Source organism: Halospina denitrificans (assembly GCF_004364635.1).
Classification (GTDB): domain Bacteria; phylum Pseudomonadota; class Gammaproteobacteria; order Pseudomonadales; family Oleiphilaceae; genus Halospina; species Halospina denitrificans.
Map to the genome: position 1 here is coordinate 62,752 of NZ_SOAX01000008.1, position 167,943 is coordinate 230,694.

A 167,943-nucleotide genomic window follows, 5' to 3' on the forward strand; every position below is an offset into this window, starting at 1 on the left:
GGCAGGTGGATGCGGATGACGTTCAGGCGGTGGAACAGGTCCTCCCGGAAGCTGCCTTCACGGACCCGTTCTTCAAGATCCTGATGGGTGGCGGCGATGATGCGCACGTCCACGCGCATGGGGGTGGCGCCGCCCACGCGGTAGAACTCACCATCGGCCAGGACTCGCAGCAGCCGCGTCTGGGTTTCGGCGGGCATATCGCCAATCTCATCCAGGAACAGAGTACCGCCGTGCGACTGCTCGAACCGGCCCTGGCGAACGGCGGAGGCGCCGGTAAACGCGCCTTTCTCGTGGCCGAAGAGCTCCGATTCAATCAGGTCCCGGGGAATGGCGGCCATGTTCAGCGCGACAAAGGGGCCGTCATCCCTCGGGCTGTGATTATGCAGGGCGCGCGCGACCAGCTCCTTACCCGTGCCGCTCTCACCGTTGATCAGCACCGTGATATTGGAGTGGGACAGCCGGCCAATGGCCCGGAAAACCTCCTGCATGGCCGGGGCTTCCCCAATGATCTCCGCATTCTCGCCCCGCGCTTCCACGTTGGCGGCCTTGTTGCTGGAGCGACGCTCACGGCTGTGCTCAATGGCGCGGCGGAGCAGTTCCAGGGCCTCGTCCACGTCAAAGGGCTTGGGCAGATACTCGAAAGCCCCTGTTTGGTAGGAGGAGACGGCGCTGTCCAGGTCGGAGTGGGCGGTCATGATGATGACGGGAACATCCGGGTAATCCTGGCCGATTGACTTGAGGAGGCTGATGCCGTCTATGCCGGGCATTCGGATGTCACTGATGATCGCATCCGGGACCTCGGTTTCCAGGCGCCCCAGCACGCCTTCCCCGGACTCGAAACTGACGGTGGTCATGCCGGCCTGGGAAAGCGCGCGGTCGAGAACCCAGCGGATGCTCCGGTCGTCGTCGATGATCCAGACAGTCGCGTTCTCAGTCATTCGGAAGACTCCAGCGGCAGGAAAATGATAAAGCGCGTATGGCCTGGCCTGCTCTCGCATTCGACCAGGCCCTCATGCTGCCCCACGATGCTCTGGGTAATGGCAAGGCCAAGGCCGGTGCCATCCGCCCGTCCGCTGATCATGGGGTAGAAGATGTTCTGTTGCAGTGGCTTGGGAATGCCCGGGCCGTTGTCGATGATGTCCACCCGGCAGGCCAGTCGGTGGCGTTTGTGGCCGATGGTGAACTGGCGCAGGGCCCGGGTGCGCATCGTTATCGTCGGCTCCGCGTTCGTGGGCGGATGCTGGGTGAGGATTTCCAGCGCATTGCGGGCAATGTTGAGGATCGCCTGGATCAGCTGCTCCCGGTCTCCCATGAATTCGGGAATACTGGGATCGTAATCGCGCACGAACCGGACCTGATCACCGCCTTCCGCCTCAAGCAGCGTCCTGACGTGCTCGACCACATCATGGATGTTGGTGGGTGCCGTCTCTATGGCCCGGTTCGGCCCGAGCATCCGGTCCACCAGGGTGCGCAGGCGGTCCGCCTCTTCCATGATGACCCGCGTGAAGTCCTGAAGTTCCGGGTTATCCAGCTCCCTCTGGAGCAACTGGGCTGCGCCCCGGATTCCGCCCAGCGGGTTCTTGATCTCGTGGGCCATGCCGCGCACCAGGGTGCGGGTGGTCTCCTGTTGGGTGAGGATTTCCTCTTCCCGGGTAATGCGCTGCAGGCGGTCCCGTTGCTGGATTTCCATCAGCAGCAGGGGTTCGTCCCCGGGGAATGGGGAGATGGAATAATCCACGCAGATCAACTGGCCGGTCGGCAGCAGCAGTTCCGCTTCACGCTTGGTGAAGGTATGGCCGGTGGCCGCGGTTTCGGTCAGTGTTTGCAGGGCTGAATCGGGCTCCACAAAAATGTCCGTAACCGGCAGTCCCCGGATTCGCTCCCCGCTGATCTGCAACAGCATCTCGGCGGCCGGGTTGATGTACCGGGTATGCTTGGTGTTATCCAGCACCAGTACGGCCGTGGCCAGGTTGTCCAGTATGCGCTGGTGCATTGGTTCGGTCATATCATCCTCCCTCGCAAGGAGTCTGCAAAAAGTGAACCAGAAATGAGCCCTGTTTCCGGTCTGTGAAAGGCATAAAAAACAGGTGCTTACGTGTGGGCGTGTGCGGTGTTCAGCATTTGCTCAACGCAGTTCACCAAAAGAGGGCGCATCACCTGTGGAGTGCACTAATATGGTGCGCTTGCGTGACCCGCTTGTGAAGAGGGTTTGAGGCTTAAAGGCTCAGTTCAGGCGCGATGGGCGATGGAGGGTGAATCGGGTGGCATCGGAGGAGGTGATGACTTGGCCACTGGAGTCGAGAACGTGCACAACAACGGTGTGGGTGCCGCGATCCACGTTATTCAGCGAAAACGTGCCACTGCTGTTCGTGTCGCCGCGTTCGCCATCAAACTCAAGCTGGTAGCTGTGTCCCTGGATTAACTCGGGCTCAGTGCGTGCGCGTATCGTGACCATGCCGCCGCCGTGCCAGAAAGCACTCTCATGTTCCGGTTCCACGATCTCAACACGCTCGTAGTCTTCACGTTCTTGGGTCTTTTCGGTGTCTTCCTCCTGAGTGTTCTGTCTGTTGGAGGGGCGTTCGGGACTCGGTATGCTCACTTCCGGAAGCGGGGCAAGCTCCATGGGTTTAGTGTCCTTCTCGGGTGGTTCGTCCGAATAGGTCACGTTGCCCTGATCATCCACATGCCGATAGATCTCTCCCGCCTGTACTGCACCAAAAAGCAGCACTACCAGGACTGAAAGGATCAGCGCAGCGCGGATACGGTAAGAGGAGGAAGTGGTCAGCGTCATGATGCTCCCAGTCAGCAGTGTGGAAACTCTTACCTGATTATTGGAGCCTGACGCGCTTAATGCAATAAAAAACCCGGCGCGGGTTACCCCGGCCGGGTTTCTGGCAGTACTGCGCTCCGGGTTTAGACAGAGTAGTACATATCGAATTCCACCGGATGGGTGGTCATGTTGTAACGGGTCACTTCTTCCCGCTTCAGTTCAAGGAAGCCCTGGATCATGTCTTCAGTGAAGACGCCGCCACGGGTCAGGAACTCGTGATCCGCTTCCAGCGCGTCCAGTGCTTCCTGGAAGGTTTCCGCTACGGTCGGGATCTCGAGTGCTTCTTCCGCTGGCAGGTCGTACAGATCCTTGTCCATGGCTTCGCCGGGGTGGATCTTGTTCTGGATGCCGTCCAGGCCCGCCATGACCAGCGCGGAGAACGCCAGATAGGGGTTGGCGGTGGCGTCCGGGAAGCGAACTTCCATGCGGCGCGCCTTGGGGCTGTTCACGTAGGGAATCCGGATGGATGCAGAGCGGTTGCGGGCGGAGTAGGCCAGCATAACCGGTGCTTCAAAGCCGGGAACCAGGCGCTTGTAGGAGTTGGTGGACGAGTTGGTGAACGCGTTGATGGCCTTGGCGTGCTTGATAACGCCGCCGATGTAATACAGCGCGGTCTCACTCAGGCCCGCGTAGCTGTCGCCGGCAAACAGGTTCTTGCCGTCCTTGCTCAGGGACATGTGGACGTGCATGCCGGAGCCGTTATCGCCAACCACCGGCTTGGGCATGAAGGTTGCCGTCTTGCCGTAAGCATGGGCGACGTTATGGACGCAGTACTTCAGTACCTGCACTTCGTCTGCCTTGCGTACCAGGGTGTTGGCGCCAACGCCGATCTCACACTGGCCGGCCGTGCCCACTTCGTGGTGATGCACTTCCACGTCCAGGTTCATCGCTTCCATGGCGGCACACATGGCGCCACGCAGGTCGTGCAGGGAATCCACCGGCGGTACCGGGAAATAGCCGCCTTTCACGCCGGGGCGGTGGCCGATGTTGTTGCGGTCAAAATCCTCGCCGGATACCCAGGCTGCTTCCTCGGAATGGATCTCGTACATGGCGGACTCCATGTCCACTTTCCATTTGGCGGAATCGAAGACGAAGAATTCCGGCTCCGGGCCAAAGAGGGCGGAGTCAGCAATGCCGGCGGACTGCATGTAGTCTTCCGCGCGGCGCGCGACGGAGCGGGGGTCACGCTCGTAACCCTGCATGGTGGCGGGCTCAACGATGTCGCAGGTGATGTTGATCGTCGGTTCTTCAGTGAATGGATCCAGTGTCACGGCATTGTCATCCGGCATCAGGATCATGTCGGACTCATTGATGCCTTTCCAGCCGTTGATGGAGGAGCCATCAAACATCTTGCCGTCGGTAAAGAAGTCGTCATCCACTTCCTTGGCGGGCAGCGTTACGTGCATCTCTTTACCGTGGCTGTCGGTGAATCGCAGGTCCACCCATTTAACGTCGTGTTCCTGGATAAGATTCATCGTCTTGCTGGACATGGTCAGAACTCCATCTGTGGTTCGTGTTGATATATGAGAGCTGTTTTGCTCCGGGGCGTGGACCTGGTGTGCACCGTTATAGGTCCCGTCGTAGCGCCTGAGTTCCATTAAGCAAAAGCTTTGCCAACTTTGATTCGCCACTGGATTTGCCGCATAACAACAAGTTGGCGCTACCGTGGTGCGAACATAACCGACTCAAGTGCACCTTAATGGTGCTTTCAATGTTGGGCGCGCTCCTTTTTGGTGCAGTCAAGCTGAGTGCGGTAATCATCGGTGATTCCGGTATCAGATGGTACAGCCTTCCTTATTGCTGTATACTGCGCCGCCCCGGATCGGCATCAGCCGTCCGGTCACCATTGTGTCCATCCTTTTCAGAAAATACCAGTGATTCAGAGGCTCCTTAGTGATAGAAAATCTTCGCAATATCGCCATCATCGCCCACGTTGACCATGGGAAGACCACTCTGGTCGACCAGTTGTTGCAGCAGTCGGGAACCCTGGATCGCAAGAACTCGGACACCGACCGGATCATGGATTCGGATGACCAGGAGAAAGAGCGCGGCATTACCATCCTGTCCAAGAACACCGCGCTGAACTGGCACGACTACCGTATCAACATCGTGGATACCCCCGGCCACGCCGATTTCGGCGGTGAGGTGGAGCGCGTCATGTCCATGGTGGATTCCGTGCTGCTGCTTGTGGACGCGGTCGACGGCCCCATGCCGCAGACGCGTTTCGTCACCCAGAAGGCGTTCGCGCAGGGCCTGAACCCGATCGTGGTGGTGAACAAGGTTGACCGGGAAGGTGCACGCCCCGACTGGGTGGTCAATGAGGTTTTCGAACTGTTTGATGCACTCGGCGCCAATGAAGAGCAGCTCGATTTCCCGGTTGTCTATGCCTCAGCGATCAACGGCATCGCCGGCGCGGACCCGGAGCAGATGGAAGACGACATGCAGTCGCTGTTCCGCATGATCGTTGATTACGTGCCCGCGCCGACGGTCGACCCGAATGCCTCCCTGCAGATGCAGGTGTCATCCCTGGATTACGATCCCTACGTGGGCGTTCTGGGTGTGGGGCGCATCAAGGGCGGCCAGATGAAGCCCGGCCAGCAGGTCACCGTTATTGACCGCCACGGCAAGCAGCGCAATGCCAAGCTGCTGGAGGTGAAAGGCTTCCTGGGGCTGAATCGCATCAACGTGGATGAGGCCAATGCGGGTGAGATCGTCTGTATCTCCGGCATCAGCGACCTCCATATCTCGGATACGATCTGCGCCAAGGAAGCGCCCGAGGCTATGCCGCCGCTGACGGTGGATGAGCCGACGGTGAGCATGACCTTCCAGGTCAACAACTCGCCTTTTGCGGGTCTGGAAGGCAAGTTCGTGACCAGCCGCCAGATCAAGGAGCGGCTGGAGCAGGAACTTCTGCACAATGTTGCGCTGCGGGTTGAGCAGGGTGACGCGGCAGAGAAATTCACGGTGTCAGGCCGTGGTGAGCTTCACCTGGCGGTCCTGATCGAAAATATGCGCCGGGAAGGCTTCGAGCTCGGGGTTTCACGCCCCGAGGTGGTGCAGCGCCAGGGCGAGAACGGCACCGAAGAGCCCTATGAGCAGGTGGTGGTCGATATTGAGGATCAGCACCAGGGGCCGGTGATGGAAGAGCTCGGTAACCGCCGGGCGGAAATGGAGAACATGGTTCCCGACGGGCGTGGCCGCATCCGGCTTGATTTCATCATGCCGGCGCGGGGCCTGATCGGTTTCCGTTCCCAGTTCCTGACGCTGACGTCCGGTTCCGGCATTCTGACCCACGTGTTCGATCACTGGGGGCCGGTGAAGGGCGGCATGGCCGAGCATCGCCATAACGGCGCCATCGTTTCCATGGTCAAGGGTAAGACAACCGCCTACTCGCTGTTCACGCTCCAGGATCGTGGCCGCCTGATGGTGGCACCCGGCACGGAGGTCTACGAAGGCATGATCATCGGCATCCATGCCCGCGAGAGTGACCTGACCGTGAACCCGACCAAGGGTAAGCAGCTGACCAACGTGCGTGCCGCGGGTACTGATGAGAACCTGGTGCTGACGCCGCCGATCGACATGACGCTTGAGAACGCGCTTGAGTTCATCGATGACGATGAGCTGGTCGAGGTCACACCCACCAGCATCCGTGTCCGCAAGAAGCTGCTGACCGAAGTGGAGCGCAAGCGTTCCGGAAAGAAATAGTATTGGCCTGTAGCAGGACCTGCCTCTAGACTGCGGTTAAAGGAACTGACGCAATCGGGGTGACAGGCCTGCATGCTAACGCTTTATCCGGAAGTTGAGCCTTATGCGACCCATCGCCTGGACGTAGGCGATGGGCACTCCCTTTACCTGGAAGAGTCCGGTTACCCTGACGGGATACCCGTTCTTGTCGTCCATGGTGGCCCCGGCGCGGGCAGTGACGCCGCCGCCAGGCGGTTTTTCGATGCGGAGCGCTTCCGTATTATCCTCTTCGATCAGCGCGGCAGTGGCCGCTCCACCCCTTTTGCATCCCTCGATAACAACACGACAGACCACCTCATTGAGGATATGGAACGGATCAGGGCCTTTCTGGGAATTGATCGCTGGCTGCTGTTCGGGGGCAGTTGGGGGGCCACCCTGAGCCTGCTCTACGCGCAGCGCTATCCCGCCCCGGTTCTGGGAATGATCCTGCGCGGTATCTTTCTTTGCCGGACCTCGGATATCCAGTGGTTCCTGCATGAGGGGGCCAGTCGTGTGTTTCCCGATTACTGGGAAGACTTTGTCGCACTGATTCCTCCCGAGGAGCGCCAGGACCTCGTTTCTGCCTACCATCAGCGCCTGACCGGTGATAACGAGCTCCAGCGGCTGCAGGCCGCACGGGCCTGGTCCATCTGGGAGGGACGATGTGCCACCCTGCACCCGAGCCCGACGGTGGTTGAGAAGTTCGGCCAGACTCATATGGCGACGTCGCTGGCGCGTATCGAGTGCCACTATTTCATCAACGGCGGCTTCATTGAGGAAAACCAGATCATGGCGAATGTGGACCGGCTCAGGGATATCCCGGCGCGGTTGGTTCATGGGCGCTATGACATGATCTGCCCTCTGGAGAACGCGATGACATTGTCCGATGCCTGGCCGGAGGCGGATCTTTCCATCGTCAGGGATGCGGGACACGCAGCTTCAGAGCCGCCGATCGTGGATGCCCTGATACGGGCTACGGATGCCATGAGTGACCGGTTCGGGCCCGAGTTTGGGTTGAGCTGATGAGGCAGGATGTGTTGCCGCTCCAGAAAGGAGCGGCATGGGGCAGGCGTTATTTGAAGTCGAAGGACTTTGAGTACGTGACCTGGACCAGCGTGGTTCGACGGGTGCTGTCATCAGTATCCGAGTCCACGATGGTGCTGGTGGTGAACGACAGCTCGTCGTTGAACTGGAAGCTCAGGTCGAGGTGGGTCATGTCGTCGCCGAAGGGTGCGCCGGCCTCGTCAAGATGCTTGCCGACGGCAATTCCAAAAGGTCCATAACCGTAACTGGCATTCACGTACTGGTAATCCGAACCGGTGACGTTCTTGTAATAGTCCACGCCAAAACCGTAGGCACTAACCCCCAGATAGGCTTCAGAGAAGTCGCTAAAGCCATCCTGTGGAACCGATTTGTCCTGTTTGGGGTAGATGTAATTGATGATGGCCGCGTCGACGCTGATGTCGTCGGTGATATCCGTGGCGTAGCCCGCGTAGAGGTCGTATTCCTGACCGGCTCCGCTGTCACCGCTTGAGGTCCAGACGCCCGCATAGGCGCCCATGCCGCTGTCCACGTCCAGGCTGCCTGACACCATGGCGTCTCCCGTGCCGAGGTCAACGCCACGCCACAGATACATGTTTGAGATGCCGACACCGGCGCTGAGGCTCGGGTCAAAGGCAACTGCGGGGGATGCGGCGAGCACGGCGGTTGAGCCCATGATTCCGGCGGCGACATAGGTGGCAAGGCGGTTCTTTGGTGTTTGCATGGTTTAAAGCCTCCGTTGGCTATTTCCTTGGGTTATCCGTTGCAGTGCAACTTGACTCCCTCCTAGCAGGAGTTGTGCCTAAAAATTAAAAAATATTTAAAACAGTCTGTTAGGGCTGTTTTGGGGGTGGGTTCAGTGTGACAGCGCATCCCGGAAAGCGCGTGTTCGCTCCGTTGTGGGGCGCCCGGCCCATGGCGTGCCCCGATATGGTGCCTGCTTCCACTGGGTCTGGCTGGATGGCATGATCCGCTTTCCAGCCAGCAGAACGAAGGAGGGCAATGCCGTGAAGGGGCTGATCCAGCGGGTTTCCAGTGCTGATGTGCGGGTGGACGCCGAGGTGGTCGGGGCCGTGGATCAAGGGCTTTTGCTTCTGTTGGGCGTCGAGAAGGACGATGACGACGCCTGCATGCAGCGACTCGTCCAGAAGGTTCTGGGTTACCGTGTATTTCCGGATGATTCAGGGCGGATGAACCTCAGTCTGCTGGATATCCGCGGCGGGCTCCTGGTTGTACCGCAGTTCACCCTGGCCGCCGACACGCGCAAGGGGATGCGACCCTCCTTCAGCAGCTCCGCGCCACCGGAACAGGCGCAAGCACTGTTTCTCCGGTTTGTGGAGGCGGCCCGGGACCAGGTTACGGAAGAGGGTGAAGGTCTGGGAGATGTCGCCAGCGGTGTTTTTGGGGCGGACATGCAGGTCTCGCTCGTCAACGACGGCCCGGTTACCTTTATGCTGGAGGTTTAGGCAGCCCCCCTGCAGTGGTATCCTGCCGGCTTCACGGAAAAAGGGCAGTGACTATGAGAACAATGCGTTGCGTGGCCGCCACGATGCTGCTAACAGCAGGCGGTGCGATCCAGGCCGCCGATGATCCGACCCAGGCGGATATTGATGAGATGATGCACCGGATGGACATGATGCCGGAGGTGTACGGTCAGCTCTCACTGGCGCTGGAGCATAATGAAACCCGTAATACCCAACAGGGCAGCCAGACCAGTTTCCGGGACAACCACTCATGGATTGGGATTCGCAACCAGACCGAGATCATGCCTGGCACCGAGGCGTTTGCTCGGGCTGAATGGTCGTCGATTCCCACTGACGATGATGGCATGACCGACAGCCTGGAATACGCCTACCTGGGTGTTGAAGGGGACTTTGGTCGGATATGGGGCGGCACCGATGACAGTGTGTTCGAGCAGGAGCTTGACCAGGTGGCGAACGTTTTCGAGGGCGAATTCCGTGATGAGGAAGGCGCTGATCTTCGTCATTTCAAGGGCCCCTATGACACCGGACGCGACCGCCTGATCCAATACCGCTCTCCTTCCTACGGTAATTGGCAGCTCCATGGCGCCGTTCAGCTGAACGAGGACGGCAATGAGGACGTGGCCCAGGGTGATGCCAAAGAGGGGCGCCCCTATCAGCTGATTACCACCTATAAAAGCGGTAACTGGGCCTGGGCTCTCGGCATGGACTCCAATGACGGCGACAGTACCGAACGCCTGGGTGAGCGCAATAATGAAAACACCTATGGTTTCCGGGGGAGCTACAGGGGCGAGCGCTGGACCCTGACCGCGCAGTACCAGCATCGCGACGAGATCCGGAACGTTGGCTCGCTGCTGACCACCTACAGCATCGGTCCCAACCGTTTTTCGGTCGCCTGGGAGCGGGAACGGGATGACACCCAGCTGGATACGGAAACCCGCACGGCCTATACCGCCCAGATCCTTCACGACGTGAACGAGAGCATGGCGGTCTATGTTGAGGGCTATCAGCTTGAATCGGACGGCGTCACTCCCATGCGCCGCGACCTGATCATCGGCTCACGCTACCGGTTCTGACCGACCATGAGTGAAACCGAGCTCAAGTTGAGCGTGACCGAGGAGAACCTGGAGGCCGCCCATCAATGGCTTCTGGGGCGAGGGGGGCGCCCGGCGGGCGCCCCGCTGTCGCTACGCAACCGCTACTTTGATACACCGGACGGACAGCTCAATCATGAGCGGGTCGCATTGCGACTGCGCGAAACCGGTGAGCAGATCATTCAGACGCTCAAGACCCGGGGGCATATGCAGTCGGGCGCCATGGCGCGCGAAGAGTGGGAATGGAACCGTGACGAGCCCTCCCTGGACCTGGGACTGCTGGATGAGACACCGCTCGCGGGCCATCCGTCCTTGGATCATCTTGTACCCTGTTTTGATACGGATTTTCAGCGTCGGGTCCTCGATCTTACAGAGGTATCTGAACAAGGCCATACCACGGAGATTGAGTGCGCCCTGGATAAGGGCGTGATCCGGACAGAGGACGCCGAGATCCCCCTTCTGGAGGTCGAGCTGGAGCTGAAATCCGGGGATGCACTGGCTCTTGGCCGAGTAGCCCGTGACATGGTGTCCGAGGTTCCCGCCCTTCTGAATGGCATCAGCAAGGCCGAGCAGGGTTATTGCCTCGCGGGGATTCACCGCTTTCCGGAGCCCGAGGGTGATGCCGTTGAGCGCTGGGTGATGCAGCTCTGTCAGGCCTGGCAGTGCGATGAACCGAATCTCTGGCCCGAGCTTCTGGAGGCGCACCACCAGATTGCCGAGCGTGCCAGGGCCAAAGGGGCTGGAGCACTCTTTTCGGAGGTGACCGAGGCCCTGAAGCGCGCTGCAGAAGAGCACCGGTCCCCGCGTAGCGTGCTTGTAGACCTCCCCGGGCTGGCCGCTCTCCAACTGACCCTGGTCACCGACTGAGAGGCTGCCCCCCGCCTCTGGACATTGGGTCTGCAACCCCTGAGGATTGGGGCAACGAGACAACCCAGGAGTAAGCGCAATGGGGTCAGACCTTCCAGGCCAGGCACTGCAGGCCATTCCCGACGCTCTGCAGGAAACCGTGAAAACCGGCTGGAACAGCCTCATGGCCATCGAGGAGCCGGGCTGGCAGGATTGGTTTCATGAGCGCATTGGACAGGTTGCGCAGGCGCTGGCGCGGAGTGATTTCCTGCATGAACAGCTGGTACGCCACCCCGATATACTGTTGCCGCTGCGTGACAATGGCGTGCTGGACCAGCCATGGTGCCCGGGCGAAATCCGCGAAGCCTGGGCCCATGACAGTCCCTCAATCGAGACCGAAGAACAGCTGAATGCCGCGCTGCGCCATTTCCGGCGTCGCTGGATGTTCCGAACGGTCTGGCGGGATCTGCTGAAACTGGCGGATTTCGAGGAGACGGCCGGTGCCATGTCCGAGCTGGCCGACGTCTGCATCCAGGGCGCTGTTGACTGGCTTTACGCCGATGCCTGTCGCGAATGGGGGACGCCCATGGGTCACGACCCCGTGACCGGCGAGTGGTCCGCCCAGCAGCTTGTCGTCCTGGGCATGGGCAAGCTGGGGGCCTGCGAACTCAACCTCTCCTCGGATATCGACCTGATATTCACGTTCCCCTCCGGCGGGGAAACAGAAGGCAGCCGCCGCTCCATTGATAACCAGGTTTTCTTCAACCGGCTTGGTCAGCGCGTGATCCGGGCCCTGGATCAACCCATGGCCGATGGCTTTGTGTTCCGGGTCGATATGCGCCTTCGCCCCTACGGCCAGAGCGGCTCGCTCTCGCTCAGCTTTGACGCCATGGAGACCTATTACCAGAACCAGGGTCGGGAATGGGAGCGCTATGCGCTCATCAAGGCCCGGGTGGTGGCCGGGGACTTCAATGCGGGCGGGCAGTTGATGGAACTGCTTCATCCGTTCATTTACCGGCGCTACGTTGACTTTTCCGCCTTTGAGTCGCTGCGGGATATGAAGCGCCTGATTCAGCGTGAAGTCCGCCGTCGTTCCCTGGAAAACAATATCAAGCTGGGCGCCGGTGGTATTCGCGAGATCGAGTTCATTGTCCAGGCATTCCAGCTGATTCGCGGGGGACGGGACCCGGTGCTCCAGGACCGGATGCTGCGCACGGTCCTGGGTACGCTGGTCGAGCTGGAGCTGCTTCCGGAGTCCGTGGTCGAGGACCTGGATGCGGCCTACGTCTTCCTCCGCGATACGGAACATGCCCTGCAGGGGATTGCCGACAAACAGACCCAGACCCTTCCGGAGGACCCTGAGGGCCGTTCCCGGGTCGCGCTTATCATGGGGTATTCGGACTGGGCATCCTTCGAGCAGGAATTGGCTGATCACAGGGCGCGGGTCAACGGCCATTTTGCGGACATCATCGCTTCGGATGAGGAAGAGGAGGCCAGTGATTCCGCGGCGGACAGCTGGCATGACGTCTGGATAGGAACGCTCACGGGGAACGCTGCCCGTGACTGGCTCTCCAGTAATGGCTATGAAGAGCCCGAGAGGTCGTTGGAGCTGCTGGCGGAACTGCGCCAGGGTCGAACCGTGAGCACCCTTCAGCGTGAGGGGCGCCGTCGCCTGGATCGCTTCATGCCGATGCTTCTCGAAGCGCTTTCCGGAGAGGATGCGCCCTCGCTGATCCTCGATCGCAGTCTGGCACTGGTGGAATCGGTGCTGCGGCGCAGTGCCTATCTGCTGCTGCTGACGGAGAACCCGGGGGCGCTTCGCGAGCTGGTCAGGCTCTGTGGCGCCAGTCCCTGGATTGCGGATCAGCTGGCGGAAACCCCGTTGCTGCTTGATGAACTGCTCAATGCGGAAAGCCTGTATTCACCGCCCGGGAAAGAGCAGCTTCATGATGACCTGAACCAGCAGATGCTGCGGATTCCGCTGGATGATCTCGAGCAGCAGATGGAGACCCTGCGGCATTTCAAGAAAGCCCATGTCCTGCGGGTGGCAGCCTCCGAGCTGCGAGGGACTCTGCCGCTGATGAAGGTCAGTGACTACCTCACCTGGATCGCCGAGACCGTTCTCGACCATGTGGTGGTCCTTGCGTGGCAAAACCTGACCCAGCGTTACGGTACGCCAACGGATGGGCAGGGCCAGCACGTGGAGCCGGATTTTGCCGTCATCGGGTATGGCAAGTTCGGTGGTATTGAGCTGGGCTATACGTCGGATCTGGATCTGGTGTTCGTCCACGACAGCGATCCCCAGGCCAGCACTGAGGGCACCCGATCCATCGACAATGCCGTGTTCTACGCACGGCTCGGGCAGAGGGTGGTGCACATCCTCAATACGCAGACGCCATCGGGCCAGCTCTATGAGGTGGATATGCGCCTGCGTCCGTCCGGCAATGCGGGACTTCTCGTTTCAACGCTGGATGCGTTCCAGCTTTATCAGGAGCGCGACGCCTGGACCTGGGAACACCAGGCCCTTGTGCGGGCCCGTTGGGTGGCGGGGAGTCCGGATTCCGGCAAGCGTTTTGCCGGCATCCGGCGCGATATCCTCTGCCGGTCGCGCGACCCTGAGTCCCTGCGCCGGGAGGTGATTGATATGCGCCGGCGGATGCGGGAGAACCTCGCGTCCACCGATCCTGCAATCTTTCACATCAAGCAGGACCCTGGCGGCATCATCGACATTGAGTTCATGGTCCAGTACCTGATCCTTGCCTGGGCCCATGACTACCCACAGATCACGGAGCAGTCCGATAACATTCGCCAGATGGAGTCTCTCGGCGAGGCCGGAGTGATGGACCCGGAGTGGGCCGAGCGGATGCGTGAGATCTATATCGCCATGCGCTCAACGATTCACCGGCGGGCGCTTCAGCGCCAGAACAGTGAAATCGATGCGAGCGCTTTCCCCGAGGAGCGGGCCTATATCCGCCGGTGCTGGGAGGCGATCATGGGCGAGACCCTGGACGCGACGTGAACCCCGTCCTTCGACGGCCCGGATTTTCCTGCTAGAATTGCCCGGTTCAATGCCCTAACAAGAGGAGTTTCCGGCAATGTCGATGGCGGATCGCGACGGTCTTATCTGGCTCGACGGGGAAATGGTCCCCTGGCGGGAAGCCAAGGTTCACGTGCTGACCCACACCCTGCACTACGGCATGGGCTGTTTTGAGGGCGTGAGAGCCTACCAGACCAATGAGGGTCCGGCGATTTTCCGGCTCCAGGATCATACCCAGCGGCTGCAGCGCTCAGCCCATATCCTCAACATGAAACTCCCCTACAGCGCGGAGACCCTGAACGAGGCCCAGCGCCTTGTGGTCCGCGAGAACGGGCTGGCATCCGCCTACATCCGGCCCATGGCTTTTCTGGGCTCCGAGGGCATGGGCCTGCGCGCCGATAACCTCAATGTGCATGTGACGGTTGCAGCCTGGGAGTGGCCGTCCTATATGGCGCCGGAGGCCAGGGAGCAGGGTATTCGTATCCGGACCTCCTCGTACACGCGGCATCACGTCAACATCACCATGTGCAAGGCCAAGGCGAACGGCAACTACATCAACTCCATGCTGGCGCTGAACGAAGCGATGACCTGTGGTTATGACGAGGCGCTGCTGCTGGACAACGAAGGCTACGTTGCTGAAGGCTCGGGCGAGAACCTGTTCATTGTGAGCGATGGGGTGCTCTACACGCCGGAACTGACCTCCTGCCTGGATGGCATTACCCGTCGCACCATCCTGGCGTTTGCCGAAGAGCTCTCCATTCCCGTTAAGGAAAAGCGCATCACCCGTGACGAGGTCTATATCGCGGATGAAGCCTTCTTCACGGGTACTGCGGCCGAGGTGCTTCCCATCCGGGAGCTGGATAACCGCCAGATCGGGGAGGGCTGCCGTGGGCCTATCACGAAACGCTTCCAGCAGATGTACTTTGAGGCGGTTGAAGGGCTTCGTGACCAGAATCGTGAGTGGCTGACACTCGCAAGCGACTGAATTGAATCGACCGGGCTGGCGAGGGAGAACGCTGAATAATGGCGCGCTGGATCTACTCCCTGTTGATGTACCTGGCGCTGCCGGTGGTCTTCCTGTTTTTCTGGTTCCGGGGCAGGCGCGACCCCGCCTATCGCCGCGGGTTGTCGCAGCGGCTCGGGTATATTGACGGGAATGCCGGCCCCGGATGCCTGCTGGTGCATGCTGCCTCCGTTGGCGAGGTCATTGCGGCAACCCCGGTGATCCAGCGCCTGGGGCAGCATTATCCCGACGCCTCCCTGGTGGTGACCACCATGACGCCAACGGGCGCTGAGCGGGTGCAGGCCGCCTTTGCCGGTACGGTACAGCACTATTACCTGCCCCTGGATGTCCCTCATGCCGTCCACCGGTTTCTCTCACGCCTCAACCCCTCCGTTCTGGTGATTATGGAAACCGAGGTCTGGCCGAACCTCGTCCATGCCTGTAATCGGCGGGGGATTCCCGTTGTGCTTGCCAATGCGCGGATGTCAGCCCGTTCCGAGCGGGGTTATGCGCGTTTCCGGTTTTTTTCCCGGCCGCTGTTTCAGGGATTGGACTGGGTTGCTGCCCAGGCGCAGCCGGATGCGGCGCGGTTCGGGCGCCTCGGGGTAGCGGCTGAGCGTCTGGCGGTAACGGGCTCGATCAAGTACGACGTGAGCATTGACGAGGCGAACCGGAAACAGGCCGCGGAACTGCGGCAAGAGATGGGCGCGCGCCCGGTCTGGATCGCCGCGAGTACCCATGAAGGAGAGGATGAGCAGGTTCTTGAGGCCCACGCCCGGTTACTCGAGCGTCAGCCGGAGGCGCTGCTGATCCTGGTGCCCCGTCATCGGGAGCGGTTTGATCCGGTATTCAACGAGATTGGCAGGCGCGGCCTCTCCGTCAGCCGCCGATCCCGCGGGGAGTCGCCCGGTCAGGTCGCTGTGTATCTTGCCGACACCATGGGCGAGCTTCTGATGCTCTTCGGGGCGGCCGATCTCGCGTTCATTGGAGGATCCCTGATTGAGCGCGGCGGCCATAATCCATTGGAGGCGGCAGCCTGGGGGCTCCCGATACTGACGGGGCATCACGTGTTCAACTTCACCACGGTCTTTGAGTTTCTTGAGGCCGAGGGCGGTGTCATCCGGGTGGGTGAGGGCGCCGATCTGGGACAGGCCGTGGTTACGGTTTTTGAAGACGCTGAGATGCGTCATCGGATGGGGGAGGGGGCGTCCGCGGTGGTGGACGCCAACCGGGGCGCCGTCGAACGGCTTGTCGACGGCATCGCCCGGCTCCGGGATCAGCGCTGCTGATCGCGCATTGGCACGACGGCGTCCGAGGGGACCGGCCGCCGATTCCCATTGCTGTCGTTACCATTCTGCGCCTCGGCTTCCTGGGTTACCTCACGGGCAAGCCGTTCAATCCCCGGCGCTGAGGCGCTCAGCCAGCGGTCGAGTTCGGCCAGGTCCTGCGGGCTGAGCGTGCCGGCGGCCTGCTTGAGCCTGAGCGTGTTCAGCACATAGTCATAGCGGGCGTTGGCGAAGTCGCGCAGTGCCACGTAGTAGTTCTGTTCGGCATCCAGCACCTCGACGATATTGCGGGTACCCACGTCATAGCCCGCGCGGGTTGCGTCCAGGGCGCTGCGGCGGGAAATGATCGTCTGCTTCTGCGCGCGCAACGTCTGCATATTGGTGCTGATCCGGCGGAACAGTGACCGGGTGTCGAGACGCACGTTCCGCCTTGTCGTATCCAGGTTTCTGCGCGCCTCATCAGCTTCGGCCCGGCCCCGCCGGACGCCGGCGCTGGTGCCGCCGCCCTCGTAAAGCGGCACATTGAGCGACAGGCCAATGCGGGCATCAGTCCGCGGGTAATCCTGATCAATGAATGCGGCCTGCTGGCTGCCGGCACCTGAGGTGCCGGTGTCGTAGTCCTGGTGTTGCCGGCTTACGCCCGCAAACAGGTCCAGTGTCGGCAGATGCTCGGAGCGCGCCGCCTTGAGTTGCTCCTGGGAGGCTTCCACGGCCAGGCTCTGGGCCCGAATGGCCCAGTTCTGCTCCAGCGCCTTCTCCGCCCAGGCTTCCGGGCTGTCCGGCGTGGGCGCGGTTACCGGGAAATCGGTGCTGAGGCGTTCCAGTTCCTCGTAGAACTGGCCAGTCAGCCGCGCCAGGCTCTCGCGCTCAATGTCGAGCTGGCTCTCTGCCGCAATGCGCTGGGATTGACTGGCATCGTAACCGGCCCGCGCTTCTTCCACTTCCGTGGTCGCCACCAATCCGACTTCATAGCGCTCCTGGGCCTGTTCCCACTGGCGGCGAAGGGCCGCTTCCTGGGCGCGTGCAGTATCAAGCTCATCCTGGGCTCGCAGCACGTTGAAGTACTGTTCCGCTACCTCAAGGATGAGCGCCTGCTCCGCGCGGGAGAGTTCCGCGGCGGCGGCCTTGCTCTGCTGCTGACTGGCCTGGTAACCGAACCAGGCGTTGGCGCGGAACAGCGGCTGGTTGAGCTGAACCCCATACTCATGGGTGGTGATATCGACATCACCAGTAACCCGGTCGGTGTAGGCGGACTCGCCATAGGCGTTGATCTGGGGCAGCAGCGGTGCCCGTGACTCATTCACTGCGGCTTCGCGCGCCTCGCGCACCGCCCGGGCGGCCGCGAGCTCCGAGTCGTAGGCAAGCGCCTGTTCATAGACCGTAATCAGGTTTTCGGCGGCTGCGTTGCCCGCCGGGAGCATGAATGCAGTAATCAGGATAAGGTGAAATCGGCTCGCTTTCATCGGGGTCCTCGGTATGGATTGGGTGTCACCGTGACCGGCGGTCACTATTATGGACAAGTTAATGGCCGATCTCTACACTCAGATAGCTTGTCGAACTATCTTCGGCAACGCACTGTCTTGACGGGGTGCCGGCTTCTGCCGGCTGAGATTGCGAATGCAGAACCCGCAGACCTGATCCGGTTAATACCGGCGTAGGGATTCGAGACAAGCGCTTCCAGAACGAACCGCCTGTTATCGCACGCCTTGAGTCTGCGTCTGCGTTCTCCCGTCCGGTACGACACGGACCACGGAGAGAACTGCCATGAACAGCACCACCAATGCCTTTCTGAGCGAAACCAATGCCGTCAACAAAGAAGCGGCGATTGATCCACTACCCGCGTCCTCGAAGGTGTACGTCACCGGTAGCCGCGTAGACCTGCGTGTGCCCATGCGAGAGATCCGCCTGAGTGACACACAGACGGATGAGGGACCACGGGCAAACCCGCCGGTTTATGTCTACGATACGTCCGGCCCCTACACGGACCCGGAGGCTTCGATCGATCTGCGCGCCGGCCTGGCGCCGCTGCGCGCTCCCTGGATTGAGGAGCGCAGCGATACGCACGAGCTGTCGCAATTCAGTTCGGAGTACACACGGCGCCGCCAGCGCGATCCGCGCCTGGACTCGATGCGCTTTGCCCATGGCCGGAAACCCCGGGTGGCCCGGGAGGGCGCGAACGTTACCCAGATGCATTACGCCCGCCGGGGGATCATTACCCCTGAGATGGAATTCATAGCCATCCGCGAGAATGCCAAACGCGCGGAGATGATGGCACAGGACGCGGAACTGGCAAGCCAGCATCCGGGGCAGTCTTTCGGGGCGAGCATCCCGGAGGAAATCACCCCGGAGTTCGTTCGCGACGAGGTTGCCCGAGGCCGCGCCATCATTCCCAACAACATCAATCATCCCGAGTCCGAGCCCATGATCATCGGGCGCAATTTCCTGGTGAAGATCAACGGCAACATCGGCAACTCGGCGGTAACCTCGTCCATCGAGGAAGAGGTCTCCAAGCTCACCTGGGCGATCCGCTGGGGTGGGGATACGATCATGGACCTGTCCACGGGAAAGGATATTCACGAGACCCGTGAATGGCTGATCCGCAACTCCCCCGTGCCCGTGGGGACGGTCCCGATCTACCAGGCCCTGGAAAAGGTGGACGGCACCGCCGAGGACCTGACCTGGGAGATGTTCCGGGACACGCTCATTGAGCAGGCGGAGCAGGGCGTTGACTATTTCACTATCCATGCGGGGGTGCGCCTGCATCACGTGCCCATGACGGCAAAACGCACCACCGGCATTGTTTCCCGGGGTGGTTCGATCATGGCCAAGTGGTGCCTGGCCCACCACGAGGAAAGCTTCCTGTACACGCATTTCGAGGAGATCTGCGAGATCATGAAGCGCTATGACGTGGCGTTCTCCCTGGGCGACGGCCTGCGCCCGGGCTCGATTGCCGATGCCAACGACGAAGCCCAGTTCGCGGAACTGGAGACGCTGGGAGAATTGACTAAAATTGCCTGGAGGCATGATGTCCAGTGCATGATCGAGGGGCCGGGGCATATCCCCATGCACCTGATCAAGGAAAACATGGACCGTCAGCTGGCCTGTTGTGACGAGGCACCGTTTTATACACTCGGGCCACTGACAACGGATATCGCGCCGGGTTACGATCACATTACGTCGGGCATTGGCGCGGCCATGATTGGTTGGTATGGTTGCGCCATGCTCTGCTACGTGACGCCCAAGGAGCATCTGGGGCTGCCCAACCGGGACGATGTCAAAACCGGCATCATGGCCTATAAGATTGCGGCGCACGCGGCGGATCTGGCGAAAGGACATCCGGGCGCCCAGCTTCGGGACAACGCCCTGTCGAAGGCGCGTTTCGAGTTCCGCTGGGAAGACCAGTTCAATCTTGGACTGGACCCGGAAACCGCCAGAGCTTATCACGATGAAACCCTGCCCAAGGATTCGGCCAAGGTGGCGCATTTCTGCTCCATGTGTGGGCCGAAATTCTGCTCCATGAAGATTTCGCAGGAAGTGCGCGAGTACGCGAGGGAACAGCGGGTGTCGGAAGCCGGTGCCCTGGATCAGGGTATGGCTGAGAAAGCGGCGGAATTCCGTGAGCAGGGAGGCGATCTTTACCACAAAGTCTGACAGTGAGGCGCAGTATGGGGGAGACTAACCCCGTTTTTGACCACGACGACGTTGAGATCCAGTCGGATGAAGTGCTTTTCCAGGGCTTCTTCCAGGTTCGTGGTCTGACATTGCGCCATCGCCTTTTCGATGGGGGCTGGAGCGCCCCCATGAAGCGCGAACTGTTCTGGCGGGAGAACGCTACCTGTGTCCTTCCCTATGACCCGGTTCGCGATGAAGTGGTGCTGATTGAACAGTTCCGCGCGGGCGCTCTGGGACGGGAGGCTTCACCCTGGTTGCTGGAGGTGGTGGCGGGCATCAATGAGCCCGGCGACTCCGCCGAGGTGACCGCCACCCGTGAGGCGCAGGAGGAAGCCGGGCTTGAGCTGGCCGCCCTCGAACACATCTGTGACTATCTGGTCTCCCCTGGTGGCACCAATGAGCTGGTGCACCTCTACGGGGCCTGTGTGGACGCCTCCGGTGCCGGCGGCATTCACGGGCTGGATCATGAAAACGAGGATATACGCGTCCAGCCCCTGGCCTTTACGGAAGCCATGGATGCCCTGAAAACGGGTCGAATCTGGAATGCGCCCGCGTTCATGTCCCTGCAGTGGCTGGCACTCAACCGTGACCGACTGCGCCGTGAATGGGGAGGTTGTTGATGCGAAGCCAGTACGTCCCGGACCTCGCCCGTTTTGCCGCCGTCTGCGAGAGCAACTACCATCGCCTCAGGCATCTTGAGCGATTGGCGGTTTCCCGCGATGCTGATGTGGTTTTTGAACTGCACGACGGACAGCGCCACCTGGGGCAGGTCCAGCTCGCGCGTCTTGAAAGCGCTCGCTATACCGAGACCTGGTTCCTGGAACAGCTGGGCAACTCGGGCCGCTTCCTGAACAATCCCAGGATGACGGTCCGCGCCTACCACGATGCGGGTATGCTCGAAGTCATGAGCTGCTTCCGCCATGGTCGCGTCCGCGCCGTGAATCCCTATCCCAACGCCCGCATGCACCTGCCCGACGAGAAACTGCAGGTGAACCTTTTCCTGGCCGAATGGCTGGACTTCTGTCTGAAGTTTGGGCAGGCGGCGGACCTGGATACGGTGTGGAGTCTCGAGTCCTGACATTCTTTGCCTGACTCTGTGATGCTCGTCCGGGAATCCATTAGCCATAAACGATAATTTACCGCTATATTGAAGGCCATAGCGGAGACTGGAGTCTGGAAACACCATGGAAGCATCGGCCGACGTCCTGCATGTGCTGCAGATCACGGATCCTCATCTGCTCGGCGATGCCGACGGCAGGCTGCTCGGAATGAAGACCCGCGACACCCTGGATGCGGTGCTTGATCATGTAAAGACGCATTACGGCCAGCCGGATGTTGTTCTCGCCACCGGCGATATCTCCCAGGACGGCAGTGATGCCTCTTACCGTTTTTTCCAGGACCGCACGGCGTTCTTTGAATGCCCGGTATTCTGGTTTGCCGGCAATCACGACGTGATCCCGGCCATGGAGCGGGCCATCGGCGGAACCCAATCCGCGGAGCGCCGTTATCACAGCCACGGCTGGCAGCTCATCTTTCTGGACTCGTCGGTACCGGACCAGGTCTACGGACGACTGGCGGAATACGAGCTGCGCCTGCTCGACAAGTTCCTGAGCGAGAACCCCGACGAGCATGCCCTGGTCTGCCTCCATCACCATCCTATTGAAATCGGCGCCAGCTGGATGAACAGCATTGGCCTCCGGGATCACGAGGCCTTTTTCGAAGTGCTGGAGCGCCATCCCCAGGTCCGAGGCATTCTCTGTGGCCATATCCACCAGACCCTGGACGAGGAAAGCGGGGGTCGGCGGATGCTGGCTTCCCCCTCAACCTGTGTCCAGTTCCGCCCCAATTCCGATGAATTCAGCGTGGACGCACTGCCCCCGGGGTACCGTTGGTTGAATCTGCACCCGGATGGCACTATTGAAACCGGTGTCGAACGGGTGGAGGATGAGGACTTTGGCCTTGACGTTGAAAGCGATGGGTACTGACTCCAATGGTTGAAACCGCTCCGGATATCATCTACCTGCACGGCTTCCGCAGCTCTCCCCAATCGGATAAAGCCCAGGCTCTCGATTCGCACCTCAAGGCCATCAGTTACAGCGGTGAGTGGTTCATCCCGGAACTGGCGTACTCCCCGGTTGAAATCGAAAAACAGCTCGATGACTTGATCCAGGGCCGCGGCGACCGCGCCGTGGGCCTGATCGGCAGTTCCCTTGGCGGGTTTTTCGCCTACGCCATGGCCGAGCGCTACGGCCTCCCGGCCGTCCTCATCAATCCGGCCGCCTATCCCTACGACCTGATGAACCAATACCTGGGCACCCAGACGAACCTCTACACCGGCGAAGCCTTCGAAGTCACCCGCGAAGACGTGGAGTGCCTCCGCGACCTCGACCCCGGCGAGCCTTCACACCCCGAACGCCTGATGGTGATGCTCCAGACCGGGGATGAAACCCTGGATTACCGGGAAGCCGAGCGACGGTTTGCGAATGTGCATCTGATGGTGGAAGAGGGCGGTGATCACCGATTCTCCTCGTTCGAGAACCACCTGTCGGCAATGCTGACGTTCCTGGCGGACGAGGCTCGGGTGCCGGATAGCACCGCCTGAAGCGCGACCCACCCACTCCTTCAGGTCATGTGCTCGCTTCCCGGTTGTGGAGATCCAGAATAGGCCAGCCTCTTGATTGGGCGGTTTCTTTCAGTGCCGGGTCGGGATTGACGGCGACCGGGTGAGGGACGGTCTCCAGTAAGGGGATGTCGTTGCGGGAGTCGCTGTAGAAGCGGGCGCCGTCGAGGGTTTCGTGGCGGTCGAGGAGCCATTGTTCGAGACGGGTGATCTTGCCGTCCCGGAAGCAGGGGGTGCCGGAGACGCGGCCGGTGAATCGGCCGTTGTGGACTTCCGGTTCGGTGGCGATCAGGTGGGGGATGCCGAGGCGCTCGGCGATGGGTTCGGTGACGAAACGGTTGGTGGCAGTGATGATGATCAGGGTGTCGCCGTTGGTGCGGTGGCGGTCGATCAGCGCTTCGGCGGCTGGGCTGATCATGGGTTCGACAGCTTCGCTCATGAAGGTGTGGCGCAGTTTCTGGAGGTGTTCGTAGGCGTTGATGGCCAGGGGTTCGAGGGCGAAGGCGAGGTAGTCCTCGATGTCGAGCCTGCCGGCTTCGTAGTCGCGGTAGAAGGCGTCGTTGCGCTGTTGGTAGCGTTCGCCGTCGACGATGCCGTGGTCGATGAGAAACTGGCCCCAGGCGTGGTCGCTGTCGCCGTCGAGGAGGGTGTTGTCGAGGTCGAAGATTGCTAGCGTCAAACTGCTGCTCCCGTGAAATCTGTGTGCCATCGGCGCATTATATCATCCCAGTAACCGCAGCCCCCGGTATTGCCCACGACAAAACAGCGATTTGCCCAAGGGCTGTCAATTCTGGAAAAATAGAGCTAAGTTACTCTTAGAAGATAAAAAACATATAAAGGTGTTGCCGTGATTGACTCCGACGGATTCAGACCCAATGTCGGAATCATACTGGCGAATCACCGGGGCGAGCTGCTGTGGGCCAGGCGTATCGGGCAGAACGCCTGGCAGTTTCCGCAGGGGGGGATCAATCAGGATGAGACACCGGAGCAGGCACTTTTCCGTGAACTGGGGGAAGAGGTTGGCCTGGAATCAACGGATGTCCGGATTATCGGCTGCACGCGGGGCTGGCTTCGGTATCGGTTGCCCCGGCGAATGATCCGCAGGGATTCGCACCCGGTGTGTGTCGGCCAGAAACAGAAATGGTTCCTGCTTGAGATGTTGTCACCCGACGCCAGGGTTCGGGTGGACTGGAGCCACTCGCCGGAATTCGATGGCTGGCAGTGGGTCAGCTACTGGTACCCGCTGGGCCAGGTCGTCCCGTTCAAGCGTGAGGTTTATCGCAGGGCGCTCAGGGAATTGGCGCCCGGAGTTTTCAGGCTACAGTCAAAGGGGCACCCGCCGGCCCGCCAGGAATGCTGACAGACTATGACCAAGATGCTGAGCACGCTGCGCAGTATCGTTCAGGAACTGAACGGTATCAACAACCTGCAGGAGGCCCTGGATACCATTGCCTCCCGGGTTCAGGCAGCCATGCAGACGGAAGTCTGCTCCGTTTACCTCTATGACCAGCAGTCCGGCTGCTATGTCCTGAAGGCGACTGAAGGCCTCTACAAGGACGCGGTCGGGCAGGTGAGGATTGCGCCCTCGGAGGGGCTTGTTGGTTTGGTGGGCACCCGCGAGGAGCCTATCAACCTCGAGGACGCCCAGTCCCATCCCCGTAACCGCTACTTCCCGGAAACCGGGGAGGAACGCTTCCGTTCCTTTCTGGGCGTGCCCATCATTCACCATCGTCGTGTACTCGGCGTCATCGTGGTGCAGGAAAGCCAGAACCAGCGCTGTTTCGACGAAGGCGAGGAGGCGTTCCTGGTTACGATTTCGGCCCAGCTTGCCGGCGTCATTGCCCACAGCGAGGCGACCGGGGCGATTGGCGGGCTCTCAATCACCGGCGACCAGGCCCGGGATGTGGTCTTCAGCGGCGTGGCGGGCTCGCCGGGCGTGGCTATCGGCACTGGTGTTGTGATTTTTCCGCCCGCGGATCTTGATTCGGTGCCGAATAAGCGCTGCGAGGATATTGACAGCGAGATTCAGCGGTTTCGTGATGCTGTCACCTCAGTCCGGGAGGACGTGGAACAGGTGGGTGAGCGGCTGGCGCCCCAGCTGCGACCGGAGGAGCAGGCCCTTTTTGAGGTGTACCTGCGGATGCTCCATGACCATGCGCTGCCGGGCGAGGTCGAGAACCGTATCCAGGACGGGAGCTGGGCCCAGGGGGCACTGAAGGATGTGGTGAACCAGTATGTCCGTCACTTTGAGATGATGGGCGACCTGTACCTGCGCGAACGCGCGGTGGATATACGGGACCTGGGGCGGCGTCTGCTGTCCCACCTCCAGGAAGGCGAACCAGAGACGCCGGAATTTCCTGACAACACCATCCTGGTCAGTGACGAGCTGACTCCGGCAATGCTGGGGGAGGTGCCCCAGGGGCAGCTGGTGGGCCTGGTGTCCGTGCGTGGCTCCGGGAACTCCCATGTGGCCATCCTGGCGAGGGCCATGGGTGTTCCCACCGTTATGGGGCTGGTTGATATCCCGGTCGCCCAGCTTGATGGTCGTGAAATGATTGTCGATGGTTACGAAGGGCAGATCTTCGCCTCGCCCTCCATGGAGCTCAAGACCTTTTTCGAGTCCATTATCGAGGAGGAGCAGGAGCTGGTGCGCGGGCTGGAAGAGCTTCGCGACAAGCCCTGCAAGACTCTTGATGGCCATCGTATGCCGCTCTATGTGAATACGGGCCTGATCACGGATGTGGTTCGTTCGCTCAACCACGGGGCCGAAGGCATCGGGCTCTACCGCACCGAGGTGCCGTTCATGATCAATGAGCGCTTCCCCTCGGAGCAGGAGCAGCGGGCCTATTACCGCGAGCAGCTGGAAGCGTTTGCGCCGGCGGATGTCACCATGCGTACCCTGGATATTGGCGGTGACAAGGCCCTGAGCTATTTCCCCATCGTGGAGGAAAACCCGTTTCTCGGCTGGCGTGGCATACGGGTGACCCTGGACCACCCGGAAATCTTCCTGGTCCAGATCCGCGCCATGATCAAGGCCAGCGAAGGGCTGGACAACCTTCGGATCATGCTGCCGATGGTCAGTAACGTATCCGAGATTGAAGAGGCCCAGCACCTGATCTACCGGGCCTGGCACGAGGTGCGGGGCGAAGGCTACAAGCTGGCGATGCCCCAGGTAGGGGTCATGATTGAGATACCGGCAGCCGTCTACCAGATCCGTGAGATTGCCTCGCGGGTGGACTTCATTTCCGTGGGGTCCAATGACCTGACGCAGTATCTGCTGGCAGTCGACCGGAACAATCCGAGAGTCGCCAGCCTGTACCACTCCTATCACCCTGCCGTGCTGGAGGCGCTGTGCCAGGTGGCCCAGGACTGTCACGACGTGGGCAAGCCGGTCAGCATCTGCGGCGAGCTGGCAGGTGATCCCGGCGGCGCCATACTGCTGATGGCCATGGGGTACGATGCGCTGTCCATGAACGCGGCGAACCTGCCGAAGATCAAGTCCATCATCCGTGGCGTGGATCTGGAGATGGCCCGGCAGCTGCTGGCGGAGGTGCTCACCATGGATTCTCCGCATGTAATCCGAAGCTGCGTGGAACTGCGTCTGCGCAATCTGGGTTTTGGTCGCTATATCCGGCCGGAACGCAGTGCCAGCCAGTTCAATGAGTCGGTGGCACAGGGCGAGCCTACTACTGCGGCGACTTCATCACGGCACTGAATGCAGATGGCCCTTGTCGGGTGGGCACCATGTCGAGCTGCTCCTTGAAAACAGCCCGACGCTTGAGGTTCATTATGCCGCTGTCAGGAGGGCTCCTGCGGCAGCGACCGAACCGCCCAGACCTTGGCTAAGGCGGTTGTCGGCTTTGAGCATCAGAGCTCCGAGAGCCCGCCCCGCAAGAGAAATAGCCAGTGTCGTGGTGGCGAACCCAGCCAGATAAGCCGCGACAGTTGCGCTGCCCGGTATTTCGACACCATGGGCATAGCCGTGGAACAGCATGAAGGCTACAACGAGAGTGCCGCCAACGCTGGTCGACATTCTGGCGAAGCTGGCAATAAGGATGCCGGCAACCAGCACGGAAACGCCGATGCCAGTCTCTACACCCGGCAGCGCCAACCCACCCCAGGCCAGTCCCGCACCCAGAACCATGCCCCCGAGTACAAAGGCAGGTGTGGCGTTCTTCATCAGGGTGTTTTGGCGCACGCTCCAGAAACCGATTGCCGCCATCGCCAGGAGGTGGTCAAGGCCAAGCATGGGGTGTAGCAGGCCACTGGTGAATCCGCCCTCGCCGTGTCCGGTGTGGGCCATGGCCGTGCTCGTCGTCAGCATCAGGGCTGCGGCAACGAGGGATTGGTTGAGTCGTGTCATGGTTTCTCTCCTTATCATGATCCGTGGGTTATCCGGCCTGTCGACCGCGTCGCTCGGGCAGCATGCCCTGTTCAAGAATGAAACTAATGATCCCCTCCAGGCCTTCACCGTCATAGAGGTTGGTGAAGACGAAGGGGCGGTCGCCGCGCATGGTTCGCGAATCGCGATCCATCACCTCAAGCGAGGCATGGACCTGCTCGGCAATGTCGATCTTGTTGATGATCAGCAGGTCGGACTTGGTGATGCCCGGCCCGCCCTTGCGCGGGATCTTGTCGCCGGCTGAGACGTCAATGACGTAGAGCGTGAGGTCAGACAGCTCTGGGCTGAAGGTTGCGGACAGGTTGTCGCCGCCGGATTCCACCAGGACCAGTTCGAGGCCGGGATGGCGTTCCTGCAGCGTATCGATGGCCTCCAGGTTCATGGAGGCGTCCTCGCGAATGGCAGTATGTGGGCAGCCGCCCGTCTCGACGCCCAGGATCCGGTCGCCGGGCAGGGCGTCGTGCTTGAGCAGGAAGTCCGCGTCTTCTCGCGTGTAAATGTCGTTGGTCACCACCGCCAGGTTGTAATGGTCGCGCAGGGCGAGGCAGAGCTGGCGCAGCAGCGCGGTCTTACCCGAGCCCACTGGCCCACCAACACCGACTCTCAGACAATGTGGCATAGCGTTTTCTCCTGTTAGCTCCGAAATAGTCTTGAGTACTGGGTCTCATGCTGCGCACTGGCCAGGGCCACCCCCGGCAGGATGGGCCCAAGCTCCTCATCCTCGAGCGTCAGGGCCGTATCAACCGCGCCGACCAGCTCCGGACGAACCGTCTCGATCACACGCTGGGCGGCGGTGTGGCCCAAAGGTAATGCCTTGCAGGCGGCTGCAAGCTGGTTTTCAAGCCAGGCCCAGCTGAAGCCCACCATGGCCTGTCGCTCCGGCACGCCGCGAAGGTGCGCGGCCCAGGCAAACATCGTCACGTAACCCGGGCGCTCGGGCAGCATCGATTCGGGCGGCATCAGCGCAAGCTGGCGCAGCAGCCGCACCAGCGCCGAGCCCAGATGGCTATCTTCCTCACTGAGCTCACGGGTTTCGCGCACGGCATGCAGCCAGTCGTTCCAATGAGCAACGGCCTGCGCATCGTCCTCGCCCCAGGCTCTCTGAAGGCGCGCAAGGACGGGCAGCTCACAGCGTGTCAGGCCATCCTCCAGAACACCGCTGAGCCACTCGCCGATCTCCGCTTCGTTGCTGACCCATCCCAGTTCGAGGGCGCTTTCCAGGCCCTGGGACCAGGCGAAAGCACCGATGGGCAGTGCCGGGCTGATCAGCTGTATCAGCCCCAGCAGTGACAGGTCGCTCATGGGCGAGGCGGTCGCGTCAGTGGGCATGGTGGTGTCCATGGTCGTGGGCATGGCCTTGATGGTGACCTGCCTGGTTGTAGGCGCCGGGCTCCGGATCGAAAGGCGCCTCGTGGTGCTCCAGTCGCGCACCCAGACGTTCCGCCAGTTCCTCCAGCACATGATCCGGCGGGAAGCGCACCCAGCCCTCGCCGTTGTTGGCCTCACCAATGGCCAGGGACACGTGCCGGTTGCCCAGGTGATAACAGAGCCGGGCCAGCGGCAGCCCGGCGGTCACATGGGCGGTAACCACGGGCTCGTCCGCCGCTTGAATGCGGACCACCTCGCCGGTGGCCGCGCGCAGGTACTGCCCTTCCCTCAGGACCGGACCGCGATCCAGGAAGAGCCCCGCATCGCGCCCCGCATCGGTGGCCGCGCGCAACCGGCCCCTCTGGCGCTGCTCGTAAGGCAACGTCAGGGTATCGAACACTTCGCTGATGTCAGCAAGATCCAATCGTTCGGTTAGCTCCAGCATCCTCGGCCCCTCAGAACAGGTAGTAGCGTTGCGCCAACGGCAGTTCCGTGGCGGGTTCACAGGTCAGCAACTCGCCGTCGGCCCGCACCTCGTAGGTCTGCGGATCGACGCTCAGCTCGGGGCAGGCGCCGTTCAGCTTCAGGTCCTGCTTGCGCACCTGGCGGACATCGCGGCAGGCAACAAGACGGCTCTGCAATCCCAGCTCTTCACCGATATTGGCCTCAAGGGCCGCCTGGCTGACGAAGGTCGCTCGGGTGGCCGCGGTGGCCTTGCCGTAGGCCCCAAACATCGGCCGGTAGTGGACCGGCTGGGGCGTTGGAATGGACGCGTTGGGATCACCCATGGGCGCGGCCGCGATCATGCCGGCCTTCAGGATCATCGCCGGCTTGGCGCCGAAGAAGGCCGGATCCCAGAGCACCAGGTCGGCCATCTTGCCCACTTCCACCGAGCCCACTTCGTGGGCGATGCCGTGGGTCATCGCCGGGTTGATGGTGTACTTGGCGATATAGCGCTTGGCGCGCTGGTTGTCGGCACCACGCTCTTCATCCTCCGGCAGCAGGCCGCGCTGGACCTTCATCTTGTGCGCCGTCTGCCAGGTCCGGCAGACCACTTCGCCCACCCGGCCCATGGCCTGGGAATCCGACGCGATCATGGAGATCACGCCCATGTCGTGGAGGATATCCTCGGCCGCGATCGTCTCTCGGCGGATGCGCGAATCCGCGAAGGCCACGTCCTCGGGAATCTTCGGATCCAGGTGGTGGCAGACCATCAGCATGTCCAGGTGCTCATCGATGGTGTTCACCGTGTAGGGCCGCGTCGGATTGGTGGAGGAGGGCAGTACGTAGTCCTTCTCGCAGGCGGTCATGATGTCTGGGGCATGGCCGCCGCCCGCGCCTTCGGTGTGGTAGGTGTGGATGCAGCGTTCCTTGAACGCCGCCAGCGTGTCCTCAACGAAGCCGGACTCGTTGAGTGTGTCCGTATGGATGGCAACCTGCACATCGAACCGGTCGGCAACCGTCAGGGCGTTGTCGATGGCGGCGGGGGTGGTGCCCCAGTCCTCGTGCAGCTTCAAACCCATCGCGCCCGCCTTGAGCTGCTGCTCGAGCGACTCGGGCAGCGAGGTATTGCCCTTGCCCATAAACCCGATGTTCATAGGCATCTCATCCACCGCCTGGAGCATGCGGCTGATGTGCCAGGTCCCGGGCGTGCAGGTGGTGGCATTGGTGCCGGTGGCGGGGCCGGTGCCGCCGCCAAGCATGGTGGTGATGCCACTCATCAGCGCCTCGTCCACCAGTTGCGGGCAGACGAAATGGATGTGCGCATCCAGCGCTCCGGCGGTGAGGATCTTGCCCTCGCCCGCGATCACCTCGGTTCCAGGCCCGATAACGATGGTCACATCCGGCTGGGTATCCGGGTTACCGGCCTTGCCGATGGCGGCGATTCGCCCGGCCTGAAGTCCCACGTCCGCCTTGACGATGCCCCACCAGTCGAGGATGAGGGCGTTGGTGATGACCGTGTCCATCACCGCCTCGTCGCTACGCTGACTCTGGCCCATGCCGTCGCGGATGACCTTGCCGCCGCCGAATTTTACCTCATCGCCGTAATGGGTGTGGTCCGCTTCCACCTCGATCCAGAGCTCCGTATCCGCCAACCGGACGCGGTCGCCGGTGGTGGGTCCGTACATATCACTGTAGGCCTGACGGGAAATCTTCATGACGCGCCTCCTGACTGGGGGTCCACCGCGCCCATGACGCGCCCATGGAATCCATAGATATGACGGCGCCCCACATAGGGAATGAGCGTTACCTCCCGGCTCTGACCGGGTTCAAAACGAATGGCGGTGCCCGCAGGCACATCCAGGCGGTAGCCGAGGGCTGTCTCGCGGTCGAACGTCAGCGCCGGGTTGGTCTCGGCGAAGTGGTAATGGGAGCCCACCTGGACCGGTCGGTCGCCGGTGTTGGCCACCTCAATGGTGATGCGTTCACGGCCCTCACAGAGGGTCAGCTCGCCGTCGGCGAGTTGGAGTTCTCCGGGTATCATCGCGCGCCCTCCTTCAGACAATGGGGTTGTGAACGGTGACCAGCTTGGTGCCGTCCGGAAAGGTGGCTTCCACCTGGACCTCGTCGACCATCTCCGGGACGCCTTCCATCACGTCCTCCCGGGTCAGTACCTCGGTGCCCTCCGACATCAGGTCCGCCACGGTCCGCCCGTCCCGGGCACCCTCAACGATGGCGTTACTGATCAACGCCACCGCCTCCGGGTAGTTGAGCTTCACGCCCCGCTCCTTGCGCCGCTCCGCCAGAAGCGCGGCGGAGAACAGCAGCAGCTTGTCTTTTTCTCGTGGACTGAGTTCCATGGTTCCGTGCTCCGTTCAGGTATTCCAGATTCGGGGTCGTTGGGCCGGGACGCCCGCCAGCCGGGGGCGCAGGATGGACCAGGCCCGCTCGCACTGGTCCCAGGCCTCGTTGCGGTCCGCGCCGAGGTGGCGCAGCAGCAACACACCCTGCCGGCGGGTGACGGCCCAGCGTGGGGACGGCGCCAGTTCCGCGCGCAAGGCTTCAATGGCGGCCTCCTCGTCATCCAGTCCCACGGCCCAGAGCGTGCCCTGGACCGTGGCGCCGCCCTGGCCCCAGTAGCCCTGGAAACGACGGTGGTTCGGGTCCAGGGTCTGGCGCTCGATCCAGAGGGGGCGCCCGGCCCGCGTCAGGCGAAAGCTCTGCTCCAGGCGGCCGCTGACAAAAGGCAACTCACTGGCCGGTCGTCCCAGCGCCAGCATCTCCCAGCCCAGGCAGCGCGCGCCCGCTTCAAGGTCGATGGTGGTGCTCTGGGTTCCACGGGAGCCGTCGAAGGCCAGGGTCTCCTGGGGCAACCACTCAAGGGTGCCCCCGGCCTCCACCTGCAGGCGGGCGTGCTGCGCCCAGGCCACGTCATGGCTGTCAGCGTGGTACAGCTTGGCGGCTGCAGGTGTTGTCACCAGACCGTGGGCGCCGGCGCCGACACTGGTGTTGAACGTCAGCGCATCGCCGCTCACCAGACCACCGGGCGGATGCAGCAGATAGACATGGCAGCAGCCGTTGGGCCCTTCCGGATGAAACGGGCGCTGGACCCGAAGCGGCCCTTCGTGGGCATTTCGGACCAGGCGCGTGACCGGCCCACGCCCGGAAGGCCGCTGCGCAAACCGCAGGTCCAGCCAGGCGGACCAGCGCCGTGCCTGGTCGAAACGGTGACCGGAGGCGGCGTCGGGACCGATGGGCTCATAGACCGTCATGGGCTACACCGTCAGGTATTGCTTGATCAGGTCATCGGAGAGTTCGTCGATGCCGCCCTGGGCCATCCGACGTCCCCGATCCATGATCGCAAAACGATCCGCGAAACGCCGGGCAAAGGGCAGCTTCTGCTCAACCAGCAGCACCGTCAGGCCATCTTCGGCAATCAGGCGGCGTATCACCTCCCCGATTTGAGCAACGATATTGGGTTGGATACCTTCACCCGGTTCGTCCAGGATCAGCAGCCGGGGTTCAATCACCAGCGCCCGCCCAATCGCGAGCTGTTGCTGCTGGCCACCGGAAAGATCCCCGCCGCGGCGATGCTTCATCTCATGCAGGACCGGAAACAGGTCGTAGATCCGTTGGGGAATCTGACGCACCTTGTCACGGCGTGCCGCGAGCCCGGTCCGGAGGTTCTCCTCCACGGTCAGAAGCGGAAAGATCTGACGCCCCTGGGGGACGTAACCGATACCCAGACGCGACCGGTCCTCCACGGGCCGTTCGGTCAGGGCGACCTCATCGTTGTATTGCAGCTGACCGCTGCTGACGGTTTCCTGGCCCATCACGCACTTCAGCAGCGTGGTCTTGCCCACGCCATTGCGGCCCATGACGCAGGTACACTTCGCGGTTGGGACGTCCAGGTCCAGATCCCAGAGGGTATGGCTTTCACCGTAGTACTGATTCAATCCATCAATCCGCAGCATCAGATGCCCTCCCCGAGATAGACTTCCACCACCTTGGGATCTTTCGAGACCTCGTCCATGCTGCCTTCGGCGAGCACGCTGCCCTGGTGCAGGACCGTCACCGTGCGCGCCAGCGAGCGAACGAATCCCATGTCGTGCTCCACGACGACAACCGACTGCTTGCCTGCCAGGCTGGTGAGCAGCTCGGCGGTGCGCTCCATTTCCTGTTCAGTCATCCCGGCGACAGGCTCGTCCACCAGCAGCAGCCTGGGTCGCTGCATCAACAGCATGCCGATCTCCAGCCACTGTTTCTGCCCGTGCGACAGGACACCGGCTGTCCGCCAGCGCAGCTCCTGTAGTCCCGTCATTTCAAGAACCTCGTCGATACGCTCACGGTGCTCGCCGGTCAACTTCGCCGTCAGCGTCGGGAAGACCCGCTTGTCGGCCGCCATGGCCAGCTCAAGGTTCTCGAACACCGTCAACGCTTCGAACACCGTGGGCTTCTGGAACTTGCGTCCGATACCTAGGGATGCGATGTCCGGTTCGTTCATGGTCAGCAGGTTGTGGCGGCTGCCAAACCAGACCGACCCGGTGTCCGGCCGGGTCTTGCCCGTGATGATGTCCATCATGGTGGTCTTGCCGGCGCCATTGGGTCCGATGATGCAGCGCAGTTCGCCGTCGTTGATGGTCAGGGTCAGCTCGTCGATGGCACGGAAGCCATCGAAGCTCACCGTGACATCCTCCATGTAGAGGATGGGGCCATGGCGCACGTCCACGGGGGAGGCAGCCGGCGTGAGAAAATCGAAGACGTGCTCGCGATCCGTCAGCTCCGAGATCAAGCTCATGCTGCGGCCTCCTTCTCGGTTAAGTCTTTTTCATCATCAGAGCCCTTACCCCTGAGCTTCGCCAGGACGCCGGCCAGCCCCTGTGGCAGGAAGACCGTCACCAGCACAAACAGCGCACCCAGAGCGAACAGCCAGGCTTCCGGCATGATGCCGGTGAACACCGACTTGGCGTAGTTCACTACCAATGCCCCGATCACCGCCCCGTAGAGGGTGGCGCGACCGCCCAGGGCGACCCAGAGCACCACCTCGATGGAGAAGATGGGCGAGAACTGGTTCGGATTGATGATGCCGGCCTGGGGCACGTAGAGCGCCCCCGCGACGCCGGCCAGCATGGCCGAGACCGTGAACACGAACAGTTGGACACGCTCGACGCGATACCCCAGGAACCGCGTTCGCGCCTCCGCGTCCCGGGTAGCGATACTGACCCGCCCCAGTTTGCTCAGGACAATGCCGCGACAGATCACATAGCCGATGGCCAGGGCGACGCCGGTGGCGATGAACAAGCCCAGCCGGGTGGCGTCCGTGGACAGTGAGAAGCCGAGCAGATCCTTGAAGTCCGTAAAGCCGTTGTTGCCTCCGAAGCCCATCTCATTCCGGTAAAATGCCAGCATCAGGGCAAAGGTCAGTGCCTGGGTCATGATCGAGAGGTAAACTCCAGTCACACGGGAGCGGAACGCGAGGTACCCGAACACCATCGCCAGCGCGGCCGGCGCGATCAGGACCATGGCAAACGCAAACCAGGCCATGTCGAACCCATACCAGTACCAGGGCAGCGAGTCCCAGTTAAGGAAGACCATGAAGTCCGGCAGCACCGGATGGCCATATTCGCCACGCGTGCCGATCTGGCGCATCAGGTACATACCCATGGCGTAGCCGCCGATGGCGAAGAAGGCGCCATGACCCAGACTGAGCATCCCGAGGTAGCCCCAGACAAGATCCACCGCCACGGCCAGAAGCGCGTAGCTCAGGTACTTGCCCATGAGCGAGACCGTATAGATGCTCATATGCATGGGATGCCCCTGTGGGAATACCAGGTGCAGAATGGTCACCAGTGCCAGGGCGGCACCCAGCAGCCCCAGGAACAGCCGCGTACTCTTTTCATTGAGTGGTTGTGTCAGCCACATAGTGGATCAGCCCTCCGCGGCCCGGCCCTTCTGCGGAAAGAGTCCGCGCGGGCGTTTCTGGATGAAGAGGATGATGAACACCAGCACCATGACCTTGGCCAGTACCGCACCGGCCCAGGGCTCAAGGAGCTGGTTGATGGTGCCCAGCGACAGGCCCGCAACCAGAGTCCCCAGCAGGTTCCCGACGCCGCCGAACACAACCACCATGAAGGAGTCCACAATGTAGTTCTGGCCCAGGTTCGGCCCAACGTTGGTGATCTGGGATAGGGCGACCCCCGCCAGTCCGGCCACACCGGAGCCAAGAGCAAAGGTCATGATGTCCACTCGTGTGGCCCGGATACCCATAGACCGCGCCATGGCGCGATTCTGGGTCACGGCCCTAACTTCCAGGCCCAGGCGGGTCCGGCGCATCACCAGTAGAAGCGCTGCGAAGACCGCCAGCGCGAAGCCCAGTATGTAAAGCCGGTTGAACGTGAGTGACAGCGCCTCGTTGATCATCAGCGAACCACTCATCCACTCAGGCGTCACCACGGTCCGGTTCAGCGGTGAAATGACCGTACGCACCAGCTGCTGGAGGATCAGGCTGACACCAAAGGTGGCCAGCAGGGTTTCCAGTGGACGCCCTTTCAGGAACTGGATGATGCTGCGCTCAATCACGATGCCGGCGGAGGCCGACACCATGAAGCCGACGGGAACCGCCAGCACCAGCGCCAGACCCGGCTGCCCCGGAAGCAGTTGCTGCATGCCCCAGGCACTATAAGCGCCAAGCATGATCAACTCACCATGCGCCATGTTGATCACGCCCATCACACCGAAGGTGATGGCCAGCCCGACCGCGGCCAGCGCCAGAACCGAACCCAGACTGAGCCCGAAATAGAGCGTCTCGGCCGCGTTGTTGATCTTGAGGAGTTGTTCTATGGAGGTCAGTGCTTCACTTGCGGCGCTTGCAAGCTCGGGATCATCGCTGGAGGCTGCCTTGTTGAGTGCCGAGCGCGCTTCACTGCTCAGACTCCCCCTGAGAGTGTCGATCGCTGACACATCGCCCCGTTGAACCCGGTGAATAGCGAGCGCCTCGGCCAGATAGTCTCGGACGTCCTCATCTTCTGCTGATTCCATCAGCGACTCGACGGACTCCGCCATGACCGCATCAACTTCCCCGCGCAGCTCGCGGGCTGCCTCACGCCGCTTGGCGGGATCATCGACCTTGAGGTCCAGCAGGCCGAGGATATTGCCAATCCGACTTCTCAGCGAATTATTGATGCGAACGCGGTTCAGGTTACGACGCGAGACTTCGCCAATCGCTTCGCCGGTCAGCGCATCCTCAACGGTCCAATCCCGGCCGCGGTTCTCCAGAACCACGACGAATCGGCCTGAATCATCCATACGACTGAGCTTGTTATCAGCGAACGCTTGCAGCCAATGCCTTGCTCGTGGGTCGCCACTCTCCGCAATCGCCGTTATTGCGGCTGCCTTGCCCGAAGCCGGCGCTTCCGCCAGCTCGGTCAGTAATGCCTGTCCATCCGCCTCCGCCGATGCAGCCATGCACGGCCAGATGAGCAAACAGACAATCAGAATCGGTTCGAGCCATCGACGGATGCTCATGATCGTGTCCTGTTTCCTGTCGGGACCCTGGGTTGGAATGCAATCGCCCGAGATACAGCCCCGGGCGATTGCGCGCTGGGGCGGTTACCCCTTACTCACTGGACTGCTGACCGCCGCACTCGCCCTTGGCGACGTTGTAGTTGCCGCAGTTGAGCGGGTCACGCCAGTCGCTGATGATGTCCCGCGAGCCGTCCAGGTAGTCCGACCAGGCATCGCCGGGCACGGTTCCAGGCGTCTGCCAGACGGTCGAGAACTGGCCATTGTCCTGGATCTCGCCGATAAGCACGGGCTTGGTGATGTGGTGGTTCGGCATCATGGTGGCGTAGCCGCCGGTCAGGTTGGGCACGGTGACCCCGATGATGGCATCCTCGACGGCGTCAACATCCGTCGTGCCGGCCTGCTTGACGGCCCTGGTCCACATGTTGAAGCCAATGTAGTGCGCTTCCATGGGATCGTTGGTCACCGCGGTTTCATCGCCGGTGTATTCAATCCATTTGTCAATGAAGTCGTAGTTGGCATCGGTTCCAACACTCATGAAGTAGTTCCAGGCTGCGAGGTGACCCACCAGCGGACCGGTGTCGATACCGGAGAGTTCCTGTTCACCAACAGAGAAGGCGATGACCGGAATATCCGTGGCTTCAATGCCCTGGTTCGCCAGCTCCTGATAGAAGGGAACGTTCGCATCACCATTGATGGTTGAAACGACGGCCGTCTTCTTGCCCTGGTTACCGAATTCCTTGATGTCGGAAACAATGGACTGCCAGTTGGAGTGACCAAAGGGTGTGTAGTTGATCATGATGTCGGCGTCGGCAACGCCTTTGTTCTTCAGGTAGGTCTCAAGAATCTTGTTGGTCGTCCGCGGATAGACGTAATCAGTGCCGGCCAGCACCCAGCGCTCAACGCCAACCTCATTCATGAGGTAATTAACGGCGGGGATGGCCTGCTGGTTCGGGGCCGCGCCGGTATAGAAGATGTTCTTGGACGATTCCTCACCCTCGTACTGGACCGGGTAGAACATCAGGCCGTTCAGCTCTTCCACCACCGGCAGTACCGATTTACGGGAGACAGAAGTCCAGCTTCCGAAGATAACGTCCACCTCTTCCTCGGCGAGCAGTTCACGCGCTTTCTCGGCAAAGAGCGGCCAGTCGGAGGCGGGATCCACCACAACCGGCTCGATTTCACGGCCGAGAAGACCGCCTTTCTCGTTCTGCTCTTCAATGAGCATCATGACCGTGTCCTTGAGGGTAGACTCACTGATGGCCATGGTGCCGGACAGGGAGTGAAGGATGCCGACCTTGATCGGGTCCTCTTCCTGAGCCTGGAGGCCAGTGGCGCCCAGCGCCAGTGACGCTGCGGCCAGCAGGCTGGCAATGCGTGTCTTGGCTGTATTCACATCGATCTCCTTGCAGTCACGTTGCAGTTTGCGCCGAACTGGCGCAGCCCGATACGAAGGCATCGGCTTCGTGGCGACGGGTTTGCAAGGGTTATGCCATAAAAGCGCCTCCATATAGATGTCAATAAAAACAGGGCCCTATAGAGGGGTTCTGTGTAGGATCAATAAAAAAGCCAGAAGGGTGATTCGAATTAATGGGCTATAAGCACCAGAATAGGGCGGCCAGCCAGACGTTTCGCCTTGTTCTGGTGCAATCAGGGACTGGCGCTTTTTTTGACCTGGCAAAGAGCCGTATTTTTCCAGTAATAGGTCGTTCCGAAACGGCGGCAGGATCACGTGCTATCTTTCTAGTATGTCTATTCTAATTTTCACTGATAGTTTCGAAGGCAATACTGGGTAAAGGCTGCACCAGCCAAACCAAGCCATGAGTGGTTCATGATGGAAAGAACGCCGAAAAACAGACCCGAGACCGGGGGGCAGCATCCCCGCATCGGACTTGCCCTTGGTGGGGGAGGCCCTCTCGGAGGGATCTATGAAATGGGGGCGCTTCGGGCTCTGGATGAGGCCCTGGACGGCATCGACTTCAATGACCTCTACGTCTATGTCGGGGTGAGTGCCGGGTCCTTCGTGGCGGCGAATCTGGCTAACCAGATGACCACGGCCCAGTTGTGCCGAATTTTTGTGAAGAACGAGGCTGACGTACACCCCTTCCATCCGGAAGTGTTCTATCGACCGGCCTTTCGCGAATACTTCCGGCGGGCAGCGGCAGTTCCGGGGCTTCTGTGGGAGGCATTGGGGCGCTTTGCCAGCAATCCCTACGACCAGAGTCTGCTGGAGGCCCTGACTGTGCTGGCCCAGGCGGCGCCGGCCGGCCTTTTCGACAATACCGGGCTGCATGAGTACCTGCGCCGGGCGTTCAGCATGCTCGGGCGCACGAACGATTTCCGGGAGCTTCGCCGCCGGCTCTACATCATTGCCGCGGATCTGGAGAGCAGTGAGGCGGTACGGTTGGGAGCGCCTGGTTTTGATCATGTGCCCATATCCCGGGCGGTACAGGCCAGTGTCGCATCCCCGGCCATCTATATGCCGGTGGAGATTGACGGGCGCTATTACGTCGACGGCACCCTGCGCAAGGGGCTGCATGCCTCTGTGGCGCTTGAGGATGGTGCGGATCTGGTCATCGCGATCAACCCGCTGGTGCCAATTGATGCCAGTGCCGCGGTGCGTGCCGGCACCATGAAACCGGGGGCGCTCACGGATTCCGGGATGCCCAATATCCTCGGGCAGACCTATCGAACGATGGTCTATTCACGCATGCAGGCGGGTATGGATCAGTATGCCGAGCAGTACCCGGACGCGGATATCGTGCTTTTCCAGCCGGAGCGGGATGATGCCAAGCTGTTCTTTTCGAACGTGTTCAGTTTCCAGTCCCGTCGCATGGCCTGTGAACACGCCTACCAGATGACAAGGCGTGACCTGCTGCGGCGCGCGGATGAGCTGGAAGCCCAGCTGGCCCCTTACGGCATAACGCTGAGGCGTGAATGCCTGGAGGATGAGCAGCGGACCATCAGCACCAGCCTCTACGGGGAGATGCTGCCGGTCTATGTGGCGCGTGAACGCCAGGGCAAACGCAGGAGCCGATTCAGTGCAGGCGTGCAGAATGTATCGGGCATTCTGAACAATGCCCGACAGATTCTGTAATCACAGCCATCGCCGGTTTGACGCCCTTCGCCCAACCCCTCCTGTAATACCCCACAGCTCCGGGCGAAGGGCCTTTTTATTCAGAGAATGTAGCGGCTGAGATCCTGGTCTTCGGCCAGGCTGCCAAGCTGTTCATCCACGTACGCGGCTGTCACTTCAAAGCGTTCGTTGAGGCCGTCCCCCGCATCGAAGGAGGCTTCGTCCAGAAGTTTCTCCATGACCGTGTGAAGCCGCCGGGCGCCGATGTTCTCGGTGGTCTCGTTCACCTTCCAGGCGATTTCCGCAATCCGGTCGATGGCTTCGGTGGTGAAGCTCAGTTCGACCCCTTCTGCCGACATCAATGCCCGGTACTGCTCAACCAGTGACGCTCTCGGCTCGGTCAGGATGCGCTTGAAATCCTGAGGAGTCAGCGCCTTGAGTTCCACCCGGATGGGCAGGCGGCCCTGCAGCTCCGGAATCAGGTCTGACGGCTTGGTCAGGTGGAAGGCGCCGGAAGCAATGAACAGGATGTGATCGGTCCGGATCATGCCGAACTTGGTGCTGACCGTGCTGCCCTCAATCAGCGGCAGAAGGTCACGCTGGACGCCTTCCCTGGAGACATCCGAGGAGCTTTGGGCGTCGCTTTTCTTGGCAACCTTGTCAAGCTCATCCAGAAAGACAATGCCGTTCTGCTCCACCTCCTGAATGGCGCGCTGCTTGATATCGTCCTCATTGACCAGCTTGGCCGCCTCCTCCTCACGGACCTGCTCAAAGGCGTCCGCAACCCGCATCTTCCGGGTCTTGCGCTTGTCATTGGACATGCTGGAGAACATGGACTGCAGCTGGCTGGTCATCTCCTCCATGCCGGGAGGGGACATGATCTCGACGCCGCCGGACGAGGCGCTCACATCAATCTCGATTTCCTTGTCGTCCAGCTCACCTTCGCGCAGCTTCTTGCGGAACATCTGGCGGGTGCTGGAGTTGGACTGCTCCTCGCTCGACTCCTGGTCGCGCGGTGGACGCAGCAGGGCGTCGAGGATGCGGTCCTCGGCCGCGTCCATGGCGCGGTCACGAACCCGGTTCATCTCCTTTTCCCGGAGCAGGCCGACCGCGTTCTCCGCCAGGTCCCGGATGATGGATTCCACATCGCGGCCCACATAGCCCACCTCGGTGAACTTGGTGGCTTCCACCTTGATGAAGGGCGCTTCCGCGAGCTTGGCAAGACGCCGTGCAATCTCGGTCTTGCCGACGCCAGTGGGGCCGATCATGAGGATGTTCTTGGGCGTGATCTCCTCCTGGATGGCGGTGTCCGCCTGCATCCGCCGCCAGCGGTTGCGCAGGGCAATGGCGACGGAGCGCTTGGCCTCGTCCTGGCCAACAATGTGGCGGTTCAGCTCATCCACAATTTCCCGTGGGGTCATGGCAGCCATAGAAACTCCTGTCAGTCGCTGGTGCTGAGAACTTCCAGCGCTCGGTTGTGATTGGTAAAGACACAGATGTCGGCGGCGATGTCGAGCCCCTTCTCCGTGATCTCATGGGCGGAGAGATCCGTGTTCTCAAGCAGGGCGCGTGCGGCCGCCTGGGCGTAGGGCCCCCCGGACCCCATGGCAATCAGGCTGTTCTCCGGCTCGACGACGTCGCCGTTGCCGGTGATGATCAGGGAGGTCGTGGCATCGGCAACGGCGAGCATGGCCTCAAGACGGCGAAGGGCCCGGTCCGTTCGCCAGTCCTTGGCCAGTTCCACGGCGGCCCGGGTCAGGTTTCCCTGGTGTTTTTCCAGTTGCGCCTCGAACCGTTCGAACAGCGTAAATGCATCGGCCGTTCCCCCGGCAAAGCCGGCAAGGACCTTATCGTTGTAGAGACGGCGAATCTTGCGGGCGTTGCCCTTCATGACGGTATTGCCGAGGGAGACCTGGCCGTCGCCTCCCATGGCGACTTCACCTTCGCGGCGGACGGAAAGAATGGTTGTCATTGGCGCTCCAGCTCTTTAAGGCGTGAATGGCTCGTTCTGAAATGGAGGCGCCCGGCCGGGAATTCAAGGGGTCATTCGTCGGTTTTCCGTTCGCGAACGAGTGGCTGGATGTTGATGGATACGAGGCGATCAACCGCCTTGTTCATGTCACTGCGTGACCCGTAGGGACCGACCATCACCCGATACCAGGTTTTGTTCCCTTCAACGCTGACTTCCGTGATCTGGGCTCTCAGCCCCTGGAACCCAACCTGGGCCCGCTGACGTTCCGCGTCTTCGCGTGTGCGGAACGACCCCGCCTGGAGGATGTATTCGCGATCCTGTGCGGCCAGATCCGGTTCGGGTTCATAGGCTTCTGTATTCGGGGTCATCACCTCGGATTCCGGAAGCATTTCATAGAATCGGAACTCCGGATCCTCGCGTTCTTTCTCGCCCGTGTCGGTCTGCGGCGCGGAAATCGTGGGAACGTCTTCCTGGCGCTGATCCTGTGCCGGATCAATGGTGTTGAGGTAGACAAGGAAACCCACGAAGCCGGAGACGGCGGCAACAGGAATCAACCAACGCATGGAAGCGCCTCCCGAGTCGGTGTTTTTGCGGCTCTTGCCGGAGCCCGATTTTGATGCCATGGATCTGACCCGCGTTACATGGATTCCGGAGCGCTGACCCCGAGCAGTTCAAGGCCGTTGGCAATGACCTGCCGCACGGCCAGTGACAGCGCGATACGCGCCCTGCAGAGGTTGGCGTCCTCCACCAGCACCTTGTGCGCGTTGTAATAGGTGTGGAAGAGCCCGGCAAGGTCCCTGAGGTAATGGGTCAGCTGGTGGGGTTCCAGTTGCTCCGCGGCCTTGGCGAGAACCTCGGGGTAGCGGGACATCAGGGCGGCGATATCCTTCTCTTCTTCCAGGGTGAGCAGGGCCAGGGCCTCGTCATCCAGGTTGAGCGCTTCCTCGCTGGTCATATCGCGAAGCTTTTCCAGCATGCTGCAGACGCGCGCATGGGCGTACTGGATGTAGTAGATCGGGTTGTCCTTGCTCTCGGACTTGGCCAGCTCCAGGTCAAAGTCCATGTGCTGTTCGGCCTTGCGGGTAACATAGAAGAAGCGCGCCGCGTCCTTGCCAACTTCATCGCGCAGTTCGCGCATGGTCACGAAGGAGCCGCTGCGCGTGGACATGGAAAGCCGCTCGCTGCCCCTGTAGAGAATGGCAAACTGCACCAGCTGGATATCCAGCCGGGCCGGATCAATGCCCAGGGCCTGGATGGCTCCCTTTACCCGAGCCATGTAACCGTGGTGATCGGCACCCCAGACGTTGATGACCCGCTCGAAGCCGCGCTCGAACTTGTTCAGGTGATAGGCGATGTCCGAGGCGAAATAGGTCGTCTCGCCGTTGTCCCGGCGTACCACCCGGTCCTTGTCGTCGCCGAATTCGGTGGCCCGGAACCAGGTGGCGCCGTTTTCCTCATACAGGTAGCCGCCCTGGTCGAGTCGCTGCAGAGCGGTCTCGATGTCGCCACGCAGGCTGCGTTCGGAAAACCACTGGTCAAAAGTGATGCCGAAACTGGCCAGATCCTGGCGGATGTCGCCGAGGATGGAATTCAGTGCCAGGTCGAACACTTGGGCAAAGGCGCTTTCGCCGATCAGCTCCCTTGTCCGGCTGACGAGGGCATCAATGTAAACTTCCTTGTCGCCGCCGTCGGGTTCATCCGCCGGGAGGTTGCTGAAGACGGTTGAAGCCGGGTGGTGAAAGTCATCCCCTGCATCCGACCTGAGCTGCTCCGCGATGGGAATGATGTAGTCCCCCCGGTACCCGTTGGCGGGGAAGGTAATGGTTTCCCCGCAGAGTTCGAGATAACGCAGCCAGACACTCAGGGCGAGGATGCTCATCTGCCGCCCGGCGTCGTTGACGTAGTACTCCCGGTGGACGTTGTACCCGATGGCCTCCAGCAGGTCGGCCACGCTGGCCCCGTAGGCGGCGCCGCGCCCGTGGCCAACGTGTAGCGGGCCCGTGGGGTTGGCGGAAACGAACTCCACCTGTATCGGTGTGCCATGACCCAGGTCTTGGCGTCCGAACTCCCGGCCCTGTTCCCGGATAACCCGCAGGATGTCGAAGTGGCTGGCATCACTGACAAAGAAGTTGATGAAGCCAGGGCCAGCGATTTCCGTCTGGGTAATGGCGCTATCGTCCGGCAGGGCGCGCACGAGGTGCTCGGCCAGGTCGCGGGGCTTCATGCCTGCGGCCTTGGACGATTTCATGGCGATGTTGCTGGCAAAGTCGCCATGGTTCTTGTCGCGCGCCGTTTCCACGCCGATATCGGCCGTGAAGCCAGCGGGCAATATGCCCTCATCAATCAGCGCATCCACTGCGTGCTGCAGTAACTCGGAAATTCGTTCTTTCATGCCGGAATTGCTCTCGTCGGCCGGGGGTTGGGGCTGCGGTATTATCAGTGAAACCGGCTTCAGACTCAATCATGCGTCCATGTGGAGGTGGTCTCAGTCGAGGCTCTGGGGATCCACGTCCACGGACCAGCGAAGGCTGGCGGGTAGCCGCTTCTGCTCCAGGTACTGGCAGAGCTGGTTCGTGAGGCGGTGCAGGGGCGGGCGCTGCTGGTGCTGCAGAAGGATCTGGGCGCGGTAACGGCCCGCCTTGCGCGCGATAATGGCAGGGAAGGGGCCAAGTACCGGGATATCCGGCGCTGTGGCAGCAACCTTGTCTGCCAGTTCGTCCAGCACCGTCAGGCTGTCCTCCATGGATGGCCCTTCCACCCGGAACGCAGTCATGAAGGTAGCAGGCGGCAAATCGGCCGCCTTGCGTTCGTCCAGAAGCTTCCAGGCAACACTGAGGTAATCGCCCTGGCACAGCTCGTTGAGCATGGGGTGGCCGGACTGGCAGGTCTGGATCAGGACGCGCCCCGTCTTTGCAGCGCGCCCGGAACGCCCGCCCACCTGCATCACCAGCTGAGCCAGGTGTTCGGGCCCGCGGAAATCACTACTGAACAGTCCGCCATCGGCATCCAGGATGCCTGCCAGCGTGACGGCGGGAAAGTCATGCCCCTTGGCCAGCATCTGGGTGCCCACCAGGATGCAGGGCTGGCCTTCGCGGACCGGCTTGAGCATTTCATCCAGCTGGCCCCGGCGCCGGGTGCTGTCGCGGTCGATGCGCAGCACCGGGGTGTCCGGGAAGCGTTGCTGCAGGACGGTTTCGGTTTTCTCGGTGCCCTGGCCCACGGCGTTGAGTGCCTCCTCGCCGCATTCCGGGCATTTGCGCGGCAGTGCCTGCTGGTGACCGCAATGGTGGCAGCGCAGGCAGTTGTCGAAGCGGTGGTAGGTCAGGCGGGCGTCGCAGTGGGGGCACTCAATCGGCGTGCCGCATTCAAAGCACATCACAACGGGTGAGAAGCCACGACGGTTGATGAACAGAAGGACCTGCTCCTCCGCCTTGATGGTGGTCTCGATCTGGTCGATCAGCGGCCGTGACAGTCCTCCCTCCAGGGGTCGGCTGCGCACGTCAATCAGGCGCGTTTCCGGGAGGCCGGCGCTGCCCGCGCGCTCGGTCAGCCTGTGCAGCCGGAAACGGCCCTCGCCGGCATTGTGGAGTGATTCCAGTGAGGGAGTCGCAGAGCCGAGTATCACCGGGCATCCGCTCTGGCGTGCGCGGTAGATGGCCAGGTCGCGTGCCGAATAACGGAACCCCTCCATCTGTTTGTAGGAGCTGTCATGCTCCTCGTCCACGACCACCGTGATCAGCCGCGAGAAGGGAAGCAGTACCGCGGACCGGGTGCCAATCAGAATCAGTGGTTCGCCGCGGCGTACCCGGCTCCAGGTCTGCAGGCGCTCGGTGGCGTTGAGGGCCGAATGCCAGACTGCCATCCGGCTCCCGAAGTGCTGTTCGAACCGGGCCAGTGTCTGTGGGGTCAGGCTGATTTCCGGGACCAGGACCAGGGCCTGCGCCGATTCGGGCTCGGGATCATCCACCAGGCGTTGTTGCAGGTGGCGTATGTAGACTTCGGTCTTGCCGCTTCCGGTAATGCCGAAAAGCAGGTGGGGCTGGAAGGCATCAGTATTCTGCTCAATACTCGACAGCACCTCGTGCTGCGCGTCGTTCAGCGAGACGCCCGGTGCCGGAGGCCAGGGGGCGGCTGTTTCGTTGATGTCCTCCCCGGTGGCCATCCGGACAAGGTCGCGTTCATGCAGTGCCTTGAGCAGCGAGCGGTTGAAGCCCGCCGAGCGTATGGTTGAAATCGTCTGGCCCGGGTAGCGGATCAGCCATTGCAGGAGCTCCCGTTGACGTCGTGCCTGGGCCGACAGGTCGTCCGTGTGCGCTGTGGCCGGATACCAGTACTCGGGGGCGGGGAGTTCCGCCGGCGCGCCCCGGCGCAGTGCCGGGGGCAGGGCGGCGAAGACACATTCGCCCGGCGGGTGCTGGTAATAGCGGGATGCCCACAGCAGAAGTTCCCGGGTCTGGTCGGGCAGGACGGGCCAGTCCTCGAGTGGTGACTCGACGTCCTTGAGCGTAACATTGGGCAGCTCCGGTGGATCGAGTTCCACCACCAGGGCCGTCAGGCGCTGGCGCCCCAGCGGCACCCGGATGCGCTGCCCTGGAACAAGATCCATGCCTTCGGGAACGCGATAGTCGAAAAGCTGGCGAACCGGGCGGGGAAGGGCGACACGGACGGTTTGCGCCAACAGGAACTCCTTGCGTCAGGTTGCGAATCCGAGTGAATCTGATATGATGCGCCGCTTACAAGTGACCGCGGTGCGGAGACGAGTCTGCACCGGAATTAAAAACGATTCAAATGCGGTGCCCGGCAAAAGCCCGGGTGGCGGCATTGCCTGTTCCCGAGAGGTCCACCATGAACCACGATATCCAGCCCAAGTACAACGACATCAAGGCAACCTGCAGTTGCGGCAATGTCATCGAGACCCGCTCTACGCTTGATCATGACATCCATGTTGATGTCTGCTCCGCCTGCCATCCCTTCTACACCGGTAAGCAGAAGGTTATGGATACCGGGGGCCGTATCGATCGCTTCAATAAGCGTTTCCGCGGCAAGATCGGCAGTGGTCGCAGCTAAGGCGTCCTGATTCCTCTCTCCATCCAGAAACGGAAGATTGGCAATGTCTGAAGATATGAAGCAAGCAGCTCTCGATTACCACGCCAAGCCGCGCCCCGGCAAAATCAGCGTGGAAATCACCAAGCCGACGCAAACCTCCCGGGATCTGTCGCTCGCGTACAGCCCGGGTGTGGCTGAGCCGGTGCGGGAAATCGCGAAGGACCACGAGAATGCCTACCTGTACACCACCAAGGGGAACCTGGTGGCGGTCATATCCGATGGCAGTGCCATTCTGGGCCTTGGCAACCTGGGTGCGCTGCCCAGCAAGCCGGTCATGGAAGGCAAGGGCGTCCTGTTCAAGCGCTTCGCCGGCATTGACGTGTTCGATATTGAGGTGAACTCGGAAAGCCCCCAGGCGTTCATAGAGACGGTTGCCCGTATCGCGGATACTTTTGGTGGTATCAACCTTGAGGATATCAAGGCACCGGAATGCTTTGAGATTGAGCGCGCCCTGATCGATCAGTGCAATGTTCCGATCTTTCATGATGATCAGCACGGCACCGCGATCGTTACGGCGGCGGGGATGCTCAATGCCCTCGAGTTGCAGGGCAAGACCCTCGAGGACGCGCGGATTGTATGCATGGGCGCGGGCGCAGCCGCCATCGCGTGCATGAAGATTCTGATCAGCTGTGGCGCTCGTCCGGAAAACATCATGCTGCTCGACAGCAAAGGCGTTGTGCATTCCGGGCGGGATGACCTGAACCAGTACAAGGCCATGTTTGCCGTCGAAACGGAGCGTCGCACGCCGGCGGATGCCCTCGAAGGCGCGGATGTGTTCGTTGGCCTTTCGGGCCCGGATCTGCTGACGCCGGAGATGCTCAAGTCCATGGCGGCCAACCCCATCGTTTTTGCCTGCTCCAACCCGGATCCCGAGATCAAGCCGGAACTGGCGCTTGCTACCCGTGACGATATCATCATGGCCACAGGGCGTTCGGACTATCCAAACCAGGTCAACAACGTGCTCGGCTTCCCCTTCATCTTCCGTGGTGCCCTGGACGTACGCGCCAGCGAAATCAATGAGGAAATGAAGGTGGCGGCAGTCCACGCCATCCGCGAGCTGGCCAAGGAGTCCGTGCCGGACAGTATTGCCAAGGCCTATGGTGTCGGCGGGTTCGAGTTCAACAAGGAATACATCATTCCCAAGCCCATGGATCCACGTCTTCTGGAGTTCGTGCCGGCCGCCGTTGCACGTGCAGCCGTGGACAGCGGGGTTGCCGGGAAGAAGTATCCCGACCATTATCCCCTGAAGTCCATGGAAGACATCATCTAACGCAGAACGACAGGGTCGTTCAGTGCGGAATTGCCCCGGCGCCGAGAGGTTGCCGGGGCTTTTTGTTGTCTGGAGTCAGAACAGTTCCTGGGTGGGGCGTGCATCGCCGCTGTCATCGGCGGAATCATCCTGGTAGGAGTCATTCGCAGACGCAGGCTCGGGGGCGTTTTCCGCCCGGAATATCTCGAAGCGTGCGTCAGGGTTGTCAGTGGTGGCAGGCTCCCCCGTTTCCGGGTCAATGCGCCGCGAGACGATGCCTGCAGGCCTGTCCATATAGCGCTCGGGGAGTCCGGCAAGCGCAACCTCCATGTAGTCCTTCCAGACGGGCAGGGCAGTAGCACTGCCAAACTCTCTGCGCCCGAGAGATCTGGGTTGATCAAAGCCGACCCAGACACCGGTGGCAACGTCGGGGTTGAATCCCATGAACCATGTGTCCCTCTGGTCGTTGGTGGTCCCGGTCTTTCCGGCAATATCGCTGCGACCGAGTGAGCGGGCGGCACGACCAGTGCCACGCTGGATCACATCGCGCATCATTGAATGCATGATGTAGACGGAGCGCTTGTCAGCAACCCGCTCCATCAGGCGCTTTGGCTTCTGACTGGCGTCATCGCCGGGCCGTACGGAAGGTAGGGCCGCCTCCAGGAGCTCTTCCTCGTCCGGGTCACACTTCTCGCACTGGTGCGATTCCGGTGCCTCGAAAAGCGTATCACCCTCGGGGCCCTTGATGGTTTGAATGACGTACGGCGTTACTTCATAGCCGCCGTTGGCCAGCATGGCGTATGTCCGGGTCATCTCAAGCGGTGTCAGAAGGCCACTGCCAAGCGCCAGTGACAGGTCCCCCGGCAGTTGGCTGGTATTGACGCCAAGTTTCCCGATGTAATCAAGCGTCTGCCGGATGCCGGTCTGGCGCAGTAGCCGGATGGCGACGAGGTTTCGGCTCTGGTACAGGGCGCGTCTCAGTGTGGTGGGTCCCCGGAACTGCCCGCCGGCATTCTCGGGGCGCCATGTGGTCTCCAGGTCTGCGTCGTCGAATACAATGGGTGCGTCGTTGATGGTTGTGGCAGGGGTCGCCCCGTTCTCGAGCGCGGCCAGAAAAATCAACGGCTTGAATGCAGAGCCCGGCTGGCGGGCAGCCTGGGTTGCGCGGTTGTAGCTGCTCTGGGAAAAGCTGTAGCCGCCCGAGAGTGCTTCCAGACGCCCATTATCAGGGTTCAGGGAGACGATGGCGCCCTGTATCTCGGGGATCTGAACCAGTTCAGCCTCAAGCGTCTTACGCTCCCCCTCCTCATTGACCACAGGCTGCACAGGAATCCTCAGGTAAACCACGTCACCCCGACTCACAACATCGGAGGGGGATTCGGGCCTGGGTCCCATCGAATTCTCGTTGATGTAGGGCCGAGCCCATGACATCGCCGTCATGGGTATCCTGATACTTTCATGGATGGCAGTGAGCGCGCGGGCTTCGTCCTCGTGAACACCGGTGATGACGGCGGGAATGAGCTCGTTGACGGTGCTCATGCCATTAAGGCGATCTTTCAGTTCACTCCTGTCGTCGAGCGCATCAGGGGACCATTGGTCGACAGGGCCCCGGTAGCCATGACGGCGGTCATAGGCTTCAAGTCCGTCCCTGAGCGCTTCCCTGGCCGCCTTCTGACGTTCGCTGTGGACTGTCGTGTAGACTTCGTAGCCTGCGGTGTACGCCTCTTCTCCAAAGCGGCGCAGTGCATCCTGGCGGACCATTTCCGCGATATAGGGTGCGCTCGCCTCGATCTCGGGACCATGGTAGCGGGCACTGATATCACGCGCTTTCGCCTGCTCGTAAGCCTCCTGATCGATGTAACCCAGGGCCTGCATCCGCGAAAGAATCCAGTTCCGGCGGATGAGCGCCCGTTCAGGGTCTGCCAGAGGGTTCCACGCCGAAGGCGCTTTGGGCAACCCTGCGATCATGGCCATCTGGGCGAGGTTGAGATCCTGGGCTGGTTGCCCGTAATAGACCTGGGCCGCAGCTTCAATGCCGTAGGCGCGGTTGCCCAGATAGATCTTGTTCAGGTAAAGCTCCATGATCTCCGGTTTGGACAGTTCACGTTCGATCTGCAGAGCCAGCAGGATTTCGTTGAATTTGCGGAGAAAGGTTCGATCGCGTGACAAAAAGAAATTTTTTGCAACCTGCATGGTAATCGTGCTGCCGCCGGACTGGATGGAACCGGTCGAAACCAGCTCGTAGGTGGCGCGTATAAGTCCCCGTAAATCAACGCCATGGTGTTCCCGGAAGCGACTGTCCTCAGCGGCCATGAAAGCCTGTATCTGGTTACTGGGGACATCCTCGACCTCCAGAGGCGTCCTTCTCATTTCGCCAAACTCTGCTATCAATTTGCTGTCACGGGAATAAACCTTCAGCGGTGTCTGAAGCTGGACATCGCGAAGCTGCTCCACCGGTGGCAGAGCTGGCTGAAGATAGAGATAGAAGCTGGAAAGGACGAGGGCGATGCCTGCACATCCGACGACGAAAAGCCAGCTGAGTATACGGAAGTAACTAACAGTACGAGACATTTTTCCTGACAACTTTGGAATATGCGTCTATCATTTCATAAATTGCTTCAGGAGGCACCAGAAGCCGGTTACAGAATAGAAGCATCAGGATATCCGCAAATCGCTTTTGCTGAAACCGCGGATGGGTAGTCTCTAAATTCGGAATTCTGGGGTGAGCACGTGTTCGGAAAGCTTGGAAAAAAAGCGAACAGCATGCTCGGGGTTGATATCAGCTCAAGCTCGGTCAAGTTGTTGGAACTGTCGAAGCAGGGCGATCGTTACAAGGTCGAGAGCTATGCCGTTGAGCCCTTGCCGCCCAATGCCGTGGTGGAAAAGAGCATCAACGATGTTGAGGCAGTGGGTGACGTCGTCAAGAAAGTCGTGAACAAGGCACGAACAGGGCTGCGCAATGCGGCCGTGGCTGTATCCGGGTCGGCCGTGATCACCAAGACCATTCAGATGCCGGGCGGCCTGAATGAGTTCGAAATGGAAGATCAGATTACCAACGAGGCCGACCAGTACATTCCCTATCCGCTGGACGAGGTCGCGATTGATTTCGAGGTCATAGGGCCCTCGGAAATCAACCCGGATCAGGTGGATGTTCTTCTTGCCGCATGTCGTAAAGAAAACGTCGATGTTCGTGAAGAGGCGCTCCAGATTGGCGGCGTGACCACCAAGGTGGTGGATGTTGAGGCGTATGCCATGGAGCGTGCCTATGGGATGCTCGAGGCGCAGCTCGAAAGGGATGCGGACGAGCAGGTGGTCGCCATCGTTGATATCGGGGCAACCATGACCACCCTGAGCGTGCTTGTTGACGGTGAGACGGTCTACACCCGCGAGCAGCTCTTTGGAGGCAAACAGCTGACCGAAGAGATTCAGCGCCGGTACGGGCTTTCCCAGGAAGAGGCCGGGATGGCGAAGAAACAGGGCGGATTGCCGGACGATTATGAAAGCGAGGTCCTGGGCCCCTTCAAGGAAGCCGTCGTTCAGCAGGTTGCCCGCGCTCTCCAGTTCTTCTTCGGCTCGAGTCAGTACAACGCCGTGGACTATGTGCTGCTAGCGGGCGGTACCGCGTCCATTGCCGGATTGACCGGGCAGGTGGAAGAAAAAACAGGGACAGCTACGCTGGTAGCAAATCCATTTGCAGATATGGCGGTGAGTTCCAAGGTGAATGCTGCGGGACTGAGCAATGATGCACCCTCCTTGATGATCGCCTGCGGACTGGCGATGAGGAGTTTTGACTGATGGCCCGGATTAACCTTAGACCCTGGCGCGAAGAGCTTCGTGCGGACAAACAGCGCCAGTTCATTGTCATGCTTGCCGGGGCGCTGATAGTGGCTGCGGGCCTTGCGTTCCTTTGGCAGACCCACGTTCAGGGTCAGATTGATCACCAGGAATCGCGCAATGATTACATCCGGAATGCCATGTCGGATCTGGAGCAGCAGATTGCCGAGATTGAAGAGTTGAAAGAGCGTCGCGAGGAACTGCTGTCCCGCATGCAGGTGATACAGGATCTGCAGGGGCAGCGACCGGTCATAGTCCGCGCCTTTGATGAAATGGTGCAGACGTTGCCGGACGGTCTTTACTATACCCAGCTCGAAAAATCCGAAGACAGCGTTGCGATAGTGGGAATGGCGGAATCGAACAGTCGAATTTCCACCCTGATGCGCAACTTTGAGAACTCGGACTGGTTCAGTGAACCCAATCTTACCAATGTCTCGGCCGCGGATGGGCAGCGGTCCGGTTACAGCCGGTTCAACCTGAGTGTGCAGCAGGTGGTTCCCGATGCAGACGATGCGGACGCGGAGCAAGAGCAGTGAATCTGTCGGAAACGCTCGAAAGCTTGAAAAACTTTGATATCAATGACCTGGACTTCAATAACGCCGGGATATGGCCGATGCCGGTCAAACTTATCTTTCTGGCGCTGGTCTTTGCACTGGTTCTGGGGGGTGGTTACTGGTTCTTCGTGAAGGACCTGTACGTCCAGGTGGAACGGGTTGCCGAAACCGAGCAGGAGTTGCGGGACGAGTACGAGGAGAAGGCTCATCGCGTTGCCAATCTTGATCGGTACAAGGCGCAGATGGTTGAAATGGAAGAAACGTTCGGCGCCCTGGTCCGGCAGTTGCCCAGTGATACGGAAGTCCCCGGGCTTCTGGAAGACATCACCAACACAGCGCTGGGGAGTGGACTCAACATGCAGGAGTTTGCTCTACAGGAAGAGGTGGAACGGGACTTCTATGTTGAGCTGCCGATCAATATCAAGGTTCGAGGCACCTATCATGAGCTGGCGTCATTCGTGAGCAGCGTGGCGGGCCTTCCCCGCATTGTGACGCTGCACGACTTCACCATAAGTCGACCTGACGGCAGCGGCGACCTGAATATGCAGATGGTGGCCAGAACCTACCGGTATCGGGCAGGAGGTGACCAATGAGGATGTGCAACCTCCCACGAGCACTTATCACGACGATGCTGGCCCTTTTGTTGATTGGGTGCTCCCAGGATGAAGGCTACCAGGATCTCGACGAATTCATGGCGGAGGCCAGGAACAAGCCCCAGGGGCGTATTGAGCCGCTTCCCGAGTTCGAGGCTTATGAGGCATTCAGCTATGGGGCCTCGGGTAAGCGTTCTCCATTTGAGCCGCCGGTTGAAGTGGCGGTTGATGAAGAGGATGACGACGGCAAGGCCGAATCTGACATCAGCCCCGATATGAACCGGCCCACGGAGCCGCTAGAGCGCTTCCCGATCGGTGACCTGACCATGGTGGGTACCCTTCAGCGCGTTGAAGAGGGCGCGCTTTACGCGCTGATCCGCGACAACGAGGGCGGGATTCACCGGGTCACGGTGGGTGATTACATGGGCCAGAACTATGGTCGTGTCGAAAGCGTCACCGAAACACGGATTCAACTCAGAGAAATTGTGAGTGACGGCGATGAAGGCTGGGTAAAACGACCCAGGACCCTGACGCTGTCATCGCAGGAAGAATAAGCCCGGGGTGCTGTCATGCAGACCAAAACACGTAATTTTTCGACTGGCTTGAGGCACGTAATGCTGAGACAACTCAAGAGACTTATGGTAATCAGCGCCCTTGCTCTGGCGTCGGGTAATGTCGCGGCACTGACCCTGCAGGATGTTGATTTTTCATCGCTTTCAGGGGACAGGACCGAGGTTGTTCTGACCTTTGACGGGGAACCACCCGAAGCCTCGGGGTATACCATCGAAGACCCTGCGCGTATCGCGCTGGATCTGAGTGAGGTTCAGAGTGGTCTGGAGAACCGGTATCACGACCTCGGCGATGGCAATACCCAGAGCCTGACGGTTGTGGAAGCTGATGGGCGGACCCGGCTTATATTCAACCTTACGGACCTTGTGCCCCATGAGACGAGTATTGACGGTAACCAGATGCGGGTGAGTATCGGTTCCGGGGATTCCAGCACTGCCAGCACTGCCAGCGCGCCAGCCGGCGATCAGGCTTCTGATGCGGGCGACGCGGGTGACGCGGGTGACGCGGGTGCAGACGATGGAGTAGGCACCACCGCCGTCGCGAATGCCCCTGTCGCGACTGCAGGGGATCTGGAACTTGAGAATGTTGATTTCCAGCGGGCTGCCGAAGGACAGGGCGAGGTTGTGCTGGATTTCTCCAGCTCGCGCGTCAGCGTTGACGTGGATCGGCAGGGCAATAATATCCGCTTGACTGCGGATAACGCAGCGCTGCCTGAAAAACTGAGGCGCCGGCTGGATGTGACGGATTTTGGGACGCCCATCAAGCGGGTCGACACCTACACCGAGGATGGCGCCACCGTGATCGAGGTGAGCGCGACTGGTGCCTATGACTATGCGGCCTACCAGACGGACAGTCAGTTCACGCTGAGCGTTGAGGAACTGACCGAGGAGGAAGCTGAACGTCGTCAGGAGGAGCGCTTCCCCTATTCCGGTGAAAAGCTGTCACTCAACTTCCAGGATATCGAGATCCGATCCGTGCTGCAGTTGATTGCGGATTTCACCGGCAAGAACCTGGTGGCCTCCGATACGGTTACCGGGAGCATCACGCTGCGCCTGCAGAATGTTCCGTGGGATCAGGCTCTGGACATCGTGCTCAAGACCAAAGGGCTTGATAAGCGGGAAATGGGCAATGTGTTGCTGGTGGCGCCGGCTCAGGAAATCGCTGAATATGAGCGTCAGGAGCTTGAGAACAAGCAGCAGATGGAGGAGCTGAGGCCCGTCCGGCTTGAGACCATCCAGGTCAACTATGCCAAGGCAGGCGATATTGTCTCCCTTCTCCAGCAGGATGAGGAGCTTATTTCCGATCGTGGTTTCATCTCCTCGGATGACCGCACCAATACGATCAGTGTCCGGGAGACTGCGGAGAAGCTTGAAGAGATCCGGGACCTGGTTGAAACCTGGGACAGGCCGGTGCGCCAGGTTCTGATTGAGGCACGGATTGTCCGGGCGAACACCGATGTGTCCAGCGAGATTGGTGTTGCCTGGGGGGTCAGCGGCTCTAACCAGACCAGTGAAGGCGGCGTCAGCTACGGCGGCAGTCGTAACAGTCTTGGAGGACCTTCAGGGTTCCCCTCTGACATGAACGTTGACTTCGGTATTACCAGCACCAATACCAGTTCCGCCGCCCTTGGGTTTACCCGTGATGGATTCCTGCTGGATCTTGAGCTTACGGCTCTGGAGTCTGACGGTCAGGCTGAGATTATTTCCCAGCCCAAGGTGGTGACCGCAGACCGTCAGCAGGCAACCATCGAATCCGGTGAAGAAATACCCTATCAAGAGGCTTCGTCGTCCGGTGCCACCAGCGTCTCCTTCAAGGAAGCCGTGCTGTCGCTCGACGTGACGCCCCAGATTACGCCGGATGGCAACATCATCATGGATCTGGAGGTGAACCAGGACTCCCGTGGTCAGGTGACCGCCGGTATCCCCAGTATTGATACCAACGCGGTGAAGACCCAGGTACTGGTGGGCGACGGCGAAACCGTGGTGCTCGGTGGCATCTTCCAGTCCGAGGTGGCGACAAATGTGGTCAAGACGCCTTTCCTGGGCGATCTGCCCTACATCGGCCGGCTTTTCCGCCAGACCACAAATATTGATGAGCGCAGTGAGCTGCTGATCTTCGTTACACCCCAGATCATGGAAAGCAATCTTCTGGATCAGTGACGGACAGCGGTAAACCAGCCTTGAAAGCCACCTGCGGGTGGCTTTTCTTTTGTGGTAATCTCTGGGTGTTTCACGGAAATCATGATTCCCAGGATATCCCTATATGTCATTGCCCGAGAAAATCGTTCTCGTTGGACCCATGGGTGCGGGCAAGAGCACGATTGGTCGTCATCTTGCCCGCCAGCTGGGATACGATTTCCATGACAGCGACCGTGAGCTCGAATACCGGACCGGCGCCAATATCCCCTGGATCTTTGACATGGAAGGTGAAAGCGGTTTTCGTGACCGCGAAAGCCGCGTCATTTCCGAGTTGCTGCAGAAAGATCATATTGTGCTGGCAACGGGGGGCGGTGCCGTCCTGAGGCCGGAGAACCGGAAAACGCTTGCGCAGGCGTTCGTGATCTATCTGAAAGTACCCCCGGATCTCCAGTATGAACGGACACGTCGGGATCGAAACCGTCCACTGCTTCAGAATGACGATCCGCGGGGAATACTTGAAAGGCTCTTCCGTGAGCGCGATCCGCTCTATACGGAGGTGGCAGACCTGGTGATAGAAGGCGGTCATCGCGGGCCCCGCAGCCTTGTACGCTCGCTGGCCGGCCGGCTACGCGGCGACGACGGAACCAAGAGCACGACTCGGCAACACGAAGGACAATCGAATGCAGCCAAGTGAAGAATCCCTGAGCGTCAATCTGGGCGAGCGCAGTTATCCGATCCTGATCCAGGATGGGGCGCTCGGCAACGCTGATCTGACCCCCTGGGTCAGCGGTAACCGGGTCCTGATCGTAACCAACGAAACCGTTGGCCCCCTGTATATGGATCAGGCCCGCGCCTGTTTCCCGGGCTGTGACATTGATGAGATCCAGCTCCCTGACGGCGAACGTTACAAGAACTGGGAAACGCTCAATCGGATTTTCGATACGCTTCTTGAAAAACACCACACCCGCAAAACCACACTGGTTGCACTGGGTGGCGGTGTCATCGGGGATATAACCGGGTTTGCGGCAGCGACCTATCAGCGGGGTGTGGATTTCATCCAGATCCCAACCACGCTTCTGGCCCAGGTTGATGCGTCAGTGGGCGGGAAGACCGGCATCAATCACCCGCTGGGCAAGAATATGATCGGTGCATTCCATCAGCCAAAGGTTGTTGTAATTGATCCGCTGACCCTCAACAGCCTCCCGCCGGCCGAGCTTTCTGCCGGTATGGCTGAGGTCATCAAGTATGGGCTGATACGGGATGCGGATTTCCTGGCATGGCTCGAGGAGCATATGGATCGGCTCATGGCGCTTCAGGCCGAGGACCTCAAAGTTGCGATACGGCGCTCCTGTGAGTGCAAGGCTGCGATTGTGGCCGAGGATGAGCGGGAGTCCGGCGTTCGGGCTCTGCTTAATCTGGGGCATACCTTTGGTCATGCGATTGAAACCCACACCGGCTACAGCGAGTGGCTGCACGGCGAAGCTGTGGCTGCAGGCATGATGATGGCCACGGATCTGTCCGAGCGCCTCGGTTACCTGAACTACAATGACTCAACGCGAGTCCGGCAGCTGCTTATCCGTGCCCGGTTGCCGGTGAATCCGCCCGAAGGGATGACGCCGGTGCATTTCAAGGCGCTGATGCAGGTGGACAAGAAAAACCTCACGGGTGAGCTGCGTCTGGTGCTCCTGAAGGAGTTGGGCGACGCCGTTGTCACCAGTGGCTTCGACGATGAAGCGCTGGAAGCCACCCTCGACTATTTCTGTCATCCACTGGACTGATTCATGAGTCGGGAGACTTTTGACGCCAGCGGGGTTGATCAGCAGCAAATGGATCGACAGTCCAGGCAGTGGCGGGAGCGCTACGGCCTGAATGGGGATCCGTTTGCTGAAGCACCCGGCTTCTTCTTTACCGGCGGTCATCGCCAGTATCATCTTGACACCCTTACCCATCTGGTTGCGTCTGGTGACAGGGTGCTGCTGGTCACCGGCGAGGAGGGTGCAGGTAAAAGTCGAATGCTCGCGGAGCTGGCGCGTAATGCTGCGCACAGCCTGTCGGTGCAACGTTTGCGTGCCGACACCATCGCCGACGTTTCCGCTGTTTCCGGCATGCTGGCGCGCCTCAGCGGCCAGGCTCTCGTGGGTATGGAGCCTGAGCAGGCGGCACGGGAGTTCTTCGCATGGACGGTAAGCCAGGCCCAAAAGGATCGTCGCTGGGTTCTGCTCATTGATGATGCCGATGTGCTCAGTGATGAATCACTTGAAGTGCTGGTCAAGGGGTTCCAGTCTTCGGATCCGACGCATGCCGCCGTTCTGGTTCTGGCGGGGTCGCCTGCGCTGGCTTTACGGCCGGTATGTCAGGATGCCTCCCGGTCCCAGGGCATTCGTGAGATCGCGCTTGCTCCGCTGGATATCGAGGATGTGAAGCACTTTATCCATGCCAGCTTTGATCAGGTTGACGGGGATGCGGCGGAGTGGCTTACGGACTCGAATCTGCAGTCCATCCACGAGCGGAGTGAGGGCAACATCCGGGCAATCAGGCGTATTGCGCCTCCCATTCTTCTCGGGTTGGCCAGTCCCTCTGCCGGATCCGGAGCGGGTTCAGCCGGAAACGGGGCCCGGTTGCGGCTCTGGGGCGGTCTGGCTGTCGGTGCTCTGGGCGTGTCTCTCCTTATTGTGGGGTTCCGGTACGAGTCCGATCCGGGCACGGATTCTGAGGCGGTGATGTTATCGGATCAGGAGGTGGAGCGGGACTTTGGCGAGGCTGAGCGCGCTCGGGAAGTAATAGCCGAGGCGGATGAAGGCCAGGGGGAGCTGGTCATTGATGAAACTGAAGCGCCCGAGCCCCAGGGAACTATACAGCGAGAGTCAGAGCCAGAACCAGAACCAGAACCAGAACCAGAACCAGAGCCAGAACCAGAGCCAGAACCAGAGCCAGAACCAGAGCCAGAGCCAGAGCCAGAGCCAGAGCCAGAGCCAGAGCCAGAGCCAGAACCTGCAAGCGACGCCGCGGGTGAGGGTTTTGCCGCTGCTGACCCGCAACGGTTCCGTGAGCTGGCCTGGTATCAGGAGCAGCCCGGCACCCATTTCACCATCCAGCTTCTGGGTAGTTTCAACGAATCCACTGCCATAGAATTCATTGAGGATTACGACGTTGACGGGGCGGTTTATACCAGAACCCAACACCAGGGAGAGCCATGGTTCGTGGTGCTTTACGGGGAATACGAGGGCCGTGACGCGGCCCGCGAGGCAATCAACGGCCTGCCTCAGCGAGTTCGCGCGCTCGGCCCCTGGCCTCGTTCCTTCAGTGATCTATAAAATAAAAAGTAGCTAAAAGATATCTTATTATGCTCAGTTGGAATAACCAATTTGAGCGTGTGGTTTGGTGCGTGTAAACTACGCAGCCCCCATGCAAAAGGCGAAGGCTTAAAAATGGATAGCTATTGTTTAAGTCTTTGAAAATAAAGAATATCTGAGAGATATTGCTTATGATGACAGGTTTGTACCAGCCCGGGGAATACAGGGATAACTGTGGTTTCGGGCTGATTGCCCACAAACACGGGGAGGCCAGCCACAAGCTGTTGAACACAGCCATAGAGGCACTGACCTGCATGACCCACCGTGGCGGCATTGCAGCGGACGGCAAGACCGGCGACGGCTGTGGACTGCTCCTGAACCGACCTGATGCCTTTCTGCGCAAGGTTGCGAAACGGGATCTGGGTACAGACCTCGGTGATGTCTATGGCGTGGGGATGATCTTTCTCAGCCAGGAGGCTGATCGTGCCGCCCATGCCCGGCAGGTTGTGGAGAAGCGTCTTGCCGAGCAGGGGCTGAAGGCCGTTGGCTGGCGCGAGGTGCCGGTGGATACTGGGTGCCTTGGGCAGATGGCGATGGACGAGCTGCCGCGGATCGAGCAGGTCTTCGTGACCCAGGGCAGCGCAACTCCGGACCAGTTCGGCGTCGCGCTTTTTGTTGGCCGTCGGCGCGCTGAAATCGAACTTGAGGACGACAGCGAATTCTATGTCTGCAGCCTCTCGGATCGGACCCTGTCCTACAAGGGCCTGATGATGCCGGCGGACCTGCCGAGCTTCTATCCGGACCTGGGCGATCCTGACATGGCCACGGCCGTCTGCGTCTTCCACCAGCGCTTCTCCACCAATACAGCCCCGAAATGGCCACTGGCCCAGCCCTTCCGGCTCCTGGCACACAATGGCGAGATCAACACCATCCAGGGCAACCGGAACTGGGCCCTGGCGCGGGGGTCCAAGTTCAGCAGTCCGAGTCTGCCGGATCTGGAAACACTCCAGCCGCTGGTGAATCGCACGGGGTCGGATTCCTCGGCCATGGACAACATGCTGGAACTGCTGCTCGCCGGTGGCATGGATATTTTCAGGGCACTGCGCATGATGGTGCCGCCCGCGTGGCAGAATGTGGACAGCATGGACGCCGGGCTGCGCGCCTTCTACGAGTACAATTCCATGCACATGGAACCCTGGGATGGTCCCGCCGGCATGGTAATGGCCGATGGCCGTTATGCCGTGTGCATGCTCGACCGTAATGGCCTGAGGCCCTCGCGCTGGGTGGAGACGGATGATGGCCTGATCACGGTCGCTTCCGAGATCGGTGTCTGGGACTATGACCCGAAATCCGTGATTGCCAAGGGCCGTATCGGCCCCGGTAAGATCCTCGCCATTGATACCGAGTCGGGCGAGCTGCTGCACACCGAGGATGTCAATGAACGCCTCAAGAATGCGCGGCCCTACAAGCAGTGGCTGCGCGAGAACGCATTGCGCGTGGAGTCCACGCTGCTGAGCGAGAACAGCCCGGCCTTTGAGCTCATGGAAGAGGATGAGCTCAAGACCTACCAGAAGATGTTCATGGTCTCCTTCGAGGAACGGGACCAGATCCTGAGGCCATTGGGCGAGAGCGGCCAGGAGGCGGTCGGCTCCATGGGCGACGATACGCCCATGGCGGTGCTTTCGAGTCGTGTGCGCCATATTGCGGATTACTTCCGCCAGCAGTTTGCCCAGGTGACCAACCCGGCGATCGACCCGCTGCGCGAGTCCATCGTGATGTCGCTGGAAACCTGCATCGGCGCCGAACGCAACGTATTCGAGGAAACGCCGGAGCACGCCAATCGGATCATCCTGTCCACGCCGGTCCTGTCGCCAGCCAAGTTCGCGCGACTGGAGGAAAACAAGCGTCCGGGCTTCGAAGTGGCTCGGATCAAACTGAGTTATCGCCCTGAACTGGGTCTGAAGAAGGCCCTGGAAGCAGTGTGCGAAGAGGCGGCGGAAGCCGTTCGCAATGGCAGGGTTCTGCTGATTCTCAGTGACAATCATCTGAAAAAGGGCGAACTGCCCATCAATGCCACCATGGCAACCGGTGCGGTGCATCATCACCTGGTTTCGCAGGGGCTGCGCAGTGATGCGAACCTGATCGTGGAAACCGGTTGGGCGCGGGACCCGCACCACTTCGCCGTCCTCTTTGGCTTCGGCGCGACCGCCATATACCCCTATCTGGCGTATCAGGTCCTCAATGATCTGGTGCGCAGTGGTGAGCTGATGATGGATCCCATCGATGCCAAGAACAATTACCGGCGGGGCATCAACAAGGGTCTGATGAAGATCCTGTCCAAGATGGGCATCTCCACCATCGTCTCCTATCGTGGCGCCCAGCTGTTCGAGGCAGTTGGCCTGTCCGACGAAGTGGTGGACCTGTGTTTCCACGGCGTGACCAGTCGCATACAGGGCGCGACCTTCTACGATTTCCAGCAGGATCAGGAAGTGCTTGCCGATCTGGCCTGGAAGGCGCGTAAGCCGATACCGCCGGGCGGTTTTCTCAAATACATGCACGGGCAGGAATATCACGCCTTCAACCCGGACGTGGTCAGGACCATTCAGGAGGCAGTCACTTCCGGCGACTATGGGCGCTACCAGGAGTATGCCGCGCTGGTGAATCAGCGTCCGGTCACGACCCTGCGTGATCTCATGGTCTTCCGCAAGGGCATCAAGCCCGTGCCGCTGGAGGAAGTGGAGCCGGCGGACAACCTCTATACCCGCTTCGATACCGCCGCCATGTCCCTGGGGGCGCTTTCGCCGGAGGCACATGAGGCCCTCGCCGTGGCCATGAACCGCCTGGGTGGGCGTTCCAACTCCGGGGAGGGGGGCGAGGATCCGGCTCGCTACGGCACTGAAAAACGGTCCAAGATCAAGCAGGTCGCCTCCGGGCGCTTCGGCGTGACCGCCGAGTACCTGCGCGAAGCGGACGTTATGCAGATCAAGGTGGCCCAGGGCGCGAAGCCCGGCGAGGGCGGCCAGCTGCCGGGTGGCAAGGTGAACGAGCTGATCGCACGCTTGCGCTTCTCGGTACCCGGTGTGACCCTGATCTCACCGCCCCCGCACCACGACATCTACTCCATAGAGGACTTGGCACAGCTGATCTTTGACCTCAAGCAGGTCAACCCGAATGCGCTGGTGTCCGTCAAGCTGGTATCCGAACCCGGTGTGGGGACGGTCGCCGCAGGCGTGGCCAAGGCCTATGCGGACCTGATCACCATTGCCGGCTATGACGGCGGTACGGCGGCCAGCCCGCTGAGTTCCATCCATTATGCCGGCTCTCCGTGGGAGCTGGGGTTGAGCGAGGCGCAGCAGGCGCTGCGTGCCAACGACCTGCGCGACAAGGTCCGGTTGCAGACGGACGGCGGGCTTAAGACCGGTCTGGACGTGGTCAAGGGCGCCATTCTCGGTGCCGAGAGCTTCGGGTTCGGCACCACGCCCATGGTTGCGCTGGGCTGCAAGTACCTGCGTATCTGTCACCTGAACAACTGCGCCACCGGTATTGCGACCCAGAATGACCGCCTCCGGGCCGATCATTTCCAGGGCACGGTCGAGATGGCCATGAACTTCTTCCGGTTCGTGGCCCAGGAAACCCGCGAGTGGATGGCCCAGTTGGGCGTTCGGAACTTCGAGGAGCTCGTGGGGCGTACCGACCTTCTGGAACTGCTGCCGGGCGACACGCCAAGACAGCGGAACCTGGACCTGACCTCGATCCTGAAGAACGACCATATACCGGCCGAGAAGCCGCAGTACTGTCAGGTGGAGAAGAATACACCCTTCGACCCCGGCGAAAAGGCGGAGCAGATGGTGGCGGATATGCTGCCCGCGATCCGCGGGAAGAAGGGCGGCACCTTCGAGTACCGGGTCACCAACTGTGACCGTTCCATTGCCGCCCGCGTCGCCGGTGAGATTGCGGTGCTGCACGGCAGCCAGGGTATGCGGGACAATCCCATCACGGTGAATCTGACGGGTACGGCGGGACAGAGCTTCGGTGTCTGGAATGTGGGTGGCCTGCATCTGAATCTGGAAGGCGATGCCAACGACTACGTCGGCAAGGGCATGACCGGGGGCAGCATCACCATCCGGCCTCCGGCGGACAGCAGCTTCGAGACCCAGGAGACGGCCATCATCGGCAACACCTGCCTTTACGGTGCGACCGGTGGCCAGCTGTTTGCCGCCGGGACCGCGGGTGAGCGGTTCGGGGTCCGGAACTCCGGGACACACGCGGTTGTCGAGGGCGCCGGTGACCACTGTTGTGAGTATATGACAGGTGGCCTGATTACCGTTCTGGGCGAGACCGGACAGAACTTCGGGGCCGGTATGACGGGCGGCTTTGCGTATGTCCTGGACGATAGCCGCACTTTCGTGGACAAGTACAACCACGAGTTGGTGGAGATTCACCGCATCTCCAGCGAACACATGGAGCCCTACCGCAACCATCTGCGCGGGGTAATCCAGGAGCATGCACAGGCAACCGGGAGCAGCTGGGCCCGGCATCTGCTCGAAAACCTGGACGATTACATCGGCAAATTCTGGCTGGTCAAACCCAAGGCCGCGAGCCTGAAAGGGTTGCTGGAAAGCACCCGGGCAAGACCGGAATAGGACGGATTCAGCAGGTTTTCGGGAATTTGAATTGAGGAAGATGCCATGGCAGAACGTTTGAACAACGATTTTCAGTTTATGGATGTGGGGCGCTGCGATCCGGAGAAGGTCCCGGTGGCCGAGCGCCGTCAGGAGTTTGCTGAGATCTACAAGCCATTCCGCAAGCAGGAGGTGGCATCGCAGGCCCATCGCTGCATTGCCTGCGGCAATCCCTACTGTGAGTGGAAATGCCCGGTTCACAACTATATCCCGAACTGGCTCAAGCTCGTATCCGAGGGCAATATCCTCAAGGCAGCCGAGCTGTGTCACCAGACCAACTCCCTGCCCGAGGTCTGTGGCCGCGTATGTCCCCAGGACCGGCTCTGCGAAGGTGCCTGCACCCTGAACGACGGCTTTGGCGCGGTTACCATTGGTTCCGTGGAAAAGTACATCACCGATACCGCCTTTGCCCTTGGCTGGCGCCCGGACCTGTCGAACGTGGTGTGGACCGACCACAAGGTTGCCGTAATCGGTGCCGGTCCCGCCGGACTCTCGTGCGCGGACGTGCTCGCGCGCAACGGCGTCAAGCCTGTGGTCTTTGATCGCTACCCGGAAATCGGCGGCCTGCTGACCTTTGGTATTCCCGAATTCAAGCTGGAAAAGCACGTGATGCGCACTCGCCGCGAGGTCTTCGAGGGCATGGGTGTTGAGTTCCGCCTCGGTGTGGATGTGGGAGAGGATGTCAGCATCGATGAGCTGATGTCCGATTACGATGCGGTCTTCATGGGCATGGGGACCTATACCTACATGAAGGGTGGCTTCCCCGGCGAGGACCTTCCAGGCGTCTATGAGGCGCTGCCCTACCTGGTATCGAACGTGAACCGCCGCCTGGGCGTTGAGCGCGAGGGTGACCAGTTCATCAACATGAAGGGCCAGCAGGTGGTGGTTCTCGGCGGCGGTGATACCGCCATGGACTGCAACCGCACGGCCATCCGCCAGCAGGCGGCGAGTGTTACCTGTGCCTACCGGCGCGACGAGGCCAATATGCCGGGGTCCCGGAAAGAGGTCCACAATGCCAAGGAAGAAGGGGTGAACTTCAAGTTCAACCGCCAGCCCATCGCGATTATCGGCGAAGACCGGGTCGAGGGCGTCAAGGTGGTGGAAACCCAACTCGGCGAGCCCGACGAGAACGGACGCCGGCGCCCCGAAGCGATCCCGGGCAGCGAAGAGATCATTCCCGCCGATGCTGTGCTGGTGGCGTTTGGATTCCGGCCCAGCCCCTCGGACTGGTTTGAAGAGAAGAACGTTGAGACCGATGACGGGGGACGCGTCATGGCGCCGGAAACAGCCCAGTACCCCTATCAGACCTCAAACCCCAAAGTATTTGCCGGCGGCGACATGGTCCGTGGTTCCGACCTGGTGGTCACGGCCGTAGCCGAGGGCCGCAAGGCGGCCGAAGGCATCATGGACTATCTGGACATCTGATGACTCAATTGAAGAATGACAGGCTGCTACGTGCCATCGCCGGCGAACCGGTGGATGCGACCCCGGTATGGATGATGCGCCAGGCCGGGCGCTATCTCCCGGAATATCGTGCGCTGCGGGAGAAGGCGGGCAGTTTCATGGCGCTCTGCCAGAATGCCGACTGGGCCTGCGAGGTCACCATCCAGCCGCTTGAGCGGTTCGACCTGGATGCGGCCATTCTTTTCTCCGATATCCTCACCATTCCCGATGCCATGGGGCTGGGGCTCTATTTCGAGCCCGGTGAAGGCCCTGTCTTCCAGCACCGGGTGACCAGCAAGGCGGATGTGGACGCGCTTCCGGAGCTGGATGCGGAAACGGATCTTGGCTACGTCATGCGGGCCGTTTCAACCATCCGCCGTGAGCTTAACGGCCGGGTGCCGCTGATCGGTTTCTCCGGCAGCCCCTGGACGCTTGCCACCTACATGGTGGAGGGCGGCTCCAGCAAGGACTTCCGGGGTATCAAGCGCCTGATGATGGAGTCGCCGGAGGTGCTTGAAGCCCTGCTGGATAAGCTTGCCAAAGCAGTAACGGACTATCTGAATGCCCAGATTCGAGCGGGCGCCCAGGTTGTTCAGATCTTTGATACCTGGGGCGGAGCGCTCAGCCCGCACGCCTATCAGGCCTTTTCCCTGCGTTACATGCAGCGGATCATCGATGGACTGATCCGTGAACACGATGGGCGTCGGGTGCCCGCCATTGTCTTCACCAAGAACGGCGGCCAATGGCTGGAAACCATGGCGGACTGTGGCGCCGACTGCCTGGGACTGGACTGGACCACCAATATCGGGACTGCACGCCAGCGCGTGGGCGACCGTGTCGCTCTGCAGGGCAACCTGGACCCGTCAACACTCTACGCGCCTGACGATGTGATCCGCAGTGAAGTCCAGCGCATTCTCGCCGAATGGGGCCAGGGCTCCGGTCATGTCTTCAACCTGGGCCACGGGGTGCACCTGGACGTGGACCCGGACAAGGCGAAAGTCTTTGTGGATGCCGTCCATGAGCTCAGTCAGGACTACCACCAGTTCTGAGATGCCGGCTCTGCCCAGCGCCCGCCTCCGCCTGGTGGCGGGCGCCGCTACTGATTCAGTAAACTGCCTTCCGTGCCGCTTCCTGGCCTGCTATTACTACGATATTTCCCGATCAGGATCACCGAATGAGCAAGCGAACCAGCCGTGCGAAGACGGCCTACGTCTGCAATGACTGCGGCGCTGAATACAGCAAGTGGCAGGGCCAGTGCGGCGCCTGTGGTGAGTGGAATACCCTCTCGGAAGTCCGCATTCCGGGTTCAAGTGGCGGTGAGGCCCGGGAAGCCCGTTTTTCAGGGTATGCGGGAGCAGCTTCGGCCATCCAGTCCCTGGAGGACGTGGATCTTACGGAAGAACCGCGCGTGGCCACCGGTATCGGGGAGCTGGACCGGGTGCTGGGCGGTGGCCTTGTTGCCGGTTCCGCCGTGCTGCTTGGTGGCCACCCGGGCGCGGGTAAGAGCACGCTCCTGCTGCAGATGCTCTGTGAACTGGCCCAGTCACAGCCCGTGCTCTATGTAACCGGCGAGGAATCCCTGCAACAGGTCGCGCTGCGGGCGAAGCGTCTGGGCCTTGGGGCCAGGGGCGTTCGCATGCTGTCCGAGACCGGGGTCGAACGCATGCTGTCGGTGGCGGAATCGGAAAAACCCGCCATATTGGTGGTGGATAGTATCCAGGTGATGCACGTGTCAGATGTGGAGTCCGCGCCCGGTTCCGTGGCCCAGGTGCGGGAAAGCGCGGCAACACTGACGCGCTACGCCAAGCGCAGTGGTGCGGTGTTGTTTCTGGTGGGCCACGTCACCAAGGAAGGCAGCCTGGCGGGCCCCAAGGTGCTCGAACACATGATCGATGCCTCCCTGCTTCTGGAAGGCTCCAGTGACAGCCGGTACCGGACCCTGCGCGGCATCAAGAACCGTTTCGGGGCCGTGAATGAGCTCGGTGTCTTTGCCATGCTGGAGCAGGGCCTGAAGGAAGTGCGCAATCCCAGCGCCATCTTCCTGAACCGGGGCAGCGAGGAGGCGCCCGGCAGTGCTGTCATGGTGGTGTGGGAAGGCACCCGTCCGCTGCTGGTGGAGGTGCAGGCGCTTGTGGACAGCGCCCAGGGTGGTTATCCACGGCGGGTCGCGGTGGGCATGGACCAGAATCGCCTGGCGATGCTCCTGGCTGTGCTGCATCGTCACGGGGGGCTGCATTGTGGCGACCAGGATGTCTTTGTGAACGTAGTGGGCGGCGTCAAGGTAACCGAGACCACGGCGGACCTGGCATTGCTGGCGGCGATTATCTCTTCATTCCGGGATAAACCGCTGCCCCGGGATCTGGTGATTTTCGGGGAGGTGGGCCTGTCCGGGGAGATCCGGCCGGTGCCCAGCGGCCAGGAACGTATCCAGGAGGCCGCCAAGCATGGCTTTCGCAAGGCCCTGGTGCCGGGCGCCAACGTACCCCGGAAACCGGGTGAATCCATGACCGTCACGGGCGTGAATCGCCTCAGCGAGGTCCTGGACGCCCTTGAGGCTTTGTGCGACTGAACAGGAGGGGAGTGAATGGCCGCTGATGAGGCGCAGGTTGTTACTGAAAGGCATGATGATCTCCTGTTGGTTCGCCTCAATCGTCCCGAGTCCCGCAATGCCGTGGACGGGCCAACCGCGGAGCGGCTCGCGGCCGCTTTCCGTGAGTTTGAGGCGGATGACGGGCTGCGGGTGGCCGTGCTTACGGGCAACGGGGCGCATTTCTGCGCCGGGGCGGACCTGAAGGGGGTTTCCGAGGGGGCCCGGGTCAACCGTCTTTCCCCGGAAGGCGACGGCCCCATGGGGCCTTCCCGGTTGCGGCTTACCAAGCCCGTGATTGCGGCGGTATCCGGCTATTGCGTGGCAGGCGGGCTTGAGCTGGCGGCCTGGTGTGACCTGCGGGTTGCCGATGACACGGCCGTTTTCGGGGTGTTCTGCCGCCGTTTCGGGGTACCGTTGATCGACGGCGGAACGGTGCGGCTGCCGCGTCTTATTGGCCAGAGCCATGCGATGGACATGATCCTTACCGGCCGGCCCGTTGAGGCGGATGAAGCACTGCGCATGGGCCTTGCCAACCGGGTTGTGACCCGGGGCGAGGCCATTGACCAGGCAATGACCCTCGCCAGGCAGTTGGCGGATTTCCCGCAGACCTGCCTCCGGGGTGACCGCCTGAGTGTCCTCGAGCAATGGTCGTTGCCGGAATCCGAGGCCCTGGCCAATGAGTTCCGCCATGGCCAGGCTACGCTGGCCTCTGGCGAGACCGTCTCGGGCGCGGGTCGTTTTGGTTCCGGGCAGGGGCGCCATGGGGCGTTTGAATAAAGCCGGTTTCTGTCTCGGGCTGGCACTGTGCCTGCTCTGGGCACCTCCGGGGTGGTCGGTAACGGAGGCATGCCGGGAAAGCCAGGTTCAGCCGGAAAATATCGACCTTGATCAGCCACGGGATCAACTGGCGCGTCAGTCGGATCTGATCATCCCGCCGGGGGCGACTATTGGTGAGGTTCAGGTCCACAACCGGCCGATTTTCGACACGGATAAACCGGGGCAGGACAATGCCCTGTACCGTTTGCTGAACTGGCTCAATGTGCCGACCTGGGATTCGGCACTGGCGTCACAGCTGGTGTTTTCCGAGGGCGATTATTACAGCCAGGACGACCTGTCCGAGTCGGAGCGTATCCTCAGAAGTCGACGGTATCTAACGGCAGCCTGGGTCAGCCCGATCCGGGTCTGTGGCGACCAGGTGGATGTGTCGGTTCTGGCCCGGGATACCTGGACGCTGTTCCCCAGCCTTGGGGTGTCGCGTTCGGGGGGTGAAAATACGGCGACCGTGGGAGTTTCAGATCCCAATTTCCTCGGTTCCGGCAAGAGCCTTTCCATCTCCCGGACCCGGGATGCGGATCGCAGCACCACCAGCTTCGTTGCTCATGATCCGAACCTTCTGGGGTCGCGCTGGGAAGCGCGCCTGGGGTACGCGGATCGCAGTGATGGTCGGGGCCGCAACCTGTCCATCGAGCGTCCCTTCTACAGCGAACAGGCTTTGTGGTCATTCGGAATTCAGGCTGCGGAGGATCGGCGTGAGGATGCGTTGTTTTTTGGCGGTGACAAGGTAAGCCATTTCGAGCGCGACAGCTCCAGCGCGTCCATCTCCTATGGGACGGCGCTGAGTCGCAGCGGGATGACTCAACCCCGTCTGTTGGCCGGTTACCGTTATGAAGAACAACGCTTCAGCCCCGTTGAGGGGCGTGTGGCACCCGATCCCTTTCCCGACGACCGCGTTCTGAGTTACCCATGGATCGGGTTCCAGTGGCGGCAGAACCGGTTCCACGAGACGGTCAACCTGACCCAGCTCCAGCGGGTTGAGGACGTACGCGACGGAATCGATTTCCGAACCGAGTTTGGCTATTCCGCCGAGGGGTTGGGCGCGAGTGAAGACCGGATCGTGGTGCAGCACCATTTCAGCGATTCCATTGTCGCAACACGCCGGAGTTTTGCGGATTACCGGTTCAGCCAGTCCGGCCATTACCGGCTTGACGAGGATCGGGTGGAGAATCTGACCGCTACTCTGCAGGGGCGATTTTTCTATGGGGGCGTCGATCGCTGGAGCAGCTGGTACAGCGTGCTTGAGTTTAGCGCGGCGCGGAACCTGACGGCCGATCAACAAATGACGCTGGGCGGTGACAACGGGCTGCGCGGTTATCCACGCCATTATCAGCAGGGCAATCGGCGTTTCCTGGGTACTCTTGAACGCCGCTATTTCCCGGACTGGCACCCATTCAGCCTGTTCCGTATCGGCGGTGTCGCCTTTTTGGACGTGGGCAGGGCCTGGTTTGACGACGGACGCCGTAACGGACCGGACGAAGGGGTTCTGACGGACCTGGGCGTTGGGCTGCGCCTGGCGTCCAGCCGGATCGAGGTGGATCGCATGCTGCACCTGGATTTTGCGGTTCCCCTGGATGGGGATGACAGGATTGACGGGTTCCAGGTGCTATTGAGGGGCCGGACGCGTTTCTGATCCGGATCCGACAAAGCCATTATTGGGCTTCTTCCGCGACCTCACGTATCAGGTCGGCGGTTCGCTCGGGCGCTTCGAGCATGGGGACATGGCCGATACCCTCAAGAATTTCCAGGCGCGAGTTGGGCAGGGCCTCCGCTACCAGTGACGCGTTTCGGACGCTGATGACCCGGTCTTCCGAGCCCCAGAGGACGAGGGTGGGAACCTTGATTCCAGACAGCATGCCGGCGAAATCCACCTCGGCGTCCTTACGGATATCGTTGAAGATCCTGGCGTTGATCTCGCGGTTGCCCACCGCCTTACGGGCCATGACTGAACTGATCGGCCAGGGAATGAAAGGCCGTTCTTCCATGACAAAATCCAGGAGCTCGTCATAGTCCGCGTGATTTTTGACGATCAGTGGGTTTTCACCCTTCTCGAGCAGGCCGTCGAGCCTGGAGGGGTGTTCGTGGATGCCGGCGGTATCGATCAGCCCGAGGCTCTGCACCTGCTCCGGGTACTCGGCCGCGAACACGGCCGCCACCGCGCCGCCCATTGAATTGCCCGCCACATGAGCCTGTTCAATATCGAGTTTTTCCATAATGGCGTCGAGGCGTCTGGCCTGCTCGGGAATGCGGTAGGAGAGGTCCGGATCCTGGACGCTGTCGCCGTGTCCCGGAAGATCCGGTGCGACAATGTAGAAGTCCTCATGGAGGTACTGGGAGAGGCGCAGCCAATTGGTGTTGTTGGCGCCAAAGCCGTGCACCAGCACGAGCGTTTCCCGGCCCTGGCTGTTGTCCCCGCGCAGCAGTGCAATCCGGCCTTCTTCAATCTCGATATGGTCCCGTTCCAGACCGGCCTTGCTTATTTCGCGGTTCATGGCGGCGTCGTGCAGTGATTGCTGCAGCCCTGAACAACCACTTAGCATTAAGGCCAACAGCAGGATGAGAGTGGGGTAGGCTGTTGGTTTCCGGCGTTCCATCATGCACTCTGTCCTTCTGGTGACCTCAGCGGGAAAGCGAACGGGCGCCAGCATATCGGGTTGCTGGACTGTAATCCAGTGCACCCGGCCCGTATCATCGAGCGCACCGGGAAGATCCCGCCGTTTTTGGGAACAGTTAATCATTCGGGGAAGGAAAAATTATGAACGAGAATGGATACGACCTTGTTGTCTTCGGCGCCACCAGTTTTGTGGGCCGGCTTCTGGCGGACTATCTGCTGCGCACCTATGGCGTCGGCCAGGAGCTGACCTGGGCGATTGCCGGGCGGTCCGAAAGTCGCCTGGAGTCTCTCAGGAAGGATCTTGGAACGGCCGCGCAGGACCTTCCGGTCATGGTGGCGGACGCCTCCGACGAGGCTGCCCTCAAAACAATGTGTGACCAGACGCGCGTGGTCATCTCCACAGTGGGACCTTACGCGCTTTTCGGTGAACCGCTGATCAGGGTCTGCGCCGAGACAGGCACGGATTACTGCGACCTGACCGGTGAAGTCCAGTGGTTGCGTGAGATGATCCATAAGTACCAGGCAACGGCGGAGTCCTCCGGGGCGCGCATCGTTAACTGCTGCGGCTTTGATTCCATTCCCTCGGACCTGGGCGTGTACTTCATCCAGCAGGAGGCCCAGGTTCGTTTCGGTCAGCCCCTGACGCGTCTCAAGATGCGGGTGAAAGCCGCCAAGGGTGAGTTTTCCGGCGGCACTGTTGCCAGCCTGCTGAACGTGGTCAAGGAAGCCTCCAGCAACCCGGAGCTGCGCAAGGAGCTGGCCAATCCCTATTCCGTCTGCCCGCCCAATCACGGCTTTACAGCACGTCAGCCCAACGTTAAATCGGCGGAGTATGACCGGGATTTCCAGGCCTGGACGGCGCCCTTCGTCATGGCCGCCATCAACACACGGGTTGTGCATCGCTCCAATGCCCTGTCGGGTAAAGCCTATGGCGCCGATTTCCGTTATGACGAGGCCATGATGACTGGCCGCGGCCTCAAGGGGCGTGCCGCGGCCCTGGGTGTTACCGGCGCCCTGGGTGGCTTCATGGTGGGAGCCGCGGTTCGTCCCACCCGCTGGTTGCTGGAACGCTTTGTTGTGCCGAAGCCCGGTGAAGGCCCCTCTCCAGAGGCGCAGGAGAAGGGTTTTTTCGACCTGCGATTCTTTGGTGAGACCCGGGATGGCGAGTCGCTGCGGGCGAAGGTCACCGGCGATCGGGATCCAGGGTACGGTTCCACCTCGAAGATGCTTGGACAGGCCGGGGTCTGTCTTGCCAAGGACCTGAAGGGTGAAGAGCTCCAGGGGGGATTCTGGACGCCGTCGACCGCCATGGATGGGCAGCTCCTGGAGCGTCTGCGGACCTATTCCGGTCTGGCGTTTGAATTGCTCGATGACTGACCGCGGGGTTGGTCAGGTGGTATCAACCTGCCTCAATAACTGACCGAGCATCCCCTCGGCCGCCTCGATGGGTGCGCGCCATTGCTCGTAGCTGCGCACCATCGAGGGCTCATGGGGTATTGGCGGTGTTTCCGCGCTGGCATCGGCCTGGTTGGCGGAATCCGCGATGAACGCCAGACGCTCGGGGTTGGCGCCGTAATTGTCCACCAGAAATTTGCTGATGGGCTCCTCCAGCGGCATGCGATAGATCTTGGTGAGGCGCAGGGCAATCAGTTCGGCTGCCGGCCCCAGGTCGTCCTTCAGTTCCTTGACCACGGCGTTGCCCAGGCCCGCCTTGGCGTCAGCGCTGAAGCCCATCTCAAGCCCTTCGAGATAGGCGCCCCGGCTGCTCTCGACGGCTCTCTGCACACTCGGGTTATCCAGGCCGATCAGGGGCTGCAGTATCAGGACCACCCGTATTGCCAGATGCTTGGCGTGCTGGGTGGAGAGGGGCAGGTCATGCCTGAGGACGCCTTTGGGCCCCTCTGAGAAACTGTGATCAGTCAGGTAGCGGACAAACTGGGCGGCAAAGTCCAGCTTCTGCTCGTCGCTGAGGGCAATCGTGTTCTCGCGGATTCGCAGGCCAGTCCCCCGACGCCTGGGACCGGAATCCTCGAGCAGGCGTTCGCGCATCAGGGTCCAACGCTCCAGAGCCCTGACATAGCGCACATAGCTTTCCTCGAGACGCGCAATCGCCTGTCGGGTCAGCTTCGCATAGCGCAGCGCCATTTTCAGGTTCCTCTGCGCGCCGGGGAGCTGATTCAGTTCGCTCTGGCCGGACCATTTCAACCGGCCAACAAGCCGGGTCAGGGCGGTGCTGGTTTCCTGGAGAAGGGTGTCGGTGTCTTTGTCCAGAACGGACATGGTCAGTGGTGTCAGGCGGCTGCTCACCAGGAAGTGCGCCAGTTCCCGCAGGTAGAGGACGGCCGAGGCCTTTACCTGGCGGTAGGCATTGTGGTGGCGCTCCAGCTCATCCAGGGTTTTGGCGAGTTGCCAGTCCCCTTCGTAGTCAATGATCAGGCGCGTGATTTCACGACCGCTCAACAACTCAAACGCCAGGCCGAGCACGTCCTCCACGTTGTCCAGGTCCATCAGTGACAGGTCTTCCTGATGGGCTGCAGCGTAGGTCTGGGTGATGAACTGATCGCCCCGGGTCAGGCCCTCATCCTGGGACGGGGCGATGCCCTGAAGCCGGTACTCCAGCAATTCCGCAATTTCCCCGGAATAACTCTTGAGCTGCTCCATGGCTGCCTCAATGTGTTCACTGAACTTATCGTTCAGGTCCCTGATCCGGCTGAACATGCCCGCCCTTCGAAATACTTCGATTTCCTCGGCAATGCTGGCGAGCGTGGCATCGTTGGTCAGATCCACCACGGCAACCGAGATCGCTGTTGAACCCAGATCCTGTTTGCGGAGCAGGATGGCAGCCGCGTCCTGTTGGCGTTGTGGTTTGGTCAGGGTGCTCAGGTGCAGGTCCCTGGCGGTGAAGATCAGGTCCGGAATCATGTCCAGGGTCCGGGTGATGTTGTTCCGGGCGCGGCCTTCCTTTCGCCCCCTTATGGTCTTGGCCATGATCCGAGCAATCAGTGCGATCAGTGCGGCAAGAATGACGTAGACAGCGAAGAACAGGTAGGTCTTGAACCCCACGGGCTCGCCGTAACCCAGAAGAGACCCTCCCTGGAGTGCCAGGAAGGTAACTGGACCGGCCGTCCACAGAAGCTGGGCGAAAGTGAGCACCCAGGGGACCTCGCGGGCACTGGAGACCAGGTCTTCAATGCGTGTGCGGCCCACCCGTTCCAGGTTGATGGATGACAGGTCCTTCGTGGCGCCCTGGTCTTCCACCTTTTTTTTATCGTTCAGGCGGTTCAGAAGCTGGTACAAGGCCGGTCCCGATACTGGTTTGTGTTGGTTTATCGCATTCTAGCAGTCAGCGGGCTGTGGTGCGGTTACAGCCAGGGCGCGTTGCTGGTTTCCATCCGGTAAAGCAGTTCGTCCATCAGCATTTCGGCCTCTGGCCTACGGATGAACGGCAGGAGGAAAGCGCCCGAGCCCAGTCGAGTGGCCAGGTTGGCAAGGCCCGCCCGCCGCTGGAGGGGGGAGTCATAGACGCGCACCTTCTGGGCACGGAACCCGGCGAATACCGTGTAATGACAGCCAAACAGACCTCCTCTGAGAATCAGGTATTCGCCATTGAGACACCACCCCTGGCGACGCCAGTTCAGCCAGATCAGCGCCGGCGGAAGTGGAGCGGTTGCCAGTATCCAGACGCTGGCGTCCTGGTACAGCGCGCCCAGTACGGCAGCCAGCCAGAGTCCGCCCCAGAACGCCAGCCGGGGCAGCATGTAACGCCAGCTCACACCGTTGAAACTCAATGCCTGCCAGGGTAACCCCGGCAGGAGGTGCGCCAGGAGTTGCCGCTGTTCCTCCGGGGTCAGGGCAGGGGCCATCAGGCGGTTACCACCGCCTTCGGGCTGATCCGGCTGCATCATCCCGATCTGGTGGCATGTCAGGTGATGACGCCCGAAAAGGCGGGCCACGAGACTCTGGGCAAGCCGGACATGCTGGATGCGGTACTGGCGCAGGCCCTGTTCACGCCGCGTAATGAGTCCGGAGTGGAGGCGGTAGCGATCCCCCGCCTTTTCCAGGCGGTACCCGTGATAGCGAACCAGCGCCATCACAACGGAGAACAGCGTCATGACGCCGAGGAGCATGATAATGCCGGCGACCACCAACCACGCCGGTGACACCGAATCCGGAAGTTGTTCGGCCAGTGCGCGCAGTGGTTCAAGATCGCTTCCCGCCTCCTCCACGCGGCGCGCGACCGCCCCCAGTACGGATGCCAGAATGGCCCCGCCCCAGAGTATGGCCGGACTGCTGATGCCATAGATCACCAGGTCCGAGGGGCGCCGGGACAGCAGGTGCTGCGGCACACTCTCGCCCTCCGCTTGCCTCCCGGAATCCTCGTCGGCATCCATGTCACCATGGGAGGCGAGTGCCCTGTCCCGGAGGATCTCCGCGTGTGCCGTCGGGATGCCGGGCAGGTGTACCTCTTCACTGCTTGAGCCGGCGGACTCGATGCTGAGTCGGGCGAGGCCAAAGGGGCGGAGGTAGAGCGGCGTTTCAATGCGGACATTCTGGATGCGGTCGAACTCCAGGGTCAGGTTCTGACGGGTAAAGACGCCCTGTTGCACCTGTATGGTGTCGGCGGAAACCCGATACTGGAAGCGGAGCCAGGCGAGCACCAGAAGTGCGAGGCCGGCCGCCAGCAGGGTTACGGCTGTGGTTGCCAGCATAAGCGGCGAGCGCTGGGCAAACGCGTAGGCCCCGGCCAGCAGGCCCAGAAGCGGCCCGGGGTTGGTGCCCGCGAGCTGGCGGATGAACGCAATGCCCTGGTGGATCATCGACAGCGGAGAGACCCGGGACCAGTCACTCACTTCATGCATCCCCGTCGTCTCCCTCCGTACCTGCGTCATCATCGGCCTGTTGATCAAGCAGGTGCTGGCGCAGTCGCTCGCCAAGCGCCTCGTTCAATCCCGGTATTACAAGATCGGCCTGTTGGCCGCCAGCGCCATAGCATTTAAGCGTCACGAGGCCGAACCACCGTTCCAGTGGGCCGTTTTCCGTTTCGATATGCTGTATGCGATTGCGGGGGATGACGGTTGTGCTTTTCCATAGCAATCCCTCGTGGAAAAGAAGATCCTGTTCCCGGACGGCGTAGCGCTTGACCCTGGCACTGGGATAGCCAAGAAAGGTGGGGATGCCCAATACAAGCCACAGGCCAAGAACCAGCGCAGGCTGCAGTGGTATGACGCCTGCCAGGGCCAGCGCAAGGCCCACAACGCCGGCGAACAGCCAGAAACCGGCACCGGAAATAAGGACCATGCGGGGGTAGGCCGGGTCGAGTGGTTGCCAGTGAACGTCGCGGACACTGGGCAGGTCATCGTTTGAGAGCGTATCGTTACTGAACAGGGCTATCGCTCCATTATCCGGTCTGGTCGTCATGGCTCAGGAGGCAGTATCGTGGGCACCCGTCGCTGCTTGCAAGTCATTATCCTTATTCTGGGATTCTCCCTGGTTGGATCAGTCCTGGCCAGCGGCGCCATTGTCCGCCAGCAATGGCAGGATTATGACTGGCCGGTTCCCGCGAGTTCCAGTGCGCAACTGGTAAGCCGGGCCCAGACGGCCGTGGCCTGGGTTGCAGAGGGCATCCCCGCGAGGCCCGCCTTCCACTACGATTACCAGCCCCTGCGCATCCGTTCCGGTGATCCCGCGCATAACGGTCACCTGCACAGGCTCTCGGTCGGTGTAGAGGGAGACATGGACCAATGGCAGCTGCAGGGTCGCATTGGCCTGCACGGCACCTCGAACATCTACAAATACCGGGAACCACATCGCGAGGCGGTGGTGGGGAAAGTGGTGCTCTGGCGACAGCTCGAAAACGCGGCTGTGCAGGCAATCGGGATTGGCGGAGATCATCGTTTCGGCCACTTCAGGTGGCTCCCCCGTCTTCTCTGGGAGCGGTCAATCTCCGGACATCAGCTTCGTCTGGATCTGCCCCGCGGGCTCTACTGGCAAGGACCCAGCAGGCGCTGGCAGTTCCGGGCCGAGAGACTGGGCGATAAATGGGGCGCGCTGAATGCTGACCGTGACTTCAAGAGTGCCATCTACCTGGAGGAATGGCAGCTTGTGCTCAGTCGCCGGTTTCCGGTGTTCAACCAGGGGTGGTTTGTAAAGCTGGGGCTGGGCATGAGCCTGGATACCCGGGTGCGATACCGGGAGAAGGACCGCCGCGAAGTGCGCCGGGATCTCGGTAATGCAGGCTTCGGGCTGGTCCAGCTGCAGTGGTGATCCATACTGGCAGGCAATGGACGGTTCCGACTGGGTCGATGTGGTAGACTCCCCTGCATTCATTCACGGTTTAATGGTGGAGTCTGAGCGACCATGTCTGCTAATTCCTATCCGCATCTTTTCCAGCCACTCGATCTCGGGTTTACCGAACTCAGGAATCGCGCCCTGATGGGCTCCATGCATACGGGGCTCGAGGATCGTTTCTGGAACCTGCACAAGATGGCGCGCTATTTTGCAGAGCGTGCCGAGGGCGGTGTTGGTCTGATGGTGACGGGCGGCTTCTCGCCGAATATGGTCGGCCAGCTGGCGCCACTGTCCTCGACCATGAACAACCCGGCCACGGCTCGTCTGCATCGTCATGTGACCGGCGAGGTCCACGATGCCGGTGGTAAGATCTGCCTCCAGCTGCTGCACGCCGGGCGTTACAGCTATCACCCCTTCAGCGTTTCGGCGTCGGCCATCCAGGCGCCGATCAATCCCTTCAAACCGAAGGCGCTCTCCACCCGGGGTGTGGAACGTCAGATCCGCGCCTTCGTGGATGCCGCCCGTTATGCGAAAACAGCCGGGTATGACGGCGTCGAGGTGATGGGCTCGGAAGGCTATTTCATCAACCAGTTCCTGTGCGGGCGCACCAACCAGCGCAAGGACAAATGGGGCGGCCCCTTCGAGCAGCGCATGCAGCTGCCCGTAGAGATTGTGCGCCGTATCCGTGAAGCAGTGGGTCCGGAATTCATCCTGATCTACCGTCTGTCCATGGCGGATCTGGTGGAGGGCGGCCAGAGCTGGGACGAGGTCCTGATGCTCGGCAAGGCCATCGAGCAGGCCGGTGCGACACTCATTAATACCGGGATCGGCTGGCATGAGGCGCGGGTGCCGACCATCGTAACCTCAGTTCCCCGTGGCGCCTTTACCAGCGTCACCGCCAAGTTCCGCGACGAGGTGGATATTCCGGTCATCACCACCAACCGGATCAATGACCCGCAGACTGCGGAAGATGTGCTGGCGCGTGGCGATGCGGACATGGTGTCCATGGCGCGGCCTTTCCTGGCCGACGGGGAGTTCATGCGCAAGGCGGAGCAGGGCCGCGCGGATGAGATCAATACCTGCATCGCCTGCAACCAGGCCTGCCTGGATCATGTGTTTGAAGCGAAAAAGGCATCCTGCCTGGTGAACCCGCGCGCGGGCCGCGAGACCGAGCTCAATCCGACGCTGGCAGCAGTGAGCCGGCAGATTGCGGTGGTGGGGGCCGGCCCGGCAGGGCTTGCAGCGGCCACGACCGCAGCGCGGCGCGGCCACCAGGTGACGCTTTTCGAGGCGGATCCGGTCATCGGCGGCCAGTTCAACTACGCCAAGCGCATCCCCGGCAAGGAAGAGTTTGCGGAAACCCTGCGCTACTACAACCGCCAGATTGAACTGCTGGATATCGACCTGAGGCTCAACACCCGGGCTGACGCAGATGCGCTGGAGAATGAAGGGTTTGATGAAGTGGTGCTGGCGACAGGGGTGAAACCGCGCACGCCCGAGATCGACGGGATTGACCATCCGAAGGTGCTGGGCTACCTGGACGTACTCAGACACAACAAGCCGGTCGGGAAGTCCGTGGCCATTCTGGGCGCGGGCGGCATTGGTTTTGACGTGGGCGAGTTCCTCACCCATGACTTCAAGCGCCATCCGGAAGGTGAACAGATGCCCGTTGCCGACTGGCAGAAGGAGTGGGGCGTGGATCCGACCTGGGAATCCCCAGGGGCGCTGACCGAACCCCATCCGGAACCCTCGCCGCGACAGGTCTACCTGCTCCAGCGCAAGACCTCCAAACCCGGCAAGGGGCTGGGCAAGACCACGGGCTGGGTTCACCGCGTTGCGCTGCGCAACCGGAACGTCGAGATGATCCCCGGCGTTACCTACAAGAAGATTGATGACGAGGGGCTGCACATCCAGGTCCAGACGGAGCAGGGCACGGAAGATCGCGTGCTGGCAGTGGATAACGTCGTGATCTGCACCGGTCAGCTGTCCTTCCGGGATCTCGCGGATGAGCTGACAGAGCGGGGCATGGTGACGCACCTGATAGGTGGCGCGGAGGTTGCTACCGAGCTGGATGCCAAGCGCGCCTTCCGGCAGGGGACCGAGGTGGCGGCGGCGCTTTAGCGAGACCCGTCATTCCCTCATTAAAAAGGGGGCCCGAAGGCCCCCTGAGGATGTGACGTCCCTGTCATGCCATGACCCTGAAGGGTCAGTTCAGAAATCCACTTCGATACCGGCCCAGTAGGTGCGCGGCTTGCCGGGACGAGCACCCGCGGGGCTCCAGGAGACGATGTATTCGTCATCCGTGGCGTTCTCCACGCTGGCGATACCGCTGACCTGGTCTGTGAACGCATAGCGCCCCGAGACATCCACCACGAAGCGGGATTCGATCTCCTCGTCCGCCGGGATGGAGCCACTGCCGGCCTGTGAACGGGCATCGCTGACGTAGTTGCCGGTAATGTCGCCGGACCAGGGACCGGTTTCAATGCCGGCTCCCAGGGTCAGCTGGTGCTCCGGAATGTCCGGGAGTTCGTCACCATTCTGCGCGTTGCCCCAGGAGGCGAATTGCCGGTCAATGTTGTCACTGCTGAACTCGGACTCCGTATAGGTGTAGACCGCGCTGAGTGGCAGACTGACGCCCAGTTGCTGCGCTGCACCCAGGTCATAGAGAGCCGTTGCTTCCAGGCCGCGGATCTCGACTTCGCCGCCGTTGAAGGTCTGGCCATCGTCGACCTGGGCCTGGCTGCAGCCACTGGCGTTGGTGCAGGTTGCCAGAAGGTTGTCGTAGTCGTTGTAGAAGGCAACCAGCTCTGAAGAGAATGCGCCGTCATTGTAACGGCCTCCCAGTTCATAGTTGACGCTGGTCTCTTCTTCGGCATCGGGGTCGGAACCGGATGGTGAGAAGCCACGGTGAACGCCGCCCAGCAGTGTCAGTGCGTCACTGACCTGGTACGTCGCTCCGATACCGGGGGTCACCACGTCATAGCTGTTCTCGCGGCCGCCGGTTACGTTCGTGCGGGCCACGTCGCCGTATTCGGTGCGGTCCAGGTCGATGGATTCGTAGCGAACGCCCGGCATGACCTGCCAGTTCCCGAAGGTCATGGTGTCTAGGATGTAGCCGGCAATGGCATCCGCCTCGGTCTTGCGGTTCGAACCGGTGCGAGGGCCGCCGCTTGTACCGGTGAACACCATGGAGCCTGTCTCGCTCATGCCGTACTGGTCATCCCACTCATGCCGGTCGATTTCGTCCTCGTGAACCCGCAGGCCGACATCGACGTCGTGCTGGACATCACCCGTTGTGAACCGATACCCCAGCTCCGTCTGTATGCCTTGGGCGTAGTACTTGCGGTTGCCGGCATCAACATTGGCTTGCAGGCCCGGGTTGCCCTGACCCTGGTAGGCGTCGCCGGTGGCCGGGTTGCCCTTGAGCCAGCTCAGAAGGTCAGGGTTGCCGTCGGGGTTTGTGATGATTTCGGAGTGGCTGGTGCCATCAACGTTGCCGAGCTTGTACCAGTTGCGCTCAAAGTTGTTCCGGTAGAGCGTCGTGGTCAGGTCCAGGTCCCCGGAGAACTCGATGTAGTGGGTCAGACTGTACTGCTCGCGCTCACTGTGGAACCGATCCTGGGCCGAGCCCGCGTAGCGGCGGTAGGGATCCTTCTGGAAGTCCTCAAGCGTCTGGCCTATGTAGCTTTCATTGGCATCGCGTTCGCCCATGCCTACCTTGAGATCCACCTGCTGGTAGAGGTCGGCTTCCGGGGCGGAGTGCCAGCGTAGTTTGCCCACGAACTCGCGGCGCTCAAAGCCGGTGTCCGGCTCGCTGCGGTTTTCAGTGGAAAGGCCCTGCACATCACGCGGGGTGTCCAGATCACGGAAACCATCAGAGCCGTCGGTGTAGCCCTCGATCATCCAGCCCCACTGCCCGGAGGATCCGCCCATATGCGCGTGGTGGCGCTCGCCGCCGTTGGAACCGAGCATGGACTGGATCCGGCCACCGAACTCCTCGGAGGGAATCGGTGTCGAGATCATATTCAGTGCGCCGCCGTTGGTATAGGGGCCGTACTTGATGGAGCTGGAGCCCTTGCGGACCTCAACGTTGTGCATCCGGCCGATGGGCGGGAAATAGTAAGCCGAGGGTGCTGCATAGGGGGCCGGGGCCGCCAGGACGCCATCCTCCATGAGGGTGATCTTGCCGCTTCGACCCGTTGAGGTGCCTCGCATGCCGATGTTGGGGAAAAGCCCGAACCCATCCTCCTCGCGGATATTCACGCCGGGGATCTGTCTGAGTACACGGTTTGGATCGTTGTAGTTGTGCTGATCCAACCCGTCTTCGTCGATAACGTGGGCGGACCCCGGCACATTGCTGATGCGCTCCGGGCCACCGGTAATGGTCAGCTGGTCCAGCGTGAAGTCGTTCTGTGCGGCGCCGGTTTCGGCTTCCTGCGCCATAACGGGGGCACTGCCAAGAATTGACACTGCGATGGCGACCGAGAGGGTATTTTTTCGTGCTGCAGGAGGCAGCGGGAATCCTGTTGTCATTGAGTACTCCTTACTGCTTTTGTGAATAGTAAACTAAATGAGAATCATTGTTGTGCGCAGTAAAGTATTATTAGCGTTAACGGATGTCAATGCTGGCTACAGGAATTTTAAGGTGCAGCGGGAAGCCAGAATGCCGGATCAGGGGGTATCGGCGCCGGCGCCTGAGGGCAGAAAGCGTGAGCGGTAGCTGCCTGGTGTCATGCCTGTCCTGGATCGAAACAGGCGTGAGAATGAGCTTACGTCATCGTACCCAACCCGCTCGGTCACCTGTGACAGCCGTAGCTGCGGGTCCTCCAGCAGCTTCCTGGCGTACTCGACGCGCAGTGACTGGAGGTAATTCAGGGGCGTCTCCCCAGTGGCCGCTCGGAAGCGGCGCTTGAAGGTGCGCGGGGTCAGGTTGAAACGTTCGGCGAGTGCATCCATCCGGATCGGGGCTGCCAGGTTCTGGTCCAGCCATGCCTGCACGGCCAGGATGGTCTGGTCCTGATGGTAACGGCGGGCATGGACGCTGGCATAGGCGGCCTGGTTCTGTCGCCCCATATCCAGAACAAAGGCCTTGGCCAGGGTCCGGGCCACCTCCACACCGCAATAGCGCTCCACCAGGAAGAGCCCCAGGTCGAACCAGGCCATGCCGCCGCCAGCGCAGAAGATGGTGTCATTGGCGGTGATCAGCTGGTGCGGACGAAGGGTGACGCGCGGGTAGCGCTGCCGGAAGAGGTCGCAGTAGCCCCAGTGCGTCGTGGCGTCCCGGTGGTTCAGAAGGCCCGCTTCGGCCAACAGGAAGGCGCCGGTACAGTTGCTGGCAATATCGACGCCCGCGTTGTGCCAATGCTGTAACAGGGCCTGTAATTCATGGTTTCCGGCCAGGGTCCGGTCAATCTCACCCCCGATAGTGGGAACCATGACAACATCCGGCGATCCGAGGCTTTCCCAGCTACAATGGGCCTGCAGGGTCAGGCCGTTGACGCAGCGGCAGGGTCGTCCGCCGGGCGTGGCCAGAATCACCTCGAAGCGGGGTTCCGGCTGCTGCTCATGGATACGGGCCCAGGTGACCCCCGCCATGCGGAACAGATCCATGATGCCGGTGATTGCCGTGGCGAGCGCCTGATCGAAGCCAATAATGGCAACCTTTTTCAGTCCTGGCGGGACGGTATTGTCACGGCGCATGGTTTGTCTCAGTGTCGTGAATGGCCAAGATTATGTCAGTTGTGACAGTGGGCGGCCAGGTCACCCTGTGGCATGGTCATGGGTACGTTTCCAAACAGTGATGGGGTAAGGTTCATGTCAGATACGCTGCTCAACCGCCGGGATCTGGACTTTCAGCTCTACGAGGCCCTGGATACCGAATCGCTCTGCGAGCGGGAGCGCTTTGCCGAGCACAGCCGCGAGACGTTCAGTGCCGTGATCGACACAGCGGATAGGATCGCCCGCGAGCAGTTCGCGCCCCACAACAGTGTGGCGGACAAGGAAGAACCCCGTTTTGAGGACGGCAAGGTCACCATGCGCCCCGAGGTGAAAACTGCCATGGATGCCTATGCTGAGGCAGGCTTCATTGCCGGGCGCTATGATTACGAGCTGGGTGGGATGCAGCTGCCCGAGACGGTGATGACCGCCTGCAACGGCTTCTTCATGGCCGCCAACCCGAGCACCGCGGGTTACCCCTTCCTGACCACGGCGGCGGCGAACGTCATCCGTACCTTCGGCTCATCCGAGCAGCAGCAACAGTTCCTGGAGCCGATGCTGGCCGGGCGCTTTACCGGCACCATGGCACTGACTGAGCCCCAGGCCGGCTCCTCGCTCGCGGACCTGCGGACCACGGCGACGCCCACGGATGAGGGCCACTACCTGATCAAGGGTGCCAAGATCTATATCTCCGGCGGTGAGCACGAACTCAGCGATAACATCGTCAACCTGGTGCTGGCGCGGATTCGTGGCGCGCCGGCGGGTGTGAAGGGCATCTCCATGTTCATCGTGCCCAAGTACCGGTTGGATGCCGAGGGCAATCCCGGTGAGCGTAACGGGGTGGAGCTGGCCGGGCTGATCCACAAGCTTGGCTACCGGGGCACCACCTCAACGGCGCTCAGCTTCGGCTCCGACAACGAGTGCCACGGGTACCTGGTGGGCGAGCCACACGAGGGGCTGAAGTACATGTTCCAGATGATGAATGAGGCACGTCTGGGCGTGGGCTTCGGGGCAACGGCAATCGGTTACCGGGGCTACCTGCACAGCCTGGAATACGCCCGGGACCGCCGCCAGGGTCGTCATCCGTCAGACAAGGATCCATCCAGCGAGCCCATTGCGATTATTGAGCACGCGGACGTGCGACGCATGCTGCTGGCCCAGAAATCCTGGATGGAGGGTGCCTTTGCTCTCTGCATGTACGGGGCGCGCCTGATGGATGACAGCCATACGGCGCCGGGTGAGCAGCAGCGCCACGAGGCGCGCCAGATGCTGGATCTGTTGACGCCGGTGATCAAGGCCTGGCCCTCCGAGTACGGGCCCAGGGCCAATGACCTGGCGATCCAGGTCTACGGCGGTGCTGGTTATACCCGGGAATACCCGGTCGAGCAGTGCTGGCGCGATAATCGGCTCAACCCCATCCACGAGGGGACCAATGGCATCCAGGCCATGGATCTGCTCGGGCGCAAGGTCTGGCAGGGCAGCGGGGAAGCCATCCAGTTGCTGTTTGGCGCCATTCAGCGCGACCTGGAGGCGGCCGAAGGCGAGCAGTGCCAGCAATGGGCCTATTCCCTGAGTGAGACGCTGCAGCAGGCCGGGCAGGTGACCCAGGTGCTGGGCAAGGCGTTGGGGCAGGAGTCCCCGGAGAAGGCCCTGGCGAACGCGTCCGTGTACCTGCGCCTGTTTGGGCACATCACCGTCGCCTGGATGTGGCTGCGCCAGGCCAACGCGGCCACCGCGGGGCTGACCCGGGACCCTGAAGGCGACGATGCGGCCTTCTACCGGGGCAAGCTGCAGGCGGCGCAGTACTTCTTCCACTGGGAACTGCCGACCGTGGCCCAGGACCTGGTGATTCTGCGCAACATGGATGATACCTGCTTCAACATGCGGGATGAGTGGTTCTGACAGACAGATTGCGAGGGAGAGAAGCTGATGGCACTGGTTAATGTGGAAGCAAGGGGGCATGTGCTGCTGATCGGGCTGAATCGACCCGAGAAGATGAATGCCGTGAACCGGGAAATGTACCACCTCATTGCCGGGGCCTACGGGCGCCTCAATCGCGATCCGGAGCTGCGCGTGGGGTTGGTTTATGCAGAAGGCGATCATTTTACAGCCGGCCTGCAGCTCGACGACTGGGCGGATGTGTTCGCCACTGGTGAAGGATTCCCGCTTGAGGAAGGCGAGGTGGACCCGTTCTTTATCAACGGCCCACCCATGGACAAGCCCATTGTTTATGCAACGCAGGGCATATGCTTCACCTGTGGCGTTGAAATGATGCTGAATGCCGATATCCGGGTTGCGGCCAACAATACCCGCTATGCCCAGCTTGAGGTCAAGCGTGGGATCTACGCCTGCGGTGGTGCCACCATGCGCCTGCAGGAGGAAATCGGTTGGGCCAATGCCCAGCGTTATCTGCTGACTGGCGACGAATGGACGGCACAGCAGGCCTGTGACTGGGGGCTGGTCCAGGAACTGGTGGAGCCCGGCCAACAGTTTGATCGCGCCCTTGAACTGGCGGAGAAGGTGGTCAATGCGGCACCGCTGGGCGTTCAGGGCAGCCTGAAGTCCTCCCGGATTGCGCGTCTTGAGGGGCACGATGCCGCCAAGCAGCGGGTTTTCCGGGATCTGGCGCCGGTCATGGCGAGTGAGGACGTGCAGGAGGGCATCCAATCCTTCCTGGAGCGCCGTGATGCAGTCTTTAAAGGCCGTTAAAGTTTTCTGTCAGACAGGATTGTTCTGTTGATTCCCGTCAGGCGGATCGATATTCTGCGAATCTGAGCAGGCAGAAATTCCCGCAAGAGACCGTCCTGATGGATGATTGGCAGATTGACGTGGCGGCGCAGACAGCCCACCACAGCAGCGGTCTTCAACTGAGCTTTGAAGGCAAACCCCGGACCAAGCACTTTTCCGGTACTCCTATCCGTGTGCCTGATGGCATGCAGTCCCTAGAGCTTGTGCGACTGATCCGGGAGGGTTATCAGGCGTTCGAGAATGCCTGGCCCGATGAAGATGATGACACTGTGGCAAAGGCGTCCGGCAAGGCCGAGCAGGAAGAGAGCAACGGGGTGCAGGTGCGCCACCGGCGGCCCCGGCGGCGCCTTTCCCGCAGCGATTCCTGAAGCACCTACCAGGGTAATTCGGACCCGTCCGAGTGCCGGAAGGTGCCGGATTTCTCCAGGTCGAGTTCGTCCGCACGCTGAATCAGTCGCTCCGCAGCTTCCGCGGGGGTAATGTGGCCGGTGTGGCCGGTCATGTCGGTCTGAACATAGCCCGGGTGGAAGATCCCGACCGGTATGCCGCGCGGTTTCAGATCCAGGGCCAGGGATTTGGCGGCGGCATTAAGGGCTGCCTTGGTCAGCCGGTAGCCGTAACGTCCGCCGGAATCATTGTCCCCAATGGAGCCCATCCGCGAGGTCATCACGATGATCTTGCCGCCATCGGGAATCAGGTCCAGGAGCGCGTTGGTCATCTTCAGGGGGCCCAGTGTATTCACCTCGAACTGCGTCTGTATGCGGTCCCAGTTCATGTCCGAGAGATTCTCGTCGGTGAGCAGGCCTGCGTTGTTGTAGAGCAGATCGATCCGCTGGCCTTCCAGGTTGCGTCTTGCCTTGCCAATGCTGATGTCATCGGTGACATCCACGCCTTCGATGACATTCACTCCAAGCGCCCTGAGATCGTCCGAGGCCGCCCGGCAGATGGCGGTGACAGTATCCCCGCGTTGCTGCCACTGGCGGGCAAGTTCGAGTCCGATGCCGCGGTTGGCGCCGGTAATGACAATGTGCTGCGTCATGGTCTACTCCTCCATTCAGGCTGTGATATGGACGCTGATCTGATAGCCTGCGTTTCTTCAACACCCTATAACGAATGTCCGGAGGAAGAAATAGTGGTTAAGCGAATTAGGGCCCTGGCGGGGGCTTTGCTTATGATGGGGATGACCCTCCCGGCGGTTGCCCAGGAAGGTTGGTCCGGTGATGTTGAGGGAGGACTGGTAACGACATCGGGTAATACCGATGAAACGTCAATATCCGGGGAGGCGGATATAACCCGTGACTGGATGGACTGGCGTCAGAATGTGCTTCTCCAGTCGCGTTACACCGAGCAGAACGATGAACGCTCGGCAGAGCGCTATACAGCGAGCACGCAGCTGGATTACAAGTTCAATCCCAATGACTTTGTCTTTATCCGCGCCCGCTACGACAATGATGATTTCAGCGGCTATCAGTTCCAGGCGAGTACCACAGCCGGTTACGGGCGTCGGATCTGGGAGCAAGGGGGAAGTCACTTCGATACCTCGGTGGGCGCTGGTTACCGGTACAGCAAGTTTGAGCAGCGCGATCCCGAGCAGGGATCAAAGCGGGAGGAACCCATTGCACGACTGGCAGTGGACTTCCTGTATGAGCTTTCAGAGACGGCCAAGTTCCGGGAGGAGCTTGAATCCGAGATCGGCGTTGATGAGGGGGACTCTGTATCCCGCTCGGTAACCTCGCTTCAGGCCAACATCAACAGCTCGGTCGCCATGCGGTTTTCGTACACTGTGGAACATGATTCCAACCCACCGTCTGATTCAAAGAACACGGATACCATCAGTGCGGTGACTGTGCTGTACAATTTCTGAATGAATTCCGGGGGAGGGAGGGCCCCACCGAAGGGTGGGGCCTGTTTGAGGTGGGCCTTGTCCGTCAGACTCAGCTGTCGGACAGTTCGTCAACCCGCTCCTGAATCTCGGGGTTGGAGTTATAGGCCACGGCAATGGCGTTGTATTCCTCAACGGACATCCCCTGGTCCTCAATGACCTTCACCATCTCGCTCTGAGCTTCCTGCTGGAGCTTACGCGCTTTTTCCTCGGATTCCGCGGATTCAATCTTGGAGACGTAGTCTTCGCGAACATCTCCGATCTTGTCCTGGAGTTCAACAAAGTTCTTGAGTTCCTTGTCGGAGAAATCGGCGGACTTCGCCTGCTCAGCGCCGCCCATACCCTGACCTTGGCCCTGGCCCTGGCCCTGGCCCTGGCCCTGGCCCTGGCCCTGGCCCTGGCCCTGGCCCTGCTGGGATTGACCCTGTTGGGACTGACCCTGGCCTTCTGCACCACCACCGCTGCTGTAATCCTGGGCTACTGCCTGCATGCCAGCGGTACTGAGTGCGAATGTGATCGCTACGGCAATTGTCTTCAGTTGCATCGTCATATCCTCCGGTCTTATGGAAGTTGATTGGTTGACATCTGGTGGGTATCAACAGTCGTGCCAGAAAACAGCATAAACGTTTAAAAACAATAAGATAAGAGTGTTTTTTGTGAACACCAAAACGGTCAGAGCTGAAAGGTAGCCGGTTCAGGCAGGGTCTGGTGTGGCCCATTGCCACAAGAACGGAGGCGTCGGATTCCCGGAATCTAACGCAGACGTAATAAAAACGCCTCCGCAAGGGAGGCGTGGGTAATCCGGATGACTAACCGGAAAGGTTATTCGTCGGCCATCTCATCCACCCGCTCCTGGACATCAGGATTCGAGTTGTAGGCAACCGCGATAGCATTGTAGTCCTGCACCGACATACCGGCTGCTTCAATGGCGCTCACCATTGCGGACTGCGCTTCCTGCTGGAGCTCACGAGCTTTGTCCTCGGAGTCCGCATTCTCGATCTTGCTGACGTATTCTTCCCGGATGTCGCCGATTTCGCTCTGCAGATCCACGAACTGCTGCAGATCCTCATCGGAGAAGTCCGCCGCTTGCTGCTGGGATTGGGCCATGCCCTGATCCTGGTTCTCGTTGTCGCCATATTCCTGCGCGAGGGCTTGGGAGCTGCCGAGGGCCAACGCCATGATAAGTGCCAGGCCTGTTATTCGAAATGTCATTGCTGTCTCCTTTTTGATTGGCGTCTGTGGACGTCAACCAATTCCAAGCAGGGGGCGTGCCATTAACTCAAATGGCGATGAAAGTTGCTGATTGTTAACCAGAACATGGAGAGCGTAAACCTCGGGGGAGCAATAAGCGGGGTGTGGCATAATGACACATGGGACTCGTTTGTGTGACATTGTGCCACCCTGTTCCCTGAAACGTTACCTTTGTTGATGGCCATGATGCGAACGCCAAGACTTGCGAATCTTCACCTGACGCTGATTATGACGATTGTGCTGCCGTTGCTCGTAATCAGCGGCATTGGTGTTTACTGGGGCTTGAGTGTGATGCAGCGCCAGGATGAAGCCCAGTTGAAGGAGGACCTGGCGCTGATGGCCCAGGCCACCAAGTACCCACTCTCCCGTGCCCTGCAGACGGGTGATTATGTGCAGGTCAATGACATCACCACGTCCCTCTTCAGCTCCGGGCGGGTATATGGAGCCTCCGTCTACGACAAGCGTGGTGATCGCATTTCCCAGGTTGGAGTGGTCGATACCAATATCAACGAAAGCCGAAGCGCTGCGGACGCGGTTGCCAGGGGCGATGAACTGGGCACCTATCGCGAAATCGAGGGAGAGGATGTTTTTTCCCACTTTACGCCGCTTTTCAGCCAGGATGGCCGCATTATCGGGCTCCTTCAGATCACCCGCCGGCGCAGTGACTTCGATCAGCGGTTAAGCGACCTGCGTGCCAATGCCTGGTGGATCTGGAGCATCATCGGCGGCGCCATCCTCGTCGTGGCCATTGCGGGCCATTACGGCGGCGTGGGTCGTCACGTCGAGCATCTGCAGACAACCATGGACCGGGTCCGTGGCGGTGATCGTCGGGCCAGGGCCCCGCTCAAGGGACCCAGGGAGATACAGCAGATTGCCATCGCGCTTAACGATATGCTCGCCAGTATCGAACAGACGGAGCAGGCCATGCATGCCCAGAAGGCCCGCGAGGCCCGCCTGAATCAACGCCTCCAGCACCAGGAGAAAATGGCGATGATAGGTCGGGTGGCAGGCGGTGTGGCTCATGAGCTTGGGGCACCGCTGAGTGTGATTGATGGTCGTGCCCGGATACTGGAACGTCGTGGTGGCGATGAGCGCACAACGCGTAACCTGGGAGAGATACGCGACCAGGTCCAGCGCATGACCCGTATTATCCGTCAGCTTCTTGATTGTTTCCGGCATTCGCCGCGGGTCGAGGAAGACAGTCTGACCATGACGGAACTGGTCAACGGCGTACTGGATTCCCACGAGAGCGAAGCGGCGGAGCGGGGGATTGCACTGGAAGTCGACAATCAGGCGCCGGACGCCGAAATCCGGGGGGATCGTACGCGCCTGGAACTCGCGGTCACCAACCTGCTCCGCAATGCGATCCAGGCGGCCTCCGGTAAGGTTCTGCTGTCAGTCAGGGCCGGTCCCCAGGCAACGGCCCTGACGGTGGAGGATGACGGCCCGGGGATCTCAGCGGCGGACCGTGAATCGGTTTTTGAGCCGTTCTTCACCACTAAGCCGGCCGGGGAGGGGACTGGCCTGGGTCTGGCGGTAGTCCGCAGTGTGATGCAGGAGCATGGTGGCGGCATCATCATCGGCACCAGTCGCTGGGGAGGTTGTGCCGTGGTCCTTCAATGGCCCCGCTCCAGCTCGGATCAGTGGGCAGAAGCAGGCAGTACTGTCCATGGAGGGTCTGAACGATGAGTGTGCGCATCCTGGTGGTGGAAGACGATCGCAGTCTGGCGGATCTGCTTCAGGAAGAGCTTGAGCAGGAAGGCTACGAGGTCCGGGTTGCCAATGACTGTGCTGGTGGTATTGCGCTGTGCGATGAGTGGGAACCGGTGCTCGTGCTGTCCGACCTGCGCCTGCCGGACGACGATGGCATGGCGCTGCTGCGCTTTACCCGCAACCAGCCCGACCCACCCCTGTTTCTGCTGGTAACCGCCTTCGGTACCGTTGATCAGGCGGTTGAAGCGCTCAAGGCCGGGGCGGATGAATTCCTCACCAAACCACTGTCCATGGATCATCTTCTGCTCATGGTTCGGCGGCTGCTCGAGCAGCGCGAACTCAGGCGGGAAGTGTCCGTCTACAGGGCCTCGCAGGGGCAGGGGAGTTTTCACGGGCTGATCGGTGGAAGCGCCGTGATGCACGGGCTTTTTGGCGAGATCCGGCAGGTTGCCCAGGGCAGTATGCCCGTGTTGGTGCTGGGTGAAAGTGGCGTCGGGAAGGAACTGGTGGCGAGGGCAATTCACAATGAGAGTCCGCGCGCGGAGCGCGCCTTTGTTGCTGTGAACTGCGCAGGTATCCCTGCTGATCTGATGGAGAGTGAATTCTTTGGTCACTCCAAGGGGGCCTTTACCGGGGCGGATCGCGCACGTCCGGGTCTGTTCGCCCAGGCGGACGGTGGCACGCTGCTCCTGGATGAAATCGCCGAGATGCCCCTGCAGCTTCAGGCCAAGCTCCTGCGTGCGCTGCAGGAAGGGACCATCAAGGCGGTAGGCTCGGACCGGGAACAGAGTGTGGACGTGCGGATTATTGCCTCGACCCATCAGGATCTGCAGGGCCGGGTCGCGCGGGGGGAGTTCCGGGAGGATCTCTATTATCGACTCGAAACCCTGGCCATCCAGGTGCCGCCGCTGCGTGAGCGCTCCGACGATATCGAGCGCCTGGCCATGTACTTTATGGAACAGTCGGCGGCGCGTAACGGGAAACAGGGATTACGCTTTGACGATGCGGCACTGGAGTGCCTCAGGCATTACGAGTATCCGGGAAATATCCGGGAGCTGGCCAATACCGTCGAGCGCGCCGTCACCTTCTGCAATGGAGACCGGATACTGGTTGAACACCTTCCCCCGCGTGTTCAGCAGGCCAGTGGTGCGTCGGTGGCTTCCGCCGCCGCACCGCATGCTGGGGTAGGGCTTCTGAATCCGGGTGAATCACTCCCAACGCTGGAAACCCTGCAGCAGCGTTACGTGGAGTATGTCCTCTCGCAGGTGAACGGGAATAAACGCCAGGCCGCGCAGATTCTGGGGGTCAACAGGCGGACCCTTTACCGTTGGCTTTCGCCCGAGGATGAGGACTGAGCGGCCCGGCCGGAGAGCCTGTCCATTTCGTCCCAGGGCTGACCGTTGGTCTTTTCCTGGCAGCCGACTCGCCGGTGGAGGGCGGCCCGGCCCATCATGTGGGCGCTGACCGGCGCCGTAGCGAACAGGAAGACGGTAATCAGTATTTCCTGGACACTGACGCTTCCCTGCGCCGTACTGAACCACAGCATGGAACCCACCAGTGTCGCGCCAACACCCAGCGTACTGGCCTTGGTGGGACCGTGCAGGCGCATGTAGAAGTCCGGCATACGCGCCAGGCCGAGTGAGCCGATAGTGGCGACTAGGGCGCCGGCAAGGATAAGTGCTGCGACAATGGCATCAAGCCAGAGTGGCATTTCCATGGTTCCTCCTTATTCGATCACGTCGCCGCGGACCAGGTATTTGGTCATGGCAACCGTGCCCACGAACCCCATCAGCGCAATCAGCAGTGCGGCCTCGAAGATCAGCGATGAGTTCATGTAGATACCGCCGAGCACAATCACTGCAATGGCATTAACGTTGAGTGTGTCGAGCCCCAGTATGCGGTCAATAATGTCCGGGCCGCGCAGCACCCGATAGAGATTAAGCAGCAGGCTGACACTGAAGAGCGCGAGCGCGACGGGCAGGATGGCTTCGGTCATTCCAGGATCTCCTTCAGCGGCTGCTCGTAGCGGTTGCGGATGTGCTCGATCAGCTCCTGTTCGTCGGTAACGTGAAGCACATGCACCAGGAGCATACTCCGATCGGGACTCAGGCCAGCGGATACGGTCCCGGGCGTCAGGGAAATACTGCTGGCCAGCACCGTAATGGCGAATTCGTCCGTCAGCGTGAGGGGGAATCGGATGAACGCGGGCTGCAGGCTGTCCGGGTTGCGCAGGATCAGTCTGGCAACGGTAAGGTTGGATTCAAGGATATCCTTCAACAGTCGCAGCAGATACAGGAGGAGTCGACCTGCGTTGTGAAGGTGAGGCCTTTCGGGCCAGAACTGCTGGGTCGAGAAGGGAATCAGCCAGCCAAGGACCGCCCCGATCAGAATCTGGCCGGGGCTGATGCTGTTCACCAGAAGAAGCCAGAGCACAAGCAGGAAGATCGAGAAGCGGGGTCTCGGCCACCAGTACTGCTGCTGGGGAAACAGTTTCATCTCAGTGTGCCTCCTTCAGCGAGCGCGTGGTGTTCATCACCGTCTCCACATACTGGCCCGGGTCCTGGAGGCTTGCCGCGGTTGCGCTCAGGTAATCCATCAAGGGTTGGGCCTGAATGGACAGTGCCACACTGGTCAGGAGCATGACACAGACCACCCCAAAGCGGACCCGGTCCGCCCTGAGTTCGTGCGGGCGTTCCCCGGATTGACGCCAGAAGAACTTGCTGCCGGCGCGGCTCAGGGCAATGAGCATCAGCAGGCCTGCGCCCAGGAGTATGGGCCAGAGGCTGCCGGAAGCCCCTTCAGCCAGACTGGATTCGAGAATCCAGATCTTGCTGATGAAACCGCTGAAGGGTGGAAGTCCGGCGAAGGCAATGGCTCCGAGAAAGAACAGTATGCCCAGGGTGCGCCTGTCCTTCATGGCCGATGTGACCACCATATGGTCGCCCGCCTCGCCCCGCTGGCGTGCGATAAGGTCGGCAAACAGGAAGAAGGCGGCCGTCATCAGGGTGCTGTGGACAAGGTAGAAAAGCCCGGCGGCGATCGCCTGGGATGATCCCAGCGCCAGGGTGGCCATCAGCGTGCCGGCGGAGACAATTACCATATAGGCCGTCATGTTGCGCAGGCTGGTGGCGCCCAGAACGCCAATGCCACCCAGAACCAGCGTCGCCAGGGCCAGGGGCCAGAGCCACTGCCAGGCCAGGGTGTCCACCAGGGGCGTATTCAGGGCAAAGACCAGCGGGAAGACCCGCAGCATGGCGTATACGCCCACCTTGGTCATGATGGCAAAAAGTGCCGCGACGGGTGCTGCCGCCACGGTATAGGCGCGCGGCAGCCAGAACAGCAATGGCAGTAGTGCGGCCTTGACGCCGAAAACCACCAGAAAGATCAGTGAGGCGGCCTGGATAAGGGGAAGGTCGGCCGGCGGCGCTTCACTGATGCGCACCGCCAGGTCCGCCATGTTCAGTGTGCCAGTGACGCCATAGAGGATACCTACCGCAATGATGAAAAGCGCCGAACCGATCAGATTCAGGATGACGTAGTGAAGCCCCGCACGGCTGCGGGCGGGGCCACCCCCGTGCAGAAGCAGCGCATAGGAGGCGATGAGCAGCACTTCGAAAAAGACAAAGAGGTTGAACAGGTCGCCCGTTAGAAAGGCGCCGTTGAGCCCCATGAGCTGGAACTGGAAGAGCGCGTGGAAATGGGCACCGGCCTCATCATCATTGCGGCTGGCGTAGATGACCGCAAAGAGCGCGAGCACGGCCGTCAGTGTCAGCATCAGGACGCTCAGCCGATCGGGAACCAGCACAATGCCGAAGGGAGGTGCCCAACTGCCAAGGGCGTACACCAGGTGTCCCGCTTCACCAACTCGGGAACCAAGCGCAAGTGCCAGCCCCAGAAGGCTCAGGGTGCTGGCGATGCTGATCACCCGCTGGAGCCAGAGGGGTAGATCGTAGAGCAGTATCAGCAGGGCGCCGGCGATGAGCGGGATGAGTATGGGCAGAACCGGTAAATGAGTCATGGGCGCCAGTCCTCGTCCGGATCCACGCCATCAACATGGTCATTGCGCAGCTCCACCACGGCTCTCAGTGCCAGCACAACCACAAAGGCCGTCATGGCAAAGCCGATCACGATGGCGGTGAGTACCAGGGCCTGAGGCAGTGGGTCCGTGTAGGTCTCGGACTGACCAATGACGGCCGGAGCCCTCAGGGCCAGCCGCCCGGTGGCGAAAAGAAACAGGTTGACCGCGTGGGAGATCAGGGTCAGCCCCATGATCACGGGAAAGGTCCGGGCTCGCAGCACGAGGTAGATGCCGCAGGCCATAAGTACACCGACGGTTGCCGCGTAGAGCGCTTCCATCAACCAATCTCCTCGCCGGGACCGTTCACGGTCATGAGTTTGCCCAGGTTGGCCAGTATCAGCATGGTGGCGCCGACCACGGTGGTGAATACGCCAAGGTCGAACAGCAGCGCCGTCGCAAGCTCAATATGACCAAGCACGGGCAGTTCGTAATGGCCGAACCAGGATGTGAGGAATTCCAGGCCCATGAAGAGGCTGCCCAGGCCGGTCAAGCAGGCGAGGAGGATGCCACCGCCGATCAGGGGCCGGAATGAAGTCAGCATACGATCATGGGCCCAGGCCAGTCCCCCGGCCATGTACTGCAGCGAAAGTGCGACCACGGTGATCAGACCGGCGATGAAGCCACCACCCGGCATGTTATGGCCACGCAGGAAGATATAGGCCGAGACCATCAGGGCAATCGGCAGAATGGGTCTGGCCATGGTGCGCAGAATCAGCGGGTGGGGATTCGAGGCCCAGTACTGGTCACGCTCATTGGGAATGCGGTGTTTGAGCTGGAGATTGCGGGTCAGGGCGAACACGGCCACCGCGGCAATGCCCAGAACCGTGATTTCACCGAGGGTATCAAAACCCCGGAAATCGACCAGGATGACGTTGACCACGTTGCTGCCACCGCCACCGGGGACGCTCTGTTCCAGGAAGAAGTCGGAAATGCTGTCCTGGGGGCGGGTCATGATGGCAAAGGAGACCAGTCCCGTCCCCAGCCCGCCAAGCACCGCAATGATTGAATCGCGCGAGCGCCGGAGCCGGGAGGATTCGACGGGTGTTGTCTGGGGCAGGAATGACAGTGCCAGCATCATGATGATGACGGCAATCACCTCCACGGAAAGCTGGGTCAGGGCCAGGTCCGGGGCGGAGAAGCGCGCGAAGGTCAGCGTCACGAAAAGGCCGGCACTGCCCAGCAGCAGCAGCGCGAAGAGCCGGTTGCGGTGCCCCAGGACCACACCAAAGGCCGTCGCCATCATCAGGATGGCGCCCAGGATCGTTAACGGGTCCGCCGGGGTCATGGGTTTCGCGCCGTACCAGACGACGTTGGCGAGTACCGGCCCTGCCATGATGATGGCGGTGAGAATGATCAGGGCGATATAGCGCTGCACCGATCCATTTTCCAGGGCGTGAACAAAGCGCTCCGCACCATTGCCGGCCCGGGTCATGAGCCACTCAAAGATTTCCCGGGCATCGGCGGGAGGCAGCTGGTCATAGAGTTCAAAAAGCCGCTCGCGCAGGGCGTAGAGGATCAGGCCGCCAATCAGTGCCGCAAGGCTCATGTAGAAGGCGGGTCCCACGTGGTGGAGCTGGCCCATGTCGTAAGCAGGCGCTTTGACACCTGAGGAAGCCGTTGCCATGGCCCGGATCAGGCCGTGGACAATCCCTTCCGCCTGCCAGCCGACAAAAAGGCAGCCTGCGGCCAGGAGGATGATCGGGAGCTGGATCCCCAGCGCCGGCTTGCGTGGAGGCCATACCGGCAGCTCCCGGGGCTGACCGTTGAAAAAGACATTGTGAAAGATCCGGAAGGAGTAGGCGGCGGAGAAAAGCCCCGCAATAGCCGCCAGTACCGGAGTAAGCCAGTTCAGGGGGCTGATCACATTGGCATCAAGACTCTCTATGAAGAACATCTTCTTGCTGAGGTAGCCGTTGAACAGCGGCAAGCCTGCCATGGACGCCGCCGTGATCGCGCTCATGATGGTCAGGAGGGGCATGTGGCGCCAGAGCCCGTTGATGCGGCGCATATCGCGAGTCCCCGTCGCCTTTTCCACCGCGCCGGCCATCATGAACAGCGGCGCCTTGAAAAGCGCGTGGTTCAACAGGTGGAAGAGGCCGGCAACCAGCGCTGTGGCCGTGCCCAGACCCATGAGCAGGGTGATGAGGCCCAGGTGGCTGACGGTGGAGTAGGCCAGAAGCTCCTTGGTGTCGTGCTTGAACATGGCAATGAAGGCGCCGGTAAGCAGTGTTGCCATGCCGACGGTGGACACGCTGTAGAGCCAGGCATCGGTATCCGCGAGGGCAGGGTGTAGCCGCGCCAGGAGAAAGATGCCCGCCTTGACCATGGTGGCTGAATGGAGATAGGCCGACACGGGCGTTGGCGCTGTCATGGCGTTCGGCAGCCACAGGTGGAACGGGAACTGCGCCGATTTAGTCATGGCGCCCAGCAGCACCAGCGTCAGAATAAGTGGGTAGTGGGCGTGGGCGCGGAGTTCATCGCCGGCCGCAAGTATGTCGGTAAGGTTGAAACTGCCGACAATACTGCCCATCAGGACAATTCCCGCCATCAGAGCCAGACCGCCGCCTCCGGTGATGACAAGGGTCATCCGCGCGCCCCGTCGCGCCGGGCGCTGGTCGGAGTGGAAACCGATAAGCACGAAGGACACCAGGCTGGTCATCTCCCAGAAAATCAGCATGAACAGCAGGTTTTCGGAGGTGACAATGCCCAGCATGGCGCCCATGAAAGCCAGCATCAGGGCATAGAAACGGCCGGCGCCGGGTTTGCCGGCAAAATAGAAGTGTGCGTACAGGATGATCAACAGGCCCATGCCCGTGATCAGGGTGGCGAAGAACAGGGCCAGCGCATCAAGACGGAAGGCGATCGAGAGACCAATGGAGGGAATCCAGGCCCATTCGCTGGTGATGAGTTCCCCCGAGAGCACCGTGGGGGCCTGCAGGAGCAGTAATGACAGCGCCGCCAGAGTAACGATACCCGAGGCAATGGCGGGAATAAGGGGACTGCGTGCCCGTGCCAGCAATGGAACCAGCAGGGCGCCAATCAGAGGCAGTAAAACAACAGACAGCAGGGTCATGGGAGTCGATGTCCCGTTGTGTATGGCGTTTGAAGATGAACGAATCCTACAGAAAGTTTCAGTGGATTGTCATTGCCTCATTCGGGGTATAGGGTTCAGAGCATGATTGAGAGAGGCGCAATTTCAACGGACAGGGAGCATTACCGTGCAACGCTCGAGCGGTTGCGGCGTTTCGCGCGCCTTACGGATTCGCGTTTCCGCATACCCTTTACCTCCATCCGTTTCGGCGTGGGTCCCATACTGGGGGTTATTCCCGTAGTGGGTGATCTGGCGGGGCTCGCTCTGTCCGGCTATGTGATTCTGGAGGCCCGCCGTGTCCAGGCACCGGGATTGCTTCAGCTGAGAATGCTGGGTAATGGTGTCGTTGATGCGCTGGGCGGCGTGATTCCTTTTGTGGGTGACGTCTTCGACGTCTGGTTCAAGGCGAACGACCGCAATGTTGAGCTGCTCACCCGCTATCTGGAACAACAACTTGCTCCACCACCCTCAACGGGTTGGAGATGGCTGCCCCTGGTCATCGCCGCCCTGGGGACTGCATTCCTCATCGTTCTGTTCCTTGCCCTTTAGTCCCTGAATCGGGCGGGTTTTGCAACAAACCGCTTGCATCCTGTGTTCATAAAGCGACACTGGCCGGTAACCTATCGGAAAAGCGAGTATCGCCCTCTATGCCCGGATCGGCCTCACAGGAAACAACGGTTATCAGTGATCAGGCAAGCCGTATTGTGGCAAGCCTGGATTCCGCCCTGGAGAAGCTTGCCTCCACACCGGACTACGCCAAGGGCAATCATGTGGGTTGGGTGCTGGATCAGGCCCGCAAACTGCTTGGTTACCCCGAGGGGCCGGGCTTGCTGTTCGAGCGCGCCGGACGTCTCGACACGGCCGGGCTTTTTGCCGGCACGGACTGGGAATCGCCGGATACCCTGCAGGCCCGTTTTGTTCCCGTGACCTTTGAAGAGGGCGATGCACGCCTGATTGCTCTCGAATGTCTGAGCGAGTTGCGGATGCTGGCCGTTGCCGTGGGCACCTATTTCCACCCTCGCCTGTCGGCGGAGCAGGCAGAGCATTTTCTGACCCAGGTCCTCGCTTTCAATCTACAGTCGCTGTTCGGTATCAGCGATGAGGCTTCTCGATCGCGGCCCGTGAATGTGCAACGGATGCTGGATTACCACCTGCGGTACGTCGCCAGCCACATCGGTTTCGATAACATGCTGGATCACGTGGTGACCGAGGTCTGGCGCCTTCTGCGCCAGCGCCCGATCCAGATCACCAATATCCGCCAGATGGTGGATCGTATTGCGGTCTGCCTCTTTGATCCGTCAGTAGGTTTGGGGACAGCCGCCCGGGGGGCTGAACAGCTGGTCAGCGCGCTTTACGGCCCAACACAGCATTCCCGGGAGGATCCCGGTCTGTCCGTCTACGAGCAGCGGCTGTCCGGGCTGGATGATATGGCGCTGGATGCCGAGGCGGGGAGTTTCTCCCGGGCTATGCACGATTCCGGACTGGTCTCACCCTACCATGCCACTTTCCTGCGGTTTGCCCTTGAACGGGATGACGCCGAGCTGACGGTGCGCTGCCTGGGACTCAGCAGTACCGGCCGGGACTGCCTTCTGTGCTACCGCAGCCTGATGATGGAGCTGGCGAAGTATTCTGTGTTTCCGGAAAACTGTCAGGCGGTCTACGGTCTCGCGTGTCTGCTGGAGCGGGGGATTCTCTACCAGGGCAGCATCGCGGCAGCACTGTGGCGGCAGATGAAGACACCACTGCATGCGGACGTAGTCGCGCTGTTGTCCGGGCTCTATGGTGATGCCCACGACCCGGGAGCCTTTCTGATGGGCGGCATCATCAGCGCACTGGGTCTGCCCCTGGGGCTGGGGCAGGGCAACAACCCGGCCTGCCAGTCCACCCGCGCCCTGTCCATGTGGTCCTACACGGACCCGGCCTACCTGCTGCAGCTGGTGCGTTGGGCCTCGCGGGACAATCAGGTGGTTATGGAGTTCGAGGGCGAGTCCCTGAACTCGGCGTACCTCTATGGCGGTGTGGTCAGCCAGTGGAACCTGGACCTGGACCCGCTGTCACTGGTTCTGGTGCCGCACCTGGACCGGATCTACCTGGAAATGGGCCGGCGTTCGGCCGGGCGTGGCGAGGACCCGCACCGCTGGATCAACCCGGAATTTCACGGCTGGTGGGTGCATCGCGGCTTTGCCATTGCGGTGGATATCCATACCGGCAAGCTCCAGGACATTGAAGGCTACATCCGGACCTTCTATTCCCTGTACAACCCGCTGTACAACGGCAACACGCCTGTGGTGCATCCCCAGCCTGCGGGTATCGCCGTCACCGACAGCCAGGCCCGGTTCGTGGGCTGGCACGCCATTGCCATACTCCGGGTCGCGTTTGACCAGGAAGAGGTCATGCGCGTCTACTTCTACAACCCCAACAACGACAGCGGCCAGGATTGGGGCAACGGCGTCAAGGTCTCAACCGAGGGCTACGGCGAGCAGCATGGCGAGTCATCGCTTCCCATCGACGAATTTACCTCGCGCATCTACATCTTCCATTACGATGTCACGGACTGGCAGCTCCACACCGTGGAAGTGCCCGAAGACGAGATCATGAAGGTGCGACAGCTTGTCGAACAGAGCTGGGGCCGCAACCGGCTCCAGGCCTAGAACTTACGGCGCACTCCAAAGCTCTTTTCCGGCTTGCCGGTATTGCGCGCCACCGCAGTACGCTGGTTGGCGCGGCCGATGATCTTCTTCTGAAGCCGCGTCTCCCAGTCCAGAGCCGTCTTATCGTCCGCCTGCCAGGCCCGATTGAACAACAGTTTGTTACCCGCAACCGCGTCCGGCGACTTCTCCTTCAGCTCATCGATAAATGCCAGCGCATCTTCCAGCGGCTGCTCGCTGACATGGGTCACCATACCCAGGGCACCTGCCTGCTTCCCGCTGATCACACGCCCCGTCATCGCCAGCTCTTTTGCCTTATCAATGGGCATCAGCTCGGACAGCGTGGTGGTCAGGCTCATATCCGGAATCAGCCCCCACTTAGCCTCCATGATGGAAAACTCGCAATCCGGCGTCGAATACCGGAAGTCCGCCCCCAGCGCAATCTGCAGGCCACCGCCGTAACAGACCCCATGAGTCACCGCGATCACCGGCGCCGGCACTTCCCGCCAAAGGTACCCCACATCCTGGGCCAGATTGCTGATCTTCCGCCCCGGCTTGAACAGCAACTTCGCAAAGTTCACCGGATTCGCCGACACACTCTTCACATCCAGCCCGGAGCAGAAAACCTTCCCCGCCCCCTGCAGAATCACGGCCCGAACGGACGTATCCTTCTTCAACTGCTTCGCCGTCGCACTGATGGCATCAAACATGGCCATATCCAGACCATTGTACTTTTCCGGCCGATTCAGGGTGACGTAGGCGATTTCATCTTCGATCACAAGGGTGACACGGTCTGTCATGGGGCAGTCTCCGTTGTTGAACAGACGGGGTCAGGGCGGGGACTGCTAATCGGGAAACGCTGTGAATACATCCCTGTACGCTTGCCTCCGCCATCCATGGCTCCGGACATTCCCGATTAGCAGTCCCCGCCCTGACCCCTGATTCACTGCAGGGTTTGATGTTCCAGCAATCAAAAGGGTCGGATACACGCAAAATCTCTGAGCACAGCGGCAGGCAGTGGCTGTTGGGAATGTCCGGAGCCATGGATGGCGGAGGCAAGCGTACACGGACGTATTCACAGCGTTTCCCAACAGCCACTGCCTGCCGCTGTGCCCCGTAGAGTCTATCAGGCTGGGGACGATTGCATAGGGGCCTGATACCGCCGCAGTCTCAATGCATTGGTCAGAACACAAACACTCGAGGCCGCCATCGCCAGCGCAGCGAACATCGGCGACAACAACACCCCGATGAAGGGATAGAGCACACCAGCGGCGACCGGAATCAGCAGCGTATTGTACCCAAAGGCCCAGAACAGATTCTGCTTGATGTTGCGAATGGTCGCCCGGGAAAGACTGATCGCATTGGGCACATTGCGCAGATCACCCGACATCAGCACCACCTCAGCGGATTCAATCGCAATATCCGTCCCCGTGCCAATGGCAATGCCAACATCCGCCTGTGCCAGCGCCGGCGCATCATTGATGCCATCGCCCACAAAGGCCACGGCCCGGTCATCCCCCTGAAGGGCCTTGACCGCATCCACCTTGCCATCCGGCAGCACCTCCGCGCGCACCTCGTCGATGCCGCATTGGCGTGCAATGGCGTTGGCGGTGTGTTCGTTATCCCCGGTGATCATTGCCACGCGAAGGCCCTCGCCATGCAGTGCCTTGATGGCGTCAACAGTGGTCTCCTTGAGCGGGTCGGCAATAGCGATCAGCGCTGCAAGCTCACGATCCACGGCGGCGTAGAGCGGTGTCTTGCCATCCTCACCCAGCGCCTGGGCATCCCTGGCGACGGCGCTGACGTCCAGCCCCAGTTCCTGCATGTAGCCGGCGCCGCCGAGTGCCACTTCCTGCCCATTAACCCGGGCCAGAACACCCTTGCCGGTATCGGTCGAGAAGTCCGTGGGATTGCTCAGTTCAAGCCCCTTTGCCTGGGCCGCATCCACAATGGCCCGGGCTATGGGGTGCTCAGAAGCGCTCTCCACGCTGGCGATCAACGCAAGCAGTTGGTCGTTCTCAAAGTTGCCCATTACTTCCAGGTTGGTCAGCTCTGGTTGGCCTTTGGTCAGGGTGCCCGTCTTGTCGAGGGCCACGACCTCGGTGTTACGCAGGCGCTGGAGTGCATCACCCCGCCGGAACAGGATGCCCATTTCCGCACCCTTGCCGGTGCCCACCATGATGGAAGTTGGCGTTGCCAGGCCCATGGCGCAGGGGCAGGCGATGATGAGCACGGCCACGGCATTGATGAGGGCGAAGCTCAGGGCCGGTTCCGGCCCGAACAGCATCCAGATGCCGAAGGTCAGGGCGGACATCAGCATGACGATTGGCACGAATACACCGGCGACCCGGTCCACCAGGGCCTGGATGGGCAGCTTGGAGCCCTGGGCTTCCTCCACCATGCGGACAATCTGCTGCAGGGTGGTGTCGCCGCCCACGCGGGTAGCGGTGAAGGTCAGGCTGCCGGATTGGTTGATGGTGCCGCCGACGACCTCATCGCCCTCGCTTTTCTGAACGGGTACAGGCTCACCCGTAATCATGGACTCATCAATCCAGGAGCTGCCGCCGGTTACGGTGCCGTCCACCGGGATCTTCTCGCCGGGCCGCACCTGGACGGTATCCTCCTCGGCAACGTCTTCAATCGGCACTTCCTGGGCATCGCCTTCACGGATCACCCTGGCCGTACGCGCCTGCAGTGTCAGCAGGCGCTTGATGGCTTCGCCGGTGCGGCCCTTGGCACGGGCCTCCAGATACCGGCCCACCAGGATCAGTGTCACGATCACGGCGGCAGCCTCGTAATACACCTGCACCTGGCCTTCGGGAAGCACCGAGGGCAGGAAGGTGGCGACCACGGAGTATCCCCAGGCGGCGGTGGCGCCCAGCATCACCAGGGTGTTCATGTCCGGTCCGCCGCGCAGCAGCGCCGGCAGCCCCTGGCGGAAGAAGCGCAGTCCGGGGCCGAACAGCACGACACTGGCCAATACGAAGAACAGGTAAAAGAGCGTCTGCTGGCCAATGGCCTGCATCTGCCACTCCTGGAAGGCGGGAATGAAGTGGGCGCCCATGTCGAGGATGAACACCGGCAAGGTGAACAGGGCAGCAACGGCCACCGAGCGTTTCAGTTTGCGGGCCTCCTGTGCCTGGCTGTCTTCAGCGGGCTCGCTGCCGGTTTGTTCCTCGATGGGGGCGGCCTGATAGCCTGTCTCGCTGATGGCCTGCGCCAGTTCATCGGCGCTGACGGTTCCGGCAACGACCTCCACGGTGGCTTTCTCGGTGGCGAGATTGACGCTGGCGTTGACCACGCCGGAGACGTTCCGGGCTGCTTCCTCCACGCGGCTGACACAGGAGCCGCAGTGCATCCCGGTTATCTGGAAACGGAAGGTTTCCGTGGCCACGTCGAAGCCGGCCTGCTGAACTGCCTCTTTCAGGGCGCCAAGGGAGACGGATTCCCCGGCCTGGACACGGGCTTTGCTGGTGGCGAGGTTCACACTGGCCTCGCTGACGCCGTCCACGCCATTCAGGGCCTTCTCTGTCTTGCTGACGCAGCCGCCGCAGTTCAGGCCTTCAATGGTGAGGTTGTATTCGCGGTCTGTTGTGCTCATGGGCGCTCCTCCTGCCGCCTGATCTGGCGGTCGAGATCCTTGTTATAAACCTTTGGGTTACGGTATACAATCAAGGTAAATGCCGTACCATGGTACGGAGTCAAGTCCAGGATTCGGGAGAACCATGCTTACCATCGGAAAACTTGCTGCTGCCTGTGATGTGGGGGTGGAAACGGTTCGCTTCTACCAGCGCAAAGAGTTGCTTGATACCCCGGCGAGTGAGGGTGGCGTACGCCAGTACGGGAACGAGGACCTGCGCCGGCTCCGGTTTATCCGCAAGGCGCAGGCAGCGGGCTTTTCACTCGCAGAGATCCGGGAGTTGATTGGCCTGGATGCCAGTCATGATCATCACCGGGCGCGCGAGCTTGCCCGGACCCGGGTCGAGGCCCTGGACGCCAGAATCCTGGAGCTGCAGCAGGCCCGCGATTCCCTGAAACAGCTTGCGGCGGACTGCGAAGCGGACGATTCGGGGCCCTGTCCGATCCTGGAGTCATTCGGGGTATAGCGGGCCTCAGTGATTGGTTGATGCATCACTGTGGCCAAGCGAGCGCTCCGGGCTGATCCGGTCCCGGACCAGTTGCTTGAGGGCCTTGATCTCAGGGAAGCCACCGTCGTCTTTCCGGGACCAGAGTCGTGTCCCGTCAAGCCAGATTTCAAAGATGCCGCCCGAGCCCGGCTGAAGGCTGACTTCGTCAATATCACCGTCGAAAGTCGTCAACAGCTCCTGCGCGAGCCAGGTGGCTCGCAGCATCCAGCGACAGCCCGAACAGTACTTGATGGCAATGCTGTGTTGAGGGTCGTTCTCTGAATCCATCATGGTCCCTTCATTCCGGTGTTGGCTCAGCCGACCCTGAGATCGCCAAGCATGGGCTCAAAGACAAAGCCCAGCAGGAAGGCGAGGAGCGCAGCTCCACCGCCCATGGCAAGCGTCTCCATGCCGGCCCGGAAGCGGCTCATGCCGAGCACAAGGCCCTTGACCCAGCCAATGCCAAAGAGCGAGATTACGGCCGCGATGCCACTGACGATAAACATGTCCATACCCGCCAGGAAAGGCGCAATGAAAGGTAACAACGGAATGAGCCCCACGCCGATAAAGACCGCAAAGGTCGCGGTTGCTGCTTTCCAGGGAGAGGGGCCCGAGAGGGGATGGCCGAACTCCTCCTGGATCATGGTGTTAACCCATAGGCGGTGATTCGCGCTGATGGTTTCCACGATCTTATCGAGCGTCTGGCCTTCAAACCCTTTCTGCCCGAAGATCTGGCGGATCTCTTCCCTTTCCCCCTCGGGATCTAGCTCGATGTGTCGCTCTTCCTGTTCACGCAACCGGTCGCGGGCATCGTCATCGCTTTTGACGGCCTGATAGTTGCTGACGCCCATGCTGAAGGCATCGGCGATGAGGCTTGCAATGCCGAGCACGAAAGCAATCATGCCGGGCAGCCCGGCACCGGCGACACTGGCGATGACCGCCACGGTGGTGACGCAACCATCGATCCCCCCGAGGATGGCATCGCGCAGGTAGCTTGGGTTCGGATCCTCGGCCAGCCGTTGCCGGATGTCTTCCGGGTCGTGGCTGTGTTCAAGACGGTTCCAGCCCATGTCAGTCCTTATGGAGCGGTTGGTGCAATATTTTTCTGAGCAGCCACTAATGGAAACTAGATAAATGTGGTCTGCATTGCCAGTTTGCCTATGATCCCAATAAACTGCCGCCATGGATACCCAGACCAGCGCCCTCCACGAAGTACGTCTTGACCACGTTACCTCGCTACTGCGTGGCAGTGGGGCGCGAACGGTCCTGGATCTTGGCTGTGGTTCCGGCGCCCTGTTGCAGCGTCTGCTCGAGTCCGGCGTGTTTGATGAAGTGGCAGGCCTGGAGTCCTCCGGGGTATCCCTCCGTAATGCCCGGGACAGGCTGGCTCACTGGTTGGGCATGTCGCCGCCGCCTGTCCGCCTGCTCAGGGGCTCGTTCCAGGACGCGAACGAGGCCTGCAAGGGCTTTGATGCCGCCGCCATGGTGGAAGTCATCGAACACGTGCCCCCGCGTGAGCTGTCCACGGTTGAGCGGGCCGTTTTTGAACTCTATCGACCCGGCATCGTTGTTATCACGACTCCGAACGCTGAATACAACCCCCTGTTCGATCTGGCCCCGGGCGAGTTCCGCGATCCCGACCACCGGTTTGAGTGGAACCGGGACAAGTTCCGCCAATGGGTTGGCGGGATAGCCAGCCGCAATGGATACCGCGTAAGGACGGGCGGGATTGGTCAGGCGGACCCCGAGCTTGGGACACCGACCCAGACTGCCTGGTTTGAACGCCTCGATTGATGGTTCACATTCCGACCGCGTGCGAAATTGCAAAAGGTCAATCCTGATAGTTGCAGGATGCAGGGAAGCGGACCATACTTTTCCGGCATTACCCGGAGTTAATCCGGAAACTGGGACTGATATTGAAGGGAGTAGAAGGATGAATACATTAAGGATTTCCGTAGTTTTCCTGGTCATTTTCAGCATGCTGTCGGGCTGCACCACCGTCTCCCGCCAACTGGGAAGCGTTACGGCGAACAAGTACGCCGAGCCCCGGAGCGGTACGGTCTGGGTCGTCCCCCCACCGCAGCTTGAACCACCGCGTCCCGATGAACGCACCGTCTACATTTCCTATCGCAACATCAGCGATGCCACCCTTGATGTTGGGGCGCTTCTGAAAGAAGCCGCGCAGAATCAGGGCTGGGAAGTGGTCAATGATCCAACCCTCGCGCATTATCGCCTCAGAACGTCCACTCGTTTTTTTGGTGAAGTGGAGCCTGAATCCGGGGGCGCCAGTATGGGGAAGGGCATGGGCGCCATTGCCGGCGCTGCCACGGGGATCGGTGTGGGTGTCGCAACTTCCAGGGCAACGGATAGCGGACTTGCCGGGGCAGCAGCTGGTATCGGAGCTGGGGGGCTGGCCGGCATCGGCATCTCAAACGCCTCCAAGCCGCGAGAGTGGGCCCTGATCATGGATGTTGTGCTTGAGGAGCGCCAGGGGCAGCCGATCGAGGTCGAGGTCAGCACCGGCAGTGAGAGCGCGTCGGCTTCGGTTTCCGGGACAGGCAACAGCCGGACAGCTTCCGGCGGCGCGACCACCCAGTCAAACAGCAGTTCTGCAACCACAACGAAAAAGACCCAATATTTCCCGCACGGTATCCGCCTTTCTGTATGGGCAAACCAGATGAACATGCAGCAGGAGGAGGCAATGCCGTTGATCCGGGAGCGCACTCAAAAAGTAGTCACCAGAATGCTGCCGATGTGAATCGGCCCTGTCGGCGGGGTGGTTGCACCCCGCCTGCAACCCACCCCTACCGCAATATTGCGAAGACCGTAACATTTACACTTCCGGTCAGGTGACCTGTCCCACAGCTTGCCCCCTTGTCAGTTGATAGACTCCATGCTGCCCTGACAGAGATTCCGGAGCGTGGGAATGAAAGCCGTCCGGCAACTGACCCTGGTCATATTGTCCGCACTACCCCTGATGGCCAGCGCCGAATCGCTGGATGCCGCGAAGGCGGCGCTGGATGCAGGCACTCCTGCCGAAGCCGAGTCCATCCTTGCCGGTGTCAGCCGGGAAGAGGAGCGGGACGAGCTTTTTTATCTGCTGGCGGAGACGGCCCGGCAGTACGGTCATTACAGCGAAGCGGGCAATCAACTCAACCGTATTGACGACCCCGTCTGGGCGGCCATGGGATATTTCAATCTTGCCATGTCCCACTTCATGGAGGAGTCATTCAGTCGCGCGCGTACCGCCCTTCGGGTAACGCGTTCGCTGGCTGGACCAGCTTCGAATCCGGCGGCTTCTGAAATGGGCAATCGCGCTCGCCTGGTTGAAGGGCTGCTGGCCTTGCGCGGTGGAAACCCCACGACGGCGAAGGCGTCCTTTGCTGCCATCAAAACCGACAGCGTAATGGTGCCCCAGGGGCTCTATCTGCTTGGGATCGCCCGGGCGCGTACTGGTGAGCTGCACCGTGCCGTCCAGACATGGAAGCGGATTGAAAGTTTCCCGGCGGCCCTGCCGGGGGTGGTGGAGGCCCGGGTCGCCCGGGTGTGGGCCCATCGGGAGCAGCAACAGTATCGTCAGGCTCTGAGTACCACTGAATCGAACCGGAGCTACCTGGATAAGGTCATCGCGGACCTCAATGAGCTTCGCGACCGTGTCAGACGCGACGGTCTTGAAACGGTGGTGCGCAGCGAAGTGAACGGAAACGAGGACCTTGTGGATTTTCTGCGAGCAGGCCGTAATATCGCGCGCTCCAGCCCCATGGCCTGGTTTTTCCGCTTCCTGGAAACCGGCGGGACCATTGATGGGAGTGAGCGCCAGTTGAATGAGGCCTTTCTTGCGTTTCTGGGTGAGCAGGAGACGCTACTGCAGCAGTTCCAGGACCGTACGCTGCAGCAGCAGGCTACACTGTTCGAACGCATCGCACTGGAGCAGGCCGATGAGCGCCCAATGCAGCGGGGTGGCTGGGAATGAAGCGCCGTCTCCCGCCCCTTATTCTTATTTTGGTGATGGTTCCGCTGACCGCTGTTGCCAGCGTCAAGCTGCAGGAGGGCGCGGAAACCCTGGGCGATCTGCGTCCCCTCGTTATCCGCATCGACGACCGGCCATTGCCTGATATTGCGCTTGAGGACGCCGTGCAGCGCTACGTTGCCGTTTTCGAGAGCATGTCGGACCCCGAGACCCGCATCGCCGTCCTCAACCGCATCCAGAACCTGCAGTTCCGCTTTGGTGACAACCTGGGACTGAGTGAGGCAGAGAGTCAGCGCTTGCACCGGAAAGCCCTGCCGGACTTTGAAACGCTGCTGGCGGAGAATGACATGGCGCCAGGTGAGCGTGACCGGCTGCTTTATGAAGCCGCCCGGGCCAGTGATATTGCGGGCGAGCCGTCATCATCCATCAATTACCTGGAAACGCTCATGGCGGATCATCCGGACTCCGGGCTCGTGCCCGAAGCGGCATTCCGGGTGGGGGAATACCGCTTCAGCGGTGGCCAGCATCACGCCGCCGTCGACGCCTTCCACAAAGCGGTGGACACCGCGGAAGATGCCGGTTTCCGCGAGCGGGCGACCTATATGCTGGGCTGGAGCCAGTTCCTGGACGAGCGGCGCGAGGCGGCCAGTGACACTTTTATTGGTTTTCTGGATACCCACCATAACGAAGATTCCGGGTTTGATCACCTGACCGGTAAGGCTCGCGAGCAGGTGGATGACAGCATGCGGGTCCTGAGCCTGATCGCCGCCTACGGAGAGGGACCGCCATCCATGGCGCGCATGATCCAGCGGCAGGGGGGGCGCCCCTATGAGGCACAGCTTTTCCATCGGCTCATGCGATTCTATCGTGACAACAGCCGATATCAGGACAGCGTTGATACGGCCCGCTATTTTCTGGAGCGTAACCCCGGGCATACCGCTGCGCCCTTGATGGCAGATGAGATCGTCCGGTCGTGGACTGTGGGTGGCTACCCTGGCAAGGCCAGAGAGGCCAAGGCGACATTCATAGAGGATTACGGAGACGCCCGGGAAATGGCCGCGCTGGATGGCCAGCGGCGCAACCGCCTCATGGGATTTCTCAAGGAACTCGGTGTCTGGCATTACCGTCAGGGCCAGTCCGGCACCGGGAGCGCCAGGGAAGCGTTTGGGCAGGCCTCCCGGTACCTCGAGCAGTGGGCTGATCATCAGCAGCGCTTCTCCGTTGGCAATCGGTTTGAAACGCCGGGCCTGATGCTGCTGCTGGCCGGGGATGCAAGCCAGCAGGCGGGTGAGTCTGCCAGGGCGATAGAGCTTTATCAGCGCGCGGCCTATGAAGCACCTCCCTTTCCGGCGGCGCGGGAAGCGGGCTACGCGCTCGTGCAGCTTCGCCATGACCGTTGGCGTGGACAGGGTGACAGAGAGTCGTTGCTCAACCAGCTGGTTGCTGACGCGGACCGGTTTGTCGCGACTTTCCCGGAGAGCCCCCGTATCCCCTCGGTACGGCATGAACTGGCCAATATTCTCTACGACAATGACCGTCTCGAGAATGCGGAACGTGTTGCCAGGGCGTTGGTTGAGGCAGACGGTGGGGGCAAACATGAGCGGGCAGGCTGGATCGTGATCGGCCATGTGGCTCTCGAGCGTGGGGCGTATCCACGGGCGGAGAAAGCCTGGAATGAAACGCTTGCGCTGACAGCGGCAGACGATGATCGCCGGCCTGATTTCAAACGACGCCTGGCCGTGTCGGTTTATCGCCAGGGCGAGGCAGCCCGGGAAGCGGGTGAGATGGAGGAGGCCCTGCGCCATTACGACCGGGTTTCCCGGGTTGCGCCGGAAACGGAAACCGCTATCAGGGCCAGTTTCGACTATGGCGGCCTCCTGCTTGAGCTGGAGCGTTGGGATGAAGCAATTATGGCTCTGTCGACATTCCGGGATGAGTATCCGGAGCATCGGCTGAGCGGGCGGATTTCGGAAAGGCTGGTGTTTGCCCACCTGGAGTCCGGGGATCCGGGTCAGGCAGCTGATGAGATGCTGGCCCATGAGCCGGCGGAACTCTCGGGCTCAGAACTCTGGGAATATCGACTGGAAGCGGCCGGCCATTATCGGGATGCGGACCGGCTTTTTGACGCCGCATCGCTTTATGAGTCCTTCCTCGCCGAAGGCAGCCGCGCCCTGGGTGATCATGAGTTCCACCAGGAGCGCCGCCACGATCTTATCCGGATCTCCGCAGAGCTTGATCGCAGCGGTGCACTGGCTGATTGGCACAGTCGACTCCTGGAGGCGGAACGCAATGGGCCGGGGACCGATCGCAGCGAGTACCTGGCCAGCCAGAGTGCCCTCTGGCTGGGGCGTCGCGCGGCTGATGAATTTGAAGCCATAGGCCTGAAGGCCCCTCTGAAGGAATCGCTGCCGCGCAAACGCGATGCGATGGAAGTCGCCGTGAATTATTTCCAGGAAGCCGAGAAATATGGTTTTGCCGAAACCGCCACCGAGAGCACCTACCGGTTGGCCGAGCTCTATCGACAGCTGGCCGAGGACGTGATGGATTCGGATCGTCCCCAGGGGTTGACCGACCTTCAGGCCGACCAGTATGAAATGCTCCTGGAGGAACAGGCGTATCCCTTCGAGGAAAAGGCCATCGAACTGCATCAACGCAACCAGGAGCGTATCGCTGAGGGCCACTGGACGCCATGGGTCAGTCAAAGCCTGAGCACCCTCGCTGAAATGTTCCCGGCCCGTTATCAACGGAAGTCCCTCTGGATGGAGGCGCGTAATGAAAGCGGTCGCTAGGGCGGTGGGAATGGCGTTGTTTGCCCTGGCTACCGGTTGTGGCAGCCTTATGCAGGCACCGGATCAGGGTTATGAGCCGCCGGGGGCTGATGTGCCCCTGGTGCGTGTCCCTCTGGACGACGAAGCGCAGCGCCTGGTTTCACGGGCACGGGATTCGCTGGCCCGGGACAACCCCGGGCGGGTCCGGGATTATCTGGCGCGCATTGACGGCCGTTACCGTTATGAGCCCGACGTGTTGCTGGTTCATGGGATGGTTGATCGCATGACCGAACAGCCCCAAAAGGCGATGGTCCACTATGAAACCCTTCTGCAGGTAGAGCCGACCCACCCCGGTGCGGCCAATGATCTGGCGCTGCTCTACCGTGAGGAGGGGCGGATCCAGGAGGCGAAGGGGCTTCTATCCACTGCGCTTGAGGCGCATCCGGACCGGCCGCGACTGCATTACAATCTGGCCGTTCTGTACGAGCTCTATCTGGTCGACCTGGAGCAGGCGCTGGTCCATTACCGGGAATACCAGGCGCACTCGGACGGTGAGGACGAGAAAGTAGCGCGCTGGATCAAGGACCTTGAGAGGAGGGTGGAATGATCAGGGTGACTGGCGTCACAATCGCAACCGTTCTGCTGCTTCTGCCCTTGGTGGGCTATGGCCAGGAGGACAGGGGAATTGAAATCCGGGGCGTGGATGAGCGTCCCGGCGTGCTGCATCTGGTCCCGTGGCAGCTTCCTGAGGACGATCTCCCCGAGGCACCGCGGGTGGATGGGTCCCGGTTTGAACGCATTATCGAACCCGTGGATGATCGAGTCCACCGGCGCCACATGCAATTTCGCCAGAATCCGGCAGCGCTTCTTGAAGCGCTGTCGACCGATTAAGACACCTGATCACTGATAACGCATAACAACCGCAACGGAGTTTTGGAGCCAATGGAAACCGCAATCAACTTTTTCCAGCAGGGTGGTCCCTTTATGTACCCGATCGCCCTGATCCTGCTGCTCGGCCTTATAATCGTGCTTGAGCGGTTCATCTACCTGCAGGTGGCTCGGCGACGTAACCGCGTCGCGTTTGAGCAGGGCATCTGGCCATTGCTGAAAAAAGGTGATTTCAAGCAGGCGGCCCAGACCGCACGGGAATCAGGGGTGGAAATCGGGCTCATGCTTGAGGCCGGGCTGGCCCGTTATCGCAACAACCAGTCCCGGGGGGATGTGGAATACGCCATGGAAGAAGGGCTGATGGAGGTGCTGCCCCGGCTTGAAAAGCGCACGCCCTACCTGGCCACACTTGCCAATGTGGCAACGCTGCTCGGGCTCCTGGGCACTATCATCGGTCTTATTTCCGCCTTCACGGCGGTGGCGGACGCGGAGCCTTCAGAGAAGGCGGAGATGCTGTCCCAGAGTATTTCCGTTGCGATGAATACCACGGCTTTCGGACTCATGTCTGCGATCCCGCTGCTGCTGGCCCACGCCTACCTGCAGACGCGGACCAACGAGATGGTGGACAGCCTGGAAATGGCGAGCGTCAAGCTGCTGAACCTGATTTCGGAGACCGAAACAGGCAGTCAGGCAAGGGGCGGCGCGACAGGCCGGGGGTAACCGTATGAGACGGCGACACCGTAAACAGACCTCGGAAGTGGATCTGAATATCACGCCCTTTCTCAACCTGATGATTGTGCTGGTGCCGGTACTGCTTCTGAGCATGGTTTTCACGCAGACGCGAATCATGGAGCTGAGTTTTTCCGACTCCGACGGGGCGGCCGCCCTCGAGGATCAGGAAGACCTGTCGCTCTACGTGGTTCTGCGCGATGGAACCCTCGAAGTGGGAGATAGTAAACGGGGCCCGCTGAAGCGCTTCGACCCGGTCAGCGGCGGCGACCCGGATTTTGAGGCCATGCGCGAGCTGCTTCGCGAGATCAAGAAGCGGTTCCCGGACAAGCGCGATATCCGATTGCTGGCAAGCCCCGGCACGAACTACCAGACACTGGTGAGCGCCATGGATCATATCCGCGGGTATCCGGAGGTGGTTGCGGCGAATGTGGTGACGGCCGAGCTCTTCCCGGATATCGCCCTTGGCGATGCACCGTCGCGTAGCGGCGACAGCAATGGAGAGGGCTCATGAAGGAATCACGCAGGGCCCGCCGCATGCAGCGCCACTACCGGCGCATGAGCAAGCCGGGTGGCCTGAATCTCACGGCGCTGATGGATATCTTCACCATCCTGGTGTTCTTTCTCATGGTGAATTCCTCGGATGTCCGTGTACTGCAGCAGGAGAAGGACATCACCCTGCCTGAGTCCAGGGCCGATACGGTGCCGGAGGACGTGCTGCGCGTTGTTGTGGCGGGTGGCAGTATCCTGATCAGCGGTCGCGAAGTTGCGCAGGTTACCGGTGATGCCTGGCCCAGCGATGATGAGGAGCGGGTCGAGGGGCTCTACGAAGCCCTGTCACAGCGTGTTGGCGATCGGGAAGTGCCCGAGAGGGGGCTGCCCGCGATGATCGTCGCCGACCGTGATATGGAATATGCCGTGCTGCGCCCGATCATGCGCACTGCCGTGGAAGCGGGGTTCCGCCAGCTTCATCTCGCTGTGGAGAAACAACCAGGGGAGGCGACTGGTGAGTAGAGAAGACTCCTCCGGACTCCCCTGGGGCGGCAGTGGTACCGAGGATCGCCTGCTGGGGCTGATTACGCTGGTACTCCTGGTGTTCTTCCTGCCGGTGGCGGTTCTGATTCCGATGCTGGACGTACCCGAGCCCACTCCGGAAGAGCGTGAAGAGGTTCCGCCGCAGATGGCCCGGATGGTGGATGAGCCCGAACCCGTGGAGCCCGAGGAACCCGAGCCTGAACCGGAGCAGGAGGCGCCCGAGCCCGCTGAAGAGCCTGAACCGGAACCCGAGCCACAGCCCGAGCCGGACCCCGAGGCCGTGGAGGAAGCGCGGGAAGTTGCGAGCGAGTCGGGTCTTGTGGGGATGAAGGACCAGCTTTCCGACCTTCGGGAGCTGGCGGATTCCGGACCGACCGAGCTGCGCTCCCCGGACGCCGAGGCGGCGGCCTCCGATGACTCGGCCCAATCGTCGGGGCCGGACCGGGAAGAGGTGCTGGCGGATTCCGGCGGTGCCGAAACCCTGTCAGAGGGGCAAACGGAAGAGGGCGAACTTGCCCGTCGCGAGGCGCGGGAACTTGAAGGGGGACAACAGGCGTCCCAGCAGGCTGAGACCGAGCCGGATGAACGTCCCATGGCGAATATCCGCGAAACCTTCGAGAACAACAAATCGGCCCTGTTCTCCATCTACAACCGCGCCCGCCGCCGCAACCCGCTGCTGGAAGGCGAACTGGTCCTGGAGCTTCGCATCGCCCCGAACGGGCGCGTTAACGACGTCAGCATCGTCGACTCGGAGCTGGAAAACTCGGACCTGGAGCAGCGAATCGTCCAGCGAGTCACCCTGTTCAACTTCGGCGCGATGGACGTTCCCGAACGAACAGTCCGCTTCCCCGTGGATTTTGCACCACCCTCCTGACAGTGCTGTCTCGCGCACTGCCGGAGGGAGATCAGGCAACCTGCTGTTCGTGCCCCTCGTCGGTGACCGGTGACTCACCGTTAAGGTCGGTCAGGTGTTGAATCATCAATGCCCGGCAACGGGCCATCAGATCCGGCACATCCTTTATGCCCAGATGTTCAGTGGGAATGGGCGGCAGGACCCGGACGGTGACTGTGTGCGGACCATGGGGGCTCTGCTCATAAGCTTTCAGATAATCGCTAAAGCAGATCAGCGTGATCGGTGCCCCAGTCATCACCGCCGTCTGAAAGGCACCCTTGCGAAAGGGCAGGAGACCCCGTCCCCGGCTGCGCGTGCCCTCCGGCAGGATCCACACCGACTGCCCCCGGCAAGCAATCGCCTGGTTCGCCGCGTTCATCGCCGTCATCGCCTTCTGCCGATGACGCCTTTGAATCAACACGTTGCCACCCAGCCAGAAAATCTGCCCGAAAAACGGAATCCACCCCAGACTCTTCTTACCCACCACCACCGCATTCTCCGGCGTGATCTGCCCATAGAAATACAGATCCAGATTGGACTGATGATTCGCCACCATCACATGCGGCCGCTCCGCCGGCATATGCTGCCAACCCTCCAGGCGCACACGTGTATTCAGAACCCTAAGTCCACCCCAGGCGTACATACGTGCGCAGGCCTTGTTGTTACCACGGTGAAAGGGCCGGGCTACACAAAGGATAAACCCGGCAAAAGTAGCCGGAACAGCAGCTATAAAAAGCCCGATTTTCTGAGCCCAGTTCATGACACCCTCGCACACTTGTTTGTGATTTCAGTGTACGACTGTTCCGGTTTTTGGTCACGAAGGTTATTGTGCAGGTATGTAACAAACCTGGATTGACTACTGCACGAAGGGAGAGCGTTGGCGGGGATGGCTTTCCGGGAATCTCCGGAGCCATGGATGGCGGAGGGAAGCGTACAGGGATGTATTCACAGCGTTTCCCGGAAAGCCATCCCCGCCAACGCTCGGGAGGCAGGGATAATAGCTTTAGGAATCACTCCATACAGGCCAGAACCAACGCCCAGAACTCCGAGAAATCATTAACAACAACATCCGGCTTATACGGATACTTCTCATTCCCCGGAAAAATCGTATTCAGCCATCGCAGATCCCACTGCGCCCCGTTGAAGAAAACCGCCGTCTGCCCGGCCCGCGCCGCCGCAATCACATCCGTGGTACTGTCCCCCACATACCAGATGCCCCCATCCGACGACTCCCCAAGCCGCTCCGCCGCCAACAGCAACTGGTCCGGATGCGGCTTGCGCTGTGACACATCATCCCCGCAGATTGTCAGCTCAAAAAACCCGCTCCAGTCATCACCGTCCACCCGCCTGAGCTCCTCCTCGAAAAACTCCCGGTCCCGGTTGGTGATCACCCCGAGCCTCAAGGGCAGACGATTGAGCGCCACAAGCAGGTTGCGGACCTGCGGCTCGAAGGCCTTGGCTGTGCCGAAGTGTTTCCGGTAGTGATGGGTGAACACCTCATGGGCCCGCGCCTTCGCCTCGGCATCCTCCCCGAAAAGCACCTCGAAGATGTCCGTGCGCGATATCTTGCGGTCCGCGCGCACCTTCGGGTGAAGCTGGGCATGATCGCGCACATACTCCACCAGCCGGGCGTCTTCCGGGGAGCGGGCTTCTTCCGGTTCAATGACGTTGTCCATCAGGCCCATCCCCTTGAGTTCCGGAAGCATGTCATCCACGGCGTGGTACATGGCATCCAGCGTATCCACCAGCGTCGCATGCCAGTCGAAAAGGAGGGTTCGGGGGCGTGCCAGATTGACCACCGAGGGGTGCCAGTCGGGCTCAATGCGCGGCTCGGGTGGTTTGGGCCCAGGGTAGGGGGCTGGCCGGTTGTCCGCGAGTGCACTTTGTGCGCCGGAACCCTCGGGCAGTGCGGCGTCAATGAGGTCGGTAAGTTCCTCGAAGGAGGCCGCAATGGCATCCGGCCGGTGGTCCGGGTCTCCGGCGAATCGCCGCTCAATGTAGCTCGGCTCCCACTGCCCGCCATTGAAGAACACCGCCGTAACCGGGGCATTCTTGCCGGTGACCATATCCACCGTACTGTCACCCACGTACCAGACGTTGGGGCCCGCCTCCAGTCCTGCAGCGTGAGCCGCATTCAGGAGCACTTCCGGGTCAGGCTTGTAGGCAGTGACGTCTCCGGCACAGATGGTCACGTTAAAGAGGGACTGCCAGCGCCCCCCGTCGACAATCTCCAGTTCATGATCCAGGAATTCCCGGTTGCGGTTGGTGGCCACGCCCAACTGGATGCCGGCCGCACGAATCGCGCCCAGATACTCCGCCAGGCCATCCTGGAAAGGCTTAACCTCCCCGAAATGGCGGCGGTAACAGGCGTTGTAGGCTTCGTGGGCAACCTGCTTGGCGTCGGTATTGTCACCGAAAATGGCATTGAAGATGTCCGTGCGCGAGACGCGGCGCTCGGCCAGGATCTGTGGATGCAGGCGGCGGAAGATGCGGATGTAGCGTACGAGCTTGGCGTCGTCCGCGGTCTTGCACTCACTTTCCGGGAGAAGCTCCTCGACCAGCCCCAGGTCCTCGAGCTGGGGCAGCATCTCCTCCATGGCAGAGAACATGGCGTCATGGGTATCCACCAGTGTTCCGTGCCAGTCGAACAGGATCAGGTGAGGCGTTGCGAGCCGTGGTTCCGCCATGGAAACCGCCTCAGGCGAGTTTCTTGTGCTTGACCCGCTTGGGCACCCAGGCATCATCGCCCTTGCGGGACCGGAGGTCGGCATCGTACTCGGAGAAGTTGCCCTCGAAGAAGATCACCTCGCTGTCGCCTTCGTAAGCCAGGATGTGGGTCGCGACGCGATCAAGGAACCAGCGGTCGTGTGAGATCACGATGGCGCAGCCCGGGAACGCCAACAGCGCTTCCTCGAGAGCACGCAGTGTTTCCACGTCCAGGTCGTTGGTGGGCTCGTCCATAAGCAGCACGTTGCCGCCCTCCTGCAGGAGCTTGGCCAGATGGATCCGGTTGCGCTCACCGCCTGAGAGTTCCTTGATGCGCTTCTGCTGTTCCGCGCCCTTGAAGTTGAACCGGCCCACATAGGCGCGGGACTGGGTCTGGTATTGGCCAACCTGGATGATGTCCTGGCCGCCGCTGATTTCTTCCCAGACGGTGTTGTCCTCGTTCAGTTCCCGCATCTGGTCCACGTAGGCCAGCTGCACGGATTCGCCGACGCGGATCTCGCCCTCATCCGGGGTTTCAGAGCCGATGATCATGCGGAAAAGTGTCGATTTACCCGCGCCGTTGCCACCGATGACGCCCACGATGCTGGTCGGTGGGATGTTGAACGTCAGGTTTTCAAACAACACCGTGTCACCGTAGCTTTTGGTGACATTGTCCACTTCAATAACCTTGTCCCCCAGCCTTGGCCCCGGCGGGATGTACAGCTCGTTGGTCTCATTGCGCTTCTGGAATTCCTGGGAATTGAGCTCTTCGAAGCGCTTGAGTCGGGCTTTGTTCTTGGTCTGCTGGCCCTTGGCATTGCTGCGCACCCACTCCAGCTCCTGCTGAACCGCCTTGCGGTGTGAGGATTCCTGGCGGGCCTCCTGTTCCAGGCGCTTTTCCTTGTGCTCCAGCCACTGGCTGTAGTTGCCCTGGAAGGGGATGCCCTGGCCACGGTCAAGCTCCAGGATCCAGCCGGCGACGTTGTCCAGGAAGTAGCGGTCGTGAGTAATGGCAACCACGGTGCCGCTGTAGTCGTGCAGGAAACGCTCCAGCCAGCCCACGCTTTCAGCGTCCAGGTGGTTGGTGGGCTCGTCCAGCAGCAGCATGTCCGGCGTGGACAGCAGCAGGCGGCACAGGGCCACTCGGCGGCGTTCGCCCCCGGAAAGGTGTTCCACGCTGGCGTCCCAGGGCGGCAGTCGCAGGGCGTCGGCCGCCACTTCCATACGGCGCTCAATGTCATGGCCCTCTGAAGCCTGGATGAAGTTCTCCAGTTCTCCCTGCTCCTTCGCCAGGGCATCAAAGTCCGCATCCGGTTCCGCGTAGGCGGCATAGATCTCGTCGAGCCGCGCCAGCGCCTTGTTAACGCCTTCCACGGATTCCTCGACGATCTCCTTCACGGTCTTGCTCGGATCCAGCTCAGGCTCCTGGGGCAGGTAGCCGATATTGAGTCCCGGCAACGGCCGTGCCTCACCGACGTAATCCGTTTCCACCCCAGCCATGATCCGCAGCAGTGTGGACTTACCCGCGCCGTTCAACCCCAGGACGCCGATCTTGGCCCCGGGAAAGAAGCTGAGATTGATGTCTTTTAGGATTTCCTTCTTGGGGGGAACGACCTTGCCGAGGCCGTTCATGGTGAATACGTACTGAGCCATGGAATCTCCGCGTTAATGAGGCTTACTCGTAATCTGAGGCGGGGAAGCGGGGAGGGTCTCCCGGGAAGCTCTTTCGCCATGGATGGCGAAAGCGCAGCGTCCAGGGATGGATTCATAGCGATTCCCGGGAGACCCTCCCCGCTTCCCCGCGCACCCTGTGCCTAAGATGTTCGTACAGTAACCAATAGCGGTTTTTGAGGCAATAAAAGTCCCGTCTGGCGCGGGTTTGCGCCCGGTTTCCGGATGCAGGATGCTATTCGGCCGCTCTTTCGGTAGAATAGCCCAACCTTTTCGATCTGACCCCGAAAGTTCATCATCCGACCATTTTACTGGCAGGACGTTCCTCGGGGTGCGTCTGTTTGCCAGCACACAAGAGGCTGACAATGTTTAAGAAAGATATGACCATCGCCGGTTACGACGACGAGATCTGGAACGCCATGGAGGCGGAAGTCAAGCGCCAGGAAGAGCATATCGAGCTGATCGCGTCCGAGAACTACACCAGCCCGCGCGTTATGGAAGCGCAGGGTTCGGCGCTGACCAACAAGTACGCCGAAGGCTACCCGGGTAAGCGCTACTACGGCGGCTGTGAGCATGTCGATGTGGTTGAGAGCATTGCCATTGAGCGCGCCAAGAAGCTCTTCGGCGCCGATTACGCCAACGTCCAGCCACACTCCGGCTCCTCTGCCAACAATGCCGTCTACATGGCGCTGATGAAGCCCGGTGAGACGGTCCTGGGCATGAGCTTGGACGCCGGTGGGCACCTGACCCACGGCGCCAAGGTCAACTTCTCCGGCAAGATCTACAACTCGGTCCAGTACGGCCTGGATGAGGAAACCGGCCTGCTGGACTACGACGAGATCGAGCGGCTCGCCGTTGAGCACAAGCCGAAGGTGGTTCTCGCTGGCTTCTCCGCCTACTCCCAGGAACTGGACTTCAAGCGCTTCCGCGAGATCGCGGACAAGGTGGGCGCCTACCTGTTCGTGGACATGGCGCACTTCGCCGGCCTGGTTGCTGCCGGCGTCTATCCGAGTCCGATCCCCTATGCCGATGTTGTAACAACGACCACGCATAAGACTCTGCGTGGCCCGCGTAGCGGCCTGATTCTTGCGAAGGGGGCTGGCGAGGATCTGCAGAAGAAACTGAACTCGGCGGTCTTCCCCGGAAGCCAGGGCGGCCCCCTGATGCACGCCATCGCCGGCAAGGCGGTGTGCTTCAAGGAAGCCATGCAGGACGACTTCAAGGAATACCAGCAGCGCGTGGTCAAGAACGCCCAGGCCATGGCCGAGGTGTTCCAGAAGCGCGGCTTCGATATCATCTCCGGTGGCACCAAGAACCATCTCTTCCTGCTGAGCCTGATCAAGCAGGACATCACCGGCAAGGACGCGGACGCCGCGTTGGGCCGTGCCAACATCACGGTCAACAAGAACGCCGTGCCCAACGATCCACGCTCGCCCTTTGTCACGTCCGGGCTGCGTATCGGTACACCGGCCATGACCACGCGTGGTTTCGGCGAATCCGAGGCACGGGACCTGGCCGGCTGGATGTGTGATATCCTTGATGACCTTGAAAATGAAGACACCATTGAGCGGGTCCGCAAGGACGTTCAGGAGCTGTGCCGGAAATTCCCGGTCTACGCTGACTGATCCCCTGAAGCCCGCTCTCCGGAGGGACATGTAACCATGCATTGCCCGTTTTGCGGTGAGGCGGACACCAAAGTGATTGACTCGCGCCTGGCGGCGGAAGGCGACCAGGTGCGACGTCGACGCGAGTGTCTGTCCTGCAGGGAACGCTTTACCACCTTTGAGGGCGCGGAGCTGGTCATGCCGCGGATCGTGAAACAGGACGGTTCGCGGGTGCCCTTTGACGAGAACAAGATGCGCCAGGGCCTGATGAAGGCGCTGGAGAAACGTCCGGTCGGCATCGAGGAAATCGAGGCCGCGCTGAACCGCATCAAGTTCCGCCTGCGCGCCACCGGCGAGCGGGAAATCAAGTCGCTGATGGTGGGCGAGGAAGTGATGTACGAGCTGCGACAGCTCGACAAGGTGGCCTATGTGCGCTTTGCCTCAGTCTACCGCAGCTTCCAGGACATCAATGAATTCAAGGAAGAGATCGAACGCCTTACCCTCAACGGCGACACCGGGGACGAGTCCCCGGTAACCGTTGCCGCGAGGGCACTCAGGGAATCCGTGGAAAAATAACCGCACGACGGAGCCAGCCTCCTTGAGCCTGACCGACGATACCCACTACATGAGCCTCGCCCTCCAGCTTGCGGAGCGTGGCCTCTACAGCACACACCCCAACCCCAGGGTGGGTTGTGTTGTCGTGCGTGACGGGGAAGTGGTTGGGCAGGGCTGGCACCGATGCGCGGGCGAGCCCCACGCGGAGGTCAACGCACTCAACGAGGCCGGCGACCGCGCGCAGGGCGCCACCGCCTATGTCACCCTCGAGCCCTGCAGCCATCACGGCCAAACGCCCCCCTGTGCCGATGCCCTGATCGACGCTGGCGTGGCCCGGGTCGTGATCGCGGTTACGGACACCAATCCAGAAGTGGCCGGCCAAGGCGTGGCCGGGCTTGAGCAGGCGGGCATCGAAGTGGTTTCCGGCATTCTCGAGAAACCTGCTCGCGAACTGAACAACGGCTTCCTGCGCCGCATGCAGGGCGGCCGCCCCTGGTGCCGGGTCAAGATGGCAGCCAGCCTGGACGGCCGCACCGCCATGGCCTCCGGCGAAAGCCAATGGATCACTGGCCCCCAGGCCCGCTCCGACGTCCAACGCCTGCGCGCCCGCTCCGCCGCCATCATCACCGGCGCCGGCACCGTGCGCGCCGACAACCCGTCACTGACAGTCCGTCCCGAGGAACTCGGCGATATCGGCCATAAGGCGCTACCAGTAGCCGAACCACTGCGCGTGGTGCTGGACCGAAACCTCACGACACCGCCGGACGCCAAGGTGATCACAGGCAGCGGCCAGGCCGTTGTCGTCACCACCGAAGACGCCATCGACGCGACAAAAGCCCAGTTACTGCGCGATAATGGCGCAGAAGTGATCACGGTTGAACCCGACGAGCGGGGCCAGCCGCACCTGCGGGCCGTTGTGGATGAGCTTGCAAACCGGCAAATCAACGAGGTCCTCGTCGAAGCCGGCCCGGCCCTCGCCGGCGCAGCGTTGCAGTCGGGCATAGTGGATGAATTCTGGCTGTATCAGGCTCCCACGATCCTGGGAAGCAACGCCCGCCCCATGGCGGCGCTGTCACTTGATACAATGGCCCAACAGCACCGTATGGCGGTAATGGACAGACGGATTATCGGCGGAGATCAACGGATAATCCTGCAACCTCAGCATTGAGGTTTTGGAAGCCCACTCGTAATAGGGGGTGAGCGGGCCTCCCTTCCCGGGAAGCTCTTTCGCCATGGATGGCGAAAGCGCAGCGTACATGGATGTATTTATAGCGATTCCCGGGAAGGGAGGCCCGCTCACCCCGTGACAGAGCGCAAAAAGGTCGCACGCATGGCACTAAACAGCATCGAGGAAATCCTCCAGGACATCCGTGAGGGCAAGATGGTTATCCTCATGGACGACGAGGATCGCGAAAACGAAGGCGACATCATCATGGCCGCCGAATGCGTGCAGCCCGAGCACATCACCTTCATGGCCACCGAAGGGCGCGGCCTGATCTGCATGCCCATGAGCCGTGAACGCTGCGAACGCCTGAACCTGCCACTCATGGTCCAGCGTAACAGCTCCGGCTTCGGCACCAAGTTCACCGTTTCCATCGAAGCCGCGCGCGGCGTCACCACCGGTATTTCCGCAGCCGACCGCGCCAGGACTGTCCAGGTTGCCGCCGCCAGGGGCACAACTGCGGAGGATATTGTCAGCCCCGGCCATATCTTCCCGCTGATGGCGCAGCCGGGCGGCGTCCTCTCACGCGCCGGCCATACCGAGGCCGCCTGCGACCTGGCCACCATGGGTGGCTTCCAGGCCGCGGGCGTTATCTGTGAAGTGATGAATGATGACGGCACCATGGCGCGGCGCCCCCAGCTCGAGGAATTCGCCGACCGACATGGTCTGAAGATCGGCACTATTGCCGACCTGATCCACTATCGCACCATGAACGAACGAACCGTTGAGTGCGTGGATCACTACGAGATGGACACCGAGTATGGCCAGTTCCGGCTGCATACCTATCGGGATTCCATCCAGGGCGAAACCCATCTGGCCCTGACCATGGGCGAGTTCTCCCATGACGATCCGGTACTGGTGCGGGTCCATATCACGGACACGCTGCGCGATCTTCTGCATGTCCAGCATCGTGGCTCCCATGGCTGGCCGTTGCATCAGGCCATGCGCAGGGTGGCCTCGGAAGGCCGGGGGATAATCGTGCTGCTGAATAACGGCCAGGACAGCTATGCACTGGAGGATCGCATCCGCGGCTTCTTCGAGAGCCGCGCCCATGGCGAGGCATCGGAATCCGCCGGAAGTTCCGGGGTCTACCTGACGGTGGGAACCGGCTCACAGATCCTTCGCGATCTTGGCGTGGGTAAGATGAGGCTGCTCAGTGCCCCGATCAAGTTTTCCGGGATTTCCGGTTTCGATCTGGAGGTTGTGGAATACCTGCCCTACGATGAAGACACGAACCAATGACCGACGGGATAAAAGCCCGGCACGGAGACAGTAATGACGAACATCCGAACCATTGAAGGGGATTTCACCAACTGTCAGGGGCGTTACGCCCTTGTGGTGGGACGATTCAACAGCTTCGTGGTCGAAAGCCTGGTGGACGCGGCCGTTGATACGCTGCAGCGCCATGGCATCGATAATGACAGCATCACCATTTACCGGGTTCCAGGCGCCTATGAAATCCCGCTTGCCGCCCAGCGTGTCGCGCGTAGTGGCAATTACGACGCGGTGCTTGCCCTGGGCGCCGTCATTCGCGGCGGTACGCCCCACTTTGACTATGTCGCAGGCGAGAGTGCCTCCGGTGTCACCAACGTGAGCCTGAACACCGACCTGCCGGTTGTCTTCGGGGTCCTGACCCTGGATACCATTGAGCAGGCGATTGAGCGGGCCGGTACCAAGGCTGGCAACAAGGGTGCGGATGCGGCCATGACCGCGCTGGAAATGGTCAGCCTGTTCCGGAAAATGGAGTCGTGATGGCGGAAGATACCCAGACCGCGCCTTCTTCCGAATCCGGTGGTGGCTCAAAGCCGGCCAGTCGCCGTCGTGCGCGCACGCTGGCGCTGCAGGCGCTTTACCAGCGTCAGTTCTCGGAGAGCCCGGTTTCTCAGATTGAAGCGGAGTTCATTACGGACAACGACATGGACAAGGTCGACGGTGTCTATTTCCGGGAACTGCTCTATGGAGTGGATCGGAACCGGCAGAGTCTGGATCGGCACTTTGAGAACTTTCTGGACCGGTCCGTTGAGGAGCTTGATCCCATCGAGCTTGCAATCCTGCGCATCGGCGCCTTCGAGCTGGAGCACCGTATTGATGTCCCCTACCGGGTCGTGGTCAATGAGGGCATTGAGCTGGCCAAGCGTTTTGGTGGAACCGATGGTCACAAGTACATCAACAGCATTCTCGACAAGCTTGCCCCACGGTTGCGGCCGGCGGAAACGCGCTCCAGGAAGACCTGACCCCACCCATGGATGAGATCAGCCTGATCCGACGCTTCTGGGAGCCGCTGGGCCGGGCCGTGACCCATCCGGCGGTGCGTGAGGGCATCGGGAACGACGGCGCCGTAATCCGCTGCGAGCCAGGCCAGGACGCCGTAGTGGCGGTGGATACCCTGGTTGAGGGCGTTCACTTTCCCGCCACCATCGATCCGTATGCACTGGGCTGGCGTGCCCTTGCCGTTAATCTCAGTGACCTCGCCGCCATGGGCGCGGAACCGGTGTGCTACACCCTGGCACTCACACTTCCCCGAGCCGACGAGGATTGGCTGGAGGCCTTTTCAGGAGGGCTCCGGGATCTGTCCGTGCGCCACGGCATCCAGCTGGTGGGTGGCGACACCACGCGTGGCCCGCTCACCATCACCATCCAGGTCCAGGGGCGCGTTCCATCGGGAACGGCGATGCGCCGTGGGGGCGCTGCGCCGGGTGACCGGGTCTGCGTCAGCGGTAGTCTCGGAAGTGCCGGAGAAGCACTGAAGTGGCTGGACACTTCTCCGGGTAATAATCCCGATGTCCGGGCCGTTCTGGCCCGCTACTTCTACCCGCAACCCCGGTTGGCACTGGGCGGCTGGCTCCGTGAGCGCGGGGTCGCCGCCATTGACGTCAGCGATGGGCTGGTTTCGGACCTGGGGCAGCTCCTGGGCGAGGCGGGGCGGGGCGCGCGCCTTGATTACGCGGCGTTACCGATAGCTCCTGAGCTGGCAACGCTGGCTGGCAGTCAGGCCCGCAAACTGGCTGCATCCGCCGGCGACGATTATGAGCTCTGTTTTCTCTGGCCTTTGGCCTTGGGTGAGGTTCCTGAGTCAACCGATGAGGGCGTTCCGCTGACAGTCATCGGGGAGGTCGAGGCAGAGCCGGGGGTCCGGCTGATGGACGGGAACGACCCCGTTGAGCTGGCCTATGGCGGATACAGCCATTTTTCCGGAGGCGCCAACGATGACAGCTGAGATCCGTGTGCGATCCCCCGCAAGCCTCATGCGCGATCCCGGCCACTGCCTTTCCCTCGGACTGGGCTCGGGCTGCATGAGCCGGGCGCCGGGAACCTGGGGAACCCTGGCGGGACTTCTGGTCTATGGGCTTTTTTTCTGGGTGCCCCTACCTGTTTACCTGGTGGTGGTTGTAACGGCTTTCGTCGTCGGTATCTACCTGTGTGCGCGAACGGCCAGGGCGCTCGGGGTTCATGACGACGGGGCAATTGTGTGGGACGAATTCGTGGGTATATGGATTGCGCTGGCCTTCCAGCCATCCGAACCGGCATGGATTGCGGCTGCCTTCGTTATCTTCCGTTTTTTCGACATCGTCAAGCCCTGGCCCATCAGCTGGCTTGATCGCAGGGTTTCAGGAGGACTGGGGATCATGGTCGACGATGTATTGGCCGGTCTTTATGCGCTGGTCACATTGCTTGTGTTTCAGGCAATAATCCTCCCTTAACCGAGCGGAGGCGGTTAGCCACTGCTATCTGCCAGCCCCGGTTTCAGTGGTAGGACTTCTTCTCAGGCAGCATTCGAACCACGCTCAGAAAGCGTTTCAGGCCGGTTTCGGCACGCTCTCGAGTGGCGTAGGGGCCGCTGTCAAAGCCTTCACGCGTTGTGAAATACCACCTGTTGCCTACGCAGAAGAATCGATTGCTCCGGAATGGAATCGGGGCATTCTCTTCCCCCGTCCTCTGCTTTGGTTCCATTATCGCCCCCTCTGCTGCCGGTTTGTTGTTGTTCTCAGCCGTTGCTGCTGCGCCAATCGCCATGATCCGAGCCTCAGGTTAATTGCAGTCAATTGTTAACGATATTTGACAATTTGTCACGAATAGAAATTCAAACCGCGATTATCTTCACATATCGGTAGAAGAGGCGGATTGGCTGAAGTGGCCCTGGCTTTCCGCTTCTTTGGCATTTGCGGACAGCGCAGAACGTTCAATGGCGTCCAGGCTTTGCAGGATGAGTTCCGGAAGGCAGTCGCCATCAGGAATCAGGTCGGGGCAGAGGGTGAGGTTGAAATGGACGGACCCGGCATAACTCACCGCGAGAATCGCGAGGCCGGCGCCGTGGAAGAGAGGAGCACTGTTAACCTGATGCACCAGGCGTGCACCCTGCAGGTAGAGTGGAACCTGGGGGCCGGGTACGTTGGTGATGGGCAGGTTGAACGGCGGTTTGTAACGCTGTGCGATCTGGAATTCCGTGTAGAGCCGCGTTGAAAGCGCGACCATCGTCGAGGGCAGCCGCTCTGTGAGCCGGTCGGCGGCAATGGCCTCCTGGTAGTTTTCCGAGATTCTGGTGTTGTCCCGGATCAGGCGTATGCGCGCGGCAGGATCCGGTTCGTCCGTTGCCAGGTTTACCAGCATCGCCGACATCTGGTTGCCCGTGGGACGCCGCAGGCTGTTTGAGCGGACCGACAATGGCGTCAGTGCGACCAAAGGCTCTGCGGGCTGCGCGTCATGCCGCTTCAGGTAACGGGTGAGGGTTTCCGAACACAGGCCGAGCACGACATCGTTCAGGGTGATATCCGGCCCGATCGCGGTTTTCAGGCTCTTGAGCCGTGCCAGGGATACGGCCTGGCTGAAGATGCGCCGTTTACGGGTCAGGTTCCGGTTAAAGGGCGTCCGTGGTGCGTTAAGCAGTTGCCGCGACCGGATGAAGCGCCCCATGGGGCGCTGGAGGAACTCGCTGACTGTGGCGCCAAGGGTGGCCCGGGTCAGTGACATGAACTGGAATGGCTTGCGCATCATATTGATGGAGGCGCGGGCCACCAGCTTGTCGGCGGGTGGAGGCGGTTCCGGATGCCAGTGTGCGGTTTTCACCGGAACGCCGTTGTCGGCGGAATACTCAAGCAGTTTCCCCATGACTTCTTCGCCACTGAACGCATCAATGGCGGCATGATGGACCCTGACAATGAGCGCAAAGCCGCCGCTGGGGAGCGAGTCGTCCTCGCCGAACCCGTCGACCCAGGTGACATGCCATAGGGGGCGGGAGCGCGGGAGCGTGGTGGCAAGGCGTTCCTCGGCCAGCGTCATCAGATCGGCGTGACTCCCTCCTTCCAGATTCACCGCTTCCAGGTGCTGGTCAATGTCGAATTCCGGATCATCCACCCAATAGGGGCGGTCCAGGTTAAAGGGGAGCATCATCAGCTTCTGGCGGAAAAAGTTCGCCAGATGCAGACGCTTGTTCAGGTAAAGGCGAAAGTCCTCGAAAGTGACCCTGTCCTGGTTTTCGCCGGCATCGAAGGTATAAACGCCCCCGATGTGCATGGGTGTTGTTTCCGATTCCAGGAACAGGAAGGAAGCGTCCAGTTCATTGAGCTGGTGCATTGAGCTACATCCCGCCAGTATGATGGATTTTAGGGATTGTACGTTAAAACAAGGGGTGGGGGACTAGGGTGAATCCAGCCAATTGCTGAAATAACCGGGCTGTGACAGGTAGTCCCAGAACCAGTTGAGTGCTTTGCCTTCGTCACCCTGGCGACGGGCCATACACAGCGCTACTGGCTGACGTTTCACGGGCAGCTGGAGTGTTACCAGGTCGCCCTGGTCGATTTCGTGCTCAATCTGATGATAGGGCAGCCAGCCTACGCCCAGGCCCGCCTTCTGGGCGGCGATCTTGTTCAGCATGCTGGAGACCGTGAGCGTGCGCTGGCGTGAAAAAATGCCGGCACTGCCCGCGGGCAGCTGGCGCGAGCTGTCGGCGGCAACCACGGCGGGCCATTCGCTGATGCGGTCCTCGGACACCGGCTGGGTCTCGCTTGCCAGGGGGTGATCCCGAGCGACCGCGTAGACGAAGGGAACTTCGCCGATCGTGATCTGGTCATAGTGCCCGGGGGCCTGGATCTCGCGGGAGGCGCCGACCATCAGGTCCGCCCGCCCGGTGTGGAGCGCATCCCAGGGGCCGGTAAAGACTTCGTCCAACAGGCGTATTTCCACCGGGACGGCCATCTCGTTGAACGCCTGGATGGCCGGAAACAGGGATTGCATCGGCAGGAGGGCATCGACAGCAATGGTCAGGCGCGTCTCCCAGCCCTGGGCCACTCGGCGTGTCGTGCGTGCGAGGGTGTCCGCCGCCTCCAGGAGCTGGCGGCCTTCCTCCAGCAGATAGTGTCCCGCATTGGTCAGGGTTGCCCGATGGCCCGTGCGGTCAAACAGGGCCACATCCAGGTCTTCCTCAAGCTTGTGAACGGTATAGCTTATGGCCGAGGGCACCCGGTGCATTTCCTCGGCGGCTGCGGCAAAACTTCCCTTGCGGGCAATGGCATCGAGGACCCGCAGGGCATCGATGGTGATGGGGTACGCCATAGGTCAAAAAATCTGAAAGGGTTGGCCAGAAATCATCGATTGAGTTGCGAGCCAGTCTAACGCAACCTGCTGGTAAAAGGGCAATCACGTTGGAGGATTTGAATGGGTCTGTTGATTGAAGGCGTCTGGCACGACCAGTGGTATGACACCGCCAAGAGCCGAGGCGAGTTTGTGCGTGAGAGTGCCCAGTTCCGCAACTGGGTGACGGCGGATGGTGCCGCGGGGCCGACCGGGGAAGCCGGATTCAGGGCTGAGCCCGGGCGCTACCATCTCTACGTGTCCCTGGCCTGTCCCTGGGCCCACCGGACCCTGATCTTCAGAAAGCTCAAGGGCCTGGAGGACAGTATCTCGCTGTCCATCGTGCACCCGGATATGCTGGAGAACGGCTGGGAATTCAGGCCGGATGAGCCCTTCCACCAGGATACGGTCAATGATGCCCGTTACATGCACCAGATCTACACGGCGGATACACCGGACTATACCGGGCGGGTGACGATCCCGTTGCTGTGGGACAAACAGCAGCAGCGCATCGTAAGCAATGAATCAGCGGATATCATCCGCATGTTCAATTCGGCATTCGATGACGTTGGCGCCACGCCCTTGGATTTCTATCCGGAGGCGTTGCGGGACGAGATCAATGCGGTCAATGAGGGCATCTACCACAACGTCAACAACGGTGTTTACAGGGCCGGGTTTGCGACGGCCCAGGACAAGTACGAACAGGCTTTCCAGGAAGTATTCAGTACCCTAGACTGGCTGGAGGAGCGCCTTTCGGGGCAGCGTTACCTGGTGGGCAATCGGCTCACCGAGGCGGATTGGCGGTTGTTTACCACCCTGGTGCGGTTTGATGCGGTCTACTACAGCCACTTCAAGTGCAACCGTCACCAGCTTCGGGATTTTCCCAACCTGCAGGGTTACCTGAAAGACCTGTACCAGGTCCCCGGCGTGTCGGAAACGGTCAATCTGGACCAGATCAAGCGGCATTATTACCGCAGCCAGCGCACCATCAATCCCACGCAGATCGTCCCTGTGGGCCCAAAGGTTGAGCTTGCGGATGGCCATGATCGAGCCCGGCTCGGGCCCGATTTCCCGGAGGCGTGTTCAACGCAGGCCGGTTAGGAGGCGCGGTCCACGGCAAGGTTGATCAGGCTCGACATGGCGTCGCGGTGAGGGGAGGGCGGCAGCTTTTCGAGGCTGGAGCGGGCCTTGTGGGCATGTTCCCGGGCCCTGTCCAGCGAATATTCCAATGCGCCGGTGGCCTGTACCGCTTCAAGGATGGCCGCCAGGTTATCCAGCCCGCCCTCGCGGATTGCCTTCCTGATCAGGGTTCTCTGCTCGGCGGTGCCTGTTGCCATGGCGTGGATTAGCGGCAGCGTCGCCTTGCCCTCCGCCAGGTCGTCGCCCACGTTCTTGCCCATCTCCGCCGGGTCGCCCTGGTAGTCCAGCACATCGTCGACAATCTGGAAGGCAAGGCCGAGATGGCAGCCGTAATTGCGCAGAGCTGTCTCTGTGTCGGGGTCGGCCTCCGCCAGCACACCGGCGGAGTGGGACGCGGCCTGGAACAGCATGGCAGTCTTGTTGTGGATGACCGTCATGTACTGCTCTTCGCTCAGGTCCGGGTTCCGGCTGTTGACGAGCTGCAGGACTTCGCCCTCGGCAATCACGGCCGTGGCATCCGACAGAAGCTCCATGACGCGCATGCTGCCCATCTCCACCATCATCTGGAAGGAACGGGAGTAGAGGAAGTCGCCCACCAGGACGCTGGGCGCATTACCCCAGCGGGCATTGGCGGTAGTCCGGCCACGGCGCAGTTCTGAGGTATCCACCACGTCGTCGTGGAGCAGGGTTGCGGTGTGCAGGAACTCAATAACGGCGGCCAGCTTGGCGTGCTGCTCACCCCGGTAATCCAGCGCCCCGGCACTCAGGAGTACCAGCAGCGGACGCAGGCGTTTGCCGCCGCTGTCCACGATGTAATGGCCGATGTGCTCCACGAGTGGCACATGGGAAGTCAACTGCTCATGGATCAGCGCATTGACCTGTTCGAAGTCGGTCCGGACCGGGTTGTAGATGGATTCCATGCTCATAGGGAAATGCCGATTGACCCTCGAAAGAGCCCGTACATTATGGGGTGGTGCCGGGGCTGTCAACTTGATTTCTCAAGGTTTCCCGGCCTGTTACACCGTCAAGAAAGCCAGCAGCGTATAGGCCAGGATGGCCAGTCCGCCGGCTACCGATGCCAGTGGCAACTGGGTTTTCACATGATCCATCAGGTCCGCGCCGGTGGCGAGTGAGGACAGCACGGTGGTATCCGAGATGGGCGAGCACTGGTCGCCATAGACGGCCCCACCCACCACGGCGCTGAAGCACAGCGTGATGAAGAATGGGTCCGGCGCAATGTGCCAGGCCAGGGGCAGGGCAATGGGGAAGACCACGGCATAGGTACCCCAGGAGGTGCCAGTCGCGAACGCGATAATCAGGCAGAGTACGACGAGCAGGCCCGGCAGGAGCACGGCGGGAAGGGCATCGCCCACCGCAGCCACCAGGTAGTCGGCGGTTCCTACCGCGTCAGTGACCTCCTTCAGGGAAACGGCCAGCGCCAGGATGATGGCGCCGATGGTCACCCCTTTGCAGCCGTCGATAAAGCCGCCCATGACGTCCGAAAAGGCCATGCCTTTCAGCAGGGCGATTCCCATTCCGGCCAGAACAGCGAGCAGGAAGGCCTCGGCAATGAGCAGCATGGGATCCTGGTCGCCTCCGGTCCACCCCAGGAAAAAGTAGGTCACGATGTACGGAATGATGGCCACACCAAGGAGGGTGCCGATCGGACCCAGGAAGTCCAGGAGCCCCGGGGAATAGTTCGCCGGTATCCGGCTGTCGGTGAGCTCCCTGGCGGTAAGCGGGGTGGCTCCACTGCGGTCCAGTTCACCTGTGTCCCGTGCTCTGGCAATGGCGTCGCGCATGCGTCGGGTTGGGCTGAAGGGCAGCTTCTCCCATGCAAACAGCAGGGCCAGGATCAGGGCAAAGATGGCGTAGAAGTTGTAGGGCAGCGACTGGAAGAAGAACTGGATGCCATCCTGATTGGTGTCAAACAGGGGGATGGTGCCCGCGACAAGGCCGCCAATGTAGATGGGCCAGACGTTGAAGGGGATGATTGTCGCCGCCGGGGATGCCGTGGAGTCCACCATGTAGGACAGTTCTTCGTGGGAAACCCTGTGTTCATCGGCGACGGGGCGTGCGGTGGTTCCCGTCAGCACCGTGGAGATGGTGCCTCCCTGATGAAAAATGAGCCCCATTATCCAGGTAAAGAATTTCGCGGAGCGTGGCCCTTTCACCATTCTGCGGCTGGCCCACTGGGCAAACTGGAGGGCACCGCCGGTGCGCGTCCAGATCCCGATGAGCCCGCCCAGCGCCCAGAGATAGACAAGCAGGATCAGCGCAAAGCTTTCCGTGCCGATGGCCGGAATCAGGAAAGCGTCGATGACATTGATGTTCCCCGAAATGATGCCGCCGGCGAGGATACCGATGAACAGCGCACTCACCACCTCCTGGAGCCAGAACGCCAGAACAATGGCAATCAACGGGGGCAGAAGGGACCAGAGCCCGTAGTGCTCAACGTTTTCTTCCGGGCTGCCTGACAGGGCGATGGCAAGTGCCAGCCCGGCCAGAACCAGTGCGACCGCGATCCAGCGCCCCCATCCGGGCGCGGTGTGGCGCGGGTTGTGTCCATCGGTGTTGTCTTTATCCGTCATGGGCCTGTCCCTGTTGTCCAACCGTCATTTGCATTCTAGAGGAAAGTTTTCAGGCCTGTCCGCCCTCACCGGTTCTGTGAATCCTCGGCCGGCGGTAATTCCGTGCCGCAGCGGATGCAGAAAAGGGCATCCGGGTCGTGTTCAGGGAGATGGCAGTTCGGGCATTCGCGCCCAAATCGACGGCGGGTTGCCGAGGCCGATATCTCGGCGGATACAATGCCAGTCGGAACGGCAATAATGGCGTATCCGGTAATCATGGCAAGGGTTGCAATGGTCTTGCCCAATGCCGTCTGGGGGATGATGTCGCCGTAACCCACGGTGGTAATGGTGACCACCGCCCAGTAAATGCTCATGGGGATGCTGGTGAAACCGTTGGATGGCCCTTCAATGACATAGATGAGGCTGCCGAAGAGCACCATCAGCACCAGGATCGAGAACATGAAGACACCGATCTTGCGCCATGCTCGCAGCAGGGACTGGGCCAGCTCGCCGGCCTCGCTCATGAACTGGAACAGCTTCAGTACCCGGAATATGCGCAGCACCCGCAGAAACCGGATGGTCAGCATGTAATTGGCGCCGGGGAGAATCAGGCTGAGGTAGGTGGGGATCACGGAGAGCAGGTCAACGATGCCGAAGAAACTCCTGGCATAGCGTGTCGGCCGTTCGCTGACCCAGAGCCGCACCAGATACTCGATGCTGAACAGGATGGTGAAGAACCACTCGGCGATGTACAGCTCCCGGCCCCACTCGGCATTCACGCTCTCGATACTGTCCAGCATGACTGCCAGCACACTGACCAGGATGGTCACGATCAACAACTGGTCGAAGAGTGCCCCGGCCCGGGTGTCCGTGCCGAAGATGATGTGGCGCCAGCGTTCCCGCCGAGTCAGCTCGCTCATGATTAGTGTCCCTGTATCAGTGCCCTTACAAGTTAATCGAGTGCGGCGCTTGTTTCCAGTGCCCGATTTTCATATAATTCGCGGCCCTGCAACTCATCCCAAAACCTGCGCTCCCTGTTATAGGGTTGCCAGAGCGCTTCCCTTAGAAGCAGGCCAAAGAGCAGGGATGGGTCTACAACGGAGACGACGCATGTACGCAGTAATTGTCAGCGGTGGTAAACAGCACCGTGTCCGCGAGGGCGAAAAGCTCAAGCTGGAAAAGATTGAAACCGAGACCGGTGGCAACGTCGAGTTCGACCGGGTGCTTATGGTCGGCGAAGGCGACGACGTGAAAGTGGGTACGCCCACGGTTGACGGCGCCAAGGTCACGGCGGAAGTGGTTGACCACGGTCGCCACGACAAGATCCGCATCATCAAGTTCAAGCGCCGTAAGCACCACATGAAGCAGATGGGGCATCGGCAGTGGTACACTGAAGTCAAGATTACTGGCATCAAGGCTTAAAGGAGCGAAACCATGGCTCATAAAAAGGCAGCGGGCAGTACGCGCAACGGGCGCGATTCAGAGTCGAAACGCCTTGGCGTCAAGGCATTCGGCGGCCAGAGCGTCCAGCCGGGCAGCATCATCGTACGCCAGCGTGGCTCCAGCTTTCACGCCGGCCAGGGTGTTGGCATTGGCAAGGACTTTACGCTCTTCGCACTGGATGAAGGCGTGGTCAAGTTTGCGGTGAAGGGTCCCCGGAACCGGAAGTATGTGAGCGTCGAAGCCGCCGGCTGAACGCAGCACGTACGATCACCAGATACAGGACCCCGTGCTGGCGCACGGCACCCGAAGCGGAGACAGGCAGGGCCTGTGGTTTCGTTTGATAAGGGTGCGCGCCACACGGGGTTTTTTGGTATGAGGTCAGCATGCAGTTCGTGGATGAAGTAACCGTCACGGTACAGGCGGGCAAGGGCGGTAACGGCTGCCTGAGCTTCCGGCGGGAGAAGTATGTGCCCAGGGGTGGGCCGGACGGCGGCGACGGCGGTGATGGCGGCTCTATCATCCTGCGTGCTGACAAGGACCTGAATACCCTGGCCGATTTCCGCTACCAGCGGAAGTTCCGGGCCGAAACCGGCGAGGATGGCCGGGGGCGGAATTGCTCCGGGCGCCGGGGTGAAGACCGGATCCTGAATGTGCCCGTAGGCACAACCATTGTTGATTGCGATACGGACGAGGTCCTGGGTGATCTCACGGAAGCGGGACAGACCCTGACTGTGGCGCAGGGTGGCTTTCACGGCCTGGGTAACACGCGCTACAAGTCCAGTGTGAATCGGGCGCCCCGCCAGACAAGCTCCGGCACACCCGGCGAGCAGCGTCAGCTGCGTCTTGAGCTCAAGGTGCTGGCGGACGTCGGTCTGGTCGGACTCCCCAATGCCGGCAAGTCTACCCTGATACGCGCCATGTCCGCGGCTCGCCCCCGGGTTGCGGATTATCCCTTCACCACCCTGGTTCCGAATCTTGGCGTTGTCTCCGTGGCCGCGCATCAGAGCTTTGTGGTTGCCGATATTCCGGGTCTCATTGAAGGGGCGGCGGAAGGCGCGGGGCTGGGTATCCGCTTCCTGCGCCATCTTGTCCGCACCCGGCTCCTGCTGCACCTGGTTGATCCCATGCCATGGGACGATGCCGATCCGGTGGACAGCGTGCGCGTGATCTCCCGCGAATTGGAGCGTTTCAGCCCGACACTGGCGGAACGGGAGCGGTGGCTCGTCATTAACAAGATTGATGGGCTTCCGGACAGCGAGGAGGAATGCGAACGCATCCGGCAGGCGCTCGATTGGCAGGGGCCGGTATTCATGATCTCGGCATTGAGCGGGCAGGGCGTTGAGGCGCTGGCCCAGGCGGTGATGCGTTGGCTCGAGGAGCAGCATGAGCGGGAAGCCGAGGATCCGGAAGTCGCGCGTGAAGAAGCAGCCCGGCGTGAGCGCATGGATGAGGAGGCGCGCGCCCATATCCAGTCTCTCAGGGCGTCACGGCATGATAAAGATGACGACGACGATGATGATGACGATGACCATGATGTGGAAGTGGTGTACGCGCCCTGAGGGAGTCGTTGCCCCATGAGCGAACGCCAACGGATTTCCGGCGCCAGGCGCCTGGTGGTGAAGATTGGCAGCGCCCTGCTGACCAATGACGGGCGTGGTCTGGCCTCTGCCGAACTGACGCACTGGGTCGATCAGATCATGGCCTGGCACCGGGCCGGCACCGAGATTGTGCTGGTATCTTCGGGGGCGGTTGCCGAGGGCATGAGTCGCCTTGGCTGGAAGCAGCGCCCCGAGCACGTGCACGAGCTTCAGGCCGCCGCCGCGGTGGGCCAGATGGGCCTGATCCAGGCCTGGGAAGTGCAGTTCCAGCGCCACGGCACCCATACGGCCCAGGTGCTGCTGACCCATGACGACCTTTCCGACCGCAAACGCTATCTCAATGCCCGCAGCACCCTGAGGACCCTCCTGCCGCTCGGGGTCATCCCCATCGTGAACGAAAACGACACCGTCGTGACGGATGAAATCCGCTTCGGGGACAACGATACCTTGGGGGCGCTCGTGGCCAATCTCGTCGAGGCCGATGGCCTGATCCTGCTGACGGATCAGGAGGGGCTCTACGACAGTGATCCCCGCCATAACCCGAACGCCCAGCTCATTCGCGAAGCGCGCGCCAATGACGAGCGCCTGGATGCGATGGTTTCCGACGGCGGGCGCGGTGCCCTGGGCAGTGGCGGGATGCAGACCAAGGTCCGCGCGGCCCGTCTCGCGGCCCGCTCCGGTGCTTTCACCCTGATCGCGGGCGGTAAGGTTGGCAATGTGCTTGAGCTGGCGCGCCAGGGAACCGAAGTGGGGTCCCTGCTGCTGCCGGATCAGGAACGCCTGGATGCCCGCAAGCAGTGGCTGGCCGGGCACCTTAGAACGCGCGGTCGCCTGGTGTTGGATTCGGGAGCGGTCAGGGTGCTTCGCGAAGGAGGGCGCAGCCTGCTTCCGGTTGGTGTGAAACGGGTGGAAGGTGACTTCCGCCGGGGTGAAATGGTCTCCTGTGTCGACGAGCAGGGCCTCGAGATTGCGCGCGGGCTGGTCAGCTACGATTCAACGGAAGCCGCGCGCATCACCGGCTGTGCCAGCGAAAAGATTGCCGAACGTCTGGGCTATGTGTCTGAAGAAGAGTTGATTCACCGGGACAACATGGTGTTGGTCTAACGGACGCCCCTCCAGGAACGAAAAAACCCCGCTGAAGCGGGGTTTTTTCTGTCTGTCACCCGGCGGCGGGGTTTCAGGCGGACTTGAGAGCCTTGATGTGCGCGCTCAGGCGACTCTTGTGCCGTGCCACCTTATTCCGGGCAAAGATGCCCTTGTTGACGGAGCTGTCCAGAACCGGCTCGGCTTTCTGGAACGCTTCCTTGGCTCCTTCATAGTTGCCGGCCTTGATCTGGCTCTCGACTTTCTTGATATAGGTGCGGGCCTCGGAGCGCTGGCCTGCGTTGTGCTTGCGGCGTTCTTCGTTGAGACGCGCGCGCTTTCGTGCTTGCGGAGAGTTAGCCACCGTTTGACTCCTCGAGATCCGGTTGTTCATTGATTCTGAAATGACGCGGAATAATGCCGTCAGTCCGGCGCTTTGTCAAGCTGGGAAGGGCGAAACGGTCGTCAGTCGTGGTGCAGGGTGGTAGTATCCGGCTTCCCGTTCAGCACCAGTGGCAGTGTTCATGGCAAACGAACCGGAATCCGGTGAGACCCCAGAAGCGGCCCAGCCTTCCGAAGACGGCTTTATTCCCGGCCGTGGATTGCTGGGTTCGTCCGGCATTTTTGCAGTCTTTACCCTGATTTCCCGCGTTCTGGGGCTGGCCCGGGACATCGTTATCGCCCGTTATTTCGGGGCCGGGCCGGCGGCGGATGCGTTCTTCGTCGCCTTCAAGATTCCCAATTTCCTGCGCCGGCTGTTTGCCGAGGGCGCGTTCAACCAGGCTTTTGTTCCGGTACTTTCCGAGTACCGGCAGAAGTACGGTGTGGGCAGCATCCATTCGCTGGTGAATGCCGTTTCCGGGTCGCTCGGCTTCGCATTGCTGGTGCTCTCCGTGCTGGCGGTCCTGGGGTCGCCACTGATCACGGGCCTCTTCGCGCCCGGCTTCATCGGTGATGAGACACGTTTTCCGCTGGCCGTGGAAATGCTGCGGATCACCTTTCCCTATCTGATGCTGATCTCGCTTACGGCTTTTTCCGGGAGCGTGCTGAACAGCTATGACCGCTTCGGGGTTCAGGCCTTTACGCCGGTTATTCTCAACCTGAGCATGATCGCCTCCGCCATCTATCTGACCCCCTATATGCGCGAGCCGGTTCTGGCGCTGGCCTGGGGGGTGCTGATTGCCGGTGTTCTGCAGCTGCTGTTCCAGCTTCCCTTCCTGATGCAGCTCAACCTGCTCCCCAGACCCCGGGTCGATTATCGCCACGAGGGGGTGATACAGATCATGAAACTGATGGCGCCGGCGTTGTTCGGCGTGTCCGTCAGCCAGATCAATCTGCTGCTCGACACCGTCCTGGCGTCTTTCCTGGAAACCGGGAGCGTGTCCTGGCTTTACTATTCAGACCGGCTATCGGAGCTGCCGCTGGGGGTTTTCGGGGTGGCGATTGGCACTGTGATTCTTCCCAACCTATCCAGGAAGCACGCCTCCGAATCCAGGGAGGCGTTCTCCCGCACCCTGGACTGGGCGCTGCGCTCGGTACTGCTGCTGGGTATTCCGGCAGGGTTGGCGCTCTGCCTGCTCGCGGAGCCCATGATCGCGACCCTGTTTCACTACGGGGAGACCTCCGCCAGAGATGTGATCATGTCCGCTCAGAGCCTCAGGGCCTACGCGTTGGCGCTGATGGCTTTCATGCTTGTGAAGGTGCTCGCGCCGGGCTTCTTCTCGCGCCAGGACATGACCACGCCCGTCCGTATTGCCGTGATTGCCATGACGGCGAACATGGTCTTCAATCTGATCCTGATCTGGCCCCTGGCGCACGCCGGCCTGGCCCTGGCGACGGCACTCTCGGCCTGGATGAACGCCAGCCTGCTGCTGCGCGGCCTCCGTCGGGAGGGCGTATTCCGTCCTCTGCCCGGATGGGGGCGCTTCGGCGCGCAGTTGCTGGTGGCCAACGGCGCCATGGGTGCCATGCTCTGGTTCCTTGCCTCCCCGGGAAGAAGCTGGCTTGGTTTCTCCCTGGGGGAACGGCTGCTGGAGATGGGGCTGCTCGTGACCGGCGGTGCGCTGCTCTATTTCCTGGTTCTGATCGCAACCGGTGTGCGCTGGCGCCATTTCCGCATGCAGTGAGCCACGTTTGTGGCAGGTGATCCTTCCCATGATTGGGCCTTGCGCCGCCATTGCGGTACAATCTGCGGTCCCCTGAACCAATGAGGAAGACTGAATGCGGCTTATTCGCGGGCTGCACAACCTTAAACAGCTCCCCGAGCGCAGTGACAATCCCCTGAAAGACGGGTGTGTCGCCACTATCGGTAACTTCGATGGCATTCACCGGGGTCACCAGGTGATTATCGACCAGGTGCGCGACCGGGCCCATCAACTGGGCGTGCCCTCGGTGGTCATGGTCTTCGAGCCGCTTCCGAGGGAGTTCTTCGGGGGAGCCGACGCACCAGCGCGCCTGATGCGCTTCCGCGAGAAGGTGGAGGTCCTGCTGGCCCATGATGTGGACATCGTGGTGTGCCTGCAGTTCAACTCGCGGCTGCGGAATCTCTCCGCGATGGAATTTATCGAACAGGTGCTGATTGAAGGGCTGAACGTGCATCACCTGGTGGTGGGCGATGATTTCCGTTTCGGCTGTGACCGCAAGGGTGATTTCCGGTTGCTCCAACAGGTTGGTGAGAGTCGGGGCTTCGAGGTGGAACATACGGAAACCATCCGTGTCGGTGGCGACCGGATCAGTTCCACCCGGGTCCGGCAGGCGCTTGGCGAGAACCGGTTGGCCGATGCCCGCGAGCTGCTGGGTCGGCCCTATACCATTTCCGGCCGGGTGGTTTACGGCAAGGCCCTGGGAAGGGAGCTCGGTGTGCCCACCGCGAACATCCTCCTGGGCGGCGAAAAACCACCGCTGCGTGGCGTTTACGTGGTGGCGGTGGAAATGCCGGATGGTATTATCCAGCGGGGCATGGCCAACATTGGCATGCGACCTACCGTCAATGGGCGGCACCCGTCCCTGGAGGTCCACCTGCTGGATTTCTCCGCCGACCTTTACGGCACGCGCCTGACGGTGACCTTCCTCTACCACCTGCGCGACGAGGTCACCTTTGATTCCGTGGCCGAGCTGGAAAACCAGATCCATAGAGACATCAATCAGGGCCGGGACTGGCTGGCGAACAATCGCACCGTGCCCACCAATGTTGAGCGCTGACCCAACCGAGACGATCAGAACAGGATCACTATGAGTGACTACAAAGACACGCTGAATCTGCCAAAGACGGATTTCCCCATGCGCGGAAACCTGTCCCGGCGTGAACCCGAAATGCTCGAGCGCTGGAATGAGCTGGACCTCTACGGCACCCTGAGAAAACGCCGTGCCGGCGCCGAGCGTTTCGTGCTCCATGATGGCCCGCCCTACGCCAACGGCAGCATTCATATTGGTCACGCGGTCAACAAGATCCTCAAGGACATGGTGGTCAAGTCCCGCAACCTCATGGGCTACGACGCGCCCTATGTGCCGGGCTGGGACTGCCACGGCCTGCCCATCGAGCACAAGGTGGAGCAGGACATCGGCAAGGCCGGGGACAAGGTGGATTACAGGACCTTCCGCCAGGCCTGTCGCGACTACGCCAATGAACAGGTGGACGCCCAGCGCCAGGACTTCATCCGCCTCGGCGTGTTGGGCGACTGGTACAATCCCTATCTGACACTGGATCCCAAGGTGGAAGCGGACATCGTTCGCTCTCTGGGTCGCATCATTGAAAATGGCCACCTGGAGCGCGGCTTCCGCCCGGTCTACTGGAGCGTGGTCGGCCAGTCGGCACTGGCCGAAGCCGAGGTGGAGTACCAGGAAAAGACATCCATCCAGATCGACGTGCGGTTTACCGCTGCCGAGCCGGAGAAGGTTGCGGCGGCTTTCGGTCAATCGAGCCTGGATGCACCGGTATCCCCGGTGATCTGGACCACAACCCCCTGGACCATTCCCGCCAACCAGGCGGTGTCCGCGAATCCCGAGCTGGAATACAGCCTCCTGAAGGTGGATGCAGGCAAGGGCACCGAATACCTGGTGGTGGCCGAAGAGCTTCGCGAAACCGTGGTCGAGCGCTGGCAGCTGGCTTCCTGCGAGGTGGTGGCGCGTTGCCGCGGCGAGGCCCTGAACGGCCTGATGCTCCATCATCCCTTCTATGACAAGCAGGTGCCGGTGATCCTCGGCGACCATGTGTCCACCGATGCGGGTACCGGCCTGGTGCATACCGCACCCGACCACGGCATGGAGGACTTCGAGGTGGGCCGTGCCAACGGCATCGGCACCATCAACCTGGTGCAGGCGGATGGCACCTACACGGAGGCGGCGGGCGAATTCGCCGGCGTGCATGTCTACAAGGCGGACAAGCCCGTCTGCGAGGCGCTGGAGCGCGAAGGCAAGCTGCTGTTCAGTGAATCCTTCAAGCACAGCTATCCGCACTGCTGGCGCACCAAGACGCCCCTGATCTTCCGGGCCACGCCCCAGTGGTTCATCAGTATGGACAAGAACGGGCTTAAAGCCGGAGCGCTTGAGGCCATCAAGGGGGTTCGCTGGATTCCCGCCTGGGGCCAGCAGCGGATCGAGAGCATGCTGGAGCAGTCCCCGGACTGGTGCATCTCGCGCCAACGGACCTGGGGTGTCCCCATCACGCTCTTCGTGCATAAAGACACTTACGAGCTGCATCCGCGCACGACCGAACTGATCGAGGAAGTGGCAAAGCTCATGGAAAAGGGCGGCATGGACGCCTGGTATGATCTGGACCCTCGGGATCTGATCGGTGACGACGCGGACCAGTACGAGAAGGTCACGGACACCCTGGACGTCTGGTTCGATTCCGGCGTGACCCACGCCTCGGTACTGGACCGCCGTCCGGATCTTTCCCGGTATCCGGCGGATCTCTACCTGGAAGGTTCGGACCAGCATCGCGGCTGGTTCCAGTCATCCCTCAAGACGGGGATTGCGATCAAGAAGATGGCGCCCTACAAGGAGGTGCTTACTCACGGCTTCACCGTGGACGAGAAGGGCTACAAGATGTCCAAGTCCATGGGCAACGTGATCGCGCCCCAGAAAGTGATGGACGAGCTGGGCGCCGACATCCTGCGCCTCTGGGTCGCCGCCACCGATTACAGCGCCGAGATGTCCGTTTCCCAGGATATCCTCAAGCGCACGGCGGATGCCTATCGCCGTATCCGCAATACATCGCGCTTCCTGCTGTCGAACCTGGATGGCTTTGACCCGGCCGCCAACAGCGTTGCCTTCGATGACATGATCGCGCTGGATCGCTGGATCGTGGACCGCGCCCAACGACTCCAGGACGAGGTGATCGAGGCCTATGGACGCTACAGCTTCCTGCAGGTCTACCAGAAGGTACACAACTTCTGCATCCTGGACCTGGGTGGGTTCTACCTGGATATCATCAAGGACCGCCAGTACACCACGCCGGCGGACAGCCGCGAACGCCGGTCCTGCCAGACCGCGCTCTATCACATTGCCGAAGCCCTGTCCCGCTGGATCGCGCCCATCCTGACGTTTACGGCCGACGAGATCTGGCAGCACATCCCCGGGGAGCGTGACGCCTCGGTGCACTGGGAAACCTGGTACGAGGGACTGACGACACTGCCCGATGACGCGCCGCTGACGCGCAGCGAGTGGGACACCCTGATTGATGTGCGCAGCGCAGTGAACAAACAGCTCGAGGCCGCCCGGAACAACGGCGACATCAAGGGGTCACTCAGCGGCGAGGTGACGCTGTACGCCAATGACGATCTGAAAGCCCTCCTGGAGCGGTTGGGGGAGGAACTGCGGTTCGTGATGATCACCTCGGAAGCGACGGTGGCACCGCTAGCCGAAGGCTCCAATGCCCCGGAAACTGAACTGGAAGGCTTGCGGGTTGCGGTAGCGCCGGCTCAACACACCAAGTGTGAGCGCTGCTGGCATCACCGCCCGGACGTGGGCGAGCATGCCGACTACCCGGACCTGTGCGGACGTTGCGTTGGCAACATCCAGGGCCAGGGGGAAGTGCGCCATTTTGCGTGATCTCGGTATGACTCCACTGGCGCGGAACGGGCTTATTATCGCGGCCTTCATCGTGGTGGCGGACCTGACCACCAAGGCCGCTGCCACTGCGTTGCTCGACTACGGGGTGGCGAATCCCGTACTGCCGTTCTTCAACCTGACGCTGCTGCATAATACCGGCGCCGCCTTCAGTTTCCTGGCGGACTCCTCCGGGTGGCAGCGCTGGCTGTTCATCGGCCTGGCCGTGGCCATTTCGGCGACGCTGATCGTCTGGCTCACGCGCCTGCATCACCGGGACTACTGGCTCGGCACGGGCCTGGCCTTCGTGCTCGGTGGCGCCATCGGCAACCTTTACGACCGGGTCGTGCACGGCTATGTGGTGGATTTTTTCCACTTCCACTGGGCGGGCTACCATTTTCCCGCCTTTAATGTGGCGGACAGTTTCATTACCGTTGGCGCGATCATGCTCATGCTGGACCTGTTCCTCGGCAAGGATAATGAGCAGAACGGCAACGCATCCGGAAAAGAGGGCGACAATCGATGACGGCAATCGGGACAGACAGCCAGGTGACACTGCATTTTGCCCTGCGCCTGGAGGACGGGACGGACGTGGATTCCAACTTTTCCCATGAACCGGCGAGTCTGACCATCGGGGACGGCAACCTCCCGGAAGCCTTCGAGCGCTGCCTTTACGGTCTGGTTGCCGGTGACCGCCAGTCGTTCACGCTGCCGCCCGAGGACGCGTTCGGCCAGCCCAACCCGAACAACGTACAGACCTTCAAACGCCGGGAATTCGCGCCGGACCTGGAGCTGGAGGAAGGGCTTGTGCTCTCCTTCGCCGATGCCGCCAAGGCCGAGGTCCCCGGTGTGATCAAAGCCTTTGATGATGATACGGTAGAAGTTGATTTCAACCACCCTCTGGCAGGGCGCACCCTGACCTTTGAGGTGGCGATCATCGACGTCGCCTAGGAGCCCGCTTCACCATGCAGATCAAACTCGCCAATCCCCGTGGTTTCTGTGCCGGTGTCGACCGCGCCATTGAGATCGTGAACCGTGCCCTGGACGTCTATGGCGCCCCCATCTATGTCCGCCACGAAGTGGTCCACAACAAGTTCGTGGTGGACAACCTGCGCGAGCGCGGCGCCATCTTCGTCGATGAACTCCATGAGGTACCCGACGACGCCTGGGTGATCTTCAGCGCCCACGGCGTTTCCCAGGCCGTGCAGCAGGAGGCGAAGGACCGGGGGCTCCAGGTCTTTGACGCCACCTGCCCACTGGTGACCAAGGTGCACATGGAGGTGATGACCTACAGCCGGGAAGGGCGCGAGTGCATCCTGATCGGTCACGCCGGCCACCCCGAGGTGGAAGGCACCATGGGTCAGTACGACCGCAGCAACGGCGGTGATATCTATCTGGTCGAGGACGAGAACGACGCGCTGAACCTCGAAGTGAAGGACCCCGAGAAGCTGGCCTTCGTGACCCAGACCACGCTGTCCATGGACGACACCGCACGGGTCATCGATACCCTCCAGAACCGCTTCCCCGCCATCCAGGGCCCGCGCAAGGACGACATCTGCTACGCCACACAGAACCGCCAGGACGCGGTCAAGATGCTCGCCGCCGAGTGCGACCTGATGCTGGTGGTGGGCTCCCCCAACAGCTCCAATTCCAACCGCCTGCGCGAACTCGCCGAGCGCATGGGAACCCCGGGCTACCTGATCGACTCTGCCGAGCAGATCGAGGCTGACTGGCTCGAAGGCGTTAAAGCGGTTGGCGTCACCGCTGGCGCCTCCGCGCCCGAGGTGCTGGTGGAGGAAGTGGTTGCACGGCTGCGTGAGTTCGGCGGTCAGACGCCGGACGAGCTTGAAGGCGAACAGGAGAACGTGGTTTTCAGCATGCCGAAGGCGCTGCGGATCCCTGCCAAAGAGCTGGAAGCCTGAAGGCGCCTGTCCGGCAGGCAGCGCCACTCATCCCTTTACCTGCTCCGCTCATCGGAAGTCGCCTGACACTGGCGTGAACATGGCTATTCTGGTTACAGAGAAGTTATGTTTTACGTCAGTTCATAACCGGTAGACGTTCCTATGACATTGAATGCCGCCCCCAGCAATTCCCGGAAACAGTCCGGCTTTACCCTGATTGAACTCATGATTGTTGTCATTCTGGTCGCCATCATTGCCACGGTGGCAATACCTGGCTACCAGCAATTTGTGGAGAGCAATGAGGTTTCTGCGGTCACCAATCGGCTGGTGGGAACCCTTAGTTACGCTCGCTCCGAGGCCCTGAAAGAAGGCCGGAATGTCACCGTGAATGCGGGTGCTGACGATAACTGGGACACCGGATTCGAGGTCGAGTTCGGAGGTGACGTGCTCAGGTCGGTCGAAACATCCGGTGGACGGATGAATATCACCGGTAGCGATGTCACCTTCCGGGGCAACGGGCTTACGACCGCTAACGTTACCTTCCAGATCTGTGGCGATAACAGTGACTTTGGAAGCCAGGTCCAAGTGACCCAGGGTGGCCAGGTCACCAGCGAGGAGTTTGACTGCTCATGAATGCAAACCGATCAAAACTGCGCTCACAACAGGATGGGCTGTCCCTTCTGGAGGTCCTGATTGCCGTGGTCATCCTGGCCATCGGCCTGCTGGGCATTGCCAGTACCCAGTTGCTCGCCCTGGAGCAGACGACCAATTCGCATGTGCGTTCCCAGGCCACCATGTATGCCATGGATGTGGCCAGCCGGGTCAGGGCCAATGGCGGCGACATGATTTCCAGTGGTGAGATCACGACCATGGAGAACCGCATGCAAAAGGAAATGGGATCGGATGCCTCCCTTAACACGAACATGAACGGCAATATGCTGGAGGTGACCGTGAACTGGACGGAGCGGGACCGCTTTGCGGAAAGCGGCGAGTCCGATCAGTCTTTCACCCTGAAAGCGAGGATGGGAAATGGTTAAGCGATACGAGCAACAGGGGCTGTCGATTGTCGAGTTGATGGTAGCGCTTTTGCTGTCAAGCTTTCTGACTATGGGCATGGTCTACATATTCACGGGGAACAGCGAGACGTTCCGTCTCACCGAGGCCAATGCCCGCGTCCAGGAGTCAGGCCGTATGGCGACTCAGCTCCTGGGCAGGACGATTCGCAATGCCGATTTCTGGGGCTGTGCAAAACCTGGCGGGGATGGGGCCAAACTCCGGAGTATGCTTTATCCTCAGGAGGATAATGATGATTCAGATCTGGATATTGATGCGCTTTTTGAAGGGGTAATCGGCGACAATGATGTTGACGGGACCAGTTTCCCGAATGTCGTGGCGGGCACTGACACCCTGGAGCTGGGAGGTGCGGCTAATTCGCTTATCGACACCAATAACCATACTCCGGTTAATGCTTCGAGTATCTTTCTTGGGAGTGATCCAACCGGCGTGTTCGAAGCTGGTGAGATTCTGATGATCAGCAGCTGTGAAGCTGCCGACATGTTCCAGGTTACCAAACTGGATACAGGGGGCGGCGGTAAGTTGGTGGCGAATACAGGTCAAGGTAAATGGACTCCGGGTAACGAAACTAGCACCCAGTCCGATTATCCGGAAGGGGCCAAGATCATACGCCCAGCCAAGAACGCCTATTACATCCGTGAAAATTCCGAGGGAGAACGTTCCCTGGTCCTGAACCCGATGCAGATGCAGGACGACGGAACCGTAACGCCAGGCAACTATGCTGGCGCCGAAGAGCTGGTCCGCAATGTCCGTGACCTGCAGATGGAGTTCGGAAGGGATACCACCGGCGATGACAAGGTGGACACCTGGAGTGAGCCCTATGCGGACGCGGACGACACCCTGGCGATCCGGTTCAGCCTCCTGGTCAGGTCGTCCCGGAACGACGTGGTCGAGGAGCCCCAGACCTACTGTTACCCCGGTTGGCTTGACTGTGCGAATGACACGAGCGCGGATTTCACGAACGCCGGCGATAATCACCTGTACCGCGTTTACACCATGACAACATCCATACGTAACCGGCTGGGAGATTAATGATGAGACGAACGAATCAGTCCGGAAGCGCGCTTCTGCTTGCATTGATTATGCTGCTGGTCCTGTCGCTGCTCGCGATTTCCGGGATGGAGGGCAGTGTCATGCAGGAACGGATGCAGTCGGCCCAGCGGCAGGGCGCAATGGCACTGGAGATTTCCGAATCAGGCGCAAGGGATGCCGAACAGTGGCTCGAGAAGAATGTGGTTACGCTTAACGTTTTTGACGGAACCAACGGGCTCTATGATGCGACGGTTCAGGAGCAACGGGCGCCCGATCCGTTTTCCGCGACAGTCTGGGAGGGTAGCAGCTCCAAGACGGCAACCAGCGTCGATGGCGTGACGCCGCGCTATTTCATTGAATATATGGGAAGAGGCTTTAAGCCGGAACAGCGGGCCGGTGGCAATATCAGCGGTTACAGCCATGACAGTGGCGCCTTTGAATCCCGCGCCTTCCGGATCGTGGTTCACGCGACGAGTCCGTCCGGGAAGGGCAGTCGACTCATTGAAGTCTACTACACCCGGAAAATCTGATTTTTCCCAGGAGTACGGTCATGAAAGCACATAAAAACTTCCGGTTCGGTTCGTTTGCATTGATGGCAACGATGTTCGTATCCCAGGCGTTGGCTGAAACCGTCGATATCTCGGACACACCGCTGTTCATCAGCGAATCGGCAAGTCCCAACCTGATGTTCCTTCTGGACGACAGTGGCTCCATGCGGTTCAGTTTTATGCCGGGCAAGCTGGCGTTTGAGAAGGCAGATATCCTACTGGACACTGATAATGAGGGATATCTGCAGAAGTGTCCCTCAAAGGGCACACACGCCGGTATTAAAACCTGCTTTTACGACACCTCCGGGCGTAAGTTCCTGGCCTCCAGTGAAACAAACAAGGTTTACTATGATCCGTCCAAGGAATACGCAGCCCCGTTGAAAGCGGACGGGGAGCCTTATCCGGATGTCGATTTCAGCAGCGCGCCAGTGGACGGTTTTGCGGCCGCAGACGGCGATGACAGCACTGATCCGGCGACAGTCGACCTGGCTGACGATTACCGGGCCATTATGGCTCCTTTTTATTTTAAGGCCAAAAATGATAACCACTACGGGTTTACCGTCGGATCCACCACTGGCGGGGACTCGGAGGAGGGCGCCTTCTATTATGAATTTGACGGTACTGTGTCGGGTTGTGACACCGACCCTTACGATGACAGTTGTTACAGCGCTAAAAAGGAACCAGCTGATAAACAGAACTTCGCGAATTGGTTTTCCTACTACAGAACCCGTGAACTTGTGGCCAGGGTTGGGATCACTAACGCGTTCATGGATCAGCCAGAGAACATGCGGGTTGGTTACGAGACCATCAATTCGTCGGATATTGACCCCGGGGTTCGTCAGTTTTCAGACAGTGTCCGCACTGCGTTCTTTGATTGGCTGCATGGCCACCAGGCTGGGGGCTCCACCCCCCTTCGGGACGCGCTGGATAGGGTGGGGCAGTATTATGAAGACGACACGGACCAGGGCCCCTGGGCTACTGATCCGGGAACGGATGACGACGAAAAAGTCGGTGAATTTCTTGAGTGCCGCCAGAGCTTCACGATCCTGATGTCTGATGGCTACTACAACGGGGGAAGTCCGCCGACGCCGGGCAATACCGACGGAACTGACGGTTCAACAATTACCCAGCCTGATGGTGGCAGCTACCAGTACACCGCACAGGATCCGTTCCAGGATGAGCAGTCGGATACGCTGGCGGATGTGGGCATGGATTATTGGCGACGTGACCTTCAGCCGGACATCAAGAACCGGGTGCCGGTGTCGGACACCAACCCCGCCTTCTGGCAACACATGGTGACTTACAGCGTTGGCCTCGGTGTTGAGGGAAGCATTGATCCCGACACGGCGTTCAACGCTATTGATAATGGCGATTCTGTGGATTGGTGGCCGGATAGCGCGTCGGCGCAGGAGCACAAGATTGACGATATGCTCCATGCGGCCGTTAACTCGCGCGGCGGCTTTTTCGATGCCCAGAGCCCCGATGCTTTTACCGCTGGGCTCAAGGGCACCCTCGCCGGTATTCTCGAAGATATTGGTTCCTCTACCGGGGTCACCTTCGATACGGCGACGCTGGAGGAAGACTCCCTGATCTTTGGCGCGCGTTTCAACTCCAGTCGCTGGAGTGGTGATCTCGACGCCCGTGAGTTGATTACCGATGACAATAATCCCGACCAGCCGCCGACGATCAGTGATCCGGTCTGGTCTGCTGCGGACATGCTTGACGATCGGGACTGGACGACCCGGGAAATCATTACCTCAGACGGAACGCTTGGCGTTCCCTTTACCTGGTCAGCTGTGACACAGGACCACCAGGACGACCTGCTGGCCGGGCCTGTTTCGGAAACACGCGCCAAGAATCGCCTTGACTACCTGCGCGGTGATCGCAGCCTGGAGGGGGGTGAAGTAGGAGATTTCAGGGCCCGTGACAGCCGCCTGGGCGATATCGTGAACTCGACACCGGTGCGGGTTTCTGAACCCGCCTCAAACTGGCCGGACACCGCTCTCTTTGGCGAAGACAAGAATCGCTACTCAGACTTCCGAGCCGAAAAGAAAGACCGTACACCGGTCATCTATGCGGGCGCCAACGATGGAATGCTGCACGCCTTCAAGGCAACGCCCGACGGCGGCAAGGAACTGTTCGCGTTCATGCCGGAGGCAATCTTCTCTGATGCACCCGGCGAAGGCCTGCGTCAGCTGACCTTACAGCAGTACACCCATGACTATTACGTTGATCTGAAGCCCCATGTTTCGGATGCCTTCATCAAGGGGCGCACCGCTGACGGCAGTATCACGACCTCGGCAGATTGGCGGACGGTCCTGCTGGGGGGCGCCCGCTTCGGGGGCAGGTCCATCTTTGCTCTGGATGTGACGGATCCCACATTGTTTGATGAAGACAATGCGGAACAGCTGGTCCTGTGGGAATTTTCCGCCGAGGACGATTGGCGGATGGGTAACATCAGTGAGCCCCCGATAATTGCCAAAGCCGATTGGGGCAATGACGGCTACCAGTGGACAGCGTTCTTCGGCAATGGGTATAACGCTACGGATCCAGACACAGGCGAGGCTATCACGGGCATCTTTATGTTGAAGCTGGAAGGTGGTCTTGACGGCACCTGGACGGAAGGTACCGACTACGAATTCATTGAGTTTGAGTCGGGCACGGCGGCAACAGGGCTTTCTCCCGTTAATGTTTATGATGCTACCGGTAACGGCATTGTCGACAGGATTTATGGGGGTGACCTGAAAGGGCAACTCTGGGTTGCTGAGGGCTTTGCGTCCGCCTATACCAGCGGCAACACCCCGGTCCCCTTGTTCCGTGCCAAGACGGATGCAGGGGATCCGCAGGCGATTACCGCGGCGCCCTTGACCATTCCGAATAACAACATTGCCCCCGATGGCAATGAGCCCGACCTGTTTGTGCTGTTCGGAACCGGTCAATACCTCAACAATACAGACCTCACCGATACCAGCACTGACAGTTTCTATGCCGTGAGGGATATAGGCAGCAAAGACGTAGAACTGGAAAGAGCGGACCTGGAGGAGCGCAACCTGGTTAACGATACAACCGTTGATGGGGAAACGCTTGTTTCCAACAATGCTGACTCGACCGATACCACGATCGACAACGGCTGGTACGTTGACCTGTTTTCCGAGGGTGAGCGCATCACGCTTTCACCTCAGGTCCGTGGAGACTTCATCTTTGTCAACTCGTCAATTCCGTCGTCCAACCCCTGCATTGCCGGTGGTACTTCCCGGATTATGGCGTTTGCTCTGGATGGTCTGACGCCGGACAAAGCCGTATTCGACAATCACGATGGCGAGGTTGTCTCCTATCGCAGGGTCGACGGCATTGCCAGTCAATCCGCTTTCCTTGGGGATTACCGTTTCACACCGACGTCAGTTGGTGACGTCGATGTGGAAAAGGTCCTTGTCCAGCCGCCCGAGGACGTGTTCGGGCGCCAGGGCTGGCAGGAACTGCTTGAGTGAATAATTGGAGAAAAATGATGAAAGCAACGAACCAGAAAAGAAGACACTATGGCGCCGGAATTCTCGTGACAGCGCTGATCGCAATGCTGCTTGCGGTCAGCGCATCGGCCGCGGACGTTAAAACGCCGGGGGCAGAGGAGTCCGTCATGGGCCCGATTCAGGCAGTCGAAGAGAGCGGTGGCAGCCTGATTGTGGAGGGGCGTCGGTTCTTTCTGGCGCAGGATGTGCTCTTCGATGGTGTTGAAATGGCTCGTGACCAAGTCCTGGAGCGTCTTTCCAAAGGGGATTCCGTAATCCTCTACAGGGAGAGCATCAGTCAGGAGCGGATCGAGCAGATCCGCACGAGTCTCCGATAACGGCATACAACAAGAAAAGGAAACACATCATGCGAATGGTTGCGAATCGGGGTTTTACCCTGATCGAATTGATGATTGTAGTGGCAATCCTCGGCATTATTGCCGCCATTGCCTTCCCGGCATACCAGCAGCATGTGGAGCAAACGCGCAGAACCACAGCTCAGGGCGATCTCATGGAGTTGGCGCAGTGGATGGAGCGGCGTTACAGCTCTGATTTTGACTACCGGGATGGTACGGGTAACCCCTCGCTGCCCTTCAGCTGGTCGCCACGGGAGTATGATGAGGCTAATGCCTTCTACGATATCAGTTTTGCCCAGGATGTAACCAAGGACACCTTTGAGCTTCAGGCTGTGCCGAAAAATGCACAGTCCAGTGACGATTGCGGCACGCTGACGCTGGATGAGCAGGGCACCCGTGGTGCTGACGGGACTGACTGCTGGTAAGGCCGGTCAGTCCGTGCAGCTGATGGGGTCGCCCTGGCTGTCCTGGGCAATGCCGTCTCCGGAATGGTCGCGTGCATAACGCACGCGACCACCCATGTTGATAATCAGCTGTCCGGCGTGGTGGGCGTCGCCGCTATCCGGGCAGTAGACCAGGTTTCCGAGGGTGCCCCGGACCATGCCGTCGGGGCGGTACTGGAAGTAACCGGAGTTGCCCACATTGGCGGACCAGTTGCCGTTACCGGGGGATGGCACGGTGCGGAGTACCGCATCCTGATCCGTGAGCCTGCGCTGGCTGTCCGGGTCCAGGAAGGCGTGGACCTTCTGTTGCCAGTTGCCGTTACACTCCTGGTTCTCATCCAGAGGGCAGATGGTGACAACGGTGCTGTTTGCGACGGCTTCGGCCCGCGCCAGCTGGAAGGCGTGATACATGTCCTTCATGGTGGTTTGGCGTTCGACCCGTTCAATGAATCCGCCCAGGGCGGGAATCATGGTTGTGGCCAGCAGGGCGAGAAGCGCCACGACAATGATCAATTCAACGAGCGTCAGTCCATTCTGTTCCCGGTTCATCCCTGAACTCCTTTCCCAGTATGTGCATCCTTTTTTCAGCTCTTCCTGAGCCGATGGGGCGCGAGTCTACAATGCCTCCCAGGATCGGACAAGGCCGCCGGACGGGGGCTATTCCATACCCAGTTTCTTGAGCTTATACCGTAGTGCCCGGAAACTGACGCCAAGCTTCCGCGCCGCTGCCGTCTTGTTCCAGCGCGTCTGCTCCAGGGCTTTTTCGATGGTCTGGCGCTCGATGGATTCCAGGTAGGACTCCAGGTCGATCGTGTCGTCGCCATCGCCCGGCATCGGGGGAAGGTCACTGGCTGCGCCCGCCGTCTCCGTTGCTGGGCCTTTACGCAGTTGCAGGTCCTCGGCCTGGATGATGTCCCCTTCGCTGAGGGTAAAGGCTCTCTCCAGGCAGTTTTCCAGCTCCCGTACGTTGCCCGGGAATGGGTAGGCCTGGAGCGCTGCAAGAGCGTCATCGGTGAGCTCGGCGGGGGAGAGCTCATACTCGGAGGCCAGCTTGTCCAGGATATGCCGAGCCAACAGGGGGATATCCGTGGGGCGTTCACGCAGTGGCGGAACCCGCAGCTCGATCACATTGATCCGGTAGAACAGGTCCTGGCGGAACAGCCCTTCTTCCACAAGTGCGGCCAGCTCCTGATGGGTGGCGCTGAGGATGCGGACATCGACGGCGACTTCCTCCTGGGCCCCCACGGGCCGGATCTTCTTCTCCTGGATGGCCCGCAGCAGCTTCACCTGCATCGGCAGGGGGAGCTCCGCCACCTCATCCAGGAACAGGGTGCCGCCATTCGCGGCCTGGAAGAGTCCATTCTTGTTTTCAGTGGCCCCGGTAAAGCTGCCCTTGCGGTGACCGAAGAACTCGCTTTCCATCAGCTCGTCCGGAATGGCGCCACAGTTGACCGGTACAAAGGGGTTGTCGCGCCTGGGGCCGTTTTCATGGATAAGGCGGGCAACCAGTTCCTTGCCGCTGCCTGACTCGCCGCTGATGTAGACCGGCGCCTGGCTGCGGGCCACTTTCCGGGATTGGCGCCTCAGGTGTTCAATCTCGGGGGAGTCGCCCAGCAGCAGGTTTTCCCCCTCTGGAAGCGGGGCATCACCGTTGTTTTCGGAAGGCGAGGGGAGGCGCAACGCACTCTGGACAAGGTCCCGCAGTCTGGGAAGCTCTACAGGCTTGGACACGAAGTCAAAGGCGCCGCATTTCAGCGCGGAGATTGCCGCGTCCATACTGCCATAGGCGGTGATCACGGCAACCGGGGTATCGGGGCAATGGCTCTGCATCCAGTGGACGAGATCGATGCCGTTGCCGTCTGGCAGGCTCATGTCGGTCAGGCAGAGGTGGAAAACCTGTCGTTCAAGCAGGTCCCTGGCTTCCTCCAGTGTCGCGGCAGTGACACACTGAATCTCCATGCGGCTCAGTGTAATGTCCAGCAGTTCCCGGATATCGGGTTCGTCGTCGACAACCAGTGCCGTATACGATGTCATGTGTCGGTTCCTGTTACTTCTGGCTCTGCGGTGTAATCCAGGGTGCGCCTGCCCGGATGGGCAAAGGTGATCCGGAAACAGCTCCCATGCTCACTGGTATCAAGCAGGAAAAGGCGTGCCTGGTTGGCCTCGCACAGTTCACGCGCCAGGTAGAGCCCCAGCCCGGTTCCCTGCTGCTCGGTGGTAAAGAAGGGCTCGAAGAGCGATGCCCGCTGTTTCTCGCTGAGCCCGGCCCCCTGATCCCGAACATCAATATAGGCTCTCTGGCCGTCCTCAGTCATCCCTGTGGACAGGGTCAGGGTGCGCCGTCCTGTATTCTTCTCGCTGTAACGCAGGCCATTGTCGATCAGGTTGATCAATGCCTGGTGCAGCTGGGAGGGGTCAAAACGCGCGGATGCGGAGGGGCCGGAAAGCTTCAGGTCAATGGTGTTGCCGTCTCCGCCGCATTCCCGGTACTCGTTTACGACGGAGGCCAACCATTCGCCCAGGTCCAAAAGGCGAACATCGGCGCTGCGCCGGCGTGACAGCTCCAGTACATTCTCGATAATGGCATTCACACGCTCGCTGTGGCGCTGGATGATCCCCGTCATTCGCCGGTCGGCTTCGCTGATGTCGGGGGATTCGGCCATAAGCTGGGCGGCGTGGCTGATGGCTCCGAGGGGGTTACGGATCTCGTGGGCAATACCGGCGGTCAGACGTCCCAGCGATGCCAGCTTCATCTGCTGGGCCTGTTGGATGATCTTGCTCGTGTCTTCGAGGAAGATCAGGATATGATTGTTCACGGGTTCGTCCAGTGGTGTGAAGTTGGCCTGGACGCCAGGGGTGTCTTCCCTGGCCTGGAAGGGCTGGGTTCTCGTTCCGGGGTTTTCCAGCCACTGCTTCAGGCGCTGCTTCAGGGGCGCGGGCAGGGTCGTCAGTGGTGGTGAGGTTCGGCGCTCGCCCTGGAGCAGCTCCCCGGCGGCCGCGTTCGCCAGGCGGACAGTGCCGGATGGGTCGGCCACGACTATGCCGGTGTGCATCCGCTGGATGATCTGATGGTTGAGCTGCTCCAGCTCCGCAATGCTGCGGGCGCGTTCCGTGGCCAGTCGTTCACTGGAGGCAAGCCGGCGCGTGATGTTCTGGAGGATGAAGGCGGTGGCAAAATAGATGACGCCCATTACGCCCGCCCGAACGATGTCATCGATGCCTGCAGTGGTCTCGATCAGGAGCCAGAAGGACACGGCGAGTGACGCCAATGCGGCCAGTGCCGCATAGAAAATGCCGACGCGTCCCGGAATCAGTATGTTGCCGGCTGCAATGCTGATGATAACCAGGTTGATGATGCCGGTACCAACACCACCGCTGGACAGGGCCAGCAGGTGCAGGAAGAGGATGTCGACCAGTATGGAAACCGTGATGTGCCAGGGGCGAAGGGGGTATCCGGCGAGCAGGAGCAAACCCGTAAGAATATTGATCCCCAGGTAGGCCAGGGCGGTTCCCTGGAACAGCACCTCGTTGTTCATGGCGGTGCCAAACAGGTCCGTCTCCAGCAGAAGGAGGCTGACGAGCAGCAGGACCACCGCTATGCGGTAATAATTGTAGACACGGAACAGACGGGCACGCTGGCCATTCCTGCCAACCGGTGACGAAGCGACCATGGATGCTCCCGGTTTCCAGAACGGTCAATGGAGACTGAAACAGTTATAATAGCTTGCGAATGCGTGTGGCGACAGGAGAATACGGAATGGTATCCGGTATCAAGGTGGTAATGGCCCAGATCAACGTGACCGTGGGAGACATACCGGGTAATACGGAACGGGTTCTGGAGGCGACGCGCGAAGCGGTAGACCGGCATGGAGCCGACCTGGTCGTTTTCCCGGAGCTCGCCATCACAGGGTATCCCCCCGAGGATCTGTTGCTGCGCCCCAGCATTGTACCGCGCGTGGAAGAGGCCCTTGAGCGGCTCCGAGCCGAGGCACCACCGGCAACCCTGGTTCTGGGGTCGCCCTGGTCGGTCGAGGGTGACCTTTATAATGCGGCGGTCGTCATCCAGCCCGGCACAGAGCACCCGCCAGCCTGCAAGCAACATCTGCCCAATTACCATGTGTTTGATGAGGCCCGCTATTTCCAGCCCGGACAGGGTACGGCAATTTTTGAGCTCCATGGCATCCGGACCGCGATAACGGTCTGCGAGGATCTCTGGTATGAGGGACCCATTGCCGATGCCGCCGCCGGCGGGGCTCAGCTGCTGATCAACATAAATGCGTCTCCCTACCACCTGGACAAACACGGGGACCGTGAGGCATTGCTGGAAAAGCGCAGCCGCGAACACAGCCTGCCGATCGTCTATGTGAACCTGGTTGGCGGCCAGGACGAGCTGGTTTTTGATGGCGGGTCCATGGCCTTCGATGGGCAAGGCGAAAAGGTCGTGCAGGCCCCCCAGTTTGAAGCCGGACTCTACCCGCTGGAGGTATTGGGCGAAGGAGAGATCTGCAGGCCTGTTCGACAGGCACCCGGGGAAACGCTCTCCCAGGAAGCCGCAGCCTATCGTGCGCTGGTTCTGGGCCTGCAGGATTACATTGGCAAGAATGGCTTTCCGTCGGTGGTTCTGGGTCTTTCCGGCGGCATTGATTCCGCGCTGACGTTGGCGGTGGCCGTCGATGCCCTGGGGGCGGACCGGGTGACGGCCGTGATGATGCCGTTCCGCTACACCTCCAGTATGAGCCTTGAGGACGCGGAGGCGCTGGCTGCGAATCTGGGCGTTCGTTATCAGGTGACTCCCATTGAAGCGACCTATGATGCATTCATGGAGACGCTGTCAGCCTCTTTCGGCGACCGCCCGGTGGATACCACGGAAGAGAATCTGCAGGCGCGCATCCGGGGCACGTTATTGATGAGCCTTTCCAACAAGTTCGGCGGACTGGTGTTGACCACCGGCAACAAGAGTGAACTGGCGGTGGGGTATTCCACCCTTTACGGCGATATGGCCGGCGGGTTCAGCGTTATCAAGGATGTGCCCAAGACCCTGGTTTACCGGTTATCGCGCTGGCGTAACCGCAACGGCGAAGTCATACCGCAACGCATCATCGAGCGCGCGCCCTCGGCCGAGCTGGCGCCGGACCAGAAGGATGAGGACAGTCTTCCACCCTATGAGATTCTGGACCAGATCCTCGAGCGCTACGTGGAGCAGGACCAGAGCGCCGAGACCATCATTGCCGCAGGGTTTGATCGCGAGGCGGTAATGCACGCCGTGCGCCTGGTGGATATCAACGAGTACAAGCGCCAGCAGTCGCCGGTGGGGACAAGGATAACGCGGCGTGGGTTCGGCAAGGACCGGCGCTACCCGATCACCAATCGCTGGAAACCGGGTATCTAGGAGTCAGTCACCCTCGTGCCCGAAAGCACCGAAGGTAATCACATTCAGCAGGGAGCGGTCCTGGATGCCGAAACTCTGGCGGACAAAGGAGCCGTCATCGGCGATGGCGGGATTCTCCGGGAAGTTCTGGGCCAGCACCCGGGTGGTATCCCGTTTTTCCTCGTCGAGACGCAGGCGTGAATACATCTCGGCCATGATGACCAGCGCTTCCTCAACAGCAGGGGTTCTGTTGAAGTCCTCAACAACCGACTTGGCCCGGTTGAGCGCCGCAATATAGGCTTCGCGCTTGATGTAATACTGAGCCGCCTCAAGCTCGGCGCCGGCAAGCCGGTTGCGTATGGCGATCATCCGCTGGCGGGCATCCGGGGCATACTCGCTGTTGGGGTAACGGTTCACCAGCTGCTGGAAGTCGTCAAAGGCCTGACGCTGCTCCCCGGGATCACGGCCCGCCACCTCGATCGGGAAGTAGCGGGCGGCCAGCCCCAGGTCCATGTTGTAGGAGGCGACACCACGCATATAGAGTGCGTAGTCGGCGTTTTCGCTCTGCGGGTTAAGCCGGAGGAAACGATCGGCCGCGCTTCGTGCGCCCTGAAGATCCAGGTTCTGGTAGCGCGCGAAGATCAGGTCCAGCTGCGCCTGTTCCGCGTACCGGCCGAAGGGGTAATAGGTTTCCAGGGACTCCAGGTTGCGCTGGGCCGATTCGAAATTGCCGGCGTTCATGGACTGCCTGGCCTGTTCGTAATACTCCTCTTCGGGAAGGGTTTCCGCGTCCCGGGAGGCACATCCCGCCAGCAGCAGGAGTGAGAGCACCAGCACCAGCAGCGTGCGGACCTGGTTCAGCGGTGCCATGCTCGGGGTCGTGATGGACCGGCTTTTCATGCCATTACCTGTATAATGTCGGGAAAGTGGGGAACGAATCCGAGCAGGTATTGTAACGGCCGGGCTACTGATTCGGAACCGGTGTTTTCAGTCTATCGCCAACAGGAATCCAATGGGTACGAGTAGAGAGCGAATCGAGGCAGCGTTTCAGGTCCCGCCGGAATTGAGTGATCAGCGCCTGGACCAGGCTGTTGCCGCCCTGATGCCGGAGCATTCACGCTCGCGGATACAGAATTGGGTCAAGTCGGGCGAGCTTACCGTCAACGGGCGGGCCCGGAAGCCCCGGGACAAGGTTCTCGTGGATGACGAGATCGTTATTGCGGCGGACGTGGCGGCGGAGGTGAGTTGGGAGCCCGAGCCCATAGACCTTGATATCCTCTACGAGGACGAGCACCTGCTGGTGATCAACAAGCCCGCCGGGCTGGTCGTGCATCCGGCGGCGGGGCATGAGGCCGGTACGTTGGTCAATGCATTGCTCCATCACGCGCCGGAGCTGGATCGCATCCCCCGGGCGGGGATTGTCCACCGTCTGGACAAGGACACAACGGGCATCATGGTGGTGGCCCGCAGCCTCGAGGCTCACACCTCGCTGGTTGAGCAGCTGCAGTCGCGCAGTATGGGCCGCGAGTACGAGGCCGTCTGTGTGGGGACATTCACCGGTGGCGGAAAGGTGGACGCGCCCATCGGCCGGCATCCCATCCAGCGCAAGAAGATGGCTGTGGTGGCAGATGGCAAACCTGCCGTCACCCATTATCGCGTACAGGCGCGATTTTCCGGGTTCAGTCATATCCGGTGCCAGCTTGAAACGGGTCGCACGCACCAGATCCGTGTCCATATGGCACATATTCACCATCCCCTGGTCGGCGATACCGCCTATAACGGGCGCATGCGTTACCCCCGGGGCGCGGACGGAGAGGTCAAGGAGGTTCTGGAAGGATTCCGGCGCCAGGCGCTGCATGCCCGAACCCTGACACTGGTTCATCCGTGGACGCGTGAGACGTGCGAATGGGAGGCGCCGCTGCCGGCGGATCTCCAGGGTCTCATTGCCGAGCTCAGTGCATTCACCGAGCGGAGCGAGCAGCTCTAGGAGGCACCATGGAAGGCTTCTTTGTCCCTGAGTGGCCGGCCCCGGCCACCGTCGGGTCACTGATCACAACCCGCAGGGGCGGCTGCAGTGACGGGCCCTGGCGAAGCTTCAATCTCGGTACCCATGTGGGGGATGACCCCGCTGCTGTCAGAGCCAATCGCCAGCGGCTTTATGATCATCTCGGCGTAAACGCTCGCCAGGTGTACTGGATGGAACAGGTGCACGGCACGCGTCTTGTCCGCGTTCCGTCCGTTGAATCACAGCCTGCCGCAGACGCTGCCTGGACGGATCAGCCCGGCGAGGTCTGCATTGTGATGACCGCTGATTGTCTGCCGGTTCTATTCTGCGACGAAAGTGGGTCCCGTGTGGCCGTAGCGCACGCGGGCTGGCGCGGGCTGGTATCCGGTGTGCTGGAATCGGCCGCGCAGGTGTTCGACAGGCCGGAGTCCGTGATGGCTTATCTCGGCCCGGCTATCGGCCCGTCCGCCTTTGAGGTTGGGGATGAGGTACGCCGTGCTTTTATGGAAACGGATCCCGCGGCTGAGTTCCATTTCCGCTCAGCGTCATCGCTCAACGAGTCCTGGTTTGCGGACCTGTATGGGCTGGCCCGGCAGCGTTTGAACGCTATCGGCATTGAACGGGTCTTTGGTGGCTGTGCCTGCACCTTTTCCGATGAAGCCGACTTCTTTTCCTACCGCCGTGACGGGACCACGGGTCGCATGGCATCAATGATCTGGCTCCGGGGCGCTTGAAGTCTCGGGCGCTGCCCCAATATCTCTCTACAAAGCCAAGTATTGTGAATCGGAGTAGGTTGGCATTCCTGTTTCCGGTTCCAGAGGATATTGAGGGTACCAATCTATGCGAATCGATAAGATGACAAGCCGGCTTCAGAACGCGCTTGCCGAAGCCCAATCCATTGCCGTGGGCAATGACAACAACTTCATTGAGCCCGTGCATCTGATGCAGGCCCTGCTCGATGAGAAAGGCGGTGGCACCGCGGGGCTGCTGCGTCAACTGAGCGTTGATCCCAGCGGCTTTCGCCAGGCCGTCGCCCGTGAAATCCAGAACCTGCCCCAAGTCAAGGACAACAACGGCGACGTCCACATGTCGAACGGGCTGGGCCGTCTGTTGAATCATGCGGATAAGCTGGCCCAGCAGAAGGGCGATGAATACATCTCCAGTGAGCTTTTCATCCTGGCCGCGGCCGAGGACAAGGGGCCGCTGGGGAAGGTTTTCAAGGAATTCAACGTCAACAGGGACAACCTGAGCCAGGCCATTGACAGCATGCGGGGAGGCGAGACCGTGGATGATCCGTCAGCGGAAGAGAACCGTGAAGCACTGGATAAGTACACACTGGATCTGACCTCCCGGGCGGAAGAGGGCAAGCTGGACCCGGTGATCGGGCGTGACGATGAGATCCGTCGTACCATCCAGGTCCTGCAGCGTCGCCAGAAGAACAACCCCGTGTTGATCGGTGAGCCGGGTGTGGGTAAGACGGCCATTATTGAGGGGCTTGCCCAGCGCATCGTCGATGGCGAGGTTCCTGACGGCCTCAAGGACAAGCGCGTCCTGGCTTTGGATCTCGGGGCCCTGCTGGCGGGCGCCAAGTACCGGGGTGACTTCGAGGAACGCCTGAAAGCCGTTCTCAAGGAGCTGGGCAAGGAAGAAGGTCGCGTGATCCTCTTCATTGACGAGCTGCACACCATGGTCGGTGCCGGCAAGACCGAGGGCTCCATGGATGCCGGTAACATGCTCAAGCCGGCGCTCGCCCGGGGTGAACTGCACTGTGTGGGCGCGACCACACTTAATGAGTACCGCGAGAATATTGAAAAGGATGCGGCCCTGGAGCGTCGTTTCCAGAAGGTGCTGGTCAACGAGCCCACCGAGGAAGACACCATCGCCATCCTGCGGGGGCTCAAGGAGCGCTATGAGGTGCACCACGGGGTGGATGTTACGGACGGCGCCATCATCGCGGCAGCCAAGCTTTCCAGTCGCTACATCACCGACCGCAAGCTGCCGGACAAGGCTATCGACCTTGTCGACGAGGCGGCCAGCAAGATCCGGATCGAAATGGACTCCAAGCCGGAGTCACTGGATCGTCTGGAGCGGCGTCTGATCCAGCTCAAGACCGAACGCGAGGCCCTCAAGAAGGAAAAGGATGAGGCATCCAAGAAACGTCTGGATGAGCTGTCCGAACAGATCAATGATCTGGAAAAGGAATACGCCGACCTCGATGAGGTCTGGAACACCGAGAAGGCTTCACTCCACGGTGCCCAGAAGGTGAAGGAGCAACTGGAAGAAGCGCGCATCGAGCTCGAGACCGCACGGCGCAGTGGCGATCTCCAGCGCATGTCCGAAATCCAGTACGGCAGGATCCCGGAACTGGAACGTCAGCTGGACATGGCCAGCCAGGCCGAGTCGGTGGAGATGAAGCTGCTCCGCAACCGCGTTACTGACGAGGAGATCGCGGAGATTGTCTCCAAGTGGACGGGTATTCCCGTCTCCAAGATGCTGGAGGGCGAGAAAGAAAAGCTCATGCGCATGGAGGAAAGCCTGCACGAGCGCGTGATCGGGCAGGATGAAGCCGTCAGGGCCGTTGCCAACGCGGTCAGGCGCTCCCGGGCAGGGCTGTCGGACCCGCACCGGCCCAATGGCTCGTTCCTGTTCCTGGGCCCCACCGGCGTGGGCAAGACCGAGCTGTGCAAATCACTGGCGCATTACCTGTTCGATACGCAGGAGGCCATGGTGCGAATCGACATGTCCGAGTTCATGGAGAAGCACTCCGTGGCCCGGCTGATTGGTGCGCCACCCGGCTATGTAGGTTATGAGCAGGGCGGCTACCTTACGGAAGCGGTGCGCCGCAGGCCTTACTCCGTGCTGTTGCTGGATGAGGTTGAAAAGGCCCATGGTGATGTCTTCAATATCCTCCTGCAGGTGCTTGACGATGGCCGCCTGACCGACGGCCAGGGGCGCACCGTGGACTTCCGCAACACCGTTATCGTGATGACATCGAACCTGGGTTCCGATGTGATCCAGAATATGGCGGGTGAGTCCCAGTACGAGCAGATGAAATCAGCAGTGATGGATGAGGTGGGAACCCATTTCCGGCCGGAATTCATCAACCGGATTGATGACGTGGTGGTCTTCCATCCGCTTAACGAAGAGCAGATCGAAGGCATCGCCCAGATCCAGATCGATCAGCTCAACCAGCGGCTGGCGGAGCAGGAGCTGGAGCTGCAACTCTCGGACGCGGCCATGAAGAAGCTCGCCGGTGTTGGTTACGACCCTGTTTACGGCGCAAGGCCGCTCAAGCGGGCGATCCAGCGGTTCATCGAGAATCCGCTGTCCCAGCGCCTGCTGCAGGGAGAGTTCTCGCCCGGTAGTGTCATACACGCCGATGTTGAGGGCGATGAACTCCGTTTCTCCGTGACCTCCTAAGCGATAAAGGGCTGGCCTTCGGGCCAGCCTGTTTAATCACAGTTTTCTTTGCGAACTTTCTCGTATCGCTTCCGCTTGGCCTCCTTCTCTTCGGGAGATAGATAGCGACGCTCCCCATTTTCTTCGACCTGAAGGCGGGCATTCTGCTCGAGTGTCTTCAGGGCCTCCTTGGCGGTTTCACAATTACGGCGGCGAATTCTTTCAATCGCCTCCTGATCCCGTTGCTCTTCTTCGCTGGCTGCCTCGTCAGGTTCCCCGCTTTCCTGGTCGCCCTCCTGCTGCGAATCAGGTTCCTGCGCCGGCGCACGATCGTTGCCTTTGGTTTCGGGAGACCGGGTCTGGACGTTCATGGGGGTTGCGTCCACATCCGAGGGAGGATTCTCGGAGAAATGCGTGTTGCCGGACTCATCAGTCCAGCGGTAAACCTCGCCAGCCTGGAGCAGGGCCGGCGTCAGGGTGGCTATCAGTATGATTAAAAGGGCATGTTTCATGGCGATTCCCGTAATAGCGAGGATGGCGTTACTCACCATGACTTTAGAACATGTTGCGGGGATCGCAAAATGCGCCGTCACGCAGTGTCTTACGGTTGACACTACGGCTCACGCTGTCAGAATTGACGGGGCCTGTACGCAGTTGAATTGCATGGCGGAAACCCCGGTAGTGTAATTCCTCGGCATCCACACCAGTCAACCCGCCCTATGTCGCGGGCTGCAGCATCGCAGAGCCGGACTGTACGCCGTTACCCTCAGGGTGCAGTCGTCCCGGAGATAACCTCCTTAAGGGACGGTGTGGCACATGGCCCGATTCAGCTTTCACAAGAAGCGGTTTCTTCAGGGCACAGGCAGTGGAAAAAACATTGAACATTTATCGTTGTAAGAGGGTGATCCAACGTGGAATTACTGTCTGGTGCCGAAATGCTCGTCCGGTCCCTCAAGGACCAGGGCGTCGAATACATATACGGTTATCCCGGAGGTGCCGCGCTTCATATCTATGACGCACTCTTCCGCCAGGATGACGTCAAACACATCCTTGTCCGCCATGAGCAGGCCGCCACACACATGGCGGACGGCTACGCGCGGGCCTCCGGCGAGCCGGGTGTGGTCCTCGTGACCTCCGGGCCTGGAGCGACCAATACCATCACCGGTATCGCAACCGCCTCCATGGACTCCATCCCCATGGTCATACTCTGTGGCCAGGTAGCTTCCCATCTCATTGGTGAGGACGCGTTCCAGGAGACGGACATGATCGGCGTTTCCCGCCCGATCGTGAAGCACAACATGACGGTGCGCCATCCGTCCGAGATTCCGACCCTGGTCAAGAAGGCCTTCTATCTGTCAAAGACCGGTCGTCCCGGACCCGTGGTCATTGATATCCCCAAGGATATGACGGCGCCCAATGAGCGCTTTGAATACGAGTATCCCGAGAAAGTCAGCATGCGCTCCTACAATCCGGCGGTGCGCGGCCATGCGGGGCAGATCCGCAAGGCCGTGGACATGATGGTGTCGGCAAAGCGGCCGATTATCTATGCCGGCGGGGGAGTTGTTCTTGGCAAGGCCTCGAACGAACTGACCGAACTGGCGCATAAGCTCGGGTTCCCGGTTACCAATACCATTATGGGGCTGGGTGGCTTCCCGGCGACGGACCCGCAGTCACTGGGCTGGCTTGGTATGCACGGGAGCTACGAATCCAACATGGCCATGCACCACTCGGATCTGGTGATTGCGATCGGGGCGCGCTTCGATGACCGTGTCACCAACGCCACGGACAAGTTCTGTCCGGGAGCGCGGATCGTTCATGTGGATATTGATCCGGCCTCCATCTCCAAGACGGTGCACGCGGATGTGCCCATCGTCGGCCCCGTGGACTCGGTCCTCAAGGAAATGCTCCAACTGGTCAACGAGAGTGATGTTGAGCCGGATGCAGAGGCATTGAAGGCCTGGTGGAAGCAGATCCGCGAATGGGGTAATTACCGAGGCCGGTATTACTACGAAAAGAACGACGAGTACATCATGCCCCAGGAAGCGGTCGAGGCCCTCTACCGTGTTACCAAGGGCGATGCTTACGTGACCTCTGACGTCGGGCAGCACCAGATGTTCGCGGCCCAGTACTATCCCTTCGACAAGCCGAACCGCTGGATCAACTCGGGCGGGCTCGGAACCATGGGATTCGGGTTCCCGGCGGCCATGGGCATCAAGCTCCATTACCCGGATGCGGAAGTGGTCTGTGTCACGGGCGAGGGCAGCATCCAGATGAACATCCAGGAGCTGTCGACCTGCAAGCAGTACCATCTGCCGGTCAAGATCATCAACCTGAACAACCAGGCCCTTGGCATGGTCAAGCAGTGGCAGGACATGAACTACGAGTCGCGTTATGCGCACTCCTACATGGCGTCACTGCCGGACTTCCCCAAGCTTCTGGAGGCCTATGGCCATGTGGGACTGACGGTCACCCGGCGCGAGGACCTGGAGCCAACGCTCGAGAAAGCCTTCGCCATGAAGGATGAACTGGTCTTCGTCGATATCCTGGTGGACCCATACGAGCACGTGTATCCCATGCAGGTGGCTCGTGGTTCCATGAAGGACATGTGGCTCAGCAAGACGGAGAGGGTCTGATATCATGCGGCGAATCATCTCGATCCTGATGGAGAACGAGCCAGGGGCTCTGTCGCGGGTTGTCGGGCTCTTCTCCCAGCGCAACTACAACATTGAAACGCTGGCCGTGGCGCCAACCGAGGATCCGACGCTGTCGCGCCTGACGCTGACAACGGAAGGGTCCGATAAGGTTATCGAGCAGATCACCAAGCAGCTCAACAAGCTGATTGAGGTGGTCAAGCTCGTTGACCTGACCGAGGGCAGCCACATCGAGCGCGAGCTGATGCTGATCAAGCTGCGCGCAACCGGCGCCCAGCGGGCGGAAATCAAGCGCACCGTCGACATATTCCGGGGGCAGATCGTTGACGTCACCAGTACCGTCTACACCGTGCAGCTGACGGGCGACGGGGAGAAGCTGGACGCGTTTATCCAGGCCGTCGGCACCATGGGTGTGCTTGAAGTAGTGCGCTCCGGGGTTTCCGGAATTGCGCGCGGAGAAAAGGTCCTGTCTCTTTGACGGGGCCATCGACTTAATGCGGGGCAGGCGCAAAATCAATGCTTGCCCCCGGATTTTTCAGTAAAACACAGGTGAACACCATGCAGGTTTATTACGATAAGGACTGTGACCTTTCCATTGTTCAGGGTCAGAAAGTGGCGATTATCGGTTATGGCTCCCAGGGCCATGCGCACGCCAATAACCTCAAGGAATCGGGCGTGAAGAACGTGGTCGTTGGGCTGCGCAGCGGCTCGTCTTCCTGGAAGAAAGCCGAGGAAGCCGGCCTTCAGGTGCAGACCATTGAGGATGCCGTCAAAGGGGCTGATGTGGTCATGATCCTGGCGCCGGATGAGCACCAGGCGTCGCTGTACCAGAACCAGGTTGAGCCGAACATCGGCAAGGGTGCGGCGCTGGCGTTCGCCCATGGTTTCAACATCCACTACAACCAGATCGAGCCGCGCGCGGATCTCGACGTCATCATGATCGCCCCGAAAGGCCCGGGTCATACGGTCCGCAGCCAGTACGTCGAAGGCAGTGGTGTTCCCTCGCTGATCGCCGTACAGCAGGACGCCACCGGTCGGGCGAAGGACGTGGCGCTGTCCTATGCGTCCGCTAACGGCGGTGGCCGTGCGGGCATCATCGAGACCAGCTTCCGTGAGGAAACCGAGACTGATCTCTTCGGTGAGCAGATGGTCCTCTGTGGTGGCACCTCGGCCCTGATCCAGGCAGGCTTTGAGACACTGGTTGAAGCGGGTTATGCCCCGGAAATGGCCTATTTTGAGTGCCTGCACGAGCTCAAGCTGATTGTTGATCTGCTCTACCAGGGCGGGATCGCCGATATGCGCTACTCCATCTCCAATACCGCCGAGTATGGTGATGTGACGCGCGGGCCGCGGATCATCAACGACGATACCAAGAAGGAAATGCGCAAGTGCCTGAATGAGATTCAGACTGGCGAATTTGCTCGTGAGTTCATCCTGGAGAATCAGGCTGGTCAGCCGACTCTCAAGGCTAAGCGTCGTATTGCCGAGGGCCATCAGATCACCGAAGTGGGCGATCGCCTGCGCGGCATGATGCCCTGGCTCCAGAAGAGTCGTCTGGTTGATAAAGACAAGAACTGATCCACTGAAGCCTGTTGATCGGTTGAAAGTCTGTCCGGCCAGTGACCCTGGCCGGATTTTCTGTTTTTAAGGGGCTGTCCCGATGGCAAGTGATGAGAAAGAGCAGCAATCCACGGATGAAAGTGAGATCGAGGGAGCGGAAGTTGTCGAGGAGGAGATGGTTGGTGACTCACGCGTGCGCCGACGTGGTATCTATCTGCTCCCGAATATGTTTACGACGGCGTCCCTGTTTTCGGGGTTCTATGCCATTGTCGCCGCATCCAATAATGACTTTGCCCTGGCCGCCATTGCCATCTTTGTGTCCATGGTCCTGGATGGTCTCGACGGCAGAGTGGCGCGTCTGACCAATACCCAGAGCCGGTTCGGGGAGGAGTATGACAGTCTGGCCGATATGGTGGCCTTTGGTGTTGCCCCCGGCCTGGTTACCTTCTTCTGGATTCTCAACGATCTGGATAAGCTTGGCTGGATTGTTACCTTCATCTATGTGGCCGGCTCTGCCCTCAGGCTGGCGCGATTTAACACGCAGATTGGCTCCGTGAGCAAGCGTTACTTTGTGGGGCTTCCCAGTCCCTCTGCCGCTGCCGTTGTGGCAGGGATGGTGTGGTGCTTTCACAGCTTCGAACAGACCTGGTGGTTGAGTACAATGGCTGTCGTCCTGGTGGCAGGGGCCGGTGTCCTCATGGTCAGCAACATCCTCTATTACAGCGGTAAGGATCTGGACCTCAAGGGCCGTGTCCCGTTTGCGGCGATCCTGCTGGTCGTGCTTGTCTTTGCGGTTGTTGCCATTGAACCTCCTGTGATTCTGTTCCTGGCGTTCCTGATTTACACGCTGTCAGGCCCTGGACTCTGGGTCTGGAGAAAGCTTCATCGCCGGCCCGGGCAGTCTTAGCAACAAAGCTGACACCCGGTTGTCATGAAATCGTGGATAACCGGTTGACGCAGAATGTGGCGGGTGTAGAATGCGCATTCTCTTGAGGCAACGCCCCGGCCGGCAGCGGCGCAGGTGGTGATTTGGAAGTTGTTTCAGGGATTGACAGATCGGCAAATTGCTTTAGAATTTGCGGTCCTAAATCAGCGGCTTAACGCGGCTGAGGTTCTTTAACAATTGGGTCAGATTATTTGTGTGGGCGCTGGCTGAG

148 protein-coding genes and 1 riboswitch (1 of these 149 only partly in view) are annotated in these 167,943 nt (G+C 60.8%); of the genes, 88 read left to right on the top strand and 60 right to left on the bottom strand.

Features of this window, described 5'->3' with window-relative positions; genetic code table 11:
- The 4 genes from glnG to glnA form a co-directional block, all read right to left on the bottom strand.
- Positions 1-938, bottom strand: partial view of a nitrogen regulation protein NR(I) gene (glnG, locus tag DES49_RS14565; protein ID WP_133737165.1) — the 5' portion only. 490 nt of this gene lie to the left of the window's left edge; the window shows 938 of its 1,428 coding nt (coding positions 1-938); it begins with the start codon at positions 936-938; its stop codon lies off the left edge, out of view.
- The gene (glnL, locus tag DES49_RS14570; protein WP_133737166.1) at positions 935-2,005 is read right to left on the bottom strand and encodes a nitrogen regulation protein NR(II); all 1,071 of its coding nucleotides are present in this window, start codon (positions 2,003-2,005) and stop codon (positions 935-937) included. Before glnL ends, glnG begins: the two co-directional genes overlap by 4 nt.
- Before the next feature lie 219 nt (positions 2,006-2,224).
- The gene (locus DES49_RS14575) at positions 2,225-2,791 is read right to left on the bottom strand and encodes a DUF4124 domain-containing protein (protein ID WP_133737167.1); all 567 of its coding nucleotides are present in this window, start codon (positions 2,789-2,791) and stop codon (positions 2,225-2,227) included.
- 122 nt (positions 2,792-2,913) lie between these two features.
- On the bottom strand, positions 2,914-4,320 hold the full coding sequence (gene glnA, locus DES49_RS14580; protein ID WP_133737168.1) for a glutamate--ammonia ligase: 1,407 nt from the start codon (positions 4,318-4,320) through the stop codon (positions 2,914-2,916).
- 403 nt (positions 4,321-4,723) lie between these two features.
- On the opposite strand from glnA, the gene typA reads away from it, so the two are divergent.
- Positions 4,724-6,535, top strand: a complete 1,812-nt coding sequence (gene typA / locus DES49_RS14585; RefSeq protein ID WP_133737169.1) for a translational GTPase TypA — start codon at positions 4,724-4,726, stop codon at positions 6,533-6,535.
- 72 nt (positions 6,536-6,607) lie between these two features.
- Positions 6,608-7,576 (top strand): prolyl aminopeptidase, encoded by a 969-nt coding sequence (gene pip, locus DES49_RS14590; RefSeq protein WP_133737170.1) that lies wholly within the window; start codon positions 6,608-6,610, stop codon positions 7,574-7,576.
- Positions 7,577-7,625: 49 nt separating this feature from the next.
- Here the strand turns inward: pip and DES49_RS14595 are convergent, their stop codons facing one another.
- Complete coding sequence (locus DES49_RS14595; protein ID WP_133737171.1) at positions 7,626-8,318, bottom strand: TorF family putative porin; 693 nt, start codon at positions 8,316-8,318, stop codon at positions 7,626-7,628.
- Positions 8,319-8,601: 283 nt separating this feature from the next.
- Here DES49_RS14595 and dtd point away from each other — a divergent pair, with 283 nt between their 5' ends.
- The 6 genes from dtd (at position 8,602) to waaA (ending at position 16,344) form a co-directional block, all read left to right on the top strand.
- A complete protein-coding gene (gene dtd / locus DES49_RS14600; RefSeq protein WP_133737305.1) occupies positions 8,602-9,060 on the top strand; it encodes a D-aminoacyl-tRNA deacylase in 459 nt (152 codons plus the stop codon).
- Positions 9,061-9,113: 53 nt separating this feature from the next.
- The gene (locus tag DES49_RS14605) at positions 9,114-10,151 is read left to right on the top strand and encodes a porin (RefSeq protein ID WP_133737172.1); all 1,038 of its coding nucleotides are present in this window, start codon (positions 9,114-9,116) and stop codon (positions 10,149-10,151) included.
- Positions 10,152-10,157: 6 nt separating this feature from the next.
- The gene (locus DES49_RS14610) at positions 10,158-11,036 is read left to right on the top strand and encodes a CYTH domain-containing protein (protein WP_133737173.1); all 879 of its coding nucleotides are present in this window, start codon (positions 10,158-10,160) and stop codon (positions 11,034-11,036) included.
- 79 nt (positions 11,037-11,115) lie between these two features.
- On the top strand, positions 11,116-14,034 hold the full coding sequence (glnE, locus tag DES49_RS14615) for a bifunctional [glutamate--ammonia ligase]-adenylyl-L-tyrosine phosphorylase/[glutamate--ammonia-ligase] adenylyltransferase (protein ID WP_133737174.1): 2,919 nt from the start codon (positions 11,116-11,118) through the stop codon (positions 14,032-14,034).
- A 76-nt stretch (positions 14,035-14,110) separates the two neighbouring features.
- Entirely contained in the window at positions 14,111-15,037 is a 927-nt protein-coding gene (locus DES49_RS14620) for a branched-chain amino acid transaminase (protein WP_133737175.1), read from the top strand.
- 38 nt (positions 15,038-15,075) lie between these two features.
- On the top strand, positions 15,076-16,344 hold the full coding sequence (waaA, locus tag DES49_RS14625) for a lipid IV(A) 3-deoxy-D-manno-octulosonic acid transferase (protein ID WP_133737176.1): 1,269 nt from the start codon (positions 15,076-15,078) through the stop codon (positions 16,342-16,344).
- Here the strand turns inward: waaA and DES49_RS14630 are convergent.
- Entirely contained in the window at positions 16,332-17,804 is a 1,473-nt protein-coding gene (locus tag DES49_RS14630) for a TolC family outer membrane protein (protein WP_208297044.1), read from the bottom strand. The two genes, waaA and DES49_RS14630, sit on opposite strands and share 13 nt — an antisense overlap.
- A 111-nt stretch (positions 17,805-17,915) precedes the next feature.
- Positions 17,916-18,020: riboswitch (TPP riboswitch) on the top strand.
- 85 nt (positions 18,021-18,105) lie between these two features.
- On the opposite strand from DES49_RS14630, the gene thiC reads away from it, so the two are divergent.
- The 5 genes from thiC to DES49_RS14655 all read left to right on the top strand — a co-directional run bounded on the left by thiC (position 18,106) and on the right by DES49_RS14655 (position 22,615).
- Complete coding sequence (thiC, locus tag DES49_RS14635) at positions 18,106-19,992, top strand: phosphomethylpyrimidine synthase ThiC (RefSeq protein ID WP_133737177.1); 1,887 nt, start codon at positions 18,106-18,108, stop codon at positions 19,990-19,992.
- 14 nt (positions 19,993-20,006) lie between these two features.
- Positions 20,007-20,633: an NUDIX domain-containing protein gene (locus DES49_RS14640; protein WP_133737178.1), complete on the top strand. Its 627-nt coding sequence runs from the start codon at positions 20,007-20,009 to the stop codon at positions 20,631-20,633.
- Entirely contained in the window at positions 20,633-21,091 is a 459-nt protein-coding gene (locus tag DES49_RS14645) for a DUF1249 domain-containing protein (RefSeq protein WP_243865065.1), read from the top strand. The genes DES49_RS14640 and DES49_RS14645 overlap by 1 nt, the downstream gene beginning before the upstream one ends.
- A 106-nt stretch (positions 21,092-21,197) precedes the next feature.
- Positions 21,198-21,998, top strand: a complete 801-nt coding sequence (gene cpdA / locus DES49_RS14650; protein WP_133737180.1) for a 3',5'-cyclic-AMP phosphodiesterase — start codon at positions 21,198-21,200, stop codon at positions 21,996-21,998.
- Between the two features lie 5 nt (positions 21,999-22,003).
- Complete coding sequence (locus tag DES49_RS14655; protein ID WP_133737181.1) at positions 22,004-22,615, top strand: YqiA/YcfP family alpha/beta fold hydrolase; 612 nt, start codon at positions 22,004-22,006, stop codon at positions 22,613-22,615.
- Positions 22,616-22,640: 25 nt separating this feature from the next.
- Here DES49_RS14655 and DES49_RS14660 read toward each other — a convergent pair whose 3' ends face one another.
- Complete coding sequence (locus DES49_RS14660; protein ID WP_133737182.1) at positions 22,641-23,312, bottom strand: histidinol-phosphatase; 672 nt, start codon at positions 23,310-23,312, stop codon at positions 22,641-22,643.
- A 168-nt stretch (positions 23,313-23,480) separates the two neighbouring features.
- On the opposite strand from DES49_RS14660, the gene DES49_RS14665 reads away from it, so the two are divergent.
- On the top strand, positions 23,481-23,993 hold the full coding sequence (locus DES49_RS14665) for an RNA pyrophosphohydrolase (RefSeq protein WP_133737183.1): 513 nt from the start codon (positions 23,481-23,483) through the stop codon (positions 23,991-23,993).
- A 15-nt stretch (positions 23,994-24,008) separates the two neighbouring features.
- Positions 24,009-26,348 carry a phosphoenolpyruvate--protein phosphotransferase gene (gene ptsP / locus DES49_RS14670; RefSeq protein WP_133737307.1) on the top strand — a complete coding sequence of 780 codons (2,340 nt, stop codon included), beginning with the start codon at positions 24,009-24,011 and terminating at the stop codon, positions 26,346-26,348.
- A gap of 72 nt (positions 26,349-26,420) precedes the next feature.
- Here ptsP and DES49_RS14675 read toward each other — a convergent pair whose 3' ends face one another.
- The 13 genes from DES49_RS14675 to urtA form a co-directional block, all read right to left on the bottom strand.
- Positions 26,421-26,996 carry a HupE/UreJ family protein gene (locus DES49_RS14675; RefSeq protein ID WP_133737184.1) on the bottom strand — a complete coding sequence of 192 codons (576 nt, stop codon included), beginning with the start codon at positions 26,994-26,996 and terminating at the stop codon, positions 26,421-26,423.
- A 28-nt stretch (positions 26,997-27,024) separates the two neighbouring features.
- A complete protein-coding gene (gene ureG, locus DES49_RS14680; RefSeq protein WP_133737185.1) occupies positions 27,025-27,654 on the bottom strand; it encodes an urease accessory protein UreG in 630 nt (209 codons plus the stop codon).
- A gap of 14 nt (positions 27,655-27,668) precedes the next feature.
- Positions 27,669-28,364 (bottom strand): urease accessory protein UreF, encoded by a 696-nt coding sequence (locus DES49_RS14685; RefSeq protein WP_243865066.1) that lies wholly within the window; start codon positions 28,362-28,364, stop codon positions 27,669-27,671.
- Positions 28,354-28,848, bottom strand: coding sequence for an urease accessory protein UreE (gene ureE / locus DES49_RS14690; RefSeq protein ID WP_133737187.1), 495 nt, complete (start codon positions 28,846-28,848; stop codon positions 28,354-28,356). Before ureE ends, DES49_RS14685 begins: the two co-directional genes overlap by 11 nt.
- A gap of 10 nt (positions 28,849-28,858) precedes the next feature.
- Entirely contained in the window at positions 28,859-30,562 is a 1,704-nt protein-coding gene (ureC, locus tag DES49_RS14695; protein WP_133737188.1) for an urease subunit alpha, read from the bottom strand.
- A complete protein-coding gene (locus DES49_RS14700; protein WP_133737189.1) occupies positions 30,559-30,888 on the bottom strand; it encodes an urease subunit beta in 330 nt (109 codons plus the stop codon). The genes ureC and DES49_RS14700 overlap by 4 nt, the downstream gene beginning before the upstream one ends.
- Positions 30,889-30,901: 13 nt before the next feature.
- On the bottom strand, positions 30,902-31,204 hold the full coding sequence (locus tag DES49_RS14705) for an urease subunit gamma (RefSeq protein WP_133737190.1): 303 nt from the start codon (positions 31,202-31,204) through the stop codon (positions 30,902-30,904).
- Between the two features lie 15 nt (positions 31,205-31,219).
- Positions 31,220-32,116 carry an urease accessory protein UreD gene (locus DES49_RS14710; RefSeq protein ID WP_133737191.1) on the bottom strand — a complete coding sequence of 299 codons (897 nt, stop codon included), beginning with the start codon at positions 32,114-32,116 and terminating at the stop codon, positions 31,220-31,222.
- 3 nt (positions 32,117-32,119) lie between these two features.
- Complete coding sequence (gene urtE, locus DES49_RS14715) at positions 32,120-32,818, bottom strand: urea ABC transporter ATP-binding subunit UrtE (protein ID WP_133737192.1); 699 nt, start codon at positions 32,816-32,818, stop codon at positions 32,120-32,122.
- The gene (gene urtD, locus DES49_RS14720) at positions 32,818-33,642 is read right to left on the bottom strand and encodes an urea ABC transporter ATP-binding protein UrtD (protein ID WP_133737193.1); all 825 of its coding nucleotides are present in this window, start codon (positions 33,640-33,642) and stop codon (positions 32,818-32,820) included. Before urtD ends, urtE begins: the two co-directional genes overlap by 1 nt.
- Positions 33,639-34,766 (bottom strand): urea ABC transporter permease subunit UrtC, encoded by a 1,128-nt coding sequence (urtC, locus tag DES49_RS14725; protein ID WP_133737194.1) that lies wholly within the window; start codon positions 34,764-34,766, stop codon positions 33,639-33,641. The genes urtD and urtC overlap by 4 nt, the downstream gene beginning before the upstream one ends.
- 6 nt (positions 34,767-34,772) lie before the next feature.
- Complete coding sequence (gene urtB / locus DES49_RS14730; protein ID WP_133737195.1) at positions 34,773-36,368, bottom strand: urea ABC transporter permease subunit UrtB; 1,596 nt, start codon at positions 36,366-36,368, stop codon at positions 34,773-34,775.
- A gap of 91 nt (positions 36,369-36,459) precedes the next feature.
- Positions 36,460-37,761: an urea ABC transporter substrate-binding protein gene (gene urtA, locus DES49_RS14735; protein ID WP_243865067.1), complete on the bottom strand. Its 1,302-nt coding sequence runs from the start codon at positions 37,759-37,761 to the stop codon at positions 36,460-36,462.
- Positions 37,762-38,196: 435 nt separating this feature from the next.
- Here urtA and DES49_RS14740 point away from each other — a divergent pair, with 435 nt between their 5' ends.
- The gene (locus DES49_RS14740) at positions 38,197-39,462 is read left to right on the top strand and encodes a patatin-like phospholipase family protein (RefSeq protein WP_243865068.1); all 1,266 of its coding nucleotides are present in this window, start codon (positions 38,197-38,199) and stop codon (positions 39,460-39,462) included.
- A gap of 80 nt (positions 39,463-39,542) precedes the next feature.
- Here the strand turns inward: DES49_RS14740 and hslU are convergent, their stop codons facing one another.
- The 5 genes from hslU to DES49_RS14765 all read right to left on the bottom strand — a co-directional run bounded on the left by hslU (position 39,543) and on the right by DES49_RS14765 (position 46,091).
- Entirely contained in the window at positions 39,543-40,871 is a 1,329-nt protein-coding gene (hslU, locus tag DES49_RS14745) for an ATP-dependent protease ATPase subunit HslU (RefSeq protein ID WP_133737197.1), read from the bottom strand.
- A gap of 11 nt (positions 40,872-40,882) precedes the next feature.
- A complete protein-coding gene (gene hslV, locus DES49_RS14750; RefSeq protein ID WP_133737198.1) occupies positions 40,883-41,413 on the bottom strand; it encodes an ATP-dependent protease subunit HslV in 531 nt (176 codons plus the stop codon).
- A gap of 71 nt (positions 41,414-41,484) precedes the next feature.
- Positions 41,485-42,036 (bottom strand): SPOR domain-containing protein, encoded by a 552-nt coding sequence (locus DES49_RS14755; RefSeq protein ID WP_243865069.1) that lies wholly within the window; start codon positions 42,034-42,036, stop codon positions 41,485-41,487.
- Positions 42,037-42,050: 14 nt separating this feature from the next.
- Positions 42,051-43,805, bottom strand: a complete 1,755-nt coding sequence (argS, locus tag DES49_RS14760; protein ID WP_133737199.1) for an arginine--tRNA ligase — start codon at positions 43,803-43,805, stop codon at positions 42,051-42,053.
- A 93-nt stretch (positions 43,806-43,898) separates the two neighbouring features.
- A complete protein-coding gene (locus DES49_RS14765; RefSeq protein ID WP_133737200.1) occupies positions 43,899-46,091 on the bottom strand; it encodes a primosomal protein N' in 2,193 nt (730 codons plus the stop codon).
- A 167-nt stretch (positions 46,092-46,258) separates the two neighbouring features.
- Here DES49_RS14765 and rpmE point away from each other — a divergent pair, with 167 nt between their 5' ends.
- Both rpmE and DES49_RS14775 read left to right on the top strand, forming a co-directional pair.
- On the top strand, positions 46,259-46,480 hold the full coding sequence (gene rpmE / locus DES49_RS14770) for a 50S ribosomal protein L31 (protein ID WP_133737201.1): 222 nt from the start codon (positions 46,259-46,261) through the stop codon (positions 46,478-46,480).
- Positions 46,481-46,523: 43 nt separating this feature from the next.
- Positions 46,524-47,789 carry a malic enzyme-like NAD(P)-binding protein gene (locus DES49_RS14775; RefSeq protein WP_133737202.1) on the top strand — a complete coding sequence of 422 codons (1,266 nt, stop codon included), beginning with the start codon at positions 46,524-46,526 and terminating at the stop codon, positions 47,787-47,789.
- Between the two features lie 75 nt (positions 47,790-47,864).
- Here DES49_RS14775 and DES49_RS14780 read toward each other — a convergent pair whose 3' ends face one another.
- Positions 47,865-50,339, bottom strand: a complete 2,475-nt coding sequence (locus DES49_RS14780) for a penicillin-binding protein 1A (protein ID WP_133737203.1) — start codon at positions 50,337-50,339, stop codon at positions 47,865-47,867.
- A 159-nt stretch (positions 50,340-50,498) separates the two neighbouring features.
- Between DES49_RS14780 and DES49_RS14785 the strand changes: the two genes are divergently transcribed.
- The 14 genes from DES49_RS14785 to DES49_RS14850 all read left to right on the top strand — a co-directional run bounded on the left by DES49_RS14785 (position 50,499) and on the right by DES49_RS14850 (position 69,932).
- The gene (locus DES49_RS14785; protein WP_133737204.1) at positions 50,499-51,563 is read left to right on the top strand and encodes a pilus assembly protein PilM; all 1,065 of its coding nucleotides are present in this window, start codon (positions 50,499-50,501) and stop codon (positions 51,561-51,563) included.
- Positions 51,563-52,138 (top strand): PilN domain-containing protein, encoded by a 576-nt coding sequence (locus DES49_RS14790; protein WP_133737205.1) that lies wholly within the window; start codon positions 51,563-51,565, stop codon positions 52,136-52,138. The genes DES49_RS14785 and DES49_RS14790 overlap by 1 nt, the downstream gene beginning before the upstream one ends.
- Positions 52,135-52,749 (top strand): type IV pilus inner membrane component PilO, encoded by a 615-nt coding sequence (locus DES49_RS14795; protein WP_133737206.1) that lies wholly within the window; start codon positions 52,135-52,137, stop codon positions 52,747-52,749. Before DES49_RS14790 ends, DES49_RS14795 begins: the two co-directional genes overlap by 4 nt.
- Positions 52,746-53,303, top strand: a complete 558-nt coding sequence (locus DES49_RS14800; protein ID WP_133737207.1) for a pilus assembly protein PilP — start codon at positions 52,746-52,748, stop codon at positions 53,301-53,303. Before DES49_RS14795 ends, DES49_RS14800 begins: the two co-directional genes overlap by 4 nt.
- Before the next feature lie 84 nt (positions 53,304-53,387).
- The gene (locus DES49_RS14805; protein ID WP_243865070.1) at positions 53,388-55,478 is read left to right on the top strand and encodes a type IV pilus secretin PilQ; all 2,091 of its coding nucleotides are present in this window, start codon (positions 53,388-53,390) and stop codon (positions 55,476-55,478) included.
- Positions 55,479-55,581: 103 nt separating this feature from the next.
- On the top strand, positions 55,582-56,151 hold the full coding sequence (aroK, locus tag DES49_RS14810; RefSeq protein WP_133737209.1) for a shikimate kinase AroK: 570 nt from the start codon (positions 55,582-55,584) through the stop codon (positions 56,149-56,151).
- The gene (aroB, locus tag DES49_RS14815) at positions 56,138-57,235 is read left to right on the top strand and encodes a 3-dehydroquinate synthase (protein WP_133737210.1); all 1,098 of its coding nucleotides are present in this window, start codon (positions 56,138-56,140) and stop codon (positions 57,233-57,235) included. The genes aroK and aroB overlap by 14 nt, the downstream gene beginning before the upstream one ends.
- A 3-nt stretch (positions 57,236-57,238) precedes the next feature.
- Positions 57,239-58,771, top strand: a complete 1,533-nt coding sequence (locus DES49_RS14820) for an AAA family ATPase (protein WP_133737211.1) — start codon at positions 57,239-57,241, stop codon at positions 58,769-58,771.
- 170 nt (positions 58,772-58,941) lie between these two features.
- Complete coding sequence (gene gltB / locus DES49_RS14825) at positions 58,942-63,393, top strand: glutamate synthase large subunit (protein ID WP_133737212.1); 4,452 nt, start codon at positions 58,942-58,944, stop codon at positions 63,391-63,393.
- Positions 63,394-63,438: 45 nt separating this feature from the next.
- A complete protein-coding gene (locus tag DES49_RS14830; protein ID WP_133737213.1) occupies positions 63,439-64,857 on the top strand; it encodes an FAD-dependent oxidoreductase in 1,419 nt (472 codons plus the stop codon).
- Positions 64,857-65,924 carry a uroporphyrinogen decarboxylase gene (gene hemE / locus DES49_RS14835; RefSeq protein WP_133737214.1) on the top strand — a complete coding sequence of 356 codons (1,068 nt, stop codon included), beginning with the start codon at positions 64,857-64,859 and terminating at the stop codon, positions 65,922-65,924. The genes DES49_RS14830 and hemE overlap by 1 nt, the downstream gene beginning before the upstream one ends.
- Before the next feature lie 125 nt (positions 65,925-66,049).
- The gene (radA, locus tag DES49_RS14840) at positions 66,050-67,444 is read left to right on the top strand and encodes a DNA repair protein RadA (protein ID WP_133737215.1); all 1,395 of its coding nucleotides are present in this window, start codon (positions 66,050-66,052) and stop codon (positions 67,442-67,444) included.
- A gap of 15 nt (positions 67,445-67,459) precedes the next feature.
- On the top strand, positions 67,460-68,242 hold the full coding sequence (locus DES49_RS14845) for a crotonase/enoyl-CoA hydratase family protein (protein WP_133737216.1): 783 nt from the start codon (positions 67,460-67,462) through the stop codon (positions 68,240-68,242).
- Complete coding sequence (locus DES49_RS14850) at positions 68,226-69,932, top strand: BamA/TamA family outer membrane protein (protein ID WP_133737217.1); 1,707 nt, start codon at positions 68,226-68,228, stop codon at positions 69,930-69,932. The genes DES49_RS14845 and DES49_RS14850 overlap by 17 nt, the downstream gene beginning before the upstream one ends.
- A 19-nt stretch (positions 69,933-69,951) precedes the next feature.
- Here DES49_RS14850 and DES49_RS14855 read toward each other — a convergent pair whose 3' ends face one another.
- Positions 69,952-70,896, bottom strand: coding sequence for an alpha/beta fold hydrolase (locus DES49_RS14855; protein ID WP_166646099.1), 945 nt, complete (start codon positions 70,894-70,896; stop codon positions 69,952-69,954).
- A 158-nt stretch (positions 70,897-71,054) separates the two neighbouring features.
- On the opposite strand from DES49_RS14855, the gene DES49_RS14860 reads away from it, so the two are divergent.
- Positions 71,055-72,290 (top strand): saccharopine dehydrogenase family protein, encoded by a 1,236-nt coding sequence (locus DES49_RS14860; RefSeq protein ID WP_133737219.1) that lies wholly within the window; start codon positions 71,055-71,057, stop codon positions 72,288-72,290.
- Positions 72,291-72,302: 12 nt separating this feature from the next.
- On the opposite strand, the gene DES49_RS14865 is transcribed toward DES49_RS14860, so the two are convergent.
- The 3 genes from DES49_RS14865 to DES49_RS14875 form a co-directional block, all read right to left on the bottom strand.
- Complete coding sequence (locus tag DES49_RS14865) at positions 72,303-74,210, bottom strand: hypothetical protein (protein ID WP_133737220.1); 1,908 nt, start codon at positions 74,208-74,210, stop codon at positions 72,303-72,305.
- 65 nt (positions 74,211-74,275) lie between these two features.
- Positions 74,276-75,772, bottom strand: a complete 1,497-nt coding sequence (locus tag DES49_RS14870) for a PH domain-containing protein (RefSeq protein ID WP_208297045.1) — start codon at positions 75,770-75,772, stop codon at positions 74,276-74,278.
- Positions 75,765-76,331 (bottom strand): PH domain-containing protein, encoded by a 567-nt coding sequence (locus DES49_RS14875; RefSeq protein ID WP_133737222.1) that lies wholly within the window; start codon positions 76,329-76,331, stop codon positions 75,765-75,767. The genes DES49_RS14870 and DES49_RS14875 overlap by 8 nt, the downstream gene beginning before the upstream one ends.
- An 18-nt stretch (positions 76,332-76,349) precedes the next feature.
- Between DES49_RS14875 and DES49_RS14880 the strand changes: the two genes are divergently transcribed.
- Positions 76,350-77,177, top strand: a complete 828-nt coding sequence (locus tag DES49_RS14880) for a hypothetical protein (RefSeq protein WP_133737223.1) — start codon at positions 76,350-76,352, stop codon at positions 77,175-77,177.
- 93 nt (positions 77,178-77,270) lie between these two features.
- Complete coding sequence (locus DES49_RS14885; protein WP_133737224.1) at positions 77,271-79,322, top strand: NADPH-dependent 2,4-dienoyl-CoA reductase; 2,052 nt, start codon at positions 77,271-77,273, stop codon at positions 79,320-79,322.
- 90 nt (positions 79,323-79,412) lie between these two features.
- On the opposite strand, the gene DES49_RS14890 is transcribed toward DES49_RS14885, so the two are convergent.
- Positions 79,413-81,734 (bottom strand): TonB-dependent receptor family protein, encoded by a 2,322-nt coding sequence (locus DES49_RS14890; protein ID WP_133737225.1) that lies wholly within the window; start codon positions 81,732-81,734, stop codon positions 79,413-79,415.
- A 138-nt stretch (positions 81,735-81,872) separates the two neighbouring features.
- Positions 81,873-82,901: a GlxA family transcriptional regulator gene (locus tag DES49_RS14895; protein ID WP_424955240.1), complete on the bottom strand. Its 1,029-nt coding sequence runs from the start codon at positions 82,899-82,901 to the stop codon at positions 81,873-81,875.
- Positions 82,902-83,015: 114 nt separating this feature from the next.
- On the opposite strand from DES49_RS14895, the gene DES49_RS14900 reads away from it, so the two are divergent.
- From DES49_RS14900 to DES49_RS14910, 3 genes are all read left to right on the top strand, one after another.
- Positions 83,016-84,818: an acyl-CoA dehydrogenase gene (locus tag DES49_RS14900; RefSeq protein ID WP_133737226.1), complete on the top strand. Its 1,803-nt coding sequence runs from the start codon at positions 83,016-83,018 to the stop codon at positions 84,816-84,818.
- 27 nt (positions 84,819-84,845) lie between these two features.
- Entirely contained in the window at positions 84,846-85,625 is a 780-nt protein-coding gene (locus DES49_RS14905; protein WP_133737227.1) for a crotonase/enoyl-CoA hydratase family protein, read from the top strand.
- A 98-nt stretch (positions 85,626-85,723) separates the two neighbouring features.
- Entirely contained in the window at positions 85,724-86,032 is a 309-nt protein-coding gene (locus DES49_RS14910; RefSeq protein ID WP_133737228.1) for a hypothetical protein, read from the top strand.
- A 5-nt stretch (positions 86,033-86,037) separates the two neighbouring features.
- Here the strand turns inward: DES49_RS14910 and DES49_RS14915 are convergent, their stop codons facing one another.
- A complete protein-coding gene (locus DES49_RS14915; protein ID WP_133737229.1) occupies positions 86,038-86,703 on the bottom strand; it encodes an SDR family oxidoreductase in 666 nt (221 codons plus the stop codon).
- Positions 86,704-86,796: 93 nt separating this feature from the next.
- Here DES49_RS14915 and DES49_RS14920 point away from each other — a divergent pair, with 93 nt between their 5' ends.
- On the top strand, positions 86,797-87,528 hold the full coding sequence (locus DES49_RS14920) for a DUF481 domain-containing protein (protein ID WP_166646101.1): 732 nt from the start codon (positions 86,797-86,799) through the stop codon (positions 87,526-87,528).
- A 70-nt stretch (positions 87,529-87,598) separates the two neighbouring features.
- On the opposite strand, the gene DES49_RS14925 is transcribed toward DES49_RS14920, so the two are convergent.
- Together DES49_RS14925 and DES49_RS14930 are read right to left on the bottom strand one after the other, a co-directional pair.
- Positions 87,599-88,090 carry a DUF4168 domain-containing protein gene (locus DES49_RS14925; protein ID WP_133737231.1) on the bottom strand — a complete coding sequence of 164 codons (492 nt, stop codon included), beginning with the start codon at positions 88,088-88,090 and terminating at the stop codon, positions 87,599-87,601.
- 278 nt (positions 88,091-88,368) lie between these two features.
- The gene (locus tag DES49_RS14930; RefSeq protein WP_133737232.1) at positions 88,369-88,758 is read right to left on the bottom strand and encodes a DUF4168 domain-containing protein; all 390 of its coding nucleotides are present in this window, start codon (positions 88,756-88,758) and stop codon (positions 88,369-88,371) included.
- Positions 88,759-89,025: 267 nt separating this feature from the next.
- On the opposite strand from DES49_RS14930, the gene DES49_RS14935 reads away from it, so the two are divergent.
- Both DES49_RS14935 and DES49_RS14940 read left to right on the top strand, forming a co-directional pair.
- Positions 89,026-90,486 (top strand): ATP-binding protein, encoded by a 1,461-nt coding sequence (locus DES49_RS14935; RefSeq protein ID WP_208297046.1) that lies wholly within the window; start codon positions 89,026-89,028, stop codon positions 90,484-90,486.
- On the top strand, positions 90,483-91,865 hold the full coding sequence (locus tag DES49_RS14940; RefSeq protein WP_133737234.1) for a sigma-54-dependent transcriptional regulator: 1,383 nt from the start codon (positions 90,483-90,485) through the stop codon (positions 91,863-91,865). Before DES49_RS14935 ends, DES49_RS14940 begins: the two co-directional genes overlap by 4 nt.
- Here the strand turns inward: DES49_RS14940 and DES49_RS14945 are convergent.
- The 6 genes from DES49_RS14945 to DES49_RS14970 are packed head-to-tail and all read right to left on the bottom strand — an operon-like array spanning position 91,832 to position 97,661.
- Positions 91,832-92,221: a Na+/H+ antiporter subunit G gene (locus DES49_RS14945; protein ID WP_133737311.1), complete on the bottom strand. Its 390-nt coding sequence runs from the start codon at positions 92,219-92,221 to the stop codon at positions 91,832-91,834. The genes DES49_RS14940 and DES49_RS14945 overlap by 34 nt on opposite strands.
- 15 nt (positions 92,222-92,236) lie before the next feature.
- On the bottom strand, positions 92,237-92,506 hold the full coding sequence (locus DES49_RS14950) for a K+/H+ antiporter subunit F (protein ID WP_133737235.1): 270 nt from the start codon (positions 92,504-92,506) through the stop codon (positions 92,237-92,239).
- Positions 92,503-93,006, bottom strand: coding sequence for a Na+/H+ antiporter subunit E (locus tag DES49_RS14955; protein ID WP_133737236.1), 504 nt, complete (start codon positions 93,004-93,006; stop codon positions 92,503-92,505). The genes DES49_RS14950 and DES49_RS14955 overlap by 4 nt, the downstream gene beginning before the upstream one ends.
- 1 nt (position 93,007) lies before the next feature.
- Positions 93,008-94,528 (bottom strand): monovalent cation/H+ antiporter subunit D, encoded by a 1,521-nt coding sequence (locus DES49_RS14960; protein ID WP_133737237.1) that lies wholly within the window; start codon positions 94,526-94,528, stop codon positions 93,008-93,010.
- Positions 94,525-94,866 (bottom strand): Na+/H+ antiporter subunit C, encoded by a 342-nt coding sequence (locus tag DES49_RS14965; protein WP_133737238.1) that lies wholly within the window; start codon positions 94,864-94,866, stop codon positions 94,525-94,527. Before DES49_RS14965 ends, DES49_RS14960 begins: the two co-directional genes overlap by 4 nt.
- Complete coding sequence (locus DES49_RS14970; protein ID WP_133737239.1) at positions 94,866-97,661, bottom strand: monovalent cation/H+ antiporter subunit A; 2,796 nt, start codon at positions 97,659-97,661, stop codon at positions 94,866-94,868. The genes DES49_RS14965 and DES49_RS14970 overlap by 1 nt, the downstream gene beginning before the upstream one ends.
- 102 nt (positions 97,662-97,763) lie before the next feature.
- Here DES49_RS14970 and DES49_RS14975 point away from each other — a divergent pair, with 102 nt between their 5' ends.
- Entirely contained in the window at positions 97,764-98,228 is a 465-nt protein-coding gene (locus DES49_RS14975; RefSeq protein WP_133737240.1) for a DUF4112 domain-containing protein, read from the top strand.
- A 98-nt stretch (positions 98,229-98,326) separates the two neighbouring features.
- Positions 98,327-100,330, top strand: coding sequence for a hypothetical protein (locus DES49_RS14980; protein WP_133737241.1), 2,004 nt, complete (start codon positions 98,327-98,329; stop codon positions 100,328-100,330).
- On the opposite strand, the gene DES49_RS14985 is transcribed toward DES49_RS14980, so the two are convergent.
- Together DES49_RS14985 and DES49_RS14990 are read right to left on the bottom strand one after the other, a co-directional pair.
- Positions 100,327-101,127 (bottom strand): crotonase/enoyl-CoA hydratase family protein, encoded by an 801-nt coding sequence (locus DES49_RS14985; protein WP_133737242.1) that lies wholly within the window; start codon positions 101,125-101,127, stop codon positions 100,327-100,329. The genes DES49_RS14980 and DES49_RS14985 overlap by 4 nt on opposite strands.
- Positions 101,128-101,453: 326 nt before the next feature.
- Positions 101,454-103,928: a heavy metal translocating P-type ATPase gene (locus tag DES49_RS14990; protein ID WP_133737243.1), complete on the bottom strand. Its 2,475-nt coding sequence runs from the start codon at positions 103,926-103,928 to the stop codon at positions 101,454-101,456.
- Positions 103,929-104,052: 124 nt separating this feature from the next.
- On the opposite strand from DES49_RS14990, the gene DES49_RS14995 reads away from it, so the two are divergent.
- Positions 104,053-104,433, top strand: a complete 381-nt coding sequence (locus DES49_RS14995) for a MerR family transcriptional regulator (protein WP_133737244.1) — start codon at positions 104,053-104,055, stop codon at positions 104,431-104,433.
- 6 nt (positions 104,434-104,439) lie between these two features.
- Here the strand turns inward: DES49_RS14995 and DES49_RS15000 are convergent, their stop codons facing one another.
- Both DES49_RS15000 and DES49_RS15005 read right to left on the bottom strand, forming a co-directional pair.
- On the bottom strand, positions 104,440-104,745 hold the full coding sequence (locus tag DES49_RS15000) for an Rdx family protein (RefSeq protein ID WP_243865071.1): 306 nt from the start codon (positions 104,743-104,745) through the stop codon (positions 104,440-104,442).
- A gap of 23 nt (positions 104,746-104,768) precedes the next feature.
- Entirely contained in the window at positions 104,769-105,524 is a 756-nt protein-coding gene (locus tag DES49_RS15005; protein ID WP_133737245.1) for a VIT1/CCC1 transporter family protein, read from the bottom strand.
- 112 nt (positions 105,525-105,636) lie between these two features.
- Here DES49_RS15005 and DES49_RS15010 point away from each other — a divergent pair, with 112 nt between their 5' ends.
- The 10 genes from DES49_RS15010 to DES49_RS15055 all read left to right on the top strand — a co-directional run bounded on the left by DES49_RS15010 (position 105,637) and on the right by DES49_RS15055 (position 114,718).
- Positions 105,637-106,248, top strand: coding sequence for a methyltransferase domain-containing protein (locus DES49_RS15010; protein WP_133737246.1), 612 nt, complete (start codon positions 105,637-105,639; stop codon positions 106,246-106,248).
- A 139-nt stretch (positions 106,249-106,387) separates the two neighbouring features.
- Positions 106,388-107,212 (top strand): complement resistance protein TraT, encoded by an 825-nt coding sequence (gene traT / locus DES49_RS15015; RefSeq protein ID WP_133737247.1) that lies wholly within the window; start codon positions 106,388-106,390, stop codon positions 107,210-107,212.
- Positions 107,213-107,380: 168 nt separating this feature from the next.
- Positions 107,381-108,427 carry a hypothetical protein gene (locus DES49_RS15020; protein WP_133737248.1) on the top strand — a complete coding sequence of 349 codons (1,047 nt, stop codon included), beginning with the start codon at positions 107,381-107,383 and terminating at the stop codon, positions 108,425-108,427.
- A complete protein-coding gene (locus tag DES49_RS15025; protein WP_133737249.1) occupies positions 108,424-111,213 on the top strand; it encodes a tetratricopeptide repeat protein in 2,790 nt (929 codons plus the stop codon). The genes DES49_RS15020 and DES49_RS15025 overlap by 4 nt, the downstream gene beginning before the upstream one ends.
- Positions 111,197-111,799, top strand: coding sequence for a tetratricopeptide repeat protein (locus DES49_RS15030; protein WP_133737250.1), 603 nt, complete (start codon positions 111,197-111,199; stop codon positions 111,797-111,799). The genes DES49_RS15025 and DES49_RS15030 overlap by 17 nt, the downstream gene beginning before the upstream one ends.
- Complete coding sequence (locus tag DES49_RS15035) at positions 111,796-112,083, top strand: hypothetical protein (protein ID WP_133737251.1); 288 nt, start codon at positions 111,796-111,798, stop codon at positions 112,081-112,083. The genes DES49_RS15030 and DES49_RS15035 overlap by 4 nt, the downstream gene beginning before the upstream one ends.
- Positions 112,084-112,134: 51 nt before the next feature.
- Positions 112,135-112,800: a MotA/TolQ/ExbB proton channel family protein gene (locus tag DES49_RS15040; protein ID WP_133737252.1), complete on the top strand. Its 666-nt coding sequence runs from the start codon at positions 112,135-112,137 to the stop codon at positions 112,798-112,800.
- Positions 112,801-112,804: 4 nt separating this feature from the next.
- Complete coding sequence (locus DES49_RS15045) at positions 112,805-113,323, top strand: ExbD/TolR family protein (RefSeq protein ID WP_133737253.1); 519 nt, start codon at positions 112,805-112,807, stop codon at positions 113,321-113,323.
- Positions 113,320-113,823 (top strand): ExbD/TolR family protein, encoded by a 504-nt coding sequence (locus DES49_RS15050; RefSeq protein ID WP_133737254.1) that lies wholly within the window; start codon positions 113,320-113,322, stop codon positions 113,821-113,823. The genes DES49_RS15045 and DES49_RS15050 overlap by 4 nt, the downstream gene beginning before the upstream one ends.
- A complete protein-coding gene (locus tag DES49_RS15055) occupies positions 113,816-114,718 on the top strand; it encodes an AgmX/PglI C-terminal domain-containing protein (RefSeq protein ID WP_133737255.1) in 903 nt (300 codons plus the stop codon). Before DES49_RS15050 ends, DES49_RS15055 begins: the two co-directional genes overlap by 8 nt.
- Before the next feature lie 31 nt (positions 114,719-114,749).
- On the opposite strand, the gene DES49_RS15060 is transcribed toward DES49_RS15055, so the two are convergent.
- From DES49_RS15060 to ettA, 3 genes are all read right to left on the bottom strand, one after another.
- Positions 114,750-115,496 carry a lysophospholipid acyltransferase family protein gene (locus DES49_RS15060; RefSeq protein WP_133737256.1) on the bottom strand — a complete coding sequence of 249 codons (747 nt, stop codon included), beginning with the start codon at positions 115,494-115,496 and terminating at the stop codon, positions 114,750-114,752.
- 250 nt (positions 115,497-115,746) lie between these two features.
- Positions 115,747-117,423, bottom strand: coding sequence for an HAD family hydrolase (locus tag DES49_RS15065; RefSeq protein WP_133737257.1), 1,677 nt, complete (start codon positions 117,421-117,423; stop codon positions 115,747-115,749).
- A gap of 10 nt (positions 117,424-117,433) precedes the next feature.
- Positions 117,434-119,095, bottom strand: a complete 1,662-nt coding sequence (gene ettA / locus DES49_RS15070; RefSeq protein WP_133737258.1) for an energy-dependent translational throttle protein EttA — start codon at positions 119,093-119,095, stop codon at positions 117,434-117,436.
- Positions 119,096-119,478: 383 nt separating this feature from the next.
- Between ettA and glyA the strand changes: the two genes are divergently transcribed.
- The 8 genes from glyA (at position 119,479) to DES49_RS15110 (ending at position 126,195) form a co-directional block, all read left to right on the top strand.
- Positions 119,479-120,738, top strand: a complete 1,260-nt coding sequence (gene glyA / locus DES49_RS15075) for a serine hydroxymethyltransferase (protein WP_133737259.1) — start codon at positions 119,479-119,481, stop codon at positions 120,736-120,738.
- Between the two features lie 36 nt (positions 120,739-120,774).
- Complete coding sequence (gene nrdR / locus DES49_RS15080; protein ID WP_133737260.1) at positions 120,775-121,293, top strand: transcriptional regulator NrdR; 519 nt, start codon at positions 120,775-120,777, stop codon at positions 121,291-121,293.
- A gap of 22 nt (positions 121,294-121,315) precedes the next feature.
- Complete coding sequence (gene ribD / locus DES49_RS15085) at positions 121,316-122,440, top strand: bifunctional diaminohydroxyphosphoribosylaminopyrimidine deaminase/5-amino-6-(5-phosphoribosylamino)uracil reductase RibD (RefSeq protein WP_279591385.1); 1,125 nt, start codon at positions 121,316-121,318, stop codon at positions 122,438-122,440.
- A gap of 162 nt (positions 122,441-122,602) precedes the next feature.
- Positions 122,603-123,736, top strand: a complete 1,134-nt coding sequence (ribBA, locus tag DES49_RS15090) for a bifunctional 3,4-dihydroxy-2-butanone-4-phosphate synthase/GTP cyclohydrolase II (protein ID WP_133737314.1) — start codon at positions 122,603-122,605, stop codon at positions 123,734-123,736.
- 33 nt (positions 123,737-123,769) lie between these two features.
- A complete protein-coding gene (ribH, locus tag DES49_RS15095) occupies positions 123,770-124,246 on the top strand; it encodes a 6,7-dimethyl-8-ribityllumazine synthase (RefSeq protein ID WP_133737261.1) in 477 nt (158 codons plus the stop codon).
- Positions 124,246-124,728: a transcription antitermination factor NusB gene (gene nusB / locus DES49_RS15100; protein WP_133737262.1), complete on the top strand. Its 483-nt coding sequence runs from the start codon at positions 124,246-124,248 to the stop codon at positions 124,726-124,728. The genes ribH and nusB overlap by 1 nt, the downstream gene beginning before the upstream one ends.
- Before the next feature lie 8 nt (positions 124,729-124,736).
- Positions 124,737-125,711, top strand: a complete 975-nt coding sequence (gene thiL / locus DES49_RS15105; protein ID WP_133737263.1) for a thiamine-phosphate kinase — start codon at positions 124,737-124,739, stop codon at positions 125,709-125,711.
- Positions 125,701-126,195 carry a phosphatidylglycerophosphatase A family protein gene (locus DES49_RS15110; protein WP_243865072.1) on the top strand — a complete coding sequence of 165 codons (495 nt, stop codon included), beginning with the start codon at positions 125,701-125,703 and terminating at the stop codon, positions 126,193-126,195. The genes thiL and DES49_RS15110 overlap by 11 nt, the downstream gene beginning before the upstream one ends.
- Before the next feature lie 43 nt (positions 126,196-126,238).
- On the opposite strand, the gene DES49_RS15115 is transcribed toward DES49_RS15110, so the two are convergent.
- The 3 genes from DES49_RS15115 to DES49_RS15125 form a co-directional block, all read right to left on the bottom strand.
- Positions 126,239-126,445: a DUF6316 family protein gene (locus tag DES49_RS15115; RefSeq protein ID WP_133737265.1), complete on the bottom strand. Its 207-nt coding sequence runs from the start codon at positions 126,443-126,445 to the stop codon at positions 126,239-126,241.
- Positions 126,446-126,592: 147 nt separating this feature from the next.
- The gene (locus DES49_RS15120; RefSeq protein ID WP_133737266.1) at positions 126,593-128,065 is read right to left on the bottom strand and encodes a wax ester/triacylglycerol synthase family O-acyltransferase; all 1,473 of its coding nucleotides are present in this window, start codon (positions 128,063-128,065) and stop codon (positions 126,593-126,595) included.
- A gap of 63 nt (positions 128,066-128,128) precedes the next feature.
- Positions 128,129-129,043 carry a LysR substrate-binding domain-containing protein gene (locus tag DES49_RS15125; RefSeq protein ID WP_133737267.1) on the bottom strand — a complete coding sequence of 305 codons (915 nt, stop codon included), beginning with the start codon at positions 129,041-129,043 and terminating at the stop codon, positions 128,129-128,131.
- Between the two features lie 102 nt (positions 129,044-129,145).
- Here DES49_RS15125 and DES49_RS15130 point away from each other — a divergent pair, with 102 nt between their 5' ends.
- Positions 129,146-130,162 (top strand): glutathione S-transferase family protein, encoded by a 1,017-nt coding sequence (locus DES49_RS15130; RefSeq protein ID WP_133737268.1) that lies wholly within the window; start codon positions 129,146-129,148, stop codon positions 130,160-130,162.
- Here DES49_RS15130 and ispB read toward each other — a convergent pair.
- The 3 genes from ispB to DES49_RS15145 form a co-directional block, all read right to left on the bottom strand.
- Positions 130,159-131,127 carry an octaprenyl diphosphate synthase gene (gene ispB / locus DES49_RS15135; protein WP_133737269.1) on the bottom strand — a complete coding sequence of 323 codons (969 nt, stop codon included), beginning with the start codon at positions 131,125-131,127 and terminating at the stop codon, positions 130,159-130,161. The genes DES49_RS15130 and ispB overlap by 4 nt on opposite strands.
- Before the next feature lie 90 nt (positions 131,128-131,217).
- Positions 131,218-132,792, bottom strand: coding sequence for a Na+/H+ antiporter NhaC family protein (locus DES49_RS15140; RefSeq protein WP_133737270.1), 1,575 nt, complete (start codon positions 132,790-132,792; stop codon positions 131,218-131,220).
- 65 nt (positions 132,793-132,857) lie between these two features.
- The gene (locus tag DES49_RS15145; protein ID WP_133737271.1) at positions 132,858-133,691 is read right to left on the bottom strand and encodes an ion transporter; all 834 of its coding nucleotides are present in this window, start codon (positions 133,689-133,691) and stop codon (positions 132,858-132,860) included.
- Between the two features lie 190 nt (positions 133,692-133,881).
- On the opposite strand from DES49_RS15145, the gene rplU reads away from it, so the two are divergent.
- From rplU to proB, 4 genes are all read left to right on the top strand, one after another.
- Positions 133,882-134,193 carry a 50S ribosomal protein L21 gene (gene rplU, locus DES49_RS15150; protein ID WP_133737272.1) on the top strand — a complete coding sequence of 104 codons (312 nt, stop codon included), beginning with the start codon at positions 133,882-133,884 and terminating at the stop codon, positions 134,191-134,193.
- 12 nt (positions 134,194-134,205) lie between these two features.
- Complete coding sequence (gene rpmA, locus DES49_RS15155; protein ID WP_133737273.1) at positions 134,206-134,466, top strand: 50S ribosomal protein L27; 261 nt, start codon at positions 134,206-134,208, stop codon at positions 134,464-134,466.
- A gap of 131 nt (positions 134,467-134,597) precedes the next feature.
- Positions 134,598-135,773 (top strand): GTPase ObgE, encoded by a 1,176-nt coding sequence (obgE, locus tag DES49_RS15160; RefSeq protein WP_133737274.1) that lies wholly within the window; start codon positions 134,598-134,600, stop codon positions 135,771-135,773.
- Between the two features lie 15 nt (positions 135,774-135,788).
- Entirely contained in the window at positions 135,789-136,916 is a 1,128-nt protein-coding gene (gene proB / locus DES49_RS15165) for a glutamate 5-kinase (protein ID WP_133737275.1), read from the top strand.
- A 73-nt stretch (positions 136,917-136,989) separates the two neighbouring features.
- Here the strand turns inward: proB and rpsT are convergent, their stop codons facing one another.
- Positions 136,990-137,259: a 30S ribosomal protein S20 gene (gene rpsT, locus DES49_RS15170; protein WP_133737276.1), complete on the bottom strand. Its 270-nt coding sequence runs from the start codon at positions 137,257-137,259 to the stop codon at positions 136,990-136,992.
- Positions 137,260-137,419: 160 nt separating this feature from the next.
- Between rpsT and murJ the strand changes: the two genes are divergently transcribed.
- From murJ to DES49_RS15235, 13 genes are all read left to right on the top strand, one after another.
- On the top strand, positions 137,420-139,021 hold the full coding sequence (murJ, locus tag DES49_RS15175) for a murein biosynthesis integral membrane protein MurJ (protein WP_133737277.1): 1,602 nt from the start codon (positions 137,420-137,422) through the stop codon (positions 139,019-139,021).
- A gap of 94 nt (positions 139,022-139,115) precedes the next feature.
- Positions 139,116-140,096: a bifunctional riboflavin kinase/FAD synthetase gene (gene ribF, locus DES49_RS15180; RefSeq protein WP_133737278.1), complete on the top strand. Its 981-nt coding sequence runs from the start codon at positions 139,116-139,118 to the stop codon at positions 140,094-140,096.
- Positions 140,097-140,126: 30 nt separating this feature from the next.
- Complete coding sequence (gene ileS, locus DES49_RS15185; protein ID WP_133737279.1) at positions 140,127-142,946, top strand: isoleucine--tRNA ligase; 2,820 nt, start codon at positions 140,127-140,129, stop codon at positions 142,944-142,946.
- A gap of 7 nt (positions 142,947-142,953) precedes the next feature.
- Positions 142,954-143,469 carry a signal peptidase II gene (gene lspA, locus DES49_RS15190; RefSeq protein ID WP_133737280.1) on the top strand — a complete coding sequence of 172 codons (516 nt, stop codon included), beginning with the start codon at positions 142,954-142,956 and terminating at the stop codon, positions 143,467-143,469.
- Positions 143,466-143,894 carry an FKBP-type peptidyl-prolyl cis-trans isomerase gene (gene fkpB, locus DES49_RS15195; protein WP_133737281.1) on the top strand — a complete coding sequence of 143 codons (429 nt, stop codon included), beginning with the start codon at positions 143,466-143,468 and terminating at the stop codon, positions 143,892-143,894. The genes lspA and fkpB overlap by 4 nt, the downstream gene beginning before the upstream one ends.
- 14 nt (positions 143,895-143,908) lie before the next feature.
- Positions 143,909-144,865: a 4-hydroxy-3-methylbut-2-enyl diphosphate reductase gene (ispH, locus tag DES49_RS15200; protein WP_133737282.1), complete on the top strand. Its 957-nt coding sequence runs from the start codon at positions 143,909-143,911 to the stop codon at positions 144,863-144,865.
- A 141-nt stretch (positions 144,866-145,006) separates the two neighbouring features.
- A complete protein-coding gene (locus DES49_RS15735) occupies positions 145,007-145,477 on the top strand; it encodes a GspH/FimT family pseudopilin (RefSeq protein ID WP_133737283.1) in 471 nt (156 codons plus the stop codon).
- The gene (gene pilV / locus DES49_RS15210; RefSeq protein WP_133737284.1) at positions 145,474-145,881 is read left to right on the top strand and encodes a type IV pilus modification protein PilV; all 408 of its coding nucleotides are present in this window, start codon (positions 145,474-145,476) and stop codon (positions 145,879-145,881) included. The genes DES49_RS15735 and pilV overlap by 4 nt, the downstream gene beginning before the upstream one ends.
- The gene (locus DES49_RS15215) at positions 145,874-146,950 is read left to right on the top strand and encodes a PilW family protein (protein WP_133737285.1); all 1,077 of its coding nucleotides are present in this window, start codon (positions 145,874-145,876) and stop codon (positions 146,948-146,950) included. The genes pilV and DES49_RS15215 overlap by 8 nt, the downstream gene beginning before the upstream one ends.
- 2 nt (positions 146,951-146,952) lie before the next feature.
- Positions 146,953-147,480 carry a pilus assembly PilX family protein gene (locus DES49_RS15220; protein WP_243865073.1) on the top strand — a complete coding sequence of 176 codons (528 nt, stop codon included), beginning with the start codon at positions 146,953-146,955 and terminating at the stop codon, positions 147,478-147,480.
- Between the two features lie 20 nt (positions 147,481-147,500).
- On the top strand, positions 147,501-150,986 hold the full coding sequence (locus tag DES49_RS15225; protein WP_133737287.1) for a pilus assembly protein: 3,486 nt from the start codon (positions 147,501-147,503) through the stop codon (positions 150,984-150,986).
- A gap of 17 nt (positions 150,987-151,003) precedes the next feature.
- Positions 151,004-151,342 (top strand): hypothetical protein, encoded by a 339-nt coding sequence (locus DES49_RS15230; RefSeq protein ID WP_208297047.1) that lies wholly within the window; start codon positions 151,004-151,006, stop codon positions 151,340-151,342.
- 29 nt (positions 151,343-151,371) lie between these two features.
- On the top strand, positions 151,372-151,785 hold the full coding sequence (locus DES49_RS15235) for a type IV pilin protein (protein ID WP_133737289.1): 414 nt from the start codon (positions 151,372-151,374) through the stop codon (positions 151,783-151,785).
- A gap of 6 nt (positions 151,786-151,791) precedes the next feature.
- On the opposite strand, the gene DES49_RS15240 is transcribed toward DES49_RS15235, so the two are convergent.
- From DES49_RS15240 to DES49_RS15250, 3 genes are all read right to left on the bottom strand, one after another.
- Positions 151,792-152,352: a GspH/FimT family pseudopilin gene (locus DES49_RS15240; protein ID WP_133737290.1), complete on the bottom strand. Its 561-nt coding sequence runs from the start codon at positions 152,350-152,352 to the stop codon at positions 151,792-151,794.
- A gap of 108 nt (positions 152,353-152,460) precedes the next feature.
- Positions 152,461-153,837 carry a sigma-54-dependent transcriptional regulator gene (locus DES49_RS15245; protein ID WP_133737291.1) on the bottom strand — a complete coding sequence of 459 codons (1,377 nt, stop codon included), beginning with the start codon at positions 153,835-153,837 and terminating at the stop codon, positions 152,461-152,463.
- Positions 153,834-155,474: a sensor histidine kinase gene (locus tag DES49_RS15250; RefSeq protein ID WP_133737292.1), complete on the bottom strand. Its 1,641-nt coding sequence runs from the start codon at positions 155,472-155,474 to the stop codon at positions 153,834-153,836. Before DES49_RS15250 ends, DES49_RS15245 begins: the two co-directional genes overlap by 4 nt.
- Positions 155,475-155,560: 86 nt before the next feature.
- Here DES49_RS15250 and DES49_RS15255 point away from each other — a divergent pair, with 86 nt between their 5' ends.
- Positions 155,561-157,192: an NAD+ synthase gene (locus DES49_RS15255; protein ID WP_133737293.1), complete on the top strand. Its 1,632-nt coding sequence runs from the start codon at positions 155,561-155,563 to the stop codon at positions 157,190-157,192.
- A 3-nt stretch (positions 157,193-157,195) separates the two neighbouring features.
- Here the strand turns inward: DES49_RS15255 and DES49_RS15260 are convergent, their stop codons facing one another.
- Positions 157,196-158,071 carry an outer membrane protein assembly factor BamD gene (locus DES49_RS15260; RefSeq protein ID WP_243865074.1) on the bottom strand — a complete coding sequence of 292 codons (876 nt, stop codon included), beginning with the start codon at positions 158,069-158,071 and terminating at the stop codon, positions 157,196-157,198.
- A gap of 112 nt (positions 158,072-158,183) precedes the next feature.
- Here DES49_RS15260 and rluD point away from each other — a divergent pair, with 112 nt between their 5' ends.
- The 3 genes from rluD to clpB all read left to right on the top strand — a co-directional run bounded on the left by rluD (position 158,184) and on the right by clpB (position 162,596).
- Positions 158,184-159,158, top strand: a complete 975-nt coding sequence (rluD, locus tag DES49_RS15265; protein WP_133737294.1) for a 23S rRNA pseudouridine(1911/1915/1917) synthase RluD — start codon at positions 158,184-158,186, stop codon at positions 159,156-159,158.
- Between the two features lie 8 nt (positions 159,159-159,166).
- Positions 159,167-159,910: a peptidoglycan editing factor PgeF gene (gene pgeF / locus DES49_RS15270; RefSeq protein ID WP_133737295.1), complete on the top strand. Its 744-nt coding sequence runs from the start codon at positions 159,167-159,169 to the stop codon at positions 159,908-159,910.
- 106 nt (positions 159,911-160,016) lie between these two features.
- Positions 160,017-162,596 carry an ATP-dependent chaperone ClpB gene (gene clpB / locus DES49_RS15275; protein WP_133737296.1) on the top strand — a complete coding sequence of 860 codons (2,580 nt, stop codon included), beginning with the start codon at positions 160,017-160,019 and terminating at the stop codon, positions 162,594-162,596.
- A 32-nt stretch (positions 162,597-162,628) separates the two neighbouring features.
- Here clpB and DES49_RS15280 read toward each other — a convergent pair whose 3' ends face one another.
- Positions 162,629-163,087, bottom strand: a complete 459-nt coding sequence (locus DES49_RS15280; RefSeq protein ID WP_166646103.1) for a DUF4124 domain-containing protein — start codon at positions 163,085-163,087, stop codon at positions 162,629-162,631.
- Between the two features lie 399 nt (positions 163,088-163,486).
- Here DES49_RS15280 and DES49_RS15285 point away from each other — a divergent pair, with 399 nt between their 5' ends.
- The 4 genes from DES49_RS15285 (at position 163,487) to pssA (ending at position 167,693) form a co-directional block, all read left to right on the top strand.
- On the top strand, positions 163,487-165,208 hold the full coding sequence (locus DES49_RS15285) for an acetolactate synthase 3 large subunit (RefSeq protein ID WP_133737298.1): 1,722 nt from the start codon (positions 163,487-163,489) through the stop codon (positions 165,206-165,208).
- Between the two features lie 4 nt (positions 165,209-165,212).
- Positions 165,213-165,704 (top strand): acetolactate synthase small subunit, encoded by a 492-nt coding sequence (gene ilvN / locus DES49_RS15290; RefSeq protein ID WP_133737299.1) that lies wholly within the window; start codon positions 165,213-165,215, stop codon positions 165,702-165,704.
- Between the two features lie 80 nt (positions 165,705-165,784).
- A complete protein-coding gene (gene ilvC, locus DES49_RS15295) occupies positions 165,785-166,804 on the top strand; it encodes a ketol-acid reductoisomerase (protein ID WP_133737300.1) in 1,020 nt (339 codons plus the stop codon).
- Between the two features lie 82 nt (positions 166,805-166,886).
- The gene (pssA, locus tag DES49_RS15300; protein ID WP_133737301.1) at positions 166,887-167,693 is read left to right on the top strand and encodes a CDP-diacylglycerol--serine O-phosphatidyltransferase; all 807 of its coding nucleotides are present in this window, start codon (positions 166,887-166,889) and stop codon (positions 167,691-167,693) included.
- Positions 167,694-167,943: the final 250 nt, after the last annotated feature.

Excerpts from the sequence above, each read along its gene's own strand:
- DES49_RS14790 (WP_133737205.1), top strand. The coding sequence starts at position 51,563 with ATGGCCCGGATTAACCTTAGACCCTGGCGCGAAGAGCTTCGTGCGGAC.
- DES49_RS14955 (WP_133737236.1), bottom strand. The coding sequence starts at position 93,006 with ATGAAACTGTTTCCCCAGCAGCAGTACTGGTGGCCGAGACCCCGCTTC.
- DES49_RS15030 (WP_133737250.1), top strand. The coding sequence starts at position 111,197 with ATGAAAGCGGTCGCTAGGGCGGTGGGAATGGCGTTGTTTGCCCTGGCT.
- DES49_RS14640 (WP_133737178.1), top strand. The coding sequence starts at position 20,007 with ATGGGGGAGACTAACCCCGTTTTTGACCACGACGACGTTGAGATCCAG.
- pilV (WP_133737284.1), top strand. The coding sequence starts at position 145,474 with ATGAATGCAAACCGATCAAAACTGCGCTCACAACAGGATGGGCTGTCC.
- DES49_RS15040 (WP_133737252.1), top strand. The coding sequence starts at position 112,135 with ATGGAAACCGCAATCAACTTTTTCCAGCAGGGTGGTCCCTTTATGTAC.
- fkpB (WP_133737281.1), top strand. The coding sequence starts at position 143,466 with ATGACGGCAATCGGGACAGACAGCCAGGTGACACTGCATTTTGCCCTG.
- ureC (WP_133737188.1), bottom strand. The coding sequence starts at position 30,562 with ATGAAGATTTCCCGTCAGGCCTACAGTGATATGTACGGACCCACCACC.
- DES49_RS15125 (WP_133737267.1), bottom strand. The coding sequence starts at position 129,043 with ATGGCGTACCCCATCACCATCGATGCCCTGCGGGTCCTCGATGCCATT.
- DES49_RS14575 (WP_133737167.1), bottom strand. The coding sequence starts at position 2,791 with ATGACGCTGACCACTTCCTCCTCTTACCGTATCCGCGCTGCGCTGATC.
- DES49_RS15005 (WP_133737245.1), bottom strand. The coding sequence starts at position 105,524 with ATGGGCTGGAACCGTCTTGAACACAGCCACGACCCGGAAGACATCCGG.
- DES49_RS14860 (WP_133737219.1), top strand. The coding sequence starts at position 71,055 with ATGAACGAGAATGGATACGACCTTGTTGTCTTCGGCGCCACCAGTTTT.
- DES49_RS14990 (WP_133737243.1), bottom strand. The coding sequence starts at position 103,928 with ATGAGCACAACAGACCGCGAATACAACCTCACCATTGAAGGCCTGAAC.
- ptsP (WP_133737307.1), top strand. The coding sequence starts at position 24,009 with ATGCTGAGCACGCTGCGCAGTATCGTTCAGGAACTGAACGGTATCAAC.
- thiC (WP_133737177.1), top strand. The coding sequence starts at position 18,106 with ATGAACAGCACCACCAATGCCTTTCTGAGCGAAACCAATGCCGTCAAC.
- DES49_RS14940 (WP_133737234.1), top strand. The coding sequence starts at position 90,483 with ATGAGTGTGCGCATCCTGGTGGTGGAAGACGATCGCAGTCTGGCGGAT.
- DES49_RS14875 (WP_133737222.1), bottom strand. The coding sequence starts at position 76,331 with ATGACGACCAGACCGGATAATGGAGCGATAGCCCTGTTCAGTAACGAT.
- DES49_RS14595 (WP_133737171.1), bottom strand. The coding sequence starts at position 8,318 with ATGCAAACACCAAAGAACCGCCTTGCCACCTATGTCGCCGCCGGAATC.
- ribBA (WP_133737314.1), top strand. The coding sequence starts at position 122,603 with ATGGCACTAAACAGCATCGAGGAAATCCTCCAGGACATCCGTGAGGGC.
- DES49_RS14755 (WP_243865069.1), bottom strand. The coding sequence starts at position 42,036 with ATGGCATCAAAATCGGGCTCCGGCAAGAGCCGCAAAAACACCGACTCG.
- DES49_RS14945 (WP_133737311.1), bottom strand. The coding sequence starts at position 92,221 with ATGCCACTCTGGCTTGATGCCATTGTCGCAGCACTTATCCTTGCCGGC.
- murJ (WP_133737277.1), top strand. The coding sequence starts at position 137,420 with ATGGCAAACGAACCGGAATCCGGTGAGACCCCAGAAGCGGCCCAGCCT.
- rplU (WP_133737272.1), top strand. The coding sequence starts at position 133,882 with ATGTACGCAGTAATTGTCAGCGGTGGTAAACAGCACCGTGTCCGCGAG.
- DES49_RS14850 (WP_133737217.1), top strand. The coding sequence starts at position 68,226 with ATGGGGCGTTTGAATAAAGCCGGTTTCTGTCTCGGGCTGGCACTGTGC.
- DES49_RS14970 (WP_133737239.1), bottom strand. The coding sequence starts at position 97,661 with ATGACCCTGCTGTCTGTTGTTTTACTGCCTCTGATTGGCGCCCTGCTG.
- DES49_RS15245 (WP_133737291.1), bottom strand. The coding sequence starts at position 153,837 with ATGACATCGTATACGGCACTGGTTGTCGACGACGAACCCGATATCCGG.
- DES49_RS14800 (WP_133737207.1), top strand. The coding sequence starts at position 52,746 with ATGAGGATGTGCAACCTCCCACGAGCACTTATCACGACGATGCTGGCC.
- DES49_RS14960 (WP_133737237.1), bottom strand. The coding sequence starts at position 94,528 with ATGACTCATTTACCGGTTCTGCCCATACTCATCCCGCTCATCGCCGGC.
- argS (WP_133737199.1), bottom strand. The coding sequence starts at position 43,805 with ATGAAAGAACGAATTTCCGAGTTACTGCAGCACGCAGTGGATGCGCTG.
- radA (WP_133737215.1), top strand. The coding sequence starts at position 66,050 with ATGAGCAAGCGAACCAGCCGTGCGAAGACGGCCTACGTCTGCAATGAC.
- lspA (WP_133737280.1), top strand. The coding sequence starts at position 142,954 with ATGACTCCACTGGCGCGGAACGGGCTTATTATCGCGGCCTTCATCGTG.
- DES49_RS15215 (WP_133737285.1), top strand. The coding sequence starts at position 145,874 with ATGGTTAAGCGATACGAGCAACAGGGGCTGTCGATTGTCGAGTTGATG.
- DES49_RS14895 (WP_424955240.1), bottom strand. The coding sequence starts at position 82,901 with ATGCGCCGTGACAATACCGTCCCGCCAGGACTGAAAAAGGTTGCCATT.
- DES49_RS15120 (WP_133737266.1), bottom strand. The coding sequence starts at position 128,065 with ATGCACCAGCTCAATGAACTGGACGCTTCCTTCCTGTTCCTGGAATCG.
- DES49_RS15255 (WP_133737293.1), top strand. The coding sequence starts at position 155,561 with ATGGTATCCGGTATCAAGGTGGTAATGGCCCAGATCAACGTGACCGTG.
- ispB (WP_133737269.1), bottom strand. The coding sequence starts at position 131,127 with ATGAGCATGGAATCCATCTACAACCCGGTCCGGACCGACTTCGAACAG.
- DES49_RS15110 (WP_243865072.1), top strand. The coding sequence starts at position 125,701 with ATGACAGCTGAGATCCGTGTGCGATCCCCCGCAAGCCTCATGCGCGAT.
- DES49_RS14985 (WP_133737242.1), bottom strand. The coding sequence starts at position 101,127 with ATGACAGACCGTGTCACCCTTGTGATCGAAGATGAAATCGCCTACGTC.
- glyA (WP_133737259.1), top strand. The coding sequence starts at position 119,479 with ATGTTTAAGAAAGATATGACCATCGCCGGTTACGACGACGAGATCTGG.
- DES49_RS14780 (WP_133737203.1), bottom strand. The coding sequence starts at position 50,339 with ATGTCTCGTACTGTTAGTTACTTCCGTATACTCAGCTGGCTTTTCGTC.
- ureE (WP_133737187.1), bottom strand. The coding sequence starts at position 28,848 with ATGCTGGAGCTAACCGAACGATTGGATCTTGCTGACATCAGCGAAGTG.
- DES49_RS14605 (WP_133737172.1), top strand. The coding sequence starts at position 9,114 with ATGAGAACAATGCGTTGCGTGGCCGCCACGATGCTGCTAACAGCAGGC.
- DES49_RS15020 (WP_133737248.1), top strand. The coding sequence starts at position 107,381 with ATGAAAGCCGTCCGGCAACTGACCCTGGTCATATTGTCCGCACTACCC.
- DES49_RS14930 (WP_133737232.1), bottom strand. The coding sequence starts at position 88,758 with ATGACATTTCGAATAACAGGCCTGGCACTTATCATGGCGTTGGCCCTC.
- DES49_RS14950 (WP_133737235.1), bottom strand. The coding sequence starts at position 92,506 with ATGACCGAAGCCATCCTGCCCGTCGCGCTCGCGCTCTTCAGTGTCAGC.
- DES49_RS14685 (WP_243865066.1), bottom strand. The coding sequence starts at position 28,364 with ATGCCCACTGACGCGACCGCCTCGCCCATGAGCGACCTGTCACTGCTG.
- hslV (WP_133737198.1), bottom strand. The coding sequence starts at position 41,413 with ATGACAACCATTCTTTCCGTCCGCCGCGAAGGTGAAGTCGCCATGGGA.
- DES49_RS14905 (WP_133737227.1), top strand. The coding sequence starts at position 84,846 with ATGGCACTGGTTAATGTGGAAGCAAGGGGGCATGTGCTGCTGATCGGG.
- DES49_RS15045 (WP_133737253.1), top strand. The coding sequence starts at position 112,805 with ATGAGACGGCGACACCGTAAACAGACCTCGGAAGTGGATCTGAATATC.
- rpmE (WP_133737201.1), top strand. The coding sequence starts at position 46,259 with ATGAACCACGATATCCAGCCCAAGTACAACGACATCAAGGCAACCTGC.
- DES49_RS14830 (WP_133737213.1), top strand. The coding sequence starts at position 63,439 with ATGGCAGAACGTTTGAACAACGATTTTCAGTTTATGGATGTGGGGCGC.
- DES49_RS15000 (WP_243865071.1), bottom strand. The coding sequence starts at position 104,745 with ATGATGGATTCAGAGAACGACCCTCAACACAGCATTGCCATCAAGTAC.
- glnA (WP_133737168.1), bottom strand. The coding sequence starts at position 4,320 with ATGTCCAGCAAGACGATGAATCTTATCCAGGAACACGACGTTAAATGG.
- waaA (WP_133737176.1), top strand. The coding sequence starts at position 15,076 with ATGGCGCGCTGGATCTACTCCCTGTTGATGTACCTGGCGCTGCCGGTG.
- DES49_RS15050 (WP_133737254.1), top strand. The coding sequence starts at position 113,320 with ATGAAGGAATCACGCAGGGCCCGCCGCATGCAGCGCCACTACCGGCGC.
- ilvN (WP_133737299.1), top strand. The coding sequence starts at position 165,213 with ATGCGGCGAATCATCTCGATCCTGATGGAGAACGAGCCAGGGGCTCTG.
- DES49_RS14705 (WP_133737190.1), bottom strand. The coding sequence starts at position 31,204 with ATGGAACTCAGTCCACGAGAAAAAGACAAGCTGCTGCTGTTCTCCGCC.
- rpmA (WP_133737273.1), top strand. The coding sequence starts at position 134,206 with ATGGCTCATAAAAAGGCAGCGGGCAGTACGCGCAACGGGCGCGATTCA.
- DES49_RS15260 (WP_243865074.1), bottom strand. The coding sequence starts at position 158,071 with ATGAAAAGCCGGTCCATCACGACCCCGAGCATGGCACCGCTGAACCAG.
- ileS (WP_133737279.1), top strand. The coding sequence starts at position 140,127 with ATGAGTGACTACAAAGACACGCTGAATCTGCCAAAGACGGATTTCCCC.
- DES49_RS14925 (WP_133737231.1), bottom strand. The coding sequence starts at position 88,090 with ATGCAACTGAAGACAATTGCCGTAGCGATCACATTCGCACTCAGTACC.
- proB (WP_133737275.1), top strand. The coding sequence starts at position 135,789 with ATGAGCGAACGCCAACGGATTTCCGGCGCCAGGCGCCTGGTGGTGAAG.
- urtD (WP_133737193.1), bottom strand. The coding sequence starts at position 33,642 with ATGAGCTTGATCTCGGAGCTGACGGATCGCGAGCACGTCTTCGATTTT.
- ribH (WP_133737261.1), top strand. The coding sequence starts at position 123,770 with ATGACGAACATCCGAACCATTGAAGGGGATTTCACCAACTGTCAGGGG.
- aroK (WP_133737209.1), top strand. The coding sequence starts at position 55,582 with ATGTCATTGCCCGAGAAAATCGTTCTCGTTGGACCCATGGGTGCGGGC.
- ribF (WP_133737278.1), top strand. The coding sequence starts at position 139,116 with ATGCGGCTTATTCGCGGGCTGCACAACCTTAAACAGCTCCCCGAGCGC.
- DES49_RS14935 (WP_208297046.1), top strand. The coding sequence starts at position 89,026 with ATGACGATTGTGCTGCCGTTGCTCGTAATCAGCGGCATTGGTGTTTAC.
- DES49_RS15230 (WP_208297047.1), top strand. The coding sequence starts at position 151,004 with ATGAAAGCAACGAACCAGAAAAGAAGACACTATGGCGCCGGAATTCTC.
- DES49_RS14620 (WP_133737175.1), top strand. The coding sequence starts at position 14,111 with ATGTCGATGGCGGATCGCGACGGTCTTATCTGGCTCGACGGGGAAATG.
- gltB (WP_133737212.1), top strand. The coding sequence starts at position 58,942 with ATGATGACAGGTTTGTACCAGCCCGGGGAATACAGGGATAACTGTGGT.
- nusB (WP_133737262.1), top strand. The coding sequence starts at position 124,246 with ATGGCGGAAGATACCCAGACCGCGCCTTCTTCCGAATCCGGTGGTGGC.
- DES49_RS15010 (WP_133737246.1), top strand. The coding sequence starts at position 105,637 with ATGGATACCCAGACCAGCGCCCTCCACGAAGTACGTCTTGACCACGTT.
- nrdR (WP_133737260.1), top strand. The coding sequence starts at position 120,775 with ATGCATTGCCCGTTTTGCGGTGAGGCGGACACCAAAGTGATTGACTCG.
- clpB (WP_133737296.1), top strand. The coding sequence starts at position 160,017 with ATGCGAATCGATAAGATGACAAGCCGGCTTCAGAACGCGCTTGCCGAA.
- DES49_RS15115 (WP_133737265.1), bottom strand. The coding sequence starts at position 126,445 with ATGGAACCAAAGCAGAGGACGGGGGAAGAGAATGCCCCGATTCCATTC.
- cpdA (WP_133737180.1), top strand. The coding sequence starts at position 21,198 with ATGGAAGCATCGGCCGACGTCCTGCATGTGCTGCAGATCACGGATCCT.
- thiL (WP_133737263.1), top strand. The coding sequence starts at position 124,737 with ATGGATGAGATCAGCCTGATCCGACGCTTCTGGGAGCCGCTGGGCCGG.
- DES49_RS15065 (WP_133737257.1), bottom strand. The coding sequence starts at position 117,423 with ATGGCGGAACCACGGCTCGCAACGCCTCACCTGATCCTGTTCGACTGG.
- glnE (WP_133737174.1), top strand. The coding sequence starts at position 11,116 with ATGGGGTCAGACCTTCCAGGCCAGGCACTGCAGGCCATTCCCGACGCT.
- rluD (WP_133737294.1), top strand. The coding sequence starts at position 158,184 with ATGGGTACGAGTAGAGAGCGAATCGAGGCAGCGTTTCAGGTCCCGCCG.
- aroB (WP_133737210.1), top strand. The coding sequence starts at position 56,138 with ATGCAGCCAAGTGAAGAATCCCTGAGCGTCAATCTGGGCGAGCGCAGT.
- ispH (WP_133737282.1), top strand. The coding sequence starts at position 143,909 with ATGCAGATCAAACTCGCCAATCCCCGTGGTTTCTGTGCCGGTGTCGAC.
- hslU (WP_133737197.1), bottom strand. The coding sequence starts at position 40,871 with ATGGCTGCCATGACCCCACGGGAAATTGTGGATGAGCTGAACCGCCAC.
- DES49_RS14630 (WP_208297044.1), bottom strand. The coding sequence starts at position 17,804 with ATGAAAGCGAGCCGATTTCACCTTATCCTGATTACTGCATTCATGCTC.
- DES49_RS15220 (WP_243865073.1), top strand. The coding sequence starts at position 146,953 with ATGAGACGAACGAATCAGTCCGGAAGCGCGCTTCTGCTTGCATTGATT.
- DES49_RS15060 (WP_133737256.1), bottom strand. The coding sequence starts at position 115,496 with ATGAACTGGGCTCAGAAAATCGGGCTTTTTATAGCTGCTGTTCCGGCT.
- DES49_RS14775 (WP_133737202.1), top strand. The coding sequence starts at position 46,524 with ATGTCTGAAGATATGAAGCAAGCAGCTCTCGATTACCACGCCAAGCCG.
- DES49_RS15235 (WP_133737289.1), top strand. The coding sequence starts at position 151,372 with ATGCGAATGGTTGCGAATCGGGGTTTTACCCTGATCGAATTGATGATT.
- traT (WP_133737247.1), top strand. The coding sequence starts at position 106,388 with ATGAATACATTAAGGATTTCCGTAGTTTTCCTGGTCATTTTCAGCATG.
- DES49_RS14740 (WP_243865068.1), top strand. The coding sequence starts at position 38,197 with ATGATGGAAAGAACGCCGAAAAACAGACCCGAGACCGGGGGGCAGCAT.
- urtB (WP_133737195.1), bottom strand. The coding sequence starts at position 36,368 with ATGAGCATCCGTCGATGGCTCGAACCGATTCTGATTGTCTGTTTGCTC.
- urtC (WP_133737194.1), bottom strand. The coding sequence starts at position 34,766 with ATGTGGCTGACACAACCACTCAATGAAAAGAGTACGCGGCTGTTCCTG.
- DES49_RS15035 (WP_133737251.1), top strand. The coding sequence starts at position 111,796 with ATGATCAGGGTGACTGGCGTCACAATCGCAACCGTTCTGCTGCTTCTG.
- DES49_RS14820 (WP_133737211.1), top strand. The coding sequence starts at position 57,239 with ATGAGTCGGGAGACTTTTGACGCCAGCGGGGTTGATCAGCAGCAAATG.
- DES49_RS14910 (WP_133737228.1), top strand. The coding sequence starts at position 85,724 with ATGGATGATTGGCAGATTGACGTGGCGGCGCAGACAGCCCACCACAGC.
- ureG (WP_133737185.1), bottom strand. The coding sequence starts at position 27,654 with ATGCCACATTGTCTGAGAGTCGGTGTTGGTGGGCCAGTGGGCTCGGGT.
- ilvC (WP_133737300.1), top strand. The coding sequence starts at position 165,785 with ATGCAGGTTTATTACGATAAGGACTGTGACCTTTCCATTGTTCAGGGT.
- DES49_RS15025 (WP_133737249.1), top strand. The coding sequence starts at position 108,424 with ATGAAGCGCCGTCTCCCGCCCCTTATTCTTATTTTGGTGATGGTTCCG.
- DES49_RS14710 (WP_133737191.1), bottom strand. The coding sequence starts at position 32,116 with ATGACGGTCTATGAGCCCATCGGTCCCGACGCCGCCTCCGGTCACCGT.
- DES49_RS14855 (WP_166646099.1), bottom strand. The coding sequence starts at position 70,896 with ATGATGGAACGCCGGAAACCAACAGCCTACCCCACTCTCATCCTGCTG.
- DES49_RS15280 (WP_166646103.1), bottom strand. The coding sequence starts at position 163,087 with ATGAAACATGCCCTTTTAATCATACTGATAGCCACCCTGACGCCGGCC.
- DES49_RS15145 (WP_133737271.1), bottom strand. The coding sequence starts at position 133,691 with ATGAGCGAGCTGACTCGGCGGGAACGCTGGCGCCACATCATCTTCGGC.
- DES49_RS15140 (WP_133737270.1), bottom strand. The coding sequence starts at position 132,792 with ATGACGGATAAAGACAACACCGATGGACACAACCCGCGCCACACCGCG.
- DES49_RS14900 (WP_133737226.1), top strand. The coding sequence starts at position 83,016 with ATGTCAGATACGCTGCTCAACCGCCGGGATCTGGACTTTCAGCTCTAC.
- DES49_RS14965 (WP_133737238.1), bottom strand. The coding sequence starts at position 94,866 with ATGGAAGCGCTCTACGCGGCAACCGTCGGTGTACTTATGGCCTGCGGC.
- DES49_RS14980 (WP_133737241.1), top strand. The coding sequence starts at position 98,327 with ATGCCCGGATCGGCCTCACAGGAAACAACGGTTATCAGTGATCAGGCA.
- glnL (WP_133737166.1), bottom strand. The coding sequence starts at position 2,005 with ATGACCGAACCAATGCACCAGCGCATACTGGACAACCTGGCCACGGCC.
- DES49_RS14890 (WP_133737225.1), bottom strand. The coding sequence starts at position 81,734 with ATGACAACAGGATTCCCGCTGCCTCCTGCAGCACGAAAAAATACCCTC.
- hemE (WP_133737214.1), top strand. The coding sequence starts at position 64,857 with ATGACTCAATTGAAGAATGACAGGCTGCTACGTGCCATCGCCGGCGAA.
- DES49_RS14975 (WP_133737240.1), top strand. The coding sequence starts at position 97,764 with ATGATTGAGAGAGGCGCAATTTCAACGGACAGGGAGCATTACCGTGCA.
- DES49_RS14805 (WP_243865070.1), top strand. The coding sequence starts at position 53,388 with ATGGTAATCAGCGCCCTTGCTCTGGCGTCGGGTAATGTCGCGGCACTG.
- DES49_RS14655 (WP_133737181.1), top strand. The coding sequence starts at position 22,004 with ATGGTTGAAACCGCTCCGGATATCATCTACCTGCACGGCTTCCGCAGC.
- DES49_RS14885 (WP_133737224.1), top strand. The coding sequence starts at position 77,271 with ATGTCTGCTAATTCCTATCCGCATCTTTTCCAGCCACTCGATCTCGGG.
- DES49_RS14845 (WP_133737216.1), top strand. The coding sequence starts at position 67,460 with ATGGCCGCTGATGAGGCGCAGGTTGTTACTGAAAGGCATGATGATCTC.
- DES49_RS15735 (WP_133737283.1), top strand. The coding sequence starts at position 145,007 with ATGACATTGAATGCCGCCCCCAGCAATTCCCGGAAACAGTCCGGCTTT.
- DES49_RS14915 (WP_133737229.1), bottom strand. The coding sequence starts at position 86,703 with ATGACGCAGCACATTGTCATTACCGGCGCCAACCGCGGCATCGGACTC.
- pssA (WP_133737301.1), top strand. The coding sequence starts at position 166,887 with ATGGCAAGTGATGAGAAAGAGCAGCAATCCACGGATGAAAGTGAGATC.
- DES49_RS14700 (WP_133737189.1), bottom strand. The coding sequence starts at position 30,888 with ATGATACCCGGAGAACTCCAACTCGCCGACGGCGAGCTGACCCTCTGT.
- urtE (WP_133737192.1), bottom strand. The coding sequence starts at position 32,818 with ATGCTGCGGATTGATGGATTGAATCAGTACTACGGTGAAAGCCATACC.
- obgE (WP_133737274.1), top strand. The coding sequence starts at position 134,598 with ATGCAGTTCGTGGATGAAGTAACCGTCACGGTACAGGCGGGCAAGGGC.
- DES49_RS14995 (WP_133737244.1), top strand. The coding sequence starts at position 104,053 with ATGCTTACCATCGGAAAACTTGCTGCTGCCTGTGATGTGGGGGTGGAA.
- DES49_RS15240 (WP_133737290.1), bottom strand. The coding sequence starts at position 152,352 with ATGAACCGGGAACAGAATGGACTGACGCTCGTTGAATTGATCATTGTC.
- DES49_RS15250 (WP_133737292.1), bottom strand. The coding sequence starts at position 155,474 with ATGGTCGCTTCGTCACCGGTTGGCAGGAATGGCCAGCGTGCCCGTCTG.
- pip (WP_133737170.1), top strand. The coding sequence starts at position 6,608 with ATGCTAACGCTTTATCCGGAAGTTGAGCCTTATGCGACCCATCGCCTG.
- ettA (WP_133737258.1), bottom strand. The coding sequence starts at position 119,095 with ATGGCTCAGTACGTATTCACCATGAACGGCCTCGGCAAGGTCGTTCCC.
- DES49_RS15225 (WP_133737287.1), top strand. The coding sequence starts at position 147,501 with ATGAAAGCACATAAAAACTTCCGGTTCGGTTCGTTTGCATTGATGGCA.
- DES49_RS14645 (WP_243865065.1), top strand. The coding sequence starts at position 20,633 with ATGCGAAGCCAGTACGTCCCGGACCTCGCCCGTTTTGCCGCCGTCTGC.
- DES49_RS15130 (WP_133737268.1), top strand. The coding sequence starts at position 129,146 with ATGGGTCTGTTGATTGAAGGCGTCTGGCACGACCAGTGGTATGACACC.
- DES49_RS14675 (WP_133737184.1), bottom strand. The coding sequence starts at position 26,996 with ATGACACGACTCAACCAATCCCTCGTTGCCGCAGCCCTGATGCTGACG.
- DES49_RS14610 (WP_133737173.1), top strand. The coding sequence starts at position 10,158 with ATGAGTGAAACCGAGCTCAAGTTGAGCGTGACCGAGGAGAACCTGGAG.
- pgeF (WP_133737295.1), top strand. The coding sequence starts at position 159,167 with ATGGAAGGCTTCTTTGTCCCTGAGTGGCCGGCCCCGGCCACCGTCGGG.
- DES49_RS14870 (WP_208297045.1), bottom strand. The coding sequence starts at position 75,772 with ATGCATGAAGTGAGTGACTGGTCCCGGGTCTCTCCGCTGTCGATGATC.